The sequence below is a fragment of the Bacillus sp. EB106-08-02-XG196 genome, from assembly GCF_013396335.1.
Classification (GTDB): Bacteria; Bacillota; Bacilli; order Bacillales; family Cytobacillaceae; genus Neobacillus.
Map to the genome: position 1 here is coordinate 381,540 of NZ_JABWSY010000001.1, position 230,686 is coordinate 612,225.

The following is a 230,686-nucleotide window of genomic DNA, read 5'->3' on the forward strand; positions in this document are numbered from 1 at the left end:
GAGCCCTAATTTTTCTAAAAAAACATTTGCGATACCAATATTAGGCTCATAAATAAGCACCCAAATTAAACCTACAGCAACTGGAGTTGCAACCATTGGCAATAGAAATAATGTTTTTACTAGCCCTTTGCCAACAATATTTTGGTTCATCAGAATGGCAAGCCCCACTCCCAATACTGTTTCAAGCGTTACCGCCACAATGGTAAAGTAAAACATAAGTTTTAATGATTTAATAAAAAGTTCATCTTGAAATAATTCAAGGTAATTTTGAAAAGCTACCCATAACGGCGGGGTAATATTCGACATACTCCATTCATGAAAACTAAGCCAGAATGTATATCCGACAGGCGCGACCATCATTAGTGCTACAAAGATCACAGCAGGCATAGTAAAAACCCACTTGATGTTACGATCAATCCAATTTGTCATACTGCTCCTCCTTACCAATGATCAATTGCCTTAAAAAAAACGGCCTCCTGAGAGCATCTAGAAGTCAAACCCAGACTGCTAACCGAAAACCGTTTCAAATTAGGTTAAATCGGTTTTATTATTTCTCGCTGTCAATAATCTTCTGGAATTCTTCATCTGCTTTTTCGGCAGCCGCTTTGACGTCTTTCCCTTCAATTCCTGCTAAAATGACATCACCAATCACGTCACGTGCTGCTCCTACGTTAATTAGAACTGGACGATCGTAAGGGACAGCCTCAGCTTCACCATTTGCACCAATAGCTTCTGCTAAATCTTTCGGGAATTTTGCCGTTCCTTCTGGCGACTCCCAGACAGAAATACGTGCACCAGGGTTACCTTCAGCTTGAAGCTTCAACACCATTTCTTTACTTTCAGCCCATTTAATAAATTCCCATGCAGCATCCTTTTTCTCAGAGTTCGCTCCGATACCAAGTGCCCAAGATGTGATATTATAAGGCTTTGAACCTTCCGGACCAGCCGGGAATGGGGCAAATCCAACTTTATCTGCTACCTGTGATTTGGCAGGGTCAGTGGCATTGGTAAATAAAGATGAAGCATCAGTATAGAATGCCGCTTGTCCTTGAGTGAACACTGCCATTGCTTCCGGCCAGCTCATGTTTAATGTACCTTTAGGACCGTATTTATTAAGCATGTTTCCGTAGTAATTAAATGCTTCAATCGCTTCAGGCGATGTAATGGCTGATTTTCCATCCTTCATGAAATCGCCGCCGAAAGCATACAAGTAGCTTGAGAACTGAGTAACTGCTGCAGCACGCTTACCACGAGAAACGAATCCTGAAACTCCATTTGCTGGATCATGTAATGTCTTTGCCGCTGCTTCAAGTTCTTCAAGTGTCTTTGGAACTTCAATACCAGCCTTTTCTAAAAGGTCTTTACGGTAGTAAAGCACTTGAGTTTCTGTTACTAGAGGCAATCCGTAAAACTTTTCTCCATCCTTGACACTTCCAAGTGATGAAGGAATAAAGTCATTTGTGTAGTCCTTCTCTTCTCCAACATAACTGCTCATATCTGCAAAGTATCCACTCTTGTTGTACATTTTTCCATCCTGAAGCGGACGGAACATTACAACATCGATACCCTTTGAGTTAGAAGCAAACTCGACAGATGTTTTTTGTGTCAGTTGATCTTCAAAATAGCTATCAATCTTAACCTTAATTCCTGTCTCTTTTTCGAATGCAGGTAATTCATTCTTAATAGCCTCTGTCCATGGATGGTTTGCTGCCACCACGCGAATCTCTTGGACCTTTTTCTCCCCATTATCAGATGTTTCTTTTGCTGTATCTGACCCGCCGCTGCAGCCGACGAGCGCTGAACTAATCCCTACAGCTAAAGCAAGATACCCTGCTGCCTTCTTAAAACCTAAGAAATTACTTTTCATAATTCTCCCCCTATTTCTAATATAAAAATAATTAAAAAACGTGACAACGCTTTCATTATATGGTGAAAAAATTTGGCTTGTTGAGAAGATTTAAGCGCTATCAAAATATGTTTAAATGGTCGTGAAACCATATAATGACTTATAAAAAATCATTCTATAAATCTAGCTAATCATTTGAGTTATCTGTATCCAATGCTAATTGATATTTTACTTGCTGTATCGAGCAGCTTCTCAGTGATCAATTCTTTTTGCTTAAGCATCCTATCTTTCGGCCCTGCTACACTAATCGCCGCCTCAACGGTTTGGTTTGCCCCATACACAGGCGCTGCAAGACAATAGAGTCCTTCTTCATTTTCCTCATCATCAATAGCATAACCCTGTTCAGCAAACCATTCTAACTGCTGTAACAGTTCTTCCTTATTGGTGATCGTCTTATCCGTGATGCGTGCAAGTCTTAGATTATCTAATATTTTAATCTTTCTATCTTCCGGCAGAAAGGTTAAAAATGCCTTACCCAATCCGGTACAGTATAGAGGCTTACTTTTTCCCGGCTCAGCAGTGGTACGGATGGAACGATTACTATTTATTTTTGCTATATACGCCAGTTCAGATTGATCTAAAATGGCCATGAAAACGGTTTCCTGTACCTCTTCCATCAATTCTTTTAGAAAAAGCGACCCTTGCGCATAAAGATCTAATGAATCCTTTGCTACTCCGCCAAGCTGGATCAATTTAGGTCCAAGCTTATATTTTCTAAAATCATCAGCAATCAGATAGCTGTTTGTATATAACGTCTCAATCAAACCAGAAGTGCTGCTTTGGGGAAAGGAAAGTTTACTGCTAATTTCCTTTATGGTTAATCCCTCTGGATGTTGGGCTAGTAAATCAAAAACCATTAAAACACGTTTAGCTGATTTTACCGACATAACTCTTCCTCCTTAAATCACATATGTGATTCGATATCATATATATGATTCATAAACAAAGCATACTATAGGCTTCCTATTCTGGCAATAACTTATTTAAAAATTCCGCTAATTAGTCCAATTAATAAAAGTTTTCATACAAAAAGGACTATTATAAGTCCTTCATGTTTAAAACCTATTTAAGTATCATTTGTACCATCATATTTAAGTAGACGTTTTTCTTTTTTAATACATACAATAAAGAGGACTAGCATGATGATACATGCTATAAGCAGCATCCACCATTGCCATGTGAACAATGTATGCTTCGTCCATATTTCCATTCTTAAGTCCGTTAATTGGTTTGAAAGTTTATCAATCTGCTTACCTAATTCCTCCATTGGAATCCTCCCAATTTTGATTTCCTAAATCACATAAGAGTTCTTTATTGAATTGGATTGGGTGATTCTGCTTCGTCAAGTACCTGGGCAGAATTTCTGCGAATCGATAATGTAAGTTCAGCAATGAAATACAGTATAACCGCCGGCCAAATCCAGGTCCATAAAAACTCTATTGCTTCATAAACAGAAACAATCACAGGATGAACCCATTTTACACAAGCTAAGGACAGCAGAATCCAACAAAGAGAGAATGGCAAACAAATATGGCCGTGTATCTGCATAGGCATATCAGAATAATTCCACCATTGACGATGAAAAAACTTCTGTAGTAGAGCCCCACTTAGATACTCGATAAACGTAGGAATAAAAAAACATAGTAACAGAACAACTGCCCAATTTGTTTCTGGACCGATTAAATAAACCAAGAGTACAGGGGCGAAGCCATACATAGGCTTAAAGGGTCCAAGAAAAAAATTCGGTTTAAAGAATTTTCGTTTTGTCATGTAACTGTAGCTATTTTCTAATAGCCAGCCAATCAAAGAATAAATCGTGAAATAAAAAACAACTGCAGAAACTCCTTCAAAGCTTATATTTAAAGGAGTGTTAAAATCTAAAAAGCTAATCATATGGCTAAACCACCTTTCTTGGATATAAATTTTCCATTTTAGGTTTAGCACTCACACTCTCAAATATACCGATAAATTCCTAATAGAAATCCCGCTGCCAAAATAAATAGCAGCGGGAATTTATATAACTTTTATAAAAGGACTTTTACACTATGAATAGAATATCTATTTGCAGATTTCAAACGTCTGCAAAACAGCTTCCCCTAATTCCGTTTCACTAGATTTCTTGTCTAAAACCAATGCTGTTGTATTAGGCTTCATTGTGTAACCACGGCCATCTTTGCTTTCCGTTTTAGCCTCAAACTCAAAGCCATTTTCTTTGTTAAAGAAAACCATTTGAAATAAATGATTTTTCACAAACTTTTTATCACTTTTTTCTCCAGTAACAAGTCTGGTTACAATGACTTTCATATCTTCATCAGTATATTGATGATTAACCGTAATATCAAAACATTCCTTCAGTTTAGCGCCAACCATAGATGGCTTGTATGGCTCTTCTAACACAGCTGGTTTATTGATATTGCAACGAATCCCATGCTGATTAAAACCATCGGGCACCAAGATAAGGGTGTTATCATTGATATTTTTGTAAACTCCTACACTGTAATCCATAAGTTCCTTCCTCCATTTAAAGAGATGGTGATGAATGATTATTTATGAAATTACTTTGCTTAATTATGAAAATTCATAACTTTATCCAATTCTTTCATCAAATTTTCTCTGATCCTGTACAAAAAGTATACCAAGTTCATAATGATCACCTTCATACAGGGCACGTTGAACGAAACGAACCTCACCATTTATGTCTAGAACCTCGAGCTTACAATGGGCTCGATTTTTTTGTAATGCCTCGTAAAAAACGTGTTCATCCCTTATGATGACTCCATTAACTTTTGAAATTATTTCGCCTACTTGAAGGCCCATTTTATCAGCAGGGGATTGGGGTATAATTCCAATAATCATTAAGCCGTTGTTTTTCTTCGAGAAGTAAAACGGTAAATTATCATCCTTTAATCGTTGCATTAAGGAGATCAATTCACGACCGATTATCGCCAAGGCTACTACTCCGATGGAGATTAACGGATACCAATAACCAATAACAGACAAAATCAAAATCAATACACCGAGTGTTGTAACTCGACGCCCCTGTAACTCGATAGATTTCTTCGGCAGCATACCTTGAATTTGCTGGTTAAAACCAATTGCAAATGGAACCAGGATTAGCGAGTAGGATTCCGCTCTTATGTTGAAGACTGGCCACCACTCGAATGGGAGAGTTAGAGCCTCCCCTGGGATAAGTAAAAACATAGGCAGCATCCAGAATCGTTTCACTTCGTGGACGCCAACATTTTGTCCACGCTTGCTTTTTACCAGCTTTGGAGAGGTACCTTTACTTGCATTTTTACGAATAAGAATTCCCTCTGAAATTAATAAAAGTGCCATTAGAATGACCAAGGTAGGATATACCTTTTCATCTAAAGCCTGAAATGTATCATTAAAAATTGGCAGGGTCCATTCATACTCCATGATTAAATTAATAGAGAAAAACGCTGCACCTACCGTGTATACTGGCGACATAAGCCTAATATTAGTTGTTAAACTCCATAATATCGTAAAGACAGCAATTAGAAGGATGGCAGCAAATGGAAGTGTTAACCCTGCCATTAATGTGACAATGGTAAGTACTAAACCCAGTATTAATCCTATAGGAAACAACTGTCGTAGTTCAAAATAGGCATCAAATGTCCTTGTATGGAAATTTTTCCGTTCACGTTTAACCCTTGATACTCCCAGTATTCCTGAAAGGAAAATGAGATAGTAAAAAACCGGATGTAGAAAAAGTCTACCTGTCCCTTTCAACAGCTCCAAAAGCCATAATTGCACCAATTCCTGCCACCTGCCTCTATCATAAATTCTACTATTCTAGCTCTAAAGATTATTTTACCAAAATGGAGGGATAAAACCTATTACTAGATTATTGAAAAAACAAAAAAATGTCGAATTTTTATATAATTATTAGGATTCCTCGAACACTTTTCTTCGGAATTCGTGTTATTTCATTATACTTCAACAAATATTTCCAAGGAAATCTTGGCAGTTCACAATCATACTTATCCTGATTTGTCGCACACAAAAAACAGAGGCAGCGGCCTCTGTTTATCTTTTATTTTGCAATTAGTCGTAAAGCGGTTTGGAGTTGGATGTCGTTTTTCTCTTTCTTCATTTCTTTTATTATCTGTTCTTCTAACATTGCTGCTGTTTTTGCATCAATTTTACCAGATGGCTGGAGGTTGTTGTTTTGCTGAAAGGCTTTAACTGCTGTTGTTGTTTCTTTACTAAAATAACCATCTGTCCGTCCAGGAGCGAAGCCTAAACCAGATAATATTTCTTGGGCATTTTTGACCTGCTCATTGTTCATATCCTCTTTCAGCGGTTCTTCAATTTGAAGTGGATGAGTATCAAAGATGGCAGGCTGATCGATTTCCACATCCGGTTTTATCCCTTTTTTGTGAATCCAGTTTCCATCAGGTGTCAGCCATTTAAAGAGCGTCAGCTTAATATTGCTGCCATCTCCCATCGGAACCGCCTGTTGTACCGTTCCCTTACCAAAAGTCGTTTCCCCAACCAATTGATAGTCTGCCGCTTCTTTTAATGCTCCCGCTAAAATTTCAGAAGCCGACGCACTGCCTTTGTTAATGAGGACTGCTACTGGGTAATCCTTTTTCTCGCTAAGATTGGAGAAGTGCCGTTCCTTCTCTCCATTTCGTTTCTCAATTTGTATAAATGGTTTTTCTTTCGTAACAAATTCTTTTAAGATATCCTCAACACTAACAAGCAATCCGCCAGGGTTCCCACGGACATCTATAAGTAAGCCATTAATATCTTTTTTCTCTAGCTCTTTTAGCTCCTTTTTAAAATCAGCAGCTGTCTCTTGTGAAAACGAAGTAATTTCAATGTACCCTATCTTTTTTCCATCTAGTTTCTTCACTGAAGCATGAATGGTCTCAAGTGGAATTTCATCACGAGTAACATCAATGGTTAAAGGTTCCTTTAAGCCCTTTCGTGCGATTTCTAACTTGACCTTTGTTCCTTTTTTACCTCGTATTTTCAATGTTGCTTTATTTAAATCTAGGCCTTCAACACTTTTTCCGTCTACTTTTAATATCTCATCATTCGGCTTTAATCCCGCTTTTTCAGCTGGTGAATTTTTAAATGGAGAGATAATAACGATTTTCCCATCCTCCATCCCCACTTCTGCACCGATACCTTCAAAGGATGATTCTAAAGCTTGACTGAATTGCTGGGCAGTTTCCCTATTCATATAAACGGAATAGGGATCATCTAAGACAGTGAGCATTCCTTGAATGGCTCCCTCCACAAGCATCTCATTATCCACCTTTTCAACATATCGGCTCAGGATTAATTCATATGCCTGATTTACCTTCGCAAGGTCCTCCATATCTGTTTGATCTGTAACACCTGTATCTTTTTTCGTTAATGTCTGCTCAAAGGCGGTGTTTCCCTCTGTTTGTTCAAACCAATTCATTCCCGCATATGTGCCCCCCGCTCCCGTAAGAAGCGAACCTACCATCATCAGGGCAATCCACTTACTTTTCATCCTGTTCCCCCTCATGTGCAGCTTCGATTAGAAAAGAGTCTCTTTCCCGCCTGTTTATTAACTATTATGTAAGGAATGGACGAGTTATGCCAGAAATGTGGAGGTGCCCTTTTGACATGACTTTGTCCAAAAGAAAAGGAAGAAGCTTGGCTTCTCCCCTTTCCTTATTATGGCATTGGTACAATCCCCACAGGATTGATTGCGTTACTTTTGGAATTATTCCAACTACCTCTATGAAGTTCAAAGTGTAAATGTTTACCTTGTGAATCACCAGTGTTACCCATAATTCCAATCTGCTGACCCTTTTTCACAACTGCTCCAGAGCTGACATATCTTGTTTCCATATGAGCTGAAACCGTTGTATACGATTGTCCATTTACAGAGTGGGCGATAAAAACAACATTCCCATAACTGCTAGAATAGTAGGATTGAATGACAACACCATCTGCTGCTGCCCAAATTGGTACATTTGCCGCACGATTAGCTATATCCACCCCGTAGTGGAAGGAGCCCCATCTAGGCGCAAAACTTGATGTAAACGTTCCATTCGCTGGCATTGTGAACGCTCCACTAGAGACAGGTGGAGATGTTTGTAAAGGGGTACTAGCCCCTCCACCGCTGCCAGACCCTGAATTATTGTTGTTCGCAGCTGCAGCTGCTGCATCGGCGGCTGCTTTTGCTGCGGCAGCCGATGCTACCTGGCGTTGTTGTTCAAGCTCAATTGCCTTTTGAATGGCTGCTGATTGTGCCGCTAGAATTTGCGCCTCTTCTTGAAGCTCCATTTTATGTGCATGGATTTCATCTTCCTGCTCTTCTAGAGTAGCTAATAACCTATCCTTTTCCGCTCTCTGCGCATTCAATTGTTGGTTCATTTCTTCTAAGTCAGCCAGCATGGTTTGAACACTCGCAAGCTCTACTTCCAGCTTGGCTTGATTTTCCTCAAGACTCTTTTTATCTGCTTCATGCTGCGCTAGAATATCCTGATCTGCCTGCATGATTGTAGCGACAGCACTTGCACGGTCAATAAAATCACTAAAGTTTTTGGAACCCATTAACACGTCAAGATAACTGACCATTCCACCTGTTTCTTGATAATTTCGGGCACGATCTTTCAAAAGCTCATTTCGCTTATTTATTCGTTCCTTTGTCACTTTAATTTCTTCTTGAAGTCTAGTAATTTCTGCCTTCGTTTCCTCTAGCTCGTCCGTTTTTTCTCTAATCTTCCGATGAGTATCGTCAATTGAATGATCAATACGTGTCATTTCTTCTTTTACATCCGCCTGCTGTGCATTTAAACTATTAATCTGTTGATCTGCATTATTGATATCAGAGGATAATTCAGATTTTTCCTTTTGAATTTCCTTTTGCTGGTTTTGTAAGCCTGAAATAGAAGTTGCTTCAGCGATCCCCCCAAAAATATTGCTTACAATGAATGTTCCTGCAACAGCAAACGTTACAAATGATTTTTTCAAGACCTAGTTCTCCTCCCCACTCATATATTTATGTAAGGGTAAATCGTTATCTCTCCCTACTATTTAAATCAGGAAGGACATTTTACCACTGCCCTTCCTGACAAAATTAAACCTTTAAGAACTTTCTAACTGACATCACACTGCCCCATACTCCGATTAAGCCTCCCATTAATAGAAGGAGTCCAGAAACCTGATACATAAACGGATTATATGGAAGAATTTGAATGAAGTTCCCTATTAACTTTGGTGCTAGATACTCATAAGCGTTATAGTAAGCAATCGATATTAAAATAATGGGCAGAATCGCACCAAGGATGCCAAGCCATAGTCCTTCTAAGAAGAATGGCCATCTAATAAAGTTATTCGTTGCTCCTACCAGCCTCATAATCTTAATTTCTCTACGCCTGGCGATAATCGTAATTTTAATCGTATTAGAGATTAAGAAAACCGCAGTGAAAAATAATCCAGCGATTAATACAATTCCTACATTTCGGCTTGCTTTGATAAAGTTAAATAATTTTTCAACTGTTCCCTTACCGTACACAGCCTTTGTAACATACTCTAGCTTTCCAATTTCCGTTGCCGCATTCATGGTATCCTGTGGCTTTTTCGTTTTTACGATAAATACATCGTTAAGTGGATTGTCTTGCTCAAAAAGTTTAAATGCTTGTCCATCCTCACCCATGCTCTTAATTAAATCTTCAAGCTCTTGCTCCTTGGATGAAAATTTCACACTCTGAACTTCTGAAATATTTTCAATCGCACTTTTTAACTTTTGCTGATCTTCGTCATTTGCTGCAACATCGATGTGAACGCGAATTTGCACGTCCTCTTCAATGGTCTCTGCCACTTTATTGAGATTCATCATAATAACGAAAAAGACACCGACTAAAATGAGCGTTACCGTAACAGCACTAACTGAGGCAAACGTCATCCAGCCATTTCTTCCAATACTCTTAAAGCTTTCACGTGCATGACGGCCAAGAGTTCTAATTTTCATAACCGTAATCACCTCTTTGTTCGTCACGTGCTATTTTACCTGCCTCAATGGCAATTACCCGATGTTTAATGGTGTTGACGATTTCCCGATTATGGGTAGCCATTACAATCGTGGTACCCCTATTATTAATTTCTTCAAAGATATTCATGATTTCCCATGAAGTCTCTGGGTCAAGATTACCTGTAGGTTCGTCCGCTATTACTACCTTTGGTGAGTTAACAATTGAACGGGCAATCGAAACACGCTGCTGCTCGCCTCCGGATAACTCTGTTGGAAGCATTCTAGCTTTATGCTTAAGATTAACAAGGTCAAGAACTTCCATTACGCGCTTCTTGATATATTTCGGCTGCGCTTCAATAACCTCGAGTGCAAAAGCTACATTCTCATAAACAGTTTTCATTGGCAATAGTTTAAAGTCTTGAAAGACCACGCCAAGATTCCGTCGGAAAATAGGTACTTTCTTGTTTTTTATTTTAGCTATGTTAACACCATTCATTGTAATGGTTCCTGAGGTTGGGACTTCCTCGCGATACATCATTTTAATGAATGTAGATTTACCCGCACCACTTGGACCAACCACATAGACAAACTCTCCTTGGTTAATCCGCACGTCTATCCCATTTATGGCAGTAACCCCATTCGGGTACTTTTTAAACACATCCTGCATTTCTATCATTTTAGATCACCTTTATAAGTTAGTTTCGAAACAATAAAATTCGACATTAACCTCTTATTTTCTTGCACGAAAACAAAATCCTAGACAAAATACTGCAGGATTTCGCATAAATCCATTATAACACTCAATAGGAGTAAAAAAAGCGGTAAAAATATTACAGTTTCTTTTCAAAACCTACATATATTGTTATATATGCCCAATATTTTTCGACAAAAGTTTACAATATCTTAATATAGGACCTTAGATTCGCAAAAATAAAAACGTTCTGCAAAATTCTCAGAACGTTTACATTCATTACTTTTTAGTTGAAAGCCAATCTGCAACCTTATCAAGGTCATCGCCTTCAATTAGACCTGGAGGCATTCCGCCATCCGTACCATCTTTAATGATAGCAGCAATTTCATCTTTTGACTTGCTGGCTCCTACAGCAGTTAGGTCAGGTCCCATACCACCCTTTAAGTCGCCACCATGACAGCTTGAACATTTTTGAGAGTACACTTTTTCAGCATCCCCTGCTGCTGCTGTGTCTCCTCCACCCTCGTCTTCTCCGCCGCCGCAGGCAGCAAGTCCCATAACAAGAGCTGTTCCCAATAACATTTGTAGTAGCTTTTTCTTCATTACTACTCCCCCTCAGAAAAAATTTCCATACAAGGAATAGTATAGCAGTCTTACGCCCTTTTGAAACCTTCTCCCAGCACTTCAGAAGCGTCCATAACGACGACAAATGCAGTCGGGTCAAGGGTTTTAACCAATTGTTTCAATTTTGTGAACTCGCGCTGATCGACCACACACATAAGAACTGGACGTTCATTATCAGTGAAACCACCATATGCCGATAGTTTTGTTACACCTCGATCAATTTTATTTAGAATTCCCTCACGTACTTCCTCTTGCTTATTCGTAATAATCATGGCCGTTTTCGATCTGCCAAAACCAACCTGAACCAAATCTATCGTCTTACTGGTTACATATAAGGCAATGAGAGCATATAATCCTCGTTCAATATCGAACACAAGAGCAGCTGAAATGACGATAAGTCCATCAATCAGAACAACACTCGTTCCAAGTGTTAACCCGGTGTACTTGGTAATAATCTGTGCCGCTAAGTCCGTTCCGCCTGTTGAAGCATTTCCTCTAAAAACAATTCCAAGTCCAAGACCTACTGCGATCCCGCCAAACAAAGCGCTAAGTAAGGCGTCATTTGTCCACGGTTCAATATTCTTTGTTAAGAAAACAACAAAAGGTAAGAATAATGTACCGACAAGGGTTTTAACCCCAAATTGTTTTCCTAGTAAAACGACTCCGGCAATAAACAATGGAATATTAAACGCCCATTGTACATAAGCAGGTTCCCATCCCAGCACGCTTAATAATATCGTACTAATTCCGCTGACGCCTCCTGAAGCAATTTGATTAGGCAGCAGAAAAACATTAAAGGCCAGCGCAATTATAGCTGATCCGATTAGTACGTTTATGTATTCTAATGCACTTTCAAATTTCGGTGCAGTCTGGTTACTTTTTCTCTTATTCATAGTGAAAATTCCCCTCTATATTACCTTTTTGCTATCATTTTCTTACTCAACCGAATGAGTATAGCATGGCAATAATTTGCTGTAAATGGGATTGAGATAACGCATTAAAGGGTTAAATTTTTATTAGTATTTACTATTAAATAAAAAAACTCGTCATATTCTTTGCGAGTTTTTTGAAGATTTTTATTGAATTTTATCTTTTTCTAATGAGCGGTACCATTCATAACCTTCCTTTTCAGCTTCTTCAGGGGTTTTTATATCAAATTGCCACCGCATATTTTTGTAAATCTCATTTATTGTACTTTTAGGTATGTTAGCTTCGTTACAAGCTAAGAGAAAGTACCCAAGAGCTTGCCGGATGTTCAACCTAGTAATTGTGGGTATAGGATTATTTTCTCTTTCAATACCGACTACCTCAATTTCAAATGTGCTTCCTGTAACTTTTCTAATACTTTCAAATATAAGCTCTTTGTATCTTACTTCTATCCAATCCTTAGCAAAATCATTAGGAGCTTTAATAATTACAATGTCTTCATCTTCTATTTGAGCTGTTAGCGGGGCAATCCATGTCTCATATGAAGGCTTTGAAATGCTTTCTCTTATGTTTTCTAACACTTTAGTCCAAATATCCAAGAAATTAAAATTTTTCACCGTAACCTTGGTCAAATTAATACCCCCTTCTTCCACTATTTAGGTTAATTATAGGTGTTTATTTTTAAAAGACAAATTATATAGAAACAAAAGAAAAGACGCGAGCAATTTTGCACACGTCATTTCAATCTGATTATGAAATTCTAGAACGCAGATAAGCATCAATAAATGGATCTAAATCTCCATCCATAACACCCTGAACGTTTCCACTTTCTGCACTTGTCCGGTGATCCTTCACCATGGAGTAAGGGTGGAAGACGTAGGAGCGAATTTGGCTTCCCCAGCCGATTTCTTTTTGTTCACCGCGAATTTCCAAAAGCTCTTTTTCCTGCTGTTCGATTTCGCGTTGATACAGCTTGGCTTTCAACATTTTCATCGCTGCCTCACGGTTCTTAATCTGTGAGCGCTCATTCTGACAGGTAACGACAACCCCTGTTGGCATATGAGTAATCCTCACAGCTGAATCAGTGGTATTGATATGCTGTCCACCTGCACCGCTGGCACGATACGTATCTATTTTTAGATCCTCGGTACGGATTTCGATTTCAATTTCATCATTAAATTCAGGCATAACTTCACACGATACAAAGGATGTATGACGACGGCCAGAAGCATCAAACGGTGAAATCCTTACTAAACGATGGACACCTTTTTCCGCCTTTAAATAACCGTATGCGTTATGACCTCTAATCGCCAAGGTTACACTTTTAATCCCCGCTTCATCACCAGGAAGATAATCAAGCGTTTCAACCTTAAAGCCCTTTTTCTCTGCCCAACGTGTATACATACGGAGCAGCATGGAGCCCCAGTCCTGTGACTCCGTTCCGCCAGCACCCGGGTGCAGCTCTAAAATCGCATTATGTTTATCGTATTCTTCACTTAGCAGCAGCTGAAGTTCAAATTCATTTAATCTTGAGGTCAGTTCGATTAACTCTTCCTCAAGCTCTGCTTGGAGTTCCGCATCACTTTCTTCTTTTACAAGCTCATAGCTTACTTCCAGATTCTCAAATGTTTCGAATAAGTCACTAAATTCATTTACCTGATCCTTTAAGGCATTGGCCTCACTAATGACGGTTTGGGCCGCCTGTTGGTCATTCCAAAAATCAGGGTGGAGCATTTGATCATCCAGTTCAGCTATGCGTGCTTCCTTATTTTCAAGGTCAAAGAGACCCCCTAAAGTCCACTAATTTCTTAGCTGATTTTTCAAGTTCATTTCGTATTTCTGCTAATTCCATTTTCGTCACCTCTATAAAAATTACGTCTGTTTGTAGCATATGTTATGGTCGTTCGTATGTTCCTTATCCATTATAGCCTGACTAGAGGGGAAATTTCAAAAATGATTATATAATGATGGAATGTTTCGGGGACTTTACTAGCCAAACATCCTGTGGATAACAGCACTTATCCACAGAGATAGGAAATGATTTTTTGAATTGTATGTGGATAAGTAAAGTTATCTACAAAATTTTTAAATTTTCTTAAAATTTTATCCACATATCTACATGTTAACAGGAGTTATCTACAAGTGGACATTGAATCTCAAAAACTAATCAAACTTATCCACATAAAAACGAGAGGACGGCCGCATCTCGTTTCTATTGCTTATTTGAGTTTTTCTATTTTGACTAACAAGTCTTTTTTCTCATTGTAGTTACAGGTCTTGCATCCTGAGCGTAATTTTACATGAACAGGTTCTTTATAACAGGCTTGGCATTCTTTATCAGTATTCTCAATAGCCATGGGTTGGTAACCTAACTTCAGTTGCAACAAACGTAAATACTGCCTTGTATAGTTTAATAAGCAGTATTAGAGGTGTAATTAGAAATAGCGAGCCAATATAAAAATAATCGAGAGGGAAGACCTCTCGATTTTTTAAGGGGTACTTGGCTCTGTTGCTGTAGGGAACTGGCTAGGAATTATAGTACCATTTGATGTACTTTGTTGTTGTTCACTTGTTGAACTAATTGACCCTTGGATTAGGATTGTTTCTAATTTTATTGGAGCATGGGCTGCACTTCTGGACTGCTCTATAAAGTCAGAACCCGTTCCATGACAAAATGAGCAAGCAGTCTCATGGGAAGGAATATGTTCTGGAATGTCTTTACCATTCTTATCTTTTGTAGACAAGCCAACTTTATTTCCATACATTTCATTTTTGTTATTATGACATTTTAAACAAAATTGTCTCTCATCATATTCTGTCCAATCAATGCTAGTTGTGAGATATTCCTCATTGCTATTGGCGTGACCGAGTTTTTTCTTTAGACCTTTAATGTTATCCGATCCATGAGTGACATGACAATCAGCACAAGGCATCTGACCATTTAGAGTGCTACCGTCAATTGCACTTATGTTGTGTCCAGATTTCGAGATAAATTCAGGTTTAGAATAAAATGAAACAATGTCGCTTCCTTTTTTACCATCATGGCAACTAAAGCAAAGTGTGAAATCTTCAACAGATCCAGTTGCAGTAATAGACTTTTTATATGATAGAACTCTGTAGTGAGATTTTAGATTATCCATTGCTGGATCATCTTGTTCATGACAAGACTCGCATAATTCTACATCACTATCAATCTTTCTTGCTGGTTTCGTATCAGTAGCAACGTGGTCAATAACAAAATGATCTTTTAGCCGATTCGGATTTTCATTTGACCAGGAAAGATGTGGGTTATGACAACTGGTACATGTGTCAGTTTTCTCTCCAATATTCTTATGCTTGTGCGACTTAAAATCTTGGATGACAGGTGCACCTGATGTCCCATCGTGGCACGCCATGCAATAATTTGTTGCTGACACTTCCCCATATTTACCACCTTGTAAACTTTTATTATTTGAAATGTGAGTACTATGACAGTTCGCACATGCCTGGGTATTACCCATTTGTTTACCATGTGCATCTTCTGGGTTTTCGTTACTTGTTGTTGAAAATTTAAAGTATTTTGGATAAAAGAAATTTCCAGCAGTGTCATTAGAAAAAGGATTTACATAAACGTGATATGTGGAGCTTTTTACTAATAATTCTGCAGGTTTATATAAAATTTCATATTCTCCTTTATCATTTCTGTTTGGGAAAGTACTATTTTCATCTTCTACAAATTGTATTGAGGTTCCGTTCTTCGAAATACCAGAAAGAAGACCGTTTATATCTAATGTGTTACTCTCTTCAACAGTTACAAGTATTTTAGAATCTAAAGGTACTCCGGTCATATCCTCTACTGGTAAATAATATTTTGCATCAGTAATTCCTGGTGGAACTATCATGATACTTTTGATAATAGGTCTAGTTGTATCGACAATAATGGATATTGTTTTTTCAACTGGTAATCCGTTTGGGACAGTAGCTTTAAATGAAACATTGTGAAGCCCATCAGTAAATAGGGAATCGAAGCTCCAATTACCTTCAGTGGAAATATTAATAGGCAAACCTTCTTGACCGTCTACAAATGGAATTAGAGTTATTTCCGAGATAGGTGATGTCCCATTATTTACGGTCCCATTAAAAGTAACAGTAGGCGTTTTATGAGATGTATTGTTTTGTGGAGTTGTAATTTCTAAAGTCAAGCTTTCACTAGCTGATTCCACAATTTGAATAGGCAATACAAAAAGGATAGATAAAATTAGAAGGAATACGTTACTGGCGATAATATGTTTTAAGCTGAGTCTCTTCATAAAATACTCATCCTTTTCTTTTCCTTTTAGAAACAAATTATTATAAATAAGCTTGGAGATGGATTAATAGTAATAGAGTGAAGTAAGTCACAGATTTAAAAAATAAAAATTAAATATAATAATATAAATATCTAAACGTTATTAATATGAATATAGTCCTTATCAACCTTTATTTGAATAGATAAAATGTGAGGAATATTTGACAATTTCGTGAAGTGAATAATTGACGAATTTGTGAACTTATCTTAAAATAGAAATAAGATAACAGCCTGACAATAAGTCAAGGCTGTTATCTTAAAACTTAAATATTCTTTTCGGGGCTATCAAATAGTGGGGCTATTTGGTAGCTTTTTTAATTTGCTGGCCAGTTTTGCTTACCTTCTGTAGCTGGAATGCCACGTGGATCATACATAGCATCGCCATCGTTATACTTATAGGAATCAGTGTTCTTTAACTGTTCAGCTTTTGAGCTTGTATGACAAGACCAACAAACAGCCATGTTAGTGAAACGCTTAAGGGCAGAAGATGCACCTTTGTCTAACAAGTAATCATTTGCAAGTGTAGCTGCTTCAGCATCTGTTAATGCAGTGTTGTAAGCTTTAAGATCTGTTGCAACTTCAGCTTTATTTCGTAAGTGTGCGTCAGTCATAACTTCAACGTCAGTTCCATGTGCAAAGTGACAGCGTACGCAAGTGTAAGAGTCAGAAGTTGTTGTATGGCGGAATGCCTTATCAAATGTTCCTTCTCCTTCAGTACCAGCAACTTGATTGCTTGAAGAAGCTAAGTAATCAGTGTGACAAGAAGAACAGTAGCCAGACATTGCAATACCCCATCCAGATACTTTGTCAGTACCAGGAGTTGCAATACCCCAACGATCTTTAATGTTTACAGAAAGTGGATTTGTTTCACCAGCGTAAAGAGCACGTTGGTTAACAGTTGTAATTTTTACAGTGCCAAATGTTAATTCTTCACCAGCATCTAATTTTCCAACGTTTACTAAATCTTTCGAAGGATCTAAGATTGGCATTAAGTCTAACTTAACAACATATGCACGAGAAACTTCAGCGAAGGTTATTTTATCAACCTGGCTTCCAACTTCTCCGTAAACTAAACCATAAGCATATTTTAAGTGAGCAGATTCATCGAGATAATCGTAATGGTCAATTACGTCTGCAGCATTTGCAGTTGGGTAGGTACCATTAGTATTTAAGAATCCAGCTGTAGTTGGATCTTTTGTAAAGAAACGAGAATAGTAGTAATGGTTATTTCCTGTAGTTCCACGAGTTGGATAGCCATACATCCATGGAGTATCAGTCTTAGAGTATGAAGTTTTTCCAGGTGCTTTTTCATAAATCATAACAACTACATCATCAGCAGGGATGAAGTCATATTTTGCAGCTGTTAAACCAAGTTCAGTTTTAGTACCTTTTACACCGATGAATCTTGTAGTTCCGGTTTCTTTTGAAGCAAAAGGAAGTACTGCAACTTTAGTGTCTGCTTTATATCCACCAGCTTTGATACCGCCTTCAGCAGGTGTAGAAGCAGCCATGTTGTTTGGATTGTAGTGTAATAAACGGTCAGAATAAGAACCATGTGGGCTGTGACAGCTTGCACAGTTGAATTCTTTATCCCATGTGCCTGTTCCGTTTGGATTTCCACCAGGAGCAGCTTTAATTTTCACAGCGCCGTCAGCCATGTGAGCTGACATGTTACCGTCATGAGTTCCGCCGAAAGTACCAGCAGAAGAAGCTTTGTCGCCATTTCCAAATACGTTGTAGAAACCTAATGTACCATCATGACATGCAGTACATGTGCTGTATACGCCATCTTTAAACAATAAGCTCTTAGATGCCGCAGTGTGCGTTTGGTGACAGCTTGCACAAGAGTTTGTGTTGTTTTGGTATTCACCGTGAGTTCTTTGAGAGCCTACATCTCCATGGTTATCAACCATGTCGTTAGACTTAAGAACACCAGTGTTTACGTTTTGTCCACCAACACCAACACCAGATTGGTTAACGTTGTTGATGTCATTGTCTTTGTCAGCATCTGTTGCAACTACTGTAAGTATTCCATTGGAACCTAAAACTACAGTTAGAGGTGTAGCTTGTGTTAAAGCTGACTCCTCACCAGCTGCGTTTACAGCAGATACCTTAACAGTAAATGTAGCTTTTTCATTTACAGCAAGTTCTGTTCCAACCGGAACATAAGCATTAAGAACTGTAATCTTACTTGCATCTGTAGTTTGAGTTACAGTAGTTTTCAATACATCGTTTACATAAACCTTATATTCTTTAACTGTTGCTTCAGTTCCAACTCTAGTCCATGTAGCACGCATCTCATTTTTACCTGTGATTGATGCATCTAGCCCTGTTGGAGCAGCTGGAGCAGCAGCGAATGCTACCATACTAAACAAACTCATAACGATGATCATTAGTAAGGTAGAAACGCTAATTTTCATTTTACTCATTCTTAAAACCTCCCTAAGTACTTCTTCTCTCTTTTTTTCTCTCTTTTTGGTTTCTTACTATGCGTCTACTCTATTCTGCTATCTCTTTGAGGCACCACCTCCTTAAAGGTAGATTTTGTTCAAACAGAGAATGCTAGTTTCACATTTACTTTTTTACTTAAGAAATTTTTATTAATTAGCGGTAAACTACAACTCTTTGGTTTAATGTATCTGTAATATAGACTTGGTCGTCTTGATCTACGAATAAACCGTTTGGCAGGTAGAATTGCTCATTTGCATCTCCCATACCGCCAAATTCGAATACTTTTTCTCCCTTATCATTGAATCCGTAAACGAAGTGAGTTAAGTTATTTACAACGTATAAGATACCTCGGGAATCCACTGCAATTCCTCGTGGGTTTACGAAAACGGAAGACCCAGTACCATCCTTTGAACCATTAACATTTCTTAAATATTTACCATCTTTCGTGAAAATCTGTATTCTTTGATTACCAGAGTCGGCTACATAGATGTTGTCGTCTCTATCAACGGTTACAGCATTTGGTGCACGTAATTGCCCATCTTCAGTACCTGGAGTTCCAATCTCCTGCAACTTCTTTCCTTTTAAATCAAAGATAAAAACCTTGTGCTGTTCAATATCAGTAGCATATAGCTTCTCATCAAAGATTCGTATACCACCGGGAGACTTGATAACTGGATTTTTTGTATCTGCTTCCTTGAAGTATGAAATAAATTTACCTTTTTTATCAAAGATAGAGATATTTCCGTTATATAGATCAGCGACGTAAATGTTACCCTTTTTATCTCCAGTGATACCGTACGGGAACATAAATTCGCCTTCCCCGTCACCCTCTTTTCCGAATTTGAAAATGAAGGTTCCGGATGTGTCAAAGACTTGTACTTGTTTGTTGTTTGTATCAGACACGTATAAAAACTCACCAATTTTTGCAGCATCCATTGGCTTGTCTAATGCGTTGTCAAAATCACCATAAATCAAATGGCTGAACACAGGTGCACCATCAAGGTCAATTGGATTAGCAACCTTTACTTTATCCTGTAAGTTCAGAAAATAAATAAGGATAAAAGCAGCAACCGTGAGTAACACGATTAGACTACTCAAAATATAAACATTTCTTTTTTTCACAAGTTTCAACCCCTTTAGGTGTTGTTCTGATTATTTTGCAGCAACTCTATCAAGGCCCTCAATGGCTGGTTTGTAAAGAGGATCATAGTTTAACGCTTCTTTAAAGAGCTCCTCTGCATTCTTTTTATCACCTTGATCTTCAGCTACTTTACCGAGTTCTGTGATAATATCCGTATTTCCAGGCATTAGCTCATTTGCCTTACTTAGGGTTTCAATTGCTTCTTCGTACATTTTAAGTTTGCGGTAGGCAGTGCCTCTTAGTAATTGGCTTTTGTAATCTCTTGGCGCTATGTCAGCTGCCTTGGAGGCCATTTTTAATCCCTCATCGAGCCTTTCCTCATCAAGATAAACAATACCTAGGTTTAAATACGCATCGTAATAGTTTTTATCTAAATCTAAGGCTACTTTAAATTGTTTAATTGCTTCATCGTTCTTTCCTAATAAGAAATAACTATACCCAAGATTTACTCGGTGCTTCGGATCATTTGGCTGGGCGTCAACTTGATTCTTGTAGTGCTCAAATTGTTTTTTCAACTGATTTTGATCAATGTCTGACCAGAAATATTTATCACTAACATAATAGCCTGCTCCAACCGAGATTCCTAAAGTCACAAATAAGATTAATAGAGTCTGCCACCAATTGAATTTTTCCTTTTTAGGCTTCTTTACTTTTTTTCCTTTTTTCTCGGTCTCTTGGCTAACTTCTTTCCCTTTATTAAGTGAGGCTTCTTGATTTTGCATATGATCCCTCCTCCGTGTTTCTATTCTGGATCTTTTTCATCTTGATGACATGCTTTACAGGTAGTTTCAGAGTGACACCTGAAGCAGGACTCTGTTAATTTTTGATTAGCCGAAACTGGAATAGGGTGTCTTTTGCGCCATTCCTTATTCCTTGTATGACTGCTTGGATGACAAGTACCGCAGGCAACCTGGGTAATAGCTGAGTTACTAGATCTCTGTATTTCATGACAAGCCAGGCACTTTTCCTTGTTTTGGGTTGCTAATTCACCGTGTTCCTTTAAGAAATAACTTCCGTGACTTTGTGGACGCTGGCTATGGCAATCTCTACAATAAGTGTTCGCTTTTGCATAGTCATAATGTGTTTTTTTCTTTACCTGCTCTTTATTATTGTTTAGGTATTTTGTTAAAGTTGAAACTTCTTCAAAATCACTTAATGGTTCTGATGACATATCTTTATGACACTGATTACAATCTTTTAAATCAGTACTAGCTTGTTTACCATGCGTACTTAATTTGAAATCTCCTTTTTTGTGGCTTTCCGGAACCATTCCAGTTGTATGACAGGCTGTACATTCTGTTGTGACTTTCCGCGCTTTATGACATTCCATACAGGTATCCATATCTGGACGAATCCACTCGATTTCAGCCATTGCTGCGGTTCCGACCTTTTCATCCCATTTTGCATAGTCGGCTTGGAAGGTCATTTTCCGGTCCGCGATTTTACCATGGGCTGTGCCACTATGACACTGAATACATTCAACGCCTTCGGTTTTATGTTTATCATGGGGGATGATGAGATCCCCGGAAGGTGTAACCTCACGTGCTGATACGTTATGACAGGTTTCACATGCGCTGTCTGGTATTTCATCAGGCATTCGAATGGGTGCTGTATAGGTTTTTGTTGTTTTTTTATAAAGCTCGACTACCCCTTCGGCTTTACTTTTTGCTAGGTTTTCTAACCCCGGTTCGATATGACAACTAACGCAGTCCACCTCGCTGTGAGAGGACGCTTTCCATGTATAGAACTCTGGTTTCATTTCATGACAGGATGCACAAAACTCAGAGCTTGATGTTCCTTTTAGGCCTGCAAAACTTACGAAGAAGAACATGCCTAAAAACAACACTGTAAGAGTCATAATTTTAAATATTCGGTTACGGAAACGGGGAGGGGCCGGCAGCTCTTTGTGCTCCTCTTCCATAAAAGCGACCCTCCTGTTTTTAAAGTTTGATTATTTCTTTACATCGTCTTTAAAGCCAGTTCTATGACAGTATTGGCAATATACATCTGTTGGTGCTGTAACTTCTGTCGAACCTGCTTTTGGCTCTTCACGATCGTGACAGACGAAGCATTCTGCTTTCATGTCAGGAGTTTGTGCTTTATCTGCGTGGGCAGTTAACCAAACATCACTTTCCACGTGGCTTTCAGGGCGTTCGCCGTGACAGGCGCTACAGAACTTATTGATACGAGATTGTTCTCTTACAACGTTGATATTCGCTGTATATTTGTGTTCTTTATCCTCTTCTTTAACCTCAGCCATTTTTAACATAGACATTAGGTCTTCCTTAGGAATATCTCGAATCCATTTAGAATCCTGGTGACAGTCTACACATGTGTCTAGCTCCTGAAGGGCTGTACCACCGTGTTCGCCGCCCCAGTTTGCAACTCTATGATTTTCTGGAACTTTCACTCTTTGATGGCAAGTTTCGCATGCCATAGAAAGCTTCACATCTTTCGTTTGCTTTCCAACTGCCTCTAAAATAATCGCTTGTGTTTTTTCGGTATGTGCTGCAACTGCTTCTGCGGCTTCTTTCTCAGTTGTTGCATCATGCTTTACCTCACTGGTAGTACTCTTTGCTTCCTCTTTCGCAGCCTCTTCTAAATGATCTGGATTTGGCGGGACGAGGTAAGCAACATCTTTCCAAGGCTTTTCGCCGTTGTTTACTTTATCGTGACAGTCAATACAGGTTCCCATGTTTGGTGCTAGGTATTTTTGTTCCATCATTTGCTGTGCTACATCATCTGTCCAATGACCTCGAACTTCTTCTGTATTGATTCCACGAGCTGCGATTTTCGCATGTGCTACACCGGAGTGACAGCTGATACATGGAACGCCTTCTTCGATATGTCCTTTGTGGTTAACAATTAAGTCTTTTGATGCGGTAACTAAACGGTTCTTGGAGTGACACTGTAAACAGTTTTCATCTGAAACCGCTTCATGCTCGGTTTGAACGATTTGTTCCGGTATTCCCATTACGTGGTGATATACTTCTTTTAATGAAATCACTTTGTGGGTAATCATGTTTACAAACCCAGGTTTGATGTGGCACTGTACACAGGTGATTTCACTGTGAGCGCTTGCTGTGAACGTTGTAACCTCTGGAGCCATCTCATGACAGCTGGAACAGAATGATGGCGAGTTCGTAAAGGAAAGAACTCCGTATCCTCCCCCAAAAATGACAATAGACCCGATTAGGGCGACAAATAATGCTTTCCACCTATTTACTGGATCCTTCCAGTCTATGTTTCTAAATTTCTGCCAGAGTCTGCGAAAAAGTCCAGGCTTCTTTTTACTCTCTCTAGATTCGGGTTTCTCTTTATCTTTCTTCCCCCAAAAAGCCACTTGACTCACCCTTCCCATATTGAATTTTTCTCTCTATATTAATCTAAGTTTAACCTCTCTAATGGTAGTATCTAACATTGCTAAAGTATTTTCCAATGTACAATTTGTGAATAATTTTTCATAATCCAACCGTGAGCCTTTCTTCCTAAAAACAACATGTGAACGTTGATAATTAAGAGTTTAGTTAACAATCTAACCAAGTTAGAAACCAGCACAAGGATTAATTTTTATACAAAATATCACATATTCATTCAAATAAATTGCATATTCATCTCAAAACTTGAATTACGGTTGCATACAAATATTAGACAATTTTGAAATAGGAGATTTTAGTGAACTGCTAGGTTTCGAAGATTCACTTTTTTGTAAATATGGCTAAAACGGTAACAATGTTGTCACTCTAAAATGGAAGTGGTAAGATATAAAGGATATTTATCGTGTATTTTGATAGGATTTTCTTAAACTTAAAGCGAATTTTCTTAGTAGGATAAATCAGATATAAAGGAGCGTTTCATCATATGATGGGGATTTTAAATAAAGTGTTCGACCTCAATAAGCGCGAGCTGAAACGGCTGGACAAAATGGCGAAACAAATTGACGTACTAGCTGCTGAAACGGAAAACCTTAGCGACGAACAGCTCCGTGAGAAAACAGAAGAGTTTAAGCTTCGCTATCAAAAAGGTGAATCACTAGATGATTTACTCGTAGAAGCCTTTGCAGTCGTACGTGAAGGTGCCCGCCGGGTGCTCGGCTTATATCCGTACCATGTTCAGTTAATGGGAGGGATTTCTCTCCACGAGGGGAATATCTCGGAGATGAAGACTGGTGAAGGTAAAACGTTAACCGCTACTATGCCGGTTTATTTGAATGCCCTTTCTGGAAAAGGTGTCCACGTTGTTACAGTCAACGAATACTTGGCAAGCCGTGACGCCAACGAAATGGGACAACTTTATCAATTTCTAGGACTAACGGTTGGTTTAAACTTAAACAGCATGTCTAAGGAAGAAAAACAGGAAGCCTATGCCTGTGACATTACATATGGTACAAACAATGAGTTTGGCTTCGATTATTTGCGCGATAACATGGTCTTATATAAGGAACAAAAAGTACAGAAGCCACTTTTTTATGCGGTTATTGACGAGGTTGACTCCATTTTAATCGATGAAGCGCGTACCCCATTGATTATCTCAGGGTCTGCTCAAAAGTCGGCAGTTCTTTATATTCAAGCAAATGCATTTGTTCGAACACTGACAAAAGATACGGATTATACCTATGATGAGAAAACAAAAGGCGTAATGCTGACTGAGGAAGGAATCAGTAAATCAGAGCGTGCTTTTGGAATAGAGAATCTTTTTGATATGTCACATGTTACGTTGAATCATCATATTAACCAGGCCCTGAAGGCAAATGTCAGCATGCACCTTGATATTGACTATGTTGTTCAAGATGGTGAAATCATCATCGTTGACCAGTTTACCGGTCGTTTAATGAAGGGCCGCCGCTATAGTGAAGGTTTACATCAGGCAATTGAAGCAAAAGAAGGTTTGGAAGTTCAAAACGAAAGTATGACAATGGCTACGATCACCTTCCAAAACTATTTTAGAATGTACGAAAAGCTTGCAGGTATGACGGGTACGGCGAAAACGGAAGAAGAAGAATTCCGTAACATTTATAATATGAATGTTATTGTGATTCCGACCAATAGACCGATCGCACGTGATGATCGTCCCGATTTAATTTATTCCTCTATGGATGGTAAATTCCGTGCTGTTGTCGAGGATATTGCTGAACGCAATCAAAAGGGTCAGCCTGTTCTTGTTGGTACGGTAGCAATCGAAACATCTGAACTGATCTCGAAGTACTTGTCGAAAAAAGGGGTCAAGCATAATGTCTTGAACGCGAAAAATCATGAACGCGAAGCTGAAATTATTGCTGAAGCAGGTCATAAAGGCTCTGTAACGATCGCAACCAACATGGCAGGACGTGGTACGGACATCAAGCTTGGTGAAGGTGTTATTGACTTAGGCGGTCTTGCCGTTATAGGAACAGAGCGTCACGAAAGCCGACGGATTGATAACCAGCTGCGTGGACGTTCCGGACGTCAAGGAGACCCTGGGGTAACCCAGTTCTACTTATCGATGGAGGATGAACTAATGCGCCGCTTTGGTTCAGACAACATGAAAGCGATGATGGAAAAACTGGGTATGGATGATTCTCAGCCTATTCAAAGTAAGATGGTCTCTAGAGCCGTTGAATCTGCACAAAAACGTGTTGAGGGCAATAACTTCGATGCCCGTAAACAGCTTTTACAATATGATGATGTGCTTCGCCAGCAGCGTGAAATCATTTATACACAGCGTGACGAAGTGTTAGAATCAGAAAACCTGCGTGAAATTGTAGAAAAAATGATTCTTTCAACGATCCAGCGAAATGTCGATGCCCATGCGAATAAGCATGAGGATGAAGAAGAATGGAATTTGCAGGGTATTATCGATTTTGTAAATGCAAACCTGCTTCATGAAGGTGACATTACAGTAGAGCAATTACACGGTAAGGATCCAGAGGAAATAAGCGAAGCTATTTTTGCGAAGGTGAAGGAACGTTACAGCGAAAAAGAACAAATTCTTTCTCCAGAGCAAATGCGCGAATTTGAAAAAGTCGTTACGCTGCGTGCGGTTGATAGCAAATGGATCGACCACATCGATGCAATGGACCAGCTTCGTCAAGGTATTCATTTACGTGCTTATGGACAGATTGATCCGCTTCGCGAATACCAGCATGAAGGCTTCGCGATGTTTGAGGCGATGATTCTCTCGATTGAAGATGAAGCTTCTATGTATATCATGAAGGCTGAAATCAGAAATAATCTTGAGCGTCAAGAAGTCGCAAAAGGTCAGGCAGTTAATCCGAAGGAAGACGGAGAAGCCGTGAAGAAAAAACCAAAAGTAAACCAAATCGACATTGGCCGCAATGATCAATGTTATTGTGGAAGCGGGAAGAAATATAAAAACTGCCATGGAGCAGGGAAATAAGTTAAGTTGGAGGGTCGGCAAATTGCCGACCCTCTTCCTTTAATTTCTTTTTCTAAAACGAATGACTCCGAAAAGTATGATTGACAAAACTACTAATACTGACAGTAAAGTCTGCAATGGAAATGTATGTTTTTCTTCTATCTGAATTTTATCATTACTTACCTCCTGATTTATTTCTTCCGTAACGGATTCTTTAGGTTCCTCTTTCAGGTAGTTATCGTAAAAGGTTCTAATTTTTTCTACAGGATGTATAACCTGCCCATTGTTAATTTGAATCATTCCATTTGGTCCGCCCACTGGTGTTAGAAAGTTTGGGTCCTTTTTTTCTAAAAAAAGCAGCATCTCTCCGCCTTGCTGTTGGAATTCATCTACCCAGCCATTGTCGAAATTATCGATTCCCGCCGTAATGGTGGATGGTATGTTTTCACCTTTGTAAACCTTTATTACCTCAAACTTAATACCATCAAATATGGATTGCCCTCCTCCTGGGACAGGCTTGCTTGAAAAGTCGTATTTTCCTAGTACTACAACCTCAGCTCTACTAACAACTTCTTGCGGTTCTAGGACCACCCAGCTTGTCGCCTCGACTTGAATACTTCCAATTGAAAAACTTGTTAAAAATAAAACAATACAAAAAATAATCCTTTGCATTCCCCTTCCCCCCATGTAATTCGAATCGTCACTCTATAACTTCTTTGAACTATTTACTGTGTTTGTATTTCTCCTCTTCTTTATCCAACATCTTACTTCCATATTTCGGCATCATTTTAAAATAACCTCTTTTAGTACGGGGATAACTTGGGTTATTTTCAGTTTTGGGCCACTATGAAGCTCCTATAGTTACCGTAATTCCTATCCATATGTATTCGGTCGCTAAGAACCCTTTAGTTACCCAAAAGCTTTTGGTAATTAGGTTTTCTGTCGCTCCAGTTTTTCTGCATTGACCCAAAATACATTTCCAATTAGCTTTCGGTCACTCCAGCTCCTCTGCATTGACCCAAAACACTTTTCCAATCGAACTTCGGTCACTCCAGCAGTTCTGCATTGACCCAAATCCCTTTTCCAATCAACCTACGGTCACTCCAGTACCTCTGCATTGACCCAAATCCCTTTTCCAATCAACATACGGTCACTCCAGCAGCTCTGCATTGACCCAAATCCCTTTTCCAATCAAACTTCGGTCACTCCAGCACCTCTGCATTGACCCAAATCCCTTTTCCAATCAAACTTCGGTCACTCCAGCCACAACTTAATTGAGCCCTTCCTATTCCACCTAAAAAAAATCGAGAGGATTCCCCCTCTCGACTAATGCTTCTTCAGCCACTCCTGTAAACCATCTATCTTCTCCCATAAGGGAAGATGCTCGTCCGCATAGATGATTGCTTCGTTTTCATCTCCCCAGCCGTGATGGTCGGGAAGATACATAGGAATATGTCTTTTTCCTGTAAGGTATGGAACTACATAACCGTTTTCCTTCTTTGCATCCTTTAACATCTTAACAGCTTTTGCACTAAAACCATTTTTATATAATTCGAGTAAAAGCTTATTATATAGTCCATGTGCTGCTGACTCTTCATACTGTTCCAACAACTTTTCTGCTTTTACCAAATTACCTGTTTCCAAATAAACAGGAAACAACCTATATCGAATACCTTGGTTATCATTTGGATTAAGTTCAAGGAGTTCTTCGCATTCTCTTATAGCCACTATCTCTAGTTCCAATTCATAAAGAGTTTCTGCATAATTTGCTTTGGCACGCATGTAAGGTCTTGTTTCAAGCAGCCCCCAAAAATGACCTTTGTTTTCCTTGAAAAACGCTTTTCCAAGCTCCTTTTTCCCAATTTCCATTCCTTTTTTAGATAGCACCATAGCTTCTTCAGGGGTTGATGCATTTTCTGCAAGAATAACATAAGCATCAACACAGTTCGAATCTAAGTTTAGAGCTTCTTCTGCAAGTTTATAACGTTTGGCACCTTTTACTTCCATTGCGTCATATATCAACTGCTGGGCACGTTCTTTGTTCGTTTTCGGTTCTCTTCTAGGACCCGGATTCAATAACTTCTTATTCAAAAATTCATTTATTTCATCGACTGATTCAAAATTACCACCTTGGATTTCCGCCAATACTTCCTGCATGGCTTGTTCCGTCGGCATTGGTCCCTGCAGCGAATGGAATGGCATCGCAGCTACTTGGTTTTCACTTTCTTCTTCATATGACATTTCAATAATGGTTCTAATATCTTCCTCTAATTCATCATCCAATTCAGCATATGTAGAAGAAAGGGAGCCAACAGATACACCATACAATTTAGCGGCTTCCTTTTGCGTTATCGGGGAAACCATATGATTAAACAACGTGAGTAAATAATGCATAGAGGCCGCATATAGATTCGGCTTTCTAATATTTTTTTGCTTTTTCTCACAAAATTTAAACCAAAGTATAATTCCTATATCTAGCGTTGAGGGCGTTTCATCTAATGATTCCAGGTTTATCTTTAATAGCTCTGCCACTTCCTTGAATATTGGCTTCTGCCACTCCAAACTATCAATATCCACCATACCGCCAACCATAGTTAGGTCTTTCATTATCTCCATAAAAAAACCAGTTAAAAACTCCTGCCGTGAATGATAATCAGCCTCTCTACTTTTTTGTTCTATAAAGCCAATTGCTTGATTGACTGGTAATTCCGGCAAATCAAACGGCGCTGGGAAAAAGACATACTTTTGATCAAATGGCAGAAGGAATCCGATAAAGAAGGATCCTGCTTTAAATGGTTTTTGTGTATTTGTTAAAATTGCCTCAAATTTTTCAGAGGAAAATCCATCTGCCACTATAAGTGAATTATTATCAACACTTACGATTTCACCTGCAATTGTTCTCGCTTCGGTCCAGGACTGAAGGATCTGTTTTAATTTTGGACGTTTAATTTTCCCAACCTCTGATGAAATAAAGTGTTCTAAAATGGTTTCCCCATCTTCCAATGTGGTAAACAGTGAAAACCAGATCGTGAAAACAAATTCATAAAACTGGCGCTCGTCCTCTTCAATATCAAAGTAATCTTGATATTCCTCAAAGCCCTTAAATATTTCCACTTCAAAATGATTAAGAGCAAAGTGAAGCAGTTTCTTTTGCAAGTCATCAATTTCACTTTCAATAACATGTGTAATCGACACAGCTTCCTTAGCGCCACAACACTTTTTATACTTTTTGCCACTCCCGCATGGACAAGGTTCATTCCGACCAATTGCTTCTGTCATCAGCTCTCGCCCTCTCTTCCTCTATGTATAGATATCCTTAATTAAATAGTACCATTTTTGACAGATTAGTAGCGATTATACATAAATATATCATTATTCGAGCTTTTAATTTGAATTATTAGAAAATTAAAATTATTATTAGTTTTATACTTGATTTTTAGTATTTAAACGGAAGGAGGATTAGAGGGTTGAGAAAAGTTTTTTTGCTTCTATTTATGATTGTCGTTGCATTAGGGGTTTTACCGACTACAATTAATCTCGTGGGACCTCTAACCTCAAAGATAAGTGTGGTTAGAACCGATATCAATCCGTACCGGAATGCATTTGCCAACACCTTGATTGAGCTTGCTGAGGAAAGTCCATTCCTGCTGCCTAGTAAGCCCATTCAGAGCGAGGACCCTCAAATCATAGATCTTGCGAAAAATTTAACTGCAGGAAAGAATAGTACTTCGGAACAATCAAGAGCAATCTTCACTTGGGTCGCACAAAATATTACCTATGATGTTGATACTTTAATCAGTGACGAATATTTTTATCTGGATCATCCCGACGCCCTTGAGGTGCTTAATTCTAAATTGGCAATGTGCATGGGATACTCAAGACTGAACGCTGCCCTGCATCGTGCAGTTGGAATTGAAGCAAAAGTGGTTTTTGGGGAGGGTCATGCTTGGAATGAAATAAAGATAAACGGAAAATGGCAGACACAGGACCCAACCTTTGCAGCAGGATTTTTAAACGAAGGTTCCGTGACCTTCATCAAAGCGTATTCTCCTCTTTATTTTTCAAAAACTGATGTAAAGAAGGAAGGAGAATATGATTGGTAAGGCAAAACAAAAAGTGCACCTCGTCTGGTGCACCTTTTGGTAAATTAATTGTTTCCTTTTTCTTTAGCTTCTTGCTGTTTCTCTTCAGCCTTTTTAACTGCTTCTTGTTGTTTCTCTTCAGCCTTTTTAGCTGCTTCCTGCTGTTTTTCTTCAGCCTTTTTCGCGGCTTCCTGCTGTTTTTCTTGAGCTTTTCTAGCTGCCTCTTGCTGTTTCTCTTCAGCCTTTTTCGCGGCTTCCTGCTGTTTTTGCTCGCTTACTTTTGTTGCTTCAGCTGTTGCATTTTCTACTTCATTGTTAACTTCCTCAACATCAGTTGCTTCTTCTTCTTCGATTTTCTGCTCTTTCTTACTTAACTCTTCTTCAAGCTTTGACTGTTCAAGAGAAGCTTCTTCTTCTGAGATTTGTCCATCAGATAGTTTTTCTTCGATATCTTTCATTTTCTCTGCAAATTTAGCATCTGCTTCTGCCAGTTTAGTAAACTTCTTATCTAGCTTTGCAAATGATTTTTGAATATTTTTCATAATGGCTTGTTGAGCCTTTGGATTTTCTACCTTTTTCAGAACTATCAATAATGAATCAATATTATGAGCCAGTTTGCTGTCTACTGCTGTTACTTCATTCTCAGCTTCTTCAGAAACAGCTTCCTCTGTTCCTTCTTCCGTTTCAGGTAATGTTTCTTCAGCAAGCACTTGAGTAGAAATAGCTTCTTTTAATAGCGATTCTGCTTCTTCAACATTTCCTTCAGCAATTAACGCATTGGCTTCTGAAATACGCTCACTAGCATATTCTGCTAACAGCTTTGCCTCTTCAAAATCATTAAATGTAAAGGCAAGACGAACTTTTTCCGCCATTATTTTAACAAAATAAAAGAAATCACCAGGTACTAATGATGGAGCTTCCTCTTCTAACACTTCCTCAGCTTCCAGGTCAATTACTTCAGGATTATCCACTGCTTCTTCGCTATCGGTTTCATCATTCACTACTTCCTCACCTGCAGATTCTTCAGAAGTTACCTCTTCAACAGCTTCATCACTAGGAGTTACTTCGGTATTTGTTCCCTCAACTTCTACTTGCACTTGTTCATTTGTTGTATCCGTTTCAGCTTCTTGTGAACTATCTCCATTTGCTAATGCCTGTCCTGCACCTAGTGAAAAAATAAGTGTTGTTGCAATCATGCCACTTATTAATTTGTTTTTCATGTTGAATCTCCTCCTAATATAAATATCTACTAAAAATTACGCCATTACTTAGCAATTTTTGTGGGCTTCTGTTAATAAAGTTTATCTTTTTTTTCATAAGATTAATATAGTAAATATATTTCCATTTCTTTAACAGGTACAAAAAAAATGCACACATGATTTCATAAGAGAAATCATGTGTGCATTTTTGGTGAAATTTATCAAAATTATACCCTTAATCTTTTCCCACATATTTAAAGACATTAACCATAAATAAAATAACGCCAACCACGACAACAATTGACCCGATGATGGTTGGTGGAAGTGCTCCGCTAACCCCCAATATTTGAAGCGTAATCCCGCCTAACATGACCGGTACCCCAATATTGTGTAACCAGAATTGAATTTTCGCCAGTTTTGAATTCGCTGCATTTGGATAAAAGTGATAAATAAGTCCAAACAAAGCCATACTTATCCAGCCAAGTAAATTAACATGTGCATGAACGGATGTAAATCGGAAGTCATGAATAATTCCCATTATCAGACCAGCAAGAACGCCAATCGTAAAATAAACAACAGCAATTTTTAAATACGCTTTTCCCACTTTGTTCCTACCTCCTACGCTTTAAATTTTGTAACTATTATACTATATTTCAATTAAGCACCAATATTACTATTTACATTGTAAAAAACCTCCTATTAGTTTAGGAGGAAATAGGAATATTTTATGATTTTTTCATAAGTACAAAAAAACGCAGACCGGAGAATCCGGAGCTGCGTTTTGCTGCTTATTAATGTGTTTCAATTAAGCCATAACGCCCATCTTTACGCTTGTAAACTACGTTTGTACGGTTAGTATCAGCATTGTTGAATACGTAGAAGCTGTGTCCTAACAGGTTCATTTGTAGAATCGCTTCTTCACTGTCCATAGGCTTAAGGTCGAAGCGCTTCGTACGAACTAGTTCTAAATCATCTTCATCCAGCTCTTGGACTTCTGTGTTTTCGGAAGTTGCAAACGTAACTGGGAAATCACCTTTTTCACGGAATTTACGATTAACCTTTGTTTTATGCTTACGGATTTGACGCTCAAGCTTGTCTGAAATTAAGTCAATGCCAGCATACATATCCACATTCGTTTCTTCTGCACGAAGAACTAGGTTTGGCAGGGGAATGGTTACCTCTACTTTAGAAGTTTTATCTTGATTGAATCTTAAATTCACATGTACCTTTGCTTCAGGTGCTTCTGTGAAATATCGTTCCAATTTAGAAATTTTCTTCTCAACATACTCTCTAATTGCTGGAGTTACCTCAATGTTTTCACCACGAACGTTATAATTCATCTGTGGACTCCTCCTTTATATTCCTATGTAGATACATTTCTATTTTACCCTATGATTATCCTGCTAAATCAGAACAATAATTTTGTCGAAATTTTGACAAAAACACAGGGGAAATAGTGACAACCATTTTCTATACATATAAAGCTTTTTATATTTCTTACACCTTAAGTCTATTATCAATTGGGACAAAATACCACCTTTATGTCTTACAATAGCCAACAAAAGTGTAAAAATAATGAACAATCCAAATAAAGCTCATCGTGCGAGCGTTAAGGATTGTATCCTAAACGCTCCCGATTCTTTTAATAGCTTTGCAGCATGCCTAAGAGTGGAACCTGTAGTATAAATATCATCGATTAGTAGTATATTTTTACCTTTTATTTCAACCTGTGGATTAATCTTAAAAACCTGTGGAATATGAATTCGCTCCGATCGTGACTTTTTTGATTGTTTTTCCGCGTGTATGCGCGTAAGGGGCTTGGCGGGGGTTAATCCTGACTCTATAATCAGTGCCTCTGCTTGATTAAATCCGCGCTCATATAGCCGCTCATCACTTAATGGAATAGGAACAAGTAAATCTGGCTGTATCTTTTTCAAGAATCCCTTTACACTATCAGCAAATACTTTTGCCAATACATAATCACCGCGGAATTTATAGTTTGCCATTACTTCCTTAAAAAAATCGTTATAGAGAAAAATAGAATGATTTTCATGAAGATATCCACGCCATTCACAGTCCTCCTCCCAACGTACGCAGTCATGACACAAATCACCACGGCGAAACTTATCTTCTAAAAATTGAAACGGCCGGCTGCACAGCTTACATTTTTCTCCTTCCACTCTTTCGAATTTATCCTCACAGGTTGAACAGATAATGAGTTCTTTTTCTTCTGAGAAAATCGCGGTCCATCCAATAACAGGTTTGATTTTCTCATAACAAATAAGACATTGCGCTTCGGGGAATATTTTCATGAATCAATTAGCCCCTTTCTGATTCCTTCTTGGTTCATCGCTGTAATTTGTTTTCTCGCCTTGATCATTTCCTCTGTTTTTCCATAATGGAAAAATGTCACGACACCTTTGGGATAATCCTTGCTCCTTCCCGCTCTCCCAGCAATTTGTACCAAAGCACTTTCTGCAAATATGTTATCCTCTGCACCAATAACAGCCACATCAATATTTGGAAAGGTAACGCCTCGTTCTAAAATCGTTGTGGTCAGTAACAGGGGGATTTCTTTGTTACGCATTTTTTGAACCTTTTCTTTACGGTCTGGGTCCTCGGCATGAACAGCCTCAATTTCGGGAGCTAACTTTCTTAGTATGGGGAGAGCCTTCTCCATAAGGGCAATATGAGGAAAAAAGAGTAACGCCTGCTTATTATGTTGAAGTCGTTCTTTTATCCAGTGGAGGATATTTGCTGGAAGCTTGTCTTTTTTCAATTGCTTTTGCCAGTTGCCACACCAGGTAAAGTGAGGAACAGGCACTGGATGACGATGGAACCTTGCTGGGATCGTGGTGAATGCTCGTTTTCCTGTTCGGCACTCTCTTTGCCATTTTTCATTTGGGGTCGCTGTTAAGTAAATCATTGCCGACTCCGGTTTTCTTGCCTGTAATGCGGCATATTGAAGCGATTCCTCCACTGTATAAGGAAAGGCGTCGACTTCATCTAATACAACCGTATCAAAGGCGTGGTAAAAACGGAGTAGCTGGTGGGTAGTCGCAATCGTAAGCGGTGCGTAAAGATGGCGGTCCTCACTCCCTCCATAGAGGGAAGCAACCGTAATTCCTGGAAAGGCAGCTTTCAGTCTGGGCGTCAGTTCAAGGACAACATCGGTTCGTGGCGTAGCGATACACACTCTTTTTTTGGCAGCAAGGGCGGATTCAACTCCTTCAAAAAGAACTTCCGTTTTCCCTGCCCCGCAAACTGCCCAAACGAGCAGCTCTTTATTGGAATCCACCGCTTTAACTACCTGGTTGGATGCTGCTTGCTGACCCTCCGATAACTTCCCTTTCCACTCTAGAATTTTTTTCGGCAAATGGTGCTCTGGAGCTGGTCCATTCCAGCCAAGTAAAGGTGTACAAGCGCTGATTCTCCCCATCATCAAGCATTTACGGCAATAATGGCAGATTTCACCGCACCGCGAGCAGGGAAACTGGGCAAACCAATTCTCTTCCTTGTTGCCGCATCGAGAACAAGCAGGATGATTTCTGCTGTATTCCAGTCCCTTTCGGTAGGTAACATAACCATTTTCATAATGTTTTTGGATTTCTTCGAGTGGAAATGGGAGGTCGTCCAGTAAGAGTTGTTTGCCTGTAAGAAGGAGTTGTAGCTCTGGGTTGAAGGAAAAGTTTGGATTTAAAGATGGCTGAGGAATGGTTTGGATTTTGGAGATTGGCAGGGAGTTTTCTCCTATTTGAGGAACCAAATATTCATCTTTTATGTAAAAACGCATTGGAACAACACCCCTTCACAGTTGATGGTCGATTCGGTTTTTGGTTTTATTATTAAACAATAAATGATCACTCCTTTTTTCTGTAACATTCTACAAGATGCGCCAAAATCCCTGCTAGATGTCGTATGATATTTTTAAACAGAGAAAGAGCCAGGCTCTTGCCTAGCTCCCAAAACAATAATCTATTTTTTCATCCACCCAAGACCCATGGCACCTTCTCCTAGGTGAGTGCCAATGACGGGGCCGAAGTGGCTGAACGAGAATTCTACATTTGGATACAAGCTTTCAAGCTCAGATTGCCATTCAAGACCCTCTTCCTTGCGGTTGGCATGGATAATAACGGCTTGATAAGGCTCACCTGAAGCAGCATCTTCTCCCAACAGGTCGACAATCCGTTTCATTGCTTTTTTCCGTGTGCGTATTTTTTCAAAGGGAACAATGACTTTATCCTCAAAGTGAAGTAGCGGTTTCACTTGCAGGAGGCTGCCAATAATCGCTTGGGCACTTGATAGACGTCCGCCCCGCTGTAGATGAGACAAATCGTCCACCATAAAATAGGCACGTGCCGTTTTTTTCAATTCCTCAAGTCGTAACACAATCATCTCTGCCTCGACGCCGTCCTGAGCCATTTTGGCCGCTTCAATCGCATATAACCCCTGTGGCATGCAGCTAACCTCCGTATCAAATGGATACACCTTGAGATTTTCCACCATCGTACTAGCTGTGACTGCTCCAGCAAATGTGCCGCTGATCCCACTTGAGAGGTGGATGCTAATGACAGCGTCATAGTCTTTAGACAATGTTTCAAACAACTCTACAAACTGGCCGATTGGAGGCTGTGAGGTGGTTGGGAGTTCTTTCTCCTTCACTTGTTGATAAAATTGTCCTGCCGTAATGTCTACTTCCTCCTGATAGGCCACATTGCCAAAGATGACATTCAGCGGGATCATATGTATATTCCATTTATCGCGTATTTCTTTTGGTATGTATGCTGTACTATCCGTAACAACAGCCGTTTTCATATTGAAACCATCCTTAAAGTATGTTTTGTTCTATTCTATCTGAAAAAGTATAAAAAAAACAGAGGGCACGCCCATTTGAAAGAGCGTGCCCTCATGTATCTCTTCAATTAACGAACTTCAACCCAGCCGTTTTTAATCGCCGTAACAACCGCTTGTGTACGGTCATTAACATTCATTTTTTGTAAAATGTTACTCACGTGGTTTTTTACCGTTTTTTCACTGATAAATAAAGCTTCCCCAATTCCGCGGTTACTCTTTCCGTCAGCCAGCATTTGCAGTACTTCACATTCGCGGCGGGTAAGCAGATGTAACGGACGACGCAGTTCTAGTGTTTGAACAAAAGCACCGCCGCCTGAACGTCCAGCTGTCAGCTTGCGGTATTCATTTACTAAGTTATGAGTTACCTTTGGATGTAAGTAGCATCCGCCCTCAGCCACAACACGGACGGCTTCAATCAATGCGTCAGCATCCATTTCCTTTAGCAAATACCCTCTTGCACCAGTTTGAAGGGCATGAGTAACATAGTTTTCATCATCATGTATAGATAAGATAATAATTTTAGTTTCTGGAAATTTTTCTGATAATTCACGAGTAGCCTCAATCCCGTTCATCTGAGGCATATTAATATCCATAATCACAACATCCGGTTTATAAGCATTAACAATGGTTACCGCGTCACTTCCGTCATCACCCTCGGCAACAACCTGGAATGCCTTTTCGAATTCAAGAATTCGTTTAACCCCTTCTCTAAATAGCTGATGGTCGTCGATAATCGCAATCTTAGTCATCATTTATTTCCCCTCCTGCTCCGCATAAAATCATTTTATTTTTGTTTTAAGCCGTTATTGGAACTACGATAAAAACGGAAGTTCCTTTTCCAATTTTAGATTCAACCGTAATACTTCCTTCAAGAAGCTCTACCCGTTCTCTCATACCAATGATGCCAAATGACTCGGGCTTTTTTTGGGTGGTATCAAAACCTGTCCCATTATCCTTAATTAGAACGGTTAGGTCATTCCTTGTCATTTCGAGCCTTACTTTTATTTCACAGGCATTTGCATGCTTTAATGCATTTTGCACAGATTCTTGAATCAAACGAAATAGTGCCACTTCATATTTCACTGGAAGCCTGCGTTCTAAACCAATGTTAGTTAATTCAATTTTCGACTTATTATGATATTCTTCGATGGTTTGCAGATATTTTCTGAGGGTCGGAATTAGGCCTAAATCATCAAGTGCCATCGGACGAAGGTCATAGATAATTCTTCGAACCTCATAGAGAGCAGCACGGACCATTTTTTTGAAGCTGCCAATCTCCTTAAAGGCTTCCTCAGGACCTTGCTCACGATAAACACGATCCACTAAATCAGATCTCATAATCACATTGGCAAGCATTTGTGCAGGACCGTCGTGAATATCTCTTGAAAGTCTTTTTCTCTCTTCCTCTTGTGCCTCGATAATTTTCAAACCAAAGTCCTGTTTTGCCTTTGCATTCTGTAATTCTTCACCCATAAGCTTTAAGTCACTCATCAGATAATTCATCACTACCGATATCTGCGAAATAAGCTGGTCGGCACGGTCTATCGTTTCATCGAGCCCCAATAGCCTGCGCTCGAGGTCTGCTCGCTTATCCAGCAGCTGTTTTTTATATTGCCAATTAATGGAAATGTCCATTTGCAGCTGATGCGCTTTTTCATAAGCATCCCTGACCTCAGCTTCAGAATAGGCTTTAAAGTTCATGCTAAGCTCTGATAGTGTTAACCTCGCCTTAAGCACCTGCTCTTCAAGGCGTTCTTCTTCTGCATTCAGTTTCACCATCATCTCTTTAATGGTTCTTAGTTCATTTGTCATATCATCGTAATCTTTTCTGCATTGCTCACTTATTTGAAAGATATCGCTTTTACTGCTTGTGACAGTTTCAATCATCTCTTCACGGATTTCATCAATTGATTTCACATTAATCTTCTGAATCTTCGCCATGCTCTCCTCCAGAGACCTTTTTTCTAGTTTAACGCTTATTGGAATATTTTACTATATCTATGCATTAAACAAGAAATTTTCCCAACTTTATAGTTCATAAGTAGTATAATGTTTGATAGCTAAACTACTATTTTAAAAAATAGATTTTACACCATTGGAACATTATTTATTATACCACGGGAAAATTACTTCTATATTAAAGTTATATTACACCAATGTTTTTTTTATTATCTAAAAAAAAGTGATGGAGGGAGAACTATGTTATCTCGGTATTATACTGTTAAAAAGGAAGCATGCGAACATGAAATAAATATTCAAAAATCACGATTTATTGCCCATATCAAAAGAGCCGAAACGGAGGCTGAAGCCCAGGAATTTATCCAAACACTTAAGAAAAAATATTGGGACGCCACCCATAATTGTTCTGCTTATATCATTGGTGAACATGACCAAATCCAAAAAGCCAATGATGACGGTGAGCCTAGTGGAACGGCAGGTGTACCCATTCTTGAGGTGCTGAAAAAAAAGAAACTGAAAGATACCGTGGTCGTCATTACCCGATACTTTGGAGGGATTAAATTAGGGGCTGGCGGCCTGATTCGTGCGTACGGTAAGGCGACTTCAGAAGGCTTAAATACTGGCGGTATTGTCGAAAGAAGGCTTGTTCAAATCGTTCATGTGACTGTGGACTATACCTGGATTGGGAAAATAGAAAAGGAACTTAGGGCTTCAGAATATATGATAAAGAACATTCACTACTTAGAAAATGTTATCTTTGACATTTATGTAAATGAAGACCAAATCAAGAACTTTATTGATTGGATAAAAGACTTAACGAATGCTCAATCTAAAATCAATCAAGGAGAAAAACTATATATAGAAAATGATGTGTAATTTGTCGAAATATATACAAAAACCTCTTAAAAAAATTCAGTATATACATTATAATTAATAGTTGCACGGTTAACTCAATTTGAAAGAGGATGAATGATGGTTGACAATAATAAAATCGCTCTAACTAGAAGTAAACATAAAAAAACAAAAAAACGAAGAATGAAAACTTTGATTTCGCTTCTAATAATTATTGTTCTTGCAGCACTTGGATATGCAGGATATATAGCTTATTACGCGTACGATGCTGTAGATAATTCATATACACAAATTGAAGGTCGTGAAGAAAAATCCGAATTGAGGGAGGCACCGGTTTATGTATCAACCGATCCTTTTTCGGTTTTGTTATTAGGGGTAGAAAATTATACAGATGAGAATGACCAGGGCAGAACGGATACCATTATGGTCGCCACCTTTAACCCAGAGCTTCAATCCATGAAGCTGGTAAGTATTCCGAGGGATACGCTCGTTAAAATTCCTGGCTATAGAAATAAAGATAAAATAAATCATTCTTTTGCTGATGGCGGGAAAGAGCTAGTCATTGAAACAGTGGAGGACTTTTTAGATATACCAATTGATTATTATGTAACAGTAAATTTTGAAGGCTTTAAAAATATTGTCGACATCGTTGACGGTGTTACCGTTGATGTGCCATTTGATTTTGATGATATAAATAGTAAATGGGAAAGATTTTACTTCTATGAAGGTGAGCAAACATTAAATGGTGAAGAAGCCTTGGTGTATGCCAGAATGAGGATGAAAGATCCTCGTGGAGATTTTGGAAGAAATGATAGACAAAAACAAATTGTTTCTGCATTAATTGACCAGCTATCAGCACCAAAGACTCTTTTACGAATCGATAAAATATCTGAGGCTATAGGAAATAATGTTGAAACCAATATGCGAGTAAAAGAAGCATTGGCATTTAGGAAAAAATACCCTGATTTTAATTCGTCTGATATCCAAACACTTCAAATTACAGGATACGATGATGACGGACGCGTATATTACTTTATTCCGGATGAGGAAAACTTAGATGAAATTAAGTCAACTTTAATGACCCATTTGGAAATCCAAACACAAACTGCGGATCCTTCTAATGGGACTACTGAAAATAAAAAAACCGCCGCAACCGAAACACCGTAGCATAAGAAAGGGGCAAACCAATTAAATGGTTTAGCCCCCTTTTTTAACGGTATTCTCTAAATAATTCTGGTGTCACTAAAATGACCACATTTAACATTATACCTAAAATGATCCCAAATAACGCTCTTTTTAATGGATTGTTATAGGTAGCTACAGCATCCCCAGTTTCTAGTAATTCCGTTTCTTGATAGTTGATATTATTAAGGTCAAAGTAGACCTGAGCATATTCTGGGTCATCTTGCTCAATTGTATCAAGTATAGCTAGGCTTTCTTCCTGATTCTTAATCTTTTCTAGATATTGCTCATTTCTAATCATTTCATAACCAAGTGATATAACATGAAGCGTGGATTCTACTTCCTTTTTGTCTATTCCAGTATATTGAAACTTCAATGATCTTTTTGCAGTTGGCGCTGGTGAGGTAACCACTAAACGTGACTTAACATCAGCAAAGTTAAACTCTCCATTTGTTAATGTCTTTATTTTTTTTAAATTTTTATCCTTTTTAAGTTCAAACTCTATCTCTGCGGGATCCGCCAGCCACTCATTATTGAAATTGCCAATATTGAAAGAGGCAGTAGCTGTATAGGTTGTCGGCTTTTTTGATTCTAAGTAATAAGAAACTGCTCCTGTTACTAACGGAATAATAATTAATAAGAGCAGCAGTTTTTTTGCCCGTTTAGCAATCTGGTTTAAGATACTAATCATGTTGGTCCTCCCGGTGGAATTTCTAGGTAATAAAAATTTACATAGGCAGTAACAAAGGCGATAAAAATCCAATTGTAATTTAAGGCGATAAACGAATTAGGACTGATACTTGCAAATACAAAGGCGATCATTCCACATAATAAGGCTTCACTTATTAGTAGATGATTTAATTGATGCTGCCTTTTCCAGATTCGATATAATCCAAGAAATAAAAATCCAAAATAGATAAGATATCCAATAAAAATAAAAACTCCATATTGGACAAAGATTTCCGCCCACCAATTGTGAACATTGTAATTTTTAAACGTTTCGAATACCTGAACATTTTTCATGTAGTATTCAACGTTTCCTGGTCCAACCCCTAAGCCGAAGGTATTTTCAATATAGACCTTCGCGTTATTCAGTAAGTGCTCCCGAATATCAACAGAGGATGTATGATTTGCTTCCGGAGTGATCAAACTCGTGAATTGAACCTGTAAAAGATTCCAAGCAGCCATCACTCTATCGAATTGCGTATAGACCACTACTGGTGCTATAAGCAGACCAACATAAAGTAAGCTTATCTTATCTCTTTTACGAAGTAAGAAAATAAACCAGAATACACAGCCTAAAAACAATCCAATATAATTAGCACGCGATTCGGTAATCAAAATAAGGAACACTGCTCCCAAAAATCCGCCGATTCCTACCAATTGAAAAATTAATCTTTTCCCATTTTTCATTAAGGAGAGAAAGAAGAATGCGGTAATGGCTAGATAGCTGGCAAAATCATTTTCATTCACAAAAACAGACGTCGGTATCCCCTGTTGATAGGAATAGGCATGATTTATACGAGAAATCGATAGGTGTATTTGAAGAAAGTGATTGATAAAACCAATCATAATTAACAATAAGCCCATCACAATCCAAATCGAAAAAAACTCAAGATAGTTTTCTTCTTTTTTGAGAATAAATGTCGCGAAGAAGATAACCAAAATACTCGTAATTAAGGTGATTACTTCCTTTATCGCCGCCGTTAACTCTATTGACCAGCTTAATGCCAATACACTATATGCAATCCAAAACAGCAGGAATAAATACAAATAAGGCAAATGAAAATGCCCTTTCAACGATAAGTCTTTTCTTAGCCATTTCACTAGCATTACAAAAGTAAGCAGGACAAGTACAATTCGAAAGGGAAAAAGCACGATTGGACCCGCACTTACCGTAAAGAAGGCGGAGCCTAAAAAAGAAGTGGCAAGCATTACACTTAATAAGAAATGCTGCAGGGTTAGCTTTTTCCAAAAGGATTGTCGATAGTAAACAAACAGCAATAAACCCACACTGCAAGCGATAAAAGCGGCTAATATAAGAGTTAACGATACCCCTGACAGATACGACATTGATAGCCAGCAAAGCATGGCTGCCGCCAAAATGCCTAGAATGAATTGCGGTATCTTTGATTGTAACGTAATCATTTAGCTCCTCCTATAAAAGGGAAAGGCTGTTGAAAGCAACAGCCTTTTTATCAAGTCTATTTCAACAGCAAGACTATAAGAAATCCTTAATTCTTTTGATAAAATTCACGTATTTTTTCAACCACATATTGTTGTTGTTCAGTTTTTAGTTCAGGGAACATCGGTAAAGAGATGGCTTCTAAAGCTGCCTTTTCTGTTTCAGGCAGATCTCCTTCTTTGTATCCAAGCTCTGCAAACACTGGCTGCAGGTGAAGTGGCTTTGGATAATAAACCATCGTTGCTACGCCTTGTTCTTTTAAGTAAGCTTGAAGCTCATCTCGCTTTTGAACACGAATTGTGTATTGATGGTATACATGATGATTGAATTCTTCTTGGTAAGGTGTGACCACATGTTCACCAACCAATTCCTGAAGCAGCTGAGTGTAGGTTCGCGCCTTTTGGATTCTTTTTTCGCTCCAGTCATTTAAATGCGGGAATTTCACATTTAAAATGGCAGCCTGAAGCTCATCAAGACGGCTGTTATAACCAAGCACATGGTGATAATATTTTGGCTTGCTACCGTGGACCCGCAAAACTCTAATTTTCTCAGCAATTTCATCATCGCTGGAAATGATCATCCCAGCATCGCCATATGCACCAAGGTTCTTGGTTGGAAAGAAGCTGTAACATGCAGCAGTTGCTAATTCCCCAACCTTTTTATCCTTATATAGCGCTCCAATTGCCTGTGCAGCATCTTCGATAATATATAAATTATGTTTATTAGCAATCGCCTTTATAGCGTCCATATCGGCCATCTGACCATATAAGTGAACAGGAATAATCGCTTTTGTTTTAGGAGTAATGGCTTTTTCAATAGCATTTGGAGCGATATTGAAAGTCTTAGGATCAATATCCACAAAAACGGGAACTGCACCCATTCTTGCTACCGCACCAGCTGTTGCAAAGAATGTAAAGGAAGGAACAATGACTTCATCTCCTGGTTTAACATCGCAGCCTAGAAGGGCAATATTTAGCGCATCACTTCCATTTGCTACTCCTATACCATGCTTAGAATTGCTATATTCGGCAACATCTTTTTCAAGTTTTTTTACATTATCACCAAGGATAAAATGGGCATTCGACATGACGTCGTCTAAAGCAGGAATAATTTGAGCCTTTAATTCTTGATACTGTTCGGTTAAATCGAGCATAGGTACTTTCATTGTTCATTCTCTCCTTAGTAAACATTATAGACTTTTATATAGTTCTACCAAACGAGCCGCTTCGTTTTCCCAGCTGTATTTTTTTAGGATAGCCTCACGACCGTTTTGCCCTAATTTTTTAGCCTCTTCTGGATTCTTGCTCATCCAAAGAATAGCCTCTGAAATTTCCTCAATATTTAAGGGATCTACACATAGACCACACTGACTATCCTCAACAATCTCTTTCCAAAGCGAAAAATTCGAAGCAATGACTGGAATTCCAGCAGACATGTATTCAAATAACTTAATCGGGTACGCAACCATATATCTAGGCTCCGGACGCAAGATGACTAATCCAACAAACGCTTGTCCAAGATAGGATTTTACTTGCTCACGATTTAACCAGCCCGCATGGTCAACATACTTCCAACCGCTTTGCTTCTTCACTTGATTTTCCAAGCTCTCAGGAGAAAACTTCCCTGCTAGCGTTAAGGTGATAGGTGCCTTTTGATTCACCATCTCAATGGCATCTATCATCTCAACAATCCCACGCTCTTCTGAAATCCCGCCAATATAAATCGCCGTTTTTTTATCACCTGATAAGGGAAGCTCTTCTGATATAAGTTCGTCCGTAATCGGAAAGTTATGGATGGTTACACTGTTGGTATTATATGTTTTAAACCGATTATTTATGGTTGGCGTTGCCGTTACGACAGCAGCAAACCTTTTAGATGCGAATTTTTCTATCCCCTTCACTACTCTTGAAATACTCTTCCTTAGAATAGAAGGGATCCAATGTTTGGATAGGACTTGTTCTGGAACGTCTTCATGTACATCATAAATAACCTTTTTACCTTTATTTTTTAACAATAAACCAATCGGCAAGAGTTCAGGATCGTGAAAATGGTAGACATCGGCATCAAGCTCAAGAGCCTTTTTATAAACCGCTGCCGGCCCCTTTAAGATCCTCATGATGCGGCCGCTAGCTTCTACTTTTACGCCAACAATTTTGACTCCATCTTTTATGTATGTATCACTATTCGCAGCAATAAGGTAAGTGTCAAAACCGCTTTTTTGAAGATAACGGCATTCCTTCACGAATATTCGGATATCCTCAGTAGGATGGACCGAGGTTAGATGACAAATTTTCATTTACATTCACTCACTTTGGTGCGCTTTAAAAGGAACCAGACCTCATGAAAAGGTCTGGTTTCCAATTTACAAGCGATGGTATTTCTTCGCTAAATCTTTGTATTTCTTCATAGCATTTCTAGTGTCAAAAATAGAATTCGCATTGCGTGCAACCATTTCATAATCCGTATCACTATGATCTGTTGTAACGATCACAAGATCAGCATTTTCAATAAGCTCTTGGGTAAGTTCTACAGTCTCGTAGATTTTGCCGTCTAATTTAAAATTCTTCACATATGGATCAACTGCTACCCAGTCAGCACCATTAATAGTTAGGAGCTCCATAATTTCAAGTGCTGGAGATTCACGAACATCATCAATATCCTTTTTGTAGGCAACACCAAGTACAACAATTTTTGACCCGTTTATCGCTTTTTTGTCGATATTTAAAATCTTCATGGAACGTTCAATAACGAACTCCGGCATTGCATTATTAATTTCTCCTGCAAGTTCAATTAGCTTTGTATGGTAGTTGTATTCTCTTGCTTTCCAGGTTAAGTAGAAAGGATCGATTGGAATACAATGTCCTCCTAAACCAGGACCTGGGTAGAATGCCATAAAGCCATATGGTTTTGTTGCAGCAGCGTCAATAACTTCCCATACGTCGATACCCATACGATTACATAATACGGCCATTTCGTTTGCTAAGGCAATATTGAGATGACGGAATGTATTTTCAAGAATTTTTTCCATTTCAGCTACTGCTGGGCTGGAAACCTGATGAACATCGCCTTCGAGAACACTTCTATATAGAAGCGAAGCAATTTCCGTACATGCTGGAGTAATACCTCCGACAACTTTTGGAGTATTTTTTGTATTATAATGCTTATTCCCTGGGTCGACTCGTTCTGGAGAATATGCTAAGAAATAACCTTCACCAATCTTTAACCCAGACTTTTCAAGAATCGGCATTAGTACTTCTTCTGTTGTTCCGGGATAGGTCGTACTTTCTAATACCACAAGCATACCTTCATGCATGAATTTAGCAATTTCAGCTCCTGAACTTTCTACATAGGAGGTGTCTGGCTGTTGATATTGGTCAAGTGGAGTCGGTACACAAATTGCTACGGCATCGACATCCTTAATCAGAGAGTAATCAGTTGTAGCAATAAATTGTCCGCTTTTTGTAATCTCAGACAATTCTTCATCAACAACATCTCCAATATAGTTTACACCCTTATTAACTAAGTCTACACGGGATTGCTGCACGTCAAAGCCAATTACTTTAAAGCCTGCTTTTGCTTTTTCAACAGCAAGTGGCAAACCTACATATCCTAATCCAACAACTCCGATGGTTGCATTTCTAGTTTCAATTTTGTTTAATAATTCACGAGCAGTAGAATTATATTCAGTCATTTTTGTCATTCCCTTTCTAAAAAGAAATTAGCCTTGTAATGGAAGTTTACATGTAAATTGATTTCAGCTGATTTAGGTGATCTAATTTATGTAGCGCCTTGTCAGTTTTTGTAGAATTAACACTATATTATAATACACGATAGAAAGAATAAAACCATAATAAAAACATTGCAATTTTATTACATTGTCAGCTTAAAATCATGGAATCCTCAATTTTTATACCAATTTTGTTTTAATTAATCTTAAACTTCCCAATTTCTTATTTATTTACAGCAGTTCGATGCCGAAAATTACGATAAATTTTCAAGATAAGCGCTAAATCTGTTTTGGTAATTACTAAAAAATCCTTTATTTTCATTTTTGTAACTGCTTTGAATATAAAGGCTTTAATGATGAAACTGCATACGTAAGTGATAGTAGAAGAAATGGCCGCACCTTTTACACCAAATCTAGGAATAAGGATCAAATTTAATATGACATTAATAATCACATTAAAAAACGATACATACATATTTAGTTCTGGCTTCCCTCTGCCAGCAAGGTCGTTTGAAAGTATTTTTTCAACGGTTAATAAAGTTAACCCCGGCAGCAGCAACTTCAATAAAAGTGAACTTTCCGGGTATTCTGGAAAGAATAAAGCAAAAATTAAGTCGGAACATAGCCAAATCAAGATACTGACCATAATAACTAGAACCAGAATGAGCCTGCTTAGCATGGAGGTTAGCTTATTTCGATCTTCTTCGTTCGTAGAAGAAGCAATTCTAGGCAGTAGAACCTGAGAGAATGATTGTGAAAAAATAGACAAACGTTCCCCTAAGTTCACCGCTAAAGTATATAACCCAACTGCACTTTCAGTCAAAAAATAACCAATTAGCAAGATATCGAGACGATAATTCAAAAAGGTCATCATATTACTCACATGAGCCTTCATCCCATATACAAACATTTCCTTTAAATGGCTTAAAGAAAAAAACTTAAATGAAAAAGATACCTCGCAATTTTTGATTAAATAATAAATCATATATATGGCGGCAATTCCATAACCAAAAATAAAGGATAGAATGGCACCGAGAAGATGAAGGTCCAATACAAATAGAAATAGGATTAAAAAAAGTAGGGTTGAAAATTGTTGAACGACCAAAGCCGTATTAAAGGCTTTAAAATCCTGAATACCTTGAATGATGGTCTGTAAAAAAATCATCAAAAACATTCCAGGCAATGCTAATAAGCTAATAAAGAGCAGCCCGGAATCGATATTTTGAAATTTAGTTTCTGACAGAATATAAATGAACGCAGTCCCAATAAGGATACTGATTAATGCTAGTCCAATCCCAATAATGATATTCGTTGAAAATGAGTCATTAAGGCTTACTTTTTTTTGACTGACAAAAAAAACAGTTGATGAATTAAATCCTAAATTTAAAAAGGTCATTAGCATTAAAGGTAAATAGGTTAAAAGTGTATATTTACCTTGTCCGCTAGGCCCTAGACCGTTGGCGATGATAAACAAGATGCATAGCCCTATAACAATACCAATAACCTGGCGGGTTAAGGTTATTATACTGTTAGACAGGAATGAGTTTTGTTGGGTTTTCATTTCTTGGAAACCCCCTTTAAAAGATCAGCAAATTTATTATAGTTTTTGACTGCATTATAGTGTTGATCCCACGTTTTGTATGCCTGTAATGATTTTTGTTGTGAAAATTCAGGTGGTAATTGAACATAATCTTCGAGTATTTTTGCTAATTCCTTAGGAGGAAAATCCTTTTGCAACAAGTAGCCATTCTCCTGATTAACAAGCTCCGATGTTCCACCAACATTCGTTGCGACCACCGGGATACCAAAACTAAAGGCTTCCATAATCGTAACGGGTATCCCCTCACTCTCACTAACATTGATGAATAGATCGTAAGAGTTCGTTTGATACTGTTGGATAACCTCTTTGTTATTTAAGTTACCCAAAAAGTGAACAACAATGTTGTCAGGCAACTCCTTCACCAATGCCTCTATTCTTCTTCTTTCCGGTCCGTCACCAATATGTGTCCATTCGATTGGCGAATGGGTGGACTTTAATGCTTCCACTAAGAGGTGAATTCTTTTAACCGGCTTTAAATAAGAACAGCTAACAAGCTTTAAAGGTGTGGATTTTCCCTTGTTTTGATATGGATACTCATTTTTGGTTCCTAAGCGGCTTACACTAATTTTCTTTTTTACATCAGGATGGAGTTTGTTTAAGTACTCCCTTCCGTTTTCTGAAATAGAAATCGTTTGGTCAAGAGTCCTAATCACTTTCCCCTGAAATGGCAAGTAGGCTGGAGAATGTCGTTCGAGATATAAATCGCCTCCATGGACTCTTGATACTGCCTTTATGTCTGGATATTTTTCTTTCAGCATAGCTAATGCGGTTGCTGACGGGGTAAGCCAATAGGAGTAAAAAACCGTTTCGTCCTCTAGTGGGATGAGTGTGCTACTTTGAATATTTCTTTTGATTTCACTTGTAACAGCCGTCCAATTGACTAATTTTAATATTGCTTTTATTCCATGCTTAGAAGCTGCTGGCAGTTCTTTAATCATCCAGCTCAATGATTGAAAATCAGCTATTAATTTTATAGTCCGCAAAACTCTCCCATCACCCCGTTTTGCAGTCAAAACCTCTACATTTTTGGGGACTTGTTTCTTCGGAGCATTAACATGGTTCATAGGCAGTATTTGAACACTAGTAAAATATTTTGCTAATTCATCCACTTCATTCATTAAAAACTCCTCACCCGGCGGATAAGGAAATCTACTTGTAAAAATAACCAGCGACTTCATTTTCTAACTCCTCATAAACACATTTTTGATTGTTAAAATCAATAAGCACTACATCAATATACTATATATTAACATTAGAGAAAATGAAAAAATAAAAGGAGGAACTTTACCATTTAAGTAAGTCCTCCTTTTTTAAATACCAAGTTCTGAAACCTGGCTATTTTTTGTTGTAAGAGTTCACAATTCCATGGAAAATGGCAACTGCTGATTTTTCCCTATAAATAGGATCAGCAAGTTTTTGAGCATCCTGACTATTCGTGATGAATGCCAGTTCTACCAAAACACTTGGCATAACCGTATTTTTAATAACAAGGAAATTTGCTTCTTTGACTCCTCGGTCCCTTGTTTCCAAAGCATTAACGAGTTGATCTTGGATGTGTTTGGCTAGAGCTTTGCTTTCCTCCCCAAAATATTGACTGTTCCAATAAGTTTCAGAGCCAGACGCACTGGATGATTCTGCAGCATTGGCATGAATACTAATAAAAGAATCAGCCTTTGAATTATTCGCAAAATCGATTCGATCAGTTAAAGAGGGATAAACGTCATCTTCCCTTGTCATTAGAACGGCAGCACCTGCAGCGGCGAGTTTAACTTGGACTCGCTTAGCAACATCTAGTACAACTTCCTTTTCAGCTAAACCAAACCCAGAGGCACCAGGATCAGTTCCACCGTGTCCAGCATCCACGACAATCTTAAGACCTGCTAATGGGCCTCCTGTTTGCCTAATAACATTTTGTGAAACAGAACCATACCCGCCTAGAATCGTAAAAGTATAAATTCCCTTTTCGCTGATTAGATTATTAATTATATCTGGTAAAGAATTGGGACCCGTTAATAAAATCGGTGCATCTTCCTTAGCAGCTAAAACAGAACCTGTTAGGGCGTCAGCAAAGGTTAAACCTGTCGCAACAAAGGCTTTGTTCGTATTGAGATTAAGGGTTTGAACAATATTGGCCGCAACTTCATACCGATCCTTTCCGCCAATTCGAATAGGTGAAGGCAATTGTCTAAAGACGTTGGCACTTACACTACCTTCACCACCAACAACAATACTTTCTTTTGGCTTTCTAGCAGCTAACGCCTCCCTTGTTTTGGTTGGAAGGTCTGCAGTATCCGTTAAGAGAATCGGATAACCATTTCTTGCTGCAAAAGGAGCGATTGCCAATGCGTCCGGAAAATTTTGCCCATATGCCATGATAACTTTTTCTGTTGCTGGCAATTCTTTTGCAATTAAGTAGGCAACTTCATAGCGATTTAATCCACCAATTCTTCGTACATTAGGAACTCCAAGAGATTGAATACTATGAAAGACTTTTCCTGACACACTGCCTTCGCCGCCAATGACAATAACATTTTGCGGTTTGAGCCTTTGTAGTTCTATCTTTGTGGTATTGGTAAGCTGGTTGGAATGTGTTAAAAGGATTGGTGCATTTAATTGATATGCCAAAGGTGTAGCCGCTAGTGCATCGGCATACGCATTGTAATTGACCAAAACAACTGTATTGGTTCCATCCAGCCAGCCTTTATTTGAAATATTGACTGCTACCTCAAATCGATCAGCTCCCTGAATTCTTTCAACAGCTCCCTCTGCTGCTTGGGTATTATTTGTATGAAAGAATAGAAATACAATGAGGACCAAGAGGGATGAGAAAAGCTTTTTCAAGATGAATACCTCCGTGGTTGTTTTTTATGTATGTAATTAAAAGAAAAGAATTGTAAAGACCTAGAAAAGATCCCTACAATTCTCTTACTTTATTAATATCCTAATGTTGTACCAGGGTAATAGAATTCTAAGATTTGATTATAACCATTTCCTTCTTTGGCCATTTGTTTAGCGCCAAATTGGCTCATACCAATTCCATGTCCCCAGCCTCCACCGGTAAAGGACCAGTTATCAGGATTATCTTGAACAGTTTTAATATAAGGGCTTCTCATAATTGTTGAACCTATCATAGAGCGAATATCATACGCTCTTCTATCAATTGCAAGCTCATTAAGCTTAATTGCTCCATTAATATCCATAACATATGAACCATCTGACATATCTTTTAATAGGTAAACCAATTTAAGATGTCCATCAATTCTCTGGTCACCATTAAATGAAGTTGTGAAAGATAACTCAGGGATATTTACTATCTTCACTTCATACTTTTCATTAATATACTTATTACTTACTAACCAATTTTTCATATTAGCAAGAATAGTGGCATTAGAAGGATTTTCAGCAACAGTATCCCACCATAAAGCAGGCTGCGTTAAGTCTTTACCCATTAGATCAATTTGGTTTTTCACCAAGGTTACTGTCCAATTTTTATGAGAGTCTGGACTTTGTGATCTAATATCGTATGGATCATCTTTTAATTGTAAATAAGGAATCTTGTTTGTAACTGGCCCCCATGAGTTTATATTAGAAAGGACCTTACCACCATTACTAGAAGAGAAAAATGCTTCGATTAGTTTTCCATCATACCTTAAAACCATTCCATTAGTTCCATCTACTGCGTTGTTAATATTTGAGATATACGTAGAAGAAGTATAACCGCCATAATATCCACCATATACCTGATAGCTTTGGGTATCATTAATCGTGTCGCCGACATTGCGCGTAGCATACGTTCTTGCTGCTACTGCCTGTGCTTTTAAAGCTTCACCTTCCCATAATGGTGACATTTCAATTGGTACTACACCCTTTAAATAATCTTCCATTGGAAGGTTTTTATTGATTGGGCGAACATTTCCATTTTCTAAAGTAAACTCAACATTCCCTATATAGGTTCTAGTTGAATTACCATATATTTTGATTTTATTTTGGTTAGAATAGGTTGTACCAACTGTAAAGGAATTAGTACCAAAGTCTTTAATTTTTTGAGTACCTTTATACAAGGTTAATCTTCCAGCTTCATTTTTCACACTATATCTAACACCTGATAAAATCGAAGATCCATTAGGAAGATTGGAAGCTACCGTTTCTGATACAGAACCTGGTCCTCCAAGAATATTAATAAATGTTGATTGTTTTTCCTTCATGATGTTTACGACTGGAGCAGGAATTTCATTTGTTTTAACTAATAATAGAGGAGCACTCTGTTTCGCTGCTAAAACCGAACCAGTTAACGCATCCGCAAAGGTCAAACCGTTAGATAAAAACACCGTTTCAGCATTTAATCCTAAGTCCTTTATAATATTCGCTGATACTTCATACCTATCTGCTCCACTAATTCGGCTAGGGGAAGTTAATTGATTCTCAACGTCCCTGTTAACACTGCCGGGTCCACCAACGATTATGGTAGAGCTTTTCCCTTGTAAGGCTTCTTGTGTACTGCTTGGAAGCTTATCTTTTTGAGTTAATAATATAGGAATCTGATTTTCAGACGCATAAGGTGCAATTGCTAAAGCATCAGAAAATACTAAACCATTTGTTACGATTGCCGAAGAAGTAGATCCCATTTTTTCTGCAACATACTTAGCCACTTCGTAACGGTCAGAGCCACCAATTCTCTCAACATTCCCAGTAATGGTCCTTAACTGATTTTCGACATTTCCTGAAACACTTCCTGATCCACCGACAATCACGATTCTTGATGGTTTAAGTGATTGAATTTTGGCCTTCGTTGTCTCAGGTAATGTGTCCGCCTTTGTTAAAAGGATTGGTGCATCATATTTTTTTGCAAGCGGCGCTGCTGATAAGGCATCAGCAAATGCCATATAATTCACCACAAATACGGTTTCTGCACTTGTCCATCCACTTGAAGCAACATTTTCTGCAACTTCAAATCGATCCTTACCAGAAAAACGAGTTCCAATTTGATAAAAACCTTGAGTATCAAAATCAACAGAGCTTGTGTTACCTAAATAGTTCACGAGCTTAACAGAAATAGTGGAAGCTTTCGCCTCACCAAATGGAATGAGAAGTGTAGATGTCAATACTAGACTAGAAACGACTTTTAATGACAGTTTGCTAAATTTCAACTGACGAAATCCCCCTTTTTTTTACATATTTAGTAGTTACTATAACTTTAACAAAGAATTTTGGATGAGTAAATGGTAAAAAGGGTATTTTAATAGAGTTTAATCTTTAACAACCCTCATAAAATGAAGTAAATTGACGAATAATAAGACCTAATAATGAAATTGACTATAGGGCGCATTCAGTAGTGCATTAAATTGTTCACTTACAGAGTGATAACCAATACCATAAAATCCAGCTGAAGGATCAAATTTTATATATTCATTCGCAGCATTCATTAATAAAGCAAGATCACTTTCCTTTTCCATAAACTCCACCCTAGTTTCAAGCGGCTTTTCCACAGGATAAAAACGGTCTGTATAAATAGACAGAAAGTATTTAACCTGGTACTGCTGAATGACACCTGTTTGCTGCATAGATCTAACAGTTTGGCCAATTAACGAATGGGTAGAATGTCCATCAAACCACGATAAACTTCTTACATCTGCAGAAGGGTATAAGGCTAAGTATTTTTCAATAATTCTTTCTACGTTATCAATATTAATAATTCCCGTCGGTACTGCCTCGATGTGAATTTGGTTCTCAGGTACTCCAAGTGAATGTAATGCCCTTTTAAACTCCGATGTTCTTAAACTTGAAAACTCTTCAAAAGTGAGGTGCTTACCCTGATAGTTTTCTAGAATAGGATCATGGTAAGTATGATGCCAATTACAATATATCTTATCTCCTGCAAATATTGGATAAGTTGATTCATGATCATATTGACCATTCAAAATGTCTCTTGCCCCTGAATTTTCTCCATCAGTCATTAAGATCACATGGACATTACGTCCGTGAGATAATTCATTTCTTATATCAATCCCAAAACTTAAAATTTCATCGTCCTGGTGCGGGGCTAAGTATAGAATAGGACGATCGGAAGGGTGCAGTTCGATAAGCGTGTCCACAATTTCATCACCTATTGAGCCAGTTCCTCCTAGAATGGTTACATGCCTATTGTTTTGATCTAAAAGTTGTAATGTAGGTTCAGGAATTTTCTTATTCTGCGTCAATAAAATATTGCCGCCCTCTTTTGCCGCCAAAATGGAACCTGTTAAAGCATCAGCAAATGACATTCCCGTCGCAAGAAAATATTTCTTGTTCGTACTTCCGAATGTTTTCGCAACATTAGCTGCTACTTCATATCGGTCCTTCCCACCAATTCTTGAAGGTGAGGGCAATCCGTTCATTATTGATGGACTTACACTTCCTTCGCCACCGATTACCCACGTTTTATTTATGGAAGAATTTTTTAAATAGTTGTTAATATTGGCTGGTAAATTGGTATTACCAGTTAATAAAATTGGAATTTCATTTGCTGCTGCAAACGGAGCAATAGTTAAAGCATCTGGAAAAACAAACCCATTTGCAACAATAGCTTGATTTTTTGATCCGAGTTTCTTGGCTACATTAATGGCTACTTCAAAGCGGTCTTTTCCGCCAATTCTCTCCACCACTCTTTTGCCATTCTCCCCTAATTCCTCCATTACATGATCTGAAATACTGCCTGGGCCACCTACAACATATACCTTCTTAACGTTTAATCGATTGATTTCTTTTTTTGTTTCTAAAGTAAGTGAATTAGGATGTGATAGTAAAATAGGTGCATTTAATTTATAAGCAAATGGAGTGGAAGTCAGTGCATCTGCAAATGCTAAATAATTTGCGATTACTACATAATCTGCCTGATTCCAATTTTTCGAAATGTTTGTCGCTACATGAAATCGATCTTGTCCGTCAATTCTGTTTGGAATTCCGTCTAATTCAGCTGCATGCACCTGTTGCACATGAAACAGCACAAACAGTAATCCAACTAGTAAAAAAGTAGTAAAACTACGATACAATGTAAAGTCCCCTTTCTATTAACCAAAGACAATTTTACAACTTGGTACTTCATTATGAAAGATTAATAAGCATTTTGTTACTAACTACCTATAAAATGGATAAAACTAGGAAAGTCAATTAGTAAAAAACACTTAATCAACTTTCCTAGTTTTTATAGATTAGTAGTGACTATTAACATATGGATCATTCCACAAAGAATCAAATTGTGATTGCACCGAGTGATAACCCACTGCATAGTGACCATTTCGAGGATCCCAGCGTCGATATTCTCCAATAGCACTCCTTAAAAATTGGATATCGCTTTGTTTTTCTATTACATTCATAATAGTTGGCATTGGTTTAGGAACCTTATAAAAACGGTCTGTATTAATAGATATAAAGAATTTTGCCTGATATCTTTGCAGCAAGCCGTCTGCTTGCATTCCCTGGATCGTTTCTCCAAGTAACGCATGTGCGCTATGCTCATCGAACCAAGAAAAAGTACGAACATCTGCATTTGGGAATAATGCAAGATATTTTTGAACAATTGGGATAACTCTGGAACTATAGAATTGACCATTTGGAATATATTCAGTGTGAATATTACTATTTGGTACCCCTAGTGCTTTTGATGCTCGGTAATACTCATCTGTTCTCGCGTCCGCAAATTCATCCGGAGTCAGCGAATCGGCTTTATAGCCCTCCAATTGGGGGTTATGATACTTCCCATGAATGTAACAATAATAATCACCATTCAAAGTTTTTCTTGCTCCTGAATCTTCTCCTCGAGTAAGTAGAATCAGATGTACTTGTCTTCCCCGGGACAGCTCATTTCTAATATCAACCCCATAAGATAGTATTTCATCATCTTGATGTGGCACAATATAAAGAATTGGTCGGCTGCTTGGTTTCATCGAGGTAAGTTTTTGAACAATTTCATCTTTTACAGAACCCGCTCCTCCAAGAATGGTTACTGGAACATCCTTTTGAGAAATAACCCCTATTGTCGGTGCAGGTAAATGATCGTTTTTGGCTAAAAGGATAACTGCATTTTCCTTTGCAGCTAGTACAGAACCCGTAAGTGCATCCGCAAAAGTTAAACCTGTTGCAATGTAATTCTTGCTTCTGTTTTGACCAAAGGTATTCGCCACGTTTGCAGCCACTTCATAACGATCCTTCCCGCCGATTCTAGAAGCACCAGGAAGCTGATTAAATACATTAGGACTTACACTGCCTTCTCCTCCAATGACAATCGATTGGGTAATCATACTTGTGAGTAAAAGGTCATTGATTTCTTGCGGAATTTCACTGTTCTTAGTTAATAAAATTGGATAACCGTTAATCGACGCATAGGGTGCTATTGATAAAGCATCAGCAAATACGAAGCCATTTGCAAAAACAGCTGTTCCTTTGAATCCTATTTGTTCTGCAATATTCTTGGAGACCTCGAAACGGTCTTTTCCTGAAATCCTTGTAATATTAGAAATTCCAAGACTAGTAATATTTGAAACTACATTATCTGAGACACTGCCAGTTCCACCTACAACCACCACATTTTTTACCCCAAGCGTCTGAATCTGTTTCTTCGTTTCCTCTGTCAACATATTAGGATGTGTAAGTAATATGGGTGCATTAAGTTTATAAGCAAGCGGCGTCGCTGTAAGTGCATCAGCGAAGGCTAAATAATTTGCAAGGATAACTGTGTCTGCTTGTCCCCATTTTTTTGAAATGTTCACAGCTACAGCGAAGCGATCTTTGCCATCAATTCGTTCTGGCAAGTCTGTAATTTGCTCTGCAGAAGATGGTACAGAAAACCCTAAAATTAGCAATAGTGAAATAAAAATAGAAATGATTGTTACTTTTCTCATTATTCTCCAACCCCCTATTGCCATTATACCTCCAAACCCGTCTTTTTTCCTACAAAAAAGGAAGATTATGTCTTCAAAATCGACATAATCTTCCTTTTTCTTATTTTATGATTTTTAAAAAGGTATTAAAAATAATTTTTATATCAGTCAGAAGTGATTTATTCTCCAAGTATTCTAAGTTCAACTTTAACTTATCGACCATGATTTCTTCAATGTACGTCTTTTCAGGATCATTGCTTAAAGCCAGAATCTCGTTTTCATCACGATATTTAATCGAGGAATAATCCGTTATACCCGGACGAAGTTCAAAAATCCTCTTCTGTACCTTGGTATAGTACTGTGTGTATTTAGGAACTTCAGGCCGCGGGCCAACAAGGCTCATATCGCCTATAAAGACATTAATTAATTGTGGTAACTCATCAAGCTTTGACTTTCTTAGAAAATGCCCCACACGCGTGATTCGGCTGTCTCTTCCGACCGTAATCTGTGCTCCTTTTTTTTCCGCATCCGTAACCATTGTTCTGAACTTTAGGATCTTAAAGTTCCGCTCATATCTTCCCACTCGAACCTGTTTAAATAAAACAGGTCCAGGTGAGTCTAATTTAATCATGATACTAATGATGAGGAAAAACGGAGACAAAATGATTAAACCGATTGCTGACATGATGACATCAAACGCTCTTTTTCCAAAATCACTCTGTTTATAGTTTTGAGTTTTATATTGTGATACTGCTTTACTCATTATCATCACCTATTTTTTTGAGGTTTCTGCAAGCTCCAATACCATATTGATTACGTGATCTACTTGTTCATCAGTCATTTTAGGGTACAGTGGTAACGAGAGCGCTCCATTATAGGCAGCTAACGCATTAGGGTAATCTTCAATATTATACCCAAGTTTTTTATAATAAGGGTGCATTGGAACTGGAATAAAATGTACACTTGTTCCGATTCCTTTTTCCTTTAACTGCTCAATGAATTCCCCGCGATCGATGGTAAAATAGCCATTCTTTAATCGAAGAACATATAAATGCCAAGCATGAACGTTTTCCTCGTTACTGTATGGAGTTGTGAACCCTTCAACTTTAGAAAATGCCTCATTGTATTTCTTAGCGATTTCCTCGCGGCGTCTCTGCATACTTTCTAGTTTATCTAGCTGTACAAGACCTAATGCTGCCTGCATATCGGTCATATTGTATTTAAAACCAGGATACTCTACCTCATAAAACCAGGTTCCTTTATCACCATAACGATTCCAAGCGTTTTTGCTCATACCGTGCAAGCTCATCACACGCAGTTGATCTGCCCACTCTTCATTATGGGTAGTTACCATTCCGCCTTCACCTGTAACAAGGTTTTTAGTCGCATAAAAACTAAAGCAGGTAAAATCCCCGATACTTCCAACCATTCTGCCCTTATATTTTGTATACACTGCATGTGCTGCATCTTCAATGACAATTAAATTATGTTTCTGGGCAATTTCCATAATCGGATCCATGTCACAAGGATATCCTGCAAAATGTACAGGGATGATGGCCTTTGTTTTGGAAGTAATTTTTTCTTCAATTTTCTTCGGGTCAATATTGAAGGTAACAGGATCAATGTCAACAAAAACAGGTGTTGCACCCGTGTGAATAATCGTATTAGCTGAAGCAACAAATGTATAAGGTGTTGTGATGACCTCATCACCTACACCAATACCTGCTGCTAACTGGGATATATGAAGCCCAGCAGTACACGAGTTTAATCCTAGTGAATGATTTGCGTTTACGTATTGACTAAATTGTTTTTCAAACTCAACTGTTTTAGGGCCTTTACTAAGCCAGTTGGAATGTAATGTATCGACAACTTCCTTAATTTCATTATCTTCTATTAATGGTAAAGCATAAGGGATAAATTCCATTTCGTTTCACCTACTAGTTAGTTTTCATTCATAATATCAATAAACTTTTGAGAAAGAACACGATAGTCATGTGTTTCTATGACGAACCTTTGACCATTTGTTCCCATCTCATTTCTCCGGTCCTCTGGTAATTCAAGCATTTTCTTCGCAGCCTGAGCAACTTCATCTGGATCCTCTGGCGGAATGGTTATTCCGGCTCCCGCTTCAGCCACAAGGTCATTTCCTGCTTCTATACCATGAATGATGGGTTTCCCAGCCATTAAATAATCTAACAGCTTGTTAGGACTTACACCAAACCGGTATAATGGGCTCCTTCGCCAGCCTATATATAATGCGTCCATTTGTGACAAAAAGTCTGGAATTGCCTTTTTATTAATGACAGGCAAGAAATGAATGTTTTTCAGGTTTTTCTCTTTCACCTTGTTTATTAGATTATCTCTTTCTGGACCTTTTCCTACTAAAACGTACGCAATACGCTCATCATATGTCCGTTCTGCGGCCTCAATTAAGTACTCAAGGGCATTTGCAATTCCGTGAGTTCCTGCATATCCAATAAGAAATTTACCATTTTTCCTAAGATCATCAATTACGTCCTTATGATCATTTGGAATTTTCTCATGCGCTTGCTCCCATTGCTCTATATCAATACCATTTGGAAGATACCTAAACTTACTTGGCTCCATTCCATGTTCAATCATGTGCTGATCCGCTTTTGGTAAAAGAGAAACAACCTTATCTGCATAACGATAAGCATCGTTTTCGCCTTTTTGCATGACCATAATAAATGGATGTTTAGCAGACATATTACCTAGCTCCATTGGTGACAATGGCCAAAGGTCATGTACTTCAAATATGAGCTTTGCTTTTACTTTGTTGGCAATTTTTCTAGCTGGATAGATATCTAACGGATAGGTGGATGAAGCAATCACAACATCTGGCTTATATGTTTCTGCAAGCTTAGCAGAATGAAACATCAATTCTTTCATAAAAACCGCCATATTAATAATTCGTTTAACGCCATTCCCTTCATAGGATGGTGTTTTGACCCATAAATACCGTATTCCATCATGATATTCTTCTTTCCAATTGTTCTCAACCTCTGGCTGAACGGTCCGAATATGAGAAAAGGAGGCACCAATCATGGTAACTTCATGACCGCCCTTTACCCATTCCTTCGCCAAATAGTAAGGTCTATATTCCATTCCATGGATATTGGAACCTACATAATGATTAATCAGTAATATTTTCATTGAACCACTCACCATTATTGGTTTTTTAAGAGCTGTGCTTCTGGAACAGTTCTTAATGCTTTTGCAGGTACACCTGCAACAATTGATTCCTTCTCAACATCTTTCGTTACCACACTGCCAGCTGCGACGGCTCCATCTTCATGAATGGTTTTACCAGGTAAGATAGTTGCATTAGCACCAATTCTTCCGCCAGTCTTAATGGTAACACCTTTAAAATGCTCATATCTCTCTTTCGATCTTGCCATGTAATTATCATTTGTTGTAACCACACATGGTGCAATAAACACGTAATCTTCGATTGAGGAGTAAGCAGTGATGTAACAGTTTGTTTCAAGCTTGCAATACTTGCCGACCGTACAGTCATTTTCGACTGCAACGCCTCTTCCTACAATCGTTTTCTCTCCAATTGTAACCCTCTCACGGATAGTAGCTAAATCGGCTACAAACACATCATCTGCAATGTCAGCATTTGCATAAATGATGGAAGAAGTACCAATTGTAACACCACTTCCGATTACGGTTGGAGGCAGCTTCTTCACCTCAGGAAGGATTGAATTCTTTGCTCGTGCCGGCTGTTTTCCAATCACGGCATTATCTTGTATCATAACGTTATTTCCAATTTGAACGCCGTCATAAATAATGACATTATTTCCAATCGTAACATTTTCACCAAATTGAACATGTTCTCCAATGATGACATTTAAACCCTTATTGATTTTCTCCATAGATTCGCTTCCTTTTATGTAAATAAGTTAATGGTTAAAACGTAAGGGTTATAATCCCTTACGTTTCTTTCAAGTAGTTGATAAAACTTTTTTTTCGTTTGTTTTTTTTTCCTTAACTCTTTTTCGATTAGCAATTTCCAATAAGGTTTTACGTAACATTTCCTTATTATCTAAATGTTCCTCAATTTGTTTTATGATTTCTTCAGCATTTTCCAATGTAGCCTTACCAATATAAATTTTCGGAAATATCTTTTCCGGATGAATTTCTTCTTTATTTAATATTTCTTCATATAGCTTTTCTCCTGGACGCATACCTGAATATTCTATTTTAATTTCATCCTCAGTATATCCAGACAACTTAATTAAATTTTTTGCTAAATCGACAATTTTCACTGGTTCACCCATATCAAGGACAAATATTTCTCCTCCACGAGCTAGTACTCCAGCTTGAATAACCAATCTCGAGGCTTCAGGAATAGTCATAAAATATCTCGTCATATCCGGATGAGTTACCGTTACAGGGCCGCCCTTTGCAATTTGCTTCTTGAAAAGAGGAACAACACTGCCTCGGCTTCCCAATACATTCCCAAATCGTACCGCTACAAAACGAGTCTGGCTATGGCGTGCTAAATTTTGAATGATGATTTCCGCGACTCTCTTAGTAGAACCCATTACACTCGTTGGATTAACAGCCTTATCTGTTGATACCAATACAAAGGTATTTACACCAGCAGCATCTGAAGCATCGGCTACGTTCTTCGTTCCATATACATTATTCTTGACTGCCGCCTCAGGATTTCGTTCCATAAGCGGTACATGCTTGTGTGCAGCAGCATGATAAACAAGATATGGTTTATATTTAAATAGAATATCAAACATTTTTTCACGGTCTTGAACATCCGCAATTTCTGTTAAGAATTCAATTTCTTCGCCATATTTATTTTTCAGTTCCATTTCAATTGAATAAATACTGTTTTCACCATGACCTAACAAAATCATCGTCTTAGGCTTAAATTGACATAACTGCCTGCATAATTCAGATCCGATGGAGCCGCCTGCTCCAGTGATAAGGATGGTTTGGTTCTCAATTTTCTCAGCAATTCCTTTATTGTCCAACTCAACAGGTTCTCGACCTAAAAGGTCACCAATCGACACGTCTCGAATCTCACTAATAGCGACCTTCCCAGACGCTAAGTCGCCAATCATCGGAAGAATCTGAACATCTTGGCACACCTGTTTTGCTTCTGTTACAATTTCATGTAATTTTTGCTTCTGCAAAGATGGTATCGCAATAACGACATGATCCACATTAAATCGCTTAACTATTTTTGCTAAATCATTTATCTTACCAGCAACTGGTAAGCCACCTACATGAAGTCGTTGCACCTTTTCATTATCATCCAAAAAGGCTACTGGGGTTAAGTCAGTTGTTGGATGGTCTTTTAATTGTTGTAACAACATCCGTCCTGTTGAACCCGCTCCAATGATTAAAGTTCTCTTCGTTTTACTTGGGCGAATTCCTTTGGTTCGAATCTCGAATTTAACTGTTTTTAAAAATCTTGACCAAAAACGAACTCCTCCTAAAAAGAGTATGTTAAGCATAAAGGTAACAGAAAGACCCTGAAGATAGATGTTGTCAAAAGCAATTTTTTGAACAACCGCAGTAATCCCGATGGATGAGCTTACCACAAAGAATACCCCTACTAGTTCTTCCATACTTGCATAAGCCCACACTCTTCTATATAACCCAAAAATGTAAGAGAACACATGGTGAGTCAACAATAGAGTAATCGATGTAGTTAAAATCATGTGCTTTAGAACCGGAAGAATTAATATATATCCGGAATACGGATTTATTAAAAAATAGGACATGTATAAAGATAATAAAACAACTGCTGAATCAATACAGACAAGAGTGAGCATTCTTGTTCGGTATTTCATAAAAAATACCCCCTAGAGAAACTAAAAAATTAATCAAAAAAATTTTATACATACTTTCTTCTTAAATACAGATGTTATTATAGCATAAATTGAAATTTTACAACTAGGATGTTGAAAGTGTAACAAAAATTATATATTGCGGTTTTATTATATTTTACCTTTGACTTTCTTTTTAATATGGGTATTTTACCCAATATTATAAGTAAAAAGGATTATTCCGATTTGATTTCGAAATAATCCTTTCGTTTTACTTATTGAAATAGTCTTTAATACTGTTAGCTAAGTTTTGAGCTCTCGTGTCCTGTACTGTTGGATTTGCCAGTAGTTTTACTTCGTTTGAATTAGACATAAAACCTAACTCAATTAATATAGACGGCATATTGGTCCAACGGGTTACATAAAGATTGCTGTCTCTAATTCCTGTTGATGAGTATGCAGTAGTTGCCTTGATCCCAGGATAAGCAAGTGCAGTAACAAAAACATCTGTTAATGCCTTCGTTGTTACGACTGCAGGAGATGGAGTTGGATCATAAGCAATATTATTTCCTACATAGCTAAGTGCCATTTCAGTTGAACCGTTTCTAACAATAAACTGTTTATTTTCTGTTTCTTCTCGAATGAAAGGATATTTAACACCATTGGATAGAACATAAACATCATTCACTTCAATCGCCGGTCGGTAAGAACTGTAGTGAATGCTAAATCCACTTGGTGAGGTTGAAACATTTGAATCGTGATGAATACTTACAAACAAATCTGCATTGGTTGTATTCGCAAAGCTTGCTCGTTCTGGTAAATCAATAAAGTTATCAGAATTCGGATTTCTAGTATAAATGATGTTTGCTCCCAGCTTCTGAAGCTTATCTGCAAACTTTAAAGAAAACTGGTTATTTAGGTTTTTTTCTACGTATCCGTTTTGGACGGCACCAGGATCAGTTCCGCCATGACCTGGATCAATAACAATGGTCTTGCCTTCTAAAGGCAGTGCAGGAGCTTGTCCAGTTAGGATTTGGAATACACGTTCAGGTACAGAGGCTGTACCACCAAGAATCACGAAATCTTGAATGTTCTTTGTTTGCACAAGTGATTGAATAGCAGTTGGTACTGTCGTTGGGTGCATTAACAGCATAGGAGCATTTTGTTTCGCCGCAAGAACAGATCCAGTTAGCGCATCAGCAAATGTCATGCCTGTAGCTAAAAATGCCTTATTTGCAGCCAAATTTAGTTGAGTAACGATATTTGCTGAAACCTCATATCGGTCTTTCCCGCCGATTCTATTTACATTCGGGACTTTGGAAGCAACATTAGCTGAAACACTTCCCTCACCACCAACGATGATGGTTTTAGTGATACCTTTTGTTTGAAAAGCCTCTGTTGTTTTGCTTGGTAAGGAATTGTCTTGAGATAGTAAGATTGGATATCCGTTCTGAGCTGCATAAGGTGCAATCGCTAAAGCATCAGGGAACTTTAATCCGTTAGCTAACACAGCAGTGTCCGTTTGGCCTAATTTTTGTGCGATATTAAAGGAAACTTCATAACGATCGATTCCCCCAATTCTTTCAATTGTTTGAATTCCTTTTTGTTTTAATTGACTAACGATGTTCTCAGAAATACTTCCTGGTCCCCCAACTAAAAGTACCCTTGAAGCTTTTAATCTACTAATTTCATCCATCGTAGTTTGAGTGATTGAATTAGAATGGGTTAACAAGATTGGCGCATCTTCTTTAAACGCAAGTGGCGATGCAGCTAACGCATCGGCAAAGGCTAGATAGTTAGCAAGGATAACCGTTCCACTGCCATTAGGCCATCCTTCTTTCGAAACATTAACCGATACAGCAAAACGATCAGCACCATCCATCCGTTTCGAAGTTACCTCTGCATGTCCGACTAAAGATGGTAAAGACATAAATACTAATGTAAACACTAAGCTGAAAACAACAAAATACCGTTTCATTACTCTCTCCCTTTTTAAAAAATCTTAGATTGCAAGTTACAGGTTTTGCAAATCACTTCCTTTATTCTACAAAACTTGCAAACTATAAGTCTACAAAAACCCCCCGGATTTTTTTCATCTAGAAATTTTAATCTGTAACAAAACACCTTTAGAAATTGTTAATCTTACACTTTTCGACAAAAAACATGGTAAACATATTCATTTTTTTAAAAAAATGTATAAAAAATAGGTAATTTCTGCTATGATTTTTTGGTGATTATTTTTCATAATTGGAGGAATATAATGCCTGTTAAAATATTATTCGGGACATGATAAGATTGTATAGTTAATGGATAGTGAAAAATGAAACATTTATTGTCGAATCTTCGTCTATACTTTTATTGGACATTTTATACTTTATAATAAGTTTTCATTTAAGGAGGAATTATCTAACATGGGTACTAGAGCAGATAAAAAAAAGAAAAAACGCAAATGGTTACGTGTCGTCATGTTTACCTTTGCGATATTAATAGTAGCTGTAGGTGCTTATGCATACTCAGTTTATAACTCACTAACGACAGCAGTGGATACCATGCACACTCCGCTTGAAAGAGAAAAATCAGAAAAGCGGACAGAAGATATATCACTGAAAAAAGCAGATCCATTTTCGGTAGCACTACTTGGCGTTGACCAAAGACCAGGTGATCGCGGGCGATCAGATACAATGATTGTACTTGCAGTTAATCCGAATACAAATTCCGTTAAAATGTTAAGTATTCCACGTGATACAAGGACAGAAATTGTGGGAAGAGGTTCAATGGATAAGATTAATCATGCCTATGCTTTTGGAGGCGTAGAGATGTCCCTTGATTCAATTGAAAATCTGCTAAACATTCCAATTGATTATTATGTCCAAATTAATATGGAAGGTTTCAAGGATATAGTAGATTCTGTAGGTGGAGTAACCGTACAAAACGATTTAGAATTCACCTACGAAGGGACTCACTTCCCCGTCGGAGAAATACAATTAAATGGTGAAAAAGCATTAAAGTTCTCAAGAATGCGTTATGAAGACCCAAGAGGTGATTTTGGCAGACAGCAGCGTCAACGTCAGATCATCCAGGCAGTTATTAATGAAGGAGCAAGTTTAAGTTCATTAACCAATTATGGCGATATATTTGCAGCACTAGGCAATAACGTAAAAACAAATTTAACTTTCAATGAAATGGTAACTATTCAAAGTAAGTACCGAGAAGCAGCAAAATCTATTGAACAATTACAAGTCACTGCACAAGGTACAACAATTAATGGAGTATCTTATCAATTAATTTCGGATGAAGAAAAAGCAAGAATTCATCAGGTTCTTGAACAACAGCTAGAAATTAACAATTAATAAAAAGGCTTTAGAGAAATCTCTAAAGCCTTTTTTAATCTGTTATGAACTGTGAACTGACTCTTTAGTTCGATTAAGGATCTTATCCCATACTAGCTCTAATCTTGTGATATCTTCTTCAATCAATTCCGAACCTCGTTGAACTTCAATTATTTCCAAGTCCGCATTTGCTCTAATAGCATGTTTATATCCAGTTGGAACTTTAACTACGTCTCCAGCCATAACGAAATGTAATTGATCATTAAGAACAATTTCTCCTTCGCCCTTAACAATTGTCCAGATCTCACTTCGTTTGTCATGAAGTTGATAGCTCAGGTTTTTTCCTGATACAATGCATATTTTTTTCGTTAGCATTTCGGTACCATCATCAAACTTGGTATAATCTAATACTTTATACCAACCCCACCGTCTTTCCTCATACATTGGTCTTTGGTCAAAATCTGTTATCATTTCTTTTAAACGTGGACTAGCAGCTTTTTCTGTTACTAAAATCCCATCGGGAGAAGCTGCAACAAGCAAATCTTTAACTCCTAAAATTGCAACAGGAATTTCAAGTTCATTAACGAGATGTGTATTATGGCTATCCTCACTAATTTTTCCTAAGCCTATTACATTTGAACCCATTTCTTCAGTAAGTGTATTCCATGTTCCTAAGTCCTTCCAATATCCTCCATAAGGTAGAACAACGATACTATTTGCCTTTTCAACTACTTCATAATCAAAACTGTTTTTAGGAAGCAAATGATATTTTTTAAGTAATTCCTGATAATTCAAAGGAAGTCCTAGCTGTTTGACTATGTTAATAATGTATTTTAATTTAAATGCAAATACACCACAATTCCAAAAAGCTCCATGCTCGATTAACTCCCTCGCGGATTCTTCAGAGGGCTTTTCTTTAAAATGACTAACAGGTAAACAATCTTCCCCTGTTTCTTCAGTTGCTTCTGGTATTATATAGCCATATTTTGAGGATGGGAAGGTTGGCTTAACCCCTATTAAAGCTAGATCGGTATCAGAGCCCTGAACTACTACTTGCTCTAATTGAACTACCTTTTTAAAAAATTCATTCTCGACATAAGGGTCAACAGGTAATACAGCCACGACCTCGTTTAAATCCGCATTTTGCTCTGAATATAAGTAAACAGATGACAAAGCTATAGCAGGAAATGTATCCCGACGCTCTGGTTCAATAACAATTGAAACGTCAGTACCTAGTTGACTCTGTATCATTTCTACTTGAGATTTACTTGTAGCAATCACTGCAGATTCTTTCATATTGACAGTTTCAAGCTGTTGATAAACACGTTGAACCATTGAGACATAATTTCCACTTTGATCCTCTAATATTTTTAAAAACTGCTTTGATCGTGATTCATTAGATAATGGCCAGAGACGCTTTCCTGACCCTCCGGATAAGAGAACTAATTTCATCCTTAGAATTCTCCTTTATATAGAGACAATATTTAGCTGTCTTCATTTCATTAATTATTATTTAACTTCTATATTTAATTACTTTACCGGGGACTCCACCTACAATAGCGGATTCTTGCACATCTTTGTTCACTACTGAATTCGCGGCGAGAATACTATGACTACCGACTTTTACACCTGGTAATACAATAGTTCCCGCAGCAACCCATACATCTTCACCAATATAAATTGGTTCACTAATTCCACCTTGCTGATTAATCTTTAATTTATTATCCTTAAATACATGGTTTGTATCCAAGATTGAAACAAAATGAGCAATTAATGAATCATTTCCTATTTCAACAATACTGTTACTACTTATTAATGAACTAAATGATATATAAACATTATTTCCAATTATTAATGTAGAATTGGCATGAACTGTTATCCTAGTTAATTCGTCAATCGTAACGCCATTCCCAATAACTAATTTGGCATCTTGACCGACAGAAATTTTTGCTTTTCTAGATATATTACATTCTTCCCCAATAATCAAATGTCCTTTTTTGAAATATTTGGTATTCAGAGTTAGGTAAGTATGCCAGAATTTTCTTATTGTACCTTTAATCTTATGAATCACTTTAATTCTCCCTGTTTACTCTTAACTTTTAGGTATTCATCAATTATATTTGTTAATTCCTGTTGAAATCTCTCTGGTGAAAATCTTATAGCATTCATTCTGCAGTTTTCTGGTTTAAAATTATCAATTTCTTTTTCAAACCTTTGAACTGTTTCACAAATTGAATCTACAGATTGCTCATCGAAAAATAGGCCAGTAGGTTTGTCGCCCGTACTAATGACTGTTTCAAGCGCTCCTCCTTTGCCGTAAGCTATAACAGGAGTACCACAAGCCTGAGCTTCTACTGGAATAATACCAAAGTCCTCTTCTGCTGCAAACACAAAGGCTTTAGACTTTTTCATATAATCCTTTAAAACTTCATCAGACTGATATCCAAGCAATTTAACATTTTTCCCTGCTTTTTCTTTTACTTTGTCATATTCAGAACCGTCACCAATTACTACTAGCTCTTTTTCCGGCATTTTTGAGAATGCTTCCACAATCAAGTCTATTTTCTTATATGGGACCATCCTTGATGCTGTTAGAAAAAAATCCTCCTTTTTGTCACTAAATTCAAAAGAGTTAATTTCTACTGGAGGATAAATTACGGTAGCTTCTCTCCTATAAATTTTCCATATTCTACTTGCGATGAATTTAGAGTTGGAGATAAATAAATCAACACTATTTGATGTTCGATAATCCCAAAGCCTAATATAATGCAAAATAAGTTTTGCAAGAATTCCTTTTAATCCTTTATTAAGGTTTGATTCTTTTAAATACTGATGTTGTAAATCCCATGCGTAGCGAATAGGAGAATGAACATAGGAAATGTGAATTTGGTTTGGCCCTGTAATTACGCCTTTTGAAACAGCGTGTGCACTTGAAATTATCAAATCATATCCTGAAAGATCAAACTGTTCAATTGCGATTGGAAACAAAGGTAAGTATTTTCTGAAATTTTTCCTTGAACTAGGTAAATTTTGAATAAATGAAGTATTAACCTTTTTATTATGAATAAAGTCCCTTTTGTTATCAGGTAAAAAATCTACAAGTGCAAATAAATCTGCATCAGGAAAAATATTCAATATCTTCTCAAGAACTTTTTCAGAACCAGCATACGTTTCTAACCATTCATGTACGATAGCAACTTTCATAATAGACCCCTTAAATACTTACATTGAAGTAGTTGTTTTAATAACCTTACTTGAAAAATACAATATATATACGAGTGCGATAATTCTAACAATAACTGCACTTAGTGCTGCTCCAAATGCCTGAAAACTAGGAATTAGCAATAAGTTACCAACAATAACTATTATTAGTTGAATATAGTTTAAAATTGTTAAATACCAAACTTTTGATGTTGAATAAAAAACTAAGCTTAATAAATTTATGGTAATGTCTAAAGAAAAACCAACTACAAGAATTTGGAATATCGGTATTGCGGGTGCATAGCTCTCCCCAAATAAAAGTACAATAATTAATTCTGCAATTGGTATTAATAGTAACAAAAGGAGACTTACTGGACCTACTATTTTGATAATCTTCGCCCTATAGAATCTTAAGTCAGTGTTAATATTTGCTACCTTTGGCAATAATACTGTAGTTAAACTCTCAGTAACTAGAGGTAAAACCATTATTAGTTGCGTAGCAATTGCATAGTATCCAGCCTCTTTAACTGTCACCATTTTTAGTAACATAAATTGATCTAATCTGGATATTAATAAAACAGCTACCATTGACAAGAATAACCACTTTGAATAACTGTAAATTATCTTTGTTTTCTTTTTAAAATTCTCCATTGTAAAAGGTTGTTTGATTATTTTTAGTATCTCAGAGAAATGAAATATCATTACAATCAACGGGGAGAAAATATAAATAATAAATGAATTCATAATTGTGAAATGATCTGGCATGAGAAATAAAAAGATTAGTCCCAACATTCTAATAACGCTTGTGGATATTTGATATTTAGACCTAATTTTAAATTTGTTTTGAGTTTGATAAATAGTCGAGATATAACTATGTAAGCTTAAGATAGCTACACCAAGAAAGGCAAAAATAAAAAGTTCTTTTAAACTGATGGAATTATAAATATTAATTGCAAGAAATTCAGAAATAAAAAGACCCATAAAAGAGATAAATAATCCCAAGCCTACCCTTATCAATAATCCGGCCTTTAAATATTCATACATTTCATGAGTTGAATTAATTGCCTTTTGGTTAACAAGATTTACGATTGAATTAGAAAGTCCACTGTCCGCAAGAGACAACAATAATGTTAACAAAATAAGGCTTGTTGTATACAAGGCAATTTGATCAGGGCCAAAGTGCCTTGCTAAAATAATTAATGTCAAAAAATTCATACCTTGTGCAAGAAGATTACTTATTAACACAAACATACTGTCTCTAAAAATGGGGTTGCTAAATCTAAATAATAACTGCTTAATCAAAAACATTCCTTCTTCCATCTTTAGGCCATCTTTTTCAAGTTAGCTCATCATAAATTTCCTCAACCTCATCAATCATTTTACGTAGAGAAAATGTGCTTTCAGCAACCATAACTGAATTTTTCCCAAATGTTTTTCTTTGTTCATCATTTGAGTACATTAAATTAATTGCATTAGCAATTGCAGTAGGAGATTCCGATTCTACAAGAAGGCCATTTTCCATATGACGTACTATTTCTTTTATACCCACCACATTTGTTCCGATAATAGGTTTACCTGCATACATTGCCTCAATTAGAGAAATCGGCATTCCTTCCCATCTTGAACAAAGTACAAAGACATCTATTTTTGTTAAATAATTGTAAATACCATCTTGTGAACCTAAGAATAAAACTCTGTTTTCTACATTAAGTTTCTTTGCTAACTCTACCATTTCGTCCATTAATGGGCCGTCACCAATTAATATTAGCTTAATTTTCAAATCTGGGTCCAATAAGCTTAACGATTGAATTAAAAATTCATGACCCTTTGCAAAGTAAAAATTTGCCACCATGCCATATAATAAGTAATTTTCTTCCTTTAGTTTTTTTATGTTTTCATAAATTGCATTGTTCATTGATATTTTAGATTGATTTCTTAGTTCCTCAATATCAACAGCATTAAAAATTACTTTTGATTTATTTATTGGCAGTAGAATTTTTAACTTTTCTGCTAGAAGCTTTTCCGACTGTGATACGTTAATGAAATAATTAGTAAAAAATGACATTATTATTTCGTAACTTAAGTAAAGTACCTTATAAAGGGTAGACTGGTCCTTATGATAATGAATACCGTGAAAAGTATGAACTACTTTTTTCCCCTTTATTATGCCGACCACCCTGCTATATAATCCCGCACCCTTGCCATGGCTATGAATTAGATGTATTTTTTCTTCTTTTATTAATCTCAATAGGGCAATAAAATTAACTAACTTTACCTTCCTAATATTTATTTCTTTTACTCTTACATTATTCAAATGGTTAAATTTCTCAAAGAAGGGGCCATCATTTGGACAAACTAATACAGCCTTATACTTTTTATCTAAATTAGATAAAAGCGTATAAACATGGTTAGGTCCCCCACCAACTGTAGTTGTACCCAAAATATATAGAATATTTATTTTCCTGTTTTCTTTCAACTTCTTAACTTCCATGTCCCTCAATAAATGTTCATTATCTAAAAATCCTAGAAAAAGCGGAAGATAAAAAGAAATCGGAAAAATAAAGTAAATATTACTTACCAGTCCCATTAAACAAAAAGATAATAATAAAATAAATTTATTGAAATTATTTTTTCTAATTGAACTTTTATTACCAATATTTAAAAATGCTTTACTACTATTAATAAATTGGTTAATAAAAAAAGCTAACCAAAAAACAAATCCTATTAATCCATAATACAAAGCAAAGTATAAAAATTGATTATCACTAAAAGTAATTCCATTCATGCTAATAGGAACAGCCAGGTCATTACCAATTAAAAAGGTTTTTAAGTCTTTAAAAATAAATGACCAAGCTACTTCCCACTTTTCCCATCTAGGGTTATTAATTAGATCTGGTACTCTAAGTATTTGATTTGCAATCCTATTGTAATTAATGATTATAAATGCTGCCACAATTAATATTACAGGTACTGCAAATTTTTTAATCACATATTTTAATTTGTTCTCTCTATACAAAGAATATGCTGCATCTACTAATAGTACTAACAAATAAATTAGGAGAGCGGACCTTGAATAAGTAATAAATATTCCATATCCTAATACCAAAACTTTTATAAACAAGAAATCAGAATTATTTTTAAATCGAGTAACTATGTATAAAAATACCATAAAATACGCAAATGCATTTGGATTAACAAAAGTCCCCATAGCACGATATTTTTCGCCCATTAAGAAATATCTATCTGTTCCTACATACTCAAAAGAATACAGAGGTATATTTAAATGATAAAGTATTATTCCTATAAAAACAGAAATGAAACCAACCTTCTCAAAGATTCTTAGATATTTTTTTGAGTTTTTAAAATTTAAATTTATTCCGATAAAATATAAAATCACCCAGAAAAAGGTCACAAACATTGGATTTTTATCTGCACCTTCACCATTAAAAAGATATTTCAAAACCATTGCTAGTAATAGACTGCTTAAAATTAGTAATGTGCCATTCATTTTTAATGTCTTAGTTCGATAACATTTAACTATCAATAGTGAAAAACTTACTGCCCATAAAGTAAACGGGATCAGATTCGATAATCTTAAACCTATTATCTCAATATTTATTAATGACAGAACCATTAAAAAGGGTGATAATATTAGGTATAGGAAAATTATCATTCTTTCCACCTAATTTTCCCTCCCTTCCAATTTCATTTTATTAATAATATTATGATATTCTACTGCCTTAGCTTTCCAAGAATAGTTAGTATCGACATATTCTCTTGCTGTTTTAGCTAATTTAACTCTCTTCGTCTTACTGTTATAAAGTTCAAAAATTTTCAAAATAAAATCATCATTATTTTTATATACTATAATTTCATCATTATATTCAATTCCGGAAACACTGGTTGCTGAAGCAATTATAGGCAACTCCATTGCCATTGCCTCTAACACTTTATTTTTTATACCCCCACCGCTATTTAAAGGTGAAATGTATACATCTAATCGATTGAGGTATTCCCTAATATCATTAACAAAACCAGTGACTTTTACTTTACCCTTAAACTTTTGTGATAAATCTTGCAATTCTTTTGGTGGATTTTTTCCTATAATATAAAACTCTACGTCATCTATTTTACTTAAAAGCTTTGGAAATATATCATTTAAGAAGTACTTGGCTCCCTCTAAATTTGGATAATAATCCATTATTCCTGAGAATCCCAATGTGAATTTTTCATTTTCATATTTGGTGTTTAATGGATGAAAGAAGTCTAAATCCACACCATTGGTGACCGTAGATACTTTACGTTTATCTAAATGTAAGGATTCCAATAAATATTCTCTATCTATATCACTAACAACAATAATTTTATCGAAAGTTGTAAATTTCTTTTCAATACCTCGGTATAGCCTGAATTTCAATACACTTTTTATAAATTCTTTTGTGTCACTATTTTTCATCACACTTCTTTCTACCATACTTTTAGCATCGATAGAATGTAAAATAACCAAGCAATTAGTCAGTTTTTTTATTTTTTCTGCATATTTTAATAAGGTAATGTTACAAAACACAACCTTTATACCATTAGATTCTATATAATCTAATATTTGGTTCAAACTTTTATCTTCAAAATAATAATTCATATCAATATCATATCCATTTATGAACGATAACTTATTTTTTTCTTTTTGGCTTAATTTTATTGTTGTTATATTGTGATTTAGTTCGTAACTTGGATATAAAGGGTCATGTTTATATGTTTTTGAAGGATCTTCAAAGTAAATAATATTCATGTTTTCTAAGAATTTAGTTAAATAATAATAAATAAGAACCGTTCCATCCTCGTAAGGTGGATCTGGTTTTTTGGGCATTAAAAACAGTACATCCTTCAAATTATCCATCGATACTCCCCCACAATTTGTTATATTCAGAAAGATAGTCTATTCCTATTTTTTCTATCGAGAAATTTCCAGCCCTTCGTCTAGCTTCAAAAGAGTATTTCTCGTGAACATTTAAACCATGAATAACTTTTTGGTATAAGTCATCGGAATTTCCAGATTCAAATAATAAACCACTTATTTCATCCTCAATTATTTCTGCAGGACCACCTTTATTTGTAGCCACCACTAATAAACCTTTTGCTAAGCCTTCTAAAGTAACCATACTAAACGATTCAAATTCAGAAGGAACAACTAATACGTCGAACTCGTCATAGTAACTCTCAATATTTTTTTCAAATCCTTTTAAAATAAAACTTTTTTTATATTTCGAATTGTTTATTTTTTCTATCACACGATCTTTATAAGAGTTATATTCCTTACTAAAATTCACATCCCCTATTAATACAAAAGTCAAAGTATCACGATATTTGGGGATCGATAGTATTCTTTCAGCTACTTCAACAAAGAGATGCTGCCCTTTCACAGGCTGGTATCGGCCAATCATTCCAACAATTTTTTTCGGCTTATTTATAAGAACATCTTGTTCTTTAACACTGAATTTATTTATATCAATTCCCAAATATGTCGTCTTTACCTTATTTTGAGGAAAATCAATATAGGATTTTACATAATTCGAAACAGCAAATACTTTATCTACAAATAGATTTAATACTTTTGCACGTAGTCCGTACGGTTTTTCCCACCATCCATGACAAGTCCACACTAAATTTGTTTTTGTAATTAAAGACGAAACTAAAGAATTTACCAAAGAAGCCCCAATACTATTGACATGAATTAGGTCTATATTATGCCTTTTAATGATATTTGCTATGTTTAAAGTTGCCTTTGGATTTATTAATGGAATAAACTTTATCCAAGATTTTGGAAAACGATTAAATGGATAGACGATATAAGTAATAGAGTACTGTTCACAGAACTCTGTAATTTCTCCTTGGCTGGGAACTAGTAAAATCGGCTCAATAATATGATTCTCTTTATAGAAGTTCATTATATTTAATAAACTACTTTCCCCTCCACCAATATCAACATAATCAGTAATATATAGTACTCTTTTCATTAATTTCATATCCTTTTTGTCAAAAAATTAATACTAGGTAATATACCTAGTATTAGGATTTAATATGCACCTTTTTTGGTAATAACAATCAGAACGGTTTTTAATAAAATTTTTATATCTAATAATAATGATGCATTATAGACATAAAATAATTCTACATCTACTCTTTCAGGATAGACAACGTTACTTCTCCCACTAACCTGCCAGTAACCCGTAACACCTGGTTTAACAGATAAGAAATCTTCAAGTTTACTTGAATACTCTTTAAGTTCCTCTCTAACCACTGGTCTTGGACCAACTAGGCTCATTTCACCCTTAAGGACATTAATTAATTGAGGTAATTCATCTAAGCTAGTTTTCCTTAAAAATCTACCAATATTTGTAATTCTCGGATCTTCCTTAGGGTCTAATTTATAGCTATTTGCTACGTATTTTTTATATAATTCCTTATTTGCTGTTAATTTATCCTCAGCGTTGATTATCATTGATCTAAATTTATATATTTTAAATTCTTTTCCATTTTCTCCAATTCTCGTTTGTTTAAAGAAAACTGGACCTTTATTCTCTCCTGTTAAATATAGCAAAGAAATAAAGACAAAAAATGGTGCACATAATAAAAGTAAGGTCATAGAACCAATAATATCTACTAATCTCTTAATGTATAAATAAAGATCATAAAGAAACTTTTCTTTCTTTGATGAAGTATATGCATATTCTTTTTTAGTTAAATAGGGAACTTGTTCAACATTCGCTCTATTTCCTAGCATTTAGGTCACCCTTTCACTTAATATATGTTTTCGTTTTGTAAATCTAGTAATATTTTTATAACATATGACATTTAAAATTCAATAAAAATATTAAAATAATCGGATTTTTTGTAAGATTATATCAGATTTTGTGTTTTTTTATGAAAAACCCATGTGTTATTGTAACATACTTTGTAACAAATTTAACAATAAAATTTGTAAATCTTTTGGCAATATTGGAATATTACTCTTTAAAAGGACAAAAACTACATAAGTAATACATAATTTAAATAGATTTGCTCTTTTTCTTATTAGGTTTATTTACCTTAATTATTACTTTATACCCAACCCCCAAGAAAAGATATAGTAAAAATAACACAATAAAACCATATATTCCAGCGACAACATCTGCAAACTCCATATTTCCTCTTCCTGTTACCTTTTGTTGAATTTCTATCGCAAACACTATTACAATTAGGACAGTAAATGTGTAAACAAATGAAATAGCTATAATACTCCATTTTGAAAGAAATTTAAAAAATATTTGAGTGACAATAAACAAAAATATACCTATAATTCCAATCACCCAAAAATGAAGGTCTTTATCTGTAATAGAATAACCCATTGAGTCTGTAATGTTCATCAAAGTGTCGTGTATTATATTCACAATTTCAGTAATTAATTGAATTACGTTTGTCATACACATCAATCCTTTTCATTTTTTTCAACCACTTCATTATACATATAAAATACAAAAATCCTATAAGTAAAGCCTTCCCGTTTTAGAATTTTCAGGAAGGCTTTCTAGTATTATTTTTATTCAATTATCATAGCCATTGGGGTTTTTACTTTGCCATCTCCAGGAATCCCGACACATTTCTTCAATTCCTTTTTCAGCTGTCCAGCCAAGTTCATTTCTGGCTTTCGTGGAATCTGCGTAACAAACCGCAACATCTCCAGATCTTTTATCTACTATTTCATAAGGAATTTGCTTACCTGATGCCTTTTCAAATGCATTTACCATCTCTAAGACACTATAACCATTTCCTGTTCCAAGGTTATAGGCCTCAACACCAGTTGCTCCCACTACTTTTCTCAGAGCTTTCAAATGGCCTTTTGCTAGATCGACGACATGGATATAATCGCGTACACCCGTTCCGTCCACAGTAGGATAATCATTTCCGAAAACACGGAGCTTGTTTAGTTTACCTACAGCAACTTGTGTGATGTATGGCATTAAATTGTTGGGTATCCCATTTGGATCTTCACCAATTCGACCGCTTTCGTGTGCGCCAATTGGGTTGAAATAACGAAGCAAGGCTACACTCCAGCTATTATCTGAGACATACAAATCCCTTAGGATTTCTTCTATCATTAACTTTGTTCGTCCATATGGATTTGTAGCACTTAGAAGATCCTCCTCTGATATCGGCATCCGTTCTGGTATACCATATACGGTGGCGGAAGAACTGAACACAAGCTTTTTCACTCCGAACTTATTCATTACCTCGCAAAGTATTAGAGTTCCAGTGATATTATTATGATAATAATGAAGTGGAATGGACACCGATTCACCTACAGCTTTAAGTCCTGCAAAGTGAATAACAGCATCGATTTTATTTTCAACAAATACTTTTTCTAGCCCATCACGGTCAAGTAAGTCTACCTGGAAAAATTTAAATTCTTTTCCTGTCAACTCTTTTACGCGGTTTAACGCTTCGAGTTTGCTATTTGCAAGGTTATCTAAAACTACAATTTCATAACCACTATTAAGTAATTCCAAACAAGTATGTGTGCCAATGTATCCGGCTCCACCAGTTACCAAGATTGCCATTCTAAAACACCCCAGTCTTTTCTATGTACTCTAGCTTCCTTTGAGTTTCCAATTTGATAATTATATCATAAACCTTCTTATAGGAATATACATTTTCTACCTGTTCCCTTCAACCTTTTTAGCTAAAAAAGCTAATAGATCTTCTCTTAACTCCTCATTTTGCAGAGCAAATTCAATAGTCGTTTCAATAAATCCAAGCTGCTCCCCAACATCAAATCTTTCGCCTTCAAACTCGTAAGCAAACACACGCTGTATTTGGTTTAATTTTTGAATAGCATCCGTTAACTGGATTTCACCGCCAGCGCCTATTTCCTGTTTGTCTAAAAACATAAAAATTTCGGGTGTAAAGATATATCTGCCGATGATGGCTAAATTCGACGGTGCCATTCCCTGGGGTGGCTTTTCCACAAAATTACGCACTTGAAAGCTTCGACCAAATTGTTCAAGTGGATCAATAACACCATACCGGTGTGTTTCTTCCTCTGATACCCTTTTCACCCCAATAACAGAGGAATGAGTTTTGTCATGCTGATTAATTAATTGTTTCAAGCATGGCGGATCTGCTTGGACGATGTCATCACCTAATAGCACAGCAAATGGCTCATTTCCGATAAATTTACGAGCACACCAAACAGCATGTCCCAACCCCAGTGCTTCTTTTTGTCGAATATAATGAATATCTGTCAATTTAGAAGGGGCTTTAACCTTTTCTAGTAAATCCCACTTTTCTTTTTCAATAAGATTTTTCTCCAGTTCCAGCGCAATATCAAAATGGTCCTCTATCGCCCTTTTCCCTTTCCCGGTGACAATAATAATATCTTCAATACCAGATTCAATCGCTTCTTCAACGATGTACTGGATGGTGGGTTTATTTAAAATAGGCAGCATTTCCTTTGGCATTGCCTTTGTGGCAGGTAAAAACCTTGTACCGAGACCCGCGGCTGGGATGATTGCCTTTTTTACTCTTTTCAAATTACTTCACCTTTTCTCATAAAATTTCTTTACCTTGAAATTAATACTACAGGGGGCCATCATTTATCAAGATAATCTGAAAGTCATACTTTTCTTTTTCTGCTATGCTGATTACTTCATCATAGAATTTTTTTAAATTTGCTTGTTCTTCATAACACGGGACAACAATACTCAAAAGTAAAAAGCTCACCTCTTAAATTTAGCTATTTCAACTGATAAATATAACATTCTATGTATTAAGATGAAAGGGATTATTTTTTCAGAGTTATACTTATGTCTATTATTGCCAAAGATAGTTTTGATTTTACAAAGGTCAGAAAAAATAGGCGAACCTCAGAAAGAGTTCGCCCATTACGATTTTATCGAATATGATTATATAATTGATTTTCTGTATTTTGAGAAACGGAACCAAGACCGCCAAAGATATAGATATGCTTGGTTTCACCGTTACTAAAGGTTTTCAAGAATGCGTCTACCTTCGGTTCAAGTGAATTGGTTGAAGTAAGAAGTATTGGAGCAAAGTAAATATTGGCAAGCGGTGCACCTGAAAGGGCATCTGGGAATAAGTCTCCTCTTGCAAAGGCAACGGTACTTAAGTCCATTCCATAGTTGTGTATTCCATATTTAGCAACATTTATCGAAACTTCGTAGCGGTCTTTTCCGCCAATTCTTTCGATATTTGCTGTGACGCGAAGTTTTCGAAGTTGATCCTCAACAGATTGCTTAACGGTAGCAGGACCGCCAACAATAATAAAGTGTTGGATTTCTGGATGATTTTTAATATACGTTTGGATAGACTCCGGAACATTTCCTGATTGCACTAATAATACTGGCATACCCATTGGGCCAGCGATAGTAGAAGCAGATAGTGCGTCCGGGAAAACTTCACCACTTGCGATGATTGCTGTGTCTGATTCCATTGACTCGGAAATTCTTTCACCAACACTAGCAGAAACCGCATAACGATCTTTTCCGCCAATTCGGTCGATGGTCGTAACACCTAATTCCTTTAACTGTGCTTCTACATTTGTAGAAACAGATCCTGTTCCACCAAGAATAATGGCTTTTTCAGGTGCTAATTTTTTTATTTGGTCTTTCACCGATATTGGAAGACTATTGGTTGTCGTTAATAAAATTGGTGCAAATTCAGAAGTTGCTAGTGGGCCGCCAGATAGTGCGTCAGAAAACACATCACCTTTAGCGATTACCACAGTGCCACTGCTTTCTCCGTTCCAGAAGGTTAATTCTTTACTAATGTTACTTGAAACTTCATAGCGATCTTTACCCTGAAGCCTTGTTACACCTGGAAGGCTGACGGAATAGTAGGAAACAATTGAATTTCCACTTTCTTCCGTTGCTGTTAACATATAAAGATTGTCTCCCTTGCCCAACGTTACATTTTTCTGGAATGCACCAGGAGAATTCAATTCCTGTTCCTCATAAACAGTAGAAAAAGTAAGCGTCTGGGCGTCAGTAGTACCCATAAAAGATAATTCAGTTGAAGATCCTTTCGCCAATTGTATTTCTTGATTAGCAGGGCTAGTTACATTTAGATTCGGTAAAGTAGTATCTGGTTGTTGTGAAAACGGTCCCGTTAATCCATATTCATAAGGAATAGAGGCAGCTTCTTCACTATAACCTGATACCGAAAATACATAGGTCCCTGAAGACAATTGGTACGTCCCAGCACTTGATATATCAACATAGTCCTCTGACTCAAGATTATATATGAAGAAACCAATTTCTACATTTTCTGGCTGATTGTCTGTTATTGTAAAATTACCACCATTTGTTTTAAAGATGTACTCATGTGCATCGTTTGTGTTAATTTCATTTTTGAATGTCGCTGCGTTCGCAATACTTTGTGTGGTACTAGCTGAAGGTAATGGTTGAACTGTGGTTTCAGCATTTACACTTGGAACCAAGAGCCCAGAGGTTAAAACCAATGCTGAGACAAGTGAGGCATAAAATTTATTGCTTCTTTTCATTAAATTACCACTCCTATTAATTTACGATACTGAAATATTTTTTTAAAAACCTACTTTAAATCTGATACTCTACTGAGAATAATAGAAGTGAGCAGCCTATTAAAGTGAAAGTTAATTCCTGTTCATCAGATGTAGTTTTCTAGATTTAAAGTCAAAACAACACAATCCTTTATTACACACTTCCTTCCTAACTTCATTTCATATCCATATTAGATATTAGTATAAACTTTCCTATTAATCTACAAAATTTATCAAAAAAATATCACTCTTTTTACAATTCCTACCAAAGTCATAGTACTTCTTTTTACTTAATTAGCTATTTCTTCCTGCACAACCGGTTCAATCGGCTTTTTCGTCTGTTGATTTCTTTCTATAGCTAATATTACAAGGTATATAGGTACAAGAATCAACGCGATGATTTCGACAATAAAATCAAAGTAATACCAAGAAAGTGTTGCTAGGATATCGTAAACGGAGTGCACGATAACAGTCACCCAAAGATTTCTCGTCCATAATAAAATCAAGCCAAATAAAAAGCCCATATTTGCAAAGGTTACAATGGCACCAATTTCATATTGCCAGGATTGAACCGAGTTTAAGGTATGATCAATGCCGAATAGGACTGAGGTAACAAACAGCGCAAGCATGACAAAAATATCACGCTGCCCTTTTTCCCATTTCCTAGGGAAAACCTTTTTAAAAAATATGAGAATTAGAATCATATAAGCTAATCGCCAAACCTCTTCAAATCCGGCAAGGATATCTGTGAAAATATCGTACCCAATACTATCAATCTCGCCAACCACTTCCCACATATTATCCACAGGTTCAATTGCTTGACCAGGTTCCACCTCAGGCACCTCATACGAAACCACTTCTGTATACTCATCCACATATTGCTCATAATCTTCGCTAAAATCCTGGAAGGCGTAAGAGGAATAGATATTAATCATCGTACTGCCAAGAATAAAGATCAGGAATGCCCCAATAAATTGGCGTATGACTTGACTCTTTGTTTTTTGAATTCCGTCACTAAGTCTTGGCTGCAGCTTTAATCCGATAAAAAAGGAAGATACCATAATGGCATCATAGATGGTACCCGCCAAGAGGCTGAAACCACTTAAATAGAGGACAATTTCGACTCCAATCGTTATCGTAAGCAGTGCAAATAAAAGCCTTTTCGAAACAGGCTTGGTTAAATTATTGGTCATTATTATCAGTCCCTGTTCTATGAAATTACAATTTATTGCATATCATTATAAAAACTGTACGGCCAAAATTCCTAGTCCATTAAGTAACAGCAGGAAAAGTAAGCACGCAACAACCCATTTCCATATTCTTGTCACAGACTTATCCCCTTTAATGTTAATTAGTACTAATTTATCATATTACTAGAGATGTAGCACTAAGGTTTATATTTACAATCATAATCTCCCCATTTATACTTAAAATGAGTAAATATTACCAATTATTAGAATGGGGCTGAAAAGTGAAAAAGTTCATTTCTATTATCCTATTGATAGTCATTGTATTCGTATTATCCGAAACAAACCCTGGGCGTTCGGAATACATAGAATGGATTACCCATGAAGCGATGGATCAATCTTCGAATATCCTTGAAAAAGGGATTCTTTCACTAGCAGGGGAAGAGGTTTTCGATATGGGAACAACAGAATCAGATTACTTCATATTTTCAGTCTACAAAACCGACTTTTCCGAAATCGGCCTGAGTCAGGTCACCTGCATCGGGTTCTTCAATACATTTATTCCAATTTCCAAAAATGAAAAATAAGAAGACCAGTTGCGGTCTTTTTATTTTTATTATTTGATGGAATATTCCTTTTCATCCGATAAAGTTTCAGAACATAAGTAAATTACTATATTAATAGGAGAAACTGTAAGGGAGATAGTCGGATTGAGTAATTTCTATGTGAAAAATAATAAGGAATATGTAATTGAATCTTTTAAAGCTGTCCTTGACTCTAACCAGAATGCCCTTAAGGATGAAGGGCTTGCCTTTATTCTGAACACACTCGAACATTACCAGAATCAATCAGTTTTTCATGCATTATGGAAATTGATTGAGGACCATGAAAGTATCTACAAATATGTACTGGAGTTTATTCATCAACAACAGGACTACAGTAATCTGTTAAAGTTAATTCTTGAAAATAAATTCAACCTCACTCAGGTTGAAGACATTTTATCAGAGATAAATAATCTGCTTGAAACTGCACCCTATTTACGTAAGAACCGTTGTTTTCAGGTACTGGCAATCCAAAAGACAGCAGATGCTGTTGGCAATTCCACCGATCCATATAAAGCGGCCTGTGCGGTACAAGCATTTAACGTAACAAACCTTGAAGTTGATTTTTCAAAAATAAAAGACAAGATGATGGTTTACGCGGAAATTGCGTTAGTAGATGATCTTGAATTACAGAATATGACCCTCAAGGACATCGATGCCTTTGCGCTCCTTTCAACTGGAAAGCTGACTGAGATAGAACTAAAGGATAAAAAAATCATCAGTAAGTACCAGATATTGAAGGTCCTTCATGAACTGTTCACCAAACCTGTCGTTTCTGTGGGAATGATTGTTCAACGTTTGTCACCTGCAAATCGCGAGGAACTTCGTGAAGTATTAAAAAATGTATTGCGGAGTAATCTTTCAGAAAAGTATTTCCAGCATATACTCGCTGCTTTTGATAATGAAGAAGACAGTTATCATTATCCACAGCTTTTTGGATATTTAAGTAAACATGCGGATGATGAGCGAATGTTATCATTTATTAAATGGAGTGCGAGTAACCTTCAGCCTGATCATCATTACCATCGAGCATTGAAGGCCTATTTGAAAACTCATCCAAGGTCGATTTGGAAGAATAAAGATGCTAAAAAAGAACTCCAAATGATTTCAACCGTCAGCTTTAGAAGACTGGTGAAAGAAGTTCAAAATGAAACCGCTAGTCCAGTCGTTAAGTTTTTAAAAAGGTATGGCGGGCATGTATCCATTGTGCTTCTCAGCACCCTTGTTGTTGGAAGCGGGATTTATCTAGGATATGATGTCTTGTTTGACGAAAATGAAAAGACGGCCTTCTCAAAAACAAACAAACCTGCTGTGCCGGTGGAAATGGAAATGAGTGAGAAAACCTCGTTAGAACCATTTAAACGTTGGGACGCTGGTAATCCCTATGTGTTAACTGTAAATGGAGAACAACAGAAAATAACCTTTGGACAGGCAAATCCAACGGGTGGCAAAAGCCTTGTATTAACGGGCGGGCAAAATATCGAGACTCCTTTTGATTTGGTGATGGATTTAGAGGCTTCTCCCTTTGATGAGAAGGGAGTTTTAAAAGAAGGGTTTTCGCTTTACCATACAGAGCATGATTTCGATAAAAACGGCACCCATGAGTTGGTGATTATGGCACTCAGTCAAACCTATGAATCCTTTGTATGGGTGTACAGTCCGATTTCTGAAAATGGAATTGCAGGTCTGCGTTCTGACCTAGCCATAAATGGGATGTCTGATGCGAAATTAGTCGATAATACACTAACACTCCTTGGTGGAGAAGGGCAATCAGAAACGTACGCTTTCGTCAATCAACAATTTGTGAAGAAATAAAGTGCGATAAAGAAACTACAGAGAACTATGTGAAATGTACTAACCTAAAGAAAACCTCAAACTTTATCATAGTTTGAGGTCTTTTTAGGTTCTTTTGTCCGCCTGGGGTGGACAGTGTCCACGGGCGGTGCCTGTCACCAAATGGTTACACCATTTGGTGACAGGTTACCCTATTTCCCTATTTCTCTTCTTTTTCTTCTGCTTCATCTGTTTGGAGGATTTGCTTTAGTTCTCCCTCGTCACCTTTGGCGTTGATGATTTCGAAGATTTGGTTGAGTCCTTGGCTTGTTTGGTCTCTTTCATTTTCTTTTTCCATTGTTTCCTCCAGTTGTACGTTTATTTTTAATATGCCCAGTTATTTCAATGTATGAACGATTTCTACTGCTTTTTCTAGGGAAACACTTTTTAAAATACTATGATCTATTCTTACCGCTGTGCCGAAGTGATAACAATTTGTTCCTACCTGTTTATGTACTTCACGTATATTATCCTTTGACAGCCCGCTGCCAATTAAAATATCCGTTTCCTTACAAATTTCTTTCAATTTCCTCAGGGTATCCAAGCGTGTTGGCCAGTCACCATGACCTCCAGAGGTTAAAATGGTTTTAATTTCTTGATATTGATTTAATTTCTCGGCGTTCTGGACTATATTATTTGAACTGTCAATGGCGCGGTGAAAGGTTACCTCCATGGTACCTATTTCCGTTAGTAACTCTTCAAGCTGCTGGAAGTCAACATTTCCATCACCATCCAGCATTCCTAATACCACTCCATTTGCACCTAAGCTCCGTATAACCCTTATATCATTTTTCATAATCGCAATGTCATCTTCTGAATAACAAAACGATTGACTATGCGGTCTAACCATAACGTTAACGGGAATGGAAACACTATTGACCACATTTTCAATTAACCCATAGCTTGGTGTTATACCTCCCTCGGTTAAACCTGATACCAGTTCAATTCTGTCTGCACCCGATTTTTCAATAAATTTAGCGTCCTCTACCGTAACGGCAATAAATTCAATTAACATTTTTTTCCTCCTTCATATCAATGAGTTTACCAAAGAACTCCTATTAATTACTTAATTAACTTATAAACGTTATTAATTGCTCAACATTTCACAAAGTGTTCAAACAATTCCAAAAAATGAGTGATTCAAATCACTAGGGTATTTCTTACAGAATTTACAATGAAAGTGTAAACATTTTAATCTAAAGGGGTAGAATCAAATGAGAAATTTCTTTAAGTTTGCAAGTGTTATTGTCACTTCTGTAATGGTTTTAAGTGCTTGTAATTCTGCCAAAGTTTCCCTGGATACACAGTCTGTAAAAGTAGCAAAAGCTAATACTGCCTCACAAGTCATTGAACCTCATAAAAATCTCAATCAAAAGCCAATTCCACTCAACATAGAACGTGTCGGTGAACACGAAGTCAATATTGACATGACCGCACAAATTACCGATATTGAAATCACCAAGGGAAATATGTACAAAGCATGGACATTTAATGGTGAAGCCCCAGGACCAGTCATTGTTGTGAATGAAGGCGATACCATTAACTTTACATTAAAAAACATGGATCCGTCCATCCCGCACAGTATGGACTTTCATGCCGTTCATGCCTCCCCATCAAAGGATTTTATAGATATCATGCCAAATGAATCTGGCAGCTTTACCTATCCAGCGAACAATCCTGGAGTTTTCATGTACCACTGTGGTACAAAACCAGTTTTATCCCATATCGCCAATGGAATGCATGGAACCATTATTGTTAAGCCTAAAAACGGCTACCCGACTGATGCTGAAATTGACCGTGAATTTGTCATCGTTCAAAATGAATGGTATAAATACAACGACTTAGAGGATTTTACAAATGGTGTTCCTAGTCAAGTGGTCTTCTCTGCTAAAGCATTAAAAGAAGGCGATTTGAATACAAACGGTACCGTTGGCGCACTAGTCGACACTCCTCTCCTTGCAAAGGTTGGAGACAAGGTCAGGATTTATATTAACAATGTGGGGCCAAATGAAGTCAGCAGCTTTCATGTGGTCGGAACCGTATTTGACAATGTTTATATCGATGGTAATCCATTTAACCTCATGAAAGGTTTGCAAACTGTAATGCTGCCGGCAAGCGGCGGGGCTGTTGTTGAATTCACCGTCACAAAAGAAGGCAGTTATCCCATTGTGACACATCAGTTTAACCATGCAACCAAGGGCGCTGTTGGAATCTTGAAAGTAACAAAAGATGGACTCGAAGATGGAACCCAAGCTATGTCACACTAAACTGACTGTCAAAAAGCATCGGAAATTTCTCCGATGCTTTTTCATATGAAACTTCTAGGCTAGTAGTTATCAACAAAGGTTATAAGAATTGCAAGTTACTGTGGAACTTATCCACAGTTATAGATGTGCTTAAATAGTTTATTTTTGAAATATCCACAAAACACAAATATTTATCCACATTATAAACATACTTATTCACATCTGTTGATTATTTACTCACATTCCTCTACACTCTATCCTCAACTTATCCCCAAAGTAAAAAGCCTGGAAACCCCAGGCTTTGTTCTATATTCTTGCTCCTAATTCAATTGCTTTACTGTTGTGATACAATGACTTCACCTTAAGCTCGCACTTAAGTTCCTCACTTAAACAATCATTTTGCATCATTTCCATATGCCGATACTGAAATACATGATAATAATATTTACCCCATAATACTACATTTTTCAACAACACAAAGAAAACCTCCTCTATTGATTTACATAAACCGCAGAGGATCGTGTTCGGTAACTGGCTGGCATCGTCCTAAAACATTAGCCCCTTTAGTTTTGCGTCACCATTTTTCAATAGTTTTGCCGTTTCGTACGATTTATGTGTTTAATAGAACTATATGATACAACTAAATTATAAAACAGAGTCTTAGGTCCTACTTTAATTCCATATCCAAATTTCCCAATAGGCTACTATTCCTGTTTTATAATAAAGACGTTGTTGGGTGTCGAAAGTTGTAACATAATGTATTATATTGACGTCAAATATGATTAGAAAATCTTTATGTAAGGAGTTAAAATTTGAAAAAATATGTTTTAATGATAGTCAGTATTATCTTGATATCCTCCCTCTTGTCAGGTTGCTCAGAAAAAATACTACATGCGAAAACGAATCCGGAACAATCTGAAGTCTCCCATAAGGTACAACCAGACAACGAAAATAAGGATGTAGAGACAACAGATCAAAGGCAGAATGATGTCAATCAATCTGTGGAAAACTTGAACCCGGAAGAACAGGCAGAAACTCCACTAGTGGATCAATCATCTGGTGAACCGCCAGTTGATCAAACACCAGATTCACCACCAGTAAAAAATAATGATGACAGTGTCCAGGTAATCTCGAATCCAGCAAGTATCCCTGTCCTAGTTAATAAACAAAATAAGCTGCCAGATAGTTATAATCCAACAGATCTTGTTAATACGAAAATTCCCTTTATTTCTGGAGCAACAAATGAAAAGCGCAAAATGCGAAATGTTGCGGCAACAGCCATCAATCAATTATTTTCCGCCGCTAAAGATCAAGGCATTTCCTTATTAGGTGTGTCTGCTTATCGGTCTCATGAAACCCAAACGACATTGTTTAACTATTATGTAACCCGTGACGGTTATAAAAAGGCAAGAAACTATAGTGCATTGCCAGGTACAAGTGAACATGAAACCGGTCTTGCTATTGATGTTACCGGTGGAAATGGAAAGTGTGCAGCAGAAGATTGTTTCGGCGGTACCAAAGAAGCGATTTGGCTTGAAAAGCATGCTGCGGAATACGGGTTTATTATTAGATATCCACAAGGAAAGGATAGCATAACCGGTTATCAATACGAGCCTTGGCACCTTCGTTATGTTGGGAAAACGATTGCCCTTGAAATTATGAACGCCGGTATTACTCTCGAAGAATACTTTAACGAGGTACCTGTTTCTAACTAGCCAAAAGCGTCAAATTCCGTTATTGGAACTTGACGCTTTTCTTATTTGCCCTTGATTTCTAAGAGTTTTAATCTCAAGTCATTTTCCATATTGGCCAGTTCTTGTTCAGCCAAGCGGCGTTTATGACGCCCTTCTTCTTGTATGCGCATCGTTTCTTCTAACGTGGTAATTAAACTTTCCTGAGTCTTTTTAAGGGTCTCGATATCAACAAGACCACGCTCATTTTCTTTCGCTGTTTCAATCGTATTCGTTTTAAGCATTTCTGCATTTTTCAATAACAGCTCATTAGTGGTCTGGGAAACCTTTTTCTGAGCCTCGACTGCATGGCGCTGACGAATAAGGGTTAACGCAATCGCAACTTGGTTTTTCCAAAGCGGAATAGCCGTCATGATCGACGATTGTATTTTTTCCACAAGCGCTTGGTTCGTGTTTTGAATTAGTCGGATTTGCGGAGCACTCTGGATGGTAATCTCACGACTTAATTTCAAATCGTATAAACGTTTGTCCAAGCGGTCTGCAAACTGAATCATATCGTTTACTTCTTGGAATTTCATTTGATCATTTGTTGTCTCTGCTGCCCTCTTCATTTCTGGAATTGTTTTTTGATGCAGCTCCTCCAGCTTAATCTCTCCTGCTGCAATATAAACGTTCAGAGCATGGAAATATTCTTTATTTGTTTCATAAAGTTGCTCGAGCAATTTAATGTCGGACAACAGCACGTTCTTGCTTCGGTCTAGTTTCACACTAATCCGGTCAATTTGTGCCCCTGTCTTTTGATACTTGGACAGTACCTCTTGAAGAGAATTTGAGATTTTCCCAAACATACGGCCGAAAAAGGATGGCTTCCCATCCTTGAGTTCATCCGGATTGACCTCATCAAGGCGCTTCATTAAATCACTGATAATTTCGCCAACCTCACCGATATCCTTTTTCTGTACATGCTCAAGCATCGTATGTGAAAAGCTTAAAAGCTTCCCTTGTGCTTGGGTACCATACGTAATCATCGCCTGATGGTTTTTCGGGTCAATTTGTTCAGCAAGCTGGTAGGCTTTTGCACGGTTTTCTTCCGGAATGACATCAATCAGCTTTGTAGGTTTTGCTTCTTGAAGCTGTGGTGACGGCTGTGCTTGAGGAGCAAGTTCCTGATTTTCACCAAACGGGTTGGCTAGGATATCATCTAATAAATTTCCAGCTTTATTCAATTGCGGTGAGTTATTTTCGCTCATTTTAGCCTCCTGCTTTCATCTATGATTTTAGGATCATTGAGTTTTTTGATGGAATGCTTGGCAACATCAATTTCAAAATTCAAGGAATCTAAATCATCTTCAACTACATGATAGAGATCCTCTTCTAATGCCTTTGTTAGGTCGTTTAAAGTTTGACGTGTCTCGTATAAAGAAACATCAATCTCGTGACTTTTCTTAGGCTGCTGCGCTAAAAACCGATATTTCTCTGTAAGCTCGACAACGGAATCTAAATGGGAAAAGTAAAATTTTTCAGCTTTATAAAAGCGCTTAGGCTCTGCTTGCGTCATGCTTTGTATTTTCCTAGTAATCCGAAGAACTTCAAGTCTCTGTTTTAATGTAGAAAGATCGCGAATGGAAAATAGCGACTTATTTAGACGATTAATTTTTTGCTTGGCTTCATCTAGGTTTTTCTTTATATAACTATATTCTTTTCTGGTGAGCTGTTGTTTTTTTAAAAAACGGGATGTCATGACCCCGGATGTAATCTTGTAAACGATGACTCCGCTTGCTAATGAAATGGCGCTCGACATCAAAAATGTTAAATCGAATGCAAAATAGCTTAAAAACCATACCGTGACGGCCGATGGAACAGTCACAACACTTTGGACCAAAAACGTTAAAAATCGGTTCATCATAATCGACTCCTGACTAAAAAATCCTTTATATTCATACGAATGAACAACAAAAATGTTTCAACATAAACAAAATACCACAAAAGCGGGACTTCCTTCAGTACTTCAACAATACACCATAAAAATCCTGCTTTCCATAGACCACAAACGTAAACAAGACTAAGACCTAAGACGTATTTTTGAATGACAGTTGATAGTTGACAGTGACACATTTTTTGGTGACAGGCACCGCTCGTGGACACTGTCCATCTCAGGCGGACAGTCGCCCACCTCTTTCCTGCTGTTTAATGTTATCTAGGCTTTAGTCCAAGAGGAATACCCAGATATACATAGGATATGAAGGTAACACATGAAATTATTTCAAATTTATAGATAGAGGAGCGCGATGAACAAATGTACCAATCATTTGGAATGCCCTTTGATTATCGATATGGACAACAAGGTGGCCAGCATGGCGGTGGACACCATGGCGGCAGTCACCACGGTGGCGGACATCATGGCGGCGGACATCATGGCGGCGGACACCATGGCGGCAGTCACCACGGTGGCGGACATCATGGCGGCGGACACCATGGCGGCAGTCACCACGGTGGCGGACATCATGGCGGCAGTCACCACGGTGGCGGACATCATGGCGGCGGACATCACGGTGGCGGACACCATGGCGGCTTTAATTTAGGTAATGTAGGTGCTGGACTGCTTGGCCTTGGATTAGGTTATTTAGGTTCAAGTATTGGTGGAGGTTATGGTCCTGGTTATGGACACGGTGGTTATGGTGCAGGATACGGTGCTGGATACGGATATCCTGGAGGTTACCCTGGATATGGACCTGGTGGTTATGGTCCTGGTTATGGCATGTATGGACCGGGATATGGTCCTGGAATGGGTGGCTATGGCGGCGGTTTTGGCCAAGGTTATTAATCTCTTCTATAAAAGATAAAGCGTGAGGTCCTTATGTAAAATACAAGGACCTCACGCTTTTTTTTATTATTAAGTTATTTTTAGTGTTTTTTTGTTTCAGCAGGTGTAAAATGTTTCTCAAAGGAAACATTTCTGTATTCGCACATATATAATACTATTCAAAACTTTCAAATAAAAAATATAAAAATATAAAGGGAGAAGAGACTATGACGGAGAATCTGCTATTAGCGTTTGGCCTGACATTATTTGCTGGCCTTGCAACAGGTATAGGAAGTCTGCTCGCATTTTTCACATCACATACCAATACGAAATTTCTATCTGTTACCCTAGGATTTTCTGCTGGAGTCATGATCTATGTATCCATGGTAGAGATTTTTGTAAAAGCAAAGGTAGCTCTTGTGGATGCCATGGGTGTTGTTCCCGGGAACTGGTTAACGGTTGGTGGATTTTTCGGAGGCATGTTATTGATTGCTGCCATTGACAAATTTATACCAAAGCAATCAAACCCGCATGAATTGAAAACAGTGGAAGATATGAATCAGCCAGGTCCCATTGACGGGAAAAATCCTGACCTTTTAAAAATGGGAACATTTACGGCACTTGCCATAGGTATCCACAACTTTCCTGAAGGAATTGCTACCTTCACTTCGGCTTTACAGGATCCTGCCCTTGGGATCGCCATCGCGGTTGCGATAGCCATCCATAACATCCCAGAGGGTATTGCCGTTTCTGTGCCTGTTTACTTTGCTACAGGCGATAAGAAAAAGGCTTTCAAACTATCATTCTTGTCCGGCCTATCGGAACCAATTGGCGCAATCGTTGCCTATCTATTCTTAATGCCTTTCCTAAACGATGTTATGTTCGGAATCATCTTCGCAGCAGTTGCGGGAATCATGGTGTTCATCTCCCTGGATGAACTATTACCAGCCGCAAAAAGATATGATGAATCACATCTAGCAATCTATGGCCTCATTGCCGGTATGGCCGTCATGGCACTTAGCCTATTACTATTCATCTAAACAACAATTCCAATTAAATGCGGAAAAGCCAGGAAATTTCTGGCTTTTTTTTGTGTTCAATTCAGGAAGGTGTCCGCCTGAAGGTTGGAAGTGTCCACCTTAGGTGGAAAGTGTCCACGAGCGGTGACAGGCACCAGGGTACTTTATTTTTAGGTACAAAGTTTCAAGGTTAATTTAGGGGCATATATTAGATGGAAAATTCCAAAAATTATGGAAGAGGGTGAATTTATTGATGAAAAGGGCCCTTTTTACAATTCCGCTTTGTTTGATACTCATTGGGGTGATGGTTACTTCTTTTGTTCTAATGGGTATTAAGCCAAGCTCTTCGAATATTTCTCAGGCTCAAAAGCTAGCGGAATATACGAAGCCAGCGGTTGTTCGGATTCTAGGCTATTCTGTTGTTGGTTGGCAGTTTAACAATCCAAATGACCCTGAGGTAGAGGCCATACTAAGTCAATTAAACTACCAGTCTGTGGTAGGGGGCTCTGGTTCTGGTGCAATAATCAGCTCTGATGGGTATATTGTCACGAATGCCCATGTTGTTGAAGCAGCTCAGATGGAAGACGAAGATATTGCCAATGCTGCATTTGATCAGCTTGTTACGATTATGGCAGATTATTTTCAGGTAGACTATGAAACAGCGTATGAATATATGTTGACTTATACGCAATACACTGAGATTCAAAGAGTTATTAAAGTCATTTTACCAGGCGGGGACATTCTTGATGGTGAAGTGAAAAGCTATGGTGCACCTGTCAATGAGGGTAAAGATGTAGCGGTACTTAAGATTGAAGGGAAAAACCTTCCTACATTGAAGCTTGGAAATTCTGATAATATCCAAAACCAGGATAACATTTGGGTAAGCGGCTACCCAGCTGCTGCCGATTCTGATTTGCTATCACCTGATTCCTCTCTTGTATCTTCAATGAATGCTGGCCAAATTTCTGCTACTGATAAGAAAACGGAGCAAGGAAGCCCGGTTATTCAAATTAATGCAGCCGCCACACATGGGAATAGCGGCGGGCCAGTTATCAATGAAAAAGGCGAAATCATTGGACTACTCACCTTTAGAGGTGATACTGTTAATGGCCAAGAAGTTCAAGGCTTCAACTTTTCTGTACCGGTGAATACCGTTAAAGAATTTACAAATCAGGCCGGAGCGAAAAATAGTTCAAGCAACACAGATAAACTTTATAAGGAAGGGCTAGAGCTTTATTGGGGCGGCTATTATGATAACGCTCTTGAAAAGTTCGAAGCGGTACAGAGGCTCTATCCAAACCATTCCGAAATCAAAAAACTCATCACGAATTCCGAACAACGAGCTGGTGACAGTAAAACTTTATGGTCCGATTATAAAACCATCTTCTATATCGCAGATGGAGTTGCCGCTTTACTAGTAATACTGCTCTTAGTATTCACCTTTGCCTTTAAACCGAAAAACAGACCTGCACCTGCTGTAGCAGCACCGCAGATACCACCAGCACCACCACATGTACCAGAAAACACCATTCCAGACCTAAACAACGATGGCAAAATTGACGTCCAAGACATCATACTCGCCCTCCAAGAGCAGCAAAAGAAACAACAGAAAAAAGATGAAGAAAACGATAGTTAAAAGACGATGGTTTAAATAAATGTATAAATGGATGTATAAATGAAGGAAAATGAATAAATGGTGACAGGCACCCCCTTCAAATTAAAACGTATAAAAAGCCTTAGGAGATAATATCTATTTATAAATGGAAATTTTTGAGGGGGAATGTCTTCTGAGAGGGATTTTACGTTTGGTTGGTTTCCTCATTTTTGTCTTTGGGGTTTATTTGATTTTTGCTGATCAAGTATTTTTTGGGGTTTTATCGATTATATTAGCCTTTTTAATTTTCCCTAACCGAAGTAATAGCAAAAGCCGCCACTCTCATTACGACAACGACTATAGCAACGATCATTCCTACAGCGCAGACAGCGACTCAGGGGGCGGAGATTCCGGTGGTGGCGGTGGCGACTAATAGAAAAACATCCTCAACTGGAGGATGTTTTTCTATTTAGTAATAGGGAGCACTCACTTTTAATGCTTGGTGGTGGCGATTCTTTTGCTTTTTAAGGTTGTTTTCACAAAGTATATGTGAATAATGTAAGAATCATATTATAATGGTAATGAATTCATTTTTTCCTTTTATAGCCAGAACCCGCAAAGGTTGTGTTCGAATGATTTGGTTATATTTTATTCTTTCTTATTTTATTGGCAGTATCATGTTTGGCTTTCTTATCACGAAGATCATTTATCGTAAGGATATTCGCGTTCAAGGGAGCGGTAATGTCGGTGCAAGAAACGCCGGCCGCCTTCATGGCAAAACGGCTTTTGTATTGATTTTCCTTGGGGATGCACTTAAAGGTGTCCTAGTTATTTTAGCTGCCCGTTACATGCAATTCTCTGAATCTATTCAACTAATAGGGCTGGCCCTTGCCATCTTAGGCCATATAAAGCCGATTACCCTGAAATTTAAGGGTGGCAAAGGGATTTCTACTTTCATTGGTGGAATTATCGCCTTTGAGCCATTGCTTGTTCCAGTAATTATCCTGGGCTTTTGCGTCCTCTATCCTTTTATGAAAAGCTTCACTTTAGCAGGATTAGCGACCTTTCTTTTTATCCCAGTGGTACTTTTTATAAAAAATAATGATTGGCTAAGTTGCATCGTAGCATTAGGTATTATCGGTATGCTTTACGCAGCACATGCAGAAAATCTCAAGGAAAGGCTGAAACCTAATGAGTAAGCACGAGTTCTTTTTCAAAATTGCCACCACTCCAGATGAATTCGAACAAATTCATCGCTTAAACTATCAAACCTTTTCAGAGGAAATTCCACAGCACCCAAAAAATGAGGAACAAAAGTTAGTGGATGCATTCCATACTGAAAATACATATATCATTTGTATTAAAGAAAACGAAGTGATTGGCATGACTGCGATTCGCGATAATCGACCATTTTCACTTGATCGAAAAATCGGTCCAGTTGAACAATCATTATCCTTTCCAGTTAACTCCCCATGTGAAGTCCGATTATTATCTGTCAAAAAAGAATACCGGAATGGCCGAGTATTTTTAGGGCTCGCGCAGTTTCTAATAAAATATTGCATAAAAAAGGGGTACGATATTGCTTTTATCTCCGGAACAGTCCGCCAATTAAAGCTTTACGGTCAATTAGGATTTCAGCCTTTTGCTCAATTAACCGGAAGTGATGAAGCACTCTTTCAGCCTATGTATTTAACAAAGAAAACATTTGATGAATCTATTGCTGGCAGAATTCTGCCGCCGACCATCCCCTTTTTGCCAGGACCGGTTCAAATTTCGAATAAAGTTATGGATGCATTAAGTAAAACCCCAATTTCTCATCGGTCAGACCTGTATAAGGAAAAACTAGAGAAAGCAAAGGGTATTCTTGGTGAATTGGTTAATAGTAAATATGTTCATATTTTCCTAGGCTCTGGAACACTTGCCAATGATGTTGTGGCAGGGCAGTTGTCCTTAGAAACAGGACGGGGGCTAATTTTAGCTAATGGTGAATTTGGCGGTCGTTTAGTAGAACAGGCTAGTAGATTGGGACTGAAGTTCGATGTACTTCAAAAGGTTTGGGGACAGGCTTTCACACGTGATGAAATTATTGCTGAATTATTAGAGGAAACGAGCTGGATCTGGGCCGTTCACAGTGAAACCTCCTCTGGTATGCTCAATGACCTTGGTATGTTGAGGGAGATATCTAAACAGCATCAACTCAAGCTTTGCCTGGATTGTATTAGCTCTTTAGGGGCATTGGAAGTAGATTTAGAGGGAGTATTTTTGGCAACAGGTGTTAGTGGAAAAGCCATCCGCGCACTAACAGGACTTTCGTTCGTTTTCCACCACCACGAGGTGCAGCCATCATTAACACTACCGAAATATCTGGATCTAGGAACCTACATGGCAAAAGAAAGCATCCCGTTTTCGCAGTCATCCAACCTCCTAGAGGCTCTCCTGGCAGCATTAGAAGATATTAATAGCGAAACCTTTGAAAAAGTGGTGGCAACACACTCCTTCTTAAACAATCAGCTTAAACAATTTGGCTTTACCATTATCAGCGAGGAGAACAGCTCACCGATTATTCTCACGATTGAGATACCAAGCTGCATTTCTTCCGTTGTGGTTGGAGATATTCTCTACAATCATGGCTACCAGCTGCACTACGAAAGCGATTATCTACAGCGGAGAAACTGGATTCAGATTGCCTGCATCGACCACTATGCAGCCTCAGATTTGGAAAAAATGGCTCACCTTTTAAATAGAGTAATAACCTATGAACAAAATGCCTTACAACATGCATTAGTAAATGGTCAATAGGATCAGATCGAGTCACTGCCGGATGGGGAATCCTGGCAGTGACCTTTTTATTTTCGATTGTCCGCCTGAGGGGTGGAGGTGTCCACCCTAGGTGGACAGTGTCCACGGGCGGTGCCTGTCACCATTCATCATTCTTTTCACCACTTTTTATCAACGCAGAGTTAAGGCTTCCCGAATGCTTTGATTGGTTATATCGGTTTCCCCCTCAAGGTCGGAAATGGTTCGGGCTAGTCGGATGATTTTTATTTGGGTACGGTTGCTCCAGTTTTTCTTTGAGGCAAGCTGGTGGATTAATTTTTGTTGTTCTTGGGTTATTGGACTTGTTTTTTGCAGTGTGTCATAGCTGACTCTGCTGTTGCATAGTTCTTTACCATACCGCTCGTATTGCCTGGTCCTTGCTGTTTCCACTCTACGTTGAAAGTATTTTGATGACATCTCCCCTTTTTCAGTATCACCTTCTAAATCAACGGGCTTAATTGTGAGATGAATATCAAACCTGTCACGAAGCGGACCAGAAATTCTATTATGGTAAGATAGCGTCTGCCTTGGCGTACATGTACAATAATGTGTATTAGAACCAGCATGCCCACATGGACATGGATTCATGGCAGCAATTAAGATAAAGGATGCAGGATAGGTTAGAGTTGCATGTGTACGACTGATGGTAATCTTGCCATTTTCAAATGGCTGTCGGAGCATATCTAATGTTTTTTTCGAAAATTCAGCAATTTCATCTAGGAATAATACACCTCGATGGGCTAAGGAAATCTCTCCAGGTTTAGGATAAGTCCCGCCGCCAATTATGGAGATTCCTGAAGCAGAATGATGAGGATTTCTGAATGGGGGACAATTTGCATTAGGACAGTTGACTCCACTTAACTGGTGAAGAGCAAGTATTTCTAGTTGTGCTTCCTTGGACAATGGAGGCAAAATGGAAGGAAAGCTCTCTGCCAGCATACTCTTACCACATCCTGGTGGTCCAGTCATCAAGACATGGTGCCCCCCTGCTGCAGCCACTTCTAATGCTCTTTTAGTACCTTTATGTCCGATTATCTGATGGAAATCTATAAAGTTATGATTATTATTTTGTAAATCAATCTCCTCTATTTTTGGAGTAAAATGTGCTCCTGCCCTTCCTTCTAAGTTCTCAATTACTTCTGCCAATGTAGATATATAGAAAATTTCCAGCTCATCGAAATCAAGGACCGGGAGCTTTTGGTCATAAGGCATATAAAGCCTTTTTATACCTAACCTTTTCGCAGCTAGAACAGCAGGGAGCATTCCTTCAACTGGAACAACCGCCCCGTCTAAAGAGAGTGCTCCAATAAACCCCGTGTTTTCCGGTATCGATATGACCAGTTCATTCAGACTTACTAAGACACCAATAGCCATAGGAAGATCAAACATTGGGCCACTTTTCTTTTGTTCAGAGGGTGAAAGATTGATGATTATTTTTTGCCCATTTACGGTATATCCTAATGACCGAAGTGCAGCTAGGATACGTTCTTTGGACTCTTTAACCGCAGCATCAGGCAGACCAACAATTCGTATAGAATCATTTCCTACAAACGTTTTTACTTCAACATTTAACCGATAACCTTCCATCCCTTTTAATCCAATACTCGTTACTTTTGAACACATGGATTTTCCTCTTTTCTAATGATCATCAAAACTTTCCCATTGTCGAGTAAAAATAAATCGGCTAGGGGTGTTTTTATGTATTCCTCATAATGCTTGGACGCGGGGAGAGGAAAATAGGAAAGCAGATGTTTGGTGTCAACAAGCTGGCTAATTTCGCCATAAACATAAACGTTGTAACTGCTCCATGGGTAGTCCTCTAACTCATCTACTAGACCAGCCTTTAGCGGATTCAGATGAATATACTTGCTGACATCGAATTCATAATCAAGGGAATCTAATAATTCGGCTCCATACCGCTTTTCAAATACATGGCCACTGTAGTTATACTTTTTATTGAAATATTTGGCGTATTTTGTATTGAGGTGACTCATAAGAATAGTTGGAGAAGTGTCTGAAGTTTGAATCTGGAGGTGTGTGTGATTGGACATTAAACAGAAGGTGTGGAGCGTAAATGGAAAGCGAACCATTGTTTCTTTTAAAAAGCTAAGATATTTCATTCTGTCTTCGTCATCATAAAAAAGCGTAGATTTCCGATTTCCTCTACTTGTAATATGATACTTTGCACCCGGAAACCAAGCGCGGCGTTTTCGACCCATAGTGGTCACTCCTAATTCGTTGGATTTTGATTGATGAAAAAATGGTGAGCTGAAAAGTGGAGAAAACAGATTACATTAATCTAAACCATTCGACACCATCCTCCAAAATCCCTTCTCAGTAAGCAGAAGAAAGGTCATTCATTTCTAATTAATTGAAATTAGTTATATAATTAACTTGATAGGAGGGAAAAAGATGTATTTAGGAAAATTAGAACATGGTAAAGTAATACGCAGATTAAGAATGGAAAGGCAGCTTTCAATTGAAGATGTTGCAGAACTTATTGACGTAGACGTCAAATTTCTTCGAGCGCTAGAAGAAGAAAAGTACCCAGATATAGAATTTGGAATCTTTTATTATCTTGCTCAGATTTTTGAAATGACATTACCTGAGATATTTATAGAAATCGAAAAGGAAAATTTAGATTATTTTAATAGGATTTCAAAATATCCTCGTGGTAACATTAAATTAACAAAACAGAGAGACAAACAAAGGAATTTTGTTCTACAAAAGAAAGTATCACATAACTTCAAAAATAAACTTCCAAAACATAAACTTAAAAAGAATACAAATACCATTGAATATAAACCAACAACCTCTATTCTGAACCTCTGTTATAAATATGACATATTACCTTAACTAAATACCGCCTCAATTCCAACTGTCCACTTCACACGGACAAATAGGTGAATTTGTCCACGAGTGGTGACAGGCACCATAAAAAGCACCATTAAAAGGAGGTTTTATATTGAAAAAATTATTGATTGTATTGTCTGCCAGCATGTTGTTGCTTCTTGGGGGATGTTCTTTCCTCAATGATGCACAGGATACGATTACTTATATTAATGAAGCAACTGATTATTTATCTGCAGCGACTGATTTTGCTAGTGATGCTCCTGCTCTTGCGCAGCAAGCGGTTGGTGACCTCCAGGCAGCCGAGGATCTCCAGATCATGCTTCAACAAATGCAGGAAACCGTTCAAGCCTTTAGTGAAATTCAAGCACCCGATATTGCGGCTGAGCTTCATCAGCAAATCATTGAACAAAACAGCGTCATTGTAGCTGAAATTGAAACATATTTAAACAATTTCAAGGATGGGCTGCTTGATCCTGCAATACTTGAAAATACTGAGCTGTTTCAATCCGTTCAAGAAATCACCAACATCATTGACCAAATTCAGCAGCTCGGTGGTGAATAGTTTGACTCCAAACTAAGGAGATAGAGCTACATGAAAAAATTCCTTATCTTTTCGTTTGTTTTATTTTCCATCATACTAACAGGCTGCAATGTTAAAGGTGAATACGATATTAAAGGAACGGTTATCGAAGTTGAGAGCAGCAGTATTTTAGTAGAAGATGGAAAGTTGGGGTTAATCTGGCTCTCACTGCCTGATGGAACCGATAGTCAAGACTTCGAAAAGGGTCAAAGTGTTACGGTTTGGACAGATGGAAAAATTCGAGAGTCCTATCCCTTACAAGGCACGGCTTTAACAATTAAGGTCATCAAAAAGAAAACAGGCTGACAGATTCAGCCTGTTTTCTTTTGCTACCGTAATGCCTTAACATTATGGTATTTAAAGTTCTCTATTATAAAACTGTAAATATCCTAGTTTCCAAGAAATAATAGCACTGAGACAAACGGCGCCAATCATGAGAATAAAAAAGAGCCAATCAATACGCGACACCGTAATCTCACGGTAGAATATCCGATTTTTATCTCCAGTGAAGCCTTTTGATTCCATCGCAAGTGCGGTTCGTTCTGCTTTACGAATCGCTCCAGCAAGGAGTGGAATCACGTATCGCTTCAACTGTTTTACTTTTTCCGGTATGGTTCGTGCCCTTGCAACGCCTCTGACTCGATGCGCGTTTTGCAGAGTCTGAAATTCCTCCTTGATTAACGGCAGGAATCGGTATCCGGCCATAATTCCATAAGCGAGCTTTGGCGGCAGTTTACACTGCTGCATTAGGCTTAAGAGAAAGTCGGTTGGCTTTGTCGTTAACGTAAACATGATTGATAACGTGGCAAAGCTTAACACTCTTAAACCAAGCGAAGCTCCTCTCTGAAAGCCTTCTTCTGTCAGTGTCAAGAACCCACATTGCCAAATGACCGAATCGCCTGCTTGCAGCCGTGGGAACAGCATTGTTGTCCATACATATATGAACGCGATAAATAAAAACGGAGCGAATAACAACAGCCATTTTTTAAATGAAACACGGCCGAATAGGAAGGTGACCGTTATGGACCAGAGGATCGTCACAAGCGGTGTAATCGGATCAAAAAACACCGACAAAATAAGAATAGAAATGACAACCGCGAATGCTTTTATACTTGGATTCACCTCATGTAGCAACATGAATCTCTCTCCTTACGATTTCATTTTGGAGCTGTTTCCTAAAAGGCAGCTTTAACCTTGCTCGGTCTACAACTTCATGATTTTCCCACAAGCTCTCAGGTGTCCCGGAGAAGATCAACTCTCCCTCATCCAATACATGTACGGTATCAGCATATTGGTCAACCAGCTCCATATCATGGGTAATCATAAAAACGGCGCCAATCTTTTCATCAAGGACCCTCATGATTTCATATGCGGTGTTGGCATCCTGCCCAAATGTCGGTTCATCCAGGATAAGCAGCTCTTGTTCATGAACGAGCATGGTTGCCACACTCAATCGACGCTTCTGTCCTTGGCTAAGGGAAAAAGGATGGGCATTTGCGTGTTTTTCCAAACCTATTTTTTCAAGGATGGAAAGAGCGGATTTCCGATGCTCCAGACCAAAGGCAATTTCCTCATAAACACTGTCAGTGATAAACTGATGCTCAGGATTTTGAAAAACGTAGCCCAGAAGCTGAAATAAATCCTTTTCCTTCCACTTAGAAAGTGGGACACCAAGAAAATGAATCTCACCTTGTGAAAGTGGAATCAGCCCGGCCAAACATTTTGATAGCGTCGTTTTTCCCGAACCATTGGCGCCAACCAGTGCAGTCAGTTCTCCTTTATGAATCGTCAGACTAACATTTTTCAAGTGTCCGCGAGCAGAAAGACCACTGACCTCAAGGATGGGTTCACTTTTGGACATGATTTTAATTTCTTTTTTTAAAAAAACATCTGGATTCTTCAGCCCTGACAGTAATTCATGATTTCGGAGCGGAAGTCGCTCCCCTTTATACACGCCAGCATTCTTTGCTGTTATGGCTGCCTCTACTACCTTTGGCAGCCAAATGCCTTCCTTTTTTAAAAAAGGAGCAAATTCTCCAAAACATTGTTCAGGCGTGCCATCGAAAAGGATCCTCGCGCTAGAATCTAGGACAAGGCAGCGGTCAATCAGTTCCACCCAATCATCAAGCTTATGTTCAACAACAATCAGAGTAAACGGGCGCTCTTTCTTTAAACGAGCGATGGTCTCTACCAGGTCTGAGCTTGACAGCGGGTCTAGGTTAGCCGTCGGTTCATCAAGGATGATAACCTCAGGCTGGAGAACCAAGACACAAGCAATCGCCAGCTTCTGCTTTTGCCCTCCAGAGAGGGTATGAATGGTGGTCTTTTTTTCAGCCTGCAAGCCGACCCATTCAAGTGCATGATCAATCTTTGCTTCCATCTCTGCCCGTGGTACATGGAAATTCTCCAAGCCAAACGCTACTTCCTCCTCAACGGTCAGCATGCAGAATTGACTTTCTGGATCTTGAAAGACAATTCCTATTTTTTGGTTGAGCTCACCGGGTTTAAAATCATCCAGATTCTTGCCCTCAAAAGTGATGCTCCCCTTTATAACCCCATCCACTGCTTCTGGATATAACTTGTTGAGACAATAGGCTAGCGTACTTTTTCCAGAACCGCTTGGACCTAATAACAGCAGGGATTGATTTTTTTCAATCGAAAAGGTTAGGTCTGTAAAAATATCGCCCTCTTCATAGCTGAATCCCAGTCCCTCTGCCTTAATCTGCTCATACGGTGACATTGCGCTTGTGTTCCTTTCCTAATGGAAAACTGTTTAAGGCTCCTGTTTTAGCAAGACCTTCACTTAAATACTTTCCAAGTAGCCCGGCGAGCAGTGCTCCGCTCACAAGACGGAAAAAGAACATCGCAGTCACATAACCTGGCGACAGAGCGGCATATCCTGAGACATAAAAGCCCCAAGCAAAGCTAAATACGGATGAACCCATCCCTGCTGCCATCAATACCCAGGTCGAATAATTCTTCCACCTTGTTGCGGCAAAGACAGCTTCCGCACCTAAACCTTGAATCATACCGGAGATGATTAATTGCGGTCCAACGGCATTTCCAAGCATGACTTCCACTGTAGCAGCGACTGTTTCTGATAGAAAAGCAGCACCCGGCTTGCGGATGATATAGGCAGCAATAATCGAGACGATAAACCAAATTCCGAAAATAATATCATAGCCAATCAAACCAAACAAGCCGAAAAGGACATTACCAAGTTGGACAAACAGCAGATAAACGACTGCGAAAACTACAGCAAGTACCGATAAAACAATGACTTCACGAAGCTTCCATTTTGCGAGCATTTATTTATCCCCCTTTTTTGAAGGGCTGTTCGCAGACATCACAACCGTCATCACAATATGAGTAGAATCGCTATCGTGCGCACCTTGGAAGGCATCCTCTAACGTTTTAAAAACCTTGTTCGCATCGCCATCAAGTCTTGAGGCATAGTGAACACCTTTTGTAAAAGTTCCTTGGTCTAGAGCAAGTTTACACTGATCCATAATCACATTCATATATGTAGGAATACCCATTGGGTATAGCGCAAATTGAACAGCGACCTCTTGCTGGATCTGCAGCGATTTTTCCTCATTTAATCGATCCGCGTTTTCTGAAAGATAAACATCACCAGCTGAATCACCTGGACAGCCATTCGAAAACGTTGCCTGCAGCACAACATGGTCGCCGTTTTTTGTCGACTCTAGGAAAATAGCTTTCACGACATCAAAAACATGCTCGGACCTGCCTCTTACACATGTACTCACATCGTCCGACTCCATCCAAACCTTTGAAGTATCCACTTCTTCTAATGCTGATAGAATAATATCTACGAAGCTATCAGACATCGGATAAATCGAAAAACGCGCCCCTGTGATTTCACTTGTTCCACAAAAATTAGTCATAATACAATACCCCCATTTAATTTTTGGCAACAAAAAAACTGCATCCCATGGGAATGCAGTCGAATCATATCAATGTTGACCGAACGATAATCTTCTCCTGCACTTCCCCACGCTAGTATTATCTAGATCGGGTCATAAGGGTCGGACAAACGTCCTCTCAGCCAGAAAAGCTCCCCTAGTGCAAAAACCGTATGCAATTTTAAATGTTGGCTTAATCTTATGATAAATTTTCCAACTTGTAAAGGAAGTTGTTTTGCGGTGCCTGTCACCATAGGCGCTGGCTATGGTGACAGGCACCGCTCGTGGACACTGTCCACCTCAGGCGGACACTATCGTATCTTGTTTTTTCTGTCGAAATTCTATATTCATCACAATGAAAACCCTTTCATGAAACTACATTTTTCACATAAAACATGCGTTATAGTGAACATGTATCTATTATTAGGAGGGGTTTTTTTGAAGAGGAATCATTTTTTGTCGGTTTTGTCCACAACTTTTATTGCAGCTAGTTTGCTAGCCGTACCTGCTCCGGGACTGGCAAAGCCCAAGTCTCCGCCGCAAGCATCTGCAGTGGTACAGATTGAATCTACTAAACTATTAATGCACCAAGGCCAAGAGGTTAAAATTGTCAGAGACTCTTTTGGTGTGCCTCACGTTTATTCAGAAACAGATACAGCCTTATTTTTCGGTGCGGGTTATGCAACTGCTGAGGACAGGCTATGGCAGGCAGAACTGTCGCGAATCGTTGCCAGCGGAAGAATGGCGGAGGTATTTGGAGGATCAGCTAATATCGGACAAGATCAGGTAATACGCCGTGACGGATACACAGATGTGGAAGCTCTTGCACAATTTGAACGTCTTCCTAATTATGTAAAGCGTGGATTACAGGGTTATATTGACGGAATCAACCATTACATAGAAACCACACCCGCTGCTGCACTGCCACCAGAATTCCGGGGGCAAAAACCAACAAAATGGACCATTGTCGATTCTCTTAAAGTCCAACAGTTAATGGTGCGGAGATTTGGAGAGAGCGGGGGCGGAGAACTTGGAAAGGCTAATCAATTAATCAAGTTACAGTCGAAATTTGGCCTAGAACAAGGTTTGAAAGCATTCGAAACCATTAATTTAAAGAACGACCCAAGCGCCCCTGTCTCTCTTCACACCACTACAGATAAAGGTGTTAAAAAGGCTAGTAAGCTAGATACAACAAACTTCCCGAACAGTGAGGCAGTGGCGAAGCAACTAGAACAGGAACAGCAAATGAAACTGGATATTGAAAAAGCATTTGGTTTCCCTCACAAAGGGGGCAGTAACGCCTGGGTTGTCAGTCCCTCACGAAGTGCATCAGGCGGTACCCTGTTACTTGGCGGACCACAAATGGGGTATTCTGCTCCACAGATTTCCCACGAAGTAGGCATTCATGGCGCAGGCTACAATTCTGTAGGAATGGCCTTTGCTGGCGCTGGACCAATTCCTTTGATCGGACGTGGGAATGATTATGCCTGGACCACTACAACTGGAATGGGTGACCAAATCGACACCTTTGTTTTAAAAATTAATCCTGCGAATTCTGAACAATATTGGCATAAAGGAAAATGGGTCAATTTTGAAGTTCGGACGGAAACAATAAAAGTTGCTGGTGGAACTGCAATTGACTATCCTATATACCGAAGCATCTACGGTCCTGTAGTTCATAAAGATACTCAAACAGCCTACACCCAGAAACGTGCTCACTGGGGCCAGGAAATCGAAGCGATGATCGGTTTCTACGACTTTAATAAGGCAAGCAATATCAAACAGTTTGAAGAGGCTGCTAAAAATATTCCAACTTCCCATAACTTCTTATACTCTGACAAACAAGGTAACATTGGTTACTGGATTACAGGACAAAATGCATTACGAGCCGAAGGAACAGATAACCGCCTCCCCATGCTCGGGGATGGTTCACAGGACTGGCAGGGAATTGCTCCTTTTGAATCTAATACACAAGCCATTAATCCTGCTCAAGGATATGTTGCCAACTGGAACAATAAGCCTAGTGCCGAATGGGAGTATACCGAGTCTTTATTTGGACCAACCCATCGCGTTGGATTTATCCTTGACCAGCTTGACTCGCTTAAAAAAGTATCATGGTCGGATATGGAGGAAATTAACAAAAGGGCCGGGCACATCGAATTAAATGCCTATTTCTTCAAAGATTTACTTTTATCAAAAATAAACAGCAATCAAACTCTTCCGGAAGGTATTCAGAAGGCAGCAGATCTCGTTGCTGATTGGGATATGTACCAGTGGGACGAGAACGGGGATGAGCTTTATGATGATCCTGGCCTAACAATTTTCCGCAGCTGGTTCAATAGAGTAAAAGCTAGCATTCTAAAAGAATTACAAGGAATCGGCGGGGACTCGAATGATTTACTTTATCATGTCCTTAATACGGATGAGGAAGGTATTCAGAGCAATTACAGTTTCTTAGGTGACCTAGATGTTAATCAAATAGTCCTAGACAGCCTGCAGTTTGCTGTAGATAATCCTTCAGCAGCGAACGCAGGTAAAAACTTGGATGAGTGGCTGACACCCATTTCAAAAATCAATTTCCAACAGCTTGGTGCAAAAGGAGTTGCCCCAATCCCTAATATGAACAGAGGCACATATAACCAAATCATTGAGTTTTCAAAATTCAATACGAACAGTGTTAACATCATGCCTCCTGGTCAAAGCGGCAACCCGTTTTCACCACACTTCGACGACCAAAGATTATTATATGCCAGCTGGGAATATAAACCGATGGTATTAGACATTTTAAAACCGAATAAAAAATAATGCAAAGCCCCCTTCTTAACATCCGAAGGGGGCTTTGTAATTCAATTGTCTATCTTTAATTATTTTTACTCTTATCAATGTATTTCCAAAATTCCTTTGCTACTGCTTGATATCCTTCTAAACTTAGATGAATATCAGCTGGGTTTGGCAGATAAGTGGGGTAGTCCTTTGCTATGATTTTAGCAGTAGGGACAAATGTGTCTCCATTTACAATGGCTGTATGCTCAATGGCACCATTAAAGGTATCTAATATAGGTAATAACACTTCTTGACCTGGCATATATGGCAGGACATTGAAATAACCCATTACATATACTTTCGCATTAGGATTTAAACTATCAATTGTTTTTAAAATGAAATCTATTTTAGCTGCTGTGGTGCCAATGGCAGCTGGGACATCTCCTTTTGTTAAAACCACAGAAAGCAAATCATTTCCGCCAATATCAATGGTAAGGTATTCAGCTTCTTTTATACTTGCTATTACATCTGGATTAGTGAGAACTTGGTTAACCACATCCCCAGATTTATAGCCCCCCACTGCAAAATTGTCAAAGTCAACCGTGTACTGCGATTGTTCAAAACGTTTAGCTAGGTAATCAGGGTATCCAAAATCTTTTTTTCCAAAAGGTGTAGCTCCTGCCGCTAGTGAATCTCCTAACGCAACATAATCAATTACTTTTTTCTCAGGCCCTTTTGCCAACGTGGTAACCGGTAAGGATGCTACTAAAACTCCCACTAACAATAAACTCTTAAACTTCTTACTAATTCCCATACTACCCCTCCGTTCTATATAACGCTCACATAAATCATAACAGAGAGATTATTAGTTCGCAATATTCATAATGTTACATATTTAAACAAAAAGTACTAATAGGAAAGTCGAAAATTCAATTAAAATATAAAAATATAATCAAAAAGTTGTAAAAGTTTTAATTAATTTGGTTATTAATCTAGAACACTCTTTTGCTATAACCTTGCTGAACCTCCTTTGCTGTCATAAGATAGTAACTATAAAAATATACAATGATGTATAAATGGTGACAGGCACCGAAAGGGGTAACAAGAAAGGGGATCGACCTATTATGGAACAAAATGGGGTTTTTAAGTCTGTTTGCCCGCTGGATTGTCCGGATCAGTGTGGGTTGCTGCTGCATAAAGAGGATGGAAAGATTGTTAAAGTTGAGGGTGATTCGGAGCATCCGGTGACGAAGGGGAATATTTGCAATAAGGTTCGGAATATGACTAGCAGGATCTATGATGAAAACCGCCTAAAGTATCCGATGAAGCGGGTTGGAGCTAAGGGCGAAGGAAGATTCGAACGTATCAGCTGGGATGAAGCGATTGAAACCATTACTTCTCGTTGGAAAACGCTTATCCAAACAGATGGTCCTGAAAGTATCCTTCCATACAGTTTTTATGGAAACATGGGCCGGCTTAACGCAGAGGGAATGGATCGTCGTTTCTTTCACCGCTTGGGAGCATCACAGCTTGATCGAAGTATTTGTTCCTCTGCAGGATCTGTTGGCTACAGATATACGATGGGCGGCAGCTTCGGAATAGATCCAGAAGATACGATCCATTCCAAGCTCATTATTTTTTGGGGGATTAACGCAGCTAGTACCAACATGCACCAGGTAGCACTTGCACAAAAAGCCCGTAAACAAAACGGCGCAAAAATTGTCGTCATTGATGTTCATAAGAATCAAACCGGTAGATTAGCAGATTGGTTTATTCCGATTTTACCAGGGACTGATAGTGCGCTTGCCCTTGGAATCATGCATATTTTATTTGCTGAAAATTTGGTCGACTCCTCCTTCTTAGAGCAATATACGGTTGGCTATGAAGAGCTGCGCGAGCATGTGATTCAATATGACCCCTTGACTGTTTCTGAAATAACAGGAGTTCCTGTTGAGGATATTTACAAGCTTGCTAGGATGTATGGAAATACCTCTCCTGCTTTTATACGAATTGGTAACGGACCACAGCATCATGATAATGGCGGTATGTTTGTCCGCAACGTTTCATGTCTTCCTGCCTTGACAGGTCAATGGCTTATCAAAGGCGGAGGTGCCATAAAGGGAAATTCAGGGTATCTAGCAGTTAACACCGTAAAATTACAGCGTCCTCGGCTATTAAAGAACAAACAGACAAGGGTAATAAACATGAACCAGCTTGGAGATGCACTTCTCACGTTAGACCCTCCTGTAGAATCTCTTTATGTTTATAGTTCTAACCCAGCGGTTGTAGCTCCAGAAGGAGTTAAAGTTAGGAAAGGTCTTGAGCGTGAGGATTTATTCATTGTTGTCCATGATTTGTTTTTAACCGAGTCCGCCAAATATGCTGATATTGTCCTGCCAGCAACGTCCTCCTTTGAGAACACAGATGTTTACACATCCTACTGGCACCATTATATTCAAATTCAACAACCAGTCATCGAGGCCTATGAAGAGTCAAAATCCAATGTCGATGTTTTCCGTCTTCTTGCGAAAGGAATGGGTTTTGAAGAATCAGCATTTGAAGAAACTGAAGAAGAAATGATAGCGGAGACACTTGATTTTACGGCTAATCCCTATTTGGATGGATTAGATTATGAAACTTTGGCAGCAAAGCAATTTGTGAAAGCAAAGGTAAAACCATTGTTTCCGGGTAAATTGCGGACACCAAGCGGGAAAATCGAGCTGTACTCAAAGCGGATGAAAGCAAATGGATATCCTCCACTGCCCACTTATATCCCAATCGTAGTGGACGGGGATCATTCATATCACTTTATCCCAGCACCCAATCATAATTTCTTAAACTCTACCTTTTCAAATAATCAAAAACACATCGTTCTGGAAAAGGAACCACGCTTGCACATGAATCGTAAGGATGCCGAGACTTCGGGGATTGTTGACGGGGAGCTTGTCCGAGTTTGGAACCATCGCGGAGAATGTATGTTAAAAGTGACCATAGGCGAAAACGTCCTCCCGGGAGTAGTCGCCACCCAAGGACTCTGGGCAGATTTAGAAGGAACCAAACAACTCGTTAACACCCTAACACCAGACCGAATCGCCGACATGGGCGGCGGGGCAACCTTCTTCTCTGGCCGGGTCAGCGTTGAAAAAATATACAGTGATGTATAAATGGTGACAGGCACCGCCCCTTGGGCGGTGCCTTCTTATTATAGTGAGAGTTCGCCGACGTTTTGTAGTGTGGCTTCTGCTTCTCCTTTGCCTTTTTCCTCTTCTACTGTACCTGTATTTAGTCGGATGATATTTTGAAGGGTTCCTTTTAATTTTCTTTCTCGTACGATTACTTCATCTAGGACATCTAATGTTGCTACCTTAGAGCGTAGCACCTCTTCGTTTACATCACGATCAAGGGTAAGCTGACCATTTACAATAATGGAAACTGGCTGGTCTAGAGCAAGAAATTGATCGTTGGACCATACTTCTTCCCCGTCAATGACGATAAAACTATTTTCGTAAGACAATACTTCTGTTTCCATCAGGCTTAAAAGTTCATAGACGAGGTCTTCGACTCCCTCATGGCAAATGATGACGGATGTAGAGTGTATTTTTCCGATTGCTTTTGTCAGCATTTCTCTTGAAACATCACTCTCAATGATTACCGGTTTATTTGTAAACCAGTTTTTCTGTTGGAACCTGCGAATGGAACGGGCATTTAGACGCAGCGGTTTTCCCAAAACTTCATACCCTGCTGGAATCACCTCTACTACACTGGCTGTTAACGAAGCTACTTTTTTATACAAATACGATTCTTGATTCTCAAATAGTGAGACTTTTCCATTCACTTCTAACTTACTGATTTTTTCATTAAAGAGATCAAGATTAAGGTCCTGCGCAAAGGAAAGCAATCCATTCACCACTAAATATAAAGACTCATCTATTGATTGTAAGAAGGAATTCGTCAGTGTGAATTTACCATTTTCAAACCGAGGTGCTGCACCTTCATAGGTTTCCACAGCTCCATTGCCTTTTGAAAGCATTTTGCCTGCAATTCCAGTGAGATGAGTTGGACTATATACCTTACCATTAACCAGCAAAGTTAATTGGCCCGCTTGAACTTGGTCTGCCTGAACATTTTTATCAATAATAACCATGCCGTTTACAAGGAGAAAAACTGGCTCAACAATTGAAGAAAGATAGTTTTGGTCCAGATGAAAAACTCCATTAAACAGGCGATAGCCAGCTGGTATTTCTAAGCTTGACCCGATATTCCCAATATTTAACTTCGTTAAAAGATGTGCATTTTCTTTTCCATAGAGCACTAGCCCTACATTTTCAATTCGTTCTATCCCTTTAATACTCTCTTCTGTTGCATTCACCAAATTTAATAATCCTACATTTCCAATTCGTTGACTCATTATTTCTCCTCCTCCAAAATCTTTCTTAATCGCTTGATAGCAAGATGAAGCTTGTAGCGCACTGTAGACGCCGGAATCCTTAGCTGCTCACCAATCTCCTGACTGGAAAGCCCTAACCAATATCTTTTAAAAATAAGATCACTTAATTCCTGTGGCAAATGAGCGAGTAACTCGGTTACCTCCAAGTGGCTGACACCAGCCTCCTGGATCGAAAAATCAAAGTCCTCCTCCCACTGAGTCAATCGCTGTTCTTTTCTCTGATCGTCAATAAGTCTGTTTTTCATGACCCGAAAAAACCATGCCCGCTGCTTATATTCTGGTAAACTAAGCAGCTGTGGTTCGTTGAGCGACTTTACCAATGCATCCTGAATCAGGTCATGGGCCTCCTGCTCATGCCTGGCAATGGATTTTGCAAAGCGCAACAAGTCATCCTTTAACTTTTCATATAAATCACTCACTTCCACATGCACATTGATCACTCACTTTTACTCACTTTATTTTTAAAATAAAAATCTTTAGATTGTTGCTTGAGACTTTCGGTTTTTTTGCCGCTTTCAGTAAGATAACGTTTCTGGAAAGAAAAGTGTTGGAGAAATTTTAAAAAAAGTTTAAAAAGTGGATTTTTCTATAGATTAATATAGGAGAGACTGTGTGCAAAGAAAAAAGACAAGTACCAAATTGGGCCTTGTCTCAATGGATTACTTACTATCTAAATCTAAAGGTCGTAACTTTGCTTCGATATCTGCACGGCGAGATTCCAAAAATGGCGGGAGCGCAAGCCTTTCCCCTAATGTTTCAACCGGTTCGTCCACGTCGAAACCCGGTGTATCCGTCGATAATTCGAAAAGGATATGGTTAGGTTCACGGAAATAAAGGGCCTTGAAGTAATACCGTTCAACCTTCCCTGAATTTATTAATCCAGATGCCGCAATTCTCTGTACCCAATACTCATATTCCTCCTCATTGGGAACACGGAAGGCGACATGATGAACACTTCCCCTTCCAGCTCGCTCCCGTGGCAGATCTGGTCTTGGTTCGATGTGTACTTCTGCACCAGAACCTCCCTCGCCTGTTTCAAAAACTTGAATAGCCGGGAAATCTCCTTCAAGCGATGGATAGGTGCCCACTTGGTTAAAGCCCATAACTTCCGTTAAAACTTTAACAGTTTTATCGGGAACCGCAACCGTTAAAGTAACAGGACCCAAGCCTATTATCGCATTTTCTGCCGAGACATCACTTTTATCCCATGGAATACCCGGACGAACTCCAGCTTCGCCATTATCCGCTACTAGAATTAACTTAGTTCCCTCAAAATCCTGAAATGCTAAGGAATCACGATGGTTTCGTTTCTCAATCTTCCCATGCTGTATGCCAAACCGTTTGAAACGCTCTTCCCAATAGTGAAGTGCATTAGTATCCTTAACTCGAAGAGAGGTTGATGAAATGCTCCCCACACCTGGATAGGTATGCCCCAGCCCAGGTATATCAAAGAAGGTTATTTCGGTGCCTGGACTACCTTTCGCATCACCATAAAATAAATGATAAGACTCTGTATTATCCTGATTTACCGTTTTCTTGACCAATCGCAAGCCTAAAATCTTTGTATAAAATTGAAAGTTCCTCTCCGCCTTACCCGTTAAGATCGAAACATGATGTAAACCTAACAGCTTCATTTATTGACCTCCTATGTGAACTTCACTTTTAATTATCTCGAATTCAAGATAATTATAATCAAATCAGACTCCGCCGTCAACATCCACCCCATTTTGCAAACCACACTGTCCACCCCACGTGGACAAAATGGTTGACTTGTCCACGGGCGGTGCCTGTCACCCATACTGTCACCCATACAGTGTCACCATTACTGATTATAGTCCCAAACGATTTTCCACTCGTCTTTTTCTTCTAATGCAATGACTTCTTGTTCGAGATCAAAGTTTCCGTATTTTCCTTTGTAGGTTTGGGTGACGAGGATTTTGTATACATTTTTCATGACAGGTCCAGTTTTGGACATTTTCCATTGGTCGATTTGTTCAGGTTCACTGATTGTAAAGTCGAACGTTTCGACGCCAAAGTGGTTCATGAACACATGGGCTCTATCTTGGATGTAGGCTCCTTTGCTAAATTTCCCCTTCATGGTTGAATGAAAAAGCTCCCAGGACGAGGCGAATTCCCCTTCCTGCTCATACCGATAAAACTCCTCCACCAAAGCAAATGCCTCTTTATCCGGTGAAAACCAAGCATCCTTAATTAACATAAAAACAGTCACGATACAGACAAGCAGCACCAATCCCATTGCAAGACCCGTAACTGGCATAGATTTTCTAGACATATGTCTCTCCTTTAGTACAGACTCTCCTACACTAAAGACTATGTCCAGCTACATCCAAATATTAATCATGTTAACCTGCTTAACAACATTCAAATAGTTTATTAATCATCACTGTACGCCTGAGGTGGACAGTGTCCACGAGCGGTGACAGGCACCGCGTATCGGCACCGCCATTATCTAAACTCGTCCTCTATATATTCTAGTTCTTCCTGTGGGGTGAGGAGCCGGGTGGCTTTGCCGATGTTTCCTTTTTGGTATGCCCAAATCCGATTGTGAGCGCTTACTGCGTTGCTAAAGTCTTGTCTTGTCCAGGGTTCTAGGATGTCCAGAAGCATTTGTTTGTTACTGCTTTTTTTAAAGTCTTTGTTTTTTATCACTTCATATATTTTTTTGACTTTATCGGCGGTGATTTCTGAGGCGCCCCACTTTTTGTCTGCTTCGACCTTTTGATGTGTCATGTTGTGAACCTCTTGGATTAGTTCCTCTTCGCTCATGGTTTCATATTCAGCCATTATTTTGCCTGATACAGGTGCCTCAAAGCCTTTTTCGATTTTTGTTTGTGCCTCTTTTGCTGTAACGGGATCATTTTTCTTTAAGTTGAATTTCAGCCCACTATCATTACCTAAATAAAAATAGACTCCCACCATACAAGCCAGTATCCCAATGATAGAACCTACCATAGTTAATTTCTTCATGCAGCACTCTCCCAAAACTAAATTTACAAATCTATTAATCTCTCTTTTGCAAAATCCTAATTTCTATTAATTATACAAAATTATGCCAAATACATGTACTTTATTGTTTCTGCAAGGATATCTTATTCGGCGTTTCGCTTCCCGAACTGCCTAGGGAAAGCGAAAAGTGCAATATCCCCTTGCTAAATGAAATTAATCACGTAAAACGTGATTGTTCTGACAATTCCCTCGAAGTTATTGATTTAAGCTTGTTCGCACCGTCCTACATTTCCCTATAAGGTAGAGGAACCCGGGAATAAAAAGAAAAGCGCTTTCTGAAAGAGACTATCCTTGGAAAGCTTCGAACAGTTAGCCAGTCAATATGAGCCACCGTTCTTGGGGGCTTAATTATCAAAGAAATTGCCAATAAGGAAAAGGTATCTATTTCTGCTGTTAAACTATGGCGTAAAGGAGCACGCGACAAATTGAAGGTTGTCAAAGAGACTCAACGTTAGAAGTCTTCAAAGTTAAAGGTGCCTTCCATTTAGATAGGAAAGGCACCTTTAAATGAGGGCGACGAGCCAGTAGCAATGGAGGAAAAATATCAAGGTATAGAAGCTAGAGGCAAAGACCGTGAGCCCCTTTGTAAGGGTGGTGCTTGGTACTTTTTTAAAAAGAATAAACAAGTAAAGGCACAGCGAAAATGTCAATTTGGTAATCAAAAACAATGCCGGATCAGCTTCATAAATTCTACTCATTAATGGGTTCATTTCTTCTATAAATGAATTTCCCAACCCAAAGAATGTAATGAAGGCATCAAAAATATTTAAGAGCGATAAATAATGAAAGAGAAAAACCACCTTTTACCATCACCTCAAGACGTTCCTAATATCGAACATCTTATAATTTTCCTTTTGGTTGGTGTGATATCCTGCCTTTTCGAACGATAATCGTTAGACAATTTCCCCTATTTTCCCCTTAATATCAACTTGCAATTGTTTTATGAAGGGGACATTTATGTTTAAAATTAGCGGTATCAAACGAATGGAGTCGAAGAGGATAAAGAATACTCGAAAAAGGGGAAGGTAGGAAAAATGAAAAAGCTTTGGCACAAAGATAGTGACGTGCTTTTCTTTATGAATTAGGAGATTTAGTATACATTTCAAAGGAAAGGCTCAGAATCCAATATTCTGAGCCTCTTTCACGTCCAAATTACGTATGGGAAACAATAAGTTCTGCATTTCCCTCAAGTTCAAATTCCCCAAATCCAACTGGAAGGATAAAGTGGGTTCCTTTTTTCAAGGGATAAGTTTCACCAGCATGAAGTAGTGCTCCATCACCGTTAATTACACTTGCGAGCAGGTAGTGACCATCAGCAGAAAAAGTTGCTTTGCCAGCAACTGTCCATTTGTAGACAGAGAAGAATTCTGATTCTACAAATGTCGTTACCGATGCATGTTCACGTTCCTCCACTTTAGGAGTGACACCTGTTTCTTGATGAGGAACCGTGGTCACTTCAATCGCTTTTTCCAAATGAAGCTCACGTAAATTCCCTTCGGCATCTCTGCGATCATAATCATAAACCCTGTAGGTGGTGTCAGAGCTTTGCTGTGTTTCTAGCACAAGCGTTCCTTCACATAAAGCGTGAATGGTCCCGCTTGGAACATAGAAAAAGTCTCCAGGTTTAATTTTCACCCTGCGCAAGAGCTCATTCCACTTGCCTTCGTTGATTTGTTGGACCAATTCATCTTTCGTTTTAGCGTTGTGACCGAAGATCATATCCGCTCCCTCTTTACAATCAAGGATGTACCAACATTCAGTTTTTCCTAGATCCCCATTTTCATGAACTTTTGCATATTCATCCTCCGGATGTACTTGAACAGATAAATCAGCATTTGCGTCAAGAATTTTGGTTAGAAGCGGGAAAACCTCATCTTTCGGATTTCCAAATAACTCAGGTTGTTTTTTATAAAGCTCATCCAACGACATCCCTGCATATGGTCCATTTTCAATGACCGACGGACCATTAGGATGAGCAGAAATAGCCCAGCATTCACCGGTTTGATCTGTTGGAATGTCATAACCAAATTGAGCTGCTAGGGCAGTTCCACCCCAAATTCGTTCTTTAAAAACTGGTTTTAAAAATAATGGCTGCTGCAAAATGATAACCTCCACTTAAATTAGTTATTCTCTTGAAGTGCTTGCTTCGCTAACATCAGCGACCCTGTAATCCCAGCGTGATCGCCCAATCCAGGACTGACAATATAGTGTGACAATTCAGGTAAGAAAACATAATCGGCAACAAATTCTTTCAAATATTTAAAATCCAATTACCTTGACATCGTTTCCTTAGGGAAAATCGTTGGTATCTGAATTCGCTCTAATATATTTCTTGTTTCATCTCCGACAGCACAAACAAACTTCGTACCCCCCGCTTCAATAGCACCTAACAGTACACTACCTCCACCCTGTCTGCATCACAAATTATCTAAGCACATTAATCAATTATACTAAAAACACACACTCATTAATAAAAAATTGTACAGAACATCGATAAAAAAAGGAAAACCGTCCTGCACGTTTCCCTTTTCTACCATTAAATCAACTAATGAATTGAACTGTCCGCCTGAGGTGTACACTGTCCACGTGTGGTGACAGGCACCGCGTTTGGTACCGCGTTTAGTAAGCTAGCGATGTTTCTTGATGTGCTAACGATGTTTTGTTGGGCATTTTTGAGTGCCTCTTCTAGTGTGCTTATTCCTGGGACTATGCTGAAGACGGTGTTGATTCCATGTTGGTAGACGGCTTCGTATCCTTCACCGAGTGTTCCAGCTAGTGCGATGACGTGTACGTTATGTTTTTGTGCTGCTGCTGCGACGCCTATAGGTGTTTTTCCGTATATGGTTTGGCTGTCGATTTTACCTTCTCCTGTTATCACGAGTGAGGCATCTTGAATATGGTCATCTAAACCTGTAGCTTCCATGACGATTTGAATTCCCTTGCGCAGCTGACAAGGGAGGAATGCGAGTAGTCCTGCACCTAAACCGCCTGCAGCACCTGCACCTGGAATTTCACTTACATCCTTGCTCAAATCTCTTTCTATTATCCTAGCAAAATGGCATAGATTGTGGTCCAGCACACTGACCATTTCAGGAGTTGCACCTTTCTGGGGACCGAAAACCGCAGAGGCGCCTGTTTCTCCAAGCAAAGGATTCTCAACATCACAAGCAACTTCAAAACGTATTTCGTTGAGTCTTACTTCAAAGCCTTCTAAATTAATAGAATGTAGATCTGCTAATGCCCCTCCGCCAAAGCCGATATCACACCCATTCACGTCGAATAATCTTCCACCCAAAGCCTGTACCATCCCTGCTCCACCATCATTCGTCGAACTTCCTCCGAGCCCTAATATAATGGTTTCTACGTTGTACTCAAGAGCTGCTAAGAGGAGTTCGCCAACACCAAAGGTTGTAGTCTGTAAGGGGTTTCGCTTTTCTGGTGATAGTAAATGTAAACCTGATGCCGCTGCCATTTCAATGACGGCTGTTTTTCCATCATGGATTAATCCGAAGAATCCTTCTACCTTTTCACCTAGTGGTCCCGTTACAGTATGATTAACCACCTGTCCCTCCATTGCATTGACTAAGGAATGTACAAGTCCTTCGCCTCCATCAGCCATGGGCAATTTTACGTATTCAGCGTCTGGAAAAACCTCACGAAATCCTTCCTCAACAGCATTCGCCACCTCAAGGGCAGATAAGCTTTCTTTAAATGAATCTGGCGCAATCACAACTTTCATAGCTTTCTCCCCTTTATTTTATTGAGTTAAATTGACTGATAAAATCTTCGAACTTCTCTTTCGAACAAAGCTCTGCAACCAACTTTTTATTTTGAACGATCTTCCATAAATGATTAAATAAATGGCTGAATTCTTCCTTATCTTTTTCATTTAAAGCCAGTAAAAGTACTAGTTGGACGGTTTGCTCTCCCCATTTAACGGGTTTCCTTAGGATCCCTATTGCGATACATGAACCTAAGGCATTTGGTTTTAACGGATGCGGAATAGCTACTAGGTTTCCGATGGAAGTAGGGGATATTTCTTCCCTCTCAAGAACCGACTGTTGAAAGGAGTCATCAACATATCCCTTAATATTAAGGACAGTGCTTAATGAACGTATAATTTCAGTTGGGTTTTTTTTATCAATCTCTGTAAAAAACAATTCATCACTAAATAAGTTATGAAGCTTCATTAAAGATTTATTTTTATCTTCATTTAGAAACTTACTAGATATATGTTCTTTCACCTTTTTAATATCTTTTTCCGTTAATATTGCATTTATATGAAGGGCTGGAATTGGACTTTCTTTCACGATTGGAATCGTACTTAAAATTAAATCCGCCTCTTCCTTTTTGATTTCTCCGATGGAATAAGAAGGATACGTGCCAACAATATCAATACCCGGAAAAACACTTTCCACACTAGCTGCAAGGAGCTTGGCCGTACCTAAACCAGATGCACAAACGATGGCCACCCGCTTCATCTGTCGCCGCTTCTTATTTTTCATCCGCTCAACAGCTGCTTCTAAATGAATGGCAATATAACCGATTTCATCCTCATTAACCACAAGGTCACTGTTAGAATGAATGACTTCTGCAGCCAAAATGCCAAGCTCAAATGAAAAGGGATAATTCTTTTTAATTTCTGTTAACATCGGATTCCTTAAATTCATTCGATATTTTAAGCGGTTAATCGCAGAACGTAAATGCAGCCCCAATCCATATATAAGCTCACGATCTTCTCGCAATTCAATGCGGTAAACCCGATTAATCTCTGAGAGAATATTTGCCACCAACTGATAGTGCCTTTCCCCGACCAAATCGATAATATCCAATTCCAGGAAATTTTTATCATCAAAGTGCTTTGCACCAAGCAAATGAATCGTGATATAGGCAACTTCCCCTAGTGGAATTTTTATCGCAAATATCTCTTCTATTGAATGTACAATTTTCTTTGCAACCTCGTATTCAACCTGATCTTCCAATTGGTCGAGTTCAATCGAACCTGCTTCAACATTTTTACCCTTTTTAATTCTCTGAATCGCAATAGCAATATGCATCACTAAGTTATTTAGCGGCAGATCAGCCATATTAAAAGAAAGCTCTTCAATATATTTCTTTGTAATAGTCTTTATTTCATTAATATTCACATCGGCAATAATCTCATTTTCAAGCTCAGATTGTTCATTTTTTATATTCGCTAGACTTTCCGATAAACAAAAACGAATATTCATTTCGTTTCCTACCAGCTTGATTCCGAAGTTTGGCTTTTTAAATAGTTTCAGATCATACTTTTCTAAAAGCTTTTCTACTTGCTTCAAGTCATTATCCACTGTGGATTTACTTACAAATAATTCATTTGCAAGCTGTTCAGCTGCAATAAAATCTTCTGCCACAATAACACTTTTTAAAATATATAATACTCTTTCTTCTGGCAGGACAGGCGTATTTCTCTGTTCCTCCTCCTGTAGCATAAACAGTTCCTCAATTACCTCTTTAACATGCTCTCCAAGCGTTGAATCAATATAATAGCCCACACCTCGACTAGCATCTATCTGAACACCAATTTTTTTCAATTCAAGATTTAATGTTTTTACATCATTTCTTATCGTCCGGGAAGTGACACCCAGTACTTTGGCCAAGTATTCACTTGTCACAGGTTCCTTATGTGATATCAATTCCTTGACCAATGACTTAATACGGCTGTTTAAAATAAGCATATCTACCTTCCCCCCCTAAAACGAATAAGAAATTATGATGATAACAGCACTGAATTTATCTGAACTCGAACTTCGTCTATTGCCTCAAGTGCTTCTTTTAAACATTCATTTGAAAAAGCAGTAACAAGACCAATTGCTTCTTTTCGTTTACCGGTCTTATTTAGAAGAGCTGCTTCCTCCTCGATATCACGGATTAACGTAACCCATTTTTGTTCTAAAGGATCAAATACTTTTCTAGCAATTTCCTTATTCTTACTAAATAAAGTTCCATTTTCATTGCCTTTTAATTCATCAAGCAGAACACGGAATTTCCACCAGTAGGAATCCTCTGTTGATTGATCATGAGCTGATATTGTCGGATTGACTTTCTTGACTCGAACTGTTCCGGCATTCGAGAGTAATTCTGGAAAATCCTGTTCACACAAAAAAATCGGCAGATATAGACCTGTACACGGAGTTGCTGGTGACCACCAAATCAACGGTAAATGCCACTCATCCTTTGGAAGCTCAAATATCGTTGAAGAAGCCGTGATTCCCCATGTGAAATTAGCTGGAGATGAATGCATACAAATGGTTTGAAAATCAGGTAGAGCTGCATTAAAAAATGGTCCCTCTAGAAAGGTATCTTCATAATGATCGCGTAAAATACACTTTATCCAATTCACATCAACCTGACCACTTTTCTCCGAAAGTAATTGCTTGGTACGCTGAACTCGAATATGGGAAACCTGCAGTGCATTTGTGAAATCGGTATATGCATAGGCCGCATCAAAATTTCCATCACCTTCAATCCAACCAGCATTAACTGCTTTTTCAAGAAAGTGCTCACTACACAAATCCCAGTCCTGACGAATACTCATTTCATTTGAAATTGAGTGAAAATTGTCTTGAATTCTCCTTGCAGCCCACTGATGGTCGATGGTTTCTAAAACCCAAGCTTCATTTGAATCTGCGATAAGGAAAGAATTATTGTAAGGCTTCTCTTCTCCCACAACAGCAGTTCCCCATTGACCGTATTCCTCCACTAATTTAGTGATAACTTCTAAAGCACCCTTCGCCGTTTTCCCTCTTTCCAGACCAAGTCGGACAAGCTCCATTCCTAGAATCCCTTTTTGTTTATCTGGATTGGCAGCACTATCTTTTAAATCCTTTGTAAAAATGGCCTCATTCCCAATTGCAACACCGTATTCATTCATACCCTGCTCATAGCCCCAACACCAAAAAGGGGAGGAACCGATGGTTAAATAAGTTTCCTCGAATTGTGGGATTTCAACATATGCTAATGGTACGATATCAGGATTTTTATAGGATTTACGCTGATTATATACAAGCGGCTGACTTTCATTTGCTGGCCGATCACTGTTCTTCGCAACCAGCATGCTAGCTGAACGTGTATAATTTGGCAGCACAACTAAGTTATCGCACATCTCTACCCCTCCAGATTTAAAAAGAAAGAGATTCCCCCAAATACTTAAGAGGGCTCTCCTCACCTTAAGATAATTGAAAACTAAAGATTTCGTTTGGCTTAATGCCTTTCAAGCTTATTTCATTGTTGTTAATTTGTATCCTCTCATCCATATCAGAAAGAGGAGTTTCATTCAAATTAACAAGAGTAATCGCTTTGAAAAAAATCTGATTAATTCCGACCTTTGCCAAGGCAATAGGTTGATTGGTTGTATTGTAAATCCGAACTAGTAAACTATCATTATTCTCAGACTTTTTAACAGCACTTAGCGCTAATCCATTATCATTTAATGTAATGAACGTTGACTGATCCTCTAACGAAGCAGCCGCTGACTTCACATTAACCGGAAGTGTAACAAATGGAGTAGTGAATTCACTGGCTTTACGTGCTACACCAGCCTCAATTTCATTGCCAGCGTGAGCGACAATCGAATAGTTCATTTCATGCTTTCCTAGTAATAAACTATCTGGTGTTTCTACATGTAATCCTGAACGTCTTCCAGGACGGTCAACTAAATCCTGCTTACCCATATAATCGGTTCCTGCTAGAAGGGTTAGTGCAATCGTTGGCTTTTCAGCATGTAAGATCTCATATTGAGGCAGCCCTTTATTGAGAATAGCAATCCCTTTTTGTTCCTCCGATACATCTACAAATTTCTGCTGCGGGTAAATCGGGTAATATTTCTCTTCCCAGTTTTCCTGTTCCCAGTATTCAACTTGTTCTAAATAGTTATCTCGACGGATGGTCCCAAATTGCTGGTCAGCTATATGTGTTTTTGTTTGAAGTCCAGTATCAAATAGAGCACGAATTCGGTGGTTTTTCACAGTATTATCAATCACGGTTTGAATATCAACACGATCTTCATAACGATTAACACTTACATACGTCTCGATGGCAGAGGCTTTCGTTTCTCCTGAACGACCATTAACATCTGTATCAACAGGGAATTCCATTTGATAAACAATCTTAACCGTCGCATAAAGAGGTCCGTTATGAACAACACTTATTTCAGGTGCTGCGTCTTTGGTAGAAATCAGGATATCTTCACGCGGCAGTGAGAAATCATATTCATCCCCCGCATTTCCGCCTTCTTCAAAAATATTTAACCCTGTAAAAATGACACCTGATTTTTCTTTAATCGTGAGTGACCCATTGTTTTCAATGCTTACTTCCATGAATTCATTGAAAAACTTTCCATTCTGGTAAACATCCGCATACGTATTGGCAATCGGAGCTTTTTCTTTCACGTAGTACGTACTAAATCCGAAGCCGTCTACTTCTGCAGCAAATTTAATTTTCGTTGTAAAAACAAATTGATCAACATTTTTCACACCAATTTCAATTTGTTTATCATTTAAATTCTCTTCTTTAGTTTCTAAAATCTGATAAGGTACCTCGTTGCCCTTTGAGTCAACAATGGTAAATTCATTTGATGTTAAGTGCAGCGTTGCCTCTGCGAGATTTTTTCTTTTTTGTCCGAGTGTATTAAAAACGACTAATGGAACACCCTCACTCTGGAAGTTTATTGTTCGCAGTAAGTCATGTGTCGCTGTTTGCTGAACCGACTCGCCAATCTGCTTAGCAAATTCATATCTCATATCCATTTCTTGATGAGTTGCATCAGTACAAACATTACAAATAGAATCATGGGCATGATTTTGCATCAAATACTTCCAGCCCTTATTAATGATGTCATTGTCATAATGATTACCAAGCAGAAAGGATACAGAGTTTAACGGCTCAACGTATTTTTCATATAAATTTTGAACTTCAAAATTTTTCTTTTTCAAATCTAAACGCGTCGAGGCAATGCTTACATGAACGCGCATATTTTTGCCCTTTCTAAATTCCCCTGAAAGGTTGTCAAGATTTTCCGCCTCGCGTTCAACCTCTTTCAAATAATCATGCAAAGTACTTAGCTTTACCTCAAAATCACTTCCGTTTTCAGCATAATGGTGATTTAAGTCTGCGATGATCTCAGGAAGATCTTTGTTAGCACTTCTTTGGTCAAATCCGCACATCAATAGCATATTTGAGGATGTAACCATCTCGTTTAATTTATCAGTATTCTCATCCATGACTTCTAAATTTTGTTTAAGATTGGTTGAAAGCATTCGACCATTTCCATAGCCTAATGGCAGATGGGTTGCCAATACCTTTGATCCGTCAGGTCCCTCCCACCAAAAATCGGTTTTTTCCGTTTCTTCATTGGTAATTCCGCGCCAAAACAAAGCATAGTTCATACCAAAACCGCTTAATACCTGTGGGATTTGTGCCGCTTGGCCAAAAGAATCTGGCAAATATCCAATTTGCATCGAAGGACCAAACTCATCACCAATTTGTTGACCGATTAATAGATTCCGTACAAGTGATTCTCCACTCGGTATAAATTCATCAGGCTGAATATACCAAGGGCCAATAATCAAACGGCCTTCTTCTACTAACTTGCTGATTCTGTAGTGACTTTTTGGTTTAATTTCTAAATAATCTTCTAAAACAATGGTTTGTCCATCTAGTAAAAACGAAGTATACGCTGGGGTCGTTTCTAAAAGCTCAAGTAATTCATCCATAAAGCGGATTAATTTCACACGATATTGCTGATAGGTTTGGTGCCACTCTCGATCCCAATGTGTATGGGAGATAACATGAAATTTCATAATAAAAGCCTCCAGAACCAATTTTTTGATAATAAAGAGAATGAGGGTCCTGTAACAGTACCCTCATGGAAAATTGATTTATAGTTTATACAGCTTCTTGAGTGTAAGCTACTTCTTCTTCTTCTTCGATATTCTTTTTTAACAATACAGTCATTAATGCTGTTACAACAATTCCAACTGCAAAAGCAAGTAAGAACATAAATGGTTTTACGAAGAAAGGAATAATAAATACGCCGCCGCTTGGAACTGGAGCTTCGGCACCAAATAAAAGTGCTAATGCACCGCCAACTGCTGAACCCACAACAATTGATGGAATAACTTGAAGTGGAGCACCTACTGCAAACGGGATTGCACCTTCAGTAATACCTGTTGCACCCATAATCGTTGTAGGAAGTGCACTCATTCTTTCTCCCACTGTGAATTTCTTAGGAGCAAGTCTTGTTGCAAGAGCTAGTCCAATTGGCGGTGTCATAATTCCAATCCAACATGCAGCCATTGGAGCGTAAATTCCTTCATTTAACATCCCAACACAGAAAGCAAACGCAACTTTATTAATAGGACCGCCCATATCAACTGCCATCATAGCACCAATAATTAAGCCAAGAACCAATAAGTTTCCGCCGCTCATAGATGTTAACCAGCCTTCTAAACCTTTAGAGAGAAGTGCAATTGGCTGACCAATAATATACATTAATAAGGAAACAATTCCGACACCTAATAACGGAATGACAATAATTGGTTTTAAAGCTGCTAAATATGAGTGCATTGGTATTTTCTTTAGGAAGTTAACAATATAACCTGCAATGAAACCCGCCACAATACCGCCTAAAAATCCAGCACCAATTTCATTTGCAATTAATCCACCGACCATACCCGGGGCAATCCCTGGGCGATCTGCGATTGAGTAAGACATATAACCCGCCATTACCGGAACCATTAAGGAGAAAACAAGAACCCCAGTTTCTACCGCTTTTTTAGCAAAACCTGATTCCTGTTCACCGCCTCCTAGTAAAAGACCCAGAGTTAGGAGTAAGCCACCGGCAACAACAAATGGCAACATATAGGAAACACCAGTCATTAAATGTGTTTTTACCTCTTCAAGGATTTTTTTCATCGTTTATATCTCCTCTTATTTTATTTTACAAGCTCAAGCGCTTTATTGATTAGACCTTGCGGATTTTTCACTGCTTCCGTAACAGGAACTTTAACAGTTGGAATTTCACTAAAACGATCTGATTTTGCAATTGCTGTATCAACCGCTAAAATTAGAACTTGTGCGTTTGCAACATCTTTAGCAGAAATAGAATTTTCAATTCCCATCGCGCCTTGTTTCTCAACTTTAATTTTGTGACCCATTTTTTTCGCTGTCATTTCTAAAGCCGCTGCAGCCATATTTGTATGTGCTACTCCTGCCGGGCAAGCTGTAATTGCAATAATATTCATGATAAAGTCCACCTTTTTAGTTAGTTTTTTGTGTAATAGATCCATCTAATAAGTTCAATATTTGTTCTGGTTGAGCAGCGTTCATAAGCTGATCGCGAAACTCATCCTCCATTAATTTTCCAGAGAGAGCAGATAGAATCTGTAAATGCGTAGTACCGCCTTCATCTGCCGGAATGGCAAGCATGATTATAAAATTAACAGGTTTTTCATCCAATGAATTCCATTCAATTCCATTTGCTGTTTTGCCAATGATGATACTTGCTGTTTTCACGTTATCACTTTTACAGTGGGGAATGGCAAAGCCATTGCCAAATCCAGTTGAAAATTCTGATTCTCTTTCCAGTACACCCTCAATAAATGCAGACTCAGATTTAATTCTTCCTTGTTGTCCGAGTAATGAAGTTAATTGAGAAATCACTTCTGTTTGGGTAGCAGCAGTCAAGTTTAACTCAATCAATTCTTCATTAATCAATGATTTGATTTCCAACACTTCACCTTCCATCTTGTTGTATTGTGCGTAGTCGTTTTCTTTCAATGTAAACCCTTTCAGCAGATAACGTTATCCTTTACAACTTGAATTCTATATTCTTTCGGGGACAAATAAAAATTAATTCTTTTCCGTATCCTTTAGGAAACGATTCCAATTCCTTTAGTAGCTAGTCTTTACAAGACCCAACCTGATATATCGTTATAAAAATAAAAAGGAATCCCTAATTTGGAATTCCTTCACGTTCGCTTCGCTTTTTTAAGGGAGGGTACAGTCACTGCACCATCTAAATAAGATTTATGTTCCATCCAAAAAGAAAAATGACAGGAAGTGACAAAACCTCACTGTCATTTAAGAATTAACTTGATGGCTATGGTGACAGGCACCAATCCCATTAAACAACTCTTCTTACATGATTGGAATTTGCTCTTTTTAGTAAAAAGCCGCCATCGAAATGTGTTGGTTCATACGAAATCATGAAGGCCTTTGGGGCAAACGAGAGAACCTGTTTTCTAAGCTTTTGCTCATTGTTTCGCTTCGTTAAAACTTTCATGGCTAACCGTTTCCCGTCTTTTCCGTCAGCCAGCCACGATGTTACCCCATACCCTTCCTCCCTAATTTTATCAGGAAGGTTAAAGTCCACAGAGTCGACGATTACCTCCAATACTGTGTAACCTAGTGCCAAATAGGATTCAATTTTACTTCCGATATAAACCCCGAGCCCCCAGCCAACACAGTAAGCAGCAATATTGAGCGGTTTATCAAGATTATCGAGAACAATCGTCAAACCCATCAAATAAACAAATACTTCCCCCATTGATAGAAATGAAGCAAGTACCTTGAAGCCTTTAATGACAAGAATGACACGCAGAGTAAACAATGAAACATAGACAATATTAATCCCAATAATAACAAGAATAATCGATGGCATAACTCCGCCTCCAAAAATGGCAATCTTCTTTAAAACATAAGAGAGTCAATATCTCTAGGGTATTGGGTGATGGAATAGCTTCCGTTTTTGGTTAAAATGACCGTATCGGAATGCCGGTACCCCCCTAATCCAGGAACATAAACGCCCGGTTCAATCGTATAGACCATCCCTTCTTGTAAAACCAACTCATTATCAAAACGAAGGTATGGCTCTTCGTGCTCCGACAGTCCCAACCCATGCCCGACCCGATGGTTTACATATTCACCGTATCCAGCCTTTTTAAAAACTTCATAGGAAGCTAGATCCACTTCACTCGCTGTGATACCTGGCCGAATCAAATCCATCGCAACCCGCTGTGCTTCGATTGCTACCTTTAAAAGATCCTTTTGTTTTTCAGAAGGCTGGCCGACAAAAAACGTTCGCTCATTTTCAGCCCTGTAGCCATTGAACCATACCTGGCGGCTATGAATGACCACATCACCATCCGCAAATTTCCTCGTACTTGAATACAGATGCGGCATTTCACTTCTTCTTATCCCTGAACACGTCCAGTTTTCATAGCCAATTAACTCCTCTGCATAGTCCTTTGAGGCAAGCTCCAGCAATAAGCGATCGCCATAAGAGTCAAATTCTAACTCACTGATTCCAGCTCTTACATGTTTTAGGGATTCCTCAATGGCATAATCTGAAAGCTTACCGGCAATTTTGAGCCTTTCAATTTCAAACTCATCTTTAATCGCACGCATATTCACAACCTTTTCACCGATATCCACTAACTTGAATCCAAATTCCTTCAGGTACAGATACACACTTGAAGGCAGAACTCCTGTTTCAACCCCAAGCCTCGTGCCAGAAGGGTATTTCTTTACTATTTTCGATAAATGGTCAAGATACGAAACCTCTCGATATCTCCTATCAATTTGCTCATAATAGACATATAGTTTATCGACATTGGCTTTTTCAGCAGCATGAACCTCTTCTAGTCCAGGAACAATGAGTTCCGTTTGCTCGGGACTGATCAGCGTAACAATCGGGCGAGAGTATGTGATTGCCCGAAAACCACTAAGATAATATTGATTGTCCGGCTCCCAAATCAAGCTTAACTCAATTTGTTTTTCAGACATAAAGCTTCGAAATGTCTCAAGTCTATTTTTTATATTCAACAGTAGAACCTCCTTATTTTTAAGGCTCTTTTCTCAAACATTGTTGGTATTAGAAGATTGATTGTGCCTTTTTTTCATTGGGAATCGACTTAACTTATGAGAAAAGAGCCTGCACACTTAATTCTAAAGCTCAAAATAGCTTATTCCAGGTTAAAATCGGCTTTTAGATTTTAACAACACTCTTCACGAAAACAGCCTTTCCTTAAAAGCACAGAAAAGCCCCCTGAAAAAAAACCTAGAGTTTTACAGAGGACATTTTAAAACCTATCATTCTATTATACAAAGTCTCGCGGAATCTCGGAATTCCACTTTTTCGTGAAAACCTGTTTCTTACCCTCAAATGCTGTAAGCTCATTTGTTATAAAAAATCGCTCCGCATCCGCCTTCATCGTACTTACACTTTCCAGACGGGTCTGCCATTCGCCGCGTCCTACATCCAGCGTCCACTCACAGCAAACCTCTGCGGATAAAGGATCACCCTCAGCAATCGTATACGTATTGCGGTTGGTGCTTCCATACTCGACCCCATTGCCCGAGAGACGACGTGCACCTTCATCCGAAAAGTCTTCAAGCACCCATACACCGTTAATAAGATCGTAGTGAACCTTGCGGGTACGGCTTTCTTCCCGTAAAATCTCCCGTTCTGCCACCCGAGCTGTCTCTGGTGCACCGAATGCCGGAAGTTCATGATCCCTCTCTTGCGGTGGACGAACCGGTAGAGTAAGGCGGGTTTGCTCGCTGCTGAATACCTTTAACGTGGCAGGTTCAGGCGACGGCCACGCATGCGGCCAGTAGTTTGGCGACAATGCAACCTGCCAGCGGTGTCCAGCTGGAAGTACATGACCAATGGCATTGAGACGAACCTTAACCGTATAGCGTTCTCCTGATACTAAAGGAGTTGGGTGCTCATGGCTGTCGCGATGAGTAAGATTGAGCATCCCCCAGCTGACCAAGGTTGCTGCCCCGTCCGGAGCGACATCACAGAGACGTACCGCAAGCAGAGCGTTCGGCTTATCTGACGCTAGGTCAACCGTAATCTCCGGAAAGCCGAGAATTTCCATTGGTGATTCGAGTGGTTCCGATGTAAAGCACACAGACTGCCCATTTTCAAGGCGCTGGTCGGATGCTAAATCACCCGGCTGCCCAAATGGACACCAAACACCCGCATAAAGCCCATGCGTCTGTACGCTTGGTACGATCGTTTCCCCTTCACCTGCAGGAGTTTCAAGTAATTGCTGGTCTTTTAACCAAAATTCTGCCGGAGCAATATTCGGTGGCGGCCATTCATTTTCTGCCACCCAGCGACCTGGGCGTTCTGGGTAATCGACCTTTGGAGGGACATGATCCTGCATCCAAGCCCGGAGCATCGGTTCCTCCATAATCCCCGTATCTATACCTTTTAGCCACTGATCCCACCAGCGCACGCATTCTTGAAGGAAGCCAATTGCCGGTCCTGGCACTGCAACCTCTGGATATTCGTGTGCCCATGGTCCAATTAAGCCTTTGCGCGGACCCGGCAGTCCCTCAAGCAGTCTGAGGATTGCATTGGTATAGCCATCTGCCCAGCCGCCGACGGCAAAAACCGGAATATTGATGTCCGAGTAGTTTTCACATACCGAACCTTGTTTCCAATAATTATCTCGGTGTTGGTGCTTCACCCATTCCTCGACAAATGGCGGAGTTTTCTCTAGCCGTTCCAGCCATGTGGAGCGCCACTCTTCGCCGACAACTTCAGGATCTGCCGGTCGGCCATTATAAACCAGCATTGTTGACGCCCACCACAGCATATCAGAGGCCAGCAGGCAGCCGCCCATGTAATGGACATCATCTGCGTAGCGGTCATCTGTGGAACAAAGGGTGATGATCGCCTTTAAGGCAGGGTGACGGCGGGCAGCCACCTGCAGCCCATTAAAACCGCCCCAAGACTTGCCAATCATCCCAACCGAACCTGTTGACCAAGGCTGTGACTCAATCCAAGTCAACACTTCTAACGCATCATCCTGCTCCTGTGGCAAATACTCATCGTACAGAATCCCATCAGAATCGCCAGAGCCGCGTATATCCACACGAATACTGGCATATCCATGACCTGCAAAATAAGGATGACGGATGGAATCTCTTAAGGCAGTAAAGTCATTTTTACGGTAAGGTAGATATTCTAGAATGGCGGGCACGGGATTCTGCTCTGCATCCTCCGGGAGCCAAATTCGCGCTGCAAGCCTGGTCCCATCTGACATCGGAATCCAAACATGCTCGATCTCACGAACCTTCCGTGGAAACTCAGTCTTAATCGAAAGTTGTGAATCACGTACATTAAAAACCATGGTATTACCCCCAAACTATTGTCACACTCTTTAAATTAGCTTGTATCATCCGGCCTTTTCTTCTAAGTCCGCCGTTTCTGAGACCTTCTTGTGGTCTTGCTTCAACCATCTCAACAGTGACACTGTTAATAAGATATAGATGATAATTACCGGTACTGACACGATAACCGATGAGGTTTGAATGACATTTAATCCGCCAATCATGAGTAAGGCAATTGCCATTACCGCTAAAATTGCTCCCCATAACAGTCGGTGCCAGCGAGCAGGCTCTTGCCCATCCTTTAACTCCTTTGTCGCGATTGCCGATAAAATGTAAGTCGCAGAATCCAAGGAGGTTGCTAGGAAAATAAAGCCTAAAATCACAAAGAAGATCAATACAACCGTGCTAATCGGAAGCGTTTTCAATACTTCGACCACAACAGCTGGACCACCCTGTGAATCTAGTATTTGTGTAATTGGCAGAATATCATTTAATTGCAGATGCATAGAATAACCGCCAAAGACAGCAAAATAGAGCCAGCTTCCTAGTGAACCCCATAAAAGAACGGAGCTGATCAATTCTCGAATCGTTCTGCCTTTTGAAATACGAGCAACGAATAACCCCATAAATGGAGCTGTCGCTGCAAACCAAGCCCAATAGAACACGGTCCATGCTTGCGGGAAGCCGCCTTTATTAATCGGATCTGTATAGAAGCTCATTTGGACAATATTTTGAAGCATTAAGCCGAAACTGTTTGTAAAATAAGATAAAATGAAGAGCGTTGGACCGGCAATCAAAACGAATAATGCAAGTGCTAATGCAAGGTACACGTTGATATCGCTCAGTTTTCGAATACCTTTATAAAGTCCCAGATAGGCACTGGAACAGTAAATCACTGTCCAGATTAAGATGATGATGATGCTTAAACCAAGTGATTGTTCCATCCCTAAAATTTCACCTATGACAGCAGAAATCATTGGAACACCTAAGCCTAAAGAAGTACCAAGACCGCCGACCAAGCTCCAAATCACGAGGATATCAATGATTTTTCCAACCCAGCCATCCGCATGTTTCCCAAGTGCTCCGCGGCAGGCTGTACTGATTTTTAACGAATGTTGTTTTTTAACAAAGAAGGAATAGGCAATTGTAACTGTTGGCAAGGCGTAAAGCGACCATGCCGATATCCCCCAATGGAACAATCCGTATGTAACTGCCCATTCTGCTGCTTCATTGGAATTCGCCTCAATACCAAATGGAGGTCCCATGTAATAGTAGATTGGCTCCATAATGGACCAGAACATGATACTGGTTCCCATCCCGGCACAAAACAGCATGGCTCCCCAACTAAAGGAAGAAAACTCAGGTTTCCCCTCACCCAGTTTAATTTTTCCATAGCGACCGAAAATCAGCCAAATCAAGACAATGAATAAACCTACCGTTAATAATTGAAAAGCCCAATCCAATTTAAAGGTGATGTCTGACATCAAGCTGCTTAACACCGGCTCTGCCGTTTCACGGTTAACAACTAACAATAATGTGGCTGCTACAATCACAATCAATGAAGACCAAAAAACGACCGGATCAATTTTTACCTTATCCAATTCCCTCAACCCCTTTTTAATAAAAAATATTTTCCAACCTTCCCCTTTTCGTGATATGATTGATTTACTAATCATGATTATTTTATAACTACGGTTATATTACCATAGCAGTTATTTTCTGACAATATAAATTTTCTAAAAATTCATTACTTTAAAAAGTCTTATTGGTGAGGAGATCGATATGAAAAAAAAGGAAATCCAAATGAGCAGGATGTGGAAGTATTTTGTTGATGCAACCGCTGAAATTATCGAGGAAGAAGGCATTGATAAGGTTACAATCAGGAAAGTAGCGGACCGGGCAGGCTATAATAGCGCCACGATTTATAACTATTTCACCGAACTTTCCCATTTAATCTTTTTTGCTTCGATGAAGTTTTTGAAAACATATACAGATGAAGTCGCTGCCTATATGGAGGAGGGAAAAAGTCCAATTGAAAAATATCTTTTGGCCTGGGAATGTTTTTGTAAGCATTCCTTCAAATCACCGCAAATCTTCCATGCGATTTTTATTATGGATTTAGGTGAACACCCGGAAGATTTATTAGCAGAATACTATAAGCTTTATCCAAATGATTTAATTAACATCCCGGAAGGATTAAAACCAATTCTCTTTGAGCGAAATATGAACAAGCGAGGCCTGACCTTATTACTGGAAGCAGCAGTCGAAGGCAATATAAAGGAAGAAAATATCGATGCCATCAATGAACTAACCATCCTCATTTGGCAAGGAATGCTATCAAACATCCTAAATAACCGGACACACCATGACATCGAAGCCGCCGAAGAAATAACCATGAACTATATAAACGAAATCGTCCGAAATCAACACCTATTTCACTTTCAAAAATCGATTCAATAATGTAATTTCATATGAAAAAGGGTCAACTTCAATTTTTTTTTGGTTGACCCTTTTTCTGTGAAGAAAGCTTTTTCATGCATGGGTTGGGAGGCGCTACTCATGCATGTTTTTATTCCATTTCACATCCGTCTGGCTTTCTTGTCAAACAAGCTATACATAACCGGTATTACAAACAATGTAAGCAGTGTACTGCTAATCATTCCTCCGATGACGGTTATGCCCATGGGCTGGTTGATTTCTGTGCCTTCTCCAATTCCGAGGGCGAGCGGGATGAGTCCTAGGATGGTGGTAAGGGATGTCATAAAGATTGGCCTTGCCCGGTCTTTTACCGATTCTACAATGGCGTCATAGGAGACCATTCCGCCTTCCTTTTTCTGATTGATAAAGTCGACGATGACGATGGCATTGTTAACAACAATACCAGCGAGTACAATGACCCCAATGATGACAGTCAGACTAATCGGACTCATCGTGCTGGTCAAGGCGAGTGCCACTCCTATCACCATTAACGGCACACTAAACATTATTACAAATGGATATTTTAAAGATTCAAATTGTGCAGCCATGACGAGATAGATAAACACAACCGCTAGAATAAGAGCGAGAATCAACTCATCGATGGATGAATCAAGCAATTCTTTCTCTCCGCTAAAAACAATCTCTGACTCCTCAGGAAGGTTAAGAGAGTCAATCTCCTGCTCGACCTTCTTTGAAATGGCACCTAAATTAGTGTTTGTTTTGTATTTCAAGGTAAACTGCACCGCACCCTGCTGGTTGATTCTTTGAATATCAACGGGTCCGCTTTTCACTTCAATCTTTGAAACCTCACCCAACGTCACATATCCTCCATTTGGTTTTTTCACAAGGAGACCTTTGAGGTGTTCCAGATTACTCGTAATCTTCCGGTCGTACTGAACAGATATACTGTGAATTTCACCTGTGTCCGAAATCATTTGCGCTGCCCTCGAACCACGGGTTACATCATTTACAATCATCGCAATCTGAGCAGGGAGTAATCCATGTCTCAATGCTGCTTCACGGTCAACACTTATCTGAACTTCATCCACTCTTTTCATTAAATCCGTGGTTAATTCATTGACTTCTTTTAAGTTTTTCAACTCATGATATATCGTGTCTACAGCCTTGGTTAGTCCCTTTGGATTGGTATCTCTGACACTAAAAGAGAGTGTATGCGGACTAGATCCCGTTGGTGACTGCATAATAAAGGATAGCTTCGCAGTCTGATTCGCCTCCACAGCCGCCTTCACTAACTTATCCTTTATATCATCGACAAATTGGAAGGTGCTTCGTTCCCGACTTTCCAATTCCTTCATTTTAATATAAAGTTCTCCCACATTGGCATTCGTTGTACCCCTAAAGGTTCCTTCCTGGGTGGTGCCAATTAAACCTACAAAGGTATCTACCTCTTGTTCATTTTTCAAACGGTCCTCAAGGGCTGCAACAACCTTTTCCGTTTCTGTTAAGGCAGCTCCATTTTCCAGTTTAATCCGAACACTAAAGAATCCCTCATCTGTGCTCGGCAAGAATTGTGTACCTACTGTCGTCAAGCCAAAAATACTAATACCAAGACAGACGATGGTGATGATGATAACGGAGCCGCGGTGCTGTAGTGACCAGCGCACACCTTTATCGATTCTTTTTATCCAGCTGTTTTTATGCCTCCTGTTTAAATAACTCCGTTTTGGTGCTTTTAGCAGCCTGCTTGCAAGCATCGGCACCACTGTCAATGCCACCACTAGCGATGCGAATAAACTAAAAGAAATCGTCAGTGCGAATTCAGTAAACATCTCCCCAATCAATCCGGTAATAAAGACCACGGGTATAAAAACCGATACTGTGGTTAAAGTCGACGCGGTGATGGCCGTCCCAACCTCTTTCGTTCCATCCCTTGCTGCTACAATCGGTTCTTTTCCCATCAAAAGATGACGGTAAATATTTTCAATCACTACAATTGAATTATCGACGAGCATTCCGATTCCGAGCGCAAGCCCGCCTAGAGTCATAATGTTTAAGGTGAAATCTGCAAAATACATGAGAACAAAGGTAACAATAACCGAGTACGGAATCGCAATCCCAATAATAAGCGGGCTCTTTATATTTTTTAAAAATAAGAATAACACCGCCATCGCCAATACCCCGCCAACAAGCAGAGAAGTAGATATATTTCCAATGGCCATCTGGATAAATTCCCCTTGGTCAAAAAGAATTTCAGATTCAATACCTTTGTACTTTTCTTTTTCTAAGAGCTTGTCCAGCTGTTTAAGAAACTCCTTCGAAACCGCAGCGGTATTGGAATCGGATTGCTGCAGGACACTGAGCAGCACCGATGGTTTTTGATTCATCCTCGTAATCGTATGGTCATCCAGTTTCGTTAATTCAACCGTGCTGATATCCTGAAGTTTGATTTTTTCACCCGTTAATGGATTGACACTTATAGTAAGGCCATTAAGAGTTTCAAGAGAATGAATGGAGCTGATGATTCTTGTTGTAAGCTCCTTCCCTTCTGTTAAAATCGTATCACCCGGCATCGAGATATGATTGGCTTTGATAAGGTCAACAATATCCGATTGACTTAGTTGAAATCTCCTCAGCTTTTCTTGATCCAGTTCAACTCTTACCTCTTGGGCGGAGGTGCCTGAAAGGTTAACACTGGCCACACCGGCAACCTTTGTTAGCTCGAGCTTCAATTGCTCCGCAAGCTCCCTTAAAGAGGTTTCATCCTTTTCTGAACGAAGGGACAGCTGAATAATCGGAAACATAGAAGGGTCAAACTTCAAGAACCGAGGCTTGCCAACATCATCAGAAAGCGGCGTCATATCAAGGCGTTGAAGAACTTCATTTTGAATTTCATCGATATCCGTCGCCCAGGAAAATTGCATTAATATGAAATTTGCACCTTCCTGAGAGGTGGAGGTCATGGTTTTAATCCCAGGCAGTGTAGCAAGGTTCTCTTCTAAAGGTTTCGTTACCTTCTCGACCACTTCCTCAGGACTAGCACCAGGATACGTCGTAACGACCACTCCTACCGGGGGATTAATCTCCGGAATCAGCTTCATCGGTATATTAAAAAGGGAAACACCCCCCATAATCAAAACAAAAAACATCGTAACAAGAGTAAAAATCGGCCGCCTAATCGAAAAATCACTAATCCACATCCAAACGCCCCTTCCACCAAGAAAAAAATCATCTATACCTATCATTATTTTCCAACCTTACTAAAATAAACATTATTGGGTGCCCTTTTCGGAGCCTCTTTTCGGTGCCTGTCACCATTAAAATACAAATGTCCTCCTTGAGTGGACATTTAGCTATCTGTACTAGTTTTCTACGCACAAAAATATAGAGAAGTGCAGGTTGCACTTCTCTTTGGCTGCGCCTGTTTCAACAGGCTGATTACAGTTTCCATTTTGGAAATTCTTTTACCTTTTGTTTTTCATACTCTGTCATTCTTGAGTACGAGTGTGAAAGTTTTGAAAGGATGTACCCCTGAGGGCTGGCGGTTTCTTCCTGATCATTAACCTCTTGCAGTTTAATATTAGTAAACATAATGGCTATTTGAGCTAAACTCTCGATTGTGTCCATCAATTCAGGGTTGTCATTGTAATTTTTCTTAGCAATTGCATAAACAGTATCCAGCCGGCTCCTAATGTGCTTTAGTGTTTCTGCGTCAAATTGGTCTTTTTTCATTACATTTCACCCCTTATTACTAAAGCATATGGAAATTTGGAGTATATGGAACGTAATAAAATAAATAAATATAGGCAGGAATAAACTGGTTCTCATAGAAAATTCCTATTTTAAAACCAAAAAGGCATTTTCTCAAAAAAATCAGAGAAAACACCACGGGCGGTGCCTGTCACCATTTATGCAGAATCTTTCATTTATGCAGTCATTTCGGCCATTTTATTCAGATGTATGAAACTTACTGGCAACGGTCAAGCTTGTTAGATGGGAGGTTTGATGATGCGGAGTTTGTTTATTTTGGTTTGGTGCGGTGTGATTTTGATGTTTACTTGTACGGTAAGTTTTCATGATTTAATTCATTTTGGAGTAGTACAGTTTCAATGGGATGTAAATCCACCATATTTAGAGTTCTTTTTACCCTTCCCCTCTGACGTTAGCAGGGACTTATTCTTACAAAAACTGGGTCATATTTTAGCCTTTCAATTTCTTACAATCCTGCTTTTAATGAAATACAAATCTAAGTTTCTCATCCTACTAACAGCATCCTCCTTTGCCGCTCTTACTGAATTTCTCCAATTATACTTTCACCGAGGTGGCAGAGTTTTTGATATTGGCTTTGATTTAATTGGTATATTGGTTCCATTAGCATTGGCTAGTATCTTCACTATAAGTCAATCAAGCAGGATGTCGGTGAAAAGTTAAAAGGTAATAAACTAGTTTCCTCACCTTTTCCCTTGAATTCCCTCTAGACTTAGGTAAAAATAAATAGATTAAGATATACAATGAGGTGGAATTAGTGGAGTGGAAAATTAACAAAGTTCAAAAGGATCAAGTAGATAGATTTGAAATTGTACAGGAAGACGTAACCCTTCCAAATCATACAGATATGCATTTTTCCTTTGTGAATTTTGCAAAAGGAGTTTGTATCCTTCCGATTACAGAAGATGGAAAGGTTATTTGTATTCGGCAATATCGCCATGCTGTGAAGGAATGGCAATGGGAATTGCCTGCAGGTGCTATTGATCCGGAAGATAATGAACCACTCTCCGCAGCTAAAAGGGAGTTAGAAGAAGAAATAGGCTGCCAAGCAAAAAACTGGATAGATTTAGGCAATGTTTATCCCTCACCCGGGTCCACAAGTGAACAAATATTCCTGTTTGCTGCTACTGACCTGATAAAAACAGAGCAACAGCTAGAAGCTACCGAGCAAATAGACTTACATACAATTGAAATGAACGAGTTACACCAGCTAATTAATTCCGGGGAATTCAAACACGGAGCAGGACTCGCAGCCATCCTTAGATATCTAATAAAAAATGAAGGCTAATAGAAAGAGGGTTTTCGGCACAACATGTGCCAAAACCCTTTTTTCTATTAAAGCCTTGCATCAACTGTCCGCCTTAGGTGGACAGTGTCCACGAGTGGTGAACACCTTTTAGGTGTCACCTTGGTGACAGGCACCTTCAACGGCACCAACCTCGGCGGCCCCCATCTATTCTACAACGGTGACTATTAAATCATGTATCAGCCAAACATTGGCGTCGTACCTTATGACTGTGTAGGTGTTTTTGAAGTTTTTGATTTCTTCTCTTCCTTCGCTTCCATAATGAATGGAATAGGTCTCTTGGACGAGGACTTCGTAGGTATCTTCTCCTGATTTAATCGGGGTCCCAATTTGGTATTGGATGATTTGCTCGGTAATTTGTCTTTCGTACAGGTCTAACACATAATCGATTTGCTCCTCGTACAACTGGCTTTCGGGATCGAGCAGATGTGAAATATAGACGAATGCTCCATCATTAACTGCCTTTTCAAAGTTCACAAGATACTCTTCCATCAAAAAGATTACAGCATTCTGATCAGCAGCCTCATCTAAACCACTTGAATTACCCCCTTGAGGAAAAGGTCCTCCTGGTGCAGGTCCTCCCCCCCTAGGAACTTCAATCACAGGAATCTTTGTAGGGTCTTCCACCTTGGGTTGATCATTAGAATTGTTAACCACAGGCGAAGCAGGTCCACTTCCAACTCCTGACACATTCTCCTCCTCATTATCACTGCATCCAGCTAAAAGTAGGAATAATAGTATGAGAAAAATGATATGGAAGAAATTTTTCATGTAATCCACCCCAATTTTATCAATAAATAGCCGCCCACAAAGAAGTAATGCTCCTCCATCATTTATTCTATTCAGCGGACAAAACCAACTATTCTGCATTTCGGAAGAAGAAGAAGGAACTTTACTGTCCGCCTCAGGTGGAAAGTGTCCACGAGCGGTGACAGGCACCCAGAGGGCACCCACAAAGGTAACAGAAAATATTTTATTTATTCTAACTTTGCTGTATTATAGTAATATTAAATTTGAACGTTTAGAGGAGGATATAGTATGAGGTTGTCTGGTGAGGAGTTAGAGGTTCTATCGATTCTCGAAGAGAATCATCGAATTCCTGTGGAAGATATTGCTTTGATGGTAAATTCGAGTGTGGAGGATGTTTCGGCGGTCATTAAGAAGTTAGAGGATGAAAAGATCATTGTGAGTTATCCTGCTTTGATTGATTGGAGTAAGGTGGCTGACAAGGAAAATATTGTAGCGATGATTGATGTAAAGGTGACACCGAAACGCGGGGTTGGTTTTGACGATGTTGCGGAAAGAATTTATCGTTTTCCTGAGGTGACTTCTCTTTATCTCATGTCCGGGGCGTATGATTTATCGATTACCATTGAAGGAAAAACGATGAGTGAAATCGCTAGATTTGTTTCGGAAAAGCTGTCGACGATAGATAATGTTATTTCTACCACCACTCATTTTATGTTGAAAAAATACAAGCATGATGGTGTCATCTTTGGCGAAAGCAATGACAAAGACCACCGGATGGTGGTTTCACCATGATGAAAGAACATCAACACTATTTATCGGAAATGGTGAAAGAACTCAAACCATCTGGAATACGGAAGTTTTTTGACCTGGCAGCCTCCATCAAGGGAGTCATTTCTTTAGGTGTCGGCGAGCCGGACTTTATCACCCCGTGGAGCATTCGGGAAGCAGCCATTCTCTCTTTAGAAGAAGGCTATACTTCCTATACGGCCAATCCCGGTTTATTAGAACTAAGACAGGAAATCTCATCTTACTTATATAGGCGGTTTGGTGTGCAGTATAACCCTATCGACCAAGTCATCGTGACTGTCGGTGCAAGCCAGGCGATTGACCTAACCTTTCGTGCGATTTTAAACCCGGGAGACGAAGTATTAATCATTGAGCCTGCTTTCGTTTCTTATGCACCATTAGTGACCCTGGCAGGAGGAAAACCAATTCCCGTCTCAACACACCCAAGTAATGGCTTTAAGCTGACACCGGAACAAATTGAAAATGCGATTACCAGTCGAACAAAAGCAATCTTGTTGTGTTCACCGAATAATCCGACTGGAACCTATTTAAACAAAGAGGAACTAACAAAGCTAGCAGCTGTGATTGAAAAACATGACCTGCTAGTGGTTTCCGATGAAATCTATGCGGAATTAACCTATGATGAAGAATATACGAGCTTTGCCTCGATAGAAGGTATGTATGAACGGACCATTTTAATCAACGGCTTCTCCAAAGGATTTGCGATGACAGGCTGGCGACTAGGTTTCTTAGCTGCCCCAAAGTCATTCACTGAACAAATGGTGAAAATTTTACAATATACCACCATGTGTGCCCCGATTATGCTACAGTACGGTGCAATTGAGGCGTTACGAAATACGTATCACGAAGTGGAAAGCATGAGAAGAAGTTACCGCAGAAGACGGAATTATATTGTCCAATCGTTAAACAAAATTGGTTTGGACTGTCACACTCCAGGCGGTGCATTCTACGTCTTCCCTTCTATTAAAAGTACCGGCATGACCTCTGAACAATTTGCAGAAGAGCTTTTGCTCGCTGAAAAAGTAGCCGTTGTACCAGGAAGCGCCTTTGGCGAGAGTGGCGAAGGGTATGTAAGATGCTCCTATGCCACTTCTTTGGAACAGCTTCAAGAAGCGGTAAAGCGCATCGAACGGTTCATGAACTCATTGGAACTGAAGGAAAATCGTGCCGAAGAGCTCTATTCGAATAATTAAGCACAGGCAAAAAGCGTCAACCCTTATTCAACAAAAGGGCTTGACGTTTTTTGTTTGTAACTGGAGAGTTTTGTTAGTGTCTAGAAATCCACAATTATGATAAGATTATTTAGATTTATTTTACAAAAAAAAAGCACCACCTATATATTCTAGAAAAGAGGATAGAAATGAACCAGCAAGATAATTCCCGCTCTATTGTCTTACCGCTCACCATTTCAATTATTGCGATATCGTTTTCCGCCATCTTTGTAAAATGGTCCGATGCACCTGCTTCGATTTTAAGTATGTACCGCATGATGTTTGCAAGTTTATTAATGCTTCCGATCGTTTGGAAAAACCGTGAAGAATTTAAAAAAATAACAAGCAAAGATTGGGTCTTTTTATTTTTTTCAGGTCTCTTTTTAGCACTACATTTTGTCCTTTGGTTCGGTTCGTTAAAATTAACGACCGTTGCAAGCTCAACGATTATCCTCGCACTTCAGCCAATTGTCTCCTTGGTCGCCGGTTACTTCCTATTTAAGGAACGCACCACACCTTCCGCACTGATGACTATGGGAATTGCGATTGTTGGGGCGATGATGATTGGCTGGGGTGACTTTGCTTTAAGTCAGGACGCCATCCTCGGGGATATCCTATCCTTTTTAAGCGTCATTGCGGTGGTTGGCTACTTAATGATTGGCCAAAGCATTGTGAAAAAAGTATCCCACTGGATTTATAGCTTTTGTGTATTTTTCATTGCGACGATCGTTCTAACAATCTATAACCTAAGTACAAGTGTTGATTTTGGCGGTTATCCAGCCAAGGAATGGGGGATTTTCCTTTTACTTGCCACCGTTCCAACAATCAGCCATATCATCAATAACTGGCTCTTAAACTATGTCAATGCTACCACCATTTCAATGAGTATTTTAGGCGAACCCGTGGGTGCGACGATTTTAGCAGTCTTGATGCTTGGAGAACACCTTGCCAGCTGGCAAATTGCCGGCGGAATGCTCGTTCTCCTCGGTGTCTTCTTCTTCTTAATGCAGCAGCAAAAAAAGTTTCATATAAAAGGGACCGTAAAAAGCGGTACTTAAAGGGAACCTCCATCCGGGGGTTTTCTGTTTATTTACAGGCGGATGTCCGTCGACATCCCCCTTGTCTTCTCATAATATAGGGAGAAACTAATAATGGAGGAGATGAAATGTACAAAGTATTTGCCGGCTCTTTCAAATCAAGAGAAAATGCACAAGAGCGGGTAGCCTTCCTGCGTTCAATAGGTATTCAATCCTTTATCGTAACAACCACAATCTCTGGTGAAACCTGGCACCAGGTACAGGCAGGTGCCTACTCCAGCAGGACAAATGCAGAAAACAGAGTCACTGAAATTAGTAAAGCTACTGAAATTAATGCCTTCATTGCAGCGGAAAACCAAAGCTCAAGTCCAAATTCTGATTTCAGATCAACACCTATTCCAACAGTAACACCAACAGATACCTCAAATTCCAGCCAGCCCCCCAGCCCCTCCGCGAACCAACAAAACCCAACTTCAATACTAGGTCCAACCTTGCTCACCGCAGAACAAATGAATCAATACGTGAGAAAAATAAATCCCAAAGCAGCATTACTCGGAAGTTTTTATAAAACTCTTGGCGAGTATTATGGAATTAGGGGAGATGTTGCTTTTGCACAGGCCATGCTCGAAACAGACTATTTTCGGTTTACAGGGGATGTAAGGAATGGGCAAAATAACTTTGCTGGAATCGGAGCTATCGGCGGCGGTGTTCGAGGCGCTTCCTTTAAGACACCTCAAGATGGTGTTCTTGCACAATTCCAGCATTTATATGCTTATGCAACAAATTTCCCCTTACCAAACCGATACCCGTTGGTGGATCTCCGCTTTCATCTTGTAAATAGAGGGTCTGCCACAACTTGGACCGCTTTAAACGGAAAATGGGCTGTACCTGGTTCGACCTATGGACAATCAATCTTAAACTTGTATCACAAAATGACACAAGCGTAATGCTCGAGCACTAGTAAATTTTTGTCACATAGAAAAAGGCCGGTATCAGCTGGGCTTTTTTCTATTCCAGACTTGTTAATATCCTATGGAACTTTTTCCCTATTATCATTCTACCAATTCATGATATGATTATAGCAAATTCAGATAATTAGAGGATACAGTATGAATAAATTAGGTCAAATTACATTAGTGTTAATATCTCTACTTTTTTCTGGCTATCAAACCATTGTGGAGCATGAACGTTTCTTTACAGTAGACTTTCTTATTTTTACAGTGATTGCCTGGCTGGTTGGCTGGCAATATGACCGGGCACGTTTCTTTGGAAAAAAGGCTCGGGCTAGTGAAGAAAGCTATAAACAATTAATAGACTCTTTGCCAAAATCCGTGATCATTCACCAAGATAATAAGGTTATCTATGTAAATAAGGAAGCCGTAACTTTGATCGGTGCAAAGGACAAGGAAGAAGTAATAGGAACCTCTATTTTCAATTACCTTTTTCCAGAATATACAGAACGTCTGAATGAACGGATGAAACAAGTAAAAAAAGAAACCTATCCTTTAAACAATATTGAATACAAATTTATTAGATTAGATGGTTCGGTATTTGTCTTTGAAGGCTCCTCCATGTACATAACGTTTGAAGGAAAAGAAGCGGTTCTATCAATCGGAAAAGATGTCACGGAAAGAAAAGAACAAACGGAACAACTCCTGCAAAAATCTGAAAAATTGGCTCTTCTCGGTCAAATGTCTGCGGGCATTGCCCATGAAATCCGCAACCCGCTTACCTCAATTAAAGGGTTCATTCAGCTATTTAAAACCGAGCAGCATCAAAAAGAATATTATGATATTGTGTTATCAGAGCTTGATCGAATCAATGATATCGTGGGCGAATTCCTCGTGCTCGCAAAACCAACTGCTGCTGTTTTTGCTGAAAAAGATATCAAGGAACTAATTAAAGATGTTGTAACCTTAATTAATACACAATCTATTCTAAACAACGTTCAAATTTTCGTAGAATTTGAATGTGATTTGCCTAGGATAAGCTGTGAGGAAAACCAATTAAAGCAGGTCTTATTAAATCTGTTAAAAAATGCGATAGAAGCCATGCCTAGCGGTGGAAACATTGATGTGAAGGTAAAAGTAAAGGAAGAAGGAAAAATCTCTATCCAGATCATTGATCAGGGTATCGGCATTCCAAAAGAACGGATTCCGACACTCGGGGAACCGTTTTATACAACAAAGGAAAAAGGAACGGGCCTCGGTCTAATGACGTGTTATAAAATTATTGAAAGCCATAACGGCGAATTAACGATTGATAGTGAAGTAAATGAAGGAACAATCATCGAAATTATTTTACCAACTATCACTCAGCGAGTCTTTAGCCTAGCTTAAAAATAGAAGAAATCCTCAGCATATGAGGGTTTCTTCCATTTTTACGTTTAAATCTTGTAGTAAAATAAATACCAAGGAGGCGAGGAGAGCATTGCATACTAGAGAGATTATTTATTCAAGCAAGGGTTTGCCTAAAAATCGTGTCTATAAGAATGAAGCCTATGTGTCCGGAATCTGGAAGGAACAAAGTGATGAGCTTGTTGTGGGCTTTGCTCAGATAAAGGGCGATCAGGTAGCGAACCCTGAGTACCATGGCGGTTCAGATCGAGTCGTCTGTGTTTATCCCTTCGAGCATTATGCTCATTGGGAAAGTGTTTTCGACCGCATATTAACCCCTTCTGCTTTTGGAGAAAATCTGACTGTTTTAGGCATGAAGGAAGACCAGGTTTGTATTGGCGATGTCTTTCAGATTGGGGAGGCTGTCCTGCAGGTGTCTCAAGGGCGCTATCCCTGCTCCACCATCAATAAACGCAATAACAACAACCTTCTTTTAAAAAGAATTATTGAAACGGGGTATACGGGGTATTTCTTCAGAGTTCTGGAGGAAGGGAAAATCACAGCGGATTCTCAAATAAAAAAGCTGCTATCACATCCTGAGCAAATCACTGTTTCCTCCATCCATCATCTCTATTTTCATAATCCATCTCCATCTATTGAGATGATAGATAAGATATTGGGTGTGAAAGAGCTTGCGGGGCAATGGCGAAAGTATCTCCTTGATTTAAAAGAGAAAATTCAGAGCTGACCTAACTCCCAGGGGGTACCTGGGAGTTTTATGGGCGGATTTTCTTACTATCCGCCAGTATTTCCTGCCATCCGCCAGTATTTCCTGCTATCCGCCAGTATTTCTCGCCATCCGCCAGTATTTCCTGCTATCCGCCAGTATTTCCTGCCATCCGCCAGTATTTCCTGCTATCCGCCAGTATTTCCTGCTATCCGCCAGTATTTCTCGCTATCCGCCAGTATTTCTCGCCATCCGCCAGTATTCCCCGCCATCCGCCAGTATTTCTCACTATCCGCCAGTATTTCTCGCCATCCGCCAGTATTTCCCGCCATCCGCCAGTATTCCCTGCCATCCGCCAGTATTTCTCGCCATCCGCCAGTATTTCTCGCCATCCGCCAGTATTTCTCGCCATCCGCCAGTATTTCCTACTATCCGCCAGTATTTCTCGCCATCCGCCAGTATTTCCTGCCATCCGCCAGTATTTCCTGTCATCCGCCAGTATTTCCTGCCATCAGGTTAATTCACTAAATTTTTCGGGGTATTCCCCTGTAATCCTTGAAGTAAATTTTCTGCAGCGAGTAACGCCATTTTCAATCTGGTATTATTACTCGCACTTCCAATATGCGGCAAAGCTACAACATTAGGAAGGCTCAGCAGAGGATGGTCTGTTCTCACCGGCTCTTCCTCAAATACATCTATGCCAGCGCCCCAAATCTGTCCCCTCTTCAAAGCATGATAGAGGGCTTCTTCATTCACAATCCCGCCACGAGCGGTATTAATCAAGATCGCATTTGGTTTCATGAGTGATAACTCTTTAGCACCAATATAATTTCCCGTTTCCGGGGTATAAGGGGTCAACACACAAACAAAATCGGATTCTCGAAGTAAGGCTTCTTTGCTTACGTACTTTAGACCAAGCTGACCCTCGGCTTCAGGCTTTCGTGAACGATTATGATAAAGAATATTCATGTCAAATCCGCGCGCTCTTTTCGCTACAGCCTCACCTATTCTGCCTAATCCAAGGATTCCCAAGACAGCACCATAAATATCCTGTCCGGTTAATTGCATCGGCGACCAAGTCTTCCAGTCGCCTGCACGCAAGTAATCGGAGGCTTCTACCACTCTCCTAGCTGTTGCCATTAACAGCGCAAAGGTTAGGTCCGCCGATGTCTCTGTTAATACTCCCGGTGTATTGGTAACCATAATTCCTTTTTCTGTTGCAGCAGCTAAATCGATATTGTTATAGCCAACGGCCATATTACTAACAATTTTCAACCTGTGTGCAAGATGGAGAAGGTCTTTGTCAATGGATTCGGTTAACAAACAGTAGAGTCCCTCGACTTCCTGTATTTCCTTTTCTAAAATTTCTCTAGGTACCGGTTCCTCTTCTTTTTCCCACATTCTCACTTCAAATGCATTTTTCAATTTATCAACGATTGGATCCGGAAGCTTCCGGGTTATGTAGATTTTTGGTGTCATAGTCGTCTCCCTTTCCTTAGAATTCTGGCAGCCCCGCAAGCGATGCTAAGGTCCCCCCTCCAAAGTTATATATAGTGATATTTTACAATAAACAGTTGTAGATTTACGAATACTCAGAAATTATTTGCTATATAAACCTAAATGACATAGGTAATTTTCACTACACCCCGACAATTTTCGACATAACCCCACTCTTCCAAATGGTAGAATAAGGTTACTACAGTTTTTTAATATAGTATTTCTTTTTCTCATGGGAGTGTCTTGGATGAACTGGTTAGTTAGAAAAAAGCTGCTTATTTACTATACACTGTTTCATATCCTCGGTTTTTATCTGCTGCTCTACTTAGACAATGGAAGTATTACAATCAGTGGAAATATCCTTTTAATACTGGCGCCGTTGTTATCATCTATTATTCTATTTTACGTTTACCATAATCTTAAAACCAGTGATAAATATATTTGGCTTTTCCTTTCGATAGGCAGTTTTTGTTATTTTATCGCCGTGCTGGCCAGGTACTATAATAGGTTATCTGGATTACCTGATTTGTTTACTATGTTACAAATCATATGTTATCTCATCGCCTTTATTTACAAAATTCGATGTAATGGCAAGAACCTGAACCTAATTAAATTTATTTTTGATACATGCATTATTATGACTGTGGCTGTTACCTTCAGCTGGCACTTCATCATACGCGAAATCCTGATTCAATATACGAATCATTCACTTCTTTTTCAGTTGGTATCGATTGGATATCCACTTGGAGATTTAATTCTTTTTTTCGGGGCCATTGTATTCTGCTTAGGCTCCGCAAACTTTTTTCCTTCGCGGGTTCTATCTTTCATTCTTGTAAGCTTAGCACTTCAGGTTGGTGCTGATTCAGCCTATCTTTATTTAAGCCTAACAAACATTCCTTTTTCAGAGGTTCTATTTCAACCATTAGGGTCGCTGGCACTATTATTAATGGCCATTGCAGGAACATTTGCGTTGGAAACTGTTCTAAATGAAAATCAAGCCATTCCAAAGAAAAACAAAAAAGATTATTTAAAGGATTCTATTTCCTTACGATTGTTATTACCCTATATCAGCGTCATCCTATTATTCATGATGATGATTTTTCAAAATAAAGAAGTTAAAAGCTTAGTTATTGGTTCAGCTATCTCCATCCTCCTCGTGATTTTACGACATGTCTTTACCTCCTTAGAAAATCAAACTCTGTTATCGAAGTATCATGACCTAACGGAGAAGCTGGAGCAAAAGATTGGGGAGAGGACAGAAGAACTTAGCTCAAAAAACCAGCAGCTTCTTGCTGCTGTGAGAAAAATGAAGCATATGGCCTATCACGATGTGTTAAGTGGACTCCCAAACAGGAGGATGTTTTTGGAACGGCTATTAAAAGCGATGGAACAGGCAAACCGCAATCATTTTAAAGTAGCCGTAATCTTTATCGATTTAGATCGTTTTAAAAATATTAATGATACGCTTGGGCATGAATTTGGTGATTTACTGTTAAAGCATGTTTCCCATCAAATGACAAAAAGTGTCCGTAAAATCGATACGATTTCTAGGCAAGGCGGCGACGAGTTTACCATCCTCTTGAACCGCATTCGATCTGAAGAGGATGTAATCCCGCTAGTTGAACGGATTCGTTCCATTGTCGCAAAACCGATTGTCATTTCTGGCCAAGAATTACATGTCTCCATGAGTATTGGCATCGCGTTTTATCCAAGTGACGGGAAAAGTACGGAAGAAATAATGAAAAATGCAGACATGGCCATGTATCGTGCGAAAGAAGAAGGAAGAGACAACTACAAATTCTTTTCGATTGATATGAACAAAGCCATTTCTAGAAAAATGACACTCGAGAATGGGCTGCGGAAAGCATTAAAAAATAATGAGTTTGTTCTAAATTATCAACCACAGGTGAGCTTACAGACGGGGGAAATAATCGGTGTGGAAGCGCTGCTCCGGTGGAATACAGTGGAAGCCGGCATGGTGGCACCGAATCATTTTATTCCTGTTGCAGAAGAGTCGGGGCTTATCATCCCTATGGGAGAATGGGTTCTAACACATGCCTGTATGCAGGGGAAAGCCTGGCATGATTCAGGGCATACCCATTTAAAAGTGGCTGTCAACTTATCACCTGTACAATTCCTTCATGCTAATTTGGTGGGTATGGTCATGAAGGCACTAAAGACAACGGGCTTTGATCCAAACTATTTAGAGTTAGAAATTACCGAAGGGGTTGCTTTTACAGACGCTGAAACCGCCATTAAAAAGATGCAAGAAATACGGGATTTGGGAGTACAAATATCCATCGATGACTTCGGTACCGGATATTCCTCATTCGTTTATCTAAAAAGATTTCCGATTAACGCCTTAAAAATCCCTAAACCATTTATTCAGGATGTCCTGAACAACCATAAAGACAAAGCATTAGTAGAAACGATGATTTATCTAGCCCATAGCCTCGATTTATCAGTCATTGCGGAAGGGATTGAAAAGAAAGATCAACTGCTCTTTCTAAAAGAATTGAATTGTGATGCCTTTCAAGGTGATTTGTATAGTAAACCATTAACGGTCACGCAAGTAAGTGCCATGATTGAAAGCAACAGGTCCGCGAAAATCTCATAGCTTACGAAAAAAGGAACCATCAGTGGAGATGGTTCCTTTTTTTGTGTTTGGAGTATTATTTATGACGGCTTATATCCTTTCGCTGAGTTTTTGTGGATGATTGTGATTCCTATCACCTCGTCACTAAGTTCTTCATACTAAAATAAAGATAAGAGGTGATTGCGTTGGATAAGAATTGGTCAATATCACTTGAACATGAGGAGTATGTCATGGACATGGAGCTGGTAATTACGGATGCCATCGATGCCGTAGAGAAGACTGGAAAGGGTTATTATGTAAATGTTGTGACCCCAGCTTCTTTCGGGAACCCTAATGACTATTTAGCAGATGCATTATTGGCTTACTTTGGCGGCAGAATTGAAATGAAATTTATCGACCAATGCGGTTGTGGAGGGTATGTACTACGGGTATGGAAAAACAATTAAACGACTTGTCACTTCTGTCAAACTATCAAAATCGCCAAGTGATTCTAAACTATTATCAGGATGAAGAAATGATGGTCCAAAGGGACGGTTTTCATTTTCAAAAGATCCAAGTAACAGTGTCTTCCTTAATCTTTACGAAAATAGATGGAACGCTCGTCAAGATTGATACAACAGACTATCCACATGCCAGCATAAACACAGACTTTCAAAACTACTACACCCTAAGAAACCATGAAAACCACCTAGACATATACTTTCCTTAAAAATGTATAAACAATTCCTTTTAGTAAACTCTATTTTATAGAATGCATAAAGGAGATTTTATTGTGAATACATACGAAATAACAAATATGATTGTTGATGATGATTTCGACAGCGAGGAATATGTGACGGCAGAGTTTACCCATGATCAACTGAATTACAGCATTACTTTTAAAAAAGCAGATTTGGAAATCATGAATGCCTGGGTTTTTAAAGATGGTACTTCGCTGCCAGCTAATTTATCGGATACACTGATTGAATCCATTAGAGAAGATGTTAAAAAGAGAATTTAGTTTAGTGCTGATTGGCAACTCCAATCAGTTTTTTTGTGGATTTTTGCTGTTCGCTGATATATTCCATTTTTATGCTGATATAATCGATTTTTTGCTGATATATTTCATTTTTCACTGATATATTTTATTTATCGCCGATATCCCCATTTTTGTGAAAAAGTTCTCTTCTAATCTTGTATTAACATAGAAAATTCACTAACTTAGACATGAAAGCCACGAAAAACGAAACAATTCTGCCCCCGTTAGCGTCAATTATCTTGCATATCAATCAATGGAGGAAACGAAACTGAAAAAAATACTAAAAAGAATATTCATATTTCTACTCTTATTGTCTTTGTTTATTTTTCTCAACAATAGTTCTATTTTTGCGAAGGATCGCGAGAGTAATCCCCTGCTTCTCGCACACCGCGGGCTAGGCCAAACTTTTAGTATGGAAGGAATTCAGGGGGATACGTGTACGGCGGAACGAATTCACCCACCTGAACACCCTTATCTAGAAAACACGATTCCTTCCATGGAAGCAGCTTTTGCAGCTGGTGCGGATGTTGTTGAGTTGGATATTAAACCGACAAAAGATGGTCAATTTGCTGTTTTTCATGACTGGACGCTGGAATGCCGGACAAATACAGAAGGAACGACGAAGGAATTTACGATGGCAGAATTAAAGCAGCTGGACATTGGCTATGGATACACAGCGGATAATGGAAAAACCTATCCTTTTCGCGGTAAAGGTGTCGGCCTCATGCCCTCACTTGATGAAGTGTTCAACTATTTTCTAAACCGTTCATTTTTAATTCATATTAAAAGTGATGATCCAGAAGAAGGAATACAGCTGGCTGAAGCGATAAAAAAACTGCCAGAAAACCGCTTAAGTCAATTAACGGTTTACGGAGGAGATCAGCCCATTGCTACAATAAAAGAGGAAATCCCCGATCTTCGTGTGATGTCAAAGGCGACGTTAAAAAGCTGTCTTCTTCCCTATATTGCCGTGGGGTGGACAGGTTATATCCCCTCTGCATGTGAGAAAACACAATTACATCTGCCAGAAAAAATTGCTCCATGGATTTGGGGGTGGTCAGATAAATTTTTAAATCGGATGGACAGTGTTGATACAAGAGTAATTGTTGTCGCAGGTGATGGCGGATGGTCAGAAGGCTTTGATACGCAAGATGATTTAACGAGACTTCCTGACAACTATAGCGGTGGGATTTGGACCAATCGGATTGATTTAATCGCCCCAAATTATAAAAAAAAATAGAGTGAAGGCAGCCTTCACTCTATTTTCCAACTAATTGCTTCACTAATTCCTTATTACGCTTTTTAAAAAGTTCATTATGGGAAGAAACCATTGCGGCTTTAGCAGCGTCAGGCTGAATAAACTGTTTGGCTTTATTTACAGCGTTCGCCGCATCCTGGAACGCACCGGCAATCAGGTTGATTTTCCCTTCATACATAAGAATATCTCCCGCAGCATAAAGACCATCAATCGAAGATTCGCTCGTAGCGTTACCCGCAATATAATAATTATCCACTCGATCGATACTCAATTTACTATTTTCCAATAGTGTTGCATCCTGTTCATAGCCATGACTAATCACCACATCATCAACCGCCAGTTGTGAAACCTCACCTGTTTCATGGTTCGTTAATTCAACGGTGGCGATTTCATCACGTTCGCCATTCGCGATTAATTTAGTAATCGAAGATTGAAAGAAACATTCTACAGAGCTTTCGAGAAGCTTTGTTGCCTGTGCCTCTTGTCCATGCCCCCCCAATTCCTCTTTTCTATAGGTTAAATAGACCTTTTTGGCAATCGGTTCTAGCTCATTGGCCCAGTCTACGGCAGAATTCCCGCCTCCAGAAATGATGATTGTTTTGTCCTTGAACTGTTTAAAAGATTTTACCGTGTAATGTAAATTCGTGACTTCAAATTTCTCCGCGCCTTCTATTTCCAACTTTTGCGGTTTCAAAATTCCGCTGCCAATGGCAACAATCACGGTTTTTGAAAAATGAAGTTCTCCGGAAGACCCTTTTAAGACAAAAATTCCTTCTTCATTACGCGTGATGTATTCAACCTTTTCATTCAAGACGACGGTTGGGCTAAACGTTAATGCTTGCTCAACCAGCTGTTCCATTAATTTTGCTCCCGTTATTGGCGTTAAGCCGCCGACATCCCAGATCATTTTCTCCGGGTAAACTTGAATTTTACCGCCTAACTGAGGTTGATACTCAATCACCTTTGTTTTCATTTCTCTGAGTCCACTATAGAAAGTAGAATAAAGCCCCGCTGGTCCGCCGCCAATAACTGTCACATCAAACAATTCTTGTTGTTCCATTTCCGTCCACTCCCTAACCAACTGTAATTGATTATCATTATCAATAAGAGTAATGGATTTTCTCCCGATTGACAATACATATTTTTTTGAAAACTCTGTGGCACCCATATTTGTCGATTTTTTGACGGATGAAAATGTACAACAAACCTCTAGAACATAAGGAAATGCAATGAATGTAAAAAAACACTATCAAACAATTAAAAACTTTTCACAAAATTGTAATTGACAATCATTATCACTCACCTTTATAGTAATCTCATACGATACTGATAATCATTATCAATTAATTCTCAGTTACATAAAGGAGGGTTCCCATGGTTCGCCTATCTACAGATGAATTAAGCATTGGTTATGGTGAACGCTTAATTGTCAAAAACCTTAGTATCGAAATTCCAGATAAGAGGATTACCACGATTATCGGACCGAACGGCTGTGGAAAATCGACATTATTGAAAGCCATTACACGGATCATCTCCCATCAATCTGGAAACATCCTTTTAGACGGTAGAGATATTTCAAAGGTAAACACGAAGCTTCTTGCTAAACAAATGGCAATCCTTCCGCAAACACCAGAAAGTGCAAGTGGCTTAACAGTTGGCGAGCTCGTATCCTATGGGCGCTTCCCTTATCAAAAAGGCTTTGGCCGCTTAACAAAAATGGATTACGAAGTGATTGACTGGGCCCTTGAAGTCACAGGTACAATCGACTTTAAGTTTCGTCCAGTAGACGCACTCTCCGGCGGACAGCGCCAGCGCGTTTGGATTGCGATGGCACTTGCTCAAGAAACGGAAATTATCTTCCTGGATGAGCCAACCACCTACCTGGATATGGCGCATCAACTAGAAGTTTTGGAGCTTCTGCAAAAATTAAATCATGAACAGGAACGGACAATTGTGATGGTCCTTCATGATTTAAACCAAGCAGCCCGCTTTGCAGATCATATTATCGCCTTAAAAGACGGTGAAATTGTAAAAGCAGGGAATTGTGAGGAAGTCATTAGTCATAAAGTGCTCAAAAAGGTATTCAATATTGACGCGGTCATCGGACACGACCCTCGAACAAAAAAACCAATGTGCATAACGTACAATCTACTAAAAGGAGAAACAAACCATGAAAAAACTACTACTGCCCTTTATCCTGCTCTTAGTGTTAATTATTAGTGCTTGCGGTACAGCCGAAACATCAAAAAGTGAGGAAGCTGCGGCACCAGAGGATAAAAAATCTGAAACCATCACATATCAATCCGAAACTGGACCGATTGAAGTCCCTGCAGATCCAAAGCGCGTTATTATGCTTTCCGGATTCACTGGTAATGTTATCGATTTAGGCGTTAATATCGTCGGTGCTGATGTTTGGTCAAAGAACAACCCGACATTTGAAAAAGAAATGAAAGATGTTACAGAAGTTTCCGATGAAGACCTAGAAAAAATTATCGAATTAGAGCCAGATTTAATCATTGGTCTATCCAATATTAAAAACGTTGATAAGTTAAGTGAAATTGCTCCAACTGTAACCTACACGTGGGGAAAAGTTGATTATTTAACACAGCACTTAGAAATTGGAAAACTATTAAATAAAGAAAAAGAAGCTCAAAGCTGGGTTGATAACTTCAAAAAAGAAGCTGAGGCCGCTGGCGAAGAAATCCGTGCAAAAATCGGTGAAGATGCAACCGTTTCTGTTATGGAAAGCTACGGAAAAGATCTTTATGTATTCGGCAGCAACTGGGCACGGGGAACGGAAATTCTTTATCAAGCAATGAAAATGAAAATGCCTGAAAAAGTAAAAGAAGTCGCAGAGGGTGCCGGTTATTTTGCCTTATCCGCCGAAGTTATTCCTGAGTATGCAGGGGATTATGTGATCTTAAGCAAATACTCAGACGCTGATACTTCTTTCCAAGAAACAGAAACATACAAAAACATTCCTGCGGTAAAAAACAACCGTGTGTTTAAAATGAATGGTCAAGGTGCTTCCTTCAGTGATCCAGTCACACTAGAAAAGCAGCTAGAATTCATTAAGAAATCATTTTTAAGCAACTAATAGTAGAGAGGGATTCTTAACGGAATTCCTCTTTCCACCTATTCTAGGAAAGAAAAGATGAGAGACTTATGATCAATGAAAAACAACGATCTATTCCTTTTGCATATAAGCTGATAATCGGCATACTTGTGTTTGCAGCGATGTTTGTTTTCTCCATGATGATGGGAGCAGCAGAAATTAGCCTTAAAGATGTATCGCAGGCACTTTTTTCAGATGCAAAAGGTGAAAAGATTTCGATTATCCGTGAAATACGCTTGCCGCGTGAGGTTGCAGCCATCGTGGTCGGAGCCGCGCTTTCGGTTTCAGGAGCGATTATGCAAGGTATTACCAGAAACCCCCTTGCAGACCCAGGTTTATTAGGGTTAACGGCGGGAGCAAATGCCGCACTAGCAATCGTCATCGCCTTCGTCCCTTCTGCCAACTATTTCAGCATTACCATTGCCTGTTTTATTGGAGCAGCTGTCGGAACAATGATGGTATTTGGGATGGGTGCGATGAAAAAAGGAGGCTTTTCTCCGCTGCGGATTGTTTTAGCGGGGGCGGCTGTTTCTGCTTTTCTTTATGCGATTGCAGAAGGAATTGGAATTACCTTTAAAATTTCAAAAAATGTTTCGATGTGGACGGCCGGAGGAATGGTTGGAACCAGTTGGAGCCAGCTTCAAGTCATTATTCCCTTCATCCTTATTGGGTTACTAGTTTCTCTATTTCTCTCAAGGCAACTCACGATTCTTAGCTTAAATGAAGAAGTCGCCGTTGGATTAGGTCAAAAAACGACCCAAATAAAGGTAATTCTCTTCATTGCGATTATTTTATTAGCGGGCGCATCCGTCGCCCTTATTGGAAATATGGCTTTTATCGGATTAATGGTTCCCCATGTGGTACGGGCTATCGTGGGTACGGATTACCGTTTTATTATTCCCATGTCTGCCGTTTCAGGGGCCACATTTATGCTTTTTGCCGATACACTTGGCAGGACAATGAATGCACCCTTTGAAACCCCTGTCGCGGCGATTGTGGCAACACTGGGGTTACCATTCTTCCTTGTGATTGTTCGTAAAGGAGGGAAAGCATTCTCATGATCCAACCCTCATTACTTAGAAAGCAACGTATCACTTTAGTTATTTTATTCGCATTAATCATGGTTACAATCGTGGCTGGCTTGGGATTGGGTTTCTCCTCTCTATCGTATGATAGGCTGATCCCAACCCTCATCGGACAAGGGACGTTCAAAGAGGAATTCGTGTTATTTTCCATTCGAATGCCGCGAATCATCATTACCCTTTTAGCTGGAATGGCCTTGGCATTATCAGGGGCTATTTTACAAGGTATTACCCGTAATGATTTGGCGGACCCAGGGATTATTGGGATTAATTCCGGTGCAGGTGTCGCCGTTACCGTCTTCTTTTTATTTTTTCCCATTGATTCAGGTTCGTTTACTTACATGATTCCCGTTATAGCTTTTATCGGCGCCATGCTGACAGCTATCCTTCTCTATCTATTTGCGTATAGCAAAAGTGAGGGACTTCAGCCTGTTCGATTAGTCTTAATTGGGGTCGGGTTTTCGATGGCACTCTCCGGAGCGATGATTGTTCTGATCTCATCTGCAGAGCGGGCAAAAGTCGATTTTATTGCGAAATGGCTGGCGGGGAATATTTGGGGGACAGATTGGCCGTTTATCTGGGCGCTCCTCCCCTGGCTGGTTGTGCTGCTTCCTTTTACCTTATATAAAGCCAATCGGTTAAACCTGCTTGGTCTAAGTGAACCAGTAGCGATCGGTGTTGGTGTTTCGATTGAAAAAGAACGAATTGTATTACTGATTACTGCCGTAGCCCTTGCCGCTTCTGCTGTTTCGGTTACAGGTGGAATTTCCTTTATCGGATTAATGGCTCCACATATGGCAAAGGCGCTTGTCGGACCTAGAAATCAATTATTTATCCCTGTTGCCATATTAATTGGCGGGTGGCTGTTAATGTTTGCTGATACCATCGGAAGGAATATCATGGACTCCGCCGGAATCCCAGCAGGAATTATGGTCGCACTCATTGGTGCACCGTATTTTATGTACCTATTATTGAAAAAATAGAAAAGCTCCTTAAAAGTAAAACGCTCAGATGTCTGAGCGTTTTTTTACGAAATATTTTACTACGTTAATATTTTCGGTTTCTTCCTCGAAAGACCAAACTTGTCATCCTCTATAAACACTAGGACATGTTCCAGGTTTTGGTTCATAAAAACAATGTTGTTTAAATTGACCAGTAAAAGGTTGGTCGTACCATGTTGGAGGACACGCACCAGTTGGATTAAAGTACCAAAGAGAATATTTCGCTGGGTGATCTCTCCAATTTTCCACATTTTGTCTTGCTAATCTTCTTTCAGATTCTCTTGCTCTTTGATAAAATACATTGCCTTTTTGAACAGCTTCAAAAGAGAAATTTCCTCCTTGTACTTGAAATATGACTTGTTCAATATTTGTTAATGCTCTAAAGTCTGGACACTCTGCTACTACACGGTTAACAATTACATTTCCAACATATAGCATTCCTTGCTTCCCTTCGCCTTCAGCTTCTGCTCTCATCATCCTTGCCATTAAGTCAATGTCTGAACTTCGGTAAGATACTCTTGGCATTTTTTCACCTCCAAAATATAGTATGAAAAAAAGCCTGCATTCATGTTCTTATGAATCAAATAAAATGCTCAGTTTTAATAGGCGCGCCTTAATTTTTATTTCAGATGTTCATTAAGTACGTTCTTTTCCAAGACATCCAAACTGCCATACACTTTGGAAATATGTTTTTCTCCCCATGCGCAAAGGGAATCCAAGATACTCTTTAAACTCCATCCATACTCGCTTAACTCATACTCAACTTTTGGCGGAACTTGATTATAAACGATTCGGTTAATGACTCCATCTTCCTCTAATTCCCGCAGTTGCTGTGTTAACATCTTCTGTGTAATATCCGGCATCAAGCGCTTCAATTCACTCGTTCGTTTCTTGCCATAGGTTAGATGGCAAAGAATCACACACTTCCACTTTCCTCCGATCACTTCCAGCGTCGCTTCTACAGATATATTGTATTTCTTTTCTTTCAAAGTAAAACCCCTCCTCACTCATAGGCACTAAAAAGTATCTATATTACTTATAAGTATCTATATCACTTAAAAGTGCGTACTTCACTAATGTTTCACTATATCCCATAATAACATTTATCGATTGAGCTGCAACAAGCAAATCGAAATCATATATCTGTATATTTTTAAGGAGGAGACAACATGTCTTTGAATCATAAACAAAGTACGTTTGCGCTGCTGGCATTAGCCATTAGTGCCTTTGCAATTGGCACGACTGAATTTATCAGTGTCGGCCTTTTACCGTTGATTGCAAATGATCTAGAAATTCCCGTTACAACTGCCGGATTAACGGTTTCTTTATATGCTTTAGGAATAACCTTAGGGGCACCGATTTTGACATCTGTCACTTCTAGTATGTCACGTAAATCTTTATTACTATGGATCATGGTTATTTTTATCATCGGAAATGGACTGGCTGCAAGTGCAACGAGCATCGGTGTACTCCTTGTTGCCCGTGTTATCTCAGCTCTTTCACATGGTATTTTCATGTCAATCGGCTCCACCATCGCTGCTGATTTAGTACCAGAAAATAAGAGAGCCAGCGCGATATCGATTATGTTTACCGGACTAACCGTTGCAACGGTAACCGGTGTTCCGTTCGGTACCTTTATTGGCCAGCAATTTGGCTGGAGAATGGCGTTTATCCTTATTATTGTTGTCGGTCTAATCGCACTAATTGCAAATAGTATCCTGATTCCATCTAGTTTACGAAAAGGTACAGTTTCTACTTTTCGTGATCAAATCAAATTAGTAACAAACGGCCGCTTACTACTCGTATTTATCATTACAGCCTTAGGGTATGGCGGAACGTTTGTTGTCTTTACTTATTTATCTCCGATCTTTCAGGAAATCACAGGCTTTAAGGATGGAACTGTCGCTGCGATTCTTCTTGGATACGGAATAGCAATTGCAATCGGCAACATGATTGGTGGAAAGGCAGCGAATAATAATCCGATTAAGGCACTATTCTATATGTTTTTCGCCCAAGCATTGGTCCTTTTTATCTTACTATTTACATCACCATTTAAAATAGCTGGATTGATTACGATTTTCTTAATGGGGCTTTTCGCTTTTATGAATGTTCCCGGGTTACAAGTTTATGTGGTCATGCTGGCTGAGCGGTATGTCCCAAATGCCGTAGACATTGCTTCTGCCCTGAATATTGCAGCCTTTAATGCAGGAATTGCAATTGGCTCCTTTTTAGGCGGCTTCATCACGGATTCAATTGGACTGATTCATACCACTTGGATAGGAGCTTTAATGGTTCTTGGCGCTGTCTTCCTAACTGGCTGGAGTCGAAAGCTTGAACAAAAAGACGATACCGTTACCGATAGCATGTGTTCATTTTCAAATCAAAAATTGGAGGTTCAATAAAAATGACAAACAACTTACAAGCAACGACTACTTTATCTAATGGTGTAAAAATGCCTTGGTTTGGTCTTGGGATATTTAAAGTCGAAGAAGGTCCCGAATTAGTGAATGCTGTTAAATTTGCGATTAAGCATGGATACCGCAGTATTGATACTGCAGCTATTTATGGAAATGAAGAAGGCGTTGGACAAGCCATTCATGAAGCAATGAAAGAATACGGAATTAAAAGAGAAGAATTATTTATTACTTCAAAGGTTTGGAATGCTGATTTAGGTTACGAATCGACGATTGAAGCATACGAAACTAGCTTAAGAAAACTAGGACTTGATTATCTTGATCTCTACCTCATTCATTGGCCAGTAGAGGGTAAATATAAGGAGGCTTGGCGGGCATTAGAGACTCTTTATAAGGATGGAAATGTAAATGCAATTGGAGTAAGTAACTTCCAAGTTCACCATCTACAAGACTTGATGAAGGATGCTGAAATAAAACCGATGGTTAACCAAGTTGAATATCATCCAAGGTTAACGCAGCAAGAAGTCAAAACCTTTTGTGATAACAATGGCATTCAATTTGAGGCTTGGTCCCCCTTAATGCAGGGTCAGTTATTTGAAAATCCTTTACTAAAAGAACTAGCTAATAAATATAACAAAACAGTCGCTCAAGTCATTTTACGCTGGGATTTGCAAAATGGCGTTGTAACTATTCCGAAATCAACGAAAGAGCGCAGAATAATGGAGAATGCAGCTATATTTGATTTTGAACTTTCAACTGAAGATTTGAACAGAATTAGTGATCTGGATGAAAATCTTCGAGTTGGTCCAGACCCTGACAACATTGATTTCTAGGAAAAAACATAAGGCGCCCCTTACTAAAGGAGCGCCAATTTTTTATATTTTTTTCACATATTCAGATTTTAAGCTCATCGCGCCAAAACCATCGATTTTACAGTCGATATTATGGTCTCCATCCACTAAACGAATGTTTTTTACCTTTGTACCTTGTTTTAGCGTTGAGGAACTGCCTTTTACTTTAAGGTCCTTTAAAACGGTTACTGAATCACCGTCGCTTAATACATTTCCATTTGCGTCTTTAATAACTCTTTCTTCTTCCACAGCTGCAGCTTCTAAACTCCACTCATGACCACACTCTGGGCAAATTAATAAACTTCCATCTTCATATGTATATTCAGAATTACATTTTGGACAATTTGGCAAATTAGACATCCTTCATTTCCTCCTTTCGTTCATCCTCTTTGTATATTGTGGCATAGTCTGCAAAAACGGACAAGCCTCCCTCTAGCTTCTACATATTTTTCCTTTTTTTAACCATAATAGATGAAAGGGCAAAGTGAAGATAAGGAGCAGCTTAGATGATTTTAATCTTTTATTTAATAGTCAACGTATTGACTATATTCCTTTTTATTAAAATGAAGAAAAGGCTCCATATTCTAGAAATCCTGGTTTACTGGATGTTTAGCTCGTATCTTTTTCAAAACTTCTCTGCCCTCTGCTTTATGAATTTTAGGACGTTGATTATTCCCGATAAACTCACCTATGAATTTGCTCATTTTATCAACCGAATAGTGCTTTATCCAGCAATAATGGTAACTTTCCTTCAATTTTTTATTATTCTAAACTCTCACTTGAAAAAGCTCATTTTATTAGGAGGATTAATCATACTATTAACTGGGTTAGAATGGCTATCTGATTTATTAGGTGTAATGAATCATGTCCATTGGCAGCTTTGGTGGTCCTTTACCTTTTGGTTGATCGCTTTGGTCGTTTTAATTGGACTAATGAAGTTTTTTCGAAACATCCTTTATATAGGAGGATGGAAACATTGAACGTTACCTTTGATTGGAATGAATGGTATTTCATTATAGCTGTTTTCATTGCACTCTTGATATTTTTACCGATTCGTAATTACTTTCCACCTGTTTTGGTTTTTTTTATTTTCGTATTTAATATCTGGTACGTTTCCACCATCGACTATTTTTTTATTGCCACTCCCTTTAAATTTTATTTTTTCGGCGATAACCCCACATATGAGCTTTCTGGTGCACTGTTTCATTTTTTTATGTATCCATGTGCCTCTCTCCTATTTTTATATGTGTATGATAAATGGCAGCTATATGGCAGGAAAACGCTTTGGTATATTCTGTTTTGGACTGGTTTTTCTTTATTTTTCGAATGGATCACTGTACATAACCGGGCATTAACCTATACTGGCTGGAAGCTATATTTTTCTATTCCAACCTATCCACTTACCGCGGTATTGTTAATTGTACTTTTTCGATTTATTAAAAAGAAACTTCATGATGAATCTCTACAAGAATTTCAGTAAACTATTTTTGGGCTTCATGAACCTTCATGAGGTCCATTTTCTCTTTCCCTGCTATACTTGGGCTTCATCCCCACCTTATGAGAACCCTCCATTACATCCTTTCGTAATTTTGGCCTTCATGAATGCAAGCTATTAAAGATTTTTCCTTTTTGAAATCTTTAACATATAAAAACGTAAATTCAATCTCTTGACATCGAGATAAATATGTATTATATTTATCTCGAATTAAAAATAACAAGTTTAGTAATATTTTAATTCAAAAAACTCGAATTCAAAAAGCCTATATAAATTAAAAATAACAGCAAGGGGTGGACGGCATGGGTTTTTTAAACAAATTATTTGGTACAACAACTAAGGAGGAAGAAACAATGACAAATCCAAAATTAAAAATAGGTATTATTTTAGGAAGCACACGTCAAGGACGTGTTAGCCCGCAAGTAGGAGAATGGGTAAAAGGAATCGCTGACCAACGTGGAGATGCAGACTATGAAATCGTTGATATTTCAGACTACAACCTGCCATTCCTAGGCACAACTGATGGTTCAGAGCCAGGAATTGCTGCTTGGAATCAAAAGCTTGCTAGTTTAGATGGATTTGTATTCGTTGTTCAAGAATACAACCACAGCATTACTGGCGCATTAAAAAATGCCATTGATTTCGCACGTGAAGCTTGGTACAACAAAGCTGCTGGAATCGTAAGCTATGGTTCAACAGGCGGAGCTCGTGCGGCTGAACACTTACGTGGGATCCTAGGTGAAGTAAAAGTGGCTGACGTTCGCACCCATCCAACTTTGTCTTTATTCACAGACTTTGAAAACGGCTCTGTGTTCAAACCACAAGATTTACACCAAACAAATATGACTGCAATGCTTGACGAAGTAATCGCTTGGAGCGGCGCTCTAAAAACATTAAGATAATTTCATTAAATATAATTATATAAAATGCGCTACAGTCTTTATTGACTGTGGCGCATTTTTGTGTTTTTTCCAATTTGTCCAAGCCTCCCTATTCTAATTGCATACCTTATTTTTATAGGATAATAAGTTTATATACTTTCTTGAAAGGAGATTAATCAATTGCCAAAAGTTATGCATTTGAACCTAAGGGTTGACCCGACCCAGTATATTCCTCAAATTCGCGATATTCCTGGTTATGATTATATTCATTTGGTACGGCAGCCTAAGTATATGATCAATCTGCCTCTTCTCAATGAGCGGGTTCACTACCTTAGTGAAATTTTCTCGCCTAAGGAATATGTGAAAAAAAATAAGATAGCCCTCTTACATGCGCACCATGGTCAATTAGGTCAATTACTTCTTCCATTTAAAGAAGGAACTTCGCTTCCGCTCGTAACCAGTATTCGTGGCAGAGATGCAACTCTTGCTAATCAGCCGGTTGGCTATTTAGATGGTATGAAATTGCTTTTTGAGCAAGGGGAGCGATTTCTCCCTGTTTGTCAGTATTTAGCGCAGCAAATTAATATGTGGGGGTGTCCTGCAGATAAAATCAGAGTTCTCTATGGAGGTGTCGACCTTAACCTTTTTCCATACAGAACGCCAAATCTACATGACTCACAAAACATTATTTCCATAGGAAGATTAGTAGAAAAGAAAGGTCATCATATCTTAATGCAGGCATTTGAAAAAATCAGAGATAAATTTCCAAAAGCCACACTTACGATTATCGGCGGTGGTGAACTCGAAGGGTATCTTAAATCTCTTGCCACGCAGTTGAATTTAGGAACTTCCTTCCGCCTATTAAATCATGTTCCAAAAAGTCAAATTCCAAAATTAATGGGACAAGCTGATTTATTTTGCGCGCCAAGTTTAACTTCCTCCATAGGAGATGTAGAAGGGATTCCGAATACCATCAAAGAGGCAATGGCAACCGGTATTCCGGTTCTCGCCACGAACCATGCTGGTATTCCAGAAATTATCACGAATAACCAAGATGGAATATTAGTACGGGAAAACGATGTCGAACATCTTGCGCAAGCATTAGAATTTATGTTACTGAACAGACACCTATGGGAAAGCTACACCATTTCTGCTCGCCAAAAAGTCGAACAAAACTTTGACCAGAAAAAGCAGCTCTTTTTGCAGGCCAAATATTATGATGAATTGTTAGGGGGATCATAATGGAAGATTTCAGATTTATTAATGTAACCAAGGGTGTAAAAACCTTAGAAATTGATAACCCCACTAACTTTCCACTTATTGGAATGGGTGCCCAAGGAGCTGTATTTAAACTTTCGGAGGAGCGATGTGTAAAAATTTATTCAAATACTCTCCAAGCAAAAATGGAATTAGAAGCTCTGAAAGCTGGACAGCACTTAGAATTTTTCCCGCGATTATATGAGTATGGTGAAAACTATATCGTCATGGAATACTTTAATGCTCCAACATTAAAGGAATACCTCAGGAATTGCACGATCATCCCAGAATCCATTTCGAAAAAACTCCTGTATCTACTCAGCGAAATGAGAAAGGCGCAATTCACGATGGTCGATGCCCCGCTGCGTCATATTTTTGTATTAGAAAATGAAGAATTAAAAGTAATTGACCACGTCAATGCCTTCAAGCGTGTTCATCCTGTCCCTCTTAAATTATTAAGAGATTTAAACATCATGCTATTAAAAGAATCGTTCTTATCACAGGTAAGAAATTTCGAACCTGGAACATATGAAACATGGCAGAAATATTTTAATGAAAACAAAATGGACTACCGAAACATTCCCGTTTATTCGGGAGGAGATGGAGAAGGAGTAAAAGTAGATAGCGCTACCTCACAAACATTAATTGGAGCTGGGCACCAAGGGGCTGTCTATCGAATTTCAGAAGATAAATGCGTGAAGATTTATGGAAAGCCGGAACATTGTGAGCTGGAAAAAAGAGTTCTATTGTCTAATCAAAAACTATCATTTATTCCAAAGGTATACGAAAAGGGAGAAAATTATGTTGTCATGGAATATTTAGTTGGACCGGATTTAAACACCTTTCTAAAAAAACAATCGACCCTTCCGGAGTCCGTGACAAAACTTTTACTAGAGATATTAACATCACAGAAAAAAGCAGGATTTAAACAAATCGACACCCCATTAAGGCATGTTTTTGTCACCAACAAAGGGTTTAAAATGGTCGACCATGTGTATTCATTCTCTCGCATACAAAAAAGACCCCTTGAACTATTTCAAAATCTTCATGAAAGAGGGTTCTTAGACACCTTCTTAGAACAAGTAAAGAATCTTGATCCTTCCACGTATGCTGATTGGACAAAAACACCAATTCCCCTCACTGATGAAGAAGCTCAATTAGAAATAAAAGTAATTAAAACGGAGTATAAAGGGAAAACAGACAACAGCAGTGAAAAAGAGCATGGAAATAAAAAGGGGCACGATCGAAATAAAGACCATCGGCATAATAGAGATCACCACCATAAAAGAGACCGGGGCCATAATAAAGAGCATGATCGAAAAAAGGGATCGGGTAGAAGAAAATGAACATTTTAGTGACAGGAGCGGCAGGTTTTATTGGCTTCCATCTTTCTAAACGTTTATTAGCTGAAAATTATCATGTAATCGGAGTGGACAACCTTAATGACTATTACGATGTTCGTTTAAAAAAAGAACGGCTAAAGCTCTTAGAGAGTAATATAAATTTCAAATTTTATCAAACAGATTTAGCTGACCAGGAATCCTTAAACCAGATTTTCGAGGATCATTCTATCCCTATTGTAATCAATTTAGCTGCTCAAGCTGGAGTCCGCTATAGTCTTACCCATCCACATTCCTATGTTCATTCCAATTTAGTAGGATTTGTAAATATTTTAGAGGCCTGCAGGCATAATCAAGTGGAGCACTTAATTTACGCGTCGTCTAGTTCTGTATATGGAGCCAATACCAAAACCCCCTTCTCTACCCAAGACTCTGTTGATCATCCGGTTAGTATCTACGCCGCAACGAAAAAAGCGAATGAATTAATGGCTCACACCTACAGCCACTTATTTAATATCCCGACTACTGGTCTTCGGTTCTTTACCGTGTATGGACCTTGGGGCAGACCAGATATGGCCTATTACTCTTTTACGAAGGATATTATCGAAGGGAATACCATTCAGGTATACAATAATGGCGACATGCTTAGAGATTTTACGTTTATCGATGATATTGTACAAGGCATCGTCAAATTACTTGATCACCCGCCTAAACCTGATTCAAACAGAAACCTCGATCCAAGCACAAGTCATGCTCCCTACAAAATCTATAATATCGGCAACAATAGTCCAGTCAGATTGATGGATTTTATTAACACGTTAGAAAAGTTAATTGGTAAACAAGCCAAAATCGAATTTCTCCCGATGCAGCCTGGAGACGTGAAAGTGACCTATGCGGATATTACCGACCTACAAAAGGCAGCTGGCTTCTATCCTGCTACCCCATTAGAAAAGGGATTAAGTCATTTCGTAGATTGGTATAAAAAATATCATAAATAGGAACAAGAAATTAGTAAGCTTATGTATTAAGGTAAGTTTTAGAGGCCAGTTTTCACAACTGGTCTCTTTTTCATGAGTAGAAAGCTAAAAGTTATGGAAGTATATAACTAACTCAGTAAAATGTTAGGAGGATGAACATTGCAGAGGAAAACTTTGTTTAAGATTCCACTGATTATTATTTTTCTAACGGTTACTTTTTTCGCAAATAGCGACCAAGGGAAAGAAATCCATGCCTTCTCAAACCAGGTGCTTCAACAGGGCTCTTCCGGGGAAGATGTGATTGAGCTGCAGTCACGCCTTACGTATAATGGCTTTTTTAAAAGTAAGATTGACGGTGTGTTTGGATGGAATACCTACTGGGCCGTTCGAAACTTTCAGGATAAGTTTGGCCTACCTGTCGATGGGATTGTCGGGGCACAAACGAAGGCTTTGCTGGTGAAAGCTACAAAATATGAAAAGCAAGGGAATACAGGTGGTTCTAGCGCCAATGTTCCAAACGGGTACAGCCAAAACGATATCCAACTGATGGCAAACGCGGTATATGGAGAATCACGAGGGGAACCTTACACCGGTCAAGTTGCGGTGGCCGCTGTTATTTTGAATCGAGTCCAAAGTGCTTCTTTTCCTAATACGGTTGGAGGCGTCATCTATGAACCTGGTGCCTTTACTGCTGTTGCTGACGGACAAATTAATTTAACACCAAACGAAACAGCAAAAAAGGCTGTGCTGGACGCCTTAAATGGATGGGATCCTACTGGGAATGCTCTTTATTATTTTAATCCTGAAACCGCGACAAGCAGTTGGATATGGAGCAGACCGCAGATTAAGAAAATCGGAAAACATATCTTTTGTAAATAAAAAAGGCTGACTCGGGTGGATTGCTTATTTCCACCAATTGAGTCAGCTATTTTTTAGAAAACAATCGTTTTGTTTTGATGGACAATAATTCGGTCTTCAATGTCCCATCTTACTGCTCTTGCCAATACACTTCTTTCCACTCTGCGGCCAATTTTCTTCAAATTATCCGCGTCATCACGGTGATCCACACGGGCAATATCCTGTTCAATAATCGGCCCTTCATCAAGGTCGTTTGTGACATAATGGGAGGTCGCTCCAATTAACTTTACACCGCGCGCATGGGCTCGCTCGTATGGTCGTGCACCAATAAACGCCGGTAAAAAGGAATGATGAATATTAATGATTTTGTTTGGATTTGCGGCTACAAATTCCGGCGTCAATATCTGCATATAACGCGCCAATACCACTAAATCAATCTCATACTCTTTTAACAACTGAAGCTGCTGTGCTTCCACCTCAGCACGTATATCCTTATTCGCCGGTATGTAGTAAAACGGGATATTCAACCCTTCGACCGCATCCCTGGCTTCCTCGTGGTTACTGATCACGAGAGCGATATCCGCCATTAAATCACCGCTTTGCCATTCCCATAAGAGTTCGAGTAAACAGTGAAGCTCTTTCGACACAAAGATTGCTGCTTTTTTCACATGATAGACATGCGTTAATTTCCAATCCATCGTAAACGTCTCAGCAATCGCAGCAAACTGTTCCTCCATCTCCTTAGCCTTTTCCTTTAGACCCGGGCATTCAAATTCAATACGGATAAAAAAGACCCCGCCTTCTGGATTGGTTGAATATTGACTAGATTCGATGATATTGGCTTGATAGGAAAATAAAAATTGAGAGATGGCTGAAACAATCCCTGGCTGATCCGAACAGCTGACAAGCAGCCGTCCACGATTTTGATTCTCTTGTTGAAATTTTTCTACTTGGTCTTTTATATATGAATTCATCCTCTTAACTCCTCTATTATTATTAGAAAAGATTATACAGCAGACAGCCCTCATAAGCGAAGTCTTTTGTCAAAATTATTATTTTATTTCCTATAACCAATTCGATTTTATAAACAAATGATGGTACTATTTTTTTATAAAAGGAGGTTGGTTATGCTATGAAGGTTGCTTTTATTTCAGATATACATGGGAATGCCATCGCACTAGATGCTGTTCTCAAGGATATTGAGCAGCAAAGGATTGATAAGATTTATGTACTCGGTGACATCTGTTATCGTGGACCAGAGCCTAAACGCTCTCTTGATTTAGTCCGTTCTTTACATACTGAAGTAATTAAAGGAAATGCCGATGAATGGGTGGTACGCGGCGTTCGGGAAGGTGAAGTTCCTGAGAAAGCATTGGAGCTAATGAACCTTGAACGTCAATGGATATTCGAACAACTTGAACCATCAGACATCGATTATTTGAATAGCCTCCCTGCTCAATTAAATCTTAGATTTGAGGATGTTGGAATTTCTGCGTTCCATGCCACGCCAACAAGTTTGTTTGATATCGTACTGCCAAACGCCGATGACAACGAAATTGAATCAAGTTTAATGCATGCACAGGAAGCAAAAGTATATGTTTATGCACATATCCACAAGCCATATATTCGTTATCTTAATGGCAAGGTCATTATGAATATCGGCAGTGTGGGGTTGCCGTTCGATGGTCTGGCTAAGGCATCATATGGTCTGGTCGAAATTGAGGATGGTCATCTGAAAACATCTATCAGAAGGGTAAGCTACGAGCTCGAACGTGTCGCGGCCCTCTACCATGAAGTCAATTATCCAAACGCAGAAATGATGAGTAAGGTCATTCGAACGGCAAAAATATAAAAAGTAAGCGCCGTAGCATTTAACGGCGGCGGTTTTACTTTTAAGAAGGGAGCATTAAACATGCAGTTAATGGTAAAGAGTATGACAGGGGAATATGCAAGACAGATCCTAACATGGAAATATGAAGCACCTTATGATTTTTATAATAACGAAGGAAGCTCTGAATCTCTTAACGAATTGCTCGAAACCCCCTATTATGCAGTATTGAATCAAAACAATGAACTTACCGGCTTTTTTTGCATGGGGAAAGCTGCACAAGTCCCATTTGGTTATACAGTTGGAGCTTATTCAGAGGATCTAACGGATATAGGAATTGGCATGAATCCCGTCTTAACTGGTCAGGGCTTTGGCACTCTATTCTTCTCGTTTATTCTGTCTTATATTCAAGAAAACTATAAGGTGGATTCTTTCCGTTTAACAGTAGCGAAATTTAATCAACGAGCCTTTCATCTTTATACGAAACTAGGATTCGTAAAGAAAGTCGAATTTAGTAGAGGAGCAACTGTATTTATAACAATGGTAAAAAAATAGCCGAAGTCTATTTTGTCTTCGGCTATTCTTTTAACCTATTGAAATTTATCCTGCAGCCCCTGCTTTTTAGGCATAAAGAATCTCTCGACTAATTTAGCACTAGTGGGTTTGCTAAAATAGTAGCCTTGCATGTTATGACAGCCAATACTGCATAAGAATTGATATTGTTCTAGCTCTTCCACGCCCTCTGCCACCACATTCATCCCAAGATTCCTTCCCATTGCCACTAATGTTCGACAAACAGACCGCTGATTCCTATTCTCTAACCCTTCAATAAACGACTTATCTATTTTTATCGTATTAAACGGATATTGTACAAGGTAACTAATCGATGAATACCCCACCCCAAAATCATCAAGAATGATATCGACTCCAATATCCTGTAATTCTTTAATCGTATTCAACGTATTTTGAACTTTGGTCATCGCGGTTCTTTCTGTGATTTCAATTTTCAACAGATTAGCCGGCACCTGATAGCGTTCCAATGTGTCCTTGACACTATGCAGGAACGACTCCAAATGAATTTGTCTTGCAGGCACATTAATCGATACATAAAAGGGCGGCAAGTTCATATCAATCCAGACCTTACGCTGTCTGCAGGCTGTTTCCAACACCCAGCTGCTTATTTTTATGATTAAATCCGATTCTTCCGCAATTTGGATAAACTCTCCCGGCGGTATATTCCCCAAAACAGGATGAGTCCAACGAAGGAGTGCTTCTAATCCTATTACTTGTTTTCCATAAACATCCACAATCGGTTGATAGTCCAAGTATAATTCATTCTTTTCAATCGCTTTATGAAGATATTGTTCAAGCAACAGTTTTCGCGATAGACATTTCGACATTCCCACTTCATATGGCTGAATTCCTACTCCACTTTCCTTGGCAAGGTACATCGCATGGTCAGCTTTCTGAACTAGCCCCTCAGCCTCATACCCATGATCAGGGTAAATACTCATCCCAATGCTTGCGCTTAAAACATACTCATTGCCAAGCAGTCGAATGGGGTCTGCAATAATACCATTAATCCTCGCTGCCGTTTCCTGAATATCCTCTTTCGTTGTTAGATTTTTAAGCAATATAACAAACTCATCCCCGCCTTGACGGGAGATCATATCATCTTCTCTCAAACTATCCTTCAACCGTTCTGCAATAACCCGCAGCACCTTATCCCCCATTTTATGACCAAGGGAATCATTGATATATTTAAATCGGTCTAGATCTAGGAATAAGATTCCAACCTTCTTTTTCTTTTCCTTTGCTTCCGTTAACGTTTTATGAAGCTCATAATCCAACTTCCGTCTGTTCGGCAGACCCGTCAAAGAATCGTGAAAAGCTAAAAATGTTAATTTTTCCTCTGCTTTTTTTCGCTTGGTAATATCCACAAAGATTCTATCAATCCTCTTAATACCAGTAAAGATACTATCCCAGTTCCTAGAAATGGTATACGGAACGTTCTTTTCATTTGAAGCACTGGTAATATAGCCGCAAATGCCAAGAATTATCCCCTCTACTTTCACAGGTATTGAAAGAATATTTACATCTATTACATAACCGTCCCGATGTCTAATCTTTGTTTGAAGACTCTTTTTTTCTCCCTTGAGGACAGCATTAATATGCTCGATTGTTTTATCAATCTCCTCTTCTTCTAAAAACGAAACAAAACTCCGTTGATATTCACTTTGTCTGCTATAACCTGTTAATTCTTGAATAGCTTCATTTGAAAAAACAATACTCCCCTCCAAATCCATTATATAACAAGGATTTGGCGCACCGGAAAGTAAGGGCTTACAACTCTCAACAAAAGAACTCATATCTGACATTTTGATCTCATATCTCAAGAGAAATCTCCTTTCCACGATCACTGAGAATCAACAAATACTACTTAAGGTGACCTTATACTAAATTGGTAGATTTATCTGTGATAGATATCACCAAATTCAGACAATATTTTCTCCTTCAATCACTAAACAAACGTTTGATTAAAAGTGCCTTCAACTCCAGTGTAAAAAGAATCTAAATCAATTTCCTGGAAAATATTTTGTCGGTAAAAAGTCGAAAAACAATTCTATTTTCTAGACAAGCTTTTAGTTTTTTCTCGTTCTAAATTTGTTATCTTATAGACATGGAAATGTTAGTTATTGTCTACTTTATATATTATTAAGTTAAACACTATGAATTAAGTAGTTTATACCATTGTTATTGTAAACGTTTTCAACTAAAATGAATGTACGCAATCGAAAAAACAAAGAAGGTAATCTACAACTAATACTAGGGAGTGGATTTCATGGACGAGCAGGGTAATTTCGCATACGGGCTGGTTTGGGGAACTTCTTTAAGTGTACCGTTATGGATCGCATTTTTCGGTTGGATAAAATTAATCATTCATTTCATTTTTTAATAAATACCTAATCGAGTAGGAGGGGGTGATTAACCCCCGACCTCTCACACCACCGTACGTACCGTTCGGTATACGGCGGTTCAAATTAAGTATGACGCAAACTTTCATATCGTTCGTATAGACTTTTGAGACCCTCTTTCCGCCAAAAGGCGTTATTGAGGGCACGACTGAGTATGGGGCTATTGGTGATTCGCCAATAGCCTTTTCTTGTGTTTCCCCATTCATAGGCTTTGTGTTTATCTATTCCAAATCCGATAAGTTTCCTTATCCTAGTCTTAGGTAATTTCCACTGTTTCCAATAACACAACCGTAGTCTTCTTCGAATCCAGCCTTCTAAATCTTTAAAGACACTAGGGGTGTCTGCCAAAGCGTAATATCCACACCAACCGACTAGATATTGGTTCAACTTTTGGATTCTTATCTCCATAGGTATTGGGGATTTTCTTGACGTAATTTCCTTCACTTTCAGTTTAAATCTCTTAATGCTCTGTTTGGCTATTCGTATCTTTGGTTCTTTTCGGTTAGTAAAGCTAAAACCTAAGAATTTCCTGTTCCACGGTCGGTCTACGGCAGATTTATCATGATTCACCTTTAGGCTCAGTCCCTTTTCAATAAAGGCAGTAATACCTTCCATTGTCCGAATACCAGCTTTCTTAGACTTCACATAAATGTTACAGTCGTCCGCATACCTTACGAATTTATGTCCTCTATCCTCTAACTCTTTATCTAAAACATCCAGAATAATGTTTGAAAGTAGCGGACTTAATGGTCCTCCTTGCGGAGTCTCTTCTGTGTTCTGTGAAACTACTCCACCAATCATGATGCCCGCATTTAGAAATTTTCTGATAAGACCAAGAAGAGTTTTATCGTCAATACGCTTAGATAATAGTCCCATGAGCTTGTCATGATTCACTTTGTCGAAGAACTTCTCTAAGTCTATATCGACTACCCATCTGTATCCCTCTTCGATGTACCCTTTTGCTTTACGTACAGCGTCGTGTCCTCGTCTTTGTGGACGAAACCCATAGCTATTTTCAGAAAAGGTTGGGTCATAAATTGGGGTTAAGGTTTGGGTAATCGCTTGTTGAATGAAACGGTCTAACACGGTTGGTATTCCTAGTAACCTAACTCCGCCGTTTGATTTCGGGATTTCGACACGACGGACGGGTTGAGGTTCATAGGTTCCCTGTTGGAGAGCGTTTCTCAATTCTGCCCAGTGTTCGACAATGTACAGACGCAGGTTTTGGGTCGACATCTTGTCTACACCGTAACTTCCTCCGTTACGTTCCACTCGTTTTAAAGCGTTCAGTAAGTTTTCCCGTGATAAAATTGGTTTCATCAACATACGATATTTCCTTTCTACGTGAAAGAGATGTTCTACTTGTGCCGTAAACTGCTCCACCCTCTTGAAGTCCCCCATGGATTCACCATTTACTTCCTCAAGTAAGTCTCGTAAGAGATTGTCTGTTTCTACACAATTTACGAACGCCTAGGTCCCTTTCTTCCTAACTTGTTCAGTCCTTCCCTTTCGTTCTCGAGTTCGAAAGGTACTATGACATCTGCTGACTTCTGACTGCTCAGCTATCTATCACTAGATAGGTTACCAAATGAGTTTGGCATATCAGCCAGACCTCCCCAGGTAAGAGTACAATCTTTCCCTCCATCTATCTGCTCCATTTACTCCGTACCACCTTCGGTAGAAAGGGCTTTGTTTTGTTAGGCAAACTCACCCAATGGTACTTAGCCTTATATGAAGTTCGTATTCCTCAGACCGGAGGTTTGCCGCTCGCTTCCTTCAGATTCCACGTCACCATGGACACCCTTGCGTTAGGCTAACCATTACTTCTACCTTCATGGCTCGGGACTCACACCCTATAGATTGCACCCATGCTGGGCGCACCTAAAATGCCCTTGCCTGCTACCTGCAGGCAAGGGCATTTCTATTACTCCAATAAATTTCTTACCTACTTTTGTAACTAATTCAGCCGTACTTACGTCAAAATTCCATAGATTGAAATTACTGGAAATAAGTTTGGTTGAAAAGGGGGAATATTTCGAATATAATTTTCATTACATGGCTCTACTTCTATTATGCAAATGTAGTAATTTAGAGGAGATAATGGGGTGAGAGAATTTGAAGCTTGTTAGATTAATTACATACTATATACTTGGAATACTTTCGATATTCACTGTAAGTATTTTCCCACAATATTTTTCTACTAGAGAAACTCCTGATTCACCAGGCTATTTTGAACAATTAATCTCTTTTGGCAAGGACTTGTTTAAACCAGAAACATGGATTTATAAATTCGAGCGATCCCTAGCTGGCGGTGCTCCAATGATGGAAGTTATGGGGCCGGCATTTATTTATTCAACGCAAATTCTCTTAGGAGCTCTTTTAGCAGGTTTCAGCATCGCGCTTCTTCTCGCTTTAGGGTCTGCATTTTTGCCTAGAGTAGTGCTTAGTCTAATAAAAAGACTGCTTGATGTATTGGAGTCTGTTCCAGATTTGATTCTCGCCACCTTATTACAAGTTTTATCTATAGTTATCTTTAAAACGTTTGGATTAGATTTATTTCAGGTGGCCAGCTTTAAGGAAAAGGCTTATTTTGCCCCAATCGTTACCTTGGCCATCTTACCGCTTGTCTCCATGTTCAAGATTTTAATCCTTATGATAGAGGAAGAGTTTTTGAGGGTTTATGTCACCTTTGTTAAAAGTAAAGGGATAAACAAATTCAACATCTTAATCAGACATATCTTAAAAAATATCATGCCCCTTTCGTTTCATCATATAAAGATTATCATTTGGGGGACACTTTCAAGCCAATTTATTATTGAACGGGTGTTTAACGTTCATGGACTAACCTTCTACTTACTTGATAACTTCCAGCCAATAACCATTTTTGTTACACTGGGTCTTATTTTTACACCCTTTTACTTTCTATTCCAGTTAGTCGATATTTGGCTTAAAGAAGATCAGCACCTTTCTTATGAAACAAGACGGAATTCCTGGTGGCACAAATGGCGAATGGGTAATATCACAGGCGGGGTAAAGCGGTTTTTTGAAAACACCCTTTTTTCTCTTCAATCTATTAACCTTAGAAAATTATCTCCCTTCCGTCCAATTATCAATGTCCTGTTTACCTTTGGAAGGCATATGAAAAATTGGAAGTTTGCACTTGGAGCCTTATTTTTCGTTATAACCATTAGCTACAGTATCATTTATTCGGTCACCACCGATAACCACGTCGACCAAGTACTACTTTATTACGCAGAAGATGGTGCAACGCTGCTTAGTGCAGTCCCGCATGCACCAACGAAGCCCTTTTTCTTTGGCTCAGACAAATTAGGATTCAGCCTGTTTGACCAATTAGTAATCGGCGCGAAGTATACACTGATTTTTGCTTTGTTAATCGCCTTATTACGGATTCTCGGCGGGCTTTTGTTTGGGGTCATTTATGCTTTCCACCTAGGCCCACGTACCCAGCAATGGTTTGGAAAGTTTATTGATTCGATTCATTTTCTGCCATTAAGCTTGGTTGCTTACATCTTGCTTGCGCCAATCTTAATGCCGGCGTTTACTGGTTTTGGCTATGAATTCACTTACACCTTTACCGAACGGATATTATTAGAAATGTTTATTTTAACCATCCTGGTTGTTCCCTTAACAAGTGTCTTATTAGGAAAAGAGATAAAGCGGGTTCTTGATTATGAGTTTATTGCCAGCGCCCGCGTTTTAGGAGGCAGCAGATTTCATCTTTTCTGGCGTCATATTTTCCCGCATATTGGTCCCCGTTTGACGATTTTACTTGGAACTCAATTTATTCAAGTACTATTAATCTTTATTCATTTAGGAATATTTAAGTTTTTCTTTGGCGGGACAAAACTTAACTTTGACCCGGGAGGTGCTGATCCGCCCATGTCGATGACCAATGAATGGTCAGGATTAATTGGCGAATTAGGCAGAACCACCATCGCCTCAGGCCGCTACTGGTATTTGTGGATAATCGCTGCCTTCATGCTTGCCATTTTTGCGATGCAGCTGATTATCCTGGGAGTGAAAGAAGTGCAGCAGGTTAAAGTCGGAGTTTTATATAAACTTCCAAAAGCACGTAAGGTAAAGGTGAACCAGGCAAGTGAAGCTCCTTCTTATCAAATTACCAAGAATAGCTTTAAAGTGATTGGAAGCGAAGGCAAACGGGATGAACCTGAAGCTGAACCGAAGAAAGAACGTGGGTTAGGACCAAGGTTTAAACGCGGGATTGAAAGAGGAATTTAGGTAAATGTCTTTTCATAATTGGTTTAGTGACCACTTTTCTGATTATCCTTTGATTTCGGTAACCATGAGGCCTTCATGGTTACCACTTTCTTGATTTCCCTTTAATATCGGTCACCATGAACCCTTCATGGTGACCACTTTTTCGATTTTCCTTTGTTTTCGGTCACCATGAGCCCTCTATTGATTTTTCTTTACTTTATTGTACGTTTCTATCGCAAATTCCTTGAAAGGTGTATTTGGAAGGGTTTCGAAACTCCTAACAGCCAGTTGGGCAGCATGGAGCGCCTCCTCCATGTCTCCGAGTTCACAATGGCAAAGTGCTTTGTATGCATACCGAACATTAAAGAGTGATAAGTCAAATGGATGGTGTGTAGTAGACGGTGTCTCTACTTTTTGAATATAATCAATCGCTTCTGTATATTCACCAAGGCCATAAAGGGCCTTTCCTTTTTCAATTACGTATAAAGCTCCGACGACATCCTTCACCTTTGGGTCCTCCAAATAATGATCAATCATCTCCAAAGCCTTTGAATAATCATGTTTTTCAGTATTTAGAGTCATAATAACAATATAGTCGTGAATGAGGATGGAAAGTAAATCCTCCGCGAAATCACCGTATTGCTTTAGCTTTCGTAAATACAATTCTTGCTTTTCTTTGTCGTTTCTCATCGTAGCCTGTCCTGCTCCAAGTCTGTATAAATCATCCGTGCGATAAAAAACTTTGTGCTTTTTTGAAAAATCAAACGCCCTTTCCATCGTAACGGTGGCAGAACGATCATCTCCAACAGCAAATTGTAATACCGCTTCAGTATAATCAAGGTCAACAGTGGTCATTGGATCCATATAGACATGATTGGACTCAATATTTGCACGTTCCCTTAACAAGATTTCTAAAGCACCTTGATAATCATGCTGAACGAATTTCACCATTGTACGAAAAATTGCGATTTGGGCACGGTTAGCTGTTAAGTTCATCTTGTCATACAAGGCCGCAGCTTGACCTGAGAATTCCTCCCAGCCTGATAATTCTTCTTCATATAGACTTCGAGAATAGAGATCTAATAAACGTGCAGATTCGTATCCTTGTGAAAGATTTTTTATATACGGCTCGATAAGATTCAGCAGCTGCTTATATTTTTCTGTTGCATTTTCCAATTTTTGATTATATAACGTTTCAGCCTTTTCAAGCGTTTCTCTTAATTCCTGTGTGCTGATTTCCTCTAATAAATCCGTTACCTCTACACCCAGCCCTTCAGCAATGTACATGAGGCTTTCCATAGAAGGCTTCGCTTTATTGTTCTCGATGAGACTGAGCATTCCTTTCGTAAGCCCCTCACCTGCGAGTGCTTCTAGTGTCAGCTTTTTCTGCTTTCTAATTTTTCGTATTCGGTCTCCTAGCATCGACTGAACATCCTCCTACTTGTGGATAGTTTAATTATATTAAACATACCCGCTAATGGGAAGCTGTAAACAAAATGGGCTTAGAATTTTGTTTAATTAAATTAAACTTTGACTTGATTTCGGTAAAAACCTCATGTTATGATCTGTTTAATTAAATTAAACTTTTACAAAAATTCAAAGGAATGAGGAGATCGTGTGAATAATAGCACCATGTTGAAAAAAGCCACTTACCATCTTTGGACTTTTACCATAAGCAAACTGATTGCCTCTTTTGGTTCACAGGTATATTCATTTGCCATTAGTTTTTATATTTTGCAAGCCACAGGATCGGCGAAAAGTTTTGCGCTAAACTTGATTTGCAATGTATTACCTCGTACCATCGCTGCACCATTTGCAGGTTATATCATCGATAAATATCCACGAAAAAGGATCGCGATTATCTCACAAATTGCAACTACCTTGGCCATCGGGGGATTGTTAGTCGTCAGTGTCACCTCTGGATTACCTTTAACAGCAATTTATATCACTACCTGTATCCTGTCCCTTACATCCATGTTTTCCAGCGTAGCGTTCACTTCCTCCATAACAGGACTTGTGGACGAAGCAAGAATTCAAAAAGCAATGTCATTAAACCAAATGTCTGTATCCTTTGCGGCTATTGCCTCTCCAGCAGTCGGAGGACTTTTGTATGGAGTGATTTCCATGCCGCTATTCCTTATTTTCTATATGGCTGCTTCAACGGTTGCCATCTTTCTCGATGCCACGATGAATTTCACTTTGTTCGCCTCCCAAAAAGCAGAAACAGTGGAAAGGTCGAAGGAATCCATGTGGCAAGGAATGAAGGCGGGTGTATCTTATTTAAAATTACAACCGATGTTGATGACCATTATCTGGATAGCCTTATTAGTTAATTTCCTTTTCAGCGCCTATCAGGTTGGATATTCCTTCATTCTTATTGAAAAATTAAAAATGCTTTCCCAGCATTTTGGTTTTACAGAAGGCGCCTTTGCCGTTGGCATGCTGCTTTTATCGATTTATCTTTCCATCCGGAAAGAGATAAAATTTCCGTTACTGGTTTCAAAAAGGGGCATTCTTATCATGGGGGTCATCATGGGAAGTGCCACTTTACCTTTACTCTTCACCATGTCTTACAACATCATGTTTGGCTACTACATTCTCCTACAATTTGTTTTAGGAGTATGCATTGTATTCGTCAATACACCAACACAAGTAATGATGCAAAAACAAATTGCAGATGAATTTAAGGGACGTGTATTTTCCCTTATTGAAACTGTTGCCATGGCTTTATCACCATTAGGAATGGTGATATATGGGTTTTTGTATGATATCTTCCCTGCACAATGGGTTCTACTCCTGTCTTCTGGATTATGTGTAAGTGTAGTCCTTATTCTTTTAAGACCGACCGTCATAAGAAAGGTTCATCCCGAGATGACAATGGAAAAAACAGTGAAGAAAAGTGCGGAAGCATTTTAATAATGTGTAAATATACAATGTCAAAGGTACTGCTTCTTCCGAATACAAGGGAGGATTATTTTTCCAAAAAGATAGTTATATGGGACTGATTTATTATTCCGGTAAATAATTAACTCCCTATATGAATACAAATGTATTAACCCCAAGAAAGGAGTGAGTATACCATGAGTGTGTTGGATCGCAGTCCTTTTTTATACTTCTTATGTATCCTTGCCGGTTTCGCTTTACTAAGAGTACCGCTAACAGGATTTTTTGCACCGCTTAGTCCATTAGTAATCCTTATCGGTGTCCTAGCTATCCTTTTATTCTCTCTTGTACTAATCATCCATGGGGTCCTTCATTTGGCTGGTAAAAGAAGGTAATACTAAAAATAAGCAACAAAAAAGAGAGCGAACGTATCGGCTCTCTTTTCTCTTTATTTTAAGTCAGCGATTAAAAAATTATTATTTTTTCAAAATGCCTATCTGTAGCATTTGAAAGCGTTTGTAAGATAAGCGATTAACTATTACTTTAAAAATAGTATTTGACTTTTGAATATTCCTACAGTAAATTAATTAACAAGTTCAAAAAATGAATAAAGTAAAAATACTTCTTATCAAGAGAGGTTGAGGGACTGGCCCTATGACACCTCGGCAGCGGAATTTCTGATTCTGTGCCAAATCCAGCAAGTACGACTTGATAGATAAGAAGAGGACCTATGATTTTTTCAATTCGCCCTCTTCTTTTTAAAAGAAGAGGTTTTTTATTTTTAACTGAATAATATTTCTTATCCAGAGAGGTTGAGGGACTGGCCCTATGACACCTCGGCAGCGGAATCTTCGGAGACTGTGCCAAATCCAGCAAGCAGCAGGCTTGATAGATAAGAAGAGCTTCCTTTGCATTGCATTGGCCAATCCTCTTCTTGTTTCAAGAAGAGGATTTTTTATTTATTTGATAAAGGGGAGATACATCATGATCGAATTTCAGAATCTTAAAAAGGTTTATGAGAGTGGCGGGCAGCAGGTTGCCGCGTTGAACGGAATTGATTTGAAGATTAATAAGGGAGAGGTATTTGGAGTGATTGGCTTTAGCGGTGCTGGGAAAAGCTCACTTATCCGCTGTGTGAACTTACTAGAGCGTCCGACCTCTGGCAGTGTGATTGTTGATGGTCATAACCTCACTTCTATGTCTGTCAAAGAGGTCCGAGAGATTAAGAAAAATATTGGGATGGTTTTTCAGCACTTTAATCTATTAAACTCAAAAACAGTATTTGCAAACGTGGCAATGCCTCTGACACTTGCCAAAGTTCCTAAGGATGCGATTAAGAAGCGCGTTATGGAATTACTAGAATTTGTCGGGTTAGCAGACAAGGCGGACTATTATCCTGATCAGCTTTCCGGGGGACAAAAACAGCGTGTCGGAATCGCCAGAGCATTGGCAACACAGCCTTCCATTCTACTTTGCGATGAGGCAACATCTGCTCTCGATCCACAGACAACCAGCTCGATTTTGCAGCTGTTGAAAAAAATCAATAACGAATACAACATTACGATTCTAATTATCACCCACGAGATGGCGGTAATTAGAGAGATATGTGACCGGGTAGCCGTTATCCAAGCAGGGAAAATTATTGAAGAAGGCACAGTGTTTGATGTCTTTTCAGCACCCAAAACACAGACTGCTAAAAATTTTGTCAGCACAGTCATGAATGACCAGCTGCCTGATTCTATTAAAGAAATCATTCAAAAGCATGATGGAATGCAGCGGATTTTCCGAATTAATTTTGTCGGCAGCACCGCGGGTCAGCCATTATTGTCACAACTAGCCAAACAGTTTGATATTCATATCAATGTCTTGTTCGGCAATATTACCGAGCTTCAAGGAACTCCTTTTGGAAACCTCATTGTTGAGTTCCAGGGGTCTGATAAAGAAGTCATCCGAGCGTTAACCTATATCAACCAGAAGAAAATCAGCATAAAGGAAGTGACCGCACATGCTAGTTAATTCAGAGCAAATCATAGAAGCCTTAATTGAAACCATTCAAATGGTCGCTTTCTCTCTCTTGTTCTCAACCATCCTTGGTCTGCCGCTGGGAATCTTGTTAGTCGTAACTAGGAAAGGCCATCTGCTTCAGAATTTACCGTTCTTTACCGTCTTGAATGGGATCATTAACATTTTTCGTTCCGTCCCGTTCATTATTTTATTAGTGGCGATGATTCCCGTCACAAGATTAATAGTCGGTACATCGATTGGAACGGCGGCGGCAGTTGTTCCTCTGGTATTCTATTGCGGTCCCTATATTGCCAGATTAATAGAAAATTCATTGCTAGAAGTGGATCCAGGTGTCATTGAAGCAGCAGAGGCAATGGGTGCAACCCCTGGACAAATTATTTTTAAATTTCTTATTCCAGAAGCACTAAGTTCACTTGTTTTAGCCTTAACGATAGCCACTATCGGATTAGTTGGTGCATCGGCAATGGCTGGGGCTGTCGGAGGCGGCGGGATTGGAGATTTAGCCATTACCTATGGCTACCAGCGTTTTGATACAGTCACAATGATGATTACAGTAGCAATTCTGATTGTAATGGTTCAAGGCCTGCAGTCATTTGGAAATATAGCAGCAAAGAAAATCAGACGAAGATAAACTAGGGGGAAATTAACGATGAAAAAACTTTTACTATCCATCATTATTATTACTTTGGCGATTATTAGCGCAGCCTGTGCTGAAAAAACATCAGAGGGTAAAGAATCAACTACCGTTAAGCTTGGTGTCAGCGGAACTGATACACGTATTTGGGATTTTGTAGCGAAAAAGGCTGAAAAAGAGGGAATCAATATCGAAATCGTTTCATTCTCTGATTACGTCGCTCCCAACACAGCTCTTGCAGAAGGCGAAATTGATGTGAATGCATTCCAAACTGTTGCCTATTTTGACGTATTTATTAAAGAACACAATTTAGACCTAGTGCCAATCGCGACAACGGTCCTTGCCCCAATGGGAATTTACTCTGAAAAATACAAAGATGTCAAAGACATTCCAGATGGTGCGAAAATTGCCCTTCCAAACGACGCATCCAATCAAGGACGTGCCTTATTACTTCTTCAAGAAGCTGGACTTATTGAATTACCAGAAGACTTCGATCCAAATGGTGATCTTACGAAAATAAAAGAAAACCCTAAAAACATTGATTTTGTTGCTGTTGTACCAGCACAAACACCAAGAGCACTTCCAGACGTTGCCGCTTCAGTTATCAATAACGGGATTGCTGGTGATGCAGGTCTTAGCCCATTAGAAGATGCGATTTTTGTTGAAAGTGAAACAGCTACCCCATACCTTAATATTATTGCGGTCCAAGCAAAAGACAATGACAACAAGACATATAAGAGATTAGCAGAACTTTATCAGTCCGAAGATACAGCTAAGTTTATTGAAAAAGAGTACAAAGGCAACATGATTCCAACATTCGTTCCGTTAAGTAACATTGGCTGGTAATAATTCAAAGAGGTTTTTGCTCACAGCAAAAACCTCTTTACATAAGGAGGAAGAAAAATATGACAACAAAAACGTTAGCTTCATTAAAAGAAACAATCATTGAAAATGTAGATAGCAATAAGGATCTTTACCTTTCAACAAGCCATAAAATTCATGAAAACCCTGAAATCGGCAATGAAGAATTTTTTGCTTCTGAACTGCTGACAGATATTCTTTTAAAAGAAGGATTTGAGGTTGAAAAGGCTGTTGCCGGACATGAAACATCCTTTGTAGCTCGTAAAAAGTCAGAAAAACCTGGTCCCTCCATTTCATTCCTAGCAGAATATGATGCCCTTCCAGGCCTAGGGCATGCTTGCGGCCATAATATTATTGGTACTACTAGCGTCGCTGCAGCGATTGCCTTGAGCAAGGTTTTAGCAGAAACAGGCGGAGAAGCAGTTGTTTTCGGCACCCCTGCAGAAGAAGGAGGGCCAAACGGCAGTGCAAAGGGAAGCTTTGTTAAACATGGACTAGTGAACGGGATTGACGCCGCACTTATGATTCACCCAAGTGGCGAGACTCGCATAACCAGCACCTCTCTTGCTGTTGATCCACTAGACTTTGAATTTATCGGAAAGCCGGCACATGCCGCCGCTTCCCCGCACGAGGGAATTAATGCATTAGATGCAGTGATTCAGCTGTTTAATGGCATCAACGCGTTAAGACAGCAGCTTAAAGACGATGTGCGCATTCACGGAATCATCACCCATGGCGGAGATGCACCAAACATTATCCCTGAATATGCAAAAGCTAGATTTTTCATCCGGGCTGCTACAAGAGCTAGTTTGAACGAAGTTACTAAGCGGGTAAAAGCAGTGGCAGAAGGCGCTGCATTAGCCACAGGAGCAACCTTAAAGGTCATCGCCTTTCAAAATGAAGTCGATAATCTTCTATTAAATAGACAGTATGATGCCGTGTTCAAGGAAGTCGTTGAAGAACTAGGTGAAACCATTGCAGAAGGGGATAGACCCGGTATCGGTTCAACGGATGCAGGAAACATCAGTCAAGTTGTCCCAACCATTCACCCGTATATTAAAATTGGATCAGCTGACCTTGTTGCCCACACTGTACCTTTTAGGGAAGCCGCTGCTTCCTCTAGAGGAGACCAAGCACTACTAACAGGTGCAAAAGCATTGGCATTAACCGCATTAAAACTAATCACAGATGAAGACACATTAGCTCAAATTAAAGCAGAGTTCAAAGAAAGAAAAGCGGCAGAATCAAAATAAAAAGACGCCCAGTGACATAAACTTGTCGCTGGGCGCTTGTATTTTAGGCTAATTCCTCTTCAGCTTCAAAACATTTATAGTGACCACTATTTCTCCCTACCTGTTACTCTTTTACCGCTCCACCTAATATCCCTGAAATAAAATGCTTTTGCAGCAATAGGAAAAAGATCATAATTGGGACCGTAGATAAGGTAGTTCCGAGCATTAACTGTCCATAATCAATCCGCGCCATTCCGATTAAACTGGATAACGCAACAGGCAGGGTGAACATTTCTTGAGAATTTAGCGTAATAAGCGGCCAAAGTAAGCTATTCCATTGAGACATAAATAGAAATATAGCTACAGCAGCCATTGCAGGTCTTGTTACAGGCAAAATAACCGTGAAAAATATTTTTAACTCCCCTGCCCCATCTACTCGGGAAGCCTCAATAATCGAGTCTGGAAGCGACTTCATATTCTGCCTCATTAAATAGATCGCAAAAGGCGAAGCCAAGGTTGGTAAAATGATCGCTTGATAGGTATTTAACCAATTAAAGGTAACCATCATTTCAAACAAAGGAATCAATGTCACCTGCGAAGGAATCATTAATGTGCATAATATAATGAAAAAAAACAAGTTCTTTCCCTTAAAGTTAAACTTTGCAAATGCGTATCCAGCCATTGAACTAATAAGTGTACTAACCAATGTATAAACGAGAGCAATAAATAATGAATTCCAAAAGATTTTGGCAAACCCTAATGACTCATTAAGCGACTGAAAGTTCTTTGCTAAGTAATCACCTGGAAGAAGTTTAGGCGGTAAACGAAAAATTTCTCCTGATGGCAGGGTCGAACCGACAAGCATCCAATAAAATGGGGCAATCGAAAGAAGAACACCTGCTATTAATAAACCATAAAGCCCTATTTTCGTAGATAGTTTCTTAGAATGTATCATTATTCATCACCTACTAGTTTCATCTGAACCCATGATATGATTGCCGTGATGACAACGAGAACATAGGCAATCGCTGAGGCATATCCAAAGTCAAAAAATTTAAAGCCTGCTTCATATAAATAAAGTGTAATCGTCATCGTGGCATTATTTGGTCCGCCTTGAGTCAAAATGAATGGTTCGTCAAACAGCTGAAGGGTGCCAATGGTTGACATGACCACTGTAAAGATAAATACAGGTTTTAATTGAGGAATGGTAATCATAAAAAATTGCTTTACTTTACTTGCTCCATCAATACTTGCAGCTTCATACAGCTCGGATGGGATGTTCTGTAATCCGGCTAAAAAAATCACCATATTGTATCCTGTCCATCTCCAGGTCATAACAAGGATGACAGAGACCTTCGCCCAAAATGGAGTTGTTAACCAAGGGATGGCTTCAACACCGATGAATGATAATAAATAGTTGACGAGACCGAAATGTTCATCTAAAAGGATCATAAAAACAATCGACGCTGCAACAAGTGCTGTGATGGCAGGCATAAAGAAAGAGATTCGAAAAAATGCCTTCCCTTTTAACATAGAAGAATGGAGCCCCGCTGCAATCAGTAAAGAGAGAAAAAGCATGATTGGGACTTGGACAATCAAAATTTGAAAGGTATTTAACAGCGATTTATAGAATACGGGATCTTGGAATAAACGAAAATAATTGGCCAAACCAACAAATGATTTCTCCACACCGCGGACCTCTTGAAAGCTTAAGATAAATGAAAAAATCACGGGATAAACGGTAAAAATTAAAATCAGCAGAAATGCCGGTGCGATAAAAACATATGGGACATTTTTAGGAGTTAATAAACTTCTACACGTTTTGACTCGAAAGTTTGCTTTGGCATTGATTACCTTTTCTGTTTGCTCCAACTGAGCCACCTTCCTAACTTCAAGGGATTTTAGAATAAGAGAGAGCTGAGAAATTTGAAACACTCAGCTCTATAGCTCTACAGCTCTATAAATCTATTTTTTTATTTCATTTTCTAATTGGTCTTGCGCATCTTTTAATCCAGACTCAACTGATTTGTTTTCAAGTAAAATAGCTGCCTGTGCATTACTCGTAAGACTGGTTGCTTTTGCAAAGTTTTCGTTTACGTTAATTTGTGGCACTTGATCAACAATATCAGCAAACTTTTTAAAAATCGGGCTATTATTAAAGTACTCGCTATTAGCAGTAAATAGCGGGTCGCTATACGTTTCCTTTAAGGATGGGAAAAGGCCATATTTTTCAAAACCTAACAGTTGGGATTCTTGATCTGTTGTAAAGAATTCAACAAAGGCATAGGCAGCAGATTGATTTTTGCTTGATGAAGGAATCAATACAGATGATCCTCCTACGTTCGCATATCTTGTGCCGCCACTTTCAAAGCTCGGCAGATAAAATACATCCCATTTCCCTTTTAAATCTGGCGCTTGGTCCATGATGGTACCTGCATACCAAACACCATAAGGAACGGTAGCAACACTTCCATTTACTGTTGCGGTTACAATTCCATCCCAGCCTTTATTGTTTAGGACTAAATCTTCGTCATGAAGTTTTTTGATTACCTCCATGGCTTGAACCGCTTCCTTGGATTGTAAGGGAATTTTCTCGTCTTGATCAAAATAAGAAAGCCCTTGCTGCTGCATCATCATTTGGAAGACACCATCATAGTTCGGTATATCAATTGGTAATAGCTGCGCACCCGTAGCTTCTTTAATCTTCTTCCCTGCTGCAATGTAATCATCCCATGTTTGGATGGAATTTGGATCTATATTTGCTTTTTCAAAAAAATCTACTCGGTAGAACATTCCTGCCGGACCTATATCCCATGGGGCAGCAATGAAATCCCCGTCTTTATTCTGTACAGCTGCGACCTTAGCCGGATTGAATGAATCTTTATATTTGTCATACCCAAGCTTGTCCAAATTTACAAATCCTTCAGGAAATTGGTGCAAGTATCCAGGAATTCGTTCATCCTCCATTAACACAACATCTGGTAATCCTGAACCTCTTGCTGCCAGACCCACTGTTACCTTATCGTATAAATCGGAGCTATTAAAATCCTCTACTTTAACTTCTACTTCGGGATATTTTTTCTGAAATCCCTCAACTGCAGCTTCCATAGTGGCTGCCGCAACATCCCAGCCCCATACAGTGATTGTCCCTGCTGGATTTTTTGGATCTTCTGCTTTCTCATTATCCCCTGCCGTATTATTGGAACAGGCTGAAAGCATGAGCAGAACCATCACGAATAAAATTGACATGTATTTTTTCATTTTTTGACCCCCAATTGATTTGATATATATTAAAAAATGCATGAAACCCAATTTATTTTTACTGCCCCAGATATTTCTCTGAATCGATAACGACATTATTCAGTAATTTCTCCGCATCTTGTTCCTGCATGACGGCATTTATTGCTGAGGATAGATTCCGATTGATTTCATCCCAATTTTCAGCCAGTAAATACGCTGGTGTAGCATTCGATCGCTCTAGCATTTTGTAGAATGGACCGATTAACGGGTCTTGATCCGTTTTCATATCCTTCACCAAACGAATCCGGACAGGTAAATCAGCGGTTCTCATTTTTATGGCTTCTGGTGAGGAGTAAAATTTCACAAATTCCCATGCCAAATCCTTATTTTTTGAATCCTTCGCAATCGATATCGCTGAGGCGGAAATCACTCCTCTTACCGGTTTTCCTTTAAAGGCAGGCATTTCAACTGTTCCAAAGTTTACACCAGCCTTTTTAAACTCATCCAATGGCCAAATTCCGGTTTCCCACATAGCAATCCTGCCGGTTTTAAAAGCCTCTTCACCACTTTGTTGATTTTTACCGCCTACAAGTACTGCACTTTTTTCCTTAGTCAGGTCTGCAAACAATTCGATAGCTTCAATGGTTTCTGGGCTGTTCATATAGCCATTGATTTTCTGCCCATCCTCACTAATAAAGCTTGACCCATTACTCCAAACGATGCCCTGAAGGTCATACGTATCTGGTTCTGGTCTTACCCCAAATCCATAATGCCCCAAGGCAGGATTCGTTAATTTCTTTGCCGCACTCTTAAAGTCATCCCATGTCCATCCATCTTTTGGGTAAGGAATCCCTGCAGCATCGAATAAATCCTTGTTATAATAGACCACCCTTGTTGTAAACCCGGCAGGCATACCATACAATTCTCGGTAAATAGTAGAATAATTAAAGAGACCTTGGTAAAAATCATTCAAGTCAATATTGGGATCTCTTTTAATAAAATTTTCAAGTGGTTCAAGTGATTGAAAATAGGCCGGAAAATTCCACATATACATAACATCTGGAGGATTTTTTGCACCAAATGCCGCAGTCAGCTTTTGGTCAAATTCATCACCATAGGCTTCCATCTGTACCTTTATAAATGGATGTTTTTCTTCGAATTTTCTGGCAATTTCCTCTTGGATTTTTAGTGCTTCCCCTGAATCCCAGGTTGCAAAGCGAAGTACTATTTTTTCGTTACTTTCATTCCTTGTTTGGTTAGACCCGCTGCTGGATTTATCATCTGAACAGGCAGTCAGAACGAATACGAATAGGAGTGCCAGAAAGGTCATCCTGAAATTCTTCATCACATGTTCCCCTTTTTTTCTTTATATGTAGTGGAAACCGCTTTCATTATAACGTGAATGAAAGCGGTCTAGAACTTAGAATCATCTTATTCTTTTTGTATTATTGTTTGAATTTTCCCAAAACAACTCCTAAAAAGGAAATTTGTTAGCTTCATTTCACCTTTTTGTTCTGTCGATACTCTGAAGGTGTTTTACCCATACATTTTTTAAACCATTTGCTAAAATATTTTCCATCCTGAATGCCTATTTTTTCACCAATTTCTTGCAATGGAAGTAAAGTATTTTCAAGAAGTTCACATGCAGCTTTAACCTTCAGCTTTTCAGTAAAAGTAATAAAGCTTTCTCCAGTTGTCTTTTTAAACATGGTGCTAAAATGGCTCCGACTTAGGCCCACCTCATTTGCAATATCGCTGGATGAAAAGGATTGCTCTAAATCTTTGATTATGATTTGAACAGCCTTACGAATGGGGAGCGGCCAATCCTCCATCGAAACCTTAAATTGTCTTTCAAATTTAAACCTGCGGTAAAGGTTTGTTACTCCGTCCATCCATTCATTCATTCCTCGATTTGGACCATATTCCATCCAACCAAAAGAGGAATCTATACTTCTAGCCTCAACCAAAAAATGCTCAAAATCTGGTTTTGACATTTCAGGGATAAAGACATAGGCTTGGTCCTGTCCGCAAGAAATCTTGGCAAATGGTTTTTCCTCAAAGAAACGTTTCTCATGAAAAATCTCGCTGCTATTTAATCCGTTAAGGAAGTAAATATAATATGGATTTTCCATCCAATTCCAGTCATTAGAAAACAGCTCACCAACTAGCATATGAAAGGAATTCTCAAAATCACATAACCACTCATAAAATTCCTTTGCTAGAAAGGAAGAATCATAGGATTTCCGGATATTTGCATGATTAATTTCATGTTCGATACGCAAAAGGTATTCTTCAAATTGTTGGTCTTCAAAGGCTGTTTTCAAAATATAACCTGAGGCACCAATATTCATCCCCTCCTGCGCAAAAGTGAAGTCCCGATGGCAGCTTAACAATAATATTTTAGTAGTTGGGGAAGATTGTTTTATGTTTCGGGCTAGCTCAATCCCATTCATTTCAGGCATCACAATATCGGTTACGACTACTTCTGGAGAATGCTGCTGAAAAAGCTCCCATGCTTTTTGCCCATTAGGTGCATCGGCAACTACCTCCATACCGAATTTCTCCCATTCAACCGTTGCGATTAATCCTTTTCTAACAATGAGTTCATCATCTGCAATTAATACCTTTATCATCAACGTTATCTCCTTTTCGGCCATTTAATGCTAAAGATTGTATCCCTTCCCACAACTGATTCGATTGATAAACCATACTCATACCCGAAATGAAGCCTTACCCGTTGATCGACATTATAAACACCAATTCCCCTCCCATTAACACCCTGATGTTTTGGGTTGAGAAGCTTTTCAATCGTTTCTTCATTCATACCTTTGCCGTTATCGGTTAAGGAAAGTTTTAGATATTCGGGTTTAACTGTTATCTCTAGTTCAATTCTTCCTTGGCCATCTTCAAAAGCATGGAAAAAGATATTTTCAAACAATGGCTGGAGAGTCATTCTAGGGATTAAACAGTCCAAGCATTCCGGATGAATCATCTCTATGTATTCAAATGTTTGGCCATAACGTATCTCTTGAACCTTCAAGTAATGTTTGATCGTCTGAAGTTCCTTTTTTAACGGAATTAACTCATCAGCAAAATTTAAATTTTCATGCAGAACCTCGGTTAAATGGTAGATCATCTCTTGAACTTCCTTTGCTCCTAAGAGTCTGGCCTTCCATTGAATCGAGTTTAAGGTGTTAAATAATAAATGAGGGTTAATTTGATAATGAAAAGCTTTTAACTCTGCCTGCCTTTTTAAACGTTCTGTCATGCTGATTTTCTCGATTAAGTCCTTTATTTGATTGACCATATCATTAAAGCTTTGAGATAAAATTCCTAATTCATCATTAGAAGTAACGGTTATCTGTGTGTCCAAGTTTCCTTCACTGACTCGCTTCATTGAGGAATTCAAGCGTTTAATTCCCTTCGTGAGCGGAACAGAAAATACAACAGCAAGCACGGATACTAAAATGATTGAAAATATAATAGCCGCTATCGTATATCGTAAAATCACATTTGATGATTGATAATAATATTCCTCTGGTATGCGAACATGGACATCCCATCCATAGGCATCAAAGTGGTTATTCCAGATAATATCCGTTGTCCATTCTTTCGGTGCATTCCTTGTCTTATAAACTACCTGATCCTTACCATTTTTAAGGGTGATAGAAGAGTGAAGCTCATTTTCTAGGAAACCAATATAAGAGAATAACTCCTCCGCATTTGTTTCTATTAAAAGCTTACTTCCTTTCAATACTCCAAAATCACTTTCGATTGGAAAAACAAGTCCAATGACCTTTTCATCTTTTTTACCAGTATAATAGTGGTCTGAATCATAAAACCCTATCCAGTGATTTCCTTCTTTTAGGCGATTAATTTCCTTCCAAAAGGGCTTTTGAAAGAGTTTATGTATATCCAAGCGGCTATTTCCATAATAATAGCCTGTATTCGTAATTAAATAGATTCCCTTTGTGTCATAGGTTTTATGTGCCTCTAAATATCTTTCAAAGTTTTTGATTTCAACAAACCCTGTATACGTTCTCGGAATTTCTTCTTGTAAGATGACCAGAGTTGGATCCGATAAATATTGATTAATATCCTTCGAAACGACATACATTTGCTCAAACGTATTTTCGAGTTGTTTGGCGAGTTGAGACACAGCAAATTGCTCATAATCATTAAATTGTTTATTTACAATTTCAGAAGACTTCCCATAGGATAGGAATCCAAATAATAATAATGGAAACAGGGCAACTATGAGGAAAAACAGCACCATTTTCGTACGAATGCTCAGGAAAGAATAGTTTTTGATTATGACTGAAAGTTTTTTCAAAGTATCCTCACTCGATTCACCTGTTTATCTTTTTCCGCCTTTTTAAAAGAAATGTTGTAAAAAAAAAAGAGGAGTGACACTGCACCCTCATTAAAATTATTTCTTTTGAGGTACTGAAGCACTTTCTCTAATAATTAATTTCGTATTTATCGTGATCTTTTTACTGACTTCCCGCTTGGAGGTCAGCTGTTCTATCAGTAAATCAACAGCGGTTTCACCCATGATTTCTGTATATAATTTAACGGTCGTCAAAGGAGGAACCATATACTTTGCTGTGGCTACATCGTTAAAACCAACAATACTAAGTTCATCTGGAATTTTAACCCCTAGTTCATAGGCAGCCTTATAGCATCCCACCGCAATGGTATCATTCGCAACAAATACGGCTGTTGGCTTTGTTTCATTTGCTAACATGTCTCTGAGATTGGTGTAACCATCCTTTGGGTCATAACCGCCGATTTTTACCAGTTCCTCTTTGAAAATATTTTTTTCCTTTAAATAATTTTCAAAAACATCCTGCCGCAAATCTTTAAAGCGATTCCCATACATATCGGTCTCTACACCACCGATAAAGCCTATATTTTCATGACCTAATTCTGTTAAGTAATTAAGCGCATTTCTAGTGGCAGAATTGAAATCAATCACAACGGAATCAAAATAATAGTCATCTGGATTAGAGTCCACAAAGACACACGGTTTATTAAAACCTCTGATTTTTTCAATATCCTTGCTTTTGAAAGTCCCAAGGCATAAGACTCCATCAATTTTTTTGAGATTTTCCTCATTGCCTTCCTTATCAATTCTGAAAAAGTCAATGCTTTTACTTTTCAGTTTTTTTTCTAAGGCAACCCTTATCGACAAGTAATACGTATCAACCAATTCTTCTTCGAGTGAGAAAGAATCGTATAATCCTATTTTCCATTTACTCTTTTGCTTCTTCTTCGGAGCTACCACATAGGCTAACTCCTCTGCCGCTTCAAACACCCTTTTTCTTGTTTCCGGTGAGACATTTAATGTTTCATCGTAATTTAACACTCTTGAAACGGTAGTGATTGAAACATTAGCTAAACTGGCTATTTCTTTTATTGTGGCCATTATTTCACCCTACCTGCCTGTTTTTTTAACCCGCTTCGATTCAATTACGTATTTCCTTTAATTTATTCTTTTTTAAAAATGGTAATTTTGTTTCTGAAATAATGATCGCACACAGAATAAGGATTGCGCCCAACACCATTTTTATCGTCATTACTTCATCCAAGATTGCAACGGAAAAGACCATTCCCCAAAACGATTCTGTTGAAAGAATAATAGCAGCTTTTGTTTCGGTTATCATTTTTTGAGCAACAGTTTGCAATAGATAAGCAATCGTTGTTGAGAAAATACCTAGATAGAGGAGTGAGAATAAACCTTCCGTTTCCATCACAACAGATGTTTCCCCTTTGAAAACAACCACAATGCTCCCAATTATAGCAGCGGTTACCATTTGAATAAGCGTTAAGGAAACAGGGTCCGAATCTTTAACATATTTTGCCGTATAGAAGATATGGAAGGCAAATCCAAAAGCACAGCCCAGAGTCAGCAAATCTCCGATATTAATATCAGCGGAGAGTTTAAGCGATAAAATGCCGACCCCGACCATAGCTAAGATGGCGCCAACTAATTCGTACATATCTATTTTTCGTTTATACATGACAAAGGCAATAAAAGGGACGATCACGACATTCACTGCCGTTAAAAAGGCATTTTTCGATGGTGTTGTATATTGAAGGCCGACTGTTTGAAGCGCAAAGGCCAAATATAAAAAGATCCCCAATACAGCCCCTTTTATGATAGTACTTTTATTAATATCTTTCAGCCTTTTATGGAAAATTATGCTTAGTATGATGGTCCCGATAATAAATCTTCCCGCCAGAATCTGATAAGGAGTGAAGTGCTCCAAAGAGATGGCACTGGCAACAAATCCACTTCCCCATATAATGGCCGTAATCGTAAGGGCTATTTCTCCCATATACTTTTGCATTTAATCACCCCTTAAATTATCTTCTAACAACTGCAGAAATACACTTGATGTCCATGTGAAGGATGTATCTACCAACCCTTTACCCGTTAACGGATCAAAGTTTTCCGCCATTCCTCCTGTGAGTGTGAGGTCAAGAAATTTATCCCTTAGCCGATTTCCAGCTTCTTTGTATCCATTATTTTTTAAAGCATGGATAAAGAGGAAGGTAACGGGTGCCCAAATAGGACCGAGCCAATAGCCATTTTCTCGATATAACTTACTTGTTACGCTCTCAGTTGCCAAGCCATACTTTGTTTCATAGTTTGCTTCAAGATCAGACACTAATTGGTCCATGATGACCTTATCTAGACGATAGCCAATAATCACTGGCAATCTTAGAATTAAACTGGTTCTAATACTGACTTTCTCACCATCTTTACCTACTCGTCCATAAAAGCCTTCATCATCATAAAGTCTCTCAAGCAGCAGGGTAAACATGGAATCGGCTTTATTCTTAAAATTTGATGCCTCTTCTATTTCACCCAACTTTTTAGCAAAGGATGCGAGAATATCATATGAACGTATTAAAAAACTAGCAAGATCAGGTGCTTCCACTGGCATTCCCTCATGAAATAACGAAGCATTATCCCAGCCTGAATCATTACCATGTTTATAGTGTGGCAGCCTTCCCTGATAGGTCCGATAGTGATCAAAATAATTCATTACCTTTTTAGTAGACTCATAAACCGCTCTTAATCGCTGTTCGTCCTTAAAGTAATCATTTTTTTCCATAAGCTGCTCATAGACGTAAGCAAAAACAGGCGGCTTAACACAATTGTAGGAAATGAATTTGTCATTTACGAAATCTGGATAGGCGCCAGATTCATCTTGGGTGTCCATGAAAATCTTCAATTGAGCATAGGCAAGTTCTGGATATTGTTCACCTAAATTTAACGCGTTAAAGCAATTATCCCACGACCAAATATTATACATCCACAGCTTTGACATATACATCGCATAATCTTTGAGTAATCCATCCGGATGAACGATGCTTGACCATGTAATATAAGAAGCTCTCTCCAGGGAAGGCAGATACTTCTCTTGCTGGTATCCCTTTTTCATGGAATCAAACCATTCTTTGTAAAGCCCCTCGACTTTTGCTTTTCCCTGGCTGAAAGGAAGGTATTCCTTTGTATGATAAACGGTTCGATAGCTTTCGATGACAAAATGTCCATTTTTCAAACGCATATCAATAAAATCATTTCCGATAATATTCCAAGGTGCTTCTACTGCCATTTCGCCATTCAGGTTGATGATCATTAGTTTTAATTCCTTTGGATAGATGTGGTATTCATACATTCCATCTTCCAATTCCATTAATGAATCATATTTTCCTTTTGTCGCTCGCAGCCTTAGTTCAACATCCTTGACTTCAATATGGAGTTCATCCTCTTCAGGGATGATAATTTCTGCAACACACTTCGGCTGTCCCTTTATATAAAAGGAAAGGGATACCTCTGAAGCACGCACTTCGTACTCCTGTTCCGCTCCATCTTTAACGATATCGATTTGAAAAAGCTTGGATGGTGCTTCATCGCCTCCATGCACGTCTCTAATATATACAGAATCCTTTTCTTGTGAGACACAAAAATAGGAGCCAAATCTGGAAAATGGTATTTCTTTAATATCTAAATTCATCCTATTTCTCCTTGTCATTTGAACTAGCCGCCAGGCGCTGGAACCGAACATATTTCAAATAAGCAGGGTTTCCCCTGCCTTTGAAATTTTATCTAGCTCTGAAGTACTTGCTTTCTTCTACAAGATCATCTTTTTGAACGCTCCTAATTTCCAGTCCGATTTCAAAGTCTTCTATACCCACTCGATAGGCTGGCAGCTGTTCCTCACCGCAGCTATTACTTCCAAGACCGCTTTGTCGATAATCGATGGTTAACACATTAAATGGTGATTTTTTAATTTTACCACGGTGCGTTGCCTCTTCTAACGCGCTTGTTTCGTAGTCATGGATGGTAAAATCCCTGATTTCTTTAAAATTAAAGAGGATGGACTGATCCCCCTTCGTTACTGCTAAGAAAGAGGTATCACATCTTGAGCCATTTTCCTGCGGATAAACGTAATCCGTGTGCATTTCCTCTACACTTGTATGGTAAAGGCCAATACTTTGGCTTCTTTTACTATCCTGATAACTTTCAGAATCTCCACGACCATACCATGTCACATCATTATACTCTTTGTTTAGGTGCATCGTAATTCCGATTCTCGGCAGCATTTCAGGTATTTCTTTCCCTCGAATGATTTTAGAGCCTTTCAATTGGAGGTTTAATACACCTTCCTTGGTGATTCGATAATGATAATTCAAGTGAAAGCCCCATGCTTGATTGACACTGGATAAATATTTATTGATTTCAATATCTGCATATCCTTCATTCAATTGATAGTCAAAGGAAACGAATTGTTCCTTTGCATTTTTTAGAAAGTATTTATTGATCCAGGCATCCTTCTTATACATATCATTGTCAATAACCGCCCGCCAAAGTGTCAGCTCAGGACCTTTTTCAATAATTTCTTCCCCATTTAATTTATGTGATAATAGAACACCATGAATCTTTGAAAAAACTGTTTTAAAATGCTCATTCTCTACCAACAGCTGTCCAAAATTATCCCTGATGGAAATCGTTGTTCCACCCTCGTATTTGCTTACAACCACTTTTTTCACCTTTGTCGCTTCCAATAAAAAACTTTCACTAGTAATGTGATGACCTTCCCTCGCATAAAGCGTATTCTTCGGCTCTGAATAACTTAGCTTGATGCGGGCATCATCGTAATGTAAGGCTTCAGCAAGATTAATTGGAAGTGTCAATTCCATTTCATCCTGCGCAGGAACAGATGGAAGACTAATATTCTTTTCCTCTATTAAATGAGTGAAGGATTCTACCTTAATGTTCAGCTGAATTCCTTCTAAATTTCTAAAATCATATCTGTTTTTTATTTTAACCTTAAGTTGATTGAGGTCAATAGCCTCGGTTACAATCGGTTCAATAACCTTTTTGTACTCAATCAGCCCTGGTGATGGTGTCCGGTCTGGAAATACGAGTCCGTCGATGCAGAAGTTTCCATTCGTAGGGAAATCCCCGTAATTCCCGCCATATAGATAATAGACATTTCCATCTTCATCTACTTGTTCAATTCCATGGTCATACCATTCCCATACAAATCCGCCTTGTAAACGCGGATACTTCCTCATCACTTCTTGGTATTCTGTCAGCCCGCCAGGTCCATTACCCATGGCATGGCCGTATTCACATAAGATATGCGGCTTTTTCCCTTCGGAATCCTTGCCAATTTCTTCAAGTGCCTTTAATCTCGTGTACATTGTGGTATACATGTCACTATAAGCCGCATGACGATCTCCCTCATAATGTACCAATCTAGTAGAATCAATTTCCTTCATTGCTTGATACATAGCTGTGAAGTTTCTGCCCTGACCAGATTCATTGCCCAAGGACCAAATAATGACGCTTGGATGATTTCGGTCTCTTTTCACCATTCTAACAGCGCGATCTACATACTGTTTTTCCCATAGTTCATTATCACTGATCCAGTTATAATTTCCTGTGTTTTCAAAGCCATGGCACTCAAGATCTGCTTCATCAATCACATAGAGTCCATATTCATCACAAAGATCATAAAAAACATCATTATTTGGATAATGGGCGGTTCTTACAGCATTGATATTATGCTGCTTCATTAAGATGACATCCTGAAGCATATCCTCATAGGTAACGGTTCTGCCCATTCTCGAATTAAAATCATGTCGATTTACACCATTAAAGAAGATTCTTTTTCCGTTCACTCTCATTTCATTATCAACGATATCGATTGATCTTACACCAAATCGTAACGGAACAATTTCTTTTTCCCCATCTGGTAATGGATACTCTAAAACAGCGATATAGAGATTTGGTTCCTCTGCATTCCATAGTAATGGGTTCACCATTTCCCTAAACACTTGAAATTCGCCATTTACCACTTCTGCCGGGAAGTCATCTACCTCGTTACCTTCTTGTAAAAGCTTCACATTCACTGCCTGTATTTCACTCGTTAAAAACTGCCCGGTTAATTTTATCGTAAAATCTTTAAAATCTGCATCCGGCAATGTTTCAATGAAAACATCCTGGAGCGTATCTTTGTTTATTCGATAGAGTTCCACACTTCTAAAGATTCCTGAAAGCCACCACATATCCTGGTCTTCTAAGTAGGTTCCATCTGAAAACTGGTAAACTCTAACTGTAAATCTATTTTTTTCAGCATGAACGTACTCCGTAACATCAAACTCTGATGGCATTCTTGAGCCTTTACTATATCCTGCATGATGACCATTCACATAGAGATCAAAGGCAGAATCCACACCATTAAATTTTACGAGGATTTTTTCCTCTTCCTTTATATCTTCTAAATAAACTTCTCTGAAATAGATTCCTGTTGGATTATCCTGAGGCACAAATGGCGGGTTAATCGGAAAAGGATATAATACATCTGTATAATGCATATTTCCATAACCCTGTAATTGCCAGCAAGACGGCACCGTGATATCATCTAAATCTTCAATTTCGAATTCCTCTATTTCAAAGTTGACTGGTGAAAATTCAGGGGCTTCCAAGAATAGAAACTTCCACTCACCATCAAGTGACGTATATCCCTTACTATTTTCTTTTTTAAATTGTAATGCTTCATCAAATGCACGGTATCTGTAAAAATCAGTATGTGCCGGAAGCCTATTTAATGCCGTAAGATGGATATTTTCCCATCTCTTCATTTCACGTTGCATGTTCTCTTCCTCCGAACTTTATTACTTGATTGAGCCACTTATTCCTTCAACAATATATTTCTGCGCAAAAGCAAAAACGATGACTGGCGGAATGATCATAACAAGCGTCATCGCCATAATTGGAATAATTTGAAGCTCATGGACACCTTGGAATGATGCTAAACCAAGTGCCATCGTATATTTAGATTGATCATTCAAATAAATCAGTGGTCCTAAGTAGTCATTCCAAACCAAAATAATATTTAAAACAGCAATCAAGGTTAAAGGAGCCTTCATGATTGGCAGGAAAATTTTATAAAAGATTTGAAATTCGTTTGCTCCATCAATTCTCGCTGCATTTTCTAAATCTTTAGGTATGTTCATTAAAAACTGCCTTAGCAAAAAGATATTATATGCTGAGCCAAAAAAGGCAGGGACAATCAGTGGTTTTAACGTATTGATCCAGCCGAACATGTTAAATTCCATATAAAGCGGAATCATCGTAACATCCCACGGAATCATCATCGTTGAAAGTAGCAGGATAAAAAGAATGTTTTTAAATTTAAAGTCATATCTTGCAAAACCATAGGCAACCAAGGAACAGGATATGAGCTGACCGATGGTGGTTAACACGGTAACAATCATCGAATTCTTAAAATACGTTCCAAATGGCTGGCTGTTCCAGGCATCCATAAAATTACTAAATAGCGGTACATCAGGTACAAATTTGGGTGGAAAGCTAAATACCTCTGTTTCTGATTTAAGTGCAGTAATGAAAGCCCATATAAACGGAAATAGAAAATAAAGAGAAAAGAGGACAAGAATGCTGTAAACAATGATTTTATGTTTTCGGGTTATCTTCATTTACTTTTACCTCTCTTTTTTTCCTTTTTCACTTCAGCCTCATAGAATACCCATGCAGAGGATGACTTAAAGATGATCATCGTCAATATCAGGATGATGATAAACATAAACCAAGCATTTGCACTGGCATAACCAAGTTCATGATGTTTAAAGGCATTGTTGTAGACAAATAGTCCATAGAAATAAGTCGATTTTAATGGTCCGCCGCCTGTTAATAAAAGCACTAACGTTAATTGCTGCAATGCGGCGATAACAGATGTGATGACATTAAATAGGATGGTCGGTGTAATCGTAGGAATCGTAATACTAACAAACTGCCTGATGGGACCCGCTCCATCAATGGATGCAGCTTCATACATTTCATGCGGAATTCCTTTTATATCTGTGTAAAAAATTAACATCATGGTCCCGACGCCCCAAGCACTTGCAATCACAATGGTGATGATTGCCCACTTAGGATCAATCAGCCAGTTCGGTCCTTCAATACCAAGTAATGATAATATATAATTTAAAACCCCATACTCAGAGTTAAACATCCAACCCCATATAATCGACACAGCCACACCGGATACAACGGCCGGCAGATAGAAGATGGTTCTAAATATCTTAATTCCTTTGATTGGCTGCGTGATAAGCAGTGCGAGTACCAAAGCAACAAAGAGGTTTAATGGAACAAATATTAATGCGAACTTCAAGGTGATAGCGAGCGAATCATAAAACTGAGGATCAGCCGTAAACATCTTCTTAAAGTTATCAAGTCCAATAAATTTCGCTTCCCCGGCAATTGGCCAATCAAACAAACTCATGATTAATGAAAAAACTAAGGGTCCTAAAGTAAAAACAATAAAACCGATGATCCACGGTAAAATAAATAAAAATGGCACTCTTTTACGGACTAATGTGAATTTCTTTTGTTTGTTCGTTTTAGTAAACATATATTTCCCTCTTAATGGTGTGACCTTTTAGAAAACCCATTTAAAAAACGTATAAAAATGAGAATATATCATGAAGCCATGATATATCCTCATTCAGATCAATTAACAATCTTACTTGGCTACACTATCTAAAGCCTCTTTAGGATTGACACGTGTACTAGGATTAAAGATTTGTTCAAAGACTAAGCTTAAATCCTCGGATAACTTACTCCAGTCATCTGTTACAAAGGATGTCGGTGTATAGGCTTCACTTTGTTCCAGCATTTTGTAAAAGACATTTTTAATTGGATCTTCTTGGAGTTTTTCTGATTCTACTACACTCTTAAGAACTGGGAGTTCAAATGAAAGACGTTCTTTATTTGCTTGTTCACCTGTCCAAAACTCCATAAATTTAAAGGCTGCTTCTTTGTGTTTTGAATCCTTTGACATCGCTATACCAGAAGAACTTACGATACTTGCACTTGGGTTATCGCCGAATACAGGGATTTCAACAACCCCATAGTTGATTCCAGCCTCTTTAAATGCGGAAAGGTACCAGGCACCGTTAATAAACATCCCAACTCTGCCTGATTTCATTTCAGTATCACCCCAGCCTTCTGTGGTAATCGCGATACCGTCTTCCAACATATTTTGGAACATGGTAAACGTTTCAATTGATTTTTTGGAATTCAAGTTTCCAGCTAACTTGCCTTTGCTGTCTACATATGAGGCACCATTGCCCCATAAATACATTTCAAAATCATAAGGGTCAGGCTGGCCTGGGAAAGCAAATCCAGTGATTTTCTTTTCTTTATCTGTCAGCTTCTTAGCTGCTTCCTGTAGATCATCCCATGTCCATCCAGCTTGAGGATACTCAATTCCGGCTGCATCAAAAAGATCTTTATTATAGTAAACTACATGTGTCGTATAACCTACCGGAAGACCGTAAATATCTTCTCCAACGGAGTTATAGTTCCATAATGCTTCATAGAAGTTCCCCTTGTACTCTTCCCCTCTATCTTTTATATAAGAATCAAGCGGTTCAAGAGCATCTTTATATTGAGGATAATTCCACATATACATGATATCCGGAGCATCCTTAGCACCAATTCCTGCAGTAATCTTCGTGTCATAGTCTCCGCCGTAAGCTTCCAAGACTACTTCTATATCGCTATTTTCAGCATTGAATTGATCAATTAATCCTTGTTGCAGCTTGACATCATCACCTACATCCCACGTCGCAAACCTTAACTTAACTTTGCCATCTTCTGCTTTATCTTCCGTTGTATTGGATGAGCTGCATGCAGATAAAAGCAATGTTGCTACAATTGTAAAAAGAAAAAATAATTTCCATTTCTTTGGTACGTTCATCATTTTATCCCTCCTAGCTGTTTATAGGGTTATTATAATAGTAGTTTTACTAAAAGTAAATGTTTTCATGATGTATTTTACTAAAATATATTGATATATTGGTAATTTTTAGACTTTATCATGATGGTAAAATCGTACTATAGGAGTGTAGTAAAGATTAGCATTGATATGAAAACATTGATAAACAATGGCGCATTAAGGGTTTGACCCTTGCAATCTACTGAATTCGGGTATAAATTAAATGGGTTTTATCGAGTTCGTTTTAGTAAAATCAGATAATAATAGAAGGAGATTTTACCAAAGAACCAGTTTATCAGGCAATTTAAATTCCTACGGAATCAAACCTACATAAATAGTAAAAAGACGATTCGCAGGGACCGAATCGTCTTTACCGATTTATATCTTGCATTTGTTTACTTTCCCAATCTAGAACTTCGCTCTAGTAAACTGTTATAATATTCATCAATTTGGATTGATTGTCCCTCGTTTAATCGGGAGTCCTCAGCAGCAAATGCCATAAGATGACTTCTAACGGATGCAGATGCCGAGGAAACTCCGTCTTCGTTATTTCCAAATTGAATTTCCCTTAGAAATGTTCTTACGATACCGTTATCACCGCCCCCATGTCCGCCTACAGGGTGGTCAAATTTAATCACTGTTTCATGCCTTGTCAGGAAATTAAAAATGGATATACGATTGTCCTCCATATTCCCACGAATTTCGCCTTTTGTTCCCATAATTTGAACAATCCTTGTCTGCTCTCTTGTAAAGCCGCACATGCTGAATGTGGCAGTTGCCCCGTCCTCAAATTCCATATTAACAACCTGATGGTCAACTACATTATTATCTGAACGGTAGACACATTTTCCGTATGGTGTTTCTTGTAATGCTTGAATGATGCCTTCATTTGTATAATCCTCAGTAAATTTCTTCGCCCAGCCCCTACCTTCGCCAAGATAGTACCTTCCTGCATGGAATGGACATTCCAGTTCAACTGGACAGCCCTCTAGACATCTTTGCGGCGCTCCAGCAGGGGCATTTTCCTCTTTAAAGTGCATGAGTGAACCATAGGAACTAACACGTTTACATTCTTTTCCTATCACAAAGGAGATGATATCCATATCATGGCATGATTTCTGCAGGATCATCGGACTTGACTTCTCTTTGTTATTCCAGTTGCCACGTACAAAACTATGGGACATATGCATTGCTTCTACATTTTCATTTAATTGCAGTGAAACAACCTCACCAATTTCCCCTTTTGCTATCACCTTTTTAATCGCGGACCAAAATTCGGTATACCTCAGAACATGACAGATTGTCAGCTGCCGATTATACTTTTTCGCTGCCTGTTCCATTGCGATACACTCCATTGGGTCAGGAGACATTGGTTTTTCCAGTAGAACATGGTAACCGAGTTCTAATGCTCGCATTGTTGGTTTAAAGTGATTTCGGTCGAGTGTACAAATAATCGCAATGTCTGCCATCTTTTGTCCACTACTTAAGATTTCCTCCCACGACTCGAAACAATTTACTTCGGGTATATCGTGTGTCTGCTGTAATCTCGTTCTTCTTTCTACTCCCGGCTCTGCTACGCCAACAATCTTTAATTCATTAGGGTATGTCAAAGCATATGGGGCGTAGGCTCTTGCCCCTCTGTCACCAGCTCCGATTACGATTGCCGTCAACGTTTTCATCTCTTTTTCTCTCCTTTTATAATTCCTTGCGTTGTATTTATTTTCCCGAGTTTATCCAAACGTTTTCCAACAATGGATGAAAAAAGAACCTTTTAGGTTCGTTTTATATTGGATGATTCTCGAATAACTAATTCAAATGGAAGCATAATCTTAAGAGGAAGGGTATTTTTCTCTTCAAGCATTCCCATAATGGTCTTCGCCGCCAAACGCCCCATTTCATATTTAGGGATTTCCACAGTAGAAAGAGGTGGTGACGAATATTTTGCCATTTCTATATTATCTACTCCAAAGAATGCGATATCCCCTGGAATGCTTAGATTGTTTTCAATCGTTGCTCTCATCGCAGCGATGGCCATCATATCACTGGCGCAAACCATGGCAGTTGGCAAATGCTCTCTGCTTCTTTTGATAAACTGATCCATTTCCTTATAGCTATTTTCCATCCTCCACTTTGTATTTATAATCCAATCAGCCCGGACTTCAAGTCCTTCTTCCTCCATTGCCGCTAGAAATCCTCTAAACCGGTGTTCTGCCTCGATATCTTCAAATCCGTCATTGAAGCCACCGCCAATAAATCCGATTTCCCGATGTCCCTGACTTACAAAAAACTGAACCACCTTCTTGATTGCAGCTTCGCGGTTGTAATCGATAATCGTTATATTCTGATCCGTATAGAAAAAGTCCAATCCTACCACAGGAATCGTTTGCTGAATATATCCAAGGAGACTCTCATCCATCCTTTCAATGAGCAAAAGTCCTTCAAGTCCCAAGTCATAAATGGTTTTCATAAGCAATGACTCATTTTCAAGCTCACCCTTAGTAATCGTGATGAGGGTATAATCATTTGCCCCTAACGTATCACGAATTCCATTATAGATTTGCGCAAAATAGGGGTTGATTTCTGCCTGTGCCGGATTGGCGACCCAGCCAATTTTCATCGTTCTTGTCTTACTTTTTTCTTGCTTGTTATTTACAAGATTGCGGGCATGCTGATTTGGAACATAGCCTAGCTCTTTTACTGCTTCCCATATTTTGTTTTTCGTTTCTTGGTTCACATTTCGTGTTTGATCATTTTGAATGACTCGTGAAACAGTTGAGATAGAAACCCCTACATATTCAGCAATATCCTTTAATCTCGCCACAACAAATACACCTCAGACTTCTAACTTTATCTATCATTTTAATAGGTTTTTTCAACCTTCTTCTTCGCACCTAATAATATTTCTTTATTATACTATTATACCCCCCATCATTCCAGAGATATCAGCATGCGGGACGGGACAGAGGCAGGGACGGAGGGTCAGATTTCTTGTCCCGCTTTCATATTTGTCAAAGCCCAGGGACACGGTTCTTGTCCCATGTCCCTGTTACTTCACCGGTTGTTTTATTTCAACCATTCACCTTCAATTTTATTTTCATCGAGTAGTTTATTAACATCCTCAATTACATCTTTTCCGCCTTTAGATAAAAACTCATTTGTAAATTCATCCCATTCAGAAATCGGTCTTTGACCCGCAATCATTTTGGTTTGTTCATTCGCAGCATACTCATTTAAAGCAGCCATCTCTTCATTATATACATCAGAGTGTATCCGACCAACAGGGCTGATGTAGTAATTCGATTTAGATAGCATTTCAAACATGATAGCATTAAATTCTTTTGCCTCTGGAGCCTTGGATTGTTTAGCGTAATCTTCCATTACTTTTTCACCAATTTCAAATCCACCCAGCTTCTCGTTGAACAATGCTAATGGCGCATATTTACTATAATCCTCTGATTTTTCCGGCTGCCCATCAACAATGGTATACCCTTTGCCTTCGCCGCCCATCGTCCAATCAAAATATTCATTGTCCGCAGTTTGTTCATCAGCAGGTACATACTTGGCCATAAAGTCCATCATTTCCAAGATTTTCTCAACCTTTTTAGAATCTTTATTCAATTTTGCGTTTAACATCCAAATTCGGTAATAACCGCTTCCGAATACATACCCGGATTTTCCGTCAGGCTGCTCAAATGCTGGAATAGCTGAAATTTTCGCATCAGGTGCATTTTTTCTCAAAGTAGCTAAGTCAAGATTGTTAGGCTGGGCCCCTTTTTGAGTTCCAGGCTGTTCATACCAAATTCCTACTTTACCTGCATTAAAGTCCTTAAAGACTTCATTATATTCTTTAACTGCCCAGTCTTTATCAAGTGCACCAGCTTTAAACAGCTTATTTAAAGAGGTGATTTTTTCTTTGCTTCCTTCTGAGATTTGCCCTGGAATTAATTGCCCGTCCTCATTTTTATGGTACCAGCTATTGCCCCAATAGGCACCAAAGGAAGGATCATAAACTATCCCTTTCCCAAGACCTAACCCTACCGTGTCATTTTTTCCATTACCATCTGGATCCTTTGTTGCAAAAGCAATCGCAACCTCCTCTAATTCCTCAAAGTTTGTAGGCATTTCTAAACCTAATTTATCAAGCCAGTCCTGACGGATGATTGGTTTTTTACCGCCAGATGCCGGGAAAAAGAGTGGAATCCCGTATATTTCCCCATCTATACTTACAGCATCCCATACAGACTGCGGGATCGCTTTAAAGTTTTCATATTTTTCCACATAATCATTTAATGGCAGGAACGCGCCTTGCTTTGCCCACTTGACATAGTTTGTATCTGCACCCTCTGTTCCAATTACATCTGGAATATCACCAGAAGCCATTTTAACGGTGAGCTTATCAGTATAAAGGTCAAAAGGAATATACTGTGCTTTAAAGTCAATATTAAACTTTTCATTTAGCTGTTTAACTGCTTCATTTCCTGGCTCCGGCACTGGGTTTTCCCAAGTTCCATCAAACCACGTAATCGATACTTTACCATCTTTTGAACTTTTATTAGATGAGGCTTCATCATTTGGTGCGCAGGCAGCAAGTGATCCTGCCAAAAGAACAGTCGATAGAGTTACTGATAAAAAACGTTTCATTAAAGTAATTCCCCCCTATTAAATGTTTACTTTCAAACTTGCGAACTTTCAAACCTTTTCATATTCGTTTAGTCATTACTCTTTCACAGAACCAAGCATCACTCCTTTCGCAAAGTGTTTTTGTAAGAATGGATAGACAATCAAAATTGGAACTGTAGCTAGGAGAATCGCCGCCATCCCTACTGTCTCGGCTGGCGGCGGCTGATCCATCCCTGCTTGCATACCGACATCTAGTAAGTTGGATTTATTCAGAATGACCATCTGTCTTAGAACGACCTGTACCGTCCACTTAGCCGGATCACTTAAATAAAGTAATGCAGTAAAATAGGAGTTCCAATATCCTACCGCATAAAATAATCCAAACGCTGCTAACGCCGGTTTTGACAGTGGCAGAATAATTTTTCCAAATATCTGTAAATCGTTTGCACCATCAATAATCGCAGCTTCCGTCAAGTCCATTGGTAAGCTCAAAAAAAACTGCCGCATGACGATGAGGTTAAAGGAGCTAATAGCACCTGGAATAATAAGAGCCCAGAGTGTATCCATTAATCCTGTTGCTTGAACAACCATATAGGTTGGAATCATCCCAGCCCCAAATACAAAAGTAAATAAAACAAGAAAAACATAAACTTTTTGTCCCAGAATATTTCTCGTTAAAGCATAGGCCATCATGGCTGTAAGCATAATACTTATCAAACTGCCGACCACTGTGACATAAACCGTAACTCCCAATGAACGGATAAATTCTTTCGAGCCTAAAATATACTCATAGGCATCGAGCACCCAGGTTTTAGGCATAAGAAGCAAATCTGATTTAACGAATTCCTCATAGGTAGCAAAGGAAACCACAAACATATAATAAAATGGAAATAACATCGCTAGCGCAATTATTCCGAGAAGAATAATATTGGTTGAATCAACAATCTTTTCTGACAGTCTCCTTTTTTTAGCCAACATGATTTCATCCTTTCTTAGTAGACTCCATCTTCACCAAATTTTCTGGCCAAGCGGTTTGCCGTCACAATTAAGATCAGTCCGACAACGGATTTGAATAAACCAACCGCGGTGGCAAAGCTAAAGTCGGAGTTTTGAATCCCCTTCAAATAAACAAATGTATCTAGAACATTACCAACTTCCATTGTAAATGGAGTTAACATTAAGTAAATTTGCTCAAAGCCTACATCCAATACACTGCCTAGACGCAAAATTAATAGAATAATAATGGTACTTTTTAAGGCAGGTAAGGTAATATGCCAAATTTGCTGCCATCGGTTTGCACCATCAACGGCTGCTGCTTCGTATAAACTTGGGCTGATTCCCGACAGAGCAGCAAGAAAGATAATGGTACCCCAGCCAGATTCTTTCCAAATAACCTCTAAAACAATCAGTGGCATAAACCAGTTAGGGTCTTGCAAAAAAGGAATTGCCTCCATACCGAAAACGCTTCCAAGAACTTTATTAACAATCCCTTCTGATTTTAATAGGATGGTAACCATACCGATTACAACAACCCAAGATAAAAAGTGAGGAAGATAAACAACAGATTGGATGATCCTTTTATATACAGAAGACCTCACTTCATTCAGCATAAGTGCTAGAATAATAGAAACTGGAAAGGCAAAGGCAATTTGAAGAAAGGATAGGTATAATGTGTTCCATAATACACGAATGACCTCACTATCTTCAAAGATGGTTTTAAAATGCTTCATACCTACCCATTCACTGTTTAAGAAGCCTTGAAATGCGCTATAATCTTGAAAAGCAATTAAGTTTCCAGCCATCGGAACGTACCGATAAATAATGAAAAACAGAAGCCCTGGTAATAACAATAAATATAAATAACGCTCTTTCCATAACCTTTGTAATGCACTTTTCCTTTTTGGAACTATCATCGCGGCTTGTTCCTTTACATCCAAAACATTTTCTGCAGGAGTTTGTAAATTCGCCAATCTCCGCTCACTTCCTTTCAATGAAATTTACTATTTTAATAGTTTGCCTTAAACTTCTCTGAGCTGCTGTGGATTCGAACTTTTCAGTAATGCTTTTTCCACTTTTGATGGTCCACTTCCTTCCTTATGTTCCATTCGTTTAAACACCCGCAATGATACCCACATGGACACTAGAGCGAATAAACCGATACTTAAAAAAGGAATAAATCCAGGTATCATTTTTAACAACAAATAGGTACTGAAATAACCGGCTGCAATCGAAAGTGTATGGAATGGAGAAGATATCCCAATTAATAAAGCAACACTAAAGTACCGGGAAAACTTTAAATCTAAATGAACATAAATTGGAAAGATATATAATAGTAGGATGAAAAATAGGATACTTAACATAAGCACAAAGACTAAGCTAAACCAATAAGCAATTCCAGGAATGAAAGGCATAAAGGAAATATTGAGATAGATCAAAAGGCTGACCAAGGTTAGAACAACCCCCAGGAAATTTGCTTTCCAAAATTCCTTTCGAAACGTGGTCCAGTATAATTTAAAATATGATTGATCCTCTGTGTTCCCCATTAACCATTTCCGAATAACTGTAAAGAGACTAACGGTCGAAGGCATAATCCCTAGGATTACCCCGCCACAAAGTGTAAACAATACCCAGAGCAGTTGAAATTGGGCAATTCTCATAACCTTTTCAAAGAAATAAAATAATCTTCCTATTAGCCCCTTTTCCTCCATATTGGCCTCCCCTCTCTACAAGTAACATTTTTTTAAACATTTCACTTGCGATGGTTATCAATTAGGAACCACCCCTCTAGTTCCATATCCAAATGTTTTCTCTTATGAATCCAAACGTTTTCCCGATTAACAAAAATATATTTCGATCATTCTACTGTTTTTAGCAAATGATCTAAGCAGGCTTTCGTTTTACAGCCGGCAAAAAGTCTATTTCCATCCGCAAAACCCTCTTCCCGTCCGCGCAGCTCCTTCACCAGCTTCTGTCTCCAATATTCCAAACGGTCCTGAAATTCTTCATTCTTTGCTAGATTATTCAATTCTTGAGGGTCTTGCACTAAATTGAATAACTGTTCCTCCCCCGTTTGAGAATACCAGATATATTTTTCATTTCCGTCGGTTACATAATGATGGGAAAGCTGGCCATATGCATGTTCCCCGTGAATATACTCACGCCATTCTCCTGGCTTCTCATTTAATAATGGCAGAACGCTCTTTCCGTCCACAGAATTGGGAATCTCAACACCTGCCGCATCTAACAGGGTTGGCATAATATCTCTTAGCTCGACAACCTCTTTTGCCACCTGATTTTTCTTAAGCCCCAGCACATTCCCAGGGTCAGAAAGAATAAACGGAACCTTCGCACTTCCTTCGTAGGCCAAGGCCTTTCGGAAAAGATGATGATCTCCCAGCAATTCCCCGTGATCTGAAACGAAAAGTATAACCGTATTATTTAGAACACCGTGCTCTTCCATCGCTATTAAGAAACGGCCGATTTGGTAATCAATATGGGTAATCAGCGCATAATAGGCTGCCTGAGCCCGCTTCAGACGATTTTTTGGTACCTTTCCTTTATAGGTAATAGGGTTATAGCCTGCTCTTTCTAAATCTTCAGGTTCAGCCCAATCACCCACAGGCGGGTCGGGAAGTTCTAAATCCTTATACATATCAAAAAATACCTGCGGCGGATCAAACGGCGGATGCGGTCTGACAAAGGACATCTTTAAGAAAAATGGTTTTGTTGGATCACGTCTTCTTAAGAAATCAATCGACTGAGTAACTACCCAATTGGTTGGGTGCAAGGCCTCCGGCAAATGCCAAGGCCTTGCGACTGTCGATGCATTACAGTCAAGTCCTAAATCAATCAAATCGGTCTCTGTCCCTGCTCTTTCTTTCAGCCAAAGCAAATAATCGTCGCCGCTGAAATTAAAGGATTCCGCCTCAAGGTTCTGGTGCTTAAAGCGATTGTAATGCAAATACCCATCATGCAAAACCACATTGTGGAAGCCGACTAAATTCCGAGCGGGAAACACATGCATTTTTCCTACCGCTTGTGTGTGATAGCCAGCCTTTGCTAGTTCACCAGGCAATGTATGGTGATAGGTCCAAGGAATCTTTTCCTGATACCCCACACGGCCCGTAGAGGTTTGCGACATTCCCGTTAATACCGACGCCCTTGCCGGGACACAGGTAGGGGTTGCAGTATAGGCATTTTTAAACAGGACTCCATTACGGGCTAGCTGGTCGATATTCGGTGTATCCACTACGGGATGGTCTAGCATACTTAAACAATCTCCGCGCATTTGATCGACCATCATTAACAAAATATTAGGTTTCAAAGGGTAATCACAACCTTTTTTAAATTATAGTGAAGAGACTAAAGTCCTAGATTCATTGTTTCACTAACCAATCTACAAACCTAACAGCAGTTTCTTTATGTTTTGTATTTTTCAAGATACAAACTATTTTATTTTCCGTGTGATAACCGGCGTTGCTTAGAATTGGATTCCCCGTTACGTCAATGCCAAATTCGTTATCCGCTCTGATGCCATCATTACCCAAAATATTATTCAATTCCATGAAGGCGTCCTCTTTTACCATAAGATCAAAATCACTTTTTTCTAGTAGTAGTACATCAATCTCTTTCGCTCCTATTTGAGCTAGGAGTTTCTGGTATAAATCAATATTGGACATTGAACGGATTTGCCCATCCACTTGCCAAAAGTTCAACCTTATTTCAGATTTTGCATCCTTCCCTAGAATAATAGCGGTTGCTTCATTTTGAAGTTCTTCCTGATTCTTCGGGCTGATGCCGTTCCCTATCAGGGAAATATGTAAAGCCGCTGGTTTCTGATCTTTATCAAAAACAACCAGTGGAACCGCCGCAGCTATAATAAAAATTCCTACTAAAATATGTGTCTTATAATAAAACCAAAAGTTATCAAACCTTTTAAAAAATGTCATATTTATCACCTTAGTTTCACTTGGATGGTTTTGTATATAACGATGATTATTATGAAAAGACAATCCCCCGATAGGCCGATTTTAGAGATGAAATTCAAACATTACACATAGCAACAAATCATTCGATGTTTTTTCGGAATTATATCCAAACGTTTTCCGAGTACCGTTAACGGGTTGTGGGTACAACTATAACCGTACTTTAACCTAAATTTTCAATTAATTCCAATATACGCCAACACCCAATAATCTGTCAACACGACATTTTAAACAGGGCGTACAATTCCCGTCCATTACTATACATAATTTAACCCAGCTGTATAGGGAAACGGGATTGGTAATACACCCCCTATTTCATTTTGTAAGTTTTGAATGCTTGCATCTTGTGGTTGAAAATCAAATACAAATGAAACGAACTCTTTAATCGTCAGTGTAGTTGATTGATTTCCAAAGGTTATTTCCACATGTTCATGAGCCGCCAATTTAGCAACAAAAGAATCCAAAAGTTTATCGTTTAGATAGGGTTCTAGTTGTTTTACTAACCTTTTGGGATTTACAATATAGACCGTTCCATCATTTGGATGAAGCGAAAATGACTGGCTGCGCAGTTCTTTCTCCATTTCATATTCATACCATGGGACAGCCACTTCTATTTCATCCAGCTCGTACTTTTTACATGCGTATGAGATAAGATTATAGGCTTCATTTGGTTGACCTGCCCACTCAATCATTTTTCCCTTTTTGGATTGATTGTTTTGGTCCGGCAGCCCAAAAACTACAAAACTGCTTACCTGGCTATCGTTCTCCATAAGTAATACTTTATGAGTTAAATTAGCACAGCTACGCCCGTGAAAAGAAGGTTCCCTCTTTTATACTATTGACAAGTGTTACGAATCTACTAACCCCATAAACACTGGAAATAAATGCGTGTTCAATTCTGTCTTTAGTAATAATTGTATTTTTGATACTTTTTTGTATTTACATGGAGGTGTAGGACGATCGCCATTGCAAGGATTTTGTCGATTTCCTAATCATTAAAATCTTGATATGCCCTTTTCCCACCCCCTGCTGTTCCAGCAAGATCCAACTGACCTAGTCCTGTAACCCCTTCATGCGTTCCATCCTTTTCCGAATCCACATAGCGGACAAACCAGTTCTCTAGCATGGCTTTCAATTCGATCCGCTTTTGTTGTGTGTCAGGATCAGTTATAAGATTATTCCTCTCATCGGGATCAGCTGCTAAATCATATAATTCATGCGGGCCATAAGGGTAGCGGTGAATATACTTCCATTCCTTCGTACGAATCATACGCACTGGGCCATATTCATCGTAGATAACGATATGTGATTGTCCCTGTTTTTGCTGTCCTAGTAAAAGCGGTAAAAGGCTTGTTCCGGGAAGTTTGTCCGCTTCGGGATTTTGGTATCCTGTATATTCAAGAAGGGTCGGCATAAAATCGTAGCCGCTTACTAGCTCATCACAAACCCTTCCACTAGGTATTATCCCAGGGTGTGAAAAAATGGCAGGAACCTTAACGGATGTATCGTACATATTCTGAGGAAAAGTTCCATTCCCTTTTCCCCAAATACCGTGATGACCGCAATTAAATCCATTGTCACTTAGGAAACAAATAAGGGTTTGATCACGGATGCCTAAATCATCAAGCTTATCTACTATTCTTCCAATGTTTTGATCCATGGCTGTGACAGCCGCAAAATATCCCTTTAGGTTTTCCCTGCTCCCCTCTGGTGCAGTTTGAATCAAATCGGGATGTCTTGGTTCTTGCGGGCATGTTTCAAACGGACAACTATCATAAGAATCCACAATCTCCTGCGGATGACTATTGATCCATGGGTCATGCGGTGCCGTATAATGCACGCTTAAGTAAAAGGGGCCACTGCCATCCTGATTTTCTATAAATTGCAAGGCATCATCCGTAATTAGCTCCGTAAGATAACTGCTTTCATTTACCAGCTCACCATTTCGAATCATCGGGGCGTGATGATAAGCACCCCCACCTACCTGATGAACATACCAATGAGTAAAACCCTTCTGCGGTTTTAGACTATCACCCAAATGCCACTTCCCGCTGATTCCACAGACATAACCATTTTTGGCAAGAATTTCAGTGTATGCCGTTTGCCCCTGTAAATATTCAATCCGCTTGTCTCCAACATTCCCATCCCTAATCCAGTCATGTACACCATGCTGGGATGGAATCTTTCCCGTAAATAACGAGGCTCTTGCCGGCGAACAGACGGGTGAGGTACAAAAAAAGTTGGAGAATCTCACTCCTTCAACAGCCAGCCGGTCTAAATTTGGTGTCCGAATCTCATGATTCCCCGCACAGCCAAGCGCCCATGCCCCCTGGTCATCGCTTAAAATAAAAACGATATTTGGTTTATTATGATTTGACAATTCCACCTTTACCTCCTTATCCATACCCGGTTACGGGTCGATCTCTGCACCGCCTTTGCCGCCAAAGATGACGGCACTAGACTGATCATGACTAGTATTCATCCTGCTCCAATATCTAACAACTATCTAACTCTTCTAAACCAAGGTAAATGCGATAGTGGGGCCTCTACTAATTGATTACACGGTCCTTGAGTGATTATACCGTCTCTATCCTGCCAAGTACCCGAAGGAAATTGAACAAATCGCTTGGTGGTTCCTTTCGTTACTACAGGTGCCACTAAAATATTCTCACCAAGCATAAATTGATCATTCACAGTTTCGAATCCTTCTTTTGGATACATGTACGCCATATGTCGAATAATTGGTTCACCGTTTAATGCAGCATTCTCCGCTATTTGCAGTATTTCATTGCCTAACCTTTCATGAAGCTTAGCTGCCTCAATACAATAACCAAAATGTTCATGATCTAAAACTCTCCATGGCGCTGCCGAAAACTGCATCATCGGAAATAAAGCAGAGCATTGGGCATATCGAACAAATAACTCCTGATCTAATTTATCTGAGTTGGCAAGGAAATTTTGATATTCGCCGCCGCCAATCATATCAGGACAAGTAAAGTAGTAGCCCATTAATCCTTGTGCTAAACCGTTGGGAATAAGGGACCCCAGTCCATTATCTCCCCAGCTGTGTAATTTATCACACAATCTCTGTCCGAGAGGTTCACCAGCCATTTTCCAGCAAGCTCGATATTCGTTTAAACGATTTCGTCTTCCAAGCTTTGCAAACTCTTCTGCATGCCCATTCGCATGAGTTGGCACTGCGCTCCTATCTGTATCTTTATAATATACAGGATCACCGGCATCGAATTTAAAGCCGTCAATATTGTAGGACTCTACGAGATTGTCAAGCTGCTGTTGATACCAGTCCACGGCACCCTCGTTTGTTAAATCCAGAATCGCACTGTAACCGTTCCACCATTGGCGAATGGCCGGCATTCCAGCCTCATCTTTTAAAAGTAAACCATCAGCCCATAACTTTCGATAAACAGAACTATCAGGACTAACAAACGGGCATGTCCACAGCATGACTTTAAATCCCATTTGGTGTAATCGTTCCACCATTTTTTTGGGATGGTTAAATCGGCCAGGATGAAAGGTCCATACGCCGTAATCCTCCTGCCAATTATCATCAATCATTAAAATTCCAGGAGGCATCCCGTTGGCAATAATGGCTTCAGCATATTCTAGTATTTTTTCCTCCTCCTGGTCGTACATGAGCTCAATCCAAGTGTTATATTGTGGTGATGTAAACATCAAGGGCTCAGGAAGCTTCCCAGTTGGAGGGAAAAATTTTGCTTGTACCGCTTTATACACATCTTTTAGATGAAAATATCCCTCGCCTTGTTGAATGTCACCTTTTGCGTTAGAGATCTCCAGCAAGTCTTTTGAAAAAGCGAAATCAAAAGGTTCCTCTGACCAAACGAATCTTCCTTTATTAGAAATAAGGATGGGAGCAGCTTGATTAGGTGTTAAATTGGGGGTTAGCTTTCTTTCAAATGGTTTCTCCCCATAAGGCATATGGATCCCGTCAGCTACGGCCCCCCCCCACCAGTATTCACCATCTAAAAGTTCTATTCGATACTGTTTTTCCACCGAGTTACCTCCATTTACCAACAAATAATACTATTTTCGATTTAAATTGTGAAACAGTGCACCAATTAAATTGGCATCGTTATCAAAATGACAGGCTTCAACCGTAATATCGAGGGTAGCGATTTCATCCTTTAATTGCTTTAATTCTTGGTTGATGCCCTCAATAACTTCTGGCCGTTTGCTGATTCCCCCGCCGATCAGAATTTTCCCCGGGTCAAGAGCGTATTTGATATTATAGATTCCAGATGCTAGCTTTTTGTAGAATATCTTTATACAATCATCGGCAACGGCGTCACCTTCTGCAGCTAAAAGAAAAACCTTCTCCCCATCCAAGCTTCCCTTTTCCAGAGACTTCCTCCGTTCAACTTCTTGGACGAGAGCATTTGTTGAAGCTACTTGGCTCCAGGTTGATTCCAAAGGATTGTTCAGCGGGTCTCCCATAATCATATAGCCAAACTCTCCTCCATGAAGGGACGCTCCGCGTAAAATAGTATGATTCATTACGATGCTGCCGCCAATTCCCGTGCCAATAACCACACAAATATAGTAGTCTGTTTCTTTGGCAGCTCCCAGCCAGCCTTCTGCCAATGCAGCACAGTTTGCGTCATTTTCTATCGAAACGTCAAGATCAGTTCGTTCTCTTATCAATTCGGTAATGGGTACATTGTGGATATAAGGAATAGCACTTGCTCCCCCGATATATCCGCTTTTCACATCCACTGCACCCGGAGAACTTAGTGCAATCCCTTGAAAGGCATAAGACTGTCGATACAGGGTAACAATTTCAGATATCTTCTGCAGAAATTCTTCTAACCCCTCCTGAGGAGTAGGAACCTTCCCGCCCTCTAGCTTCGTTCCGTTCTCATTCATCACCGCATACTTAATATACGTTCCTCCAATATCAAATACCATATAAGCTTTCATGGTCAGCCCCCTCTTGCTAAAACGCTGCTTGTTGTGTCAATAAAGCTGCCCCAATCACTCCCGCTTTTGTACCCAAGGAAGCATTCACCATTTCTACCTTATTCCGAAGCTGTGGATATAAGAAATCATTTACTCTCTCAACAAGCAATGGCATAATGTAGTCCCCTGACTGCATCACTCCGCCTCCAAGGATAATAATGTGCGGATCAACCGTATGAACAATGTTCGCAATCCCTTTTGCCAGGGAGGTAATCATTTGATCGACAATCTTCTGCGCTTCTTTGTCACCGTTCATCGCCAGTACAAATACTTCCCCTGCATGCCCTGTAATTCCAAGCTGCTCTATTCCACGCTTTTTCACTGCTGTTCCGCTAGCCAATGTTTCTAAGGCACCCACATTCAAGGCGTGGTGCGGCGGTCCGTCTGAATCTACTATGAGATTGCCTATTTCACCGGCACAAAAATTCGCACCTTGCAGTAATTGCTTCCGGAAGACAAAGCCGCCGCCCACTCCTGTACTAACAGTAATATAGAAAACAGACTCCTTCCCTTTACCAGCGCCAATGATGGCCTCAGCAAGCGCAGCAGCATTTGCATCATTATCTAGAACGACCTTTTTCTTTAAAGCCTTTTCTAACATGTCCACTAATGGGATATTGTCCCATCCAGGCAAATTATTTGGACTTAAAATTAAGCCTTTTTTCACATCTAAAGGACCAGGAGATCCGATTCCAATTGCGTCAATATTTCGCTCCTTCAGTATATCCTCGCAATGCTGAATCATTTGATCGATGACATAATACGGTCCTTTATCACTTTCAGTTTTTACATTGATTTCATCTATTAACTGACCTTCAGATGTAACAACAGCAATCCTTAAATTTGTTCCTCCTAAATCAATCCCTAGAAGGTATTTTTCCATTTTACGCCACTCCCTTTATGCTATAAGAATAGATTCATTGAGTTTAGCAGACGCTAATCAGAACCCATTGCTTTCAGACACCTGTTTATACCATCTGCCTGATTTCTTAATCGTTCGCTTTAAATTGTCCTTTAAATTTACTTCTACTAATCCGTATCGATTTTTATAGGCGTTCGTCCATGACCAGTTATCCATAAATGTCCAAAGATGATAACCAAGGCAGTTTGCTCCTTCTTCAAGAGCTTTATGGACCCATTTCAAATGTTCCTGGATAAACTCGATACGATAAACATCTTCAATGAAACCCTGTTCATTTCGAAACTTCTCTTCCCCTTCAACACCCATACCATTTTCTGAGATAAAGAAAGGAATATTACCATAATGATCGCGAATATCAATCATTATGTCATAGATCACTTCCTCACAAATCTCCCAGCCGCGATGGTGATTGATTTTCCGCCCCGGCATCAGATATGGATCAAAGAGATGTTCCGGCATAAACGGAGCGTCTATCGGTGCTGGATTCTCCTTTGCCTTCACACGGCGCGGCTGGTAATAGTTTACGCCTAGAATATCGATAGGATGGTTCCGAATGATCTCCAAATCTCCCGGTTCAACCGCAGGCAGAAGCTCTCTATCTCTTAAAATATCAATTAACTCCTTCGGGTACTCGCCTTTTGTTACCGGATCAAGGAAGCTGCGATTAAAGAACAAATCGGCGATATGTGCAGCCTTCACATCTTCTGCTTCCTCACTTCTTGGATATGAGGGTGTTAAGTTTAAGATAATCCCAATTTGACCATTAAGATGCATCTTCTTAAATGCTGCAACCGCTTTCGCATGAGCAACAATCGTATTGTGGGCGACCTGTGCCCCCCGCTTAAAATCTACAACCTTCGGAAAATGCAAATTATATAAATAGCTGGCCTCAACAGGGACAATGGGTTCGTTAAAGGTAAACCAATACTTTACCCGGTCTCCAAACAAAGAAAAGCAGGTTTCGGCAAAGTTTACATAGGCATCTACCACTTCGCGGGACTCCCAGCCGCCTTTCTCCTGCATGCACATAGGCATATCAAAGTGGTATAAGTTCATGAACGGCTCAATATCATTGGCAATTAACTCATCAATGACCCTATTGTAAAAATCCACGGCCTGCTGATTAATTGTTCCGACACCTTCTGGAATCAGCCTTGACCATTGAATCGAGGTACGAAAGGAATTATGACCCGTTTCCTTCATAAGTTGAATATCCTGTTTGTAGCGATGATAGAAATCGGATGTATCTCCCGGTCCTACCTCATTATGAAAAGCTTCGGGCTCTATGCTATACCAATAATCCCACATGCTGGCTTTCCTGCCGTCAATCAAGGCCGCACCTTCTGTTTGCGGACCAGAAGCAGCACTTCCCCACCAAAAATGTTCTGGAAAACGATACGTAAGTTTTTTTTCATGAATAGGTTTATCCATTGTTCATCACCGTCTCTTTTTTATTTTCATTACCAAAAGGAGATTTAAATTTTTCTCCATTCACTTGGTGTCGCTCCTACCGTTTTTCTGAACTGTTTATAAAAATATGCGGTATCGGAATACCCAACCTTTTTACCAATTTCACCCGCACGGTAATGGGTTGTTTTGAGCAGTTCCTTTGCTTTTTCCAAGCGATATCGGTTTAAATACTCAGAAAAGACAACTCCAATTTCTTTTTGAAATAATTGCCCCAAGTAAATCGCATTGACATGAAACTGCTGACCCAATGTTTTTAACGAGACACCTTGATCATAGTGCACATGGATAAAATCAAGGACATTTTGTACAATAGGACTGCGCATATTTACTTGATTATGAATCGAATGAATGAGCTGCGCGCAATATTCCTTCAAGATGGCTTCCATCTGATGAATCTCTTTGCAGTACATGATTTTTTCGACCGCAGCTGTATAATAGGAAAGATCGTCGGGCTGGAGCGAATAATGGATATAAGAAACTAAATCAAAGGTATACTTTTTCACCGCTTGTGGTGAAATATATGGTGATCTTCTCGTTGTATCATGAAAGTATGAATCTACCATTTCCAAGGCTTCTTCATCTGCTTTCAATAACACCTTTACAATATTTTCTTTAAATTCCTGCTGCTTCTTTAATTCTTCCTGCTTATCAATCGTCAAACGTTCAGAAATAAGGATATTAGGGTCTGAGTATATCTGTAATAGACTATATTCTGCTGCAATAGCAAAACTCTCTTCCAAATCCTCTACCGCTTTAACCGGTTTTCCCATCGATAAATAGAAAAAACCTGCCTTGCTTTGTTCACCATTTAGATAATCAACAAAATTATGGTTGTATTGAAATAATTCTTCCTCCGTTGTGCCTCCAAAAATAATCAATAGTTCATGATTCGGACTATATAGACATAGTGCTGAGTATTGTTCTTCAATACATTTCCTAATTTCCTTTGTTATCTCAGCTTGATGATAATTTTCAAAACTTAAGATCGAAACACTATAATAGGGCTGATTGAATTGAATATTGTAAAGGGACAACCTTTCTAAGCAATCATTCTTATCAATTTCACCATTTAAAAACCGCCATAGCGTATTATCCATCAATGTTGACGGTTCCTGTTCCTGATTGACTCCTGTCATGGCATTCAATTTGTCGCCTACATTTCGGATGGTCTTTAATAATTCTTCCTCATCAACAGGTTTCACTAAATAGTTTTCTATCCCTAACAATAAACCTTGCTTAATTAACCCGAATTCTTGGTATCCTGTTAAAACAATACATTTTACCTTCGGCTGAAGGATTTTTACTTCTTTTATTAATTCTAAACCAGTCATTTCCCCCATCATAATATCAGTAACGAGAATGTCGATTTGGTTTTCTTTTAGATAAGCAAGTGCTTCTTCTCCACTCTCCGCTGTAGAAACCACCTCAAAGCCATAATCCGCCCAATCCAACAACGCCTTAAGCCCTATTGTGATTAAAGGTTCATCGTCGACAAGAAGTACCTTATACATCGCTGGTCCCCCTTACTGGAATTGACAGGGTAACAATCGTCCCTTTATTTTGGATACTATTTAAGGAAATCCCAAACTGATTCCCATTTTTCAATTTTATTCGTTGATGGATATTTCTTAATCCAATGGATTTCATTGCATCACCCTCTTCAGAATTGATATGATGGACAATTCTAGAATGCTCTTCCTCCGTCATCCCCTTACCATTATCTTCAACACAGATTTCTACCAAATCACCAAGATGCCTAGCACGTATAAATAACTGATTATCTGTCCGCTCCTTTTTAAAACCATGCACAAAATAATTTTCAATGATTGGCTGCAAAATTAATTTTTGCACAGGTGTTCGTTCAACATCACTGGGAATATCAAAGGAAACCTGTAACTTGTTTGGGTATTTAAATTGCATCAATTTTAAATACTGATTCACATAATCAATCTCTGTATATAAAGGGACTGTATTTATCGATTCTAAAGAATAGCGGAACAGTTTGGATAAATGGAATATCATTTTACTAGAAGTTTTTGAACCCTCTACGACAGCTACCATCCGAATAGCCTCCAGCGTATTGAATAGAAAATGCGGATCAATTTGTGCCTGAAGTGCCTTTAATTCCGCTTCCTGCTGTTTTAGAGTTAACAGGTAAAATTGTTCAATATAATTATTCAATTCATCTAACATCGAATTGATATTCACTGCAATTTTTGATAATTCATCTTCGTGCTGCGATGTTGGAATCCTTGCGTCTAAATTTCCCTTTTCAACCTGGCGAATAATCGAAACAATGTTATGAATTCGCCGTGAATAATTCCGGGTAAAGGAATAGGTGATTAAAATAGAGATAATGATGAAAAAGATAATCACAATCCACATGGTACCCCTGATAATCGTTAGCTTTTGCCACCCTCTATCAGGTATTACACTTACATAGGTGAAATCTCCTTTGTTAGCAATCGTATTTATATAAAAATCCTCACGCTTCCATTTTACTTTTTTCTGATTGGTTTCAGATTTTAAGTGTTGGATTAACTCGGTGGGAACATCACCCTTATTGACCGAATAAATGATACTTCCCTTTGAATCAACTAAAAAAAAGGATGCTGGTGCCCCATCATGCCTTTTAACAATTTTATCTAAGCGGTCCGTAGAGTAGAAAATGGTAATCTCACCTATTTTTTCAAGCGACACTGGATTATTAATAACAAGGTTTTTGGTAATGGTATCTCTTAACTGCCGGCCTCTTGGTATCCGATTTCTATTAAAGTTTGGAATACCTTCCAAAGAAAGTGAACGGTCTAAATCTGCTGGACGGTCAATTATGCTTTTAGCCCAGCGCAAATTATCATAAATGAGCATATATTCAATCGCAGGATTTTCTAATGAGCGGATACCCATGGCATTAATATCGGGATCTTGACCAAAATAAGCATTGAAATAGGTATCGATATTCCTTGGAACAAATGATTGGCTTTCAGAGAATTTATCTAAACGGTATTCTAAATATTTCTCATACCCGTTATGTAGAGCAAAGGAAATATCATCAACCATATCCCCTTTAACATGTAAATCCCCTTTGGCTCGATTAATATCTGTATCCTTTGCGGAAAGGTAATCCTCTACCCTTTCCATCGTCCTTGTATTGATATTAACTTCTTTTTGAATAATAATATCGGAGTAATAGTTAGTAATAGTAATAATTAAGATAATAACGGTCGCAATGATTGTTAGTGAAGAGATTAAGAATAGTTTATTAAAAATATTTTGTGTAAAACGTCCTTTTCTTCTATTTTCCATTATGATGTCCTCGTTTTTATCTATTGTTTATTCTAGTCTACAACAATAGAATACTTATAACACTTGCTGACCATTAAACTTTTTGCATTTTTTCACAACCAAAACACAATGAAATAAAATCAAGCCGAGAGTAACCACCCAGCTTGATTTTTTTGTTCTTATTTTTGTTCGCTCTTCCATTTATCAAATTGCGTTTGAATTTCCTTTAACACCTTGTCAACTCCAGCTTCTTTTAACTTTTTATTGTATTTAGGCAGGTATTCTTCTGGGTCGACAGATCCTGTTGCCAAAGCTGGATAGAATTCTTTAGAGATATTCGTAAGTGATGCAAGTTCCGATCTTACTGGGTCACTATTGAAGTGGAAACCAAGAGTTGGTGCCGGTTTTGCAGCTTCATTAAACTCTTTGAATTTTTCCCATTTATCTTTCGGATCATTCTCATATAGATTAAGGATGAAATGGTTTCCTAAAGAATAAGTTGGTAAGTTGTATCCATCAATACGTGCTGGAAGATCTTTAATCGTTCCATCCTCATTCTTTTCGTAGTGAACTCCTTCAAGTCCTTTATCAACAAGGTTGCGAAGATATGGATCAGTATTAAGCAGGTTTAAGAATTCCATTGCCTTTTCAGGATTATCTGATGTTGCTGAGATAGCCTGGATAGAACCTGATACAGAATCATTAAATGTTGTTGGTTCTTCAGCTGGTACAGAAACTACTTCATATTTAGCTGAACGTGTCCATAATGCATCAGCATATGGCTGGGAATCTCCCATGCGGACAAACCAGTTTTCTACATCCATTGGCCAGTTGTCCTTACTTGTTGCTGCATCCTCTTTAAGATAGCCGGCCTTATAATAATTATGCATCGTTTTATAGGTTTGCATCGTTAAATCGGATTCAAATTGGTTAATAACATGCTCTCTGTCACCATCAATTTCGAACGCGAATGGCATTTCTCCATTAAAGACATAGTCAAATGGTAGATAAGCTTTGAATGTTGCCATTGGTGTAATAGAAGGTTCGTTTTCTTTAATGACTTTTAGCATTGGCTCAAGGTCTTCTAAGCGTTGTACCTTTGAAATATCAAAGTTGTATTTGTCAACAAGACGTTTATTAAATGTATAAACGGTTTGTCTTGCGGCCTCTTTATTAGCAGGAACACCATATACTTTTCCGTCAATTCTAATACCCTCTAATAACACTGGGTCGATCGCTTCTTTTAGTTCTTTGCCTTCCTTGTTTAACAGATCATCAATCGCTAGGAATGCACCTTTTTGGGAATTTTGAACATAGTCCGTACCATTTGTGAAAATAATATCAAATGGTTCCCCTGAATTAATCATAACCTGCGATTTTTGAGCCCAATCTCCCCAATCAATTTGGGTCATTTTTACTGTGGCATTAATTTCTTTCTTCAAATATTTGTTTACTTCTTCGAATACCTTATCAGTATCCTTTTGTGGAGTTCCAATTGTATACCATTTAATTTCATATGGTTGACCATCTTTCCCCCCTGTGTCCGAGTCAGCACTGTCTTTACCGCTGCACGCTGAAAGAATCGTTCCAATGGTAAGAACTAAGGCAAGAAGAAGCATTAATCTTTTTTTCATTTCAAACTCTCCTCTTTATATAATATTTATTCTTTGACGCCGCCAATAGTTAGTCCGCTAATAAAGTACTTTTGGAAGAACGGATACGAAACTGCTATTGGTAAAGTGGCGATAACAACCATGGCCATTTTTGCTGACTCTTGTGGAATGGTATCAAACAAGCTTGACTGCATGATGGCTAAATCCATATTTTGCCTCATGAATTCAAGATTTGCTTCTATTTTCATGAGCAGTGATTGCAGAGGTACTAAACTAGGCTCATCAATATACAGTAAGGCCGTAAACCAATCATTCCAATAACCTAATGTACTAAACAAGGCAATCGTGGCAATTCCCGGTAAGGAAAGCGGGAAGATAATTTGGAAGAAGATCCTCCATTCACTTGCTCCATCAATCCTCGCTGATTCTAAAATCGACTCAGAGACTGATTTCAGGAAGAAGGTTCTCATAATGATAATATAAAACGCATTCATTGCAAGGGGCAAAATCAAGGCCCAAATGGTATTCTTCAAACCTAAAAACTGTGTGATAACAATGTAAGTTGGTACTAGACCGCCACTGAAAAGCATAGTGAAAAATGCTAGAAACGTGAAAAATCTGCGATACTTAAATTGTGGTCTTGAAATGGCATAAGCATAAAACGTTATCATAAATACACTAATAATTGTACCAACAATCGTAATAAAAATGGTCACACCATATGAGCGGAAGAATTGCGCCTTCATTCCCCATAGATATTGGTAAGCATCCGTGCTCCATTCTTTCGGGATTAGTTGAAAACCATTTCTTACAATACTCTCTTCACTAGTAAACGAAATAATGATCACATAGAAAAAGGGGAAAATGCACATGACCGCTAAAATTCCTAGTAACACACTAATAATTGTATTTACAACTGGATGCAGGTGTTGAGGGTCTCTATACTTTTTCCTTAAAGCCTTAGCCCCACCCCCTATTATTTCATTCGTCGATTGTGACACAGCGATTGATGATTGAGTTTGCAGTTCCTTTGGCATAGTTTAGCCGCTTAGCGACCTTCCCTCCCTTCTTAGAAATGCACAAGCTTCTAGGTGCAAAGCCAGCCAATTCTCAAAACTTTTATACTACCCTAGTAAATAATCTAAAATAATGCACTTTCCTCATCTACTTTTCTTACAATATAGTTCGTAATCATGACAAGGGTAAATCCAACTGCTGACTGATATAGACCTGCTGCTGTACTCATACCAATATCGCCCAAATTCATAAGGCCGCGGTATACAAATGTATCGATAACATTTGTAACTGAATACAGTGCTCCCGAATCTCTTGGTACTTGATAAAAGAGTCCGAAATCCGAGTTGAATATTCTTCCGATATTCATGATCGTAAGGATTATCATTAATGGTTTAAGCATCGGCAGGGTAATGTGCTTAATCTGCTTCCACTTCGATGCGCCATCAATCATCGCTGCTTCATAATACGCTCGATCAATCCCGACGATGGACGCTAAATACACGATACTTCCGTAACCGACACCTTTCCACAGGGCCATAAACACTAGAATAAACGGCCAATACTTCGACTCGTTATACCATGAAACCGGATCGATATTAAACCAGCCAAGAACATGATTTAATAGCCCGTGGTCCGTACTTAAGAACGTGAATACAAAGTAGCTCCCGATAACCCATGATATAAAGTGCGGAAAAAGAATAGAAGTTTGATAGACTTTTGATAACTTCTTATTCACCAGCTCGCTAAGCATGATTGCCGTCGCTACAGCCGCAATTAACCCCACTACGATAAAGATAATATTGTATACTAGGGTATTTCTGGTTATAACCCACGCATCACTTGTACTAAACAAATATTCAAAGTTTTCCCAGCCAACCCACTCACTATTCATAACACTGGCAAAGAAACCATCTGGGTGAATCCTGAATTTCTTAAAAGCCAAAACCTGTCCAAACATTGGCAAATAGGCAAATAATAGAAGCCAAATCGTTCCAGGCAGAACCATTAACAGCCAGATTCGGTTTTTATAAATATCACTCAGTAGTTTTTTCATATTCATCCTCCTCTCAGTTGTTGTAAGCACTTCCATAGCTTTATTTTATAGTGAAAACGCTGCTATTTATAGTTGACTAATTTGGGATTAAGTGCAAAAATCTTAGATAACTGAAAACTAGTTCATTGAAAAGAAGAAATAAGACCAACTGGTGACTGCCAGCTGGTCTTATTGTTTGATATTACAAGATTCTAATGGTCTTAATTTCATATGGTTTAATATCAAACTCAATTGGCAAATGGCAACGTTTAGCCACTGCTTCTTCCATTAGATTGGTTTCTACCCATGAAGTGATGTTTTTCCCAACATCAAGCGTAACCCTTCCTCTTCGTCCCTCATACTCATGCAAACGAACAATAATCCCGTTGCCATCATAAGCCGGCTTCACAGCATCAAACCAGACGTGGTCAGAATTTGTATCTAGGAAGGACGCCTCTTTTGTCCATTTCCCTTCTACAGCGACAATTGAATCATTGAGATCCCAAGCCTTTTCAACTGTCTTTCCTTTCCGCCAATCGCCGATATGTGGATACAGTGAATAAACAAAAGAATGGGTTCCTTGATCCGCTTCTGGGTCAGGATGAGCCGCTGATTTTAATAAGGTTAAACGGATTGTATTTTCTTTGATATCATAGCCATATTTGGAATCATTCAATAAACTTACGCCATAATCCGGTTCAGATAAGTCAGCCCATTGATGTCCAACCGTTTCAAATTTCGCCATGTCCCAGCTCGTATTCCAGTGGGTAGGACGCTTTACATTTCCGAATTGGATATCATAGGTTGCCTCCGTTGTTCGAACATCTACAGGGAAAGCAGCCTTCAGCAATTTTCTCTTTTCGTGCCAATCAACATTTGTGTCAAAATCAATTCGGCGATCATTTTGATAAAAAACAATTGACTGCGAAATATCAGAATGATGATACTTCCACTTAACATGAATGGTAAAGGAAAGCTCGCCATCTTCAACTACTTCAAATGAGGCTAGATCGTGAATTTCTTCCATTTTTTCTTGATAGAAGATATCAATATCCCACGCATCATGTGCGAGTGGCTTATCTTCAAAGATTTGCAGAACATTTCCTCTTTCATTTTCGGCTAGAACATGACGTTTTGCCTCTTTATCATAGATTGTTGTTATCTGACCGAATTCATTCCATTCAATGAGATAAAACGGTGTTTCTAATTTGCGGTCATGATAGATAAAGCTTGATTTCTTTTCGCAGACAGCTTCCTGTGGTTCAAAAGATAGCGTTCTAGCACCAAAGGATGGGAGTCTATCCACTTCAACAAGCCAGCTGGCAGAAAGCTTTTGATGCGGTAACACTGTTCCGTTATCATCTTTCCATACCCCCGCTTTATACTCAGCAAATTGAGGGATCACAACATTTCTCATTCCCTTATGATGTGAAGCGTTAAATAGCACTACAGAACGGTCAGCCTGGTCAATCCCGCTATTGATGACACGTGAACTTACATTTTCGCCTAGTTCCAGCGCTTCCCTGTATTCTTCCTTCGCATCCTCATATACCTCATGAATAGACGAACCTGGAATAATGTCATGGAATTGATTTCGTAAAATTATTTTCCAACCGTCTTTAAGCTCCTTATCCCCAATCCACTCACCATTTTCAGATAGCCAGGAAGATAGGAATTCAACTCTTCTATATAAAAGCTCCAATTTACGATTCGTTTGTTTCATAAACGCCTGGCTTGTATACGTACCCCGGTGGTATTCCAGATACAATTCGCCATCCCATTTATGGATATAACCGTTGGACTCCGCTACATTTTGGTGAAGCTTTTCAAAAAACTCTCCAGCTGTTGACGTTTTTACATTCGGCATACCAGGCATCATGTCCAGTCTGCTTCGCATTTCAAGCATGTGACGATTGACTCCGCCGCCGCCGTCACCATATCCGTATGAAAGCAGCAGATCTTTTGACAGGTCCTTATCCCGATAGCCCGTCCATGCTCCTTTAACCGTTTTGGCGGTAATAAAGCCATTGTACGTGTAGAACCAGGAATCCGGACCGTTCCATGGTTCCGGTGTTGTGATAAAGTGTGTTAATATCTCTGAACCATCGATTCCCTTCCAATAGAAGGTATCATGCGGCATTCGGTTGTACTGATTCCAGCTGATTTTCGTTGTCATCATCGTTTTGATGCCTGATTTTTTTAAGATTTGCGGCAATGCCCAGCTGTACCCAAACACATCGGGCAGCCATAAATATTCACAGTCCACCCCAAATTCTTCCTTAAAGAAGGCTTTTCCATGCAGAATTTGGCGGACAAGTGACTCACCACTAGGAATATTACAGTCCGCTTCGAGCCACATCGCACCCCCTGCTTCCCATTTGCCTTCTGCAATTTTAGCTTTCATTTGTTCGTAGATGTCAGGATAATCCGTTTTGATATAATCATAAAGCTGCGGCTGTGTTTGTAAGAATAAATATTCTGGGAATTGCTTCATTAAATGCAAGACAGTCGAGAAGGAACGTGCTGACTTCTCTCTAGTATTTCTTAATCTCCAAAGCCAGGCAACATCGATATGTGTATGGCCAACACTGTGCACCGTTATATCTGATGATTTATTGATTGATTGGAGTGCCCTTGTTAAATTCTCCTCCGCTGCATAACAGGATTCATAAAACTCATGACTTCCAGGTTCCGTCCAACGAATAAACTGTAAGGCATTGGTAAGCACCTGCTTCAAAATCGTATAGGCCGACTCTTCCTCACTTGTTTCCATCAATACTTCATAAGCTGCCAAAAGGGTGTAATATAGGTTATCAACCCGTCTATCAAGCCATCCTATTTTCGCCATCTCCAGTTTAAACTCATTTTCAACCGGTACTCCGCCGCCTTCCAGCCCTGACCAAAGTCTAAAATCTAAACGCATTGGCCCCTTAGTGGAATGTTCATCGAAGAGGACTTCTTCATGATTGGAATCGACGCCTTGATAGGGTTTGCCATTCACAAATAGTAAGGATTCAAAACCTGAATTATGCCCCCCTCCCGTCTTTCCGAAGGAGAACAGACCGACAACCTGCCTGCTGTTGTTTGGCAGGTGACAATCAACGTCTGCATGAAGCCAGATATATCGATCCCGGCCTTTCCAATAATCGCCTAGCTTCATGATTTTTTTTTCATCGTAAGATTCGGGCGGGTAAGCCCCTACTTTGCCGTCATCCTCCTGTGTGGTAAATTGATCAATTGTAATGCAATCGCGATAACGATAACCTTCTAATTCCCGAATACGGGCTTCAAACTTTCTTTCCGTTAAAAACAATCCGTTCACCCCATTTAGTTATTTTAGGATTTTATCCTTTATAATGAAAAGTTTCCTGCAGTGACGATCCGATGATAGACATTGCCGCCAACTAAGCCGTCAACAATTTCCCAAGGCCCATCATGGCGTAACCGTTCTACTTCTAATTCCTCAATAGCAGAAACCCTGCCCTCCAGCCATTCTTGAATCCGATATTTTACCGAGTCAATTCGGGTAATAACGCCGCCGTATCGAATATCGATAATCTCCCAGCCAAACGGCTTGTACGATTCAAACCAAACTTTTCGGTGCTTTTGACGTAATTGGTCCACATTGGTTTGAATCCAATCCAACTCTAAGAGGATTGATCTCATTTGCTCGTAATCTTTTTTCTCGTAAACTTCTTTTATCTTAATTCCGATTTCCGCCTTCACGCTTAGAACCCTTGCCAATTGCTCATAGAAGTCAAATAGACTTTCCCATTTTGGGTTGTTGTGTTTTGCTTTTTCAATCTTGGAAACAAGTTTTTCATAATGCTCCCCTAAGGATAATCCTTTACAATTTTCATCGTATAAACCGATTAGTATATCTTGGTACAGCAGCACTTTAGAGGTCATCGACGTATTCATGTTATCTTGCATAACGCCAGGAGTCTCATCCAGCTTTTTCAGGACCATGAAATCATCAAAGTTTCCTTCACCACAGAATGCATAGCGCTCAGCTGTTTGTTCTAGTGTGACTTCCTTATGATAGGTATGCTCCGCAAATAATTGTAAGATGGGTAAGGAAGTAGAGAATGGCGTTTCGGCTCCATTGTCGCCCCACAACGTGACAAACACTTCTTTAATACCCTCTTTCTTACACGCCGCCATAGCGGCCTCCGTCGTTGCAATCGCTTTCCCATAGTTAGGGACGATTCCATTCCATGTCCACGCACCGCCAGCAAAAATTGGAGTCTGACCGAGCAGTTTATGGTGTTGAAAATCTTTTTCATAGACTTCCTGCTCTTTCCGGTAATAATTCCAATAGACAAGCTCTACATCAGGGATGGAGGCAAGTATGTCTTCGCGAATTTCCCCGTTTTCATCTCGGTATTTACTGTCTTCCGAAAACAATGGAAAGTACATATCGCTCCAAATCATCGGTTTTAGACCATACTTATCCGTAATCGCAACGACCTTTTCCAAATGCCTATTCATGATATCAATATGATTCTCATAGCCATGTTTTTCTAAATATTTACCTAAACCAAGCTGGAACGTCTCATCCATTCCGATATGAATGCGCTTGGTACGGAAAGGCTCGGAGGCAGCCCTGATACAGTTTTCCAAGAATTCATATGTCTGGGGCTGATCAACCAATAAAATGTCGTCTGTGTCTTTAAAACTAGAAGCATAATTCCATTTAAGCGCTTCCCGTAAATGACCCAGTGATTGAATACAAGGGATCATTTCAATCCCTAATTTCACCGCATAGTCATCACATGCCTTTAACTCCTCCGCCGAATATCTTCCCCGCATATACCCAAAATACGGATGTTCCTTCACCTCGTACGTATCCTCTGTATAGAGCATCAATGTATCTAATCCCATTACAGCCATTCTTTGCAGCAGCTTTTCTACATCTGAAACTGTTGGGACCGCATTTCTAGACGCATCGAGCATAACACCGCTCATTTCAAACTGAAGTTCCTCTGACAAGTCAAACTGGTTCTCTTTATTAACATGTTCAAGGAATAATCCTAAGCCGCGAAAAAAGTGAATAGGCTTCTCAAAGCGAATTTCCCCCTGGCCATTGTGATTTATAACACGCAATGGACCCTTTTGCTGTTTTAAATATACCGGATAGCCATCCTCTGAAAGTTGAACTGTTAAATTCTCTATTATAAGATTAAGCCCTTCGGTAATAGAGGATACGTCACCGTTTATGTGTAGTTTCATTTTTTCCCCTCATTTCGTTTCACTTTTATAACAAGTACTACACAGCCCTAAGAAAGAGACATTCTCTTCTCAAGCGTGTTAAACCGAAGCAAGTTGACTCTCATCATCCAATAAGCAGGAGCAACACCAGAAATAAACGGAATTAAACCAGGCATCCTAATTAGGAGCATACCAATAACCAATAGTCCTGCCCCAATCCAAATCGTGGATAGCAATCCTGTTATGGTAAATAAAAAGGATTGTTTTATATATTCTTTCGTTGGGAGTTCATAATGGACATAAAGCGAAAAGAAATTACCAACAGCCAATAGCAGGACAAATACCATGATATACAAGATGATTAATAGAAAACTGGCAAAAACGCCTGTCATGACTTGTTCTACAATCCGAATATCGACAAAAAGAAAAAGGCCAATACTGTAAAATACAAGGCCTATTCCATTGCTTCTTTTCCATTCTTTAAAGTAAACCTGCTTAAACGTATTCCATACAGGCAGATCACTTTCTTTCCTCAGCCATTTCCGCACAATGGTAAACAGGGCAATGGACGCTGGAAAAAAACCAAAGATCCCTAACCCAAGGATGGTAAAGACAACCCAGTACAGATTGGCCAAGATCGCCCTCCAAATCCATTCACAAACAACAATCATCCATGGAACTTTTTTCATGATCCATCACCCTTTCTATACTTCCCTTAAAAGATTTAAGCTTGATTACTTTTGTTCTTCATTAATTGGTCATAAAGCGGACTGCCTTTTACTGCCTTACCCGTTAAACTTAAGACAAATTCACTGAACATCGTATTTGCCCATGCAAACCAGTCTCTTGTAAATTCTTCAGGGCAATCGGCATTAAAGCCTTCGTGCATAAAATTGGTAGCGC

General features: G+C 38.9%; 198 protein-coding genes, 1 pseudogene and 4 riboswitches (2 of these 203 only partly in view). Of the genes and pseudogenes, 56 read left to right on the plus strand and 143 right to left on the minus strand.

Annotated features, from left to right (window positions below; all coding sequences use genetic code 11):
- The 21 genes from MLOOGBEN_RS01870 to MLOOGBEN_RS01970 form a co-directional block, all read right to left on the minus strand.
- Positions 1-429 carry the 5' end (the start) of a carbohydrate ABC transporter permease gene (locus MLOOGBEN_RS01870; RefSeq protein ID WP_179156553.1) on the minus strand. Its footprint begins 450 nt before the window's first position, so only the first 429 of its 879 coding nucleotides appear in the window; it begins with the start codon at positions 427-429; its stop codon lies beyond the left edge, outside the window.
- Positions 430-547: 118 nt separating this feature from the next.
- Entirely contained in the window at positions 548-1,867 is a 1,320-nt protein-coding gene (locus tag MLOOGBEN_RS01875) for an ABC transporter substrate-binding protein (protein ID WP_179156554.1), read from the minus strand.
- 179 nt (positions 1,868-2,046) lie between these two features.
- Entirely contained in the window at positions 2,047-2,793 is a 747-nt protein-coding gene (locus MLOOGBEN_RS01880; RefSeq protein WP_179156555.1) for an IclR family transcriptional regulator, read from the minus strand.
- A gap of 179 nt (positions 2,794-2,972) precedes the next feature.
- The gene (locus MLOOGBEN_RS01885; protein WP_179156556.1) at positions 2,973-3,173 is read right to left on the minus strand and encodes a hypothetical protein; all 201 of its coding nucleotides are present in this window, start codon (positions 3,171-3,173) and stop codon (positions 2,973-2,975) included.
- 44 nt (positions 3,174-3,217) lie between these two features.
- Entirely contained in the window at positions 3,218-3,799 is a 582-nt protein-coding gene (locus MLOOGBEN_RS01890) for a putative ABC transporter permease (RefSeq protein WP_179156557.1), read from the minus strand.
- Positions 3,800-3,964: 165 nt separating this feature from the next.
- Positions 3,965-4,411 carry a hypothetical protein gene (locus tag MLOOGBEN_RS01895; protein ID WP_179156558.1) on the minus strand — a complete coding sequence of 149 codons (447 nt, stop codon included), beginning with the start codon at positions 4,409-4,411 and terminating at the stop codon, positions 3,965-3,967.
- 81 nt (positions 4,412-4,492) lie between these two features.
- Positions 4,493-5,686, minus strand: coding sequence for a PDZ domain-containing protein (locus MLOOGBEN_RS01900; protein WP_179156559.1), 1,194 nt, complete (start codon positions 5,684-5,686; stop codon positions 4,493-4,495).
- A gap of 277 nt (positions 5,687-5,963) precedes the next feature.
- Positions 5,964-7,418: a S41 family peptidase gene (locus MLOOGBEN_RS01905; RefSeq protein ID WP_179156560.1), complete on the minus strand. Its 1,455-nt coding sequence runs from the start codon at positions 7,416-7,418 to the stop codon at positions 5,964-5,966.
- A gap of 167 nt (positions 7,419-7,585) precedes the next feature.
- Complete coding sequence (locus MLOOGBEN_RS01910; RefSeq protein ID WP_179156561.1) at positions 7,586-8,890, minus strand: murein hydrolase activator EnvC family protein; 1,305 nt, start codon at positions 8,888-8,890, stop codon at positions 7,586-7,588.
- Positions 8,891-8,996: 106 nt separating this feature from the next.
- Positions 8,997-9,890, minus strand: coding sequence for a permease-like cell division protein FtsX (gene ftsX, locus MLOOGBEN_RS01915; protein ID WP_179156562.1), 894 nt, complete (start codon positions 9,888-9,890; stop codon positions 8,997-8,999).
- The gene (ftsE, locus tag MLOOGBEN_RS01920) at positions 9,880-10,566 is read right to left on the minus strand and encodes a cell division ATP-binding protein FtsE (RefSeq protein ID WP_179156563.1); all 687 of its coding nucleotides are present in this window, start codon (positions 10,564-10,566) and stop codon (positions 9,880-9,882) included. The genes ftsX and ftsE overlap by 11 nt, the downstream gene beginning before the upstream one ends.
- 294 nt (positions 10,567-10,860) lie before the next feature.
- Positions 10,861-11,184 carry a cytochrome c551 gene (cccB, locus tag MLOOGBEN_RS01925; RefSeq protein WP_179156564.1) on the minus strand — a complete coding sequence of 108 codons (324 nt, stop codon included), beginning with the start codon at positions 11,182-11,184 and terminating at the stop codon, positions 10,861-10,863.
- A gap of 50 nt (positions 11,185-11,234) precedes the next feature.
- Complete coding sequence (locus MLOOGBEN_RS01930) at positions 11,235-12,098, minus strand: YitT family protein (RefSeq protein ID WP_179156565.1); 864 nt, start codon at positions 12,096-12,098, stop codon at positions 11,235-11,237.
- Positions 12,099-12,281: 183 nt separating this feature from the next.
- A complete protein-coding gene (locus MLOOGBEN_RS01935; RefSeq protein ID WP_179156566.1) occupies positions 12,282-12,764 on the minus strand; it encodes a DnaA N-terminal domain-containing protein in 483 nt (160 codons plus the stop codon).
- A gap of 118 nt (positions 12,765-12,882) precedes the next feature.
- Positions 12,883-13,984 (minus strand): peptide chain release factor 2 gene (gene prfB, locus MLOOGBEN_RS01940; protein ID WP_179156567.1). Its coding sequence is split into 2 segments (ribosomal slippage): positions 12,883-13,911 and positions 13,913-13,984, totalling 1,101 coding nucleotides; the frame shifts between segments, so codons are not numbered across the junction.
- A 637-nt stretch (positions 13,985-14,621) separates the two neighbouring features.
- Positions 14,622-16,421 carry a cytochrome c3 family protein gene (locus tag MLOOGBEN_RS01945; protein WP_179156568.1) on the minus strand — a complete coding sequence of 600 codons (1,800 nt, stop codon included), beginning with the start codon at positions 16,419-16,421 and terminating at the stop codon, positions 14,622-14,624.
- Between the two features lie 352 nt (positions 16,422-16,773).
- Positions 16,774-18,879 carry a cytochrome c3 family protein gene (locus MLOOGBEN_RS01950; RefSeq protein ID WP_179156569.1) on the minus strand — a complete coding sequence of 702 codons (2,106 nt, stop codon included), beginning with the start codon at positions 18,877-18,879 and terminating at the stop codon, positions 16,774-16,776.
- A gap of 184 nt (positions 18,880-19,063) precedes the next feature.
- Positions 19,064-20,032 (minus strand): 6-bladed beta-propeller, encoded by a 969-nt coding sequence (locus MLOOGBEN_RS01955; protein ID WP_179156570.1) that lies wholly within the window; start codon positions 20,030-20,032, stop codon positions 19,064-19,066.
- A 30-nt stretch (positions 20,033-20,062) separates the two neighbouring features.
- Positions 20,063-20,773: a tetratricopeptide repeat protein gene (locus MLOOGBEN_RS01960; RefSeq protein WP_179156571.1), complete on the minus strand. Its 711-nt coding sequence runs from the start codon at positions 20,771-20,773 to the stop codon at positions 20,063-20,065.
- 20 nt (positions 20,774-20,793) lie between these two features.
- The gene (locus MLOOGBEN_RS01965; RefSeq protein WP_179156572.1) at positions 20,794-21,972 is read right to left on the minus strand and encodes a NapC/NirT family cytochrome c; all 1,179 of its coding nucleotides are present in this window, start codon (positions 21,970-21,972) and stop codon (positions 20,794-20,796) included.
- Positions 21,973-22,002: 30 nt separating this feature from the next.
- Positions 22,003-23,403 carry a NapC/NirT family cytochrome c gene (locus tag MLOOGBEN_RS01970; RefSeq protein ID WP_368737740.1) on the minus strand — a complete coding sequence of 467 codons (1,401 nt, stop codon included), beginning with the start codon at positions 23,401-23,403 and terminating at the stop codon, positions 22,003-22,005.
- A gap of 509 nt (positions 23,404-23,912) precedes the next feature.
- Here MLOOGBEN_RS01970 and secA point away from each other — a divergent pair.
- Positions 23,913-26,426 carry a preprotein translocase subunit SecA gene (gene secA / locus MLOOGBEN_RS01975; protein ID WP_179156574.1) on the plus strand — a complete coding sequence of 838 codons (2,514 nt, stop codon included), beginning with the start codon at positions 23,913-23,915 and terminating at the stop codon, positions 26,424-26,426.
- A gap of 39 nt (positions 26,427-26,465) precedes the next feature.
- Here secA and MLOOGBEN_RS01980 read toward each other — a convergent pair whose 3' ends face one another.
- Both MLOOGBEN_RS01980 and MLOOGBEN_RS01985 read right to left on the minus strand, forming a co-directional pair.
- On the minus strand, positions 26,466-27,077 hold the full coding sequence (locus MLOOGBEN_RS01980; protein WP_179156575.1) for a hypothetical protein: 612 nt from the start codon (positions 27,075-27,077) through the stop codon (positions 26,466-26,468).
- A 654-nt stretch (positions 27,078-27,731) separates the two neighbouring features.
- Entirely contained in the window at positions 27,732-29,684 is a 1,953-nt protein-coding gene (locus MLOOGBEN_RS01985; protein ID WP_179156576.1) for a tetratricopeptide repeat protein, read from the minus strand.
- Between the two features lie 188 nt (positions 29,685-29,872).
- Here MLOOGBEN_RS01985 and MLOOGBEN_RS01990 point away from each other — a divergent pair, with 188 nt between their 5' ends.
- On the plus strand, positions 29,873-30,508 hold the full coding sequence (locus tag MLOOGBEN_RS01990; protein WP_179156577.1) for a transglutaminase domain-containing protein: 636 nt from the start codon (positions 29,873-29,875) through the stop codon (positions 30,506-30,508).
- 44 nt (positions 30,509-30,552) lie between these two features.
- On the opposite strand, the gene MLOOGBEN_RS01995 is transcribed toward MLOOGBEN_RS01990, so the two are convergent.
- The 8 genes from MLOOGBEN_RS01995 to MLOOGBEN_RS02030 form a co-directional block, all read right to left on the minus strand.
- On the minus strand, positions 30,553-31,707 hold the full coding sequence (locus tag MLOOGBEN_RS01995) for a DUF5667 domain-containing protein (protein WP_179156578.1): 1,155 nt from the start codon (positions 31,705-31,707) through the stop codon (positions 30,553-30,555).
- A gap of 214 nt (positions 31,708-31,921) precedes the next feature.
- Entirely contained in the window at positions 31,922-32,290 is a 369-nt protein-coding gene (locus tag MLOOGBEN_RS02000; protein ID WP_179156579.1) for a cytochrome-c oxidase, read from the minus strand.
- Between the two features lie 187 nt (positions 32,291-32,477).
- On the minus strand, positions 32,478-33,026 hold the full coding sequence (hpf, locus tag MLOOGBEN_RS02005; RefSeq protein WP_179156580.1) for a ribosome hibernation-promoting factor, HPF/YfiA family: 549 nt from the start codon (positions 33,024-33,026) through the stop codon (positions 32,478-32,480).
- Between the two features lie 255 nt (positions 33,027-33,281).
- Positions 33,282-33,998 (minus strand): ComF family protein, encoded by a 717-nt coding sequence (locus MLOOGBEN_RS02010; RefSeq protein ID WP_179156581.1) that lies wholly within the window; start codon positions 33,996-33,998, stop codon positions 33,282-33,284.
- Positions 33,995-35,479, minus strand: a complete 1,485-nt coding sequence (locus tag MLOOGBEN_RS02015) for an ATP-dependent helicase ComFA (protein WP_179156582.1) — start codon at positions 35,477-35,479, stop codon at positions 33,995-33,997. The genes MLOOGBEN_RS02010 and MLOOGBEN_RS02015 overlap by 4 nt, the downstream gene beginning before the upstream one ends.
- 182 nt (positions 35,480-35,661) lie before the next feature.
- Positions 35,662-36,501, minus strand: coding sequence for a DegV family protein (locus tag MLOOGBEN_RS02020; protein ID WP_179156583.1), 840 nt, complete (start codon positions 36,499-36,501; stop codon positions 35,662-35,664).
- Between the two features lie 107 nt (positions 36,502-36,608).
- Positions 36,609-37,289 (minus strand): response regulator, encoded by a 681-nt coding sequence (locus MLOOGBEN_RS02025; RefSeq protein ID WP_179156860.1) that lies wholly within the window; start codon positions 37,287-37,289, stop codon positions 36,609-36,611.
- A gap of 46 nt (positions 37,290-37,335) precedes the next feature.
- Entirely contained in the window at positions 37,336-38,481 is a 1,146-nt protein-coding gene (locus MLOOGBEN_RS02030) for a sensor histidine kinase (protein WP_179156584.1), read from the minus strand.
- 258 nt (positions 38,482-38,739) lie between these two features.
- Between MLOOGBEN_RS02030 and MLOOGBEN_RS02035 the strand changes: the two genes are divergently transcribed.
- Together MLOOGBEN_RS02035 and MLOOGBEN_RS02040 are read left to right on the plus strand one after the other, a co-directional pair.
- Positions 38,740-39,375, plus strand: a complete 636-nt coding sequence (locus MLOOGBEN_RS02035) for a YigZ family protein (RefSeq protein WP_179156585.1) — start codon at positions 38,740-38,742, stop codon at positions 39,373-39,375.
- Positions 39,376-39,471: 96 nt separating this feature from the next.
- Entirely contained in the window at positions 39,472-40,518 is a 1,047-nt protein-coding gene (locus MLOOGBEN_RS02040; protein ID WP_179156586.1) for an LCP family protein, read from the plus strand.
- 43 nt (positions 40,519-40,561) lie between these two features.
- Here the strand turns inward: MLOOGBEN_RS02040 and MLOOGBEN_RS02045 are convergent, their stop codons facing one another.
- The 17 genes from MLOOGBEN_RS02045 to MLOOGBEN_RS02125 all read right to left on the minus strand — a co-directional run bounded on the left by MLOOGBEN_RS02045 (position 40,562) and on the right by MLOOGBEN_RS02125 (position 64,694).
- Positions 40,562-41,224, minus strand: a complete 663-nt coding sequence (locus tag MLOOGBEN_RS02045) for a hypothetical protein (RefSeq protein WP_179156587.1) — start codon at positions 41,222-41,224, stop codon at positions 40,562-40,564.
- Positions 41,221-42,681: an O-antigen ligase family protein gene (locus tag MLOOGBEN_RS02050; RefSeq protein ID WP_179156588.1), complete on the minus strand. Its 1,461-nt coding sequence runs from the start codon at positions 42,679-42,681 to the stop codon at positions 41,221-41,223. Before MLOOGBEN_RS02050 ends, MLOOGBEN_RS02045 begins: the two co-directional genes overlap by 4 nt.
- A gap of 86 nt (positions 42,682-42,767) precedes the next feature.
- Positions 42,768-43,883, minus strand: coding sequence for a DegT/DnrJ/EryC1/StrS family aminotransferase (locus MLOOGBEN_RS02055; RefSeq protein WP_179156589.1), 1,116 nt, complete (start codon positions 43,881-43,883; stop codon positions 42,768-42,770).
- 24 nt (positions 43,884-43,907) lie between these two features.
- A complete protein-coding gene (locus MLOOGBEN_RS02060; RefSeq protein WP_179156590.1) occupies positions 43,908-45,014 on the minus strand; it encodes a glycosyltransferase family 4 protein in 1,107 nt (368 codons plus the stop codon).
- Between the two features lie 66 nt (positions 45,015-45,080).
- Positions 45,081-46,409 carry a nucleotide sugar dehydrogenase gene (locus MLOOGBEN_RS02065; protein ID WP_179156591.1) on the minus strand — a complete coding sequence of 443 codons (1,329 nt, stop codon included), beginning with the start codon at positions 46,407-46,409 and terminating at the stop codon, positions 45,081-45,083.
- Between the two features lie 259 nt (positions 46,410-46,668).
- Positions 46,669-48,006 carry a flippase gene (locus tag MLOOGBEN_RS02070; RefSeq protein ID WP_179156592.1) on the minus strand — a complete coding sequence of 446 codons (1,338 nt, stop codon included), beginning with the start codon at positions 48,004-48,006 and terminating at the stop codon, positions 46,669-46,671.
- On the minus strand, positions 48,003-49,223 hold the full coding sequence (locus tag MLOOGBEN_RS02075; protein WP_179156593.1) for a glycosyltransferase: 1,221 nt from the start codon (positions 49,221-49,223) through the stop codon (positions 48,003-48,005). Before MLOOGBEN_RS02075 ends, MLOOGBEN_RS02070 begins: the two co-directional genes overlap by 4 nt.
- Before the next feature lie 157 nt (positions 49,224-49,380).
- A complete protein-coding gene (locus tag MLOOGBEN_RS02080; protein ID WP_256988795.1) occupies positions 49,381-50,886 on the minus strand; it encodes an N-acetylmuramoyl-L-alanine amidase in 1,506 nt (501 codons plus the stop codon).
- A 92-nt stretch (positions 50,887-50,978) separates the two neighbouring features.
- A complete protein-coding gene (locus MLOOGBEN_RS02085; RefSeq protein ID WP_179156594.1) occupies positions 50,979-53,192 on the minus strand; it encodes a SpoIID/LytB domain-containing protein in 2,214 nt (737 codons plus the stop codon).
- Between the two features lie 150 nt (positions 53,193-53,342).
- Positions 53,343-55,073 (minus strand): cell wall-binding repeat-containing protein, encoded by a 1,731-nt coding sequence (locus tag MLOOGBEN_RS02090; RefSeq protein ID WP_179156595.1) that lies wholly within the window; start codon positions 55,071-55,073, stop codon positions 53,343-53,345.
- Between the two features lie 159 nt (positions 55,074-55,232).
- Positions 55,233-56,921, minus strand: a complete 1,689-nt coding sequence (locus MLOOGBEN_RS02095; RefSeq protein ID WP_179156596.1) for a cell wall-binding repeat-containing protein — start codon at positions 56,919-56,921, stop codon at positions 55,233-55,235.
- 100 nt (positions 56,922-57,021) lie between these two features.
- Positions 57,022-57,663 (minus strand): sugar transferase, encoded by a 642-nt coding sequence (locus tag MLOOGBEN_RS02100; RefSeq protein WP_179156597.1) that lies wholly within the window; start codon positions 57,661-57,663, stop codon positions 57,022-57,024.
- 9 nt (positions 57,664-57,672) lie between these two features.
- Positions 57,673-58,824, minus strand: a complete 1,152-nt coding sequence (locus MLOOGBEN_RS02105; RefSeq protein ID WP_179156598.1) for a DegT/DnrJ/EryC1/StrS family aminotransferase — start codon at positions 58,822-58,824, stop codon at positions 57,673-57,675.
- Between the two features lie 17 nt (positions 58,825-58,841).
- Positions 58,842-60,074 carry a glycosyltransferase family 4 protein gene (locus MLOOGBEN_RS02110; RefSeq protein WP_179156599.1) on the minus strand — a complete coding sequence of 411 codons (1,233 nt, stop codon included), beginning with the start codon at positions 60,072-60,074 and terminating at the stop codon, positions 58,842-58,844.
- A gap of 14 nt (positions 60,075-60,088) precedes the next feature.
- Positions 60,089-60,799, minus strand: coding sequence for an N-acetyltransferase (locus MLOOGBEN_RS02115; protein ID WP_179156600.1), 711 nt, complete (start codon positions 60,797-60,799; stop codon positions 60,089-60,091).
- 69 nt (positions 60,800-60,868) lie between these two features.
- Positions 60,869-62,740, minus strand: a complete 1,872-nt coding sequence (locus tag MLOOGBEN_RS02120; protein WP_179156601.1) for a polysaccharide biosynthesis protein — start codon at positions 62,738-62,740, stop codon at positions 60,869-60,871.
- A 247-nt stretch (positions 62,741-62,987) separates the two neighbouring features.
- The gene (locus MLOOGBEN_RS02125; RefSeq protein WP_179156602.1) at positions 62,988-64,694 is read right to left on the minus strand and encodes an N-acetylmuramoyl-L-alanine amidase; all 1,707 of its coding nucleotides are present in this window, start codon (positions 64,692-64,694) and stop codon (positions 62,988-62,990) included.
- 433 nt (positions 64,695-65,127) lie between these two features.
- Here MLOOGBEN_RS02125 and tagU point away from each other — a divergent pair, with 433 nt between their 5' ends.
- Complete coding sequence (tagU, locus tag MLOOGBEN_RS02130; protein ID WP_179156603.1) at positions 65,128-66,066, plus strand: polyisoprenyl-teichoic acid--peptidoglycan teichoic acid transferase TagU; 939 nt, start codon at positions 65,128-65,130, stop codon at positions 66,064-66,066.
- A 42-nt stretch (positions 66,067-66,108) separates the two neighbouring features.
- Here the strand turns inward: tagU and MLOOGBEN_RS02135 are convergent, their stop codons facing one another.
- The 14 genes from MLOOGBEN_RS02135 to MLOOGBEN_RS02200 form a co-directional block, all read right to left on the minus strand.
- The gene (locus tag MLOOGBEN_RS02135) at positions 66,109-67,497 is read right to left on the minus strand and encodes a sugar phosphate nucleotidyltransferase (RefSeq protein WP_179156604.1); all 1,389 of its coding nucleotides are present in this window, start codon (positions 67,495-67,497) and stop codon (positions 66,109-66,111) included.
- 61 nt (positions 67,498-67,558) lie between these two features.
- Positions 67,559-68,116 (minus strand): acyltransferase, encoded by a 558-nt coding sequence (locus tag MLOOGBEN_RS29560; RefSeq protein WP_179156605.1) that lies wholly within the window; start codon positions 68,114-68,116, stop codon positions 67,559-67,561.
- Positions 68,113-69,249, minus strand: a complete 1,137-nt coding sequence (locus tag MLOOGBEN_RS02145; protein WP_179156606.1) for a glycosyltransferase family 4 protein — start codon at positions 69,247-69,249, stop codon at positions 68,113-68,115. Before MLOOGBEN_RS02145 ends, MLOOGBEN_RS29560 begins: the two co-directional genes overlap by 4 nt.
- 18 nt (positions 69,250-69,267) lie before the next feature.
- Positions 69,268-70,566 carry an oligosaccharide flippase family protein gene (locus MLOOGBEN_RS02150; RefSeq protein WP_179156607.1) on the minus strand — a complete coding sequence of 433 codons (1,299 nt, stop codon included), beginning with the start codon at positions 70,564-70,566 and terminating at the stop codon, positions 69,268-69,270.
- Positions 70,567-70,582: 16 nt separating this feature from the next.
- Positions 70,583-72,919, minus strand: coding sequence for a glycosyltransferase (locus MLOOGBEN_RS02155; protein ID WP_256988834.1), 2,337 nt, complete (start codon positions 72,917-72,919; stop codon positions 70,583-70,585).
- A 9-nt stretch (positions 72,920-72,928) separates the two neighbouring features.
- The gene (locus MLOOGBEN_RS02160; RefSeq protein ID WP_179156609.1) at positions 72,929-74,143 is read right to left on the minus strand and encodes a glycosyltransferase; all 1,215 of its coding nucleotides are present in this window, start codon (positions 74,141-74,143) and stop codon (positions 72,929-72,931) included.
- Entirely contained in the window at positions 74,136-75,260 is a 1,125-nt protein-coding gene (locus tag MLOOGBEN_RS02165; protein ID WP_179156610.1) for a glycosyltransferase family 4 protein, read from the minus strand. The genes MLOOGBEN_RS02160 and MLOOGBEN_RS02165 overlap by 8 nt, the downstream gene beginning before the upstream one ends.
- Before the next feature lie 59 nt (positions 75,261-75,319).
- Positions 75,320-76,027 carry a sugar transferase gene (locus MLOOGBEN_RS02170; protein ID WP_179156611.1) on the minus strand — a complete coding sequence of 236 codons (708 nt, stop codon included), beginning with the start codon at positions 76,025-76,027 and terminating at the stop codon, positions 75,320-75,322.
- 265 nt (positions 76,028-76,292) lie between these two features.
- Positions 76,293-76,706 (minus strand): hypothetical protein, encoded by a 414-nt coding sequence (locus MLOOGBEN_RS02175; RefSeq protein ID WP_179156612.1) that lies wholly within the window; start codon positions 76,704-76,706, stop codon positions 76,293-76,295.
- A gap of 120 nt (positions 76,707-76,826) precedes the next feature.
- Positions 76,827-77,840: a UDP-glucose 4-epimerase GalE gene (galE, locus tag MLOOGBEN_RS02180; RefSeq protein ID WP_179156613.1), complete on the minus strand. Its 1,014-nt coding sequence runs from the start codon at positions 77,838-77,840 to the stop codon at positions 76,827-76,829.
- Positions 77,841-77,936: 96 nt separating this feature from the next.
- Entirely contained in the window at positions 77,937-78,812 is an 876-nt protein-coding gene (galU, locus tag MLOOGBEN_RS02185) for a UTP--glucose-1-phosphate uridylyltransferase GalU (protein ID WP_179156614.1), read from the minus strand.
- Positions 78,813-78,858: 46 nt separating this feature from the next.
- Positions 78,859-79,002: a glycosyltransferase gene (locus MLOOGBEN_RS29660; RefSeq protein ID WP_368737741.1), complete on the minus strand. Its 144-nt coding sequence runs from the start codon at positions 79,000-79,002 to the stop codon at positions 78,859-78,861.
- A gap of 169 nt (positions 79,003-79,171) precedes the next feature.
- Complete coding sequence (locus MLOOGBEN_RS02195; protein WP_179156616.1) at positions 79,172-80,800, minus strand: cell wall-binding repeat-containing protein; 1,629 nt, start codon at positions 80,798-80,800, stop codon at positions 79,172-79,174.
- 308 nt (positions 80,801-81,108) lie between these two features.
- Entirely contained in the window at positions 81,109-82,011 is a 903-nt protein-coding gene (locus tag MLOOGBEN_RS02200; RefSeq protein WP_179156617.1) for a CPBP family intramembrane glutamic endopeptidase, read from the minus strand.
- A gap of 278 nt (positions 82,012-82,289) precedes the next feature.
- Between MLOOGBEN_RS02200 and MLOOGBEN_RS02205 the strand changes: the two genes are divergently transcribed.
- Positions 82,290-82,592 carry a DUF4359 domain-containing protein gene (locus MLOOGBEN_RS02205; protein WP_179156618.1) on the plus strand — a complete coding sequence of 101 codons (303 nt, stop codon included), beginning with the start codon at positions 82,290-82,292 and terminating at the stop codon, positions 82,590-82,592.
- A 123-nt stretch (positions 82,593-82,715) separates the two neighbouring features.
- Entirely contained in the window at positions 82,716-84,422 is a 1,707-nt protein-coding gene (locus MLOOGBEN_RS02210; protein WP_179156619.1) for a hypothetical protein, read from the plus strand.
- Positions 84,423-84,600: 178 nt separating this feature from the next.
- Here the strand turns inward: MLOOGBEN_RS02210 and MLOOGBEN_RS02215 are convergent, their stop codons facing one another.
- Together MLOOGBEN_RS02215 and MLOOGBEN_RS02220 are read right to left on the minus strand one after the other, a co-directional pair.
- Positions 84,601-84,738, minus strand: a complete 138-nt coding sequence (locus tag MLOOGBEN_RS02215; RefSeq protein ID WP_179156620.1) for a hypothetical protein — start codon at positions 84,736-84,738, stop codon at positions 84,601-84,603.
- Between the two features lie 39 nt (positions 84,739-84,777).
- The gene (locus tag MLOOGBEN_RS02220) at positions 84,778-85,455 is read right to left on the minus strand and encodes a copper homeostasis protein CutC (protein WP_179156621.1); all 678 of its coding nucleotides are present in this window, start codon (positions 85,453-85,455) and stop codon (positions 84,778-84,780) included.
- Positions 85,456-85,654: 199 nt separating this feature from the next.
- On the opposite strand from MLOOGBEN_RS02220, the gene MLOOGBEN_RS02225 reads away from it, so the two are divergent.
- The gene (locus MLOOGBEN_RS02225; RefSeq protein ID WP_179156622.1) at positions 85,655-86,707 is read left to right on the plus strand and encodes a multicopper oxidase domain-containing protein; all 1,053 of its coding nucleotides are present in this window, start codon (positions 85,655-85,657) and stop codon (positions 86,705-86,707) included.
- Positions 86,708-86,992: 285 nt separating this feature from the next.
- Here the strand turns inward: MLOOGBEN_RS02225 and MLOOGBEN_RS02230 are convergent, their stop codons facing one another.
- On the minus strand, positions 86,993-87,163 hold the full coding sequence (locus tag MLOOGBEN_RS02230; protein WP_179156623.1) for a hypothetical protein: 171 nt from the start codon (positions 87,161-87,163) through the stop codon (positions 86,993-86,995).
- Positions 87,164-87,209: 46 nt separating this feature from the next.
- Positions 87,210-87,294, minus strand: a riboswitch (cyclic di-GMP riboswitch).
- Positions 87,295-87,498: 204 nt separating this feature from the next.
- On the opposite strand from MLOOGBEN_RS02230, the gene MLOOGBEN_RS02235 reads away from it, so the two are divergent.
- Positions 87,499-88,401 carry a M15 family metallopeptidase gene (locus tag MLOOGBEN_RS02235; RefSeq protein ID WP_256988797.1) on the plus strand — a complete coding sequence of 301 codons (903 nt, stop codon included), beginning with the start codon at positions 87,499-87,501 and terminating at the stop codon, positions 88,399-88,401.
- 41 nt (positions 88,402-88,442) lie between these two features.
- Here the strand turns inward: MLOOGBEN_RS02235 and MLOOGBEN_RS02240 are convergent, their stop codons facing one another.
- Positions 88,443-89,627 carry a toxic anion resistance protein gene (locus MLOOGBEN_RS02240; RefSeq protein WP_179156624.1) on the minus strand — a complete coding sequence of 395 codons (1,185 nt, stop codon included), beginning with the start codon at positions 89,625-89,627 and terminating at the stop codon, positions 88,443-88,445.
- Entirely contained in the window at positions 89,624-90,280 is a 657-nt protein-coding gene (locus tag MLOOGBEN_RS02245; RefSeq protein ID WP_179156625.1) for a 5-bromo-4-chloroindolyl phosphate hydrolysis family protein, read from the minus strand. Before MLOOGBEN_RS02245 ends, MLOOGBEN_RS02240 begins: the two co-directional genes overlap by 4 nt.
- 393 nt (positions 90,281-90,673) lie before the next feature.
- Here MLOOGBEN_RS02245 and MLOOGBEN_RS02250 point away from each other — a divergent pair, with 393 nt between their 5' ends.
- From MLOOGBEN_RS02250 to MLOOGBEN_RS02275, 6 genes are all read left to right on the plus strand, one after another.
- Entirely contained in the window at positions 90,674-91,201 is a 528-nt protein-coding gene (locus MLOOGBEN_RS02250; protein ID WP_179156626.1) for a hypothetical protein, read from the plus strand.
- A 206-nt stretch (positions 91,202-91,407) separates the two neighbouring features.
- Positions 91,408-92,220, plus strand: coding sequence for a zinc transporter ZupT (gene zupT, locus MLOOGBEN_RS02255; RefSeq protein WP_179156627.1), 813 nt, complete (start codon positions 91,408-91,410; stop codon positions 92,218-92,220).
- 232 nt (positions 92,221-92,452) lie between these two features.
- The gene (locus MLOOGBEN_RS02260; RefSeq protein WP_179156628.1) at positions 92,453-93,835 is read left to right on the plus strand and encodes a S1C family serine protease; all 1,383 of its coding nucleotides are present in this window, start codon (positions 92,453-92,455) and stop codon (positions 93,833-93,835) included.
- A gap of 124 nt (positions 93,836-93,959) precedes the next feature.
- Positions 93,960-94,226, plus strand: coding sequence for a hypothetical protein (locus tag MLOOGBEN_RS02265; RefSeq protein ID WP_256988798.1), 267 nt, complete (start codon positions 93,960-93,962; stop codon positions 94,224-94,226).
- 199 nt (positions 94,227-94,425) lie between these two features.
- Positions 94,426-94,992, plus strand: a complete 567-nt coding sequence (locus MLOOGBEN_RS02270) for a glycerol-3-phosphate acyltransferase (RefSeq protein ID WP_179156630.1) — start codon at positions 94,426-94,428, stop codon at positions 94,990-94,992.
- Complete coding sequence (locus MLOOGBEN_RS02275; RefSeq protein ID WP_179156631.1) at positions 94,985-96,592, plus strand: aminotransferase class V-fold PLP-dependent enzyme; 1,608 nt, start codon at positions 94,985-94,987, stop codon at positions 96,590-96,592. Before MLOOGBEN_RS02270 ends, MLOOGBEN_RS02275 begins: the two co-directional genes overlap by 8 nt.
- Positions 96,593-96,742: 150 nt before the next feature.
- On the opposite strand, the gene MLOOGBEN_RS02280 is transcribed toward MLOOGBEN_RS02275, so the two are convergent.
- Together MLOOGBEN_RS02280 and MLOOGBEN_RS02285 are read right to left on the minus strand one after the other, a co-directional pair.
- A complete protein-coding gene (locus MLOOGBEN_RS02280; protein WP_179156632.1) occupies positions 96,743-98,233 on the minus strand; it encodes a YifB family Mg chelatase-like AAA ATPase in 1,491 nt (496 codons plus the stop codon).
- On the minus strand, positions 98,218-98,829 hold the full coding sequence (locus tag MLOOGBEN_RS02285; RefSeq protein WP_179156633.1) for a transposase: 612 nt from the start codon (positions 98,827-98,829) through the stop codon (positions 98,218-98,220). The genes MLOOGBEN_RS02280 and MLOOGBEN_RS02285 overlap by 16 nt, the downstream gene beginning before the upstream one ends.
- A gap of 193 nt (positions 98,830-99,022) precedes the next feature.
- Between MLOOGBEN_RS02285 and MLOOGBEN_RS02290 the strand changes: the two genes are divergently transcribed.
- From MLOOGBEN_RS02290 to MLOOGBEN_RS02300, 3 genes are all read left to right on the plus strand, one after another.
- On the plus strand, positions 99,023-99,466 hold the full coding sequence (locus MLOOGBEN_RS02290; protein ID WP_179156634.1) for a helix-turn-helix domain-containing protein: 444 nt from the start codon (positions 99,023-99,025) through the stop codon (positions 99,464-99,466).
- 109 nt (positions 99,467-99,575) lie between these two features.
- Positions 99,576-100,025, plus strand: coding sequence for a DUF6376 family protein (locus MLOOGBEN_RS02295; RefSeq protein WP_179156635.1), 450 nt, complete (start codon positions 99,576-99,578; stop codon positions 100,023-100,025).
- A gap of 30 nt (positions 100,026-100,055) precedes the next feature.
- Positions 100,056-100,349, plus strand: a complete 294-nt coding sequence (locus tag MLOOGBEN_RS02300; protein ID WP_179156636.1) for a DUF3221 domain-containing protein — start codon at positions 100,056-100,058, stop codon at positions 100,347-100,349.
- A gap of 51 nt (positions 100,350-100,400) precedes the next feature.
- On the opposite strand, the gene MLOOGBEN_RS02305 is transcribed toward MLOOGBEN_RS02300, so the two are convergent.
- The 4 genes from MLOOGBEN_RS02305 to MLOOGBEN_RS02320 are packed head-to-tail and all read right to left on the minus strand — an operon-like array spanning position 100,401 to position 103,954.
- A complete protein-coding gene (locus MLOOGBEN_RS02305) occupies positions 100,401-101,180 on the minus strand; it encodes an energy-coupling factor transporter transmembrane component T family protein (protein WP_179156637.1) in 780 nt (259 codons plus the stop codon).
- Positions 101,167-102,783, minus strand: a complete 1,617-nt coding sequence (locus MLOOGBEN_RS02310) for an ABC transporter ATP-binding protein (RefSeq protein WP_179156638.1) — start codon at positions 102,781-102,783, stop codon at positions 101,167-101,169. The genes MLOOGBEN_RS02305 and MLOOGBEN_RS02310 overlap by 14 nt, the downstream gene beginning before the upstream one ends.
- Entirely contained in the window at positions 102,770-103,351 is a 582-nt protein-coding gene (locus tag MLOOGBEN_RS02315; RefSeq protein WP_179156639.1) for an ECF transporter S component, read from the minus strand. The genes MLOOGBEN_RS02310 and MLOOGBEN_RS02315 overlap by 14 nt, the downstream gene beginning before the upstream one ends.
- Positions 103,352-103,954 carry a YkoF family thiamine/hydroxymethylpyrimidine-binding protein gene (locus MLOOGBEN_RS02320; RefSeq protein ID WP_368737752.1) on the minus strand — a complete coding sequence of 201 codons (603 nt, stop codon included), beginning with the start codon at positions 103,952-103,954 and terminating at the stop codon, positions 103,352-103,354. It abuts the gene before it with no gap.
- Positions 103,955-104,038: 84 nt separating this feature from the next.
- Positions 104,039-104,138, minus strand: a riboswitch (TPP riboswitch).
- 269 nt (positions 104,139-104,407) lie between these two features.
- Here MLOOGBEN_RS02320 and MLOOGBEN_RS02325 point away from each other — a divergent pair.
- Positions 104,408-106,774, plus strand: coding sequence for a penicillin acylase family protein (locus MLOOGBEN_RS02325; protein WP_179156641.1), 2,367 nt, complete (start codon positions 104,408-104,410; stop codon positions 106,772-106,774).
- Between the two features lie 55 nt (positions 106,775-106,829).
- Here the strand turns inward: MLOOGBEN_RS02325 and MLOOGBEN_RS02330 are convergent, their stop codons facing one another.
- Positions 106,830-107,546 carry an SGNH/GDSL hydrolase family protein gene (locus tag MLOOGBEN_RS02330; protein ID WP_179156642.1) on the minus strand — a complete coding sequence of 239 codons (717 nt, stop codon included), beginning with the start codon at positions 107,544-107,546 and terminating at the stop codon, positions 106,830-106,832.
- A 310-nt stretch (positions 107,547-107,856) separates the two neighbouring features.
- On the opposite strand from MLOOGBEN_RS02330, the gene MLOOGBEN_RS02335 reads away from it, so the two are divergent.
- The gene (locus tag MLOOGBEN_RS02335) at positions 107,857-109,896 is read left to right on the plus strand and encodes a molybdopterin oxidoreductase family protein (RefSeq protein WP_179156643.1); all 2,040 of its coding nucleotides are present in this window, start codon (positions 107,857-107,859) and stop codon (positions 109,894-109,896) included.
- Between the two features lie 38 nt (positions 109,897-109,934).
- Here MLOOGBEN_RS02335 and MLOOGBEN_RS02340 read toward each other — a convergent pair whose 3' ends face one another.
- From MLOOGBEN_RS02340 to MLOOGBEN_RS02425, 20 genes and pseudogenes are all read right to left on the minus strand, one after another.
- Complete coding sequence (locus MLOOGBEN_RS02340) at positions 109,935-111,140, minus strand: hypothetical protein (protein WP_179156644.1); 1,206 nt, start codon at positions 111,138-111,140, stop codon at positions 109,935-109,937.
- On the minus strand, positions 111,140-111,619 hold the full coding sequence (locus tag MLOOGBEN_RS02345) for an RNA polymerase sigma factor (protein WP_368737742.1): 480 nt from the start codon (positions 111,617-111,619) through the stop codon (positions 111,140-111,142). The genes MLOOGBEN_RS02340 and MLOOGBEN_RS02345 overlap by 1 nt, the downstream gene beginning before the upstream one ends.
- A 219-nt stretch (positions 111,620-111,838) precedes the next feature.
- Entirely contained in the window at positions 111,839-112,813 is a 975-nt protein-coding gene (locus MLOOGBEN_RS02350; protein WP_179156645.1) for a ring-cleaving dioxygenase, read from the minus strand.
- A 188-nt stretch (positions 112,814-113,001) separates the two neighbouring features.
- Complete coding sequence (locus tag MLOOGBEN_RS02355) at positions 113,002-113,472, minus strand: hypothetical protein (RefSeq protein WP_179156646.1); 471 nt, start codon at positions 113,470-113,472, stop codon at positions 113,002-113,004.
- Positions 113,473-113,645: 173 nt separating this feature from the next.
- Complete coding sequence (locus tag MLOOGBEN_RS02360) at positions 113,646-114,167, minus strand: DUF6241 domain-containing protein (RefSeq protein ID WP_179156647.1); 522 nt, start codon at positions 114,165-114,167, stop codon at positions 113,646-113,648.
- A gap of 542 nt (positions 114,168-114,709) precedes the next feature.
- Positions 114,710-115,006 carry a DUF5658 family protein gene (locus MLOOGBEN_RS29665; protein ID WP_368737743.1) on the minus strand — a complete coding sequence of 99 codons (297 nt, stop codon included), beginning with the start codon at positions 115,004-115,006 and terminating at the stop codon, positions 114,710-114,712.
- A gap of 352 nt (positions 115,007-115,358) precedes the next feature.
- Positions 115,359-116,309 (minus strand): mannose-6-phosphate isomerase, class I, encoded by a 951-nt coding sequence (gene manA / locus MLOOGBEN_RS02365; protein WP_179156864.1) that lies wholly within the window; start codon positions 116,307-116,309, stop codon positions 115,359-115,361.
- A 17-nt stretch (positions 116,310-116,326) separates the two neighbouring features.
- The gene (locus MLOOGBEN_RS29045; protein ID WP_256988800.1) at positions 116,327-116,461 is read right to left on the minus strand and encodes a hypothetical protein; all 135 of its coding nucleotides are present in this window, start codon (positions 116,459-116,461) and stop codon (positions 116,327-116,329) included.
- A gap of 21 nt (positions 116,462-116,482) precedes the next feature.
- Positions 116,483-116,599 (minus strand): annotated as a pseudogene (locus tag MLOOGBEN_RS02370) (fructokinase); the annotation flags it as partial.
- 152 nt (positions 116,600-116,751) lie between these two features.
- A complete protein-coding gene (locus MLOOGBEN_RS02375) occupies positions 116,752-117,945 on the minus strand; it encodes a glycerate kinase (protein WP_179156648.1) in 1,194 nt (397 codons plus the stop codon).
- A 13-nt stretch (positions 117,946-117,958) separates the two neighbouring features.
- Positions 117,959-119,923, minus strand: coding sequence for a BglG family transcription antiterminator (locus tag MLOOGBEN_RS02380; RefSeq protein WP_179156649.1), 1,965 nt, complete (start codon positions 119,921-119,923; stop codon positions 117,959-117,961).
- A gap of 32 nt (positions 119,924-119,955) precedes the next feature.
- The gene (locus MLOOGBEN_RS02385; RefSeq protein WP_179156650.1) at positions 119,956-121,350 is read right to left on the minus strand and encodes a C69 family dipeptidase; all 1,395 of its coding nucleotides are present in this window, start codon (positions 121,348-121,350) and stop codon (positions 119,956-119,958) included.
- 64 nt (positions 121,351-121,414) lie between these two features.
- Positions 121,415-124,045 carry a glycoside hydrolase family 38 N-terminal domain-containing protein gene (locus tag MLOOGBEN_RS02390; RefSeq protein ID WP_179156651.1) on the minus strand — a complete coding sequence of 877 codons (2,631 nt, stop codon included), beginning with the start codon at positions 124,043-124,045 and terminating at the stop codon, positions 121,415-121,417.
- An 85-nt stretch (positions 124,046-124,130) separates the two neighbouring features.
- Positions 124,131-125,159, minus strand: coding sequence for a PTS fructose transporter subunit IIC (locus tag MLOOGBEN_RS02395; protein ID WP_179156652.1), 1,029 nt, complete (start codon positions 125,157-125,159; stop codon positions 124,131-124,133).
- A gap of 20 nt (positions 125,160-125,179) precedes the next feature.
- Positions 125,180-125,488, minus strand: a complete 309-nt coding sequence (locus MLOOGBEN_RS02400) for a PTS fructose transporter subunit IIB (protein WP_179156653.1) — start codon at positions 125,486-125,488, stop codon at positions 125,180-125,182.
- 16 nt (positions 125,489-125,504) lie between these two features.
- Positions 125,505-126,023, minus strand: a complete 519-nt coding sequence (locus MLOOGBEN_RS02405; RefSeq protein WP_256988801.1) for a PTS sugar transporter subunit IIA — start codon at positions 126,021-126,023, stop codon at positions 125,505-125,507.
- Positions 126,024-126,369: 346 nt separating this feature from the next.
- A complete protein-coding gene (locus MLOOGBEN_RS02410; protein WP_179156654.1) occupies positions 126,370-126,906 on the minus strand; it encodes a DUF2179 domain-containing protein in 537 nt (178 codons plus the stop codon).
- 29 nt (positions 126,907-126,935) lie between these two features.
- On the minus strand, positions 126,936-128,069 hold the full coding sequence (locus MLOOGBEN_RS02415) for a M24 family metallopeptidase (protein ID WP_179156655.1): 1,134 nt from the start codon (positions 128,067-128,069) through the stop codon (positions 126,936-126,938).
- A gap of 275 nt (positions 128,070-128,344) precedes the next feature.
- A complete protein-coding gene (locus MLOOGBEN_RS02420; RefSeq protein WP_179156656.1) occupies positions 128,345-130,393 on the minus strand; it encodes a CocE/NonD family hydrolase in 2,049 nt (682 codons plus the stop codon).
- 45 nt (positions 130,394-130,438) lie between these two features.
- Positions 130,439-131,974, minus strand: a complete 1,536-nt coding sequence (locus MLOOGBEN_RS02425) for a BCCT family transporter (protein ID WP_179156657.1) — start codon at positions 131,972-131,974, stop codon at positions 130,439-130,441.
- 181 nt (positions 131,975-132,155) lie between these two features.
- On the opposite strand from MLOOGBEN_RS02425, the gene MLOOGBEN_RS02430 reads away from it, so the two are divergent.
- Entirely contained in the window at positions 132,156-132,833 is a 678-nt protein-coding gene (locus MLOOGBEN_RS02430) for a TetR/AcrR family transcriptional regulator (RefSeq protein ID WP_179156658.1), read from the plus strand.
- A gap of 119 nt (positions 132,834-132,952) precedes the next feature.
- On the opposite strand, the gene MLOOGBEN_RS02435 is transcribed toward MLOOGBEN_RS02430, so the two are convergent.
- Positions 132,953-136,009, minus strand: coding sequence for an efflux RND transporter permease subunit (locus MLOOGBEN_RS02435; protein ID WP_179156659.1), 3,057 nt, complete (start codon positions 136,007-136,009; stop codon positions 132,953-132,955).
- Positions 136,010-136,247: 238 nt separating this feature from the next.
- Entirely contained in the window at positions 136,248-136,541 is a 294-nt protein-coding gene (locus MLOOGBEN_RS02440) for a hypothetical protein (RefSeq protein WP_179156660.1), read from the minus strand.
- A gap of 276 nt (positions 136,542-136,817) precedes the next feature.
- Here MLOOGBEN_RS02440 and MLOOGBEN_RS02445 point away from each other — a divergent pair, with 276 nt between their 5' ends.
- Positions 136,818-137,240, plus strand: coding sequence for a VanZ family protein (locus MLOOGBEN_RS02445; protein WP_179156661.1), 423 nt, complete (start codon positions 136,818-136,820; stop codon positions 137,238-137,240).
- Between the two features lie 94 nt (positions 137,241-137,334).
- Complete coding sequence (locus MLOOGBEN_RS02450) at positions 137,335-137,865, plus strand: NUDIX hydrolase (protein WP_368737744.1); 531 nt, start codon at positions 137,335-137,337, stop codon at positions 137,863-137,865.
- 165 nt (positions 137,866-138,030) lie between these two features.
- Here MLOOGBEN_RS02450 and MLOOGBEN_RS02455 read toward each other — a convergent pair whose 3' ends face one another.
- Positions 138,031-138,573 carry a TcaA NTF2-like domain-containing protein gene (locus MLOOGBEN_RS02455; RefSeq protein ID WP_179156662.1) on the minus strand — a complete coding sequence of 181 codons (543 nt, stop codon included), beginning with the start codon at positions 138,571-138,573 and terminating at the stop codon, positions 138,031-138,033.
- Between the two features lie 348 nt (positions 138,574-138,921).
- On the opposite strand from MLOOGBEN_RS02455, the gene MLOOGBEN_RS02460 reads away from it, so the two are divergent.
- The 6 genes from MLOOGBEN_RS02460 (at position 138,922) to MLOOGBEN_RS02485 (ending at position 144,772) form a co-directional block, all read left to right on the plus strand.
- Positions 138,922-139,425 carry an Lrp/AsnC family transcriptional regulator gene (locus tag MLOOGBEN_RS02460; protein ID WP_179156663.1) on the plus strand — a complete coding sequence of 168 codons (504 nt, stop codon included), beginning with the start codon at positions 138,922-138,924 and terminating at the stop codon, positions 139,423-139,425.
- Positions 139,425-140,633, plus strand: a complete 1,209-nt coding sequence (locus MLOOGBEN_RS02465; protein WP_179156868.1) for an aminotransferase — start codon at positions 139,425-139,427, stop codon at positions 140,631-140,633. The genes MLOOGBEN_RS02460 and MLOOGBEN_RS02465 overlap by 1 nt, the downstream gene beginning before the upstream one ends.
- A 167-nt stretch (positions 140,634-140,800) precedes the next feature.
- Complete coding sequence (locus tag MLOOGBEN_RS02470; protein ID WP_179156664.1) at positions 140,801-141,709, plus strand: DMT family transporter; 909 nt, start codon at positions 140,801-140,803, stop codon at positions 141,707-141,709.
- Positions 141,710-141,816: 107 nt separating this feature from the next.
- A complete protein-coding gene (locus MLOOGBEN_RS02475) occupies positions 141,817-142,635 on the plus strand; it encodes an SPOR domain-containing protein (protein ID WP_179156665.1) in 819 nt (272 codons plus the stop codon).
- 162 nt (positions 142,636-142,797) lie between these two features.
- A complete protein-coding gene (locus MLOOGBEN_RS02480) occupies positions 142,798-144,027 on the plus strand; it encodes an ATP-binding protein (protein ID WP_179156666.1) in 1,230 nt (409 codons plus the stop codon).
- Positions 144,028-144,118: 91 nt separating this feature from the next.
- Entirely contained in the window at positions 144,119-144,772 is a 654-nt protein-coding gene (locus tag MLOOGBEN_RS02485; protein ID WP_256988803.1) for an MOSC domain-containing protein, read from the plus strand.
- Positions 144,773-144,959: 187 nt separating this feature from the next.
- Here MLOOGBEN_RS02485 and MLOOGBEN_RS02490 read toward each other — a convergent pair whose 3' ends face one another.
- Positions 144,960-145,223 carry a hypothetical protein gene (locus MLOOGBEN_RS02490; protein ID WP_218780995.1) on the minus strand — a complete coding sequence of 88 codons (264 nt, stop codon included), beginning with the start codon at positions 145,221-145,223 and terminating at the stop codon, positions 144,960-144,962.
- A gap of 44 nt (positions 145,224-145,267) precedes the next feature.
- Positions 145,268-146,230 carry a 2-hydroxyacid dehydrogenase gene (locus MLOOGBEN_RS02495; protein WP_179156669.1) on the minus strand — a complete coding sequence of 321 codons (963 nt, stop codon included), beginning with the start codon at positions 146,228-146,230 and terminating at the stop codon, positions 145,268-145,270.
- A gap of 265 nt (positions 146,231-146,495) precedes the next feature.
- On the opposite strand from MLOOGBEN_RS02495, the gene MLOOGBEN_RS02500 reads away from it, so the two are divergent.
- The 5 genes from MLOOGBEN_RS02500 (at position 146,496) to MLOOGBEN_RS02520 (ending at position 151,102) form a co-directional block, all read left to right on the plus strand.
- The gene (locus tag MLOOGBEN_RS02500) at positions 146,496-148,865 is read left to right on the plus strand and encodes an EAL domain-containing protein (protein ID WP_179156670.1); all 2,370 of its coding nucleotides are present in this window, start codon (positions 146,496-146,498) and stop codon (positions 148,863-148,865) included.
- A 164-nt stretch (positions 148,866-149,029) separates the two neighbouring features.
- Positions 149,030-149,290, plus strand: a complete 261-nt coding sequence (locus MLOOGBEN_RS02505) for a CGCGG family putative rSAM-modified RiPP protein (RefSeq protein ID WP_179156671.1) — start codon at positions 149,030-149,032, stop codon at positions 149,288-149,290.
- Positions 149,275-149,553, plus strand: coding sequence for a hypothetical protein (locus MLOOGBEN_RS02510; RefSeq protein ID WP_179156672.1), 279 nt, complete (start codon positions 149,275-149,277; stop codon positions 149,551-149,553). The genes MLOOGBEN_RS02505 and MLOOGBEN_RS02510 overlap by 16 nt, the downstream gene beginning before the upstream one ends.
- 63 nt (positions 149,554-149,616) lie before the next feature.
- Positions 149,617-149,844, plus strand: coding sequence for a hypothetical protein (locus MLOOGBEN_RS02515; protein WP_179156673.1), 228 nt, complete (start codon positions 149,617-149,619; stop codon positions 149,842-149,844).
- A gap of 271 nt (positions 149,845-150,115) precedes the next feature.
- Positions 150,116-151,102: a glycerophosphodiester phosphodiesterase family protein gene (locus tag MLOOGBEN_RS02520; protein WP_179156674.1), complete on the plus strand. Its 987-nt coding sequence runs from the start codon at positions 150,116-150,118 to the stop codon at positions 151,100-151,102.
- Positions 151,103-151,121: 19 nt separating this feature from the next.
- Here MLOOGBEN_RS02520 and MLOOGBEN_RS02525 read toward each other — a convergent pair whose 3' ends face one another.
- Positions 151,122-152,180 carry an NAD(P)/FAD-dependent oxidoreductase gene (locus MLOOGBEN_RS02525; RefSeq protein ID WP_179156675.1) on the minus strand — a complete coding sequence of 353 codons (1,059 nt, stop codon included), beginning with the start codon at positions 152,178-152,180 and terminating at the stop codon, positions 151,122-151,124.
- 314 nt (positions 152,181-152,494) lie between these two features.
- Between MLOOGBEN_RS02525 and MLOOGBEN_RS02530 the strand changes: the two genes are divergently transcribed.
- From MLOOGBEN_RS02530 to MLOOGBEN_RS02545, 4 genes are all read left to right on the plus strand, one after another.
- On the plus strand, positions 152,495-153,340 hold the full coding sequence (locus tag MLOOGBEN_RS02530) for an ABC transporter ATP-binding protein (protein WP_179156676.1): 846 nt from the start codon (positions 152,495-152,497) through the stop codon (positions 153,338-153,340).
- Positions 153,291-154,217, plus strand: a complete 927-nt coding sequence (locus MLOOGBEN_RS02535; protein ID WP_179156677.1) for an iron-hydroxamate ABC transporter substrate-binding protein — start codon at positions 153,291-153,293, stop codon at positions 154,215-154,217. Before MLOOGBEN_RS02530 ends, MLOOGBEN_RS02535 begins: the two co-directional genes overlap by 50 nt.
- Before the next feature lie 68 nt (positions 154,218-154,285).
- Positions 154,286-155,296, plus strand: a complete 1,011-nt coding sequence (locus tag MLOOGBEN_RS02540; protein ID WP_179156678.1) for a FecCD family ABC transporter permease — start codon at positions 154,286-154,288, stop codon at positions 155,294-155,296.
- Positions 155,293-156,300 (plus strand): FecCD family ABC transporter permease, encoded by a 1,008-nt coding sequence (locus MLOOGBEN_RS02545; protein ID WP_179156679.1) that lies wholly within the window; start codon positions 155,293-155,295, stop codon positions 156,298-156,300. Before MLOOGBEN_RS02540 ends, MLOOGBEN_RS02545 begins: the two co-directional genes overlap by 4 nt.
- 102 nt (positions 156,301-156,402) lie before the next feature.
- Here the strand turns inward: MLOOGBEN_RS02545 and MLOOGBEN_RS02550 are convergent, their stop codons facing one another.
- Entirely contained in the window at positions 156,403-156,843 is a 441-nt protein-coding gene (locus MLOOGBEN_RS02550) for a cell wall hydrolase (protein WP_179156680.1), read from the minus strand.
- 95 nt (positions 156,844-156,938) lie between these two features.
- A complete protein-coding gene (locus tag MLOOGBEN_RS02555) occupies positions 156,939-157,307 on the minus strand; it encodes a winged helix-turn-helix transcriptional regulator (protein ID WP_179156681.1) in 369 nt (122 codons plus the stop codon).
- A gap of 180 nt (positions 157,308-157,487) precedes the next feature.
- Here MLOOGBEN_RS02555 and MLOOGBEN_RS02560 point away from each other — a divergent pair, with 180 nt between their 5' ends.
- Together MLOOGBEN_RS02560 and MLOOGBEN_RS02565 are read left to right on the plus strand one after the other, a co-directional pair.
- The gene (locus tag MLOOGBEN_RS02560; RefSeq protein ID WP_179156682.1) at positions 157,488-158,720 is read left to right on the plus strand and encodes an MFS transporter; all 1,233 of its coding nucleotides are present in this window, start codon (positions 157,488-157,490) and stop codon (positions 158,718-158,720) included.
- A gap of 2 nt (positions 158,721-158,722) precedes the next feature.
- Entirely contained in the window at positions 158,723-159,565 is an 843-nt protein-coding gene (locus MLOOGBEN_RS02565) for an aldo/keto reductase (RefSeq protein WP_179156683.1), read from the plus strand.
- 42 nt (positions 159,566-159,607) lie between these two features.
- On the opposite strand, the gene MLOOGBEN_RS02570 is transcribed toward MLOOGBEN_RS02565, so the two are convergent.
- The gene (locus MLOOGBEN_RS02570; protein ID WP_179156684.1) at positions 159,608-159,943 is read right to left on the minus strand and encodes a zinc ribbon domain-containing protein YjdM; all 336 of its coding nucleotides are present in this window, start codon (positions 159,941-159,943) and stop codon (positions 159,608-159,610) included.
- 146 nt (positions 159,944-160,089) lie between these two features.
- Here MLOOGBEN_RS02570 and MLOOGBEN_RS02575 point away from each other — a divergent pair, with 146 nt between their 5' ends.
- The 7 genes from MLOOGBEN_RS02575 (at position 160,090) to sleB (ending at position 166,412) form a co-directional block, all read left to right on the plus strand.
- Positions 160,090-160,563 (plus strand): hypothetical protein, encoded by a 474-nt coding sequence (locus tag MLOOGBEN_RS02575; protein WP_179156685.1) that lies wholly within the window; start codon positions 160,090-160,092, stop codon positions 160,561-160,563.
- Complete coding sequence (locus MLOOGBEN_RS02580) at positions 160,551-161,063, plus strand: hypothetical protein (RefSeq protein ID WP_218780997.1); 513 nt, start codon at positions 160,551-160,553, stop codon at positions 161,061-161,063. The genes MLOOGBEN_RS02575 and MLOOGBEN_RS02580 overlap by 13 nt, the downstream gene beginning before the upstream one ends.
- A 317-nt stretch (positions 161,064-161,380) precedes the next feature.
- Complete coding sequence (locus tag MLOOGBEN_RS02585) at positions 161,381-161,980, plus strand: NADPH-dependent FMN reductase (RefSeq protein ID WP_179156687.1); 600 nt, start codon at positions 161,381-161,383, stop codon at positions 161,978-161,980.
- 159 nt (positions 161,981-162,139) lie between these two features.
- Complete coding sequence (locus tag MLOOGBEN_RS02590; RefSeq protein ID WP_179156688.1) at positions 162,140-163,201, plus strand: glycosyltransferase; 1,062 nt, start codon at positions 162,140-162,142, stop codon at positions 163,199-163,201.
- Complete coding sequence (locus tag MLOOGBEN_RS02595) at positions 163,201-164,562, plus strand: protein kinase family protein (protein WP_256988805.1); 1,362 nt, start codon at positions 163,201-163,203, stop codon at positions 164,560-164,562. Before MLOOGBEN_RS02590 ends, MLOOGBEN_RS02595 begins: the two co-directional genes overlap by 1 nt.
- Positions 164,559-165,554 (plus strand): NAD-dependent epimerase, encoded by a 996-nt coding sequence (locus MLOOGBEN_RS02600; RefSeq protein WP_179156689.1) that lies wholly within the window; start codon positions 164,559-164,561, stop codon positions 165,552-165,554. Before MLOOGBEN_RS02595 ends, MLOOGBEN_RS02600 begins: the two co-directional genes overlap by 4 nt.
- Positions 165,555-165,692: 138 nt before the next feature.
- A complete protein-coding gene (sleB, locus tag MLOOGBEN_RS02605) occupies positions 165,693-166,412 on the plus strand; it encodes a spore cortex-lytic enzyme (RefSeq protein ID WP_179156690.1) in 720 nt (239 codons plus the stop codon).
- 53 nt (positions 166,413-166,465) lie between these two features.
- On the opposite strand, the gene purU is transcribed toward sleB, so the two are convergent.
- Positions 166,466-167,365 carry a formyltetrahydrofolate deformylase gene (gene purU / locus MLOOGBEN_RS02610; RefSeq protein WP_179156691.1) on the minus strand — a complete coding sequence of 300 codons (900 nt, stop codon included), beginning with the start codon at positions 167,363-167,365 and terminating at the stop codon, positions 166,466-166,468.
- Positions 167,366-167,523: 158 nt separating this feature from the next.
- On the opposite strand from purU, the gene MLOOGBEN_RS02615 reads away from it, so the two are divergent.
- Both MLOOGBEN_RS02615 and MLOOGBEN_RS02620 read left to right on the plus strand, forming a co-directional pair.
- Positions 167,524-168,243, plus strand: coding sequence for a metallophosphoesterase family protein (locus MLOOGBEN_RS02615; RefSeq protein WP_179156692.1), 720 nt, complete (start codon positions 167,524-167,526; stop codon positions 168,241-168,243).
- A 60-nt stretch (positions 168,244-168,303) separates the two neighbouring features.
- Positions 168,304-168,774: a GNAT family N-acetyltransferase gene (locus tag MLOOGBEN_RS02620; RefSeq protein WP_179156693.1), complete on the plus strand. Its 471-nt coding sequence runs from the start codon at positions 168,304-168,306 to the stop codon at positions 168,772-168,774.
- A gap of 35 nt (positions 168,775-168,809) precedes the next feature.
- On the opposite strand, the gene MLOOGBEN_RS02625 is transcribed toward MLOOGBEN_RS02620, so the two are convergent.
- Together MLOOGBEN_RS02625 and ltrA are read right to left on the minus strand one after the other, a co-directional pair.
- Positions 168,810-170,615: a sensor domain-containing protein gene (locus tag MLOOGBEN_RS02625; protein WP_179156694.1), complete on the minus strand. Its 1,806-nt coding sequence runs from the start codon at positions 170,613-170,615 to the stop codon at positions 168,810-168,812.
- Positions 170,616-171,260: 645 nt separating this feature from the next.
- Positions 171,261-172,520, minus strand: a complete 1,260-nt coding sequence (gene ltrA / locus MLOOGBEN_RS02630) for a group II intron reverse transcriptase/maturase (RefSeq protein WP_179156869.1) — start codon at positions 172,518-172,520, stop codon at positions 171,261-171,263.
- A gap of 789 nt (positions 172,521-173,309) precedes the next feature.
- Here ltrA and MLOOGBEN_RS02635 point away from each other — a divergent pair.
- Positions 173,310-175,454, plus strand: a complete 2,145-nt coding sequence (locus tag MLOOGBEN_RS02635) for an ABC transporter permease subunit (protein WP_179156695.1) — start codon at positions 173,310-173,312, stop codon at positions 175,452-175,454.
- Positions 175,455-175,631: 177 nt separating this feature from the next.
- On the opposite strand, the gene MLOOGBEN_RS02640 is transcribed toward MLOOGBEN_RS02635, so the two are convergent.
- On the minus strand, positions 175,632-176,855 hold the full coding sequence (locus tag MLOOGBEN_RS02640; protein ID WP_179156696.1) for a helix-turn-helix domain-containing protein: 1,224 nt from the start codon (positions 176,853-176,855) through the stop codon (positions 175,632-175,634).
- A gap of 195 nt (positions 176,856-177,050) precedes the next feature.
- On the opposite strand from MLOOGBEN_RS02640, the gene MLOOGBEN_RS02645 reads away from it, so the two are divergent.
- The 6 genes from MLOOGBEN_RS02645 (at position 177,051) to MLOOGBEN_RS02670 (ending at position 183,089) form a co-directional block, all read left to right on the plus strand.
- On the plus strand, positions 177,051-178,349 hold the full coding sequence (locus MLOOGBEN_RS02645; protein ID WP_368737746.1) for an MFS transporter: 1,299 nt from the start codon (positions 177,051-177,053) through the stop codon (positions 178,347-178,349).
- A gap of 164 nt (positions 178,350-178,513) precedes the next feature.
- Positions 178,514-178,711, plus strand: a complete 198-nt coding sequence (locus MLOOGBEN_RS02650) for a hypothetical protein (RefSeq protein WP_179156697.1) — start codon at positions 178,514-178,516, stop codon at positions 178,709-178,711.
- A gap of 227 nt (positions 178,712-178,938) precedes the next feature.
- Positions 178,939-179,038, plus strand: a riboswitch (SAM riboswitch).
- Positions 179,039-179,112: 74 nt separating this feature from the next.
- Positions 179,113-179,215, plus strand: a riboswitch (SAM riboswitch).
- An 85-nt stretch (positions 179,216-179,300) separates the two neighbouring features.
- Positions 179,301-180,332 carry a methionine ABC transporter ATP-binding protein gene (locus tag MLOOGBEN_RS02655; protein WP_179156698.1) on the plus strand — a complete coding sequence of 344 codons (1,032 nt, stop codon included), beginning with the start codon at positions 179,301-179,303 and terminating at the stop codon, positions 180,330-180,332.
- A complete protein-coding gene (locus MLOOGBEN_RS02660) occupies positions 180,322-180,972 on the plus strand; it encodes a methionine ABC transporter permease (protein ID WP_179156699.1) in 651 nt (216 codons plus the stop codon). Before MLOOGBEN_RS02655 ends, MLOOGBEN_RS02660 begins: the two co-directional genes overlap by 11 nt.
- Positions 180,973-180,990: 18 nt before the next feature.
- Complete coding sequence (locus MLOOGBEN_RS02665) at positions 180,991-181,821, plus strand: MetQ/NlpA family ABC transporter substrate-binding protein (protein WP_179156700.1); 831 nt, start codon at positions 180,991-180,993, stop codon at positions 181,819-181,821.
- 59 nt (positions 181,822-181,880) lie between these two features.
- Positions 181,881-183,089 carry a M20 family metallopeptidase gene (locus tag MLOOGBEN_RS02670; RefSeq protein WP_179156701.1) on the plus strand — a complete coding sequence of 403 codons (1,209 nt, stop codon included), beginning with the start codon at positions 181,881-181,883 and terminating at the stop codon, positions 183,087-183,089.
- A gap of 103 nt (positions 183,090-183,192) precedes the next feature.
- Here MLOOGBEN_RS02670 and MLOOGBEN_RS02675 read toward each other — a convergent pair whose 3' ends face one another.
- From MLOOGBEN_RS02675 to MLOOGBEN_RS02850, 36 genes are all read right to left on the minus strand, one after another.
- Complete coding sequence (locus tag MLOOGBEN_RS02675; protein ID WP_179156702.1) at positions 183,193-184,023, minus strand: carbohydrate ABC transporter permease; 831 nt, start codon at positions 184,021-184,023, stop codon at positions 183,193-183,195.
- On the minus strand, positions 184,023-184,919 hold the full coding sequence (locus MLOOGBEN_RS02680; protein WP_179156871.1) for a carbohydrate ABC transporter permease: 897 nt from the start codon (positions 184,917-184,919) through the stop codon (positions 184,023-184,025). The genes MLOOGBEN_RS02675 and MLOOGBEN_RS02680 overlap by 1 nt, the downstream gene beginning before the upstream one ends.
- Before the next feature lie 114 nt (positions 184,920-185,033).
- Positions 185,034-186,329, minus strand: coding sequence for an ABC transporter substrate-binding protein (locus MLOOGBEN_RS02685; RefSeq protein ID WP_179156703.1), 1,296 nt, complete (start codon positions 186,327-186,329; stop codon positions 185,034-185,036).
- Between the two features lie 58 nt (positions 186,330-186,387).
- A complete protein-coding gene (locus tag MLOOGBEN_RS02690; protein WP_179156704.1) occupies positions 186,388-187,653 on the minus strand; it encodes an ABC transporter substrate-binding protein in 1,266 nt (421 codons plus the stop codon).
- A 151-nt stretch (positions 187,654-187,804) separates the two neighbouring features.
- Complete coding sequence (locus MLOOGBEN_RS02695; protein ID WP_179156705.1) at positions 187,805-188,941, minus strand: response regulator transcription factor; 1,137 nt, start codon at positions 188,939-188,941, stop codon at positions 187,805-187,807.
- 5 nt (positions 188,942-188,946) lie between these two features.
- On the minus strand, positions 188,947-190,641 hold the full coding sequence (locus tag MLOOGBEN_RS02700) for a sensor histidine kinase (protein ID WP_256988806.1): 1,695 nt from the start codon (positions 190,639-190,641) through the stop codon (positions 188,947-188,949).
- Positions 190,642-190,737: 96 nt separating this feature from the next.
- Positions 190,738-191,736: a LacI family DNA-binding transcriptional regulator gene (locus tag MLOOGBEN_RS02705; RefSeq protein ID WP_179156706.1), complete on the minus strand. Its 999-nt coding sequence runs from the start codon at positions 191,734-191,736 to the stop codon at positions 190,738-190,740.
- A gap of 40 nt (positions 191,737-191,776) precedes the next feature.
- Complete coding sequence (locus MLOOGBEN_RS02710; protein ID WP_179156707.1) at positions 191,777-192,661, minus strand: DMT family transporter; 885 nt, start codon at positions 192,659-192,661, stop codon at positions 191,777-191,779.
- Positions 192,662-194,338 (minus strand): amylo-alpha-1,6-glucosidase, encoded by a 1,677-nt coding sequence (locus tag MLOOGBEN_RS02715; protein WP_179156708.1) that lies wholly within the window; start codon positions 194,336-194,338, stop codon positions 192,662-192,664.
- A gap of 88 nt (positions 194,339-194,426) precedes the next feature.
- Positions 194,427-197,486 carry a glycoside hydrolase family 2 TIM barrel-domain containing protein gene (locus tag MLOOGBEN_RS02720; RefSeq protein WP_179156709.1) on the minus strand — a complete coding sequence of 1,020 codons (3,060 nt, stop codon included), beginning with the start codon at positions 197,484-197,486 and terminating at the stop codon, positions 194,427-194,429.
- 21 nt (positions 197,487-197,507) lie between these two features.
- Entirely contained in the window at positions 197,508-198,329 is an 822-nt protein-coding gene (locus MLOOGBEN_RS02725; protein WP_179156710.1) for a carbohydrate ABC transporter permease, read from the minus strand.
- A complete protein-coding gene (locus MLOOGBEN_RS02730) occupies positions 198,326-199,264 on the minus strand; it encodes a carbohydrate ABC transporter permease (RefSeq protein ID WP_179156711.1) in 939 nt (312 codons plus the stop codon). The genes MLOOGBEN_RS02725 and MLOOGBEN_RS02730 overlap by 4 nt, the downstream gene beginning before the upstream one ends.
- A gap of 111 nt (positions 199,265-199,375) precedes the next feature.
- A complete protein-coding gene (locus MLOOGBEN_RS02735) occupies positions 199,376-200,617 on the minus strand; it encodes an ABC transporter substrate-binding protein (RefSeq protein ID WP_256988807.1) in 1,242 nt (413 codons plus the stop codon).
- A gap of 410 nt (positions 200,618-201,027) precedes the next feature.
- On the minus strand, positions 201,028-202,311 hold the full coding sequence (locus tag MLOOGBEN_RS02740; protein WP_179156712.1) for a Gfo/Idh/MocA family protein: 1,284 nt from the start codon (positions 202,309-202,311) through the stop codon (positions 201,028-201,030).
- 92 nt (positions 202,312-202,403) lie between these two features.
- Complete coding sequence (locus MLOOGBEN_RS02745; protein WP_179156713.1) at positions 202,404-203,453, minus strand: LacI family DNA-binding transcriptional regulator; 1,050 nt, start codon at positions 203,451-203,453, stop codon at positions 202,404-202,406.
- A 242-nt stretch (positions 203,454-203,695) separates the two neighbouring features.
- Positions 203,696-205,273 (minus strand): extracellular solute-binding protein, encoded by a 1,578-nt coding sequence (locus MLOOGBEN_RS02750; RefSeq protein WP_179156714.1) that lies wholly within the window; start codon positions 205,271-205,273, stop codon positions 203,696-203,698.
- 75 nt (positions 205,274-205,348) lie between these two features.
- On the minus strand, positions 205,349-206,230 hold the full coding sequence (locus MLOOGBEN_RS02755) for a carbohydrate ABC transporter permease (RefSeq protein ID WP_179156715.1): 882 nt from the start codon (positions 206,228-206,230) through the stop codon (positions 205,349-205,351).
- Positions 206,231-206,244: 14 nt separating this feature from the next.
- Entirely contained in the window at positions 206,245-207,165 is a 921-nt protein-coding gene (locus MLOOGBEN_RS02760) for an ABC transporter permease (RefSeq protein ID WP_179156874.1), read from the minus strand.
- Positions 207,166-207,270: 105 nt separating this feature from the next.
- A complete protein-coding gene (locus MLOOGBEN_RS02765; RefSeq protein WP_179156716.1) occupies positions 207,271-207,960 on the minus strand; it encodes a YesL family protein in 690 nt (229 codons plus the stop codon).
- Between the two features lie 146 nt (positions 207,961-208,106).
- Positions 208,107-209,576, minus strand: coding sequence for an arylsulfatase (locus MLOOGBEN_RS02770; RefSeq protein ID WP_179156717.1), 1,470 nt, complete (start codon positions 209,574-209,576; stop codon positions 208,107-208,109).
- A gap of 52 nt (positions 209,577-209,628) precedes the next feature.
- Positions 209,629-210,201 (minus strand): hypothetical protein, encoded by a 573-nt coding sequence (locus MLOOGBEN_RS02775; RefSeq protein ID WP_179156718.1) that lies wholly within the window; start codon positions 210,199-210,201, stop codon positions 209,629-209,631.
- A gap of 293 nt (positions 210,202-210,494) precedes the next feature.
- A complete protein-coding gene (locus MLOOGBEN_RS02780; protein WP_179156719.1) occupies positions 210,495-211,007 on the minus strand; it encodes a hypothetical protein in 513 nt (170 codons plus the stop codon).
- A 218-nt stretch (positions 211,008-211,225) separates the two neighbouring features.
- A complete protein-coding gene (locus tag MLOOGBEN_RS02785; protein WP_256988809.1) occupies positions 211,226-212,617 on the minus strand; it encodes a sulfatase family protein in 1,392 nt (463 codons plus the stop codon).
- A gap of 122 nt (positions 212,618-212,739) precedes the next feature.
- The gene (locus MLOOGBEN_RS02790; RefSeq protein WP_368737747.1) at positions 212,740-214,269 is read right to left on the minus strand and encodes a glycoside hydrolase family 31 protein; all 1,530 of its coding nucleotides are present in this window, start codon (positions 214,267-214,269) and stop codon (positions 212,740-212,742) included.
- A gap of 30 nt (positions 214,270-214,299) precedes the next feature.
- Positions 214,300-215,193 (minus strand): ROK family protein, encoded by an 894-nt coding sequence (locus MLOOGBEN_RS02795; protein WP_179156721.1) that lies wholly within the window; start codon positions 215,191-215,193, stop codon positions 214,300-214,302.
- 16 nt (positions 215,194-215,209) lie between these two features.
- Positions 215,210-216,115, minus strand: a complete 906-nt coding sequence (locus MLOOGBEN_RS02800) for an ROK family protein (RefSeq protein WP_179156722.1) — start codon at positions 216,113-216,115, stop codon at positions 215,210-215,212.
- Between the two features lie 57 nt (positions 216,116-216,172).
- On the minus strand, positions 216,173-217,585 hold the full coding sequence (locus tag MLOOGBEN_RS02805; protein WP_179156723.1) for a glycoside hydrolase family 1 protein: 1,413 nt from the start codon (positions 217,583-217,585) through the stop codon (positions 216,173-216,175).
- Positions 217,586-217,629: 44 nt separating this feature from the next.
- Entirely contained in the window at positions 217,630-219,135 is a 1,506-nt protein-coding gene (locus tag MLOOGBEN_RS02810) for a response regulator transcription factor (RefSeq protein ID WP_179156724.1), read from the minus strand.
- Positions 219,128-220,930, minus strand: a complete 1,803-nt coding sequence (locus MLOOGBEN_RS02815; protein WP_179156725.1) for a sensor histidine kinase — start codon at positions 220,928-220,930, stop codon at positions 219,128-219,130. The genes MLOOGBEN_RS02810 and MLOOGBEN_RS02815 overlap by 8 nt, the downstream gene beginning before the upstream one ends.
- Positions 220,931-221,088: 158 nt before the next feature.
- The gene (locus MLOOGBEN_RS02820) at positions 221,089-222,543 is read right to left on the minus strand and encodes an ABC transporter substrate-binding protein (protein WP_179156726.1); all 1,455 of its coding nucleotides are present in this window, start codon (positions 222,541-222,543) and stop codon (positions 221,089-221,091) included.
- 26 nt (positions 222,544-222,569) lie between these two features.
- Complete coding sequence (locus MLOOGBEN_RS02825) at positions 222,570-223,559, minus strand: carbohydrate ABC transporter permease (protein WP_179156727.1); 990 nt, start codon at positions 223,557-223,559, stop codon at positions 222,570-222,572.
- Between the two features lie 104 nt (positions 223,560-223,663).
- The gene (locus MLOOGBEN_RS02830; protein ID WP_179156728.1) at positions 223,664-224,593 is read right to left on the minus strand and encodes an ABC transporter permease; all 930 of its coding nucleotides are present in this window, start codon (positions 224,591-224,593) and stop codon (positions 223,664-223,666) included.
- A gap of 181 nt (positions 224,594-224,774) precedes the next feature.
- Positions 224,775-227,885 carry an alpha-mannosidase gene (locus tag MLOOGBEN_RS02835; protein WP_179156729.1) on the minus strand — a complete coding sequence of 1,037 codons (3,111 nt, stop codon included), beginning with the start codon at positions 227,883-227,885 and terminating at the stop codon, positions 224,775-224,777.
- 38 nt (positions 227,886-227,923) lie between these two features.
- Entirely contained in the window at positions 227,924-229,804 is a 1,881-nt protein-coding gene (locus tag MLOOGBEN_RS02840) for a beta-N-acetylhexosaminidase (RefSeq protein ID WP_179156730.1), read from the minus strand.
- A 47-nt stretch (positions 229,805-229,851) separates the two neighbouring features.
- Entirely contained in the window at positions 229,852-230,472 is a 621-nt protein-coding gene (locus MLOOGBEN_RS02845; protein WP_179156731.1) for a YesL family protein, read from the minus strand.
- 35 nt (positions 230,473-230,507) lie between these two features.
- Positions 230,508-230,686, minus strand: the 3' end of a protein-coding gene (locus MLOOGBEN_RS02850) for a glycoside hydrolase family 125 protein (protein WP_179156732.1). Its footprint extends 1,153 nt past the window's final position; the window shows 179 of its 1,332 coding nt (coding positions 1,154-1,332); its start codon lies beyond the right edge, outside the window; its stop codon occupies positions 230,508-230,510.

Coding starts and splice junctions, on each gene's coding strand:
- MLOOGBEN_RS01875 (WP_179156554.1), bottom strand. CDS start 1,867: ATGAAAAGTAATTTCTTAGGTTTTAAGAAGGCAGCAGGGTATCTTGCT.
- MLOOGBEN_RS01880 (WP_179156555.1), bottom strand. CDS start 2,793: ATGTCGGTAAAATCAGCTAAACGTGTTTTAATGGTTTTTGATTTACTA.
- MLOOGBEN_RS01885 (WP_179156556.1), bottom strand. CDS start 3,173: ATGGAGGAATTAGGTAAGCAGATTGATAAACTTTCAAACCAATTAACG.
- MLOOGBEN_RS01890 (WP_179156557.1), bottom strand. CDS start 3,799: ATGATTAGCTTTTTAGATTTTAACACTCCTTTAAATATAAGCTTTGAA.
- MLOOGBEN_RS01895 (WP_179156558.1), bottom strand. CDS start 4,411: ATGGATTACAGTGTAGGAGTTTACAAAAATATCAATGATAACACCCTT.
- MLOOGBEN_RS01905 (WP_179156560.1), bottom strand. CDS start 7,418: ATGAAAAGTAAGTGGATTGCCCTGATGATGGTAGGTTCGCTTCTTACG.
- ftsX (WP_179156562.1), bottom strand. CDS start 9,890: ATGAAAATTAGAACTCTTGGCCGTCATGCACGTGAAAGCTTTAAGAGT.
- ftsE (WP_179156563.1), bottom strand. CDS start 10,566: ATGATAGAAATGCAGGATGTGTTTAAAAAGTACCCGAATGGGGTTACT.
- cccB (WP_179156564.1), bottom strand. CDS start 11,184: ATGAAGAAAAAGCTACTACAAATGTTATTGGGAACAGCTCTTGTTATG.
- MLOOGBEN_RS01930 (WP_179156565.1), bottom strand. CDS start 12,098: ATGAATAAGAGAAAAAGTAACCAGACTGCACCGAAATTTGAAAGTGCA.
- MLOOGBEN_RS01945 (WP_179156568.1), bottom strand. CDS start 16,421: ATGAAGAGACTCAGCTTAAAACATATTATCGCCAGTAACGTATTCCTT.
- MLOOGBEN_RS01950 (WP_179156569.1), bottom strand. CDS start 18,879: ATGAAAATTAGCGTTTCTACCTTACTAATGATCATCGTTATGAGTTTG.
- MLOOGBEN_RS01960 (WP_179156571.1), bottom strand. CDS start 20,773: ATGCAAAATCAAGAAGCCTCACTTAATAAAGGGAAAGAAGTTAGCCAA.
- MLOOGBEN_RS01965 (WP_179156572.1), bottom strand. CDS start 21,972: ATGGAAGAGGAGCACAAAGAGCTGCCGGCCCCTCCCCGTTTCCGTAAC.
- secA (WP_179156574.1), top strand. CDS start 23,913: ATGATGGGGATTTTAAATAAAGTGTTCGACCTCAATAAGCGCGAGCTG.
- MLOOGBEN_RS01980 (WP_179156575.1), bottom strand. CDS start 27,077: ATGCAAAGGATTATTTTTTGTATTGTTTTATTTTTAACAAGTTTTTCA.
- MLOOGBEN_RS01985 (WP_179156576.1), bottom strand. CDS start 29,684: ATGACAGAAGCAATTGGTCGGAATGAACCTTGTCCATGCGGGAGTGGC.
- MLOOGBEN_RS01995 (WP_179156578.1), bottom strand. CDS start 31,707: ATGAAAAACAAATTAATAAGTGGCATGATTGCAACAACACTTATTTTT.
- hpf (WP_179156580.1), bottom strand. CDS start 33,026: ATGAATTATAACGTTCGTGGTGAAAACATTGAGGTAACTCCAGCAATT.
- MLOOGBEN_RS02010 (WP_179156581.1), bottom strand. CDS start 33,998: ATGAAAATATTCCCCGAAGCGCAATGTCTTATTTGTTATGAGAAAATC.
- MLOOGBEN_RS02015 (WP_179156582.1), bottom strand. CDS start 35,479: ATGCGTTTTTACATAAAAGATGAATATTTGGTTCCTCAAATAGGAGAA.
- MLOOGBEN_RS02020 (WP_179156583.1), bottom strand. CDS start 36,501: ATGAAAACGGCTGTTGTTACGGATAGTACAGCATACATACCAAAAGAA.
- MLOOGBEN_RS02025 (WP_179156860.1), bottom strand. CDS start 37,289: ATGACTAAGATTGCGATTATCGACGACCATCAGCTATTTAGAGAAGGG.
- MLOOGBEN_RS02030 (WP_179156584.1), bottom strand. CDS start 38,481: ATGGCGAAGATTCAGAAGATTAATGTGAAATCAATTGATGAAATCCGT.
- MLOOGBEN_RS02035 (WP_179156585.1), top strand. CDS start 38,740: ATGTTATCTCGGTATTATACTGTTAAAAAGGAAGCATGCGAACATGAA.
- MLOOGBEN_RS02040 (WP_179156586.1), top strand. CDS start 39,472: ATGGTTGACAATAATAAAATCGCTCTAACTAGAAGTAAACATAAAAAA.
- MLOOGBEN_RS02045 (WP_179156587.1), bottom strand. CDS start 41,224: ATGATTAGTATCTTAAACCAGATTGCTAAACGGGCAAAAAAACTGCTG.
- MLOOGBEN_RS02050 (WP_179156588.1), bottom strand. CDS start 42,681: ATGATTACGTTACAATCAAAGATACCGCAATTCATTCTAGGCATTTTG.
- MLOOGBEN_RS02055 (WP_179156589.1), bottom strand. CDS start 43,883: ATGAAAGTACCTATGCTCGATTTAACCGAACAGTATCAAGAATTAAAG.
- MLOOGBEN_RS02060 (WP_179156590.1), bottom strand. CDS start 45,014: ATGAAAATTTGTCATCTAACCTCGGTCCATCCTACTGAGGATATCCGA.
- MLOOGBEN_RS02065 (WP_179156591.1), bottom strand. CDS start 46,409: ATGACTGAATATAATTCTACTGCTCGTGAATTATTAAACAAAATTGAA.
- MLOOGBEN_RS02070 (WP_179156592.1), bottom strand. CDS start 48,006: ATGAAAACCCAACAAAACTCATTCCTGTCTAACAGTATAATAACCTTA.
- MLOOGBEN_RS02075 (WP_179156593.1), bottom strand. CDS start 49,223: ATGAAGTCGCTGGTTATTTTTACAAGTAGATTTCCTTATCCGCCGGGT.
- MLOOGBEN_RS02095 (WP_179156596.1), bottom strand. CDS start 56,921: ATGAGAAAAGTAACAATCATTTCTATTTTTATTTCACTATTGCTAATT.
- MLOOGBEN_RS02100 (WP_179156597.1), bottom strand. CDS start 57,663: ATGAGTAAAGCAGTATCACAATATAAAACTCAAAACTATAAACAGAGT.
- MLOOGBEN_RS02105 (WP_179156598.1), bottom strand. CDS start 58,824: ATGGAATTTATCCCTTATGCTTTACCATTAATAGAAGATAATGAAATT.
- MLOOGBEN_RS02110 (WP_179156599.1), bottom strand. CDS start 60,074: ATGAAAATATTACTGATTAATCATTATGTAGGTTCCAATATCCATGGA.
- MLOOGBEN_RS02115 (WP_179156600.1), bottom strand. CDS start 60,799: ATGGAGAAAATCAATAAGGGTTTAAATGTCATCATTGGAGAACATGTT.
- MLOOGBEN_RS02120 (WP_179156601.1), bottom strand. CDS start 62,740: ATGAAATACCGAACAAGAATGCTCACTCTTGTCTGTATTGATTCAGCA.
- MLOOGBEN_RS02125 (WP_179156602.1), bottom strand. CDS start 64,694: ATGAAACGGTATTTTGTTGTTTTCAGCTTAGTGTTTACATTAGTATTT.
- tagU (WP_179156603.1), top strand. CDS start 65,128: ATGGGTACTAGAGCAGATAAAAAAAAGAAAAAACGCAAATGGTTACGT.
- MLOOGBEN_RS02135 (WP_179156604.1), bottom strand. CDS start 67,497: ATGAAATTAGTTCTCTTATCCGGAGGGTCAGGAAAGCGTCTCTGGCCA.
- MLOOGBEN_RS02145 (WP_179156606.1), bottom strand. CDS start 69,249: ATGAAAGTTGCTATCGTACATGAATGGTTAGAAACGTATGCTGGTTCT.
- MLOOGBEN_RS02150 (WP_179156607.1), bottom strand. CDS start 70,566: ATGGAAGAAGGAATGTTTTTGATTAAGCAGTTATTATTTAGATTTAGC.
- MLOOGBEN_RS02155 (WP_256988834.1), bottom strand. CDS start 72,919: ATGATAATTTTCCTATACCTAATATTATCACCCTTTTTAATGGTTCTG.
- MLOOGBEN_RS02160 (WP_179156609.1), bottom strand. CDS start 74,143: ATGGATAATTTGAAGGATGTACTGTTTTTAATGCCCAAAAAACCAGAT.
- MLOOGBEN_RS02165 (WP_179156610.1), bottom strand. CDS start 75,260: ATGAAAAGAGTACTATATATTACTGATTATGTTGATATTGGTGGAGGG.
- MLOOGBEN_RS02170 (WP_179156611.1), bottom strand. CDS start 76,027: ATGCTAGGAAATAGAGCGAATGTTGAACAAGTTCCCTATTTAACTAAA.
- MLOOGBEN_RS02175 (WP_179156612.1), bottom strand. CDS start 76,706: ATGACAAACGTAATTCAATTAATTACTGAAATTGTGAATATAATACAC.
- galE (WP_179156613.1), bottom strand. CDS start 77,840: ATGGCAATCTTGGTAACTGGTGGAGCCGGATACATTGGCACACATACT.
- MLOOGBEN_RS02195 (WP_179156616.1), bottom strand. CDS start 80,800: ATGAAAAGAAGCAATAAATTTTATGCCTCACTTGTCTCAGCATTGGTT.
- MLOOGBEN_RS02200 (WP_179156617.1), bottom strand. CDS start 82,011: ATGACCAATAATTTAACCAAGCCTGTTTCGAAAAGGCTTTTATTTGCA.
- MLOOGBEN_RS02215 (WP_179156620.1), bottom strand. CDS start 84,738: ATGGAAAAAGAAAATGAAAGAGACCAAACAAGCCAAGGACTCAACCAA.
- MLOOGBEN_RS02220 (WP_179156621.1), bottom strand. CDS start 85,455: ATGTTAATTGAATTTATTGCCGTTACGGTAGAGGACGCTAAATTTATT.
- MLOOGBEN_RS02225 (WP_179156622.1), top strand. CDS start 85,655: ATGAGAAATTTCTTTAAGTTTGCAAGTGTTATTGTCACTTCTGTAATG.
- MLOOGBEN_RS02240 (WP_179156624.1), bottom strand. CDS start 89,627: ATGAGCGAAAATAACTCACCGCAATTGAATAAAGCTGGAAATTTATTA.
- MLOOGBEN_RS02245 (WP_179156625.1), bottom strand. CDS start 90,280: ATGAACCGATTTTTAACGTTTTTGGTCCAAAGTGTTGTGACTGTTCCA.
- MLOOGBEN_RS02250 (WP_179156626.1), top strand. CDS start 90,674: ATGTACCAATCATTTGGAATGCCCTTTGATTATCGATATGGACAACAA.
- zupT (WP_179156627.1), top strand. CDS start 91,408: ATGACGGAGAATCTGCTATTAGCGTTTGGCCTGACATTATTTGCTGGC.
- MLOOGBEN_RS02260 (WP_179156628.1), top strand. CDS start 92,453: ATGAAAAGGGCCCTTTTTACAATTCCGCTTTGTTTGATACTCATTGGG.
- MLOOGBEN_RS02265 (WP_256988798.1), top strand. CDS start 93,960: ATGGAAATTTTTGAGGGGGAATGTCTTCTGAGAGGGATTTTACGTTTG.
- MLOOGBEN_RS02270 (WP_179156630.1), top strand. CDS start 94,426: ATGATTTGGTTATATTTTATTCTTTCTTATTTTATTGGCAGTATCATG.
- MLOOGBEN_RS02275 (WP_179156631.1), top strand. CDS start 94,985: ATGAGTAAGCACGAGTTCTTTTTCAAAATTGCCACCACTCCAGATGAA.
- MLOOGBEN_RS02280 (WP_179156632.1), bottom strand. CDS start 98,233: ATGTGTTCAAAAGTAACGAGTATTGGATTAAAAGGGATGGAAGGTTAT.
- MLOOGBEN_RS02285 (WP_179156633.1), bottom strand. CDS start 98,829: ATGGGTCGAAAACGCCGCGCTTGGTTTCCGGGTGCAAAGTATCATATT.
- MLOOGBEN_RS02290 (WP_179156634.1), top strand. CDS start 99,023: ATGTATTTAGGAAAATTAGAACATGGTAAAGTAATACGCAGATTAAGA.
- MLOOGBEN_RS02300 (WP_179156636.1), top strand. CDS start 100,056: ATGAAAAAATTCCTTATCTTTTCGTTTGTTTTATTTTCCATCATACTA.
- MLOOGBEN_RS02305 (WP_179156637.1), bottom strand. CDS start 101,180: ATGTTGCTACATGAGGTGAATCCAAGTATAAAAGCATTCGCGGTTGTC.
- MLOOGBEN_RS02310 (WP_179156638.1), bottom strand. CDS start 102,783: ATGTCACCGTATGAGCAGATTAAGGCAGAGGGACTGGGATTCAGCTAT.
- MLOOGBEN_RS02315 (WP_179156639.1), bottom strand. CDS start 103,351: ATGCTCGCAAAATGGAAGCTTCGTGAAGTCATTGTTTTATCGGTACTT.
- MLOOGBEN_RS02330 (WP_179156642.1), bottom strand. CDS start 107,546: ATGGGAATTAGTAAGAAGTTTAAGAGTTTATTGTTAGTGGGAGTTTTA.
- MLOOGBEN_RS02335 (WP_179156643.1), top strand. CDS start 107,857: ATGGAACAAAATGGGGTTTTTAAGTCTGTTTGCCCGCTGGATTGTCCG.
- MLOOGBEN_RS02340 (WP_179156644.1), bottom strand. CDS start 111,140: ATGAGTCAACGAATTGGAAATGTAGGATTATTAAATTTGGTGAATGCA.
- MLOOGBEN_RS02350 (WP_179156645.1), bottom strand. CDS start 112,813: ATGAAGCTGTTAGGTTTACATCATGTTTCGATCTTAACGGGTAAGGCG.
- MLOOGBEN_RS02355 (WP_179156646.1), bottom strand. CDS start 113,472: ATGTCTAGAAAATCTATGCCAGTTACGGGTCTTGCAATGGGATTGGTG.
- MLOOGBEN_RS02360 (WP_179156647.1), bottom strand. CDS start 114,167: ATGAAGAAATTAACTATGGTAGGTTCTATCATTGGGATACTGGCTTGT.
- MLOOGBEN_RS02375 (WP_179156648.1), bottom strand. CDS start 117,945: ATGAAAGTTGTGATTGCGCCAGATTCATTTAAAGAAAGCTTATCTGCC.
- MLOOGBEN_RS02380 (WP_179156649.1), bottom strand. CDS start 119,923: ATGCTTATTTTAAACAGCCGTATTAAGTCATTGGTCAAGGAATTGATA.
- MLOOGBEN_RS02385 (WP_179156650.1), bottom strand. CDS start 121,350: ATGTGCGATAACTTAGTTGTGCTGCCAAATTATACACGTTCAGCTAGC.
- MLOOGBEN_RS02390 (WP_179156651.1), bottom strand. CDS start 124,045: ATGAAATTTCATGTTATCTCCCATACACATTGGGATCGAGAGTGGCAC.
- MLOOGBEN_RS02395 (WP_179156652.1), bottom strand. CDS start 125,159: ATGAAAAAAATCCTTGAAGAGGTAAAAACACATTTAATGACTGGTGTT.
- MLOOGBEN_RS02400 (WP_179156653.1), bottom strand. CDS start 125,488: ATGAATATTATTGCAATTACAGCTTGCCCGGCAGGAGTAGCACATACA.
- MLOOGBEN_RS02410 (WP_179156654.1), bottom strand. CDS start 126,906: ATGCCATCGATTATTCTTGTTATTATTGGGATTAATATTGTCTATGTT.
- MLOOGBEN_RS02420 (WP_179156656.1), bottom strand. CDS start 130,393: ATGGTTTTTAATGTACGTGATTCACAACTTTCGATTAAGACTGAGTTT.
- MLOOGBEN_RS02430 (WP_179156658.1), top strand. CDS start 132,156: ATGAAAAAAAAGGAAATCCAAATGAGCAGGATGTGGAAGTATTTTGTT.
- MLOOGBEN_RS02435 (WP_179156659.1), bottom strand. CDS start 136,009: ATGTGGATTAGTGATTTTTCGATTAGGCGGCCGATTTTTACTCTTGTT.
- MLOOGBEN_RS02440 (WP_179156660.1), bottom strand. CDS start 136,541: ATGAAAAAAGACCAATTTGACGCAGAAACACTAAAGCACATTAGGAGC.
- MLOOGBEN_RS02445 (WP_179156661.1), top strand. CDS start 136,818: ATGCGGAGTTTGTTTATTTTGGTTTGGTGCGGTGTGATTTTGATGTTT.
- MLOOGBEN_RS02460 (WP_179156663.1), top strand. CDS start 138,922: ATGAGGTTGTCTGGTGAGGAGTTAGAGGTTCTATCGATTCTCGAAGAG.
- MLOOGBEN_RS02465 (WP_179156868.1), top strand. CDS start 139,425: ATGAAAGAACATCAACACTATTTATCGGAAATGGTGAAAGAACTCAAA.
- MLOOGBEN_RS02470 (WP_179156664.1), top strand. CDS start 140,801: ATGAACCAGCAAGATAATTCCCGCTCTATTGTCTTACCGCTCACCATT.
- MLOOGBEN_RS02475 (WP_179156665.1), top strand. CDS start 141,817: ATGTACAAAGTATTTGCCGGCTCTTTCAAATCAAGAGAAAATGCACAA.
- MLOOGBEN_RS02480 (WP_179156666.1), top strand. CDS start 142,798: ATGAATAAATTAGGTCAAATTACATTAGTGTTAATATCTCTACTTTTT.
- MLOOGBEN_RS02490 (WP_218780995.1), bottom strand. CDS start 145,223: ATGGCAGGAAATACTGGCGGATGGCGAGAAATACTGGCGGATAGTAGG.
- MLOOGBEN_RS02495 (WP_179156669.1), bottom strand. CDS start 146,230: ATGACACCAAAAATCTACATAACCCGGAAGCTTCCGGATCCAATCGTT.
- MLOOGBEN_RS02500 (WP_179156670.1), top strand. CDS start 146,496: ATGAACTGGTTAGTTAGAAAAAAGCTGCTTATTTACTATACACTGTTT.
- MLOOGBEN_RS02510 (WP_179156672.1), top strand. CDS start 149,275: ATGGAAAAACAATTAAACGACTTGTCACTTCTGTCAAACTATCAAAAT.
- MLOOGBEN_RS02520 (WP_179156674.1), top strand. CDS start 150,116: ATGGAGGAAACGAAACTGAAAAAAATACTAAAAAGAATATTCATATTT.
- MLOOGBEN_RS02525 (WP_179156675.1), bottom strand. CDS start 152,180: ATGGAACAACAAGAATTGTTTGATGTGACAGTTATTGGCGGCGGACCA.
- MLOOGBEN_RS02530 (WP_179156676.1), top strand. CDS start 152,495: ATGGTTCGCCTATCTACAGATGAATTAAGCATTGGTTATGGTGAACGC.
- MLOOGBEN_RS02535 (WP_179156677.1), top strand. CDS start 153,291: ATGAAAAAACTACTACTGCCCTTTATCCTGCTCTTAGTGTTAATTATT.
- MLOOGBEN_RS02540 (WP_179156678.1), top strand. CDS start 154,286: ATGATCAATGAAAAACAACGATCTATTCCTTTTGCATATAAGCTGATA.
- MLOOGBEN_RS02545 (WP_179156679.1), top strand. CDS start 155,293: ATGATCCAACCCTCATTACTTAGAAAGCAACGTATCACTTTAGTTATT.
- MLOOGBEN_RS02550 (WP_179156680.1), bottom strand. CDS start 156,843: ATGCCAAGAGTATCTTACCGAAGTTCAGACATTGACTTAATGGCAAGG.
- MLOOGBEN_RS02560 (WP_179156682.1), top strand. CDS start 157,488: ATGTCTTTGAATCATAAACAAAGTACGTTTGCGCTGCTGGCATTAGCC.
- MLOOGBEN_RS02565 (WP_179156683.1), top strand. CDS start 158,723: ATGACAAACAACTTACAAGCAACGACTACTTTATCTAATGGTGTAAAA.
- MLOOGBEN_RS02570 (WP_179156684.1), bottom strand. CDS start 159,943: ATGTCTAATTTGCCAAATTGTCCAAAATGTAATTCTGAATATACATAT.
- MLOOGBEN_RS02575 (WP_179156685.1), top strand. CDS start 160,090: ATGATTTTAATCTTTTATTTAATAGTCAACGTATTGACTATATTCCTT.
- MLOOGBEN_RS02580 (WP_218780997.1), top strand. CDS start 160,551: ATGGAAACATTGAACGTTACCTTTGATTGGAATGAATGGTATTTCATT.
- MLOOGBEN_RS02585 (WP_179156687.1), top strand. CDS start 161,381: ATGGGTTTTTTAAACAAATTATTTGGTACAACAACTAAGGAGGAAGAA.
- MLOOGBEN_RS02595 (WP_256988805.1), top strand. CDS start 163,201: ATGGAAGATTTCAGATTTATTAATGTAACCAAGGGTGTAAAAACCTTA.
- MLOOGBEN_RS02600 (WP_179156689.1), top strand. CDS start 164,559: ATGAACATTTTAGTGACAGGAGCGGCAGGTTTTATTGGCTTCCATCTT.
- purU (WP_179156691.1), bottom strand. CDS start 167,365: ATGAATTCATATATAAAAGACCAAGTAGAAAAATTTCAACAAGAGAAT.
- MLOOGBEN_RS02615 (WP_179156692.1), top strand. CDS start 167,524: ATGAAGGTTGCTTTTATTTCAGATATACATGGGAATGCCATCGCACTA.
- MLOOGBEN_RS02620 (WP_179156693.1), top strand. CDS start 168,304: ATGCAGTTAATGGTAAAGAGTATGACAGGGGAATATGCAAGACAGATC.
- ltrA (WP_179156869.1), bottom strand. CDS start 172,520: ATGTTGATGAAACCAATTTTATCACGGGAAAACTTACTGAACGCTTTA.
- MLOOGBEN_RS02640 (WP_179156696.1), bottom strand. CDS start 176,855: ATGCTAGGAGACCGAATACGAAAAATTAGAAAGCAGAAAAAGCTGACA.
- MLOOGBEN_RS02650 (WP_179156697.1), top strand. CDS start 178,514: ATGAGTGTGTTGGATCGCAGTCCTTTTTTATACTTCTTATGTATCCTT.
- MLOOGBEN_RS02655 (WP_179156698.1), top strand. CDS start 179,301: ATGATCGAATTTCAGAATCTTAAAAAGGTTTATGAGAGTGGCGGGCAG.
- MLOOGBEN_RS02660 (WP_179156699.1), top strand. CDS start 180,322: ATGCTAGTTAATTCAGAGCAAATCATAGAAGCCTTAATTGAAACCATT.
- MLOOGBEN_RS02665 (WP_179156700.1), top strand. CDS start 180,991: ATGAAAAAACTTTTACTATCCATCATTATTATTACTTTGGCGATTATT.
- MLOOGBEN_RS02670 (WP_179156701.1), top strand. CDS start 181,881: ATGACAACAAAAACGTTAGCTTCATTAAAAGAAACAATCATTGAAAAT.
- MLOOGBEN_RS02675 (WP_179156702.1), bottom strand. CDS start 184,023: ATGATACATTCTAAGAAACTATCTACGAAAATAGGGCTTTATGGTTTA.
- MLOOGBEN_RS02685 (WP_179156703.1), bottom strand. CDS start 186,329: ATGAAAAAATACATGTCAATTTTATTCGTGATGGTTCTGCTCATGCTT.
- MLOOGBEN_RS02690 (WP_179156704.1), bottom strand. CDS start 187,653: ATGAAGAATTTCAGGATGACCTTTCTGGCACTCCTATTCGTATTCGTT.
- MLOOGBEN_RS02695 (WP_179156705.1), bottom strand. CDS start 188,941: ATGATAAAGGTATTAATTGCAGATGATGAACTCATTGTTAGAAAAGGA.
- MLOOGBEN_RS02705 (WP_179156706.1), bottom strand. CDS start 191,736: ATGGCCACAATAAAAGAAATAGCCAGTTTAGCTAATGTTTCAATCACT.
- MLOOGBEN_RS02710 (WP_179156707.1), bottom strand. CDS start 192,661: ATGCAAAAGTATATGGGAGAAATAGCCCTTACGATTACGGCCATTATA.
- MLOOGBEN_RS02715 (WP_179156708.1), bottom strand. CDS start 194,338: ATGAATTTAGATATTAAAGAAATACCATTTTCCAGATTTGGCTCCTAT.
- MLOOGBEN_RS02720 (WP_179156709.1), bottom strand. CDS start 197,486: ATGCAACGTGAAATGAAGAGATGGGAAAATATCCATCTTACGGCATTA.
- MLOOGBEN_RS02725 (WP_179156710.1), bottom strand. CDS start 198,329: ATGAAGATAACCCGAAAACATAAAATCATTGTTTACAGCATTCTTGTC.
- MLOOGBEN_RS02730 (WP_179156711.1), bottom strand. CDS start 199,264: ATGTTTACTAAAACGAACAAACAAAAGAAATTCACATTAGTCCGTAAA.
- MLOOGBEN_RS02735 (WP_256988807.1), bottom strand. CDS start 200,617: ATGATGAACGTACCAAAGAAATGGAAATTATTTTTTCTTTTTACAATT.
- MLOOGBEN_RS02740 (WP_179156712.1), bottom strand. CDS start 202,311: ATGAAAACGTTGACGGCAATCGTAATCGGAGCTGGTGACAGAGGGGCA.
- MLOOGBEN_RS02750 (WP_179156714.1), bottom strand. CDS start 205,273: ATGAAACGTTTTTTATCAGTAACTCTATCGACTGTTCTTTTGGCAGGA.
- MLOOGBEN_RS02755 (WP_179156715.1), bottom strand. CDS start 206,230: ATGTTGGCTAAAAAAAGGAGACTGTCAGAAAAGATTGTTGATTCAACC.
- MLOOGBEN_RS02760 (WP_179156874.1), bottom strand. CDS start 207,165: ATGATAGTTCCAAAAAGGAAAAGTGCATTACAAAGGTTATGGAAAGAG.
- MLOOGBEN_RS02765 (WP_179156716.1), bottom strand. CDS start 207,960: ATGGAGGAAAAGGGGCTAATAGGAAGATTATTTTATTTCTTTGAAAAG.
- MLOOGBEN_RS02775 (WP_179156718.1), bottom strand. CDS start 210,201: ATGACATTTTTTAAAAGGTTTGATAACTTTTGGTTTTATTATAAGACA.
- MLOOGBEN_RS02780 (WP_179156719.1), bottom strand. CDS start 211,007: ATGGAGAACGATAGCCAGGTAAGCAGTTTTGTAGTTTTTGGGCTGCCG.
- MLOOGBEN_RS02795 (WP_179156721.1), bottom strand. CDS start 215,193: ATGAAAGCTTATATGGTATTTGATATTGGAGGAACGTATATTAAGTAT.
- MLOOGBEN_RS02800 (WP_179156722.1), bottom strand. CDS start 216,115: ATGGAAAAATACCTTCTAGGGATTGATTTAGGAGGAACAAATTTAAGG.
- MLOOGBEN_RS02805 (WP_179156723.1), bottom strand. CDS start 217,585: ATGGATAAACCTATTCATGAAAAAAAACTTACGTATCGTTTTCCAGAA.
- MLOOGBEN_RS02810 (WP_179156724.1), bottom strand. CDS start 219,135: ATGTATAAGGTACTTCTTGTCGACGATGAACCTTTAATCACAATAGGG.
- MLOOGBEN_RS02815 (WP_179156725.1), bottom strand. CDS start 220,930: ATGGAAAATAGAAGAAAAGGACGTTTTACACAAAATATTTTTAATAAA.
- MLOOGBEN_RS02820 (WP_179156726.1), bottom strand. CDS start 222,543: ATGAAAAAAAGATTAATGCTTCTTCTTGCCTTAGTTCTTACCATTGGA.
- MLOOGBEN_RS02825 (WP_179156727.1), bottom strand. CDS start 223,559: ATGCCAAAGGAACTGCAAACTCAATCATCAATCGCTGTGTCACAATCG.
- MLOOGBEN_RS02830 (WP_179156728.1), bottom strand. CDS start 224,593: ATGAAAAAACTACTGAGTGATATTTATAAAAACCGAATCTGGCTGTTA.
- MLOOGBEN_RS02840 (WP_179156730.1), bottom strand. CDS start 229,804: ATGAAACTACACATAAACGGTGACGTATCCTCTATTACCGAAGGGCTT.
- MLOOGBEN_RS02845 (WP_179156731.1), bottom strand. CDS start 230,472: ATGAAAAAAGTTCCATGGATGATTGTTGTTTGTGAATGGATTTGGAGG.